This is a genomic window from Nocardiopsis sp. FIRDI 009, assembly GCF_003386285.1.
In the GTDB taxonomy this organism is placed as follows: Bacteria; Actinomycetota; Actinomycetes; order Streptosporangiales; family Streptosporangiaceae; genus Nocardiopsis.
In genome coordinates this window covers 172,497-335,957 of sequence record NZ_QPNC01000001.1, presented here as the reverse complement: position 1 = coordinate 335,957, position 163,461 = coordinate 172,497, and the positions used below count along the sequence as shown (strand labels likewise).

At 71.5% G+C, this 163,461-nt stretch carries 147 protein-coding genes, 1 tRNA gene, 3 pseudogenes, 1 CRISPR repeat array and 1 riboswitch; of the genes and pseudogenes, 57 read left to right on the top strand and 94 right to left on the bottom strand.

Annotated features, from left to right (window positions below; genetic code table 11):
* Positions 1–608: 608 nt before the first annotated feature.
* The 6 genes from rdgB to DVR05_RS01450 all read right to left on the bottom strand — a co-directional run bounded on the left by rdgB (position 609) and on the right by DVR05_RS01450 (position 5,036).
* Positions 609–1,214, bottom strand: a complete 606-nt coding sequence (rdgB, locus tag DVR05_RS01475; protein ID WP_116243976.1) for an RdgB/HAM1 family non-canonical purine NTP pyrophosphatase — start codon at positions 1,212–1,214, stop codon at positions 609–611.
* Positions 1,215–1,300: 86 nt separating this feature from the next.
* Entirely contained in the window at positions 1,301–2,020 is a 720-nt protein-coding gene (rph, locus tag DVR05_RS01470) for a ribonuclease PH (RefSeq protein WP_116243940.1), read from the bottom strand.
* 161 nt (positions 2,021–2,181) lie between these two features.
* Entirely contained in the window at positions 2,182–2,934 is a 753-nt protein-coding gene (locus tag DVR05_RS01465) for an MBL fold metallo-hydrolase (protein ID WP_116243939.1), read from the bottom strand.
* A gap of 343 nt (positions 2,935–3,277) precedes the next feature.
* A complete protein-coding gene (locus tag DVR05_RS01460) occupies positions 3,278–4,225 on the bottom strand; it encodes a PLP-dependent cysteine synthase family protein (RefSeq protein ID WP_116243938.1) in 948 nt (315 codons plus the stop codon).
* Positions 4,226–4,232: 7 nt separating this feature from the next.
* A complete protein-coding gene (locus DVR05_RS01455) occupies positions 4,233–4,511 on the bottom strand; it encodes a MoaD family protein (protein WP_116243937.1) in 279 nt (92 codons plus the stop codon).
* 102 nt (positions 4,512–4,613) lie between these two features.
* Positions 4,614–5,036 carry a Mov34/MPN/PAD-1 family protein gene (locus tag DVR05_RS01450; RefSeq protein WP_116243936.1) on the bottom strand — a complete coding sequence of 141 codons (423 nt, stop codon included), beginning with the start codon at positions 5,034–5,036 and terminating at the stop codon, positions 4,614–4,616.
* 132 nt (positions 5,037–5,168) lie between these two features.
* Here DVR05_RS01450 and DVR05_RS01445 point away from each other — a divergent pair, with 132 nt between their 5' ends.
* Positions 5,169–6,470 carry a nicotinate phosphoribosyltransferase gene (locus DVR05_RS01445; RefSeq protein WP_116243975.1) on the top strand — a complete coding sequence of 434 codons (1,302 nt, stop codon included), beginning with the start codon at positions 5,169–5,171 and terminating at the stop codon, positions 6,468–6,470.
* A gap of 34 nt (positions 6,471–6,504) precedes the next feature.
* The gene (locus DVR05_RS01440; protein WP_116243935.1) at positions 6,505–7,083 is read left to right on the top strand and encodes an isochorismatase family protein; all 579 of its coding nucleotides are present in this window, start codon (positions 6,505–6,507) and stop codon (positions 7,081–7,083) included.
* 63 nt (positions 7,084–7,146) lie between these two features.
* Here the strand turns inward: DVR05_RS01440 and DVR05_RS01435 are convergent, their stop codons facing one another.
* The 6 genes from DVR05_RS01435 to DVR05_RS01410 form a co-directional block, all read right to left on the bottom strand.
* On the bottom strand, positions 7,147–8,154 hold the full coding sequence (locus DVR05_RS01435) for a tryptophan--tRNA ligase (RefSeq protein WP_116243934.1): 1,008 nt from the start codon (positions 8,152–8,154) through the stop codon (positions 7,147–7,149).
* Between the two features lie 167 nt (positions 8,155–8,321).
* Positions 8,322–9,398 carry a zinc metalloprotease gene (locus DVR05_RS01430; protein WP_116243933.1) on the bottom strand — a complete coding sequence of 359 codons (1,077 nt, stop codon included), beginning with the start codon at positions 9,396–9,398 and terminating at the stop codon, positions 8,322–8,324.
* 130 nt (positions 9,399–9,528) lie between these two features.
* Positions 9,529–11,250, bottom strand: coding sequence for a DEAD/DEAH box helicase (locus tag DVR05_RS01425; RefSeq protein ID WP_116243932.1), 1,722 nt, complete (start codon positions 11,248–11,250; stop codon positions 9,529–9,531).
* A gap of 123 nt (positions 11,251–11,373) precedes the next feature.
* Entirely contained in the window at positions 11,374–11,640 is a 267-nt protein-coding gene (locus DVR05_RS01420) for a hypothetical protein (RefSeq protein ID WP_116243931.1), read from the bottom strand.
* Positions 11,641–11,647: 7 nt separating this feature from the next.
* Positions 11,648–12,460, bottom strand: coding sequence for a class E sortase (locus tag DVR05_RS01415; RefSeq protein WP_116243930.1), 813 nt, complete (start codon positions 12,458–12,460; stop codon positions 11,648–11,650).
* A 40-nt stretch (positions 12,461–12,500) separates the two neighbouring features.
* Positions 12,501–12,791, bottom strand: a complete 291-nt coding sequence (locus DVR05_RS01410) for a hypothetical protein (protein ID WP_232831913.1) — start codon at positions 12,789–12,791, stop codon at positions 12,501–12,503.
* Between DVR05_RS01410 and DVR05_RS27695 the strand changes: the two genes are divergently transcribed.
* The gene (locus DVR05_RS27695; RefSeq protein WP_255422973.1) at positions 12,790–12,915 is read left to right on the top strand and encodes a hypothetical protein; all 126 of its coding nucleotides are present in this window, start codon (positions 12,790–12,792) and stop codon (positions 12,913–12,915) included. The two genes, DVR05_RS01410 and DVR05_RS27695, sit on opposite strands and share 2 nt — an antisense overlap.
* Positions 12,916–12,999: 84 nt before the next feature.
* Here DVR05_RS27695 and DVR05_RS01405 read toward each other — a convergent pair whose 3' ends face one another.
* From DVR05_RS01405 to DVR05_RS01380, 6 genes are all read right to left on the bottom strand, one after another.
* Positions 13,000–13,242: a DUF3039 domain-containing protein gene (locus DVR05_RS01405; RefSeq protein ID WP_116243929.1), complete on the bottom strand. Its 243-nt coding sequence runs from the start codon at positions 13,240–13,242 to the stop codon at positions 13,000–13,002.
* A gap of 75 nt (positions 13,243–13,317) precedes the next feature.
* Entirely contained in the window at positions 13,318–13,899 is a 582-nt protein-coding gene (locus DVR05_RS01400; RefSeq protein ID WP_116243928.1) for a YqgE/AlgH family protein, read from the bottom strand.
* A gap of 87 nt (positions 13,900–13,986) precedes the next feature.
* Complete coding sequence (locus DVR05_RS01395) at positions 13,987–15,384, bottom strand: NAD-dependent malic enzyme (protein WP_116243927.1); 1,398 nt, start codon at positions 15,382–15,384, stop codon at positions 13,987–13,989.
* 556 nt (positions 15,385–15,940) lie between these two features.
* Positions 15,941–16,696, bottom strand: a complete 756-nt coding sequence (locus DVR05_RS01390) for an AAA family ATPase (protein ID WP_232831912.1) — start codon at positions 16,694–16,696, stop codon at positions 15,941–15,943.
* Between the two features lie 200 nt (positions 16,697–16,896).
* Complete coding sequence (locus DVR05_RS01385; RefSeq protein WP_116243925.1) at positions 16,897–17,850, bottom strand: tetratricopeptide repeat protein; 954 nt, start codon at positions 17,848–17,850, stop codon at positions 16,897–16,899.
* Positions 17,851–18,001: 151 nt separating this feature from the next.
* Positions 18,002–18,244 (bottom strand): MerR family transcriptional regulator, encoded by a 243-nt coding sequence (locus DVR05_RS01380; protein ID WP_116243924.1) that lies wholly within the window; start codon positions 18,242–18,244, stop codon positions 18,002–18,004.
* Positions 18,245–18,342: 98 nt separating this feature from the next.
* Here DVR05_RS01380 and DVR05_RS27865 point away from each other — a divergent pair.
* The 3 genes and pseudogenes from DVR05_RS27865 to DVR05_RS01370 form a co-directional block, all read left to right on the top strand.
* A pseudogene (locus tag DVR05_RS27865) lies at positions 18,343–18,534 on the top strand (multiprotein-bridging factor 1 family protein); the annotation flags it as partial.
* A gap of 3 nt (positions 18,535–18,537) precedes the next feature.
* Positions 18,538–19,122 (top strand): DUF5753 domain-containing protein, encoded by a 585-nt coding sequence (locus tag DVR05_RS01375; protein ID WP_232831911.1) that lies wholly within the window; start codon positions 18,538–18,540, stop codon positions 19,120–19,122.
* On the top strand, positions 19,119–19,286 hold the full coding sequence (locus tag DVR05_RS01370; protein ID WP_116243922.1) for a DUF397 domain-containing protein: 168 nt from the start codon (positions 19,119–19,121) through the stop codon (positions 19,284–19,286). Before DVR05_RS01375 ends, DVR05_RS01370 begins: the two co-directional genes overlap by 4 nt.
* Positions 19,287–19,373: 87 nt before the next feature.
* Here the strand turns inward: DVR05_RS01370 and DVR05_RS01365 are convergent, their stop codons facing one another.
* The 3 genes from DVR05_RS01365 to DVR05_RS01355 form a co-directional block, all read right to left on the bottom strand.
* The gene (locus DVR05_RS01365) at positions 19,374–21,104 is read right to left on the bottom strand and encodes a methylmalonyl-CoA mutase (RefSeq protein WP_116243921.1); all 1,731 of its coding nucleotides are present in this window, start codon (positions 21,102–21,104) and stop codon (positions 19,374–19,376) included.
* A 75-nt stretch (positions 21,105–21,179) separates the two neighbouring features.
* Entirely contained in the window at positions 21,180–21,695 is a 516-nt protein-coding gene (locus DVR05_RS01360) for a MarR family transcriptional regulator (RefSeq protein WP_116243920.1), read from the bottom strand.
* Positions 21,696–21,766: 71 nt separating this feature from the next.
* Positions 21,767–22,789: a hypothetical protein gene (locus DVR05_RS01355; protein WP_116243919.1), complete on the bottom strand. Its 1,023-nt coding sequence runs from the start codon at positions 22,787–22,789 to the stop codon at positions 21,767–21,769.
* Between the two features lie 414 nt (positions 22,790–23,203).
* Here DVR05_RS01355 and DVR05_RS01350 point away from each other — a divergent pair, with 414 nt between their 5' ends.
* Together DVR05_RS01350 and DVR05_RS01345 are read left to right on the top strand one after the other, a co-directional pair.
* Positions 23,204–25,156, top strand: a complete 1,953-nt coding sequence (locus DVR05_RS01350; RefSeq protein ID WP_116243918.1) for a glycoside hydrolase family 18 chitinase — start codon at positions 23,204–23,206, stop codon at positions 25,154–25,156.
* A 286-nt stretch (positions 25,157–25,442) separates the two neighbouring features.
* Positions 25,443–27,101, top strand: coding sequence for a glycosyl hydrolase family 18 protein (locus tag DVR05_RS01345; protein WP_116243917.1), 1,659 nt, complete (start codon positions 25,443–25,445; stop codon positions 27,099–27,101).
* 180 nt (positions 27,102–27,281) lie between these two features.
* Here DVR05_RS01345 and meaB read toward each other — a convergent pair whose 3' ends face one another.
* Together meaB and DVR05_RS01335 are read right to left on the bottom strand one after the other, a co-directional pair.
* Complete coding sequence (gene meaB / locus DVR05_RS01340) at positions 27,282–28,241, bottom strand: methylmalonyl Co-A mutase-associated GTPase MeaB (RefSeq protein ID WP_116243916.1); 960 nt, start codon at positions 28,239–28,241, stop codon at positions 27,282–27,284.
* A 47-nt stretch (positions 28,242–28,288) separates the two neighbouring features.
* Positions 28,289–29,476: an acetyl-CoA C-acetyltransferase gene (locus DVR05_RS01335; RefSeq protein WP_116243915.1), complete on the bottom strand. Its 1,188-nt coding sequence runs from the start codon at positions 29,474–29,476 to the stop codon at positions 28,289–28,291.
* 87 nt (positions 29,477–29,563) lie between these two features.
* Here DVR05_RS01335 and mce point away from each other — a divergent pair, with 87 nt between their 5' ends.
* Positions 29,564–30,034 carry a methylmalonyl-CoA epimerase gene (gene mce, locus DVR05_RS01330; RefSeq protein ID WP_116243914.1) on the top strand — a complete coding sequence of 157 codons (471 nt, stop codon included), beginning with the start codon at positions 29,564–29,566 and terminating at the stop codon, positions 30,032–30,034.
* Positions 30,035–30,315: 281 nt separating this feature from the next.
* Positions 30,316–31,590 (top strand): DivIVA domain-containing protein, encoded by a 1,275-nt coding sequence (locus DVR05_RS01325; RefSeq protein WP_116243913.1) that lies wholly within the window; start codon positions 30,316–30,318, stop codon positions 31,588–31,590.
* Positions 31,591–31,728: 138 nt separating this feature from the next.
* On the opposite strand, the gene DVR05_RS01320 is transcribed toward DVR05_RS01325, so the two are convergent.
* The 3 genes from DVR05_RS01320 to DVR05_RS01310 form a co-directional block, all read right to left on the bottom strand.
* Positions 31,729–32,469: an alpha/beta hydrolase gene (locus tag DVR05_RS01320; protein WP_116243912.1), complete on the bottom strand. Its 741-nt coding sequence runs from the start codon at positions 32,467–32,469 to the stop codon at positions 31,729–31,731.
* A 23-nt stretch (positions 32,470–32,492) separates the two neighbouring features.
* A complete protein-coding gene (locus tag DVR05_RS01315; protein WP_116243911.1) occupies positions 32,493–32,729 on the bottom strand; it encodes a hypothetical protein in 237 nt (78 codons plus the stop codon).
* A gap of 170 nt (positions 32,730–32,899) precedes the next feature.
* Positions 32,900–34,093, bottom strand: coding sequence for a 3-hydroxybutyryl-CoA dehydrogenase (locus DVR05_RS01310; protein WP_116243910.1), 1,194 nt, complete (start codon positions 34,091–34,093; stop codon positions 32,900–32,902).
* Between the two features lie 230 nt (positions 34,094–34,323).
* On the opposite strand from DVR05_RS01310, the gene nucS reads away from it, so the two are divergent.
* The 5 genes and pseudogenes from nucS to DVR05_RS01285 all read left to right on the top strand — a co-directional run bounded on the left by nucS (position 34,324) and on the right by DVR05_RS01285 (position 39,096).
* Positions 34,324–35,001, top strand: coding sequence for an endonuclease NucS (nucS, locus tag DVR05_RS01305; protein ID WP_116243974.1), 678 nt, complete (start codon positions 34,324–34,326; stop codon positions 34,999–35,001).
* A gap of 341 nt (positions 35,002–35,342) precedes the next feature.
* Positions 35,343–35,510 (top strand): annotated as a pseudogene (locus DVR05_RS01300) (response regulator transcription factor); the annotation flags it as partial.
* A 74-nt stretch (positions 35,511–35,584) separates the two neighbouring features.
* Positions 35,585–36,244, top strand: coding sequence for a DUF1707 domain-containing protein (locus DVR05_RS01295; protein WP_116243909.1), 660 nt, complete (start codon positions 35,585–35,587; stop codon positions 36,242–36,244).
* A 311-nt stretch (positions 36,245–36,555) separates the two neighbouring features.
* The gene (locus DVR05_RS01290) at positions 36,556–38,064 is read left to right on the top strand and encodes a M20/M25/M40 family metallo-hydrolase (RefSeq protein ID WP_116243908.1); all 1,509 of its coding nucleotides are present in this window, start codon (positions 36,556–36,558) and stop codon (positions 38,062–38,064) included.
* Between the two features lie 435 nt (positions 38,065–38,499).
* A complete protein-coding gene (locus DVR05_RS01285; RefSeq protein WP_116243907.1) occupies positions 38,500–39,096 on the top strand; it encodes a cob(I)yrinic acid a,c-diamide adenosyltransferase in 597 nt (198 codons plus the stop codon).
* 78 nt (positions 39,097–39,174) lie between these two features.
* On the opposite strand, the gene DVR05_RS01280 is transcribed toward DVR05_RS01285, so the two are convergent.
* From DVR05_RS01280 to DVR05_RS01165, 24 genes are all read right to left on the bottom strand, one after another.
* Positions 39,175–39,468 carry an MTH1187 family thiamine-binding protein gene (locus DVR05_RS01280; protein ID WP_116243906.1) on the bottom strand — a complete coding sequence of 98 codons (294 nt, stop codon included), beginning with the start codon at positions 39,466–39,468 and terminating at the stop codon, positions 39,175–39,177.
* A gap of 44 nt (positions 39,469–39,512) precedes the next feature.
* Positions 39,513–40,013, bottom strand: coding sequence for a DUF2550 domain-containing protein (locus DVR05_RS01275; protein ID WP_232831910.1), 501 nt, complete (start codon positions 40,011–40,013; stop codon positions 39,513–39,515).
* Between the two features lie 23 nt (positions 40,014–40,036).
* On the bottom strand, positions 40,037–40,426 hold the full coding sequence (locus tag DVR05_RS01270) for a F0F1 ATP synthase subunit epsilon (protein WP_116243905.1): 390 nt from the start codon (positions 40,424–40,426) through the stop codon (positions 40,037–40,039).
* Between the two features lie 81 nt (positions 40,427–40,507).
* The gene (gene atpD, locus DVR05_RS01265) at positions 40,508–41,950 is read right to left on the bottom strand and encodes a F0F1 ATP synthase subunit beta (protein ID WP_116243904.1); all 1,443 of its coding nucleotides are present in this window, start codon (positions 41,948–41,950) and stop codon (positions 40,508–40,510) included.
* A gap of 5 nt (positions 41,951–41,955) precedes the next feature.
* Positions 41,956–42,870, bottom strand: a complete 915-nt coding sequence (locus DVR05_RS01260; protein WP_116243903.1) for a F0F1 ATP synthase subunit gamma — start codon at positions 42,868–42,870, stop codon at positions 41,956–41,958.
* Between the two features lie 3 nt (positions 42,871–42,873).
* On the bottom strand, positions 42,874–44,502 hold the full coding sequence (gene atpA, locus DVR05_RS01255) for a F0F1 ATP synthase subunit alpha (RefSeq protein ID WP_116243902.1): 1,629 nt from the start codon (positions 44,500–44,502) through the stop codon (positions 42,874–42,876).
* Between the two features lie 72 nt (positions 44,503–44,574).
* A complete protein-coding gene (locus DVR05_RS01250) occupies positions 44,575–45,396 on the bottom strand; it encodes a F0F1 ATP synthase subunit delta (protein ID WP_116243901.1) in 822 nt (273 codons plus the stop codon).
* A complete protein-coding gene (gene atpF / locus DVR05_RS01245; protein WP_116243900.1) occupies positions 45,396–45,944 on the bottom strand; it encodes a F0F1 ATP synthase subunit B in 549 nt (182 codons plus the stop codon). The genes DVR05_RS01250 and atpF overlap by 1 nt, the downstream gene beginning before the upstream one ends.
* A gap of 26 nt (positions 45,945–45,970) precedes the next feature.
* Positions 45,971–46,183 (bottom strand): ATP synthase F0 subunit C, encoded by a 213-nt coding sequence (atpE, locus tag DVR05_RS01240; protein ID WP_116243899.1) that lies wholly within the window; start codon positions 46,181–46,183, stop codon positions 45,971–45,973.
* A 109-nt stretch (positions 46,184–46,292) separates the two neighbouring features.
* Positions 46,293–47,150, bottom strand: a complete 858-nt coding sequence (gene atpB / locus DVR05_RS01235; RefSeq protein ID WP_116243898.1) for a F0F1 ATP synthase subunit A — start codon at positions 47,148–47,150, stop codon at positions 46,293–46,295.
* Positions 47,151–47,243: 93 nt separating this feature from the next.
* On the bottom strand, positions 47,244–47,459 hold the full coding sequence (locus DVR05_RS01230) for a hypothetical protein (protein ID WP_116243897.1): 216 nt from the start codon (positions 47,457–47,459) through the stop codon (positions 47,244–47,246).
* A 60-nt stretch (positions 47,460–47,519) separates the two neighbouring features.
* A complete protein-coding gene (locus DVR05_RS01225) occupies positions 47,520–47,960 on the bottom strand; it encodes a hypothetical protein (protein WP_116243896.1) in 441 nt (146 codons plus the stop codon).
* A 226-nt stretch (positions 47,961–48,186) separates the two neighbouring features.
* Positions 48,187–49,353 (bottom strand): MraY family glycosyltransferase, encoded by a 1,167-nt coding sequence (locus DVR05_RS01220; RefSeq protein WP_116243895.1) that lies wholly within the window; start codon positions 49,351–49,353, stop codon positions 48,187–48,189.
* Between the two features lie 12 nt (positions 49,354–49,365).
* Complete coding sequence (locus tag DVR05_RS01215; protein WP_116243894.1) at positions 49,366–50,208, bottom strand: L-threonylcarbamoyladenylate synthase; 843 nt, start codon at positions 50,206–50,208, stop codon at positions 49,366–49,368.
* Between the two features lie 191 nt (positions 50,209–50,399).
* Positions 50,400–51,263, bottom strand: a complete 864-nt coding sequence (prmC, locus tag DVR05_RS01210; RefSeq protein WP_116243893.1) for a peptide chain release factor N(5)-glutamine methyltransferase — start codon at positions 51,261–51,263, stop codon at positions 50,400–50,402.
* The gene (gene prfA, locus DVR05_RS01205; RefSeq protein WP_116243892.1) at positions 51,260–52,330 is read right to left on the bottom strand and encodes a peptide chain release factor 1; all 1,071 of its coding nucleotides are present in this window, start codon (positions 52,328–52,330) and stop codon (positions 51,260–51,262) included. Before prfA ends, prmC begins: the two co-directional genes overlap by 4 nt.
* Positions 52,331–52,445: 115 nt before the next feature.
* Positions 52,446–52,655 carry a 50S ribosomal protein L31 gene (rpmE, locus tag DVR05_RS01200; RefSeq protein WP_116243891.1) on the bottom strand — a complete coding sequence of 70 codons (210 nt, stop codon included), beginning with the start codon at positions 52,653–52,655 and terminating at the stop codon, positions 52,446–52,448.
* A 288-nt stretch (positions 52,656–52,943) separates the two neighbouring features.
* Positions 52,944–54,938, bottom strand: coding sequence for a transcription termination factor Rho (gene rho, locus DVR05_RS01195; protein WP_116243890.1), 1,995 nt, complete (start codon positions 54,936–54,938; stop codon positions 52,944–52,946).
* Positions 54,939–55,379: 441 nt separating this feature from the next.
* A complete protein-coding gene (gene thrB, locus DVR05_RS01190) occupies positions 55,380–56,342 on the bottom strand; it encodes a homoserine kinase (RefSeq protein WP_116243889.1) in 963 nt (320 codons plus the stop codon).
* A 41-nt stretch (positions 56,343–56,383) separates the two neighbouring features.
* Positions 56,384–57,442 carry a threonine synthase gene (thrC, locus tag DVR05_RS01185; RefSeq protein WP_198658986.1) on the bottom strand — a complete coding sequence of 353 codons (1,059 nt, stop codon included), beginning with the start codon at positions 57,440–57,442 and terminating at the stop codon, positions 56,384–56,386.
* 381 nt (positions 57,443–57,823) lie between these two features.
* Entirely contained in the window at positions 57,824–59,110 is a 1,287-nt protein-coding gene (locus DVR05_RS01180) for a homoserine dehydrogenase (protein WP_116243887.1), read from the bottom strand.
* A gap of 65 nt (positions 59,111–59,175) precedes the next feature.
* Positions 59,176–60,561: a diaminopimelate decarboxylase gene (lysA, locus tag DVR05_RS01175; RefSeq protein WP_116243886.1), complete on the bottom strand. Its 1,386-nt coding sequence runs from the start codon at positions 60,559–60,561 to the stop codon at positions 59,176–59,178.
* A 113-nt stretch (positions 60,562–60,674) separates the two neighbouring features.
* Complete coding sequence (locus DVR05_RS01170; protein WP_116243885.1) at positions 60,675–61,757, bottom strand: DALR anticodon-binding domain-containing protein; 1,083 nt, start codon at positions 61,755–61,757, stop codon at positions 60,675–60,677.
* Positions 61,754–62,140, bottom strand: a complete 387-nt coding sequence (locus DVR05_RS01165; protein WP_116243884.1) for a response regulator — start codon at positions 62,138–62,140, stop codon at positions 61,754–61,756. Before DVR05_RS01165 ends, DVR05_RS01170 begins: the two co-directional genes overlap by 4 nt.
* 129 nt (positions 62,141–62,269) lie before the next feature.
* On the opposite strand from DVR05_RS01165, the gene DVR05_RS01160 reads away from it, so the two are divergent.
* Positions 62,270–62,341, top strand: a tRNA-Arg gene (locus tag DVR05_RS01160).
* Between the two features lie 260 nt (positions 62,342–62,601).
* Positions 62,602–63,606: direct repeats of the CRISPR family, unit length 29 nt; unit sequence CGGTCCATCCCCGCGTCTGCGGGGCTCAC.
* A gap of 363 nt (positions 63,607–63,969) precedes the next feature.
* Here the strand turns inward: DVR05_RS01160 and DVR05_RS27820 are convergent.
* The 4 genes from DVR05_RS27820 to DVR05_RS01140 all read right to left on the bottom strand — a co-directional run bounded on the left by DVR05_RS27820 (position 63,970) and on the right by DVR05_RS01140 (position 67,300).
* Complete coding sequence (locus DVR05_RS27820; RefSeq protein WP_369974483.1) at positions 63,970–64,251, bottom strand: DUF2637 domain-containing protein; 282 nt, start codon at positions 64,249–64,251, stop codon at positions 63,970–63,972.
* A gap of 311 nt (positions 64,252–64,562) precedes the next feature.
* A complete protein-coding gene (locus DVR05_RS01150) occupies positions 64,563–65,978 on the bottom strand; it encodes a DEAD/DEAH box helicase (protein ID WP_116243882.1) in 1,416 nt (471 codons plus the stop codon).
* Positions 65,979–66,210: 232 nt separating this feature from the next.
* A complete protein-coding gene (locus DVR05_RS01145) occupies positions 66,211–66,414 on the bottom strand; it encodes a cold-shock protein (protein ID WP_116243881.1) in 204 nt (67 codons plus the stop codon).
* A gap of 289 nt (positions 66,415–66,703) precedes the next feature.
* Positions 66,704–67,300, bottom strand: coding sequence for a TetR/AcrR family transcriptional regulator (locus DVR05_RS01140; RefSeq protein WP_116243880.1), 597 nt, complete (start codon positions 67,298–67,300; stop codon positions 66,704–66,706).
* 137 nt (positions 67,301–67,437) lie between these two features.
* Between DVR05_RS01140 and DVR05_RS01135 the strand changes: the two genes are divergently transcribed.
* A complete protein-coding gene (locus DVR05_RS01135) occupies positions 67,438–68,037 on the top strand; it encodes a flavodoxin family protein (protein ID WP_116243879.1) in 600 nt (199 codons plus the stop codon).
* Positions 68,034–69,131 (top strand): nitronate monooxygenase family protein, encoded by a 1,098-nt coding sequence (locus DVR05_RS01130; RefSeq protein WP_116243878.1) that lies wholly within the window; start codon positions 68,034–68,036, stop codon positions 69,129–69,131. Before DVR05_RS01135 ends, DVR05_RS01130 begins: the two co-directional genes overlap by 4 nt.
* A 45-nt stretch (positions 69,132–69,176) precedes the next feature.
* On the opposite strand, the pseudogene DVR05_RS01125 reads toward DVR05_RS01130, so the two are convergent.
* Positions 69,177–69,938: pseudogene (locus tag DVR05_RS01125) on the bottom strand (RNA ligase (ATP)).
* 202 nt (positions 69,939–70,140) lie between these two features.
* On the opposite strand from DVR05_RS01125, the gene DVR05_RS01120 reads away from it, so the two are divergent.
* On the top strand, positions 70,141–71,370 hold the full coding sequence (locus tag DVR05_RS01120) for a sensor histidine kinase (protein ID WP_116243877.1): 1,230 nt from the start codon (positions 70,141–70,143) through the stop codon (positions 71,368–71,370).
* Complete coding sequence (locus tag DVR05_RS01115) at positions 71,358–72,002, top strand: response regulator transcription factor (RefSeq protein ID WP_116243876.1); 645 nt, start codon at positions 71,358–71,360, stop codon at positions 72,000–72,002. The genes DVR05_RS01120 and DVR05_RS01115 overlap by 13 nt, the downstream gene beginning before the upstream one ends.
* 11 nt (positions 72,003–72,013) lie before the next feature.
* On the opposite strand, the gene DVR05_RS01110 is transcribed toward DVR05_RS01115, so the two are convergent.
* The 3 genes from DVR05_RS01110 to DVR05_RS01100 form a co-directional block, all read right to left on the bottom strand.
* The gene (locus tag DVR05_RS01110) at positions 72,014–72,565 is read right to left on the bottom strand and encodes an ATP-binding protein (protein WP_116243875.1); all 552 of its coding nucleotides are present in this window, start codon (positions 72,563–72,565) and stop codon (positions 72,014–72,016) included.
* 179 nt (positions 72,566–72,744) lie between these two features.
* A complete protein-coding gene (locus DVR05_RS01105; RefSeq protein ID WP_116243874.1) occupies positions 72,745–74,280 on the bottom strand; it encodes a glycerol-3-phosphate dehydrogenase/oxidase in 1,536 nt (511 codons plus the stop codon).
* A 33-nt stretch (positions 74,281–74,313) separates the two neighbouring features.
* Positions 74,314–74,901, bottom strand: a complete 588-nt coding sequence (locus DVR05_RS01100) for a TetR/AcrR family transcriptional regulator (protein WP_116243873.1) — start codon at positions 74,899–74,901, stop codon at positions 74,314–74,316.
* 17 nt (positions 74,902–74,918) lie between these two features.
* On the opposite strand from DVR05_RS01100, the gene DVR05_RS01095 reads away from it, so the two are divergent.
* Positions 74,919–76,547, top strand: a complete 1,629-nt coding sequence (locus tag DVR05_RS01095; protein ID WP_198658985.1) for an FAD-binding oxidoreductase — start codon at positions 74,919–74,921, stop codon at positions 76,545–76,547.
* A 55-nt stretch (positions 76,548–76,602) separates the two neighbouring features.
* Here DVR05_RS01095 and DVR05_RS01090 read toward each other — a convergent pair whose 3' ends face one another.
* Positions 76,603–77,286, bottom strand: a complete 684-nt coding sequence (locus DVR05_RS01090) for a hypothetical protein (RefSeq protein ID WP_232831909.1) — start codon at positions 77,284–77,286, stop codon at positions 76,603–76,605.
* Between the two features lie 494 nt (positions 77,287–77,780).
* Between DVR05_RS01090 and DVR05_RS01085 the strand changes: the two genes are divergently transcribed.
* Together DVR05_RS01085 and DVR05_RS01080 are read left to right on the top strand one after the other, a co-directional pair.
* Positions 77,781–80,318: an ATP-binding protein gene (locus DVR05_RS01085; RefSeq protein ID WP_116243872.1), complete on the top strand. Its 2,538-nt coding sequence runs from the start codon at positions 77,781–77,783 to the stop codon at positions 80,316–80,318.
* The gene (locus tag DVR05_RS01080; RefSeq protein WP_116243871.1) at positions 80,299–80,985 is read left to right on the top strand and encodes a response regulator; all 687 of its coding nucleotides are present in this window, start codon (positions 80,299–80,301) and stop codon (positions 80,983–80,985) included. Before DVR05_RS01085 ends, DVR05_RS01080 begins: the two co-directional genes overlap by 20 nt.
* Positions 80,986–81,186: 201 nt before the next feature.
* Here DVR05_RS01080 and DVR05_RS01075 read toward each other — a convergent pair whose 3' ends face one another.
* Both DVR05_RS01075 and DVR05_RS01070 read right to left on the bottom strand, forming a co-directional pair.
* Positions 81,187–82,131 (bottom strand): aminoglycoside phosphotransferase family protein, encoded by a 945-nt coding sequence (locus tag DVR05_RS01075; RefSeq protein ID WP_116243870.1) that lies wholly within the window; start codon positions 82,129–82,131, stop codon positions 81,187–81,189.
* A gap of 304 nt (positions 82,132–82,435) precedes the next feature.
* Positions 82,436–83,113: a sirohydrochlorin chelatase gene (locus DVR05_RS01070; RefSeq protein ID WP_116243869.1), complete on the bottom strand. Its 678-nt coding sequence runs from the start codon at positions 83,111–83,113 to the stop codon at positions 82,436–82,438.
* Positions 83,114–83,931: 818 nt separating this feature from the next.
* Here DVR05_RS01070 and DVR05_RS01065 point away from each other — a divergent pair.
* The 3 genes from DVR05_RS01065 to DVR05_RS01055 all read left to right on the top strand — a co-directional run bounded on the left by DVR05_RS01065 (position 83,932) and on the right by DVR05_RS01055 (position 86,593).
* Positions 83,932–84,744 carry an aminoglycoside adenylyltransferase domain-containing protein gene (locus DVR05_RS01065; protein ID WP_116243868.1) on the top strand — a complete coding sequence of 271 codons (813 nt, stop codon included), beginning with the start codon at positions 83,932–83,934 and terminating at the stop codon, positions 84,742–84,744.
* Between the two features lie 77 nt (positions 84,745–84,821).
* Positions 84,822–85,382, top strand: a complete 561-nt coding sequence (gene def / locus DVR05_RS01060; RefSeq protein ID WP_116243970.1) for a peptide deformylase — start codon at positions 84,822–84,824, stop codon at positions 85,380–85,382.
* Positions 85,383–85,630: 248 nt separating this feature from the next.
* Positions 85,631–86,593, top strand: a complete 963-nt coding sequence (locus DVR05_RS01055; protein ID WP_116243867.1) for a hypothetical protein — start codon at positions 85,631–85,633, stop codon at positions 86,591–86,593.
* Here DVR05_RS01055 and DVR05_RS01050 read toward each other — a convergent pair.
* Together DVR05_RS01050 and DVR05_RS01045 are read right to left on the bottom strand one after the other, a co-directional pair.
* Positions 86,590–87,873 carry an MFS transporter gene (locus tag DVR05_RS01050; RefSeq protein ID WP_198658984.1) on the bottom strand — a complete coding sequence of 428 codons (1,284 nt, stop codon included), beginning with the start codon at positions 87,871–87,873 and terminating at the stop codon, positions 86,590–86,592. The genes DVR05_RS01055 and DVR05_RS01050 overlap by 4 nt on opposite strands.
* 64 nt (positions 87,874–87,937) lie before the next feature.
* A complete protein-coding gene (locus DVR05_RS01045; RefSeq protein ID WP_116243968.1) occupies positions 87,938–88,723 on the bottom strand; it encodes an alpha/beta hydrolase in 786 nt (261 codons plus the stop codon).
* 246 nt (positions 88,724–88,969) lie between these two features.
* Here DVR05_RS01045 and DVR05_RS01040 point away from each other — a divergent pair, with 246 nt between their 5' ends.
* Positions 88,970–91,126 carry an elongation factor G-like protein EF-G2 gene (locus DVR05_RS01040; RefSeq protein ID WP_116243866.1) on the top strand — a complete coding sequence of 719 codons (2,157 nt, stop codon included), beginning with the start codon at positions 88,970–88,972 and terminating at the stop codon, positions 91,124–91,126.
* A gap of 68 nt (positions 91,127–91,194) precedes the next feature.
* Here the strand turns inward: DVR05_RS01040 and DVR05_RS01035 are convergent, their stop codons facing one another.
* Together DVR05_RS01035 and DVR05_RS01030 are read right to left on the bottom strand one after the other, a co-directional pair.
* Positions 91,195–91,962 carry a M48 family metallopeptidase gene (locus DVR05_RS01035; protein ID WP_116243865.1) on the bottom strand — a complete coding sequence of 256 codons (768 nt, stop codon included), beginning with the start codon at positions 91,960–91,962 and terminating at the stop codon, positions 91,195–91,197.
* A gap of 42 nt (positions 91,963–92,004) precedes the next feature.
* Complete coding sequence (locus tag DVR05_RS01030) at positions 92,005–94,041, bottom strand: amidohydrolase (protein ID WP_116243864.1); 2,037 nt, start codon at positions 94,039–94,041, stop codon at positions 92,005–92,007.
* 523 nt (positions 94,042–94,564) lie between these two features.
* Here DVR05_RS01030 and DVR05_RS01025 point away from each other — a divergent pair.
* Positions 94,565–95,722: an acyltransferase family protein gene (locus tag DVR05_RS01025; RefSeq protein ID WP_116243863.1), complete on the top strand. Its 1,158-nt coding sequence runs from the start codon at positions 94,565–94,567 to the stop codon at positions 95,720–95,722.
* A gap of 66 nt (positions 95,723–95,788) precedes the next feature.
* Here DVR05_RS01025 and DVR05_RS01020 read toward each other — a convergent pair whose 3' ends face one another.
* Positions 95,789–96,700, bottom strand: coding sequence for a CDP-alcohol phosphatidyltransferase family protein (locus tag DVR05_RS01020; protein WP_116243862.1), 912 nt, complete (start codon positions 96,698–96,700; stop codon positions 95,789–95,791).
* Between the two features lie 225 nt (positions 96,701–96,925).
* Between DVR05_RS01020 and DVR05_RS01015 the strand changes: the two genes are divergently transcribed.
* Positions 96,926–98,365, top strand: a complete 1,440-nt coding sequence (locus DVR05_RS01015; RefSeq protein ID WP_116243861.1) for a GuaB1 family IMP dehydrogenase-related protein — start codon at positions 96,926–96,928, stop codon at positions 98,363–98,365.
* A 136-nt stretch (positions 98,366–98,501) separates the two neighbouring features.
* On the opposite strand, the gene DVR05_RS01010 is transcribed toward DVR05_RS01015, so the two are convergent.
* On the bottom strand, positions 98,502–99,275 hold the full coding sequence (locus DVR05_RS01010) for an endonuclease V (RefSeq protein WP_116243860.1): 774 nt from the start codon (positions 99,273–99,275) through the stop codon (positions 98,502–98,504).
* Positions 99,276–99,601: 326 nt separating this feature from the next.
* Here DVR05_RS01010 and DVR05_RS01005 point away from each other — a divergent pair, with 326 nt between their 5' ends.
* From DVR05_RS01005 to DVR05_RS00990, 4 genes are read left to right on the top strand one after another with little or no spacing between them, the layout of a single operon-like run.
* A complete protein-coding gene (locus DVR05_RS01005) occupies positions 99,602–100,381 on the top strand; it encodes an ATP-binding cassette domain-containing protein (protein WP_116243859.1) in 780 nt (259 codons plus the stop codon).
* Positions 100,382–100,439: 58 nt separating this feature from the next.
* Entirely contained in the window at positions 100,440–102,485 is a 2,046-nt protein-coding gene (locus tag DVR05_RS01000) for a YhgE/Pip domain-containing protein (protein WP_232831919.1), read from the top strand.
* Positions 102,486–102,522: 37 nt separating this feature from the next.
* A complete protein-coding gene (locus DVR05_RS00995) occupies positions 102,523–103,170 on the top strand; it encodes a TetR/AcrR family transcriptional regulator (protein WP_198658983.1) in 648 nt (215 codons plus the stop codon).
* A gap of 29 nt (positions 103,171–103,199) precedes the next feature.
* Positions 103,200–103,595, top strand: a complete 396-nt coding sequence (locus tag DVR05_RS00990; RefSeq protein WP_116243856.1) for a DUF3592 domain-containing protein — start codon at positions 103,200–103,202, stop codon at positions 103,593–103,595.
* Here DVR05_RS00990 and DVR05_RS00985 read toward each other — a convergent pair.
* Complete coding sequence (locus tag DVR05_RS00985; RefSeq protein ID WP_116243855.1) at positions 103,558–104,700, bottom strand: antibiotic resistance protein VanZ; 1,143 nt, start codon at positions 104,698–104,700, stop codon at positions 103,558–103,560. The genes DVR05_RS00990 and DVR05_RS00985 overlap by 38 nt on opposite strands.
* A 516-nt stretch (positions 104,701–105,216) precedes the next feature.
* Between DVR05_RS00985 and DVR05_RS00980 the strand changes: the two genes are divergently transcribed.
* From DVR05_RS00980 to DVR05_RS00950, 7 genes are all read left to right on the top strand, one after another.
* Positions 105,217–107,982 (top strand): nitrate- and nitrite sensing domain-containing protein, encoded by a 2,766-nt coding sequence (locus DVR05_RS00980; RefSeq protein ID WP_255422958.1) that lies wholly within the window; start codon positions 105,217–105,219, stop codon positions 107,980–107,982.
* A gap of 1 nt (position 107,983) precedes the next feature.
* The gene (locus tag DVR05_RS00975; RefSeq protein ID WP_116243967.1) at positions 107,984–108,433 is read left to right on the top strand and encodes a roadblock/LC7 domain-containing protein; all 450 of its coding nucleotides are present in this window, start codon (positions 107,984–107,986) and stop codon (positions 108,431–108,433) included.
* A 9-nt stretch (positions 108,434–108,442) separates the two neighbouring features.
* On the top strand, positions 108,443–108,892 hold the full coding sequence (locus tag DVR05_RS00970; RefSeq protein ID WP_116243854.1) for a DUF742 domain-containing protein: 450 nt from the start codon (positions 108,443–108,445) through the stop codon (positions 108,890–108,892).
* Complete coding sequence (locus DVR05_RS00965; RefSeq protein ID WP_116243853.1) at positions 108,873–109,457, top strand: ATP/GTP-binding protein; 585 nt, start codon at positions 108,873–108,875, stop codon at positions 109,455–109,457. The genes DVR05_RS00970 and DVR05_RS00965 overlap by 20 nt, the downstream gene beginning before the upstream one ends.
* Positions 109,458–109,645: 188 nt before the next feature.
* The gene (locus tag DVR05_RS00960) at positions 109,646–110,653 is read left to right on the top strand and encodes an oxygenase MpaB family protein (RefSeq protein WP_116243852.1); all 1,008 of its coding nucleotides are present in this window, start codon (positions 109,646–109,648) and stop codon (positions 110,651–110,653) included.
* A gap of 170 nt (positions 110,654–110,823) precedes the next feature.
* Positions 110,824–111,744: an oxygenase MpaB family protein gene (locus DVR05_RS00955; RefSeq protein WP_116243851.1), complete on the top strand. Its 921-nt coding sequence runs from the start codon at positions 110,824–110,826 to the stop codon at positions 111,742–111,744.
* On the top strand, positions 111,741–113,120 hold the full coding sequence (locus DVR05_RS00950; protein WP_369974480.1) for an MFS transporter: 1,380 nt from the start codon (positions 111,741–111,743) through the stop codon (positions 113,118–113,120). The genes DVR05_RS00955 and DVR05_RS00950 overlap by 4 nt, the downstream gene beginning before the upstream one ends.
* A gap of 461 nt (positions 113,121–113,581) precedes the next feature.
* On the opposite strand, the gene DVR05_RS00940 is transcribed toward DVR05_RS00950, so the two are convergent.
* The 4 genes from DVR05_RS00940 to DVR05_RS00925 are packed head-to-tail and all read right to left on the bottom strand — an operon-like array spanning position 113,582 to position 117,590.
* Positions 113,582–114,334: a decaprenylphospho-beta-D-erythro-pentofuranosid-2-ulose 2-reductase gene (locus tag DVR05_RS00940; RefSeq protein WP_116243849.1), complete on the bottom strand. Its 753-nt coding sequence runs from the start codon at positions 114,332–114,334 to the stop codon at positions 113,582–113,584.
* 37 nt (positions 114,335–114,371) lie between these two features.
* A complete protein-coding gene (locus DVR05_RS00935; RefSeq protein ID WP_116243848.1) occupies positions 114,372–115,730 on the bottom strand; it encodes an FAD-binding oxidoreductase in 1,359 nt (452 codons plus the stop codon).
* Entirely contained in the window at positions 115,727–116,665 is a 939-nt protein-coding gene (locus DVR05_RS00930) for a decaprenyl-phosphate phosphoribosyltransferase (RefSeq protein WP_198658982.1), read from the bottom strand. Before DVR05_RS00930 ends, DVR05_RS00935 begins: the two co-directional genes overlap by 4 nt.
* Positions 116,649–117,590 (bottom strand): DUF3068 domain-containing protein, encoded by a 942-nt coding sequence (locus DVR05_RS00925; RefSeq protein WP_116243847.1) that lies wholly within the window; start codon positions 117,588–117,590, stop codon positions 116,649–116,651. Before DVR05_RS00925 ends, DVR05_RS00930 begins: the two co-directional genes overlap by 17 nt.
* A gap of 167 nt (positions 117,591–117,757) precedes the next feature.
* Here DVR05_RS00925 and DVR05_RS00920 point away from each other — a divergent pair, with 167 nt between their 5' ends.
* Positions 117,758–119,080, top strand: coding sequence for an acyltransferase (locus DVR05_RS00920; RefSeq protein ID WP_116243846.1), 1,323 nt, complete (start codon positions 117,758–117,760; stop codon positions 119,078–119,080).
* Positions 119,081–119,160: 80 nt separating this feature from the next.
* Here DVR05_RS00920 and DVR05_RS00915 read toward each other — a convergent pair whose 3' ends face one another.
* Complete coding sequence (locus tag DVR05_RS00915) at positions 119,161–121,164, bottom strand: hypothetical protein (RefSeq protein ID WP_116243845.1); 2,004 nt, start codon at positions 121,162–121,164, stop codon at positions 119,161–119,163.
* A 136-nt stretch (positions 121,165–121,300) separates the two neighbouring features.
* Here DVR05_RS00915 and DVR05_RS00910 point away from each other — a divergent pair, with 136 nt between their 5' ends.
* The 6 genes from DVR05_RS00910 (at position 121,301) to DVR05_RS00890 (ending at position 125,345) form a co-directional block, all read left to right on the top strand.
* Positions 121,301–122,080 (top strand): class I SAM-dependent methyltransferase, encoded by a 780-nt coding sequence (locus DVR05_RS00910; RefSeq protein ID WP_369974479.1) that lies wholly within the window; start codon positions 121,301–121,303, stop codon positions 122,078–122,080.
* Positions 122,077–122,826, top strand: coding sequence for a class I SAM-dependent methyltransferase (locus DVR05_RS00905; protein WP_116243843.1), 750 nt, complete (start codon positions 122,077–122,079; stop codon positions 122,824–122,826). Before DVR05_RS00910 ends, DVR05_RS00905 begins: the two co-directional genes overlap by 4 nt.
* 130 nt (positions 122,827–122,956) lie before the next feature.
* The gene (locus DVR05_RS00900; RefSeq protein WP_232831908.1) at positions 122,957–123,277 is read left to right on the top strand and encodes a hypothetical protein; all 321 of its coding nucleotides are present in this window, start codon (positions 122,957–122,959) and stop codon (positions 123,275–123,277) included.
* Positions 123,278–123,301: 24 nt separating this feature from the next.
* Positions 123,302–124,516, top strand: coding sequence for an alpha/beta hydrolase (locus tag DVR05_RS27690; RefSeq protein ID WP_255422957.1), 1,215 nt, complete (start codon positions 123,302–123,304; stop codon positions 124,514–124,516).
* Complete coding sequence (locus tag DVR05_RS27685; protein WP_255422956.1) at positions 124,510–124,860, top strand: alpha/beta hydrolase; 351 nt, start codon at positions 124,510–124,512, stop codon at positions 124,858–124,860. Before DVR05_RS27690 ends, DVR05_RS27685 begins: the two co-directional genes overlap by 7 nt.
* A gap of 83 nt (positions 124,861–124,943) precedes the next feature.
* Complete coding sequence (locus DVR05_RS00890) at positions 124,944–125,345, top strand: hypothetical protein (RefSeq protein WP_198658981.1); 402 nt, start codon at positions 124,944–124,946, stop codon at positions 125,343–125,345.
* A 63-nt stretch (positions 125,346–125,408) separates the two neighbouring features.
* Here the strand turns inward: DVR05_RS00890 and ligD are convergent, their stop codons facing one another.
* The gene (gene ligD, locus DVR05_RS00885; protein ID WP_116243841.1) at positions 125,409–126,278 is read right to left on the bottom strand and encodes a non-homologous end-joining DNA ligase; all 870 of its coding nucleotides are present in this window, start codon (positions 126,276–126,278) and stop codon (positions 125,409–125,411) included.
* Positions 126,279–126,347: 69 nt separating this feature from the next.
* Positions 126,348–126,539 (bottom strand): hypothetical protein, encoded by a 192-nt coding sequence (locus DVR05_RS26475; RefSeq protein ID WP_157982371.1) that lies wholly within the window; start codon positions 126,537–126,539, stop codon positions 126,348–126,350.
* 224 nt (positions 126,540–126,763) lie between these two features.
* Here DVR05_RS26475 and DVR05_RS00875 point away from each other — a divergent pair, with 224 nt between their 5' ends.
* From DVR05_RS00875 to DVR05_RS00865, 3 genes are all read left to right on the top strand, one after another.
* Positions 126,764–127,087, top strand: coding sequence for a hypothetical protein (locus DVR05_RS00875; protein ID WP_116243839.1), 324 nt, complete (start codon positions 126,764–126,766; stop codon positions 127,085–127,087).
* A gap of 63 nt (positions 127,088–127,150) precedes the next feature.
* Positions 127,151–128,824, top strand: coding sequence for an alpha/beta hydrolase (locus tag DVR05_RS00870; RefSeq protein ID WP_116243838.1), 1,674 nt, complete (start codon positions 127,151–127,153; stop codon positions 128,822–128,824).
* 12 nt (positions 128,825–128,836) lie between these two features.
* Positions 128,837–129,340, top strand: coding sequence for a hypothetical protein (locus tag DVR05_RS00865; protein WP_116243837.1), 504 nt, complete (start codon positions 128,837–128,839; stop codon positions 129,338–129,340).
* 60 nt (positions 129,341–129,400) lie between these two features.
* Here the strand turns inward: DVR05_RS00865 and DVR05_RS00860 are convergent, their stop codons facing one another.
* From DVR05_RS00860 to DVR05_RS00825, 8 genes are all read right to left on the bottom strand, one after another.
* Complete coding sequence (locus DVR05_RS00860; protein WP_116243836.1) at positions 129,401–130,345, bottom strand: electron transfer flavoprotein subunit alpha/FixB family protein; 945 nt, start codon at positions 130,343–130,345, stop codon at positions 129,401–129,403.
* A gap of 33 nt (positions 130,346–130,378) precedes the next feature.
* Complete coding sequence (locus DVR05_RS00855) at positions 130,379–131,158, bottom strand: electron transfer flavoprotein subunit beta/FixA family protein (RefSeq protein WP_198658980.1); 780 nt, start codon at positions 131,156–131,158, stop codon at positions 130,379–130,381.
* 434 nt (positions 131,159–131,592) lie between these two features.
* Positions 131,593–133,854 carry a protein kinase gene (locus DVR05_RS00850; protein ID WP_232831907.1) on the bottom strand — a complete coding sequence of 754 codons (2,262 nt, stop codon included), beginning with the start codon at positions 133,852–133,854 and terminating at the stop codon, positions 131,593–131,595.
* A 300-nt stretch (positions 133,855–134,154) separates the two neighbouring features.
* Complete coding sequence (locus tag DVR05_RS00845; RefSeq protein ID WP_116243963.1) at positions 134,155–134,946, bottom strand: enoyl-CoA hydratase/isomerase family protein; 792 nt, start codon at positions 134,944–134,946, stop codon at positions 134,155–134,157.
* A 70-nt stretch (positions 134,947–135,016) separates the two neighbouring features.
* Complete coding sequence (locus tag DVR05_RS00840; RefSeq protein WP_116243962.1) at positions 135,017–135,766, bottom strand: energy-coupling factor transporter transmembrane protein EcfT; 750 nt, start codon at positions 135,764–135,766, stop codon at positions 135,017–135,019.
* Positions 135,767–135,813: 47 nt separating this feature from the next.
* The gene (locus DVR05_RS00835; protein ID WP_116243833.1) at positions 135,814–137,379 is read right to left on the bottom strand and encodes an ABC transporter ATP-binding protein; all 1,566 of its coding nucleotides are present in this window, start codon (positions 137,377–137,379) and stop codon (positions 135,814–135,816) included.
* Between the two features lie 5 nt (positions 137,380–137,384).
* A complete protein-coding gene (locus tag DVR05_RS00830; RefSeq protein ID WP_116243832.1) occupies positions 137,385–137,996 on the bottom strand; it encodes an ECF transporter S component in 612 nt (203 codons plus the stop codon).
* A gap of 106 nt (positions 137,997–138,102) precedes the next feature.
* Positions 138,103–138,211, bottom strand: a riboswitch (TPP riboswitch).
* Between the two features lie 112 nt (positions 138,212–138,323).
* Entirely contained in the window at positions 138,324–140,456 is a 2,133-nt protein-coding gene (locus DVR05_RS00825; RefSeq protein WP_116243831.1) for a transglycosylase domain-containing protein, read from the bottom strand.
* A 747-nt stretch (positions 140,457–141,203) separates the two neighbouring features.
* Between DVR05_RS00825 and DVR05_RS00820 the strand changes: the two genes are divergently transcribed.
* The 6 genes from DVR05_RS00820 to DVR05_RS00795 all read left to right on the top strand — a co-directional run bounded on the left by DVR05_RS00820 (position 141,204) and on the right by DVR05_RS00795 (position 151,789).
* On the top strand, positions 141,204–143,174 hold the full coding sequence (locus DVR05_RS00820) for an alpha-1,4-glucan--maltose-1-phosphate maltosyltransferase (protein WP_116243830.1): 1,971 nt from the start codon (positions 141,204–141,206) through the stop codon (positions 143,172–143,174).
* A gap of 95 nt (positions 143,175–143,269) precedes the next feature.
* Positions 143,270–145,318, top strand: coding sequence for a maltose alpha-D-glucosyltransferase (treS, locus tag DVR05_RS00815; RefSeq protein ID WP_116243829.1), 2,049 nt, complete (start codon positions 143,270–143,272; stop codon positions 145,316–145,318).
* A 1-nt stretch (position 145,319) separates the two neighbouring features.
* The gene (locus DVR05_RS00810) at positions 145,320–146,729 is read left to right on the top strand and encodes a phosphotransferase (RefSeq protein ID WP_116243828.1); all 1,410 of its coding nucleotides are present in this window, start codon (positions 145,320–145,322) and stop codon (positions 146,727–146,729) included.
* Positions 146,730–146,959: 230 nt separating this feature from the next.
* Entirely contained in the window at positions 146,960–149,116 is a 2,157-nt protein-coding gene (glgB, locus tag DVR05_RS00805; RefSeq protein WP_394341603.1) for a 1,4-alpha-glucan branching protein GlgB, read from the top strand.
* A 115-nt stretch (positions 149,117–149,231) separates the two neighbouring features.
* The gene (locus tag DVR05_RS00800; RefSeq protein ID WP_116243827.1) at positions 149,232–149,816 is read left to right on the top strand and encodes a hypothetical protein; all 585 of its coding nucleotides are present in this window, start codon (positions 149,232–149,234) and stop codon (positions 149,814–149,816) included.
* A gap of 173 nt (positions 149,817–149,989) precedes the next feature.
* Complete coding sequence (locus DVR05_RS00795; protein WP_116243826.1) at positions 149,990–151,789, top strand: AfsR/SARP family transcriptional regulator; 1,800 nt, start codon at positions 149,990–149,992, stop codon at positions 151,787–151,789.
* Between the two features lie 59 nt (positions 151,790–151,848).
* Here the strand turns inward: DVR05_RS00795 and DVR05_RS00790 are convergent, their stop codons facing one another.
* The 6 genes from DVR05_RS00790 to rpsB form a co-directional block, all read right to left on the bottom strand.
* Positions 151,849–153,030, bottom strand: coding sequence for a pyridoxal phosphate-dependent aminotransferase (locus DVR05_RS00790; RefSeq protein ID WP_116243825.1), 1,182 nt, complete (start codon positions 153,028–153,030; stop codon positions 151,849–151,851).
* A gap of 84 nt (positions 153,031–153,114) precedes the next feature.
* On the bottom strand, positions 153,115–154,044 hold the full coding sequence (locus tag DVR05_RS00785; protein WP_116243960.1) for a phosphatidate cytidylyltransferase: 930 nt from the start codon (positions 154,042–154,044) through the stop codon (positions 153,115–153,117).
* 2 nt (positions 154,045–154,046) lie between these two features.
* Positions 154,047–154,604: a ribosome recycling factor gene (gene frr / locus DVR05_RS00780; protein ID WP_116243824.1), complete on the bottom strand. Its 558-nt coding sequence runs from the start codon at positions 154,602–154,604 to the stop codon at positions 154,047–154,049.
* Positions 154,605–154,663: 59 nt separating this feature from the next.
* Positions 154,664–155,407, bottom strand: coding sequence for a UMP kinase (gene pyrH, locus DVR05_RS00775; RefSeq protein ID WP_116243823.1), 744 nt, complete (start codon positions 155,405–155,407; stop codon positions 154,664–154,666).
* 170 nt (positions 155,408–155,577) lie between these two features.
* Entirely contained in the window at positions 155,578–156,414 is an 837-nt protein-coding gene (tsf, locus tag DVR05_RS00770; RefSeq protein WP_116243822.1) for a translation elongation factor Ts, read from the bottom strand.
* A gap of 123 nt (positions 156,415–156,537) precedes the next feature.
* Positions 156,538–157,425, bottom strand: a complete 888-nt coding sequence (rpsB, locus tag DVR05_RS00765) for a 30S ribosomal protein S2 (protein WP_116243821.1) — start codon at positions 157,423–157,425, stop codon at positions 156,538–156,540.
* Between the two features lie 293 nt (positions 157,426–157,718).
* Here rpsB and DVR05_RS00760 point away from each other — a divergent pair, with 293 nt between their 5' ends.
* Positions 157,719–158,219, top strand: coding sequence for a M23 family metallopeptidase (locus DVR05_RS00760; protein ID WP_116243820.1), 501 nt, complete (start codon positions 157,719–157,721; stop codon positions 158,217–158,219).
* A 653-nt stretch (positions 158,220–158,872) separates the two neighbouring features.
* On the opposite strand, the gene DVR05_RS00755 is transcribed toward DVR05_RS00760, so the two are convergent.
* The 5 genes from DVR05_RS00755 to DVR05_RS00735 all read right to left on the bottom strand — a co-directional run bounded on the left by DVR05_RS00755 (position 158,873) and on the right by DVR05_RS00735 (position 163,449).
* On the bottom strand, positions 158,873–159,742 hold the full coding sequence (locus DVR05_RS00755) for a tyrosine recombinase XerC (RefSeq protein WP_232831906.1): 870 nt from the start codon (positions 159,740–159,742) through the stop codon (positions 158,873–158,875).
* Between the two features lie 2 nt (positions 159,743–159,744).
* Positions 159,745–160,098 carry a RidA family protein gene (locus DVR05_RS00750; protein ID WP_116243959.1) on the bottom strand — a complete coding sequence of 118 codons (354 nt, stop codon included), beginning with the start codon at positions 160,096–160,098 and terminating at the stop codon, positions 159,745–159,747.
* A gap of 55 nt (positions 160,099–160,153) precedes the next feature.
* The gene (locus DVR05_RS00745) at positions 160,154–161,317 is read right to left on the bottom strand and encodes a DNA-processing protein DprA (protein WP_232831905.1); all 1,164 of its coding nucleotides are present in this window, start codon (positions 161,315–161,317) and stop codon (positions 160,154–160,156) included.
* A 243-nt stretch (positions 161,318–161,560) separates the two neighbouring features.
* On the bottom strand, positions 161,561–163,084 hold the full coding sequence (locus DVR05_RS00740; RefSeq protein ID WP_116243817.1) for a YifB family Mg chelatase-like AAA ATPase: 1,524 nt from the start codon (positions 163,082–163,084) through the stop codon (positions 161,561–161,563).
* The gene (locus DVR05_RS00735) at positions 163,084–163,449 is read right to left on the bottom strand and encodes a YraN family protein (protein ID WP_116243816.1); all 366 of its coding nucleotides are present in this window, start codon (positions 163,447–163,449) and stop codon (positions 163,084–163,086) included. The genes DVR05_RS00740 and DVR05_RS00735 overlap by 1 nt, the downstream gene beginning before the upstream one ends.
* Positions 163,450–163,461: the final 12 nt, after the last annotated feature.

The window sequence follows — 163,461 nt, the reverse complement described above, 5'->3', positions numbered from 1 at the left end:
CAGGTGTTCCGTGTCCCGCCAAACCGGCGGTTTCGGATCAACCGAACGGGGTAAAGCACCCGTTGTGCTCCATCCACCCTCTTGGACGGATTCGTCCATTCGGGTTTCCGAAGCGGCTCCCCGATCCTACCCGCGCCGAGCGTGTGCTCGGACCGGTCTGATCGGGAGGAGGTCTGTGAGTCGCGGCCCGGGTCCGAGTCGACGGATCGCCGCTCGCCGTCCCGCGAAGACTTGCCGAGTCTAGACAATGGGCCCGGAAGCGTCAACTCCATCCCTTCGGTGGAGGGTGGCCCCCACTTCATCGGATGTCCCGCGTCGATCGCCATCCTGGCGACCGGTTCGCGGACTAGCGGCGCCTCCGGGCGAGTCGATCCTCTTCCGAGGACCGGCTGTCTGTGATCTGGAGCACGTCCAGGCAAGATTCATCCTGCCCGGCTCCCCCCGGTTCAAACCCCCGGACCCCAGATTCCTCAGGGGAGTCCTCCACCCCCGTGACAGACACGAACCCGGGACGGCGCGGGGAGCCTCCAGCCCCTGTACCGTCCCGGGTTCGTCCGTGTGTCGCGTGCTCCCCGCACCGGCGTGCCGCCGTGCGGGAAAGGCGCGCCTCAGATCATCTCGGCCAACTCACGCGCCAGCTTCCGGAACGCGATCCCCCGGTGGCTGATCGCGTTCTTCTCCTCCGCGGACATCTCGGCGGTGGTCCTCGTCTCCCCCTCGGGGACGAACACCGGGTCGTAGCCGAACCCGTTCGTCCCGCGCCGCTCCCGCAGGAGCCGACCGCGCAGCACCCCCTCGGCCACCACCTCGACCCCGTCCGGCATCACCAGCGCGGCGGCGCACACGAACCGCGCCCCCCTGCGCTCGGCCGGGGTGTCGGCGAGCTGGTCGAGCACCAGGTCCAGATTGGCGCGATCCCGGTCCTGGTCCCCGAACCGCCCCGACCACCGCGCCGACAGCACCCCGGGCATGCCCTTGAGTTCGTCGACGCTCAGACCCGAGTCGTCCGCCACGGCGGGAAGACCCGTGTGCGCGGCGATGGCGCGGGCCTTGAGCAGGGCGTTGCCCATGAAGGTCGGTTCGGTCTCGGGAACCTCCGGCGCGTCGGGGAAGGAGTCGAGCGCCAGTACCCGGGCCTGGACCCCCGCCTCGGCCAGGATGGCCCGCATCTCCGGGACCTTCTTGGCGTTGCGGGTGGCCAGTACGATCCGCACGCTGCCGCCTCCTTCGGGGACGCTCCCGATCCGCCTGCCGACACCGCCCCGGACCGGGCCGGTGGGGTCGGCCGTGTTCGCCGTGGTCACTCCGCCAACGCCTTCTTCTGGATCGCGGTCAGCTCCTCGCAGCCGCTGACCGCGAGGTCGAGCAGGGAGTCCAGGAGTTCCCGGTCGAAGGGGGCGCCCTCCGCGGTGCCCTGGACCTCGACGAACTTGCCCTCACCCGTGACGACGACGTTCATGTCGGTCTGGGCGACCGAGTCCTCCAGGTAGTTCAGGTCCAGCCGGGGCTGACCCTGCACCACGCCGACGCTCACGGCGGCCAGTGAGCCGGTGAGCGGATTGTTCTTCAGCTTGCGGCGCTTGCGCAGCCACTTCATCGCGTCGGCCAGGGCCACGTAGGCACCGGTGATCGCCGCCGTCCGGGTTCCCCCGTCCGCCTGGAGGACGTCGCAGTCCAGGGTGATGGTGTGCTCGCCCATCGCCTTGAAGTCCACGACGGCACGCAGGGAACGGCCGATGAGCCGGGAGATCTCGTGCGTGCGGCCACCGATCTTGCCCCGGACGGACTCACGGGCGCCCCGGGTGTCGGTGGAGCGGGGGAGCATCGCGTACTCCGCGGTGACCCAGCCCTCGCCGGTTCCCCGACGCCACCGGGGGACACCGTCCTCGACGGTGGCCGCGCACAGGACTCTGGTGTCACCGAACTCGATGAGTGCGGAGCCCTCCGCGTGGCGGAGCCAGTTGCGGGTGATGGTCACGGGTCGGAGTTGGGTCGGAACGCGTCCGTCAGGTCGAGCCATGCAAAGAGCGTATATCCGTGGAGTGTCCATCGGTGCGGGAGTCGCGAAGTGTCCGCCTCGGTGTGGGACGTGCCCTTCACCACTCCTCACGGTGATGGCCCGGCGACCGTGCCCGGGACGGTCGGACGGGTCCGGCTCCCCGGCCCAACCCCGGGCCGCGGTCAGGCCCCGACGATGTGGGTCTCACCGCTGCGCGCCAACCCGATCGGGCCGTCGTAGGTGGACCGCGCCTCGGTGAGCGTGACCTCGTCGTCGTTCCACGGCACCAGGTGGGTGAGGAGCAGTTTGCGCGCACGGGCCCGACTGGCGTGCTCCCCCGCCTCGCTGCCGGTGAGGTGCATGTCCTTGGGGTGTTCCCGGTGGTCCTGGAAGGCCGCCTCGCACAGGAACAGGTCGGCGTCGGTCGCGAGTTCGATCAGGGAGTCGCAGGCCCCGGTGTCCCCGGAGTAGGTCAGGGTCCGGCCGCCGTGCTCCAACCGGATCCCGTACGCCTCCACGGGATGGTTGACCTCCTCGACCCGGACGGTGAACGGGCCGATCCCGAACGTGCCGACGGTGAGCTCGTGGAACTCGAAGGCCTCGGTCATGCCGGGTTCGGGGTCGAGCCCGTAGGCCTCGGCCATGCGCAGCGCCACCCCCTTGGGCCCGTACACGGGGATGCGCGGCCTGAGACCGCCGGGCGGGAACATCCGCGCGACCCAGTACGAGCACAGGTCGAAGCAGTGGTCGGCGTGCAGATGGCTCAGGTACACCGCGTCCACGGAGTAGATGTCGACATGCCGCTGGAGCGCCCCCAGCGCTCCGTTGCCCATGTCGAGGAGCAGGCGGAAACCATCCGCCTCGACCAGGTAGCAGGAGGCCGGGCTGTCCGGCCCGGGGAAGCTGCCGGAGGACCCGATAATCGTGAGTCGCACGTCGTCGTCGCCTTCTCGATGGGCCGCGCGGCGTCCGTGGCACCCTCGTCGTCTCTGCCGACGCTGAGCGCGGATGGCGGCTGGTTCTGCGGATGTCCCGTTGTTACGGGTGTACCCCAATGGCCGCCCGGGTGGTACAAAATGTGGCCCGCATCTCAGGCGACGTGCGTCACGTGTGAATTTTTCACACGTCCTGACCAATTCTGTCCGGTTCGGTCACATCCCGGCCCTCGGTGCGTCCGGAGCCGCCGCTCAGGACGCACCGAGGGCCGGCACCCCGCACGGGATGCCGGCCCGTCCGGCCGGTCCGAACCGCGGCGGACGCCCGCGCGGTCGCCGGGCCTCAGGCCCAGAGCTGGCCCTCCAGCCGCTCCTCGGCCTCGTCGAGCGTCCCCTCGTAGGCTCCGGTGGACAGGTACTTCCATCCGGCGTCGGCGATGACGAACACGATGTCGGCGCGCTCCCCCGCCTGCTCGGCCTTGCGCGCCATCCCCAGGGCGGCGTGCAGGGCGCCGCCGGTGGAGATGCCCGCGAAGATCCCCTCCTGGTCGAGGAGCTCCCGGGTCCGCCGGAGCGCCGCGTCCGAGGGCACGGAGAAGCGCGTGGTCAGCACGTCCTCGTCGTACAGTTCGGGGACGAACCCCTCGTCCAGGTTGCGCAGGCCGTAGACCAGCTCGCCGTAGCGCGGCTCGGCCGCGACGATCCGCACGTCCGGTTTGTTCTCACGCAGGTACCGGCCCACGCCCATGAGGGTGCCGGTGGTGCCCAGCCCCGCCACGAAGTGGGTGATCTCCGGCAGGTCCGCGAGGATCTCGGGGCCGGTGGTCTCGTAGTGGGCCCGGGCGTTGGCCGGGTTCCCGTACTGGTAGAGCATCACCCAGTCCGGGTTGGCCGCGGCCATCTCCTTGGCGACGCGCACGGCCTCGTTGGACCCGCCCGCCGCGTCGGAGAAGTGCACCTCGGCGCCCCACATGCCCAGCAGCTGCTTGCGCTCGGCGGAGGTGTTCTCCGGCATCACACAGACCATGCGGTAGCCGCGCAGCTTGGCGACCATGGCCAGGGAGATGCCGGTGTTCCCCGACGTCGGCTCCAGGATGGTGCAGCCCGGGGAGAGCAGCCCGTCCTTCTCGGCCTGCTCGATCATGAAGAACGCGGCGCGGTCCTTGATCGAGCCGGTGGGATTGCGGTCCTCCAGCTTCGCCCACAGCCGGACGTCCGGTGAGGGCGACAGGCGGGGCAGGCCGACGAGCGGCGTGCCGCCGAGGGAGTCGAGCAGGGAGTCGTAGCGCATGCCCGGCCTAGCGGCTGCCGCCGGCCACGGCCGGCAGGACGGTCACGTTGTCGCCGTCGGACAGCTCGGCCTCCAGGCCGCCGACGAAACGGACGTCCTCGTCGTTGAGGTAGACGTTGATGAAGCGGCGGAGTTTGCCGTTGTCCACCAGCTTCTCACCGATGCCGGGGTAACGGCTGTCCAGGTCCTTGACGAGCGCTCCGAGGGTGTCGCCGGAGCCCTCGACGACCTTGGCGTCGTTGGTCAGGTTGCGGAGGATGGTGGGGATACGGACCTCGATGGCCATGAAGGTGTCTCCGTTAGCGGTCGTTGTTGTGCGTTCATTCCCAACAGGGGCCCGGCCGCTCCCATTCCGACCGGCGTCCCCGCTGGTACGGGCCCTGCGGGTCTACTGGTCCGCGTCGGCGCCGGTGACCTCCACCGGCTCCTCGGTGACCTGGCCGTCGATGATCCGGTAGGAGCGGAACTCGACGGTGTCGGGCTCGCGTGTGGACACGAGCACGTAGTGGGCGCCGGGCTCGGATGCGTAGGAGATGTCGGTGCGCGAGGGGTAGGCCTCGGTGGCGGTGTGGGAGTGGTAGATCACGACGGGTTCCTCGTCGTTGTCGTCCATCTCACGCCAGACCTTCAGCTGTTCGAGGGAGTCGAACCGGTAGAAGGTCGGGGACCGCTCGGCGTTGATCATCTCAATGAACCGCTCGGGGCGGTCGGAGCCCTCGGGACCGGCCACGACACCGCACGCCTCGTCCGGGTGGTCGCGGCGGGCGTGGGCGACGATCTGGTCGTAGATCGAGCGATCAATCCTCAGCATGCGTCCCAGGGTACCCAAACACCGTTCCCTACCAACCAGATGGGTATTGATGATTCCGCCCACTCTCCAGGCGGACTCGCCGCTGGTGGGGCGGCCTCCGTCCGCCGCCGCGCAAGAACTAGGCTCATGCGCATGAGCGAGGACAGCAGCAGCGGGCTGCTCACCGACCACTACGAACTGACCATGGTGCAGGGTGCCCTGCGCAGCGGCGCCGCCGGGCGCCGATCGGTGTTCGAGATGTTCGGACGCCGACTCCCGGAGGGGCGCCGGTACGGGGTCGTGGCCGGGACCGGGCGGTTCCTGGACCTGTTGGAACGGTTCCGGTTCGACACGGCCGAACTGGACTTCCTGTCCGACCGCGGCGTCGTGGACGAGCGGACGCTGGACTGGCTGGCCGGATACCGCTTCTCCGGGAACGTGTGGGGCTACGGCGAGGGCGAGGCCTACTTCCCCGGCTCCCCCATCCTCGTCGTGGAGGCGCCCTTCGGCGAGGCCGTCATCCTGGAGACCCTGGCGCTCTCGGTCTTCAACCACGACAGCGCGATCGCCTCCGCCGCCTCCCGCATGGTGGTCGCCGCGGGCGGCCGACCGCTGATCGAGATGGGCTCGCGCCGCACCCACGAGCGATCGGCGGTCGCGGCGGCCCGGGCGGCCTACATCGCCGGGTTCGCCACCTCCTCCAACCTGGAGGCCGGACGCGCCTACGGGGTTCCGACCGGGGGCACCGCCGCGCACGCGTTCACCCTCCTGCACGACAGTGAGCGGCACGCCTTCCAGGCCCAGCTGGACTCGATGGGACCCGAGACCACACTGCTCGTCGACACCTTCGACGTCGAGCGGGCCGTGCGCACCGCCGTGGAGTTGGCCGGGCCGAAACTGGGCGCGGTGCGCATCGACTCCGGAGACCTGGCCGCGACCGCCGGACGGGTACGCGCGCAGCTGGACTCGCTGGGCGCGCACGAGACGCGGATCGTGGTCACCGGTGATCTGGACGAACACTCCGTCCAGGCGTTGGCGGTGGCTCCGGTCAACGGCTACGGCGTGGGAACCGCCCTGGTCACCGGGTCGGGCGCGCCCACGGTGTCGCTCGTCTACAAGCTCGTGGCCCGGGCCCGCGACACCGCTCCCGAGGCCCCCCTGGAGCCGGTGGCCAAGCGTTCGGTGGGCAAGCCGAGCCGGGGTGGCCGCAAATGGGCGGTGCGCCGGCTGGACGACCGGGGTACGGCCGTGGGTGAGGAGGTCTACCCGCACGAGCCGTCGCGGGAGAGGGGTACGCGCCCCCTGCTGCGCCCCCTGGTCCTCGGCGGCGAGGTGGTCGGGCACGAGAGCGTGCACGAGGCGCGGCAGCGGCATCGGGAGACCCTGGCCGAACTCCCCGAGGAGGCGCTGCGGATGTCGCGCGGCGACGTCGCGCTGCCCACGGTCTTCCACTGAGACGGGAAACCACGAGGGAAACGAGGGACTGGCGATGAAGGCACTCATCGTGGTGGACGTGCAGAACGACTTCTGCGAGGGCGGCAGCCTGGCCGTGGCCGGTGGGGCCGCCACCGCCGCCGCGGTCACCGAGTACGTCCGCGCGCACGCCGACGGGTACGACTTCGTGGTGGCCACCCGGGACTGGCACATCGACCCGGGAACGCACTTCTCCGACGAGCCGGACTACGTGCGCAGCTGGCCCAGACACTGCGTCGCCCGGACGCCGGGGGCCGATTTCCATCCGGCGTTCGACACCGCCCGGGTGGACGCGGTCTTCAGCAAGGGGCAGTACTCCGACGGCTACAGCGGTTTCGAGGGCGCCAAGAGCGACGACGGCACGCCCCTGGCCGACTGGCTGCGCGAGCGCGGGGTGGACGAGGTGGACGTGGTGGGCATCGCCACGGACCACTGCGTCCGCGCCACGGCGTTGGACGCCGCGGCCGAGGGGTTCCGCACGCGGGTCCGGCTCGGACTGACCGCCGGTGTGTCGCGCCCGACGGTGGACGAGGCGCTGGAGCGGTTGCGCGCGGCCGGGGTGGAGCTGGAGGGCGAGCCCGTCGTGGCCGCCTGAGGCGCGCGCGTCCGCCGGGGACGGTTCCGTCCCCGGCGGACGCGCGCGGAGGAAGGGCGGCGGTCAGCCGACGCCGATGGCCGCGCGCACCCGGTCGAGTGTGGCGCGGGCGCGCACCCGGGCGCGCTCGGAGCCCTTCCGGAGGATCGCGTCGATCTCCTCCGGGTTGGCCATGAGCTCCTCGTAGCGCTCCCGCTTGGGGCCGATCTCGGCGTTGACCGCCTCGAACAGCTCGTTCTTGAGCTCGCCCCAGCCCATGCCGCCCGCCTGGAGGCGCTTGCGCACGTCGGCGACCGTGTCGGCGTCGGCGAAGTGCTGGAGGAGCTGGAAGGGCACGGAGCCGTCCGGGTCCTTGGGCTCCTCGACCGGCGTGGAGTCGGTGGGGATGCGCCGGATGGCCTTCTTGAGCTTGTTCTCCGGCAGGAACAGCGGGATGTGGTTGTCGTAGGACTTGCTCATCTTGCGGCCGTCGACGCCGGGCAGGATGCTCGCGTCGCTGTCGTCGATGACGCCCTTGGGGGTGGGGAAGGAGTAGGACTCGCCGAACCGGTGGTTGAAGTATCCGGCGATGTCGGCGGTGTACTCGATGTGCTGTGTCTGGTCGCGGCCGACGGGCACGTGGGTGCCCTCCATGATGAGGATGTCCGCGGCCATGAGGATGGGGTAGTTGAACAACCCCATGTTGATCCCGGCGTCCAGGTCGGTGACCCCGGCCGCGACGTTGCGGTCGCGCGCGGCCTTGTAGGCGTGGGCGCGGTTCATCAGGCCCTTGGGGGTCAGGGCGCTGAGGATGGTGGTGAGTTCGAAGGTCTCGGGGACGTGCGACTGCTGGTAGACGATGGTCCGCTCGGGGTCGAGTCCGCACGCGAGCCAGGTGGCAGCGCCCGACCGGATGCTGTGCCGCAGTTCCTCGGCGTCCTTGATGGTGTTGAGCGCGTGGTAGTCCGCGATGAAGTAGTACGTGTCGTACTCGTGGGCCGCCGCGAGTGCGGGCTTGATCGCGCCGACGTAGTTGCCCAGGTGGAAGTCGCCGGTGGGCTTGATCCCGGTCAGGTAGGTGTTCGCTGCCATGGCCCCAGCCTATCGGCGTGTGTCGGCCGGGCTGGCTGCACGACCCCGCGGACGGCCGTCCGGGCGGCGGGGGCGGCCGTGCCCGGGGCGCGTCGGGGTCGGTCACCCGCGGGCGGCCCGGTCCGGCGGGGGCCTTCCCGCGGTCCGGGCCGCTCCGGCGCACGCCCCTACTCGACGCTCGCCCTGACCTCGACCGTGCCGTCGGGGGTCACGGTGGTCCGCACGTCCACGGACGGCCCGCCCCCGGCGACGGCCGCCAGCCGGGGGTCGGGCCCCTCCTGCTCCGCCTCCTCGTTCGCGCCGGAGCGGAAGGCCCGCCAGTGGTCGACCATGCGCTTGCCCTGGTCCCGCGTGAAGTGGGTCATGCAGGCGTCCTCGGAGTAGTTCATGAAGTTCGTGATGGGGTCCTCGCCCGGGGCCTTGCGGCAGGTGTCGCGGCCGCGGGGGCAGCCGGAGGCGGCCTCGCGCTCGTAGGGGGTGTCGTCCACGTAGTCGCCGGGTTCGTCGCAGCCGTTCTGGAAGGTGTGGAAGAGCCCCAGCCAGTGGCCGACCTCGTGGGTGGCGGTGTGGCCCTCGTTGAAGCGGTGCCGGTCGCCGCCGGGCAGCGTGTCGTAGGAGATCACCACGCCGTCCCGCTTGGGCTTGGATTTCTGGTCCTGCGGGAAGGTGGAGTATCCGAGCAGTCCGCTGTCCAGTCTGGTCGTGTAGAGGTTGAGCGTGTCGGCGCCGCCCCGGTGGAGGCGTTCGCGGATCCGGTCGCGCTGGCTGTTGAAGTCGCGGAACCACCCGTCGTTCACGGTGCGGTTGATCTCGCGCAGCCGGAAGCGGAAGCCCGTGTCGGCGCCCTCGTCGCCGAAGGCGTACCCGCCGCGGTAGGCCCGGTTGAGCACGTCGATCTGCCGTCGGATCTGCCAGTCGCCGACGTTGCCGCGTCCGTCGGAGGCGGAGATGACGTGCACCACCACCGGGACGACCCGGGTCGGCTCGACCTCCTGGCCGCGCAGCGGCCGTAGCGCCTCGCGCAACTGCCGCTCGTACTCGGCCGCCTGCCCCGGGGAGACGTCGCCGCCCTCGGGCAGGAGGGCGGACCGGCTCGGGTCGGCCAGTCGGGCGTCGATGGCCGGCACGCACGCGTCGGGCCGATGCCCCGCCGCCACCGTCGTCGTTTCGGCGTTGTCCACCCCGGCGTCGGCGGGTTGGTGCGCCGTGCCCGCCATGATCCCGGCGAGGGCGACCCCGCACAACACCAGTCCTGACCACAGTGCGGTTGCGCCACCGCTGGGGCTTCGTCCAATCACCACACGGACTGTAGCGAAACAGTCACTCTGTGTTGATAAGACGTGCGCGAGCTTGCGAAGTGTTTGCCCACCCCCGCTACTTGCGACCCACCGCCCAGCTGCGGATCTTGGCGATCCGCTCACGGATCTGGGCGGGGGACGCCTGGGCCACGGGCGGACCGCCGCAGGCCCGGCGCAACTCGTTGTGGATGACCCCGTGGGGCTTGCCCGTGCGGTGGTGCCAGGCCCCGACCAGTCCGCTGAGCTCACGCCGCAGGTTGGCGACCACCTCGTGGGTGGGCCCCTCGTCGGGCTCCTTCTCGACCTTCCGCCCGGCCTTGAGCTCGCTGGCCTTCAGCTCGGCCTTGCGCTTGCGCAGCAGCTGGGAGACCTGGTCGGGCTCCAGCAGACCGGGCAGGCCGAGGAAGTCCTCCTCCTCGGTGGAACCGGGCACGCCGCCGTACTCGGTGCCGTCGAAGAGCGCGCGGTCGAACTCCGCCGCCGACTCCATCGTCTCGAACGGCAGCTCCTCACCCGCCTCGGGGGTGTCGCGCTTCTTGTTGGCCTCCTTCATCAGGTCCTGTTCCGGGTACTCCTCGTCCGAGGGCTTCCGGTCCAGGACGTGGTCGCGCTCACGCTCCATCTCCCCCGCGTACTCCAGCAGCGTGGGCACCGAGGGCAGGAACACCGAGGCGACCTCGCCGCGCTTGCGCACGCGCACGAAGCGGCCGATGGCCTGGGCGAAGAACAGGGCGGTGCTGGTGGAGGTCGCGTACACGCCCACCATGAGGCGCGGCACGTCCACGCCCTCCGAGACCATGCGCACCGCGACCATCCACCGGTCGTCGCCCTCGGCGAAGCGGGAGATCTTCCTGGAGGCCGTCGGGTCGTCGGACAGGACCACGGTCGCGCCCTTGCCGGTGATCTGGCGCAGGATGCGCGAGTAGGCCCGGGCGTTCTCGTGGTCGCTGGCGATGACCAGACCGCCCGCGTCCGGGTGGGTCTTACGCACCTCGGTCAGTCGGCGGTCGGCGGCCTGGAGCACCTTCTTGATCCAGTCGCCCTTGGGGTCGAGGGCGGCGCGCCATGCCTGGGAGAGCGCGTCCTGGGTGAGCGGCTCGCCCAGGCGCGCGGCGAGTTCGTCGCCCGCCCGGGTGCGCCAGCGCATCTCCCCGGAGTAGGCCATGAAGATGACCGGGCGCACGACCCCGTCCTCCAGGGCCGGGGCGTACCCGTAGCTGTAGTCCCACGAGCAGCGGCGCACCCCGTTCCCGTCCTGGACGTAGTCCACGAACGGGATGGGGTTGATGTCGGAGCGAAAGGGGGTTCCGGTCAGGCAGAGGCGGCGGGCGGCGGGGTCGAAGGCCTCCCGAACCGCGTCGCCCCAGGACAGCGCGTCACCGGCGTGGTGGACCTCGTCGAAGATGACGAGTGTCTTGCGCGCCTCGGTGCGGTTGCGGTGCAGCATCGGGTGCGCGGCGACCTGCGCGTAGGTGACCGCCGCGCCGATGTACTGACGGCCCAGGGCACCCTGGCCGTTGCGGAACTCGGGGTCGATGGCGATGCCGAAGCGGGCGGCCGACTCGGCCCACTGCTTCTTCAGGTGCTCGGTCGGGCACACGATCGTGATCGAGCGGACCGCGTGCCGCCGCAGGAGTTCGCTGGCCAGGGTGAGGGCGAAGGTGGTCTTCCCGGCGCCGGGCGTGGCCACGGCCAGGAAGTCGCGTGGTTCCCGGCGGAAGTACTCCTCGAACGCCTCCCGCTGCCAGGCGCGGAGACCGCTCAGGCGGTCCTCCGTCGTGGTCTGCGTCACCGTCATGCGTCTGGTCCCCCGTTAGTCACCTGGTAGAGGTTAGCGGCCCCCGGGGACCGGTCCGGGAGCCGCTCCAGTGGTGCCGCGCACACGCGGGCGCGCGGCACCGTCACTCCGGCGTGGAGGCCGTCACTCCGCCGGGGAGGCGGAGTCCTCGTCGGACGGGGACTCCGGGGCCGACGGCGACGCCTCCCCGCCGGGGAGCGCGCCCGACCCCCCGGAAACGGCGTCGGCGCCCTGGACCTCGACCGCGCCGTCGTTGAACGGCATGTGCGGCGAGAGCTTCGGGAAGGCGAAGAACCACAGCAGGGCTGCGGCGCCCACCAGCAGGCCCACCGACAGGATCAGCTTGGACGGCCAGGGGCCGGGCAGTACACGCCAGATCAGTCCGTACATCGGGCTCCTACTCCTCGTCCTCGTCGGCGTCCGGCGCCATGTGGGCGATCGAGTCCGGCATGCCCTCGGACTTGGGGGTGGTCTCGGTGAGCTCGGCCCAGACGATCAGCCGATGGGTGTTGTTGAGCTTGGGGGCGCACGTGGTGAGCGTGATCAGGGAACGCTCGGGCGCCTCGTCGGTGGCGTCGTCGAACGGGTCCGGCTCGATCACCCACACGTCGGTGGGCAGCACCGTCTCCTCCTCGAACACCTCGTAGGTGTAGAAGTTGTCCGCGTCCTCCAGGACCATGACGTCGCCGTCCTCGAGCTGGTCGATGTCCCAGAACAGGCCGGGGGTGCGGTGGGCGGCGACGGCGTAGTTGCCGGCCTCGCCGGGCTCGCTGTCGTACTCGGTGTAGTGGCCGGGGCTGTTGAGGATGTCCTGCGGCGTCGTCCCGTTGACCACGACCCACTCCAGGTCGAGGCTGGGCAGGTACAGGCGGCTGTCCGCGCTGCCGGGCAGAGGTTCGGACTCCGGTCCGGGCTCGGCGGCCTCTTCCTCCTGCGCGGCCCAGACCTCCTCCAGCCCCTGCGCCAACTCCTCCTGCTCACGCTGGGTCTCCCACTGTCCGCCGTAGACCTCGTAGGCGGCGTAGAAGAGCATGAGCAGACCGGCGGTCAGCAGGATCTCGCCGATGGTCCGGACCACGGCGCGCACGACGTCACCGGGGGTGTGCCGGGGGGTGCGGGGCCTGCGGCGCCTGCCTCCCGAACCTCGACGGCCCCGCCCGCGGCGGGGCTCGGGGTCGTCGTGCTTGTGCCGTTCAGTTGTGGAGACCAATAGGACCTACTCCTGTGGACGCTTTCGGGCGCTCCGACACCTACCTGCGGGGAACGACCAGCGGGGTCCCGGTACGCGGATGCGGCAGGACGTCGACTTGGTGCTGGTACACGTCGCTGAGGAGCGACGCGGTGAACACGTCCGCGGATGTGCCCCGTGCGGCGATCCGTCCTTCGGACAGCACCGCCACACGATGGGCGTAGGCGGCCGCAAGCCCCAAATCGTGCAGGACCACGATAACGGTCCGACCGTCCTCCGCGAGCTCACGCGCCACGGAAAGGACGAGTTCCTGGTGCCGGATGTCGAGTGCGACGGTCGGCTCGTCGAGCATGAGCAGCCGAGTCCGCCGGACGACGGTGATCCCCTTCGCCCGGACCACGGCCGTGCCGGGTGGGGTGGTGGCGGCCTCCCGCGGACGCGCCCCCGCCGAGGCGGCCGTCGAGGACGAGGAGTGATCCCCCCGACAGCGAAGCGGGCCCCGGCACACGTCCCCTGCCGGGGCCCGCCCGTCGAAGCACGAGACGGGCGCGGTGAGGCGCCTACTTCATCAGCTCCTCATAGGCCTTCTTGCACTCGGGGCACACGGGGAACTTCTTGGGATCCCGGTTGGGGACCCACACCTTGCCGCACAGGGCGATCACCGGGTTGCCCGTGACGGCGCTCTCGGTGATCTTGTCCTTCTGCACGTAGTGCGCGAAGCGCTCGCGATCACCGTCGTCGTGCGAGATCTCCGGCCTGGTCTCGCTCTCCGGCAGGACCTTGTTCACGACATCCATCGGCATCGTTCCTCACCCTTTCCACGTCTGCGTTCCACGGTATAGGGTGCCGCGCACCCGGAGGCGGTCGCTCGGCCCCGCTCAGTTCAGCGTCGGGTCCTCAGGGTAGGTCGACAACAGCGCCAGATCGCCGCCCTGTCGCCGCAGCACGCGCGACCACAGCCGTCCGGGAGCGGTGGTGAAGACGTCGTCGGCGATCGCGGGGACGACGTACCAGGCGCCCTCGTCGATCTCGCCCGCCAACTGACCCGCGCTCCAGCCCGCGTAACCGGCGAAGACCCGGAACGCGCCCAGGGACGCGCCCAGCAGGGCCGGCGACCCGTCCAGGTCCACCACGCCCACGCCCTCCAGACCGAGGTTCGGGTCGAGCCCCTCCAGTGGGGACCAGCCCGGGGGCGGGTCGTGGCTTCCCACCACCCCCAGGGCGATCCCCGAGCCCGCGCCGACGGGTCCGCCCGAGAACATCACCGCGGGCTCGCTCGCGTAGGCGCCCCAGTGGGTGACGACCTCCTCGACGGCGGTGTCCAGCGGGCGGTTGAGGATCACCCCGAGGGTGCCGTCGGCGGTGTCGTCCACGACGAACACCACCGAGCGGCGGAAGGAGTCCTCCTGGAGGAGAGGGGCGGCCACCAGAAGTCGCCCGGTCAGTCTTGGCTGGTCCATGCTGCACCCCTACCCAGGTTCACGGCCCTGTCCGGGGTCCGGTGGGCGGTCACCCGCCCACTCCCCTCGGACACACGCGTCCCGGGGTCAGTTCCCCCGGCCGCGCTGGGCGACCTCGCGCACGGCGGTGGCCACGTGGGTGGACAGCTCGGAGTGGAAGACGCTGGGGATGATGTAGTTCGGGCCGAGCTCGTCCTCGGTCACCACGTCGGCCAGGGCCTCGGCGGCGGCGACCATCATGTCCGAGGTGACCTCGTGGCTCTGGGCGTCGAGCAGGCCGCGGAAGAAGCCCGGGAAGACCAGAACGTTGTTGATCTGGTTCGGGTAGTCGCTCCGGCCGGTGGCGACGACGTCCGCGTGCAGGTGGGCGACCTCGGGGTCGACCTCGGGGTCGGGGTTGGCCAGCGCGAAGATGATCGATCCGTCGTTCATCTCGGCGATGTCGTCGCCGCTGAGGAGGTTGGGCGCGGAGACGCCGATGAAGACGTCGGCGCCGGCCACGGCGCCCCGGAGGTCGCCGGAGTAGCCCTCGGGGTTGGTGTGCTCGGCGATCCAGCGCAGGTTGTCGTCGAGCTGTTCGCGTCCCGCGTGCACGGCGCCGTGCACGTCGCAGACGATGACGTCCTTGGCCCCGGCGTGCATGAGCAGCTTGAGGATGGCGGTACCGGCCGCGCCCGCCCCCGACATGGCGATGCGGACCTGGCCCAGCTCCTTGCCGACCACGCGCAGCGCGTTGCGCAGGGCGGCGAGCACGACGATGGCGGTGCCGTGCTGGTCGTCGTGGAAGACGGGGATGTCGAGCAGCTCGCGCAGGCGGGCCTCGACCTCGAAGCAGCGGGGGGCGGAGATGTCCTCCAGGTTGATGCCGCCGAAGCCGGGGGCCAGGACCTGGACGGTGCGGACGATCTCGTCGACGTCCTGGGTGTCCAGGGCGATCGGCCAGGCGTCGATGTCGGCGAAACGTTTGAACAGGGCGGCTTTGCCCTCCATGACCGGCATGGCGGCCTCGGGGCCGATGTTGCCCAGGCCGAGGACGGCCGAGCCGTCGGTGACCACGGCGACGCTGTTGCGCTTGATGGTCAGGCGGCGGGCGTCGTCCTTGTTGGCTGCGATGGCCTGGGAGACGCGGGCGACGCCGGGGGTGTAGGCCATGGACAGTTCGTCGCGGTTGCGCAGCGGCACCTTGGAGGACATCTCGATCTTGCCGCCGAGGTGCATCAGGAAGGTGCGGTCACTGACCTTGTGGACGGTGACGCCCTCGACCGAGCCCAGGGCGTCGACGATCGCCTGGGCGTGGTCGGTGTCACGCGCCGCGCAGGTGACGTCGATCCGGATGCGCTCGTGCCCGGCGGCCGCCACGTCCAGCGCGGTGATCATGCCGCCCACGTGCTCGACGGCGTTGGTGAGACTGCCGACGGCGCTGCCTCCCGCGTCCAGTTCGAGCCGGACGGTGAGGGAGTAGGAAACGCTGGGAAGGCTGGCCACGTGTTGCTCCTTGGCTCTCGCTTGGTGTCGTGCGTCCGCGGGGTGTCCGGACGGGTGTCCTGAGGCGTCGACCTCGACGCCCGGGCGGCCCGCCCGTCCCCGTCGCCCGGCGCCGTTTCGCGGAGGCGTGGGCCTCCGGACGCCCGCCGCGCGCCACCCCCTCCTCCGTCACCCACCACGCCCGAACGTTTCGTGGCGGGGTGGGACGCCCTCGACGGAGACCTACGGCACAGGAGCCCCCGGGGTCGGGGCGGTGCCCCGAACCCCGCGATCCGTCCGTCCGAGGCGTCGCGCCGTCCCCGCGCCGGGCGCGGTTTCGACACGCGTGTCCGCACGGTCGGAGCGTGGGGTTTCCTGTGTGTCCGCTGCGTGCGTTGTCTCCTCAATGGTGCACCGCACGATGGACCGCAGTCACGGCAGGGGGCTGGCTCGGACTCACGACCGGGTCGCCTCACCCTACCCGAGTCAAGGTCAGATCGTCAGCAGGAGGGGACAATTCGACCCTTGGTAAAAAACTGCATAATTTTCCATGACTGGGGTGCGGCGATGAGGCGACTCACGGGGTTGGTCCGGTACCCCGGCCGGAGTCGCCGGTGCCGCCCTCGGCCGATCTTCGCCCCCGGGCGGCGTGGACCACGACGTCCACGCACGCCGGGATGGTCAGCGCCGTCCCGTCCAGGAACAGGTGGTAGAGGTCCAAAGAGGCGGGATCGACGCGGTAGAAGCGGCGGACGTAGGCGGCTCGGGCACGGTCGTTGTCGTCGAGCAGGCGGAGGGTGGGCGGGGTGTCGCACCAGTCGTAACCTCCGACCTCGTCGCGGTTCCCGCTCTCCCACAGCTCGCGGGCCCGGCGCAGGCGGGCCCGCCGGTCTCCGTCGATGCGCACGTGCAGGGCGGTGGGGTGGTCGGCCAGGACCACGGCGGCGGCGCGGCCGAGCACCACTCCCCCACTGTGGGCGACCTCACCGATGACGCGTTCGGTCTCCTCCACGAACTCGTGGTCGTACAGCAGGCGGCCCTGGGTGTCGGTGGGTCCGCTCAGGGCGGTGTCCACGCTGCCGAGGGTGATCGTCGGCAGCCGCGCGGCGCTGGCGAGAAGGCGTTCGAGCCCGCCCGGGCTGCGGCCGTCGTGGCGCAGGGCCTCCTCCAGTGAGCAGCCGATGTGGGCCGCCACCGCGGTCGGAACGGCCCGGTCGAGGAAGGGGACCCGGAGTCGGGTGGCGACGGCGGGGCCGATCACGCCGCCTCCGGACCCGAAGGTCGCCGAGATCGTGACCACCGGGCCACCGCCGCGGGGAGTGTCGTCGTTCATGGATACCTGCCGGATCGCCATCGGGCCGCGCGACCCACCGTCACCGGGTTCGTACCCGCTGCCCGGTCGGCTACCCCGGTGTCCACAGGAGCAGAAGAACGCGACGATTTACCGTTTTGTCCATGTATGTGACGCCCCGGGTGCCGACGGGTGTCGACGACGGAATGTCTCGTCCGACGCCGACACCCCCGGGACGCCGGTCAGAACAGTGCCGAGGTGAGCTTGCGCCGGGCCGCGCCCACGCGCGGGTCGCCGGGCGGCAGCAGCTCGAAGAGTGTGAGCAGGTGGGTGCGCGCCTTGTCGCGGTCGTCGTCGCTGGTGCGCTTCACCGTGGCGATCAGCCGGTCGAACGCGTCCTCGAACTTGCCGCCGTACATGTCGATGTCGGCGACGGTGCACTGGGCGGCGACGTCCTGGGGGTCGTCGGCCGCGGCCTTGCGCGCGGCGTTGGCGTCGACATCCTGGAGGCGGCCGACCAGGCGGACCTGGGCGAGCTTGAGCTTGGCCTCGACGTCGTCCGGGGAGGCCTCCACGGCCTTGGCGTAGGCCGCCTCGGCGGCGGCGAGGTCACCGCGCTCCAGAGCGGCCTGGGCCTCGGCGTCGACCGGGTTGACCTCGGGCTGTTCGGCCTGCTGGCCCTGCCCCGCCTCGGCGGAGGGCTCGCCCTCGACGGTTCCGGGGTGGCCGGGGGGCAGCATGCCCTGCTCGGCGAGGGCGGAGAACACCTGGCCCAGCCAGTCGCGCAGCTGCTCCTCGGTGGCCGGACCGGCGGGGCCGGGCATGACCTGGCCCTGGACGGCGACGATGATCATCGGTGTGGTGGGCACCCGCAGGGCCTGCACGAGCTGCGGGCTGGCCTCGCTGTCGAGCTTGGCGAGGAACCAGTTGCCGCCGGAGGCCGAGGAGAGGCGGTCGAGGGCGCTCTCGACCTGCTTGGACTGCTCCGACCACCCGGCGAGCACGGCGAGGACGACCGGAGCGGACATCGACCGTTCCAGGACCTCGGCCTGGAAGTTGGCCTCGTCGACGTTGACGGCGTACGGGTTGGCTCGACCGGCCGACTCCTCGGCGCGCTGCTTGGCCTCGCGCTCCAAGGCTGCCTTGCGCGCCCCGAGGTCAACCGCACTGTTCGGTGAAAAGTCCGAAGGCTGCATACCTCCATCCTGCCCCATGAGCGGAAGAGTGGGTGACGCCCGGAGGAAGCTGTGGAGGGCGCGCCGGACGGCCCAGCTCCCCGGCGTCCGGCACGGCCGGCCCGGGTGGGGTCGGGACCCCTCCCGGACCGGCCGGTGGCCGCTGGGAGGTTCACTCCTCGACCTCGGCCTCGGCGGCGTTACGGGCATCGCGGAGTTCGTAGATATCGCCTGCCCGGAAATAGCGCCACCCGTTGAAGGGGTGGGGGAAGTGGTCGACCCCGTCGAGCTTTCCGGTCCGCGCCCACTCCCGGAGGGTGGAGGGATCGACGCCGAGCACCACAGCGGCCTCGCCGTTGGAGAAGTAGTTGTCGGGGTGCGTTTCCTGGAGGTACCGCAGTTCTGCCTTGTCCATGACGCCAGCGTCCAATTACTAACCTCTGTTGCGCCAGACAGTCGAATCTCTCCGTATTGCTATGGTCACGTGTGCACTTGGATGCTTCAATATGCATCATGGGTGCAAACGGATTCGGGACAGCTCTACGCAAAGCACGCGAACTGAACGGATACACTCAGCGACAACTGGCACAACGTCTCGGACCTGGGGTCGCAGCCTCCACACTGTCCAGGTGGGAAAGCGGAAAAACCCGCCCGAGGCAAGACCGGGTACGGCAGTTGAGTGACGTTTTGGGAGGCAACGGCCTCCTGATGCGCGAGTGGCGCCTTGAGACCTCCGGGTCCGTCATACCACCGTTCATGCGATCCATCGGAGATCTGGAAGACGAGGCCGTATCCATCGATACGGTGACCGTTTCCATCGTTCCGGGACTGGTTCAGAGCCTGTCGTACGCTCGCGCGGTGTTCCGCGCCGGGCGACCGACCGCGCCCGACGAGGAGATCGAGCGGTTGGCACATCTCCGAGTGAACCGGTACGAGAGCCTGATCGGCCGCAACAACCCTCTGGTCACAGCGGTGTTTCCGCAGTTCGCACTTGATTGGATGCCCGAAACCGTGCGTAAGGAACAAGTATCGTCCCTCCTCAGGTTCCTTGAGCGGGACCGAACGAAGATCCAGGTATTTCCGAACAAGTCCCTCTATCTTGCATCGGTCGCACCAGTGCAGCTGTACCGGCTGCGGGACGGCGCATCAGTTGCATCCTCAGATCACGGAGATGGCAACATAGTGCACCAAACGCCCTCCTCTACTGCCAGAATGGAGAGGAAGGACCGTGAGGCGCTGAGCATGTCGCTTCCCGTGGACCACACGGTCAAGTTGCTCCGGGAGATGCTGTGAACACCTGGCACAAGTCCACCTACTCCGAGAACGGATCTCACTGCGTCGAGGCACGCGAGACCAAGAACGGAGCGGACGTGCGCGACACCCAGAACCGGGAGCTGGGGCACCTGTCCTTCTCCCCCTCCGAGTGGTCCGCGTTCGTCACCGTCGCGTCCGACTAGTCACGAGGCGATCGGGGCCCCGAACCGCCACGGCCCGGGGCCCTGGCTCTTCCCCGCCTCCGAGTGGCTGTCCCTGGTGCGCGGGGCTCAAAAGCGCGGGTCCTCGGTGTAGGTCCCGAACTCCTCCCCCATCGTGGCGCAGATCTCGCCCAGCGTGGCCTCGGCGCGGGCGGCGTCCATGATGAGCGGCACCAGGTTGCCGTGGTCGGCGCGCACGCCCTCCAGCAGGCGGGCGAGGGCGCGGTCGACGGCGGCCCCGTCGCGCCGCTCCCGGCGCTCGGCCAGCACCCTCTTCTGCTCCCGCTCCACCTCGTGGCTGATCCGCAGGATGTCCAGCTCACCGGAGACGGTGCTGGTGTGGCAGTTCACCCCGACGATCCGCTTGTCGCCCTTCTCCAGCGCCTGCTGGTACTGGAACGCGGCCTCGGCGATCTCGGAGTTGAAGTACCCGTTCTCGATCCCGGCGAGGATGCCCGAGGTCATCGGCCCGATCTGGTGTTCGGCGTCGCGTCCGCCGCCCATGCGCAGGATCTGCGCGAAGATCCGCTCCGCCTCCGCCTCCAGCTCGTCGGTGAGCGACTCCAGGTACCAGGAGCCGCCGAGCGGGTCGGCGACGTTGGCCACCCCGGTCTCCTCCATGAGCACCTGCTGGGTGCGCAGCGCGATCTCGGCGGACTGCTCGGTCGGCAGCGCCAGGGTCTCGTCGAGCGCGTTGGTGTGCAGCGAGTTGGTCCCGCCGAGCACGGCGGCGAGCGCCTCGACGGTGGTGCGGACCACGTTGTTGTACGGCTGCTGGGCGGTCAGCGACACCCCCGCGGTCTGGGTGTGGAACCGCAGCCACCGCGCCCTCTCCGTGGTGGCCCCGTAGGTGTCGCGCATCCACCGCGCCCAGATCCGGCGGGCGGCGCGGAACTTGGCGATCTCCTCGAAGAAGTCGATGTGGGCGTCGAAGAAGAACGACAGCCCCGGCGCGAACCGGTCGACGTCCAGGCCGCGCGACAGCCCGAGTTCCACGTAGCCGAACCCGTCGGCGAGGGTGTAGGCGAGCTCCTGCGCGGCCGTGGCCCCCGCCTCGCGGATGTGGTACCCGGACACCGACAGCGGCTTGTACGCCGGGATGTGCTCGGCGCAGTACTCCATGAGGTCGCCGATGAGGCGCAGGTGCGGACCCGGCGGGTACAGCCACTCCTTCTGGGCGATGTACTCCTTGAAGATGTCGGTCTGGAGCGTGCCGTTGAGCGTGCCGATGTCCACGCCCTGGCGCTCGGCGGCGACGAGGTACATGCAGAACACGGGGACGGCCGGGCCGCTGATCGTCATCGACGTGGTCGTCCCGTCGAGCGGGATGCCGTCGAAGAGCAGGTCCATGTCGGCGACCGAGTCGATCGCCACCCCGCAGTGCCCGACCTCGCCCAGCGCGTGCGGCGAGTCGGAGTCGTGCCCCATGAGGGTGGGCATGTCGAAGGCCACGGAGAGCCCGCCGCCGCCGGAGGCGAGGATCATCCGGTAGCGCTCGTTGGTCTGGCGGGCGTTGCCGAACCCGGCGAACTGGCGGATGGTCCAGGTGCGGCCCCGGTACCCGGTGGCGTACAGACCGCGGGTGTACGGGTACTCGCCCGGCCAGCCGATCCGCTCGAACCCGGGGACCTCGGACCCGGGGGGCGGCCCGTACACGGGCTGGAGGGGACGTCCGGACAGGGAGCTGAAGTCCGCGTCGCGCACGCGGGCGGAGTCGTAACGGCGTTGCCAGCGCTCACGGCCCGACTCGATCTCCTCGGATCCGCCGCTGGGAGTGGGTCCCGGTGTGGTGTCCGTCATACCGAAATAGTAGGACGTCCAAATAAGCCTGTACAGAAGGCGCACCCGCGGCGCCCCCACGGTGCCGGACGGGCGTCAGCGGCCCTCGGCGGCGACCGGCTCGGGGAAGTCCCCGAAGTCGATCCGGAGTTTGGTGAACATCTCGTGCATCCGCCAGAGCTCCTCGTCGGAGTAGCAGCCCAGCGCGAAGTCCATACTCATGAGCGCGCTGGTGGCCTCCTCGGTGACCTCGCGCCCGGCGTCGGTGATCTCGGCCAGGACACCGCGACCGTCGCTCGGGTTGGGGCGGCGGCGCACGAGCCCCTGCCCCTCCAGCCGGTCGATGGTGTTGGTGACGCTGGTCGGGTGCACCATGAGGCGCTCACCGATCTTGCCGAGCGGCAGCGCGCCGGAGTTGCTGAAGGTGAGCAGGACCAGCGCCTCGTAGCGGGCGAAGGTCAGGCCGAACGGCTTGAGGGCGCCGTCCAGCTCCCCGATCAGGATCTGCTGGGCGCGCATGACGGAGGTGACGGCGGCCATGGCGGGCGAGGCGCCCCACCGCCGGGTCCAGTTGTCGTGCGCGCGCTCGATCGGGTCGAACGGTAGATTCAACGGGTTTCCCACGTCGCCACTCTAACCGCGCCCCCTCGGCCCCCCGCCCGCTCCTCGGCCGGGCCTGCGTCTCAGAGGAGGACGTCGGTGTCGACGGCGGCCAGACCCGCCACCAGCCGCGAGGCCGTGTCCGACGACAGGAGGGCGCGCGCCCTGTCCGGCCGCCGCAGGTCCAGCCGCCGCAGGCCGTGGAACGCCGGGTCGCCCAGGAGGAGCCGTGCGCCGGTGTCGGTGAGGAAGCTCCGGGACAGGTCCAGGCTGTCGAGGCCGCGCACCAACGGCCCCCGGGCGAGCAGGGCGACGATCTCGTCCATGAACGTGAAGTCCCGCAGGCCGAGGTGCCGCAGCGCGGGCAGGGTCGTACTGTGCGCGAGCCGCTCGAACGCCTCGGCCTCCCACTCGTGCTGCGCGTCGGCGAACCGTTCGCCGCTCCACATCTCCAGGTGTTCCAGGGCGGGCAGATCACTGGCGGCGACGTCCTCGACCACACGGGGAGAGAGTGCGGTGCTGTGGATCACGAGTCGGCGCAGGGCGGCGTGCTCGACGCGGCCGAACTCCAGGTCGTCGCTCACACAGCACCGGAGGTCGGTGAGGCCGGGGAGGGCGGCGAACAGCGGTGCGATCTCGGCTTCGTGGGTGGTGGTCCGGCCGTCGTCGATCTCCCCCACGAAGAGGGACCGCAGTTCGGGAAAGCGCTCGCTGTGGTGGATCAGCGCGAGCACGATGTCCTCGGCTTCGTCGCCCTCCACCGCGCCACCGACCACCAGCGCGGTGACGGCGGTGGTGTCCACCGTCTCGGTGAAGTACTCCAGCCACGCCGGGATGTCGTCCACCTCGGAGACCGCCACCCACCAGGCCACCGACCCCGGATCGGCCAGGCCCGCCGCACGCAGGGCCGCCGCGCCCTCCGGGAGCAGGTGCCGCGGCACCGGCAGGCCCCTGTCCTCCAGCCACCGCACCACGAACTCGTGCACCTCCTCGTGGTGCGATCCCTCGTACTCGTGGTCACCCGGCGCGAACACCGCCACGGGCAGTCCCCCGAACTCGACGACGTGGTTCCGGGGGAAGTACCCGGGCACGATCTCGTGGCGCATGGGGGCTGTGTACCAGGCGCCACCAACGGTTCCGCTCTCAGGGCCGCCTGAGTACCACACTCGGAGAAGGACCACAAGGATCTTCCCTGGCCACAAGGGGACAGTTGGGGCGCCCGGTACCGGTCCGGTCCCCCAACTCGGAAAACACGGCTTGACCCCGGAGTCAACACGATCCGGCTCCCGAGGAAGACGAAGAAAGGCCACGCGCTCTCATTGACTCGTGAGGAAACTATTAGTTAAGTTTCCTAAAAATTAGTTCCCCCACGTCAGAGACGTTATGGCCCGCTCACCACCGTCCTTGACCTCACTCGGATCCGACGCATCACCACTCCGCAAGGACTCCCTCCGCTGCCCGGAGCGCCCGCTCCCCTGCGGTCAGCCCACAGTCCCTCCCCCCACCCTGGAGACCCCTCCGTGAGAGCACGCCATCTGAGAAACCGGCTCGCCGCGTTGGCGGCGGCACTGCTGGTCGCCCCCCTCGCCCTGGCCCCGACACCGGCCGCCGCGGCACCCGGCGAGGTGACCGTCACCTACGTCGAGACGTCCCGATGGGACAGCGGTTTCGGCGGACAGATCACCATCCAGAACGAGACCACCAGCGACCTCACCGACTGGACGGTCAGCTTCGACACCCCCGCCGGGGTGAGCATCACCAGCCTGTGGAACGCCACCCACACCGTGAGCGGCGACACCCACACCCTCACACCGCCGTCCTGGGGCGCCACCGTTCCCGCGAACGGGTCGTACCAGATCGGCTTCAACGGCACCCACAACGGCGGTGACACCACCCCGGTCAACTGCACTGTCAACGGCGCCCCCTGCTCCGGCGAGCCCGGCGAGCCCGACACCGAGGCGCCGTCCACCCCCGGCGGTCTGACCGTCGGCGAGGTCACCTCCAACACCGTCGCCCTGTCCTGGGACGCGGCCACCGACAACGTCGCGGTCGCGGGCTACGAGATCGTCTCCGGCGGCCAGGTCGTGCGCTCCGTCGACGGGGACACCCTGACCGCAACCGTCGGCGGTCTGGAGCCGCTGACCGAGTACAGCTTCACGGTGCGCGCCTACGACACCTCCAACAACCGGAGCGCGGAGAGCCCGGCGGTCACCGCCACCACCCTGGAGGGCGGCGGCACCACCCCGACCGGCGAGCGCCGCGTCGCCTACTTCACCCAGTGGGGCATCTACGACCGCGGCTACCTGGTCCGCAACCTGGAGACCTCCGGCACCGCCGAGAACCTCACCCACATCAACTACGCCTTCGGCAACATCAACGCCAACGGCGAGTGCTTCATGGCCAACCAGCTCGGCCAGGGTGACGCCTGGGCCGACTACGGCCGCTCGTTCCGCGCCGACGAGAGCGTCGACGGCGTCGCCGACACCTGGAACCAGGACCTGCGCGGCAACTTCAACCAGCTGCGCAAGCTCAAGGAGATGTACCCCGAGCTGAAGGTCAACATCTCCCTCGGCGGCTGGACCTGGTCCGAGCACTTCTCCGACGCCGCGCTCACCCCCGAGTCCCGCCAGCGCATGGTCAGCTCCTGCATCGACCAGTTCCTCCGCGGCAACCTGCCCATGTTCGACGGCGCGGGCGGCCCGGGCGCGGCCTACGGCGTCTTCGACGGCATCGACCTCGACTGGGAGTGGCCCGGCAGCGCCGGTCACGAGCACAACACCGTGCGCCCCGAGGACCGCGAGAACTTCACCGCCCTCGTCCAGGAGTTCCGCACCCAGCTGGACGCCCTGGAGGCCGAGACCGGTCGGACCTTCGAGCTGACCGCCTTCCTGCCCGCCGACCCGGAGAAGGTCGAGGCCGGTTTCCAGATGGGCCAGCTGATGCCGAACTTCGACTTCGTCACGGTCCAGGGCTACGACTACCACGGCGCCTGGGAGAGCACCACGGCCCACCAGTCCAACCTGGTGCTGCACCCCGACGACCCCGGCCCGCGCCTCTTCTCCGGTGAGATCGCGATCCAGGAGTACGTCAGCCGGGGCGTCGACCCCGCCGACATGGTGCTCGGCCTGCCCTTCTACAGCCGCGGCTGGACGGGCGTCGACCCCGGTCCGAACGGGGACGGCCTCTTCCAGAGCTCGACCGGTCCCGCCCCGGGCACCTACGAGCAGGGCATCGACGACTGGAAGGTGGTCAAGGACCTGCCGGGCTTCACCCTGCACCGGGACGACGCCCTGGGCACGGCCTGGCTCTACGACGGGAACACCTTCTGGACCTACGACGACGAGATCGCGCTGACCCAGAAGACCGACTGGGCGCAGGCCCAGGGACTGGGCGGCGTCATGATCTGGTCCATCGACGGTGACGACGCCAACGGCACGCTGATGAAGGCGGTCGACGCGGCGCTGGCGTCCTGACCCGCCCTCCGCGGGACGCCCGTCCGGGCGGTTGATGTCAAGGGATGACGGTGGCCGGAAGGGGACACACCCCCTTCCGGCCACCGGTCCGGCCGTCACGCTGGCCAGGTCCACCCCACAGACACCATCCGCACCCTGTGTCACCGTTCGTTACAGAGGGCCCCTTGACGACGCAGAGAATTGTTAGTTAAGTTTCCTAATAGTTGATCCACCCGTGGCTCAGATCACACGTCCGCCCCGCGGGGCCGCATGTGATCACCCCCCGGCACCACAGGAGATCCAGCCCGTGAGAACACGACGCCCCGGCCGCCCGCTGGCAGCGCTGTCCGCCGCCGCCCTGGCGGCGCCCCTCGCCCTGGCGGCCACGACCGCGTCCGCCGACGACACCTCCACCGCCGAGCCGGGCGACCTGACCGTCGTCTTCGAGGAGTCCGCGCGCTGGAACACCGGGTACAGCGGCCGGGTCACGGTCACCAACACCTCCGACGCCCCCGTCAGCGACTGGACGATCCGCTTCGACCTCCCCGACGGCAGCAGCGTCCACCAGATGTGGAACGCGGACCTGACGGAGTCGGAGGGCTGGTACACGGTCACCCCGCCGCGCTGGGGCGCCACGATCCCAGCCGGGGGCAGCTACGGCTTCGGGTTCAACGGACTGCACGAGGACGGCGCCACCGCCCCCACCCTGTGCCTCGTCAACGGCGCCCCCTGCGACGGCGACACCGGACCCGACCACGACCGCCTCAGCGTCGCCTACCTCCCCCAGTGGGGCGCGGAGGACAACGGCTACCGCGTCCGCGACCTCGTCACCTCCGGCACCGCCGCGCGACTCACGCACATCAACTACGCCTTCGGCAACGTGGGCGCCGACGGCGAGTGCTTCATGAGCGACGAGGAGGGCCTGGGCGAGGCCCGCGCCGACTACGAAACTCCCACCAGCGCGGCGAACAGCGTCGACGGCGTCGCCGACGACCCCGACCAGGCGCTGCGCGGCAACTTCGAGCAGCTGCGCAAGCTCAAGGAGATGTACCCCGACCTGAAGGTCAACATCTCCCTCGGCGGCTGGACCTGGTCCGAGCACTTCTCCGACGCCGCGCTGACCCCCGAGTCCCGCGAGCGCATGGTCAGCTCCTGCATCGACCTGTACCTCCGCGGCGACCTGCCCGAACTCGACGGCGCGGGCGGCCCGGGCGCGGCCTACGGTGTCTTCAACGGCATCGACCTCGACTGGGAGTGGCCCGGCAGCGGCGGCCACCCGCACAACACCGTGCGCCCCGAGGACCGCGAGAACTTCACCGCCCTCGTCCAGGAGTTCCGCGACCAGCTCGACGCCCTGGAGGCCGAGACCGACCGCGAGTACGAGCTGACCGCCTTCCTGCCCGCGGGCACCTGGCGGATCGACCTCGGCTACGAGCTGGACGAGCTGATGACCGACCTCGACTTCGTCACCGTCCAGGGCTACGACTACCACGGCACGTGGGAGTCCACCACCAACCACCAGTCCAACCTGGTCGCCGACCCCCTCGACGAGGGGCCGGTCATCTCCACGCGGAACACGGTCCGGGCCTACGTCGACCGCGGCGTCGACCCCGCCGACATCGTCCTGGGCGTGCCCTTCTACGGGCAGGGATGGACCGGGGTCGAACCCGGACCGAACGGCGACGGCCTCCTCCAGAACGCGACCGGCCCGGCCGGGGGCGACCCGCGCTGGTCGGCCCTCAAGGAGCTGGAGGGCTTCGACCTGTACCGGAACGACGAGTTGGGCACGGCCTGGCTCTACGACGGGAACACCTTCTGGACCTACGACGACGAGACCGCCATGGCCCAGAAGACCGAGTGGGCCGTCGACAACGGCCTCGGCGGAGTCATGGTCTGGTCGATCGACGGCGACGACGCCGACGGCAGCCTCATGGCCGCCATCGACACGGCGCTGGTCGACGGCTGACCGCCCCAGGCTCCCGGACGGACCCCTCCGTTCCGGGACGGGCGTCGGTGCTCTGATCCGGGGAGCACCGCCGCCCCGGCCGACGCGGACCGATGTGCGACGGTCCGCGTCGGCCCCTCTCGTCTCCGGGGGCGGCGCACGCGCACGGCCCTCGACCCCGGCGTCTTCGAGGGCCGGACCTCACTCCCGGGGGTCGGCGCCCAGCTCCTTGAGCAGGAGGTCGGCCGCCGAGTAGGGATCGCGCTCCCCCTCCGCGACCTCCCTGGCCAAAGCGTCCAGGCCGCCGTCCTCACCCACCCCGACCATGCGCGAGCGCAGCAGGTCGAGCGCGATCCCCTGCACCTCCTCGCGGGCGCGGGCGCGCCGCCGCGAGGTGAGCTCACCCGTGGACTCCAGGTGGGCGCGGTGCCGCTCCACCTTCTCCCACAGCTCCTCGGTGCCCTCGCCCTCGGCGGCCACCGTCATGACGATCGGCGGCTTCCACTCCTCGTCGGTCCGGTCCACCATCGCGACCATCTGCCGCAGCTCGCGCAGGGTGACCCGGGCCCCGTCCCGGTCGGCCTTGTTCACGGCGAAGACGTCGGCCACCTCCAGCACGCCCGCCTTGGCCGCCTGGACCGAGTCGCCCATCCCCGGGGCGCACAGCACCACGGTGGTGTCCGCCAGCCCGGCGATCTCGACCTCGGCCTGGCCGACCCCGACCGTCTCCACCAGGATCACGTCGAACCCCGCCGCGTCCAGGACGCGCAGGGCGTGCGGCGCCGCCCAGGACAGTCCGCCCAGGTGCCCCCGGTTGGCCATGGAGCGGATGTAGACGCCGGGGTCGGTGGCGTGCTCCTGCATCCGGACCCGGTCCCCGAGCAGGGCACCCCCGGTGAACGGTGAGGAGGGGTCCACGGCGAGCACCGCGACCGACAGCCCCCGGGCGCGGACCAGACGCACCACGGCGTTGGTCGTCGTGGACTTGCCCACCCCGGGGGCCCCGGTGAAGCCGACCACGCGCGCCCGGCCGGTGTGCGGGGCCAGAGCCGCCATGATCCCGCGCAGCTCCGGCGCCCCGTTCTCGACCAGGGTGACCGCGCGGGCCAACGCCCTGCGGTCACCCTCCCGAAGGCGTTCCACCAAACGGGCCGCGTCCATGCGTCTCCTCGTCGCTTCGGCCCCGGCCGGGGCCCGATGGGTCGTGCCTACTGCCCGGGCACCGTGAACAGCAGGGCGTCGCCCTGGCCGCCGCCGCCGCACAGGGCCGCGGCGCCGAACCCGCCGCCGCGCCGGCGCAGCTCGTTGACCAGGTGCAGGGCGATACGGGCACCGGAGGCGCCGATCGGGTGACCGATCGCGATGGCGCCGCCGTTGACGTTGACGATGTCCTCGGACACGCCCAGGTCCCTCGTCGACTGGATGCCCACCGCGGCGAAGGCCTCGTTGATCTCGATCAGGTCGAGGTCCTCGACGGTCCGCCCGGCCTTGGTCAGCGCGTGCTGAATGGCGTTGGAGGGCTGGGAGTGCAGGGAGTTGTCCGGACCGGCGACGTTGCCGTGCGCGCCGATCTCGGCGAGGATCGGCGCTCCGAGCTCCTCGGCCCTGGCCCGGCTCATCACGACCACGGCGGCCGCGCCGTCGGAGATCTGCGAGGAGGATCCGGCGGTGATGGTGCCGTCGGCGTCGAAGGCCGGACGCAGCTTGCCCAGGCTCTCGGCGGTGGTGTCGGGGCGGATGCCCTCGTCGGTCGCGAAGACGACCGGGTCGCCCTTGCGCTGCGGGATCTCCACGGGAACGATCTCGTCGGCGAAGCGGCCCTCGGCCGTGGCCGCGGCGGCCCGCTGGTGGGAACGGGCGGCGAAGGCGTCCTGCTCGGCCCGGCCGATGCCGAGCTTGCCGTTGTGCCGCTCGGTCGAGGCGCCCATCGACTCGTTGTCGAAGACGTCGGTGAGGCCGTCGTGCGCGGTGGCGTCGAGGACCTCGACGGAACCGTACTTGAAGCCCTGGCGCGACTTGGGCAGCAGGTGCGGGGCGTTGGTCATGGACTCCATGCCGCCCGCGACCACGATGTCGAACTCGCCCGCGGCGATGAGCTGGTCGGCGAGGGCGATCGCGTCCAGACCGGACAGACACACCTTGTTGATGGTGACGGAGGGGACGCTCATGGGGATGCCCGCCTTCACGGCGGCCTGGCGGGACGGGATCTGCCCGGCACCGGCCTGGAGGACCTGTCCCATGACCACGTATCCGACCTGTTCGCCGCTGATACCGGCACGCTCCAGCGCGGCCTTGATCGCGAAGCCGCCCAGGTCGGCGGCGGAGAACCCGGCGAGGGAGCCGAGGAGTCTGCCGGTGGGGGTCCGCGCCCCACCGACGATGACGGAACCGGGCATCGTAACTGGCCTCCATGTGATCGGGGACGCACCTGGTCTGCAACGATACCCACACAGCGTTCGGCGACATCCGAGAGGTTCACGCTCATGAGCGACACACCCGCCCCCACCGCCCCCTTCTCCGGGATCACCAGGGTCGACCACGTCGGCATCGCGTGCCGCGACCTCGACGCCTCGATCGAGTTCTACCGCCGTACCTACGGCTTCGAGGTCGAGCACGAGGAGGTGAACGAGCAGCAGGGCGTACGGGAGGCGATGCTCCGAATCAACGGCACGGACGACGGCGGCGCCACCTATCTGCAACTGCTCGAACCCACCCGTCCGGACTCCCCCGTGGCGAAGTTCCTGGAGCGCAACGGCGAGGGCGTGCACCACGTCGCCTTCGGCACCTCCGACGTGGCTGCGAGCGCCGCGACCGTCGGCGAGCGCGACGTGCGCGTCCTGGACGCCGAACCGCGCCCCGGGTCGATGGGGTCGAGCATCGTGTTCCTGCACCCGAAGGACTGCGGGGGCGTGCTCACCGAGCTCGTGCAGAGCGCCGGGGAAGGGCCGCGGTGAGAGATGTCACGGGGACGTTCCGGACACATCACGGCTTGGGCCATGGGGGAGGAGTTGACCACAGGCCCACCGGAAGTTACCCGAAACCCTCTTCCCAGGCGTTCCACGCTTGATAAAGTCGCCTAGCCGCCGGAGTGTTCTTCCGGCCGAGGTTCATGTCTTGCAGTCCGGTAGCCGCGTGCCCGGATACCACCCGTCCACCGGGGCCGACGCGGCCGCCGTCCGCCGCCCCCCGGCCGCTCGCAAGTTAGCCGTCTCGCACCCGTTCAGGATTCCGCCACATGTCGTCAAACAACATTGACTCCCAACTCGACAACATCTTCAACGAGGACAACACCCCGCCCGAATTCGACGTGGTGCTGCGTGGCTACGACCGCACCCAGGTGGACGACTACGCGGCGAGCCTGCGCGGCGAGCTGGAGGAGTCCCACAAGAAGATCGAGAAGTTCAAGGCCGAACTGAGCGCCAAGAACCGCCAGCTCCAGGAGCGCGAGCGCCCCTCCTACGCCGGTCTGGGCTCGCGGATCGAGGAGCTGCTGCGCCTGGCCGAGGAGCAGGCCAACGAGCTCGTCCAGAGCGCCCAGATCGACGCCAACGACATCCGTTCGGCGGCCAAGATCGAGGCCGCCGAGATGCGCGCCGCCGCCGAGTCGGAGGCGACCGAGGTGCGCACCCTGGCCCAGCGCGAGGCCGACGAGCTGCGCCAGACCGCCGAGGCCGAGGCCGAGGAGATCACCACCACGGCCCGCCGCGAGGCCGACGAGCTGGCCTCCACCACCGAGCGCGAGGTGCAGAAGAAGCGCTCCGCCGTCGACCACGAGATCGCCGAGAAGCGCGCCACGTTCGAGGGCGAGATCGCCAAGCTGCGCACCACCACCGAGCGCGAGTGCGCCCAGGCGCGCGCCGCCGCCAAGCGTGAGCGCGACGAGACCATCCAGGCCGCCAAGAGCCAGGCCGAGGAGCTGCGCAAGAACGCCGAGCGGGCCGCCGCCGAGTCCGAGGCGCGCCGTACCGAGGCCGAGGACCAGTTCGAGCTCCAGCTCGCCGACCGCCGCGCCGAGGCCGAGCGCCAGGACGCCGAGCGGCTGGCCGCCGCCCAGGCCGCCACCCAGAAGATGGTCAGCGAGGCCGAGGAGCGCGCCAACAGCGCCGAGCAGCGGGCCACCAAGGCCAGCCAGCAGGCCGAGCAGACCCGGCGCGACGCCGAGAACCACGCCAAGCAGCTGGTCGGCAACGCCAAGAAGAACGCCGCGCAGATCGAGGCGGAGGCCAAGTCGAAGGCCGAGCACCAGCTCGCCGACGCCAAGGCCGAGGCCAACCGCATCATGACGGCCGCCAAGAAGGAGGTCGACGACCTCAACGCGCAGCGCGACAGCATCCAGTCGCACCTCCAGCAGCTGCGTCAGCTGCTCGGTGGCGGCGGCGCCCCGGCCCCCGCTCCGGCCGCTCCGGCGCCTGCGGCGATCGCCCCGCAGGAGAGCGCTCCGGCCGAGGAGAGCAAGCAGCCCGCCCACTCCGGCAAGGGGTCCGACGACGAGGACTGGTGGCAGGAGTAGCGAGGGGACCTCAAGCCCGCTCTCGGGCCGGCGGGGGGCGCAAGCCCTCCCGTCAGAGACGGCCGCACGCGCACGGCGAGGGGCCCGCGTTCCGGATCGCTTCCGGAGGCGGGCCCCTCTCGCGTGACGTGTGGGGGGTCAGCCCAGGGGGACGACGTCCTTCTCGTGGGGTCCGTCCCACTCGGTGGGCAGCGGGTGGGCGGCCGGGTTGACGTACCGGACGATCTCGCCCAGCACGCGGCGCACGTACGGCTCCCCCACCCACAGGTGCCGGGCACCGTCGACGCCGATGACCTCCGCCTGCGTGAGCGGGGCGAACCGCTTGCGGGCCTCCTCGGGACGCAGGTAGTCGTCGTGCTCGGGCACCAGCGCGACCACCGGTTTGCCCGAGTCCGCCCACACCCTCATGTCCGCCTCTCCCGCGCGGTGCAGCGGCGGGGACAGCAGGATCGCGCCGGTCACCTGCGGGTCGCAGCCCCACTTGAGCGCCAGTTCGGTCCCGAAGGACCAGCCGAGCAGCCACGGGTCGGGCAGCCCCTCGAACTCGGTGAACTCGATGGCGGCGAGGACGTCGTGCCGCTCGGTCTCCCCGTCACCGAAGCTGCCCTGGCTGGTGCCGTGGCGCGAGGTGGTGCCGCGGGTGTTGAACCGCAGCACCGCGATATCGGCCAGGGCGGGCAGACGGAAGGACGCCTTGCGCAGGACGTGGCTGTCCATCATGCCCTCGGCGGTGGGCAGCGGGTGCAGGCACACCAGGGTGGCCACGGGGTCGCGGCCCTCCGGCGTGGCCAGTTCACCGACCAGCTCCAGGCCGTCGGCGGTGTGCAGGGTGATGGGTCGGCGCACGGCGGGCAGCACCGTGGTGGCTCGGATCTCCATGGCTCCTCGAATCCGGGTCGGCCTCAGTAACGGGGGGACCTGCGGGCACGCCGGTCCCAACAGGAGGAGTGCCAGTGCCTCCGGTCGCCGCCGTCGCCGTAGGGGCGCCAGGCCACGACGTGGGCCATGCCCACGGGGATCTCCTGGACGCACCCGGGGCAGCGGTAGACCTTGGTGGCGGACGCGCCGGGGATCCGGCGGGTGACCCACTCCCCGTCGGGCCCGGTCTCCCGGCGCTGCCCCCCGGTGATACGCAGCATCAGGGCGTCCTCGTCGGGCGGTCCCGCGGGACCGCGGCGACCCCGGGAGGACTTACGGCGGGGGGAGTTACGGCGCGGGCTCACGTGTCCCAGGGTAGAAGAGACCGATCAGTGGCCGCCGCCACACCCGGTGACGGCGGCCGTGCCGTGATCCTCCACGGGCTCGCGCGTCAGTGGTCGTGGCCCTCGTGCCCGACGTCGGGCAGCTGGTCCACCAGCAGCGGCGCGGGCACGGAGATGCTGGTCAGGCTGTACTCGCTCATCGCGACCAGCGTGGTGACGACGGACTCGGCACCGCGCTCCTCCAGCAGCTCGGTGGGGCCCTTGGGGTAGCCGCAGCCGAACCGCATGGCGGTGTCGACGTCGCGGGCGGAGGCGTAGCCGTCGCCGATCATCCGCAGGGCGTCGTCGATCTGGGGGGCGATGAGCATCTCGCCCAGGTCCAGGTTCTCCTCCTCGCGGACCATCTCCGCGAAGCGACCGGTGGTCTGGGGCTCGTCGGGGTCGTCCTGCCCGGTGTAGAAGCCCCGGCCGGACTTGCGGCCGAGTCGCCCGGCGGCCACCATCCGGCGCAGCAGCGGGGCGGCGACGTAGCGCGGCTCGCGGTACTCCTCCCACAGCACGTCCATGACGGCCAGGCACACGTCCAGACCGACGAGGTCGGCGAGGGTGAGCGGTCCCATCGGGAGTCCGGCGGCCTTCTGGACGGAGGCGTCGATCTCCTCACGGGTGGCCACGCGCCGCTCGTACAGGCGGATCGCGTCGTTGATGTAGGGCACCAGGAGCGCGTTGGCCACGAACCCGGCCCGGTCGCCGACCGTGACGGGGGTCTTGCCGATGCGCTTGGCGACCTCGGTGACGATGTCGACGGTCTCCTCACTGGTGGAGACCGTGGTGACCACCTCCGCCAGCTTCATGACGGGGGCCGGGTTGAAGAAGTGCAGACCGACGACCCGCTCGGGGCGGCCGGTGAGCGCGGCGATCTCGGTGACCGACAGGGAGGAGGTGTTGGTGGCCAGGATCGTCCCCGGGGGGCAGATCCGGTCCAGGTCGCCGAAGACGTCGCGCTTGATCGCCATCTTCTCGGGCACCGCCTCGACGACGAAGTCGGCGTCCGAGAGGTCCTCACGGGAGGTGGTGAACGTCAGGCGGTCGTCGATCGCCGCGCGTTCCTCCTCGGTGAGCTTGCCCCGGCTCACGGCCCGGGACAGGGACTTGTCGACGTGGCCGCGGCCGCGGTCGAGGGCGGCCTGGTCGATCTCGACCCCGGTGACGTTGAACCCCGCACGGGCGAACACCTCAGCGATACCCGCACCCATCGTGCCGAGTCCGACGACACCGACCTTCTCAAATTCCTGCACCATGCGCCCCACCTTAGACGGACGCGTGGTCCGGCACGGGGGCGGGACCACGCATTTTCTGGCCCGCGGCCCCGCCCCGCCAGTGGTCCGACGACCGCGACACGCGGTCGGGGTTCGGGGCGGGGCCGCCAGCCCAAGGTTACTCTCCAGTAACCATGCGGGCGGCACCGGCGTGGACGGTGTCACCCGATTTCCGGCCCGTGGGCTCCACGGAAGGCGGTAACGTGTCCGCCGTGCGTCTCGTCATCGCCCGGTGCAGCGTCGACTACGTCGGCCGCCTCACCGCCCACCTGCCCATGGCTCCCCGCCTGATCCTCATCAAGGCGGACGGGAGCGTGTCCATCCATGCCGACGACCGCGCGTTCAAGCCGCTCAACTGGATGAACCCGCCGTGCAAGCTCCGCGAGGAGACCGTCGCCGACGGCCCCGACATCTGGACGGTCACCCACGGCAAGTCCGGTGAGAAGCTCGTGCTGACCGTCGAGGAGGTCATGCACGACACCTCGCACGAACTCGGCAAGGACCCCGGCCTCCAGAAGGACGGCGTCGAGGCGCATCTCCAGGAGCTGCTCGCCGAGCACATCACCACGCTCGGCGAGGGCTACACGCTGATCCGCCGCGAGTACCCCACCGCGATCGGCCCGGTCGACATTCTGTGCCGCGACGGCGAGAACGCCACCGTGGCCGTGGAGCTCAAGCGGCGCGGCGACATCGACGGCGTCGAACAGCTGACCCGCTACCTGGAGCTGCTCAACCGGGACCCGACGCTGGCCCCCGTGCGCGGCGTGTTCGCCGCCCAGGAGATCAAACCGCAGGCGCGCGTACTCGCGGAGGACCGCGGGATCTCCTGCGTGGTCCTCGACTACGACGAGCTGCGCGGGATCGAACCCGACACCCTGCGACTGTTCTGACTCCCTCCCCGGTCGTCGTGTCCTCGGAGGACACCGGGCGGGGCCCGGCTGGCGGTCGCGGACCGGCGTCGTGCGGCGGCGCGACACCGAGCCCCGGCTGACCGTCGGCGCCGTGGTCCGGCACTTCACCGGGTACTGTCCGCGCCCGCCTGGCACCGCCGGGGCGCTCGCCCTGGGCGGTCTGACCGAACGAGCCGACGCGCGGGGGGACACGCTCTCAGCAGGGCAGCGGCGCCGCCGTCTCGACGTCACCCCGGGCATCGTGGGCCGCCCCGGACCCCTCCTCCTCGACGAACCGACCAGGGGGTTCGGCCCCGAGGACCGCCGGGCGTTCTGGCCGGCGGCCGTCAGCCGGCGGACGCACCAACGCCGAGATCGGCCGGGTCCTGCACATCAGCGCGACCACGGTCAAGACACGCCTGATGCGCGCCTACGACACACTGGGGGCGGCCGACCGCACGGCGGCCGTCAGCCAGGCCATCCGACGCGGTCTGCTCCCCGGTGCGTGAGCGGCGCCGGATCAGGGGCGGATCAGGGAGCGTCCCCGATGCGAGGGGGATCCCGGCGCCGGGACAATCGAACTATGGTGGAGCAGATGAACGAGATCACCCCCTCGGGCGAGGGTCGGATGCGCGCCTCCGACGCCGACCGTGACGCCGTCGCGCACCAACTCCGCGAGGCCCTCGCCGAGGGCCGCCTCGACCCCGAAGAGCACAGCGAGCGCCTGGAGGCGCTCTACCGCGCCAAGACGCTCGGTGAACTCGTCCCCCTCACCGAGGACCTGCCCGCGCCCGGCGGGGACGCCGCCCCCGCGATGCCCCCCACCTCCCCCCAGTCCCTGCACGGCGCCCGGCGCGTCACCGCGGCCGAACCCACCAGCCGCGTGGCGATCGCGGTCATGGGCGGCGCCGACCGCTCCGGGAACTGGGTGGTCCCGAACAACTTCGTCGCCGCGACCTGCATGGGCGGGGTCGACCTCGATCTGCGCGAGGCCCGGTTCACCCAGCGTGAGACCACCATCTGGGCCGGGTGCGTCATGGGCGGCATCGACATCGTCGCCCCCGACGACATCGAGGTACGGGTGCACGGCCTACCGATCATGGGCGGGTTCGGCGGTGGTCGCGGGCAGAGTCGACCGGCCGCCCCCGACGCGCCGATCGTGCACGTTCGCGGTATCGCCGTCATGGGCGGAGTGGACGTCAGGTACAAGCGGCGCAAGCACCAGCGCGACGCCGACGACTGACCGGCCAGACGCCAGGCGCGTCAGACGTTCTGCTCGGATCGAGCCCTCTATCCAACCACAGTGATCAGCCGAACGTAAGACCCGTGGCTGATTGTGGCAATTTCCCCCACCACTCCTTGCCCGTGCCTCCGTCCGGTGACAGGCTGCACCGGTCGCCACACCCACCACGGGTACCCGTCCCCCGCGCCCGCGGTGCGACGGCCCCGTACGACGGAGGAGGCTCGTTGCGACCGACCCATGACCGCGTTCGACGACACCGCCGGGGGGACTCCCCCTCCCCCACGGCCCGGCGTACGACGACGGCCGGACTCATGGCCGTGCTGATGGCCGCCGGAACCCTCGCGGCCGGAGCGCCCGCCCACGCCGCCCCCGGCGGGGAACCGGGACCGCCCGACCACGCCCGCGTCCCCGACCACGCGAACGTTCCCGGCCGCGGCCCGGACTCACTGTCGGAGGCGGTGACCGCCGAGGCGATCGAACAGCACCTGGAGAACCTCGCCGTCATCGCCCACTACAACGGCGGCAACCGCGCCTCGGCGACGCCCGGCTACGACGTCGCCGCGCTGTACGTCGAGGACCAGCTGGAGCGGGCCGGGTACGAGCCCTACCGCGACACCTACGAGTACACCTCCTGGGAGGAGAACTCCGAGGCCGTCCTCAGCCAGACCGCCCCCGACCGGGTCGACCTGGTGAGCGGGACCGACTACCTCACCATGAGCTACTCGGCGGCGGGGGACGTGACCGCCCCCGGCGTCCCGGTGGACGTCGACAGCGGCGACAGCGGCTGCACCGCCGACGACTTCGCGGGCTTCCCGGCGGGCGCCGTCGCGGTCACCATGCGCGGCGCGTGCACCTTCGCGCAGAAGACCCAGAACGCCGCCGACGCGGGCGCGTCGGCGATCCTGGTGGTCAACAGCTCCGACGAGCTCTTCGCGGGCACGGTCAGCGAGCCGTCGGAGATCCCGGTCCTGGGGGTGTCCGGCACCGCGGGCGCCGACCTGCTGGCCGCCGGGGAGGCCCTGGAGCTGCGGGTGATGGTCGACTCGACCGTCGAGACCCGTGAGTCCTTCAACATCCTGGCGGAGACCGAACGCGGACGCGACGACAACGTCGTGGTCGTGGGCGGCCACCTCGACAGCGTCGAGGAGGGTCCGGGGATCAACGACAACGGCAGCGGCACGGCGTTCGTGCTGGAGACCGCCATCCAGCTCGCCGAGCAGGCCCCGCCCAACAACAAGGTGCGCTTCGCCTTCTGGGGCACCGAGGAGAGCGGTCTGGTCGGCTCGACCCGGTACGTGGAGGGGCTGAGCGAGAGCGAACTCGACGACATCGCGCTCTACCTCAACTTCGACATGATCGGCTCCAGCAACTACGCCCGCTTCGTCCTGGACGGCGGCGGCGAGCTGGCCGACTCCGAGCCCGCGCCGTCCGGCTCGGGTGCGATCGCCCAGGTCTTCGAGGAGTACTTCGACTCCCAGGGCCAGGTCAGCGAGCCCGGCGTGCTGAGCGGGCGCACCGACTACCGGGCGTTCGCCCTCGCCGGGATCCCGATCGGCGGCCTGTTCAGCGGCGCCGACGGCGTCAAGACCGAAGAGCAGGTGGAGTGGTACGGCGGCACGGCCGGGGAGACCTTCGACCCGTACTACCACACGGCCGAGGACACGCTGGAGCACGTCAACAGCGACTCCCTGGCTGAGCTGTCCGCCGCGGGCGCCCACGGCGTCGAGTTCTTCGCGGAGAGCACCCTGCCGGTGAACGGCGTGTTCCGGACCGCCGCGGCTCCGGACTTCGCCCGCCTGGGTGAGGACTGGGTCCGCTAGACCGCGCCGTTCCGGGCCTTCGCCGCGCGCGGGCCCGGTGCTCGGACGCCGTCGGGGTGTCCCATCCTCGGCGGCGCCCGCATCCGACGGCCGACGGGTACCCACCGCGACCGGTACACGGCGGGGCGGGTGGCGTGAACCCCCCGGTTCCACGCCACCCGCCCCGAACGGTGCCTCCCCCTCCACGGCGTGCCCGGGTGGCCCCCCTCATCATCATCCACTCGGGATCGCCGATACGGACACCGTGCGGAAACTACGTTGAGTAGCTCCCTGTGTGCAACAAGGTACCAGTGACATGGGTCACCTTCACCCCTTGATGCGGAACAGTTATCCTCCGTCACACGACTACCAGCACGCCACCGCCATACCACCCCGACAGGGCTCCGGTGGTCGGGCGATCCGGGCGGTCGAGCGGTCCGGGCATAGGCTGGGTCCATGACCAAACGGGACACGGACACACCGGTCGTGCTGTCGAAGATCTACACCCGCACCGGGGACCAGGGCACCACCGCGCTCGGCGACATGAGCCGGACCAGCAAGAACGACACACGGCTGGTCGGATACGCCGACACCGAGGAAGCCAACGCCGCCATCGGCGTCGCTCTGGCCCTGGGCGAGGTCCCCGACGACGTGCGCTCCCTGCTCACCCGGGTGCAGAACGAACTCTTCGACCTCGGGGCCGACCTGTCCACGCCGATCGTGCCCGACCCGGAGTTCCCGCCGCTGCGCGTTCTCCCGGAGTACGTCACCCGGTTGGAGAAGGCCTGCGACACCTACAACGCGGAGCTGCCCACGCTGCGCAGCTTCATCCTCCCCGGAGGCTCCCCCACGGTCGCGCTGCTGCACACCGCGCGCATCGTGGTCCGCAGGGCCGAACGCAGCGTGTGGGCGGCGATCGAGGAGCACGGCGACACCGTCAACCCGCTCACCGCCCAGTACCTCAACCGCCTGTCGGACCTGTTGTTCATCCTCGGCCGGTACGTGGCCGGCGACGGCGACGAGATCCTGTGGAAGCCCGGCGGGGAGCGCTAGCCCCGCCCATGCGGTCCTCGCCCGTTCCTCGCCAGCGGCTCGACCCGTCCCGGGGACCCCGGCGGTGCCCGAAGGCGGTCACCGCGCGAGTTCGCGTTCGACGGCCTCCACCTTGCTGTGCAGGCCGTCGACCACCCCCTCGCGGATGTCCGCCTTGAGGGTGAGACTGATGCGGTGGGCGCCCTGACCGGCCGCCTCGACCGCGCGCTTGACCACGTCCATCACCTCGTCCCACTCGCCCTCGATGCTGGTGAACATGGACGTGGTCTCGTTGGGCAGCCCGCTGTCGCGTACCACCTTCACCGCGCGGGCGACGGCGGGGGCGATGTGCTCGTCCGTACCGAGCGGGGTCACAGAGAAAGCGACGATCATGGGGCCACCCTAGGTGCCCCGGGAACCGCTGTGAAGGACGACACTCACGCCTCCCACTGCGTTCCCGGAGGCATCGACTCCATCCAGGACAGGAAACCGGTCAGCGCGGCGTCGCCCATCGCGATCTCGAACTCGGGCTCCAGCGGATCCGCGCCGTCCGAGCCCGTCCAGGCGACCTGGAGGACGCTCACGTCGCCCGGCAGGTGGACGCGGTCGTCCTCGTCGGGGGACCGACGCCCCACAACGACGAGACCGCGGCGCGACAGCATCGCTGTCGGCCGCGGTCTGAGCGAGAAGATCGGGAACCAGCCCAGGCTCTCCGTGCCGTACCGGCCGAAACCGATACGCCAGGAGCCCCGGCGGCCCCGTACACCGGGGGCGCGCAGATAACACTCCACGGCCCCGCCGCGCCGTACCAGGAACCACCGGCGCAGGGTGACGGCGGCGAGCACCGCGAGGAGGGCCAGGAGCAGGACGAGGGCGACCCACTGCGCCGACCCCGGCCACGAGACCATGCCCGCCAGAGCGGATTCCCTCTGCTCCATGTCCCCCCTCGGTCCCAGGTTCGCTAGGCGACGTCCTCGCCAGCGGCGCGCAGGCGGCTGCGGGCGCGGCTCAGGGCGTCGGTGTCGCCCTCCTCGGTCGCGCTCGACAGCGCTGCGCGCGCACGGTCCACGTCGACGTCCTCCGCCAGCTCGGCGGTCTCGGCGAGGATGGAGACCCGGCCCTCACCGGTGACCGACACGAAACCGCCGTGCGCGGCCGCCCGCACCTCGCCGGTCTCGCGCGCCCCCAGGACACGGACGACCGCGTCCTGGGCCAGGAGCGCGAGCACGGGCAGGTGCCCCGGCTGCACACCGATCTCGCCGTCGACGGTCTTGGCGATGACCATGTCGCCCTCGCCCGCCCAAACCTCACGTTCGGGAGAGACGATCTCGACGAAAAGCTTCTTCGACACTGCCACAAACTCCTCGGCTAGCGGGCGAGTTCGGGCGGATCGACGCCGTATGGCACGGAGTCGACCCGCCCGCAAGAACAACTAGCCCTGCAGCTTCTTGGCCTTCTCGACGGCCATCTCGATGTTGCCGACGTCGAGGAACGCCTGCTCGGGCAGGTGGTCGTACTCACCGTCGCAGAGCGCCTTGAAGGAGGCGATGGTCTCCTCCAGCGGCACGAACACGCCCGGGTTGCCGGTGAACTTCTCGGCGACGAACATGTTCTGCGAGAGGAAGCGCTCCAGGCGCCGCGCCCGGTTGACGATGATCTTGTCCTCTTCGGACAGCTCGTCCATACCGAGAATGGCGATCTGGTCCTGCAGGTCGTTGTTGCGCTGCAGGATCTCCTTCACGCGCTGGGCCACCTGGTAGTGCTCCTCCCCCACGTACTGCGGGTCGAGGATGCGCGAGGTGGAGGCCAGCGGGTCCACCGCCGGGTAGATGCCCTTCTGCGAGATCGGGCGGGAGAGCTCGGTCGTCGCGTCCAGGTGGGCGAAGGTGGTCGCCGGAGCCGGGTCGGTGTAGTCGTCCGCGGGGACGTAGATCGCCTGCATCGAGGTGATCGAGTGACCACGCGTCGAGGTGATCCGCTCTTGGAGCTGACCCATCTCGTCCGCCAGGTTGGGCTGGTAACCCACGGCCGAGGGCATACGGCCCAGCAGCGTGGAGACCTCCGAACCCGCCTGGGTGAAACGGAAGATGTTGTCGATGAACAGGAGCACGTCCTGCTTCTGGACGTCGCGGAAGTACTCCGCCATCGTCAGGGCGGACAGCGCCACCCGCAGACGGGTGCCCGGGGGCTCGTCCATCTGGCCGAAGACGAGAGCGGTGTCCTGGAGGACCTCCATCTCGTCCATCTCCAGGAAGAGGTCCGTACCCTCACGGGTGCGCTCACCGACACCGGCGAACACGGACACGCCACCGAAGTTGCGGGCGATACGGGTGATCATCTCCTGGATCAGCACGGTCTTGCCGACACCGGCGCCACCGAACAGACCGATCTTTCCACCGCGCACGTACGGGGTGAGGAGGTCGATCACCTTGATGCCCGTGACCATCATCTCGGTCTTGGACTCAAGCTGGTCGAAGGCCGGGGCCGCACGGTGGATCGGCCAGCGCTCGGTGACGTTCAGCTCCGAGGTCGGCACGTCCAGGGACTCGCCCAGGGTGTTGAACACGTGGCCCTTGACGACGTCGCCCACGGGGACGCTGATCGGGGCGCCGGTGTCGCGCACCTCGGCGCCGCGCACCATACCGTCCTGCGGGGCGAGGGAGACGGCCCGCACCAGGTTGTCACCCAGGTGCTGGGCGACCTCCAGGGTGATGGTCTTCTGCTTGCCGCCGACGGTGACGTCGGTGTGCAGGGCGTTGTAGATGGCAGGGAGGGAGCCGACGGGGAACTCCACGTCGACGACCGGGCCGGTGACCCGGGCGATGCGGCCGGTGGCGGTGCCAGCCCCAGCCGTCCCTTCAACAGTCGCAGTCACTTTTGTTACTCACTTCCCGCGCTGGCAGCAGCGAGCGCGTCGGCACCGCCGACAATCTCACTGATCTCGTTGGTGATCTCGGCCTGACGCGCCTGGTTGGCCAGCCGTGTCAGGTTCTTGGCGAGCTCCTCGGCGTTGTCGGTCGCGGCCTTCATGGCCGCGCGACGGGACGCCTGCTGGGACGCGGCGGACTCCAGGAGCGCGAAGTAGATCCTGTTGTTGACGTACTGCGGCAGCAGTCGGTCCAGGGCCTCCTCCGCGGACGGCTCGAACTCGTACAGGGACAGCGGCCCCTGCTCGGCCTCCAGCTCCTCCCGCGACACCGGCTCGACCTCCAGGGGGAGGGTCCGGACGGTGTGCGCCCTCTGGGTCAGCATGGAGACGAACTCCGTCGAGATCACGTGGATCTCGTCGACGCCGCCGTCGGCGGTGTCGGTGGTGAACCTCTCCAGCAGCGCGGAGCCGATCTCCTGGGCGTGCGCGTAGGTCGGACGCTCGGTGATGTTCTCCCACTTGGCCTCGATCGGGCGATCGCGGAAGTTGTAGAAGTTCACACCCTTGCGGCCCACCATGTAGGTCACGACCTCCTTGCCCTGCTCCTTGAGGAGCTGGGTCAGGGAGTCCGCCTCCTTGAGCACGTTCGCCGAGAAGGCGCCGGCCAGTCCCTTGTCGCTGGTGATGACGAGGACGGCCGCGCGGGTGGGCTTCTCCGACTCCGTCAGCAACGGGTGGTCGGTGACCCGGGCGGCCAGGGCCGACACGGCCCGCGTGATCTCCCGCGCGTAGGGTCCGGCAGCCTCCGCCGCACGCTGCGCCTTGGTGATGCGCGTCGTGGCGATGAGCTCCATCGCGCGGGTGATCTTCGCCGTCGACTTGGTCGAGCGAATCCTCCGGCGATAGACGCGAAGCTGTGCACCCATGGGTTACTTCCCGCCCTTGGCGACCTTGATGGTCTCCTGGCCGACCTTCTCCTCGTCCAGCGCCTCGGCGCCCAGCATCGTGCCGGCGGAGGTCTTGAAGCCCTGCTTGAACTTCTCGATGGCGCCTTCGAGGGCCTTCTTGTCCTCGTCCTCGAACTTGCCGCTGTCACGGATGCTGGCGAGGACGCCCGCGTGCTCGCGGTCGACGTAGGCCAGGAAGTCCTCCTCGAAGCGGCGCACGTCCTCGACCGGGACGTCGTCCAGCTTGCCGGTGGTACCGGCCCAGATGGACACGACCGTCTTCTCCATGGAGAACGGGGAGTACTGGCCCTGCTTGAGCAGCTCCATCATCCGGGCGCCGCGCTCCAGCTGCTGCTTGGAGACCGCGTCCAGGTCGGAGCCGAAGGCGGAGAACGCCTCCAGCTCGCGGTACTGCGCCAGGCTGAGCCGGAGCGTACCGGAGACGCTCTTGGTCGCCTTGGTCTGGGCCGCGCCACCGACACGGGAGACCGAGACACCGACGTTGATGGCCGGGCGCTGACCCTGGTTGAACAGGTCGCTCTCCAGGAAGACCTGGCCGTCGGTGATGGAGATGACGTTGGTGGGGATGTACGCCGAGACGTCGCCCGCCTTGGTCTCGATGATCGGCAGCGCGGTCATCGAGCCCTTGCCCATCTCGTCGGAGAGCTTGGCGCAGCGCTCCAGGAGACGGGAGTGCAGGTAGAAGACGTCACCCGGGTAGGCCTCACGGCCCGGCGGGCGGCGCAGCAGCAGGGACACGGCGCGGTAGGCCTCGGCCTGCTTGGTCAGGTCGTCGAAGACGATGAGGACGTGCTTGCCCTGGTACATCCAGTGCTGGCCGAGGGCCGAACCGGTGTAGGGGGCAAGGTACTTGAAGCCCGCGGGGTCGGAGGCCGGAGCGGCGACGATGGTGGTGTACTCCATCGCGCCGGCCTCCTCCAGGGCGCCGCGCACACCGGCGATCGTCGAGCCCTTCTGGCCGATCGCGACGTAGATGCAGCGCACCTGCTTGTCGGGGTCGCCCGACTCCCAGTTGGCCTTCTGGTTGATGATCGCGTCGATGCAGACCGCGGTCTTACCGGTCTGGCGGTCACCGATGACCAGCTGGCGCTGCCCGCGCCCGACGGGGGTCATGGTGTCGATCGCCTTGATACCGGTCTGGAGCGGCTCGTGGACCGGCTTGCGCTCCATCACCGTCGCGGCCTGGAGCTCCAGCTCACGCCGCTCGGTCGTCTCGATCTCGCCCTTGCCGTCGATGGGGGCGCCCAGGGGGTCCACCACGCGGCCAAGGAAGTTGTCACCCACCGGCACCGAGAGGACCTGGCCGGTGCGGCGCACCTTCTGGCCCTCCTCGATGTTGGTGAAGTCGCCCAGCACGACAGCACCGATCTCACCGATCTCCAGGTTCTGGGCCAGGCCCAGGGTGCCGTCCTCGAACTTCAGCAGCTCGTTCGCCATCGCCGAGGGAAGGCCACCGACGCGGGCGATGCCGTCACCGGAGTAGGTGACGGTTCCGACCTCTTCCGCGCGGGTGGCGTCAGGCTCGTACGACTGGACGAAGCGCTGCAGCGCGTCCCGGATCTCATCCGGCCGGATCGTCAGCTCCGCCATCTCTGCGTTGTCCTTGCTCTCAAATGGCGCCGGGCCGGCGCCGTGCGTGCTTGCCTTGCGTGTTCGCGTGTGTCAGCCAGCCAGACGGCGCTGGACCTCAGCGATGCGCCCGGCGATGGTGTCGTCGATGACCTCGTCACCCACCTGGATGGACAGTCCACCCAGGACCTCGGGGACGATCTCGATGTTCAGGTGGATGTCGCGGCCGTACTTCCGGGTGAGCACGGCCCGCAGGCGCTCCTGCTGGGCCTCGCTCAGGGCGTGCGCGGCGCGGACCACGGCGACGTAGCGCTGGGCCCGCTCGGCGACCAGCTGCCCGAAGTGTTCGAGCGCCTGCTCCAGAGTACGTCCCCTGGGACGGGTGACCGCCTCGCTGACCAGGACCAGCGTCGCGGAGTTCACCTTGCCCGAGAGCAGGTTCTCCACCAGCGAGCGCAGCTGCTCGACGGCCGCACCCTCGCGGGTGAGCGCCGCGCGCAGGTCCGGCTGGGCGACGACGATCCGCTGGAAGCGGAACAGCTCGTCCTCCAGCTCGTCCAGGCGCGTGCCCTCGACGGAGGCGACGGTGGCGTACACACCCATGCGCTCGATGGCCTCGACCATGTCGGCCGCGGAGGACCAGTCCTGCTGGACGACGTCGCCCACCACGATGAGCGTGGACGGCGACACCTTGTTCTCCAGCAGCTGCCCGGCCAGGGCGGTCTTGCTCTCGACCGGGTTGGACTGGTCCGCCAGCCAGCGGCGGAGCGAGTGCTCGCCGCTGAGCAGGGCGACGACCTCGAAGAGCTCGCCGCCGAGGGAGACCGCGTACTGACCGGCGTCGGCCGACGCCAGGACGTTCTCGTCCAGGCGCCGGGTCACCTCAGCCAGGGAGGTACGGCTGATACCACGCATCAGCGCACCTCGGCCTGCGTCGAGCCCTCGCTCCGCTCCAGCTCCTCCAGGAACCGGTCCACCACGCGCGAGCGCGCGGCGTCGTCGCCGAGGGTCTCACCGACGATGCGGGTCGCGAGTTCGGTCGACAGGGCGCCGATCTCACCCCGGAGCTGGACGAAGGCCTGCTGGCGGTCGGCCTCGATCTGGGCCTGGGCGGCCTCGATGATCCGCCGCGCCTCGACCTGGGCCTCCTCGCGAGCCTCGGCGATGATCGCCGCGCGCTGCTCCTTGGCCTTCTCCAGCTCCTGGGCGTACTCGCGGTGCGCCTCCTCGAGCTTCTCCTTGTACTGCTGGCGGATCTCGTCCGCCTCGGCCTCGGCCTTCTGAGCGCGAGCGATGCCACCCTCGATCTGGTCGGCACGCTCGTCAAGCGCCTTCGTCAGCCTGGGCCACATCTTGTAGACGACGGCCAGGATGACGAGGAAGGCGATGAGACCGAAGGTGAACTCGTCCCAGTGGATACGCAGGACGTTTTCTTGTTCAGCTGCCAAAATCACGGTTGGCATCCCCTTCGCGTTCGATGAACCGGTGACTAGGCCTGGGCGAACGCGAGAACGAAGCCGAGGATGGCGAGGGCCTCGATGACCGCGAAGCCGAAGATCATCTGGCCCTGGAGGACGCCGCGCGCCTCGGGCTGGCGGGCGATGGCCTGCACGCCGAGACCGAAGACGAGGCCGACGCCGATGCCGGGGCCGATGGCGGCGAGACCGTAACCGATGGTGTTGATGCTGCCGGTGATGTCCATGCTGATTTTCCCTTTACTTCTCGCCGGCGACCATGGTGCCGCCGGTGTGGGTGACGATTCGGACGGGGTTCTTGGGGTGCGCGGAGACACGGGCCGTGCGGCCGGACTCCTAGTGCGCGCCCTCCAGCGCCTCACCGATGTAGATGGAGGACAGGAGGACGAAGACGTAGGCCTGGACCGCCATGATGAACAGCTCGAAGGCCGTGAAGAGCAGGAAGCCGACCAGGGCGAGGCCGGAGTAGCCCACCGAGATGGCGCCGAAGATCGGGCCCATCGGGGAGGTGGGGTTGAACATGTAGAACCCGGCCGCCGCGAACAGCGCGAGCAGCAGGTGCCCGGCGAACATGGTCGCGAACAGACGGATCATGTGCGTGCCGGGGCGGATGACGAAGTTCGACAACGCCTCGATCGGTACGACGATCGGCAGGATCCACCCCGGGACACCGCTGGGAACCAGCCGGGCCTTGAAGTGGCCGCCGAACCCGTGGTGGCGGATGCCGATGACGTTCCACAGCAGGAAGACGATGATGGCCAGGACCGCGGGGAAGGCCAGGTTGGAGGTCACCGGCAGCTGGAGGCCGGGGATGAGACCCATGACGTTCATGCTGAAGATGAAGATGAACAGGGTCACCATCAGGGGGAGGTAGCGGTCCCCCTCCTTGCCGATGGCGGTCCGGGTGACCTGGTCGCGCAGGAAACCGACCAGCAGCTCGGCCATGCTCTGACCGCGGCTGGGGACGACCTTCGCGTTGCGCGTGGTGAAGTACCAGAAGGCGGCGGCGACCAGCAGGGCGACGACCGCGACCAGGTAGTACTTGTTCAGGCCGGAGGTTCCGGGAAGACCGAAGTCGACCCAGGGGGTGGGGAAGAAGAGGCTGACTCCGGGAGCCTCGAACCCACAGCCGAAGTCGTTGAAAATGTGGCAGCCTGGCTCGGACGCCGCGACGACGCTCACGTCAGCACCCACGGCGATCCCTTTCGTCGTGACGCAACTCAATCCTCAGGGTTGTGTTCGGTACGGTGCCGCGCCGAGCGCGGGCGGGCGCACCTCGATGTTCGGTCAGGACCGGACATGCTGGGCGTAGATGAGGTAGATCCCGCCGACCAGGCCGACGACCAGTCCGACGGGCAGGAACAGGGCGGAGAAGCCCAGTGCCCAGTCGGCGACCCAGCCCACGCCGCCCCAGAAGGCGAGGCCCCCCAGCAGATACGAGACGAGAGTCGTGCCGTTCGGGGTGGACGGTTCCCCGTCGTCCCCTTTTCGGTTCTCGTTCATCTCGCTCCGGAAGATAGCAGTAGGTCAGCGGGCTGCGCACACCACCCCGCCCGCGCGGGTTCACTGGTGTACCCCACTGTCCTCGGCGGTGGCCTCGTCCTGTTCCCCCTCGGGGACGATGGTCGGCTGCTTGCTCCGCTTGATGGCCACGGCCTGGGCCGCGAGCCACGCGATGACACAGGCGAGCGCCGTCCACCCGAAGACGGTCGTGTCCAGGGCCGTGGTGCCCCTGAACAGGAGGAGGATGGCCAGCAGGATACCGAGCTTGGTCGTGTAGACCAGGAACGCCACGGGGAGCAGCAGTTCCGGTCGCCGACCGCCGGTCCAGGAGATGACGAAGGCCGAGATGGCGAAGGCGCCGATGACCAGCGCCACGCCGAACAGCGCACCGAACAGGCCCTGGGTCCCGGCCAGAGCGACACCGACGATCAGCGCGACCACGCCGACGACGGCAGTCGGAAGCGCGGCGCCGCGGAGAATCCGGGCGTCGTGTTCCTGCATGACAAAGCTCCGTGGGGTTCAGTGGGATCCTGCTCGTGAAAGCTATCACAAGGTTTTTGGTGCCGAATCCCGGGGTTCCTTAACGCACCCTTAACGCCGTACGAAGGCCCTTGTACGGGCGCTTTCCGGGACTGATGTCACCTTCACCACACCAGACCCCACATCCGACATCGCAGGTCACAGACACCGCGCTTGGGGAAGGCCGATCCGACGCGTGACCGTTCCTTCATTCATCGGATATCGGATGGTGATTCTTCGTCGCCGCGACCCTCCGTCGGCCGCCCCACGGAAGCAGACCGCGGCGGCGCAGTCGCGGCAGCGCGATGAGTCCGACCGCGCAGGTGGCGACGAGGGCGGTCACCGACAGGACGATCGCGGGTGAGTCGAAGATGGACAGCGACACCGAGGCGAAGGCGACGATTCCGGCCCACAGGTACATCAGGAGCACCGCGCGCACATGGCTGTGCCCCATGTCCAGCAGACGGTGGTGCAGGTGGCCGCGGTCGGGGGCGAACGGCGACTTGCCCGCCAGGGTGCGCCGCAGCACCGCCAGCACCAGGTCGGCCAGGGGCAGGGCGATGACCAGCAGCGGGAGCAGGATGGGCAGGAAGACCACCAGGCCCGAGGAGTTGAACTCCTCCCGGGCGGTGTTGGCGTCGAACTGGCCGGTCACCGTGATGGTGATCGACGTGAGCAGCAGCCCGAGCAGCATCGAGCCGGTGTCGCCCATGAACACCCGGGCCGGGTGGAAGTTGTGGAAGAGGAAGCCCACACACGTGCCCGCCAGGATGATCGCGATCATCGCCGGGTAGGACTGGCGGACGAAGCCCTGGTCCACCGCGACCACGTAGTAGTAGGCGAAGAAGGCCAGGGACGAGATACCGACGATCCCCGCCGCCAGCCCGTCCAGTCCGTCGGCGAAGTTCACCGCGTTGATGGTCACCACGATGAGCAGGACCGAGATCATCGCGCCCAGCCACGGCCCCAGGGACAGCTGGGTCCCGGGCAACGGCAGCCACAGAAGCTGCACCCCCTGCGACACGAGGATCCCGGCGGCGGCGACCTGTCCCGCCAGCTTGCTGAGCGCGTCCATGCCCCAGCGGTCGTCGATGATCCCGATGATCGTGATCAGCCCGCCCGCCAGCAGCAGCCCGCGCCAGGTGTGGGCGACGAAGACGTTCTGCAGGTGCGGCAGCTGCGCGGAGATCAGCAGCGCCGCGGCGAAACCGCCGTAGATGGCGATCCCGCCGAGGCGCGGGATGGGTTCGGTGTGCACGTCGCGGTCGCGGACCGGTGGCGTGGCCCCGAACCAGATCGCGCCGCGCCGCACCAACGGGACGAGGAGGTAGGTCACCGCGGCGGCGATGACGAAGGTGAGTGCGTACTCCCGCACGTCCGGACCCCTCTAGCTCTCGGAGCGGTCGCCGTCCGCGGTCCGGCCGCCCTCCGCGGCCGCGTCGGAGCCGGTGGGTCCGGAGTCCGCCGGGGTCTGGGCCGCCTCGGCGGCGGGGGCCTTCGTCTCCTCGGAGGTCGTGGGGGCCTCGGCCGTCTCGGAGGTCTTCTCCTCCTCGTCCTTCTTCGGCTTGGTCCGCCCCTTGCGCAGCTCACCGATGACGGTGCCGCACACTCCGCGTAGCTGTTCGATGGTGATGGAGCCGGAGCGCAGCACGCGCGGGACCGCGTAGGTGAGGTCGACGATCGTGGAGGCGACCGGCGACTCGCTCACGCCGCCGTCGAGGTAGACCGCGATGTCCTCCTCACCGAGCTGCTCGATCGCCTCCTCCACCCGGGAGGCGGCGGGCTGGCCGGACTTGTTGGCACTGCTCACGGCCATCGGCCCGACCTCCTTGAGCAGCTCCAGGGCGACCGGGTCCATGGGCATGCGGATGGCCACGGTGCCCTTGGTGTCGCCCAGGTCCCAGTTCAGGCTGGGGGTCGCGGTGCACACGAGGGTCAGCGGGCCGGGCCAGAACTCCTCCATCAGGTCCCGGCCGTGGTTGCCGAAGTCCTCCACCAGCGCCGTGGCCGCGCGCATCGAACCGACCAGCACGGGCGGCGGCATGTCACGGCCGCGCCCCTTGGTGGCGAGCAGGCCCGCGACCGCCGTCGGGCTGAAGGCATCGGTACCGATGCCGTACACGGTGTCGGTCGGCAGGACGACGAGCTCGCCTCGGCGTACCGCGGACGCGGCGTCGGCGATGCCGTCCTTGCGGGCGGCCTCGTCCGAGCAGTCGTAGATGCGGCTCACCAGCGTTCACCTCATTCTCAAGCGGGTCGGATGGGGGCGGAGGTCTCGTTCGGTCGACGCCGGGCGTCCGCGGGACGGGGCAGGCCACGAGCGAGGAACGAGCGACGGGCGCGACCGGGGGTGAGGACACCTGGCCCCTCGGGCGCCCGAACACGGTCCGAAGCCGAGCGGAGGACCGGAGCACACACAGCCTAGCCGTCCTCGTCGGCGCGGCGCATGACCACGAAGCGGTCGCGCCTGGCCATGTCCTTGCGGTTGAGGACGTCGCGCCATCCCTTGTCCTCGGGGAACAGCCACGGGATGTCGATGCCCTGGCCGTCGTGGTGCTCGACGGCCATCGCGCCGCCGGGACGCAGCAGGCGGCGGCCGACCGCCTCCAGGTCGCGGATCATGTCGAGACCGTCCTCGCCGGACCACAGGGCCGGGGCCGGGTCGTAGTCGCGCACCTCGGGCGGGATGCCGTCCGCCTCCCGGGTGGGCACGTACGGCGGGTTGCTGATGAGCAGGTCGACACGGCCGTTGAGCTCGGTCAGGGCGGTGCGCATGTCGCCGAAGTGGGAGGTGACCCGGTCGGCGTGGCCGCTGGCGTCGATGTTGCGGCGGGCCCAGTCCAGGGCGACGGGGTCGATCTCGACCGTGTGCACGCGCGAGCGCGGGACCTCCTGGGCGATGGAGATCGCGATCGCGCCGGAGCCGGTGCCCAGGTCGACGACGAGCGGGTCGGCGACGTCCATGGCGCGCAGCGTGTCGATGGCCCAGTCGACCATGATCTCGGTCTCCGGACGGGGGACGAACACCCCCGGTCCCACCTGGAGTTCCAGGTAGCGGAAGTAGGCGCGGCCGGTGATGTGCTGGAGCGGCTCGCGGGCCTCGCGGCGGGCGACGCACTCCCAGTACCGGGCGTCGAAGTCGGCGTCGCGCACCGTGTGCAGTTCCCCTCGACGGACACCGTGGACGAACGCCGCGAGCTCCTCGGCGTCCGTGCGAGGCGATGCCACACCCGCCTCCGCGAGCCTCAGTGTCGCGCGGGCGACCTCGTCGAGCAGGAAGTTCATGATGACTGGGCCGCTTCGAGCCTTTCCTTGGTGTCGGCGTCCACCAGGGCCCTGATGACCCCGTCCAGCTCCCCGTCGAGGACCTGGTCGAGGTTGTAGGCCTTGTAGCCGACGCGGTGGTCGGAGATGCGGTTCTCCGGGAAGTTGTAGGTGCGCACGCGCTCGGACCGGTCGACGGTGCGGACCTGGCTCTTGCGCTCGGCGGCGGCCTCGGCGTCCGCGCTGGCCTGGGCCTCGGCGTAGAGGCGGGCGCGCAGGATGCGCATGGCCTGCTCCTTGTTCTGGAGCTGGCTCTTCTCGTTCTGGCAGGAGGCCACGATGCCGGTCGGGATGTGGGTGATGCGGACCGCGGAGTCGGTGGTGTTGACGCTCTGGCCGCCGGGCCCGGAGGAGCGGTAGACGTCGATCCGCAGGTCCTTGTCCTGGATGTCGACCTCGATCTCCTCGGCCTCGGGGACGACGAGCACACCGGCCGCGGAGGTGTGGATGCGGCCCTGGGACTCGGTGACCGGCACGCGCTGGACGCGGTGCACGCCGCCCTCGAACTTGAGCATCGGCCACACGCCCGTGCCGGGCTCGGGGGTGCCCTTGTTCTTGAAGGCGATCGTGATGTCCTTGTACCCGCCCAGGTCGGAGTGGGTGGCGTCGATGATCTCGGTCTTCCACCCCTGGCGCTCGGCGTAGCGCAGGTACATGCGGACGAGGTCGCCGGCGAACAGCGCGGACTCCTCGCCGCCCTCGCCCGCCTTGACCTCCATGATGAGGTTCTTGTCGTCGGCGGCGTCGCGCGGGATGAGCAGGTAGCGCAGCCGCTCGGTGAGGTCCTCGGCCTCCTGGGTCAGCCGGTCGGCCTCCTCGGCGAAGGACGGGTCCTCGGCGGCGAGCTCGCGCGCGGCCTCGATGTCGCTCTCGATCCCCTTGAGCGCCCGGTAGGCCTCGATGATGGGGGTGAGCTGCGAGTATCGCTTGCCCAGGGTGCGCGCCTGATTCTGGTCAGCGTGCACCTCGGGGTCCGCGAGCTGCTGTTCCAGCTCGTAGTACTCCCCCAGAAGATCGTCCAGCTTCACTTCCGCCACGTCCCCGTCTTGTTTCGTTCGCCTCGCCTCACCGCTCCCCGTTCGGGGATGGACCCGTCCCGTGGCGCCGACCGCGCGGGGCGGCGCCACGGGAGCGCGGGCGGCGCTACTTGCGCTTGCCGAAGCGCTTCTCGAAGCGGGCGACCCGGCCACCGGTGTCCAGAATCTTCTGCTTACCGGTGTAGAACGGGTGGCACTCGGAGCACACGTCGGCGCGCAGCTTGCCCTCGGTGATGGTGCTACGGGTGATGAAGTGCGCCCCACAGGTGCAGGTCACCTCAGTCGGCACGTATTCGGGGTGGATGTCGGCCTTCATGTGTGTCTCCTCGTTAGGGCGACCGCCGGACGCATGCCAGGCGCACCACCCGCGGGGGTGGCGCGTTCGTCGTGGGCCATGCGCGAACCGGTGCCGCGTAGATCCAGGTGGTCGGGTGGCGGGCCCCTCGCGGAGGGGCGGGCCGGTCCCGGTTACCAGTCTGCCAGACCCTCAACGCTCCCGGGACCAGTGTCCATTCCCTCCCTCGGGGACGCGGAGGACTCCGACCCACGGCGAACGGCCCCCTCCCGCCGGGCGGGTGGGGGCCGTCACGCGCGGACGCCGCGTCTAGCGTTCGGGGCCGACGGTGGTCTGCTGCACCTGCATCAGGAACTCGGCATTGCTCTTGGACTCGCGCATCTTCTCCAGCAGCAGCTCGATGGCCTGCTGGGTGTCGAGCGCGTGCAGCACCCGGCGGAGCTTCCAGACGACGTTCAGCTCCTCGCGCGACATCAGGATCTCCTCCTTGCGGGTGCTGGAGGCGTCGACGTCGACGGCCGGGAAGATCCGCTTGTCGGCCAGACCCCGGTTGAGCTTGAGCTCCATGTTGCCGGTGCCCTTGAACTCCTCGAAGATCACCTCGTCGGCGCGCGAGCCGGTCTCCACCAGCGCGGTCGCCAGGATGGTGAGCGATCCGCCGCCCTCGATGTTGCGGGCGGCGCCGAAGAAGCGCTTGGGCGGGTACAGCGCCGTGGAGTCCACACCACCGGACATGATGCGCCCGCTGGCCGGGGCGGCCAGGTTGTAGGCGCGGCCCAGACGGGTGATGGAGTCCAGCAGGACGACGACGTCCATGCCCATCTCCACGAGCCGCTTGGCCCGCTCGATGGCCAGGTCGGCGACGACCGTGTGGTCCTCGGCCGGGCGGTCGAAGGTCGAGTGGATGACCTCGCCCTTGACCGTGCGCTGCATGTCGGTGACTTCCTCGGGCCGCTCGTCGACCAGGATCACCATGAGGTAGCACTCGGGGTTGTTCTCGGTGATGGCGTTGGCGATCGCCTGCATCACCATCGTCTTACCGGCCTTGGGCGGCGAGACGATCAGGCCGCGCTGCCCCTTGCCGATGGGCGCGACGAGGTCGATGATGCGCGTGGTGAGAACGTTCGGCTCGGTCTCCAGGCGCAGCCGCTCCTGCGGGTAGAGCGGGACGAGCTTGGAGAACTCCTGCCGCCCCTTGGCCTGGTCGGGGGACATCCCGTTGACCGAGTCCAGGCGCACCAGGGCGTTGAACTTCTCCCGGCGCTCGCCCTCGCGCGGCTGGCGGACCGCACCGATGATGTGGTCGCCCTTGCGCAGGCCGTGCTTGCGCACCTGGGCGAGGGAGACGTAGACGTCGCTCTGCCCGGGCAGGTAGCCGGTGGTCCGGACGAACGCGTAGTTGTCCAGGATGTCGAGGATGCCCGCGACCGGCAGCAGGACGTCGTCGTCGCCGATCACCGGCTCCTGGTCCTGGCCGCCGCCGCGTCCGCGGCGGTCCCGGCGGTCCCGGCGGCGGCCCCGCCTGCGGCCGCCACCGCCGCCGAAGTCGTCGTCGTCACCGCCGCCGCGGCCCTGGTTCTGGCCGCCACCGCCCTGCTGGGCGCCGGTGTTGCTCTGGTCGTCACCGCCGCGGTTGCGGTTGCGGCGGTTGCGCTGGCGCTCACGACCCTGCCCGGACCTCGGCTCACGGTCCTCGGAGGTGTCGGGGCCGTTCTTCTGGGGGGTGCTGGATGTCTTGGTCACGCTGCTCGCGGAGGTTGTGGAGTCGGTGCCGTCCGCCGATCGGGGCTGTTCACCGGACTCGTCTCCGCGCCTGCGGGACGAACGGCGGCTGCGGGACGGCTTGTCGCCCCGCCCACCCTGAGATTCGGCCACGGCCTGGCCCGACGGCCGCTCACCCGCACCCGTCCGTGCGGTGTCGCCGTTGTCCGACGTCGCGGAGGTCGTGGTCTTGGCTTGGCCGTCGGTTGACTCGACCTTACCGGCCTCGGGCTCCGCATCGGCCTTCTTCGCGGATTTGGCCTTCGGCGGCGCGGCGACGGGGCCGCCCTGCTTGGCCTCGATCGCGGCGATGACGTCGCTCTTACGCATGCGCCCCGCACCGGTGATGCCCATGCTCGACGCGAGCTTCTGCAGCTCGGGGAGCTTCTGGGCGGCGAGCCCGGTCCCGCGCGTGGCCGCTCGGGACCGCGACGACGCCGACGCTCCCGATGACGCGGTGTCGCCGGCCTCCGCTCCGGAGGCGCCGGTGGTGGCTTTGCTGTCGACCGCCGCGTCCGTGTGGAGTTCGGTGGTGTCGCTCACTAAGGGTCCTTCCCAAGGAGCGGGCCTCGGCCGTCAGCGGGTGCTTGAGCGGCCGGCCCGGTGGTGCTATCCGGCAGGGGCCGGGTAGGGCTTGCCCCACGTGGATGCTGGAAACCGGCGGATGACGGTCCCCTACCCAATCGCGGCGGGCTCTGGGTACAGCCAGACGTCGGGGCGGATGGCTCGGTGGTGATGCCCGTCAACCGTGGTGACACGCTCATCCGAAGAGGAGGTGCTGACTTTGGTGACGTAGGCACAGTCGCGGGGAAACCGCTGACTCGACACAGTGACCGCCGCCTCCGAACGGTCATCAGACCAGACCGTCGGAGTATGGGTCGCGGAAGCCGCTGTGGCGGATGAGCACTCGCCCCGCAACGGGGCATCTGGTGCTTCACCTAGCCTAACATCACCAGAGGCCACGGCTATTCCTCAACACAGGTGCTACGGATGGGGAGATGGGGTCCGCACCCCCGCCGGCTCGACGCGCAGGGGGCGTATGTCCCAATCATTACCCGCCCGCCGAGCGATCAAATCAATCTGGTGGGCGATTTCCGGCGAATCCGCGCCCGCCTCGCCCTCCGACACGGCGCACAGGACGAGCACCGTCGGCCCCGCACCGGAGACCACCGCGGGCAGCCCGTCGCGTTCGCGCAGGTCACGAATGAGTTCGAGGGTGCGCGGCATGGCCGGTTCCCGGTAGGACTCGTGTAGCCGATCCTCGGTGGCCGCGTACAGAACCTCGGGGTGGCCACAAACGGCCGCCGTCATGAGCGCGGAACGCCCCGCGTTGAAGGACGCGTCGGCGTGCGTGACCCGCTCGGGGAGCAGGCCGCGCGCGCGTTCGGTGGACAGCCGCCACGAGGGGACGCACAGGACGGGCAGGATCCGGGCGTCCGGAGCGAGCGAGACCGCCCCCCAGCCCTCCGCGTCCCGGTAGGCGACGGTGTAGCCGCCGTACACGCAGGGGGCCACGTTGTCCGGGTGGCCCTCGATGTCGGCGGCGATCCGGTAGATCCAGTCCCGGTCCGGGCCCCCGTCCGGACCGGTCCGGCCCAACAGGGCGGCCGCCGCGGCGACACCGCCGACGATCGCCGAGGAGGAGGAGCCGAGCCCGCGCGCGTGCGGGACGTTGTTGACGCAGGTCAGGTCGATCCCGGGCAGTTTCTCCCCGACCCTGTCGAAGGTCTCGCGCATGGCGCGCACCACCAGGTGGCGCTCGTCGAGGGGAACCTCCCCCGCGCCCTCGCCGGTGACCTCGACATTGATCCGGTCGTCGTCGCGCGGGGCGGCGTCGAACCGGTTGTACAGCTGCACGGCGAGGCCGAGGGCGTCGAAGCCCGGGCCGAGGTTGGCGCTGGTGGCCGGGGCGTGGACGGTCACCCGTGCGGGGCGCGGTGGGGTCATCGTGGTTCCGTGGTTCCTTCTGCGGGGATTCCCCGGGGCCGTCAGACGAGTCCGAGGGCCTCGGCTGCGGCTCGGGCGTCCACCGGGACGGTCGTGGCGGAGGAGGCTCCGGCCAGGGCCCAGTCGGGGTCCTTGAGGCCGTTACCGGTGACGGTGCACACCACCCGGCTGCCGCCGGGGACCCGCCCGGCCTGGGCTGCCTTGAGCAGACCGGCGACGCTGGCGGCGGAGGCGAGTTCGACGAACACGCCCTCCTCGGCGGCGAGGAGCTTGTAGGCGGCCATGATCTCGCGGTCGGTCACCTTGTCGATGAGGCCGCCGGACTCGTCCCGGGCCTGTTCGGCGAGTTTCCAGGAGGCGGGGTTGCCGATGCGGATCGCGGTGGCGATGGTGCTCGGGCTGGTGACGGGCGCGCCGTCGACGATCGGGGCGGAGCCGCTGGCCTGGAAACCGAACATGCGCGGACGTCGGGTGGCGACACCGTCCTCGGCGTACTCGGTGTAGCCCATCCAGTAGGCGCTGATGTTGCCCGCGTTGCCCACCGGGATGCAGTGGACGTCGGGCGCGTCGCCGAGGGCGTCGACGATCTCGAAGGCGGCGGTCTTCTGCCCTTGGAGGCGGTAGGGGTTGACCGAGTTCACCAGGGCGACCGGGTAGTCGACGCTGAGCTTGCGCGCCAGTTCGAGGCAGTCGTCGAAGTTGCCGTCCACCTGGAGCAGGCGGGCGCCGTGGACCAGGGCCTGGGCGAGCTTGCCCATGGCGATCTTGCCCTGCGGCACCAGCACAGCGCAGGTCATGCCCGCGCGGATGGCGTAGGCGGCGGCGCTGGCGCTGGTGTTGCCGGTGGAGGCGCAGATCACGGCCTTGGCGCCCTCCTCGGCGGCCTTGGTGATGGCCATGGTCATGCCGCGGTCCTTGAAGGAACCGGTGGGGTTGAGGCCCTCGACCTTGAGGTGGACGTCGCAACCCGTCAGCTCGGACACCCGCGTGGCCGGGAGCAGGGGCGTGCCGCCCTCCTGAAGGGTGACGACGGGGGTGTTCTCGTTGACGGGGAGGCGGTCGCGGTACTCCTCGACGACCCCTCGCCACGCCCGTGCCATGCTCACGACTGTTCCCTTTCGGGTGGATGCGGCTTCGCTTGACGCGCAGATGGACTCGGCGGGGCGATCGCCGTCGCGGGATCGCCGTCACCAGCTACGAGTCTATGACGCCGCCCGAACTATCTCGAATCGCGGTCGGATGTCTCACCATCCGGACAGGCGGGTACGGCTCACCGGCCCCGGGGCGGCCGCCCCGGGGCCATGTCTCTTCGGGCTTCCGCTGTGCTTCAGCCCGTGTTCGGGCGCCCCGAAGGCAGGGATGCCTCATCCTCGTCTTCGCCTATCGCTCGTTCCTCGCCACGCGGCTCGACTCGTCGTGCAGCACCCTGCCCGCGCCCGAACGGCAACCCCCTGGGGTGACCGCACCCAGGACGGGCGCGGTCAGTCGGCGAAGGTCTCCACGCGCATCACACTGGCCACCTCGCGTACCAGCTCGTGGCCGCGCAGGCGCTCCACGGTGCTGCTGAGCGCGGCGTCCGGGGCCGGGTGGCTGACCAGGACCAGCTGGGCGTCCTCGCCGCTGCCCTCCTGACGCACGTTCTTGATCGAGACCCCGTGGTCGGCGAAGACCTCGGCGACCTTGGACAGGACACCCGGTCGGTCCGCGACGTCCAGGGAGACGTGGTAGCTGGTGATCGTGTGGCCCATGTCATGCACGGGAAGCCCGGTGTCGTGCGCTCCCTCGGCCACGTGGGTGTGGGCGAGCCGGTTGCGCGCCACGGCCACCATGTCACCGAGCACGGCGCTGGCGGTGGGCGTGCCACCGGCCCCCGCACCGTAGAACATGAGCCTTCCGGCGGACTCGGCCTCGACGAACACCGCGTTGTAGGCCTCCTTGACACTGGCCAGCGGGTGCTCGACCGGGAGCATCACCGGGTGGACGCGCACGCCCACGGACTCCCCGTCCTCCGAACGCTGGCAGATCGCCAGGAGTTTGACGACGCAGCCCATGGCGCGCGCGCTGGCGATGTCGGCGGCCGACACCGACGTGATGCCCTCGCGGTGGACGTCGGCGGCGGTGACGCGCTGGGTGTGGAAGGCCAGACGGGCGAGGATGGCGGCCTTGGCGGCGGCGTCGAAGCCCTCGACGTCGGCGGTCGGGTCGGCCTCGGCGTACCCCAGGGCCTGGGCCTCCTCCAGCGACTCGGTGAACCCGGCGCCCAGGGAGTCCATCCGGTCGAGGATGTAGTTCGTCGTACCGTTGACGATGCCGAGCACCCGGTTGACCCGGTCCCCCGCCAGGGAGTCGCGCAGCGGACGCAGCAGCGGGATCGCGCCGGCCACGGCGGCCTCGTAGTACAGGTCCACCCCCGCGTCACGGGCGGCCGTGTGCAGCGTCTGACCGTCCTCGGCCAGCAGCGCCTTGTTCGCGGTCACCACGGACTTGCCCGCCTTGATCGCGGCGAGGATGAGCGAGCGCGCCGGTTCGATCCCGCCGATCACCTCCACGACGAGGTCGATGTCGGGCCGGGTGACCAGGGCCGTGGCGTCGGTGGTCAGCAGTGCCGGATCGACACCCCGGTCCCGGTCCAGACGCCGGACCGCGATGCCTCCGACCTCGATCGGCGTGCCCACACGCGCGGCCAGCTCGTCGGACTGCTCCTCGATCAGGCGGACGACTTCCGCGCCCACAACGCCGCATCCGAGCAGCGCCACCTTCATCGCCATTTGGGCGTGACTCCCACTTCTCTCGTGTCCTACCGTCGCGCGGCCGCGCCGCGTCGGCGGCCGGTTCAGCCTACGTCGAGCCGGAGGAGGTCCTCCTCGGTCTCCCTGCGCACGATGACCCTCGCCTTCCCGTCCCGGACCGCCACCATGGCGGGACGGGGCAGGTGGTTGTAGTTGCTCGCCATGGAGTAGCAGTAGGCGCCCGTGGCGGCGACGGCCACCAGATCGCCCGGCCTGAGGTCGGCGGGCAGGTAGAGGTCGTGCACGATGATGTCGCCGCTCTCGCAGTGCTTGCCGACCAGGCGGGAGAGCATGGGTTGGGCGTCGCTCTCGCGGGACACCAGCTGGCTGGTGTACTCGGAGCCGTAGAGGGCGGTGCGGATGTTGTCGCTCATACCGCCGTCGACGCTCACGTAGGTGCGGATGCCCTCGACGTCCTTGACGGTGCCGACCTCGTAGACGGTGATCCCGGCGGGGCCGGCGATGGCCCGGCCCGGCTCGACCGCGATGCGCGGCACGGGCAGCCCGGCCTCCTCGCACTCGCGGCGCACGATCGCGGTGAGGCTCTCGGCGATGCTCTTGGGGTCGAGCGGGTCGTCGCCGGAGGTGTAGGCGATGCCGAGACCGCCGCCGAGGTCGAGTTCGGCGAGGGTGACGCCCAGGTCCTGGTGGATGCCGGTGAGGAAGCGGGTGAGGCGGCGGGCGGCGACCTCGAAGCCGGAGGTGTCGAAGATCTGCGATCCGATGTGCGAGTGCAGCCCGACCAGGTCCAGGTGGGGTGCGCCGAGCACGCGGCGGACGGCCTCCGCGGCGGCTCCGGTGCTCAGCGCGAAGCCGAACTTCTGGTCGTCGTGCGCGGTGGCGACGAACTCGTGGGTGTGGGCCTCGACACCGGTGGTGACGCGGATGAGGACCTGGGGGCGGCGGTCGAGTTCGGCGGCGACGGCCGCCAGACGCTCGATCTCGTCGAGGGAGTCGATGATGACACGGCCGACGCCGACCTCGACGGCGCGGCGCAGCTCCGCGGTCGACTTGTTGTTGCCGTGCATGCCCACCCGCTCGGCGGGGACGCCCGCGGCCAGGGCGACGGCGAGCTCACCCCCGGAGCACACGTCGAGCTTGAGGCCCTCCTCGGCCACCCAGCGCGCGACGGCCTTGGTCAGCAGGGCCTTGCCCGCGTAGTAGACGTCGGCGTCGCTGAAGGCGTCGCGATAGTCGCGGGCGCGGCCCCGGAAGTCCTCCTCGTCCATGACGAAGAGCGGGGTGCCGTACGCGTCGGCGAGTTCGCGCACTCCGACGCCGCCGACGGCGAGCTCGCCGTCCGCGCGCCGGGCGGTGGCGGGCCACACCCGGGGGTCGAGGGCGTTGAGGTCCTCGGGCGGCATCGGCGGGTTGTCCTCCGGCAGGATCTCCGCGTGGCGTGATCCGGCGGGGTGGGCGTAGCGGCTCATGATGGGCTTTCGGCTGGGATGCGGCTGTGCTGGCGGCGGAGGCCCCGCTCCTATTGTCCACTTACCCGGTAGGGACAAAGGAGTTGGGTCGGCCCGGCGGGCGGGTGGGATGTCTACAGCCTTGTGGGCGCCGACACCCCGAGCAGGAAGAGCCCGGTGCGCAGGACCCCGGCGACGGCGGCTGGCAGCGCCGGGTCCACGGCGGCCCCCTCCGCCCCTTCGGGATCGGCTGCGGGGCACGTTCGCCACTCATCGTAGGCACTGGCCAGTGCCTCCAGGTATCTGACCAGGATATGGGGTTCCTCTCGGCGCGCCGCCGTGTCCACCGCGCTGGCGCCGTCGAAGAGGAGTCGGCGCACCCCGGCGGTGTGGCGGGGGCAGGGGGTGGGCTGGGTCGCCCCCTCCCGGGCCCAGCGCGCGCGGCTGACCGCGTGCGCGTGGGCATAGCGCAGGCGGAAGGCGGGGTTGGCGTCGGTGAGGCGCGCCCAGGCTCCGGGACGGTCCGCCGAGGGGAGGACGGGCAGGTCGCGGCCGGTCGTCTCGGCCTCCCTGGGCCGTTCGGGGATCGAGCGGCAGAAGGCGACGCGCGCGCTGGCCTCGCCGATGGCGCCGAGGAGCCGTGCGGCGGGGGTGATCAGCTCCACGCGGTCCTCGTCCAGGTAGGGGTCGCGCCAGGAGACCTCGGTTCCGTCGGGGCCCGGCGGAGGGGACGCCTCCCCGACCGCCAGGGCCAGCCGTTTCCGCGCGTCCGCCCTGGCCAGGCGGCGCGCCTGGGCCACGGGACCGGCCTCGTGCAGCGGGGTGGAGGGCCACCGCCCCGCCCCGTCCCAGGCCCGACCGGTGAGGAAGCGGGGTCCGTCGGCCGCCGCGGTCAGGAGGTCCTGACGCTGCGCGTCGGTGAAGGTGAGGTTGACGAACCCGCGCCCGTCCCCCGCCAGGCGGGCGAAGTCGACCAGACCCTCGTCACGCATGAGGGACAGTTCGGCGGTGACGCGTCCGGCGACCGCCGGCGGCCGGGAACGCCGGGCCCCGCCGTCGACCAGGGAGACGAGCCGGGGCGGCAGCGCGCTCGCCGCGTCTGCGCCCTCCTCGGCGTGGTCGCCCCGCGGCCACACGAAGGGGACGTCGTCGGGGGCCAGGTCGAAGGCGCGCGCCGCTGCCAGGCGCAGCGCGGCTTCCAGCGCCTGGGGGGTCACGCGTCGTCTCCGCCGACGAAGCCCCGGATGACGTCGACCAGGTCGTCGGGGTCGAAGGGCTTGGTGACGTAGGCGTCGACGCCGATCCGGTCCCCGCGCCGACGGTCGTCCCCCTGGGCCCGGGCGGTGACCAGGACGAGCTTGCAGTCCCGGGTACGCGCGTCGGCGCGCAGGGACTCGGCCGCGGCCCAGCCGTCCAGGCGGGGCATCATGACGTCGAGCGTGACGACGTGCGGGTCGATGTGTCCGACGCGGTCGAGGCAGTCCTGCCCGTCGACCGCGGTGAAGACCTCGAACCCCTCCAGTTCGAGGTTCAGTCGGATCAGTTCCCGGATCACCTCGTCGTCCTCGACGACGAGAACCCGTGCGGGTAGGGCGTTCACGGGCGCGACACTACCGCTGTGGGACGACAGGGCACCACTGGATTGCTCGATCGGCGCGGTGCGCGGGGGGCGCGGCCCTTCGATTGGACGAACCGCGCGGAGCCCCTGCTACAGTTGTTCTCGCAGCGCGCCCCCTTAGCTCAGGGGATAGAGCAACGGCCTCCGGAGCCGTGTGCGCAGGTTCGAATCCTGCAGGGGGCACTTGGTAGATGGGAACACTCTTCGAGGGTTCCCATCTCTTCATTTCTGATCCTTCTCCGGCGTCGGCGACCTGTCTGGCCGCCTGAACGGACTCCTCCAGGGCCTCCCCCGCGAGGGTGACCCGGATGTGTGCGCGGTTGGACCGCTTGTCGTAGACGGCCTCCAGCCGGAACGCCTCGAAGAGACGCCGTAGCGCCCCTCGGGAACCTCCTCCAGCTCCACCGCCAACGTCAATGGTTGAGGTGCTCCAACCGCTGACCCCAGGCATCCCTGCATGCGCGGGGCTCACCTACACGAGCCCATCCCCAACGTGGGTACCGCCGGTCCATCCCCGCGTCTGCGGGGCTCACTGATAGCGTCCCGCGCCCACTTGCCGTAGGTCGGTCCATCCCCGCGTCTGCGGGGCTCACTCGATCCCGTAATGGGCGGCGACGTCGACCAGCGGTCCATCCCCGCGTCTGCGGGGCTCACTTCTCGGCGAACAGGAACCAGAGCCACAGGACCGGTCCATCCCCGCGTCTGCGGGGCTCACCCCCGGCTCTTCTACAAGGGAGGTGACGACGTCGGTCCATCCCCGCGTCTGCGGGGCTCACCGGACGCGGATTCCTCGTCCTCGTCCGCCCTCCAGGTCCATCCCCGCGTCTGCGGGGCTCACGTTAAGGCAGCGATTAACGGTCTAGATCACAACGGTCCATCCCCGCGTCTGCGGGGCTCACCCCGGTGGTGGCGTGCCCGGGGTAGACGCGGACGGTCCATCCCCGCGTCTGCGGGGCTCACGTGTAGTGGCCGTCGGCGGTCCAGATGCGGATCGGTCCATCCCCGCGTCTGCGGGGCTCACGTCCCACCCAGCCGGGTGACGCGGGTGATGGACGGTCCATCCCCGCGTCTGCGGGGCTCACTGGTGTTCCCCATCAGCCGACCTTCCCGGTGCCGGTCCATCCCCGCGTCTGCGGGGCTCACGACGTCATCCAGAATCTGATGAAGCGTGTGAGCGGTCCATCCCCGCGTCTGCGGGGCTCACTAGCGGACGGCATCACAGCTGTGGTCGGCCACCGGTCCATCCCCGCGTCTGCGGGGCTCACCTGGACTGCCAGGGCGGCCCGCTGCGTTGCGCCGGTCCATCCCCGCGTCTGCGGGGCTCACACCTGCGGTCCCGCCGATTCGGCACCGGGCGTCGGTCCATCCCCGCGTCTGCGGGGCTCACGTCGGCCCCCTCCCCCTGGAGGGAGCCATTCGCGGTCCATCCCCGCGTCTGCGGGGCTCACAGCAAATGACCTGCAACAACGCCAAGCGTTATCTTCCCGCAACATCAGATAACGGCGACAGGACCATGCACTACTCGGTTCCGCCCTCGCACAACACGAACTCGAACACCTGCCAGTAGGACACCCCCAACACCCTTTCATGACACCCAAGGGACCGCCACGGGAAGAAAGCCACCCCATCAGGCGGGCCAAGGGATCTCCGGGGCACACACCTCTCCCAACCACCGTGAAGATCCCCAACGAAACCCTCCGAACCGCACGAATACCCGGCAACACAGGTCACCCCAAGGCCACGGCTACCTCGACACGACACGAGCCACCGAAGCCGACGACTCGAACCATCCCGTTGCCCCCGCTGCTCGATCAACCGCCCCCAACGCTCCTTACGGCCAAAGCCCACCGCGGTCTGCTCCCCGTCGGCGACGGACCAATCGGCTGCGAACGCACCTCGTACGCTCCCGTCGCCCGAAACTCCCGCATCAACAGCTCATACGCCACGATCAGCGGGAACGGGGACGCGTGCCAGACGGGTCCGCCGTGGCGCAGCGCCACCTCGAACATGTGCGAGTACGACACCACGGCGGCGATCACGGCCAGCAGCAGCACAGCGGCGACGGTGGTCCGGCGCGACCATCGGGCGGTCACCACTCCCCAGCGTCCTTCTCCGCGACACGCACTCCGCGTCCGTACTCGGGTGGCTCCACGGTCTTCTCGGTGCCCAGCCGCGCGTTTCCGTCTGCCGCGTGCCCCGCAGGGGGCACCTCTGGCTGACCAGTGGAGACCAACCGCTGAACAGCACGAACGCCGACCGTGATCACGGTCGGCGTTCTTCGTGTCCGGTCACCTGACACCGGGTTTCCCGAGCCTCCGTGTCCGGGCCCGTGGACGGGGCGCCGAAGCAGGACGGGGGCCGGGCGCTCCGAGACTCTCGGGGCGCCCGGCCGATGTGTTCCGGATCAGCGGCGCGGGCGGCGGCGCCCACGCGGGGCCCGACCGCGGGCCCGCTCCCGGGGAGCGGAGGACCGCACGGTGACCGGTTCGCCCGAGGGCTCGCGCGCCCCGGTCACCTCGACCGCCCCGGGGTCCCCGACGGCCGCCTCCAGGGTGCGCGGCTCGATCCGGGCCAGGCCCATCAGCCGGGTCATGTCGCGCCGCTGCCTGGGCAGTACGAGCGTGACCACGTTGCCGGACTCCCCGGCCCGGGCGGTGCGCCCTCCCCGGTGCAGGTAGTCCTTGTGGTCGGTGGGCGGGTCGATGTTGACCACCAGGTCCAGTCCGTCCACGTGGATGCCGCGCGCCGCCACGTTGGTCGCGATCAGCGCCGTGACGTCGCCCCTCTTGAACTGGTCGAGGGTGCGGGTCCGCTGCGGCTGGCTGCGGCCGCCGTGCAGGGGAGCCGCGAGGACCCCGTTGGCGAGCAGGTGCTCGGCCATCCGGTCCACCGCGCGCTTGGTGTCGAGGAACATGATCACGCGGCCCTCCCGGGCCGCGATCCGGGTCGCGACGTCCCGCTTGTTCGCGGACGACACGTGCATGACGTGGTGTTCCATGGTGGAGACGGCGCCCTCGGACAGGTCGACCGAGTGGACCACCGGGTCGTTGAGGAAACGGCGGACCAGGGTGTCCACGTTGCGGTCCAAGGTGGCCGAGAACAGCATGCGCCGCCCGTCCTCCGGGACCTGTTGGAGAATCGCGGTGACCTGCGGCATGAAGCCCATGTCGGTCATCTGGTCGGCCTCGTCCAGGACGGCGGACTCCACGCGGTCCAGGACGCAGTCGCCGCGTTCCATCAGGTCGCGCAGCCGTCCCGGGGTGGCCACGACCAGGTGGACGCCCCGACGCAGGGCACCGGCCTGGCGGTGGATCGGCATACCGCCCACGACGGTGGTGGTGCGCACCCCCACCGAACGCGCGTAGGGCTCCAGGGAGTCGGTGACCTGCTGGGCCAGCTCACGGGTGGGGGCGAGCACGACGGCCAGGGGCCGCCGCGGCTCGGCGGTGCGCCCGTCGAGCCGGGCGAGCAGGGCCAGCCCGAAGGCCAGGGTCTTGCCCGACCCGGTCCGGCTGCGACCCAACACGTCGCGTCCGGCCAGGGAGTTCGGCAGGGTCGCCGCCTGGATCTCGGAGGGGGTGGTCAGGCCCTGTCGGGCCAGGGTCCGCTTCAACGGTGCGGGCATGTCCAACGCCTCGAAGGACTCCGCCGGCGGCAGCGCGGGGGTGACGGTGACGGGGAGCGCGAACTCCCCGGAGGGGCCGGCGCCGGTGCGCGCGCGACCGTTGGTGTGAGGGCGTTGACCGCCGTGCGGCCGCTGTCGGCCGTATCCCCGGGTGGGGCGGCTGCGGCTCGTGCCGGTGCGGTACGGATGACTCATGTGTGGCCTTTCGCCGACGGCGTTCGCCGGGCGGGAGGCCTCTCGGCCTCGCAGGGGGAAACCGGGGACGCCGGATGAATGAAAATGATACCCGCGCCCGCCCGGAGAATTCCGGGGCGCGGGGTGGCCGGTGCGGTCGCGGAGCGACGGCGGAAAATCCGGCGGAAAAAGAAAAGCGGTGGGGTCCGGCGCCCGTAGGGCGGACCCCACCGCTGGAGGAGTGTCGACTCCCCTAGATCAGGGTGATGTTCTCGGCCTGGGGACCCTTGGTCCCGGCGACGGCGTCGAACTGCACAGCCTGGCCCTCGGCCAGCTCACGGTAGCCCGTGGCCTGGATGCTCGAGTAGTGGGCGAAGGCGTCGGGGCCGCCGCCGTCCTGCTGGATGAAGCCGAAGCCCTTGTCGCTGTTGAACCACTTGACAGTACCGGTCGCCATGTTGGCACCTCTCGTCGAAAATGAAGAAAACCGCAGATGACGATTTTCCTGTCACCGCGGTGATCTCCCGACGAGATGTGGATCCATCGGGCTCACTACTGCAACTCCCTAGAACCTAGCACACGATGATCTCCCTGTCTCGGAAAATCGATGTGTCGAAGGGCACCGGCGCGTGTGGTATCGAAACGAGGGAAAAATGTGTCGGTTCCGGTTCGTCCTGGTGTGTCCGGCGTTTTCGGGGTCGGACTCCCGGCGGCGGGGCGGTGGAGCCCGATGACGTCCCGAGGGATCAGGTCAGGCCCAGGAGCCGTCGCGCGCTCGGCCAGACCTCGTCCAGCGGGGACGGGTCGTTGCGCACCCGGGCCAGCAGCACCGCACCCTCGATCTGCGCGACCATCGATCTGGCCAGCGCCTCGGCCCCGGTCTCCCGTCCGATCAGGCCCGCCTCCTGCGCCTCGCCGACCAGGCGGGCGACCATGCCGACCTGGTCGTCGAACACCTCGGCCAGGCGCCGACGCACCCGCGGCTCCTGTCCGCTCAGCTCCAGGGCGAGGTTGCCGTAGAGGCACCCGTGAATCGCGCCCGACTCGCTGTGATCGGTGCGCTGGACGCCGATCAGGCACTCGACCAGGGCGCTGAGGCGCTCGACCGGGTCGGCCGAGTCGGACAGGACCGCCTCCAGAGCGCGGCGCTCCTCGGCCCAGTGCTCGTCGACCGCCTCCACGGTCAGGGCCTGCTTGGAGTCGAAGAAGTGGTAGAAGCTGCCCTTCTTCACCCCGGCGTCGGCGCAGATCTCCGCGACACCGAGGGCCGTGTAGCCGCGGGTGCGCATGAGTCTGCGCGAGGAGTCCAGGATGCGTTCCCTCGCGTCGCTCGTCCGTCCCATGGGATGAGGATATACGTCCGGTCAACTATCCGGACGAGGTCGCGCGCCACTCACGCATTGCTAAATAGTTGACCGGTCGTCTATATTTGTCCCACCGCGGGCCACCGAGCCCACCCGACCAAGGGAGAGAGTCCCCCATGCACGATGTGCGAGTCGCCGTCGCCTTCCACAGCGGCTACGGCCACACCGCCCGCCAGGCCGAGGCGGTCGCCCGGGGAGCCGCGAGCACGAGCGGCGCCCGTTCCTCACTGCACGACGTCACCGCCCCCGACGAGGCCCTGTGGTCCGCCCTCGACACCGCCGACGCGATCGTGTTCGGCACCCCCACCTACATGGGCGGCAGCTCCGCCGTCTTCCAGACGTTCGCCGAGGCCACCGCACCCATCTGGCAGGAGCGCCGCTGGCAGGGCAAGCTCGCCGCCGGGTTCACCAACTCCGCCGGGATCAACGGCAACAAGGACACCACGCTCAGCGCCCTCGCGGTGTTCGCCGCCCAACACGGGATGATCTGGGTCCCGCTCGGTCTGGCCCCGGGCGGCGAGTACTCCAGTCAGGGCGACCGCGACGACCTCAACCGGCTCGCCGGCTTCACCGGCGCGATGGCCCAGTCCCCCTCCGACCTGGGCCCCGATCAGGCGCCCCGGGACGGCGACCTGCGTACGGTCGAACACCTCGGCGCCCACGTCGCCGGAGTCGCCCTCCGATTCGAGCGCGGGCGTGCGGCGGTGGCGGCGTGAGCCCCGACCGGCGGCCCGGCGCCGGACTCACGGACGTTCTCGGGATCCGCCACCCCGTCATCCAGGGCCCGTTCGGCGGCGGACTGTCGACGGTCGAACTCACCGCGGCGGTCTCCGCGGCCGGCGGCCTGGGATCGTACGGCGCGCACACCACCGCCCCCGAGCGGATCGGCCCCCTGGTGGACCGGATCCGGGCGGCCACCTCGGCGCCGTTCGCCGTCAACCTGTGGATTCCGCGGGCCGAGGAGGAACGCCCCGTTCCCGACGCGGCGGCGCTGGCCGCGCACACCGACCGACTCGCCGTCCACTACGCCGGGTTCGGGCTCACACCTCCCGACCTGGACGAGGTCAACGCCCGGATGGACTTCGAGGCCCAGGTGGACGCGGTCCTGGCTGCCCGTCCCCCGGTGATCAGCGTCGTGATGGGCCCGCCGCCCCAGCGGTTGGTCGAGGGCGCCCGGCGGATCGGGGCGCCGCTCATCGGCACGGCCACCACGGTCGCCGAGGCCCGCGCGCTCCAGGAGGCCGGATGCGACGTGGTCGTGGCCTCCGGAAGCGACGCGGGCGGGCACCGCGGCTCCTTCCTGGCCCCGGTGCGCGAATCGCTCGTCGGCACGTTCTCCCTGGTCCCCCAGGTGAGCGACGCCGTTTCCGTTCCGGTGGTCGCCGCGGGCGGGATCGCCGACGGCCGCGGTGTCGCGGCCGCCCTCACCCTGGGCGCCGACGGCGTCCAGGTGGGGACCGGCTTCCTGCGGACCGAGGAGTCGGGCGCGAGCCCGGTGCACCGGACCGCGCTGGCCTCCGAACAGGCGGAGTCCACCGTGCTCACCCGGCTCTTCTCCGGGCGCCCGGCCAGGGGGATCGCCAACGACCTGGTACGCGCGATGGCCGACGCCGAGGACCGGGTCCCGCCCTATCCGGCGCAGAACAACCTCATGCTGCCGATCCGGGCCCGGGCCGCGGAGGCGGGGCGGCCCGGGCTGCTCAACCTGTGGTCCGGTCAGGCCGCTCTTCTCGCCTCCGGCGGCACCGCAGGGGACTACCTGACCGGACTCGTGGCCGACGCAGGAAAGGTGCTCGGCCGTCCGCTGTAGCCCCGGGGGGCGGGCACGGCCCCGTCGTGCCCGCCCCCCGGCGGCTCACTCGTACTCCGTGCCTCCCCGGCGGGTGAGGTAGTCGTCGGAGACGAACGTGGCGATGGCGCGTCCGCCCAGGACCGGTGAGTACCGCTCCCGGGCGGGCCGGACCACGAGCCCCTCGCGGATGTGCGGCGACCCGCCGCTCCACGTCTCGGCCCCGGTCGCCTCCGCCAGGAGCGCCGCCTGGTCGTACCCGCCGTCGAACTGCCGCGGCACGGCGGGCAGGCCCACCGACCCCAGCAGCTCGTGCAGCTCGGCGGCGTCCACCCACGTGCGCGCCAGCCCCTGCCGCCTGGATCCGGAGTCCTTGGACGAGACGAACTCCTCCCCGGTCCCGGCGACCGGGGTGAACAGGCAGGCCGTCCCGTGGATCTTCTCCGTGGCCACGACCGGTTCTCCCCCGGTGAAGACGTCGGGGTGGCGTTTGACGTTCCCGATCTCGATCCAGGGCACGAGGTCCGGCGCGGGCACGAGTTCGCCGCTCATGTGCACGGGGATCTCCGGCACCCGCTTGGTGCCCCGAGCTCCCCGGTGGAGTCGGTCCCCGCCTCGTGCGCGGCGGCCGGGTCCACGTCCGCCAGACGTTCGGGCACGCACACGATGCCCTGGGAGATCGGGAACGTAGACGGCCCAGTCCCCGGTGCGGTACCTGCCCTTGGCGACGACCGCGCGGAACAGACCCACCTGCGCGAGTTCCAGCGCGGCCGCGTCGGGGTGCGGGTGGATCGTGGGCCGCTCGGCGGTGGCCCGGAGGGTGGACATGCCGTTCCTTCCCGGTCGGGAAGCGCCCTCGGCCGGCGCTTCGGGGGTGGGTCCGCTGTGGGGAGGCCCGTGCCGCGCGGCAACGGGTCTTCCGATCCGGCCGGCGTTCCACCGGAAGTGGGTAGCGGGCTGTAGTGCCGTGCCCCGCCCGATACAACAGACTGTCCGTGAAAAGGACGTTCGGAACAGAAAGGGTCACGGAATGAAGGACCTCTGGGAGAGGGCCTGGCGATCGGACGCGTACCTGCTGGTGGCCCTCGTGTCGGCAATGGCCACCCTGGTGCTGCTTCCCCTCACCCTGGCCGTGGCGGTGACCGTGGCCGCGGGCGGGATCGGGCTCCTCCTGCTTCCCCGGTGGTTCCGGGTGCTGGGCGCGTGGGCCCGCGCCCACCTCGCCCACGCGGCGTCGTACCTGGGGGTGGCAGTTCCGGAGGCCGCGCTCGCCCCCGTGGACGACGTCAGGTCGCTGCCGCGCTCGCGGACCACGCGGCGGCTCCTGACCTGGATGCCGCTGTTCACCCTCTCCGGCCTGGGGACCGGCCTGGTGGCGGTGGTCGCGACCGCCTCACCGCTGGCGGCGGCGCGGTCCCTGCTGTGGTGGCTCTTCCCCGAGGGGTGGGAGGCGACGCTGTACGGCCTCCCGGTCGACGGGTGGGGCACGGCCCTGGCCGGTGTGGTGATCCACCTGGGGGTCGCCTACGTGCTCGCCCGCTGGGCGCTGCCGCCTCTGGCACGGCTGCACGCCCGCCTGTCCGTGCGTCTGCTGACCCCCTCGGAGGCCGAGGTCCTGGCCGCGCGGGTGGACGAACTCAGCCGGACCCGGGCCGGGGTGGTCGACGCGCACGGCGCCGAACTGCGCCGGATCGAACGGGACCTGCACGACGGCACCCAGGCGCGGCTGGTCGCCATCGCGATGCAGCTCGGTGTCGCCCGGGAGGCCGTGGAGGCGGCCGAGGCCGACCCCGCCGTCGCCACGCTCCTGCGCGACGCGCACCGAGGGACGGAGGAGGCGATGGCGGAGCTGCGCGAGGTGATCCGCGGCATCTACCCGCCCATCCTCGCCGACCGCGGGTTGGCCGGAGCGCTGGCCGCGCTCGTGGCACGCACGACCGTACCGACCCGGTTGGACGCCGACGACCTGGGGAGGCTTCCGGTCGCCGTGGAGACCGCCGCCTACTACGTGGTGACCGAGGCGGTCGCCAACGCGGCCCGGCACTCCGGGGCGGAGTCGATCACCGTGCGCCTGACCCGTGACGGCCACACGCTCCGGGTCACGGTGCGCGACGACGGTTCGGGCGGTGTGGACGAGACCCGGGGCAGCGGTGTGTCCGGGATCCGGCACAGGGTGGCCGCGCTCGACGGGCGGGTACGGGTGGACAGTCCGGCGGGCGGGCCGACCGAGGTCGGGGTGGAGCTGCCGTGCGCGTCGTGATCGCCGAGGACAACGTCCTGCTGTCGGCCGGGTTGGAACTGCTGCTGTCCACGCGCGGCTTCGAGGTGGCGGAGGTGACCGCCGACGCCGCCGCCTTCGCCTCGGCGGTCGACCGTCACCGCCCCGACCTGGCGGTCGTGGACGTACGCCTGCCGCCGGGCTTCCGCGACGAGGGCGTGCGCGCCGCCATCGAGGCCCGGCGCGGGCACGAGGCGCTGCCCGTCCTGGTGCTGTCCCAGTACGTGGAGCGCGACTACGCCGGGGAGCTGCTGGCGGACGGGCGGGGCGGGGTCGGTTACCTGCTCAAGGACCGGGTCGCCAGGGTGAGCGAGTTCGTCGACGCCCTGCGCCGGGTCGCGGACGGGGGTACGGTCATGGACCCGGCGGTGGTCCAGCAGCTGTTGGCGCGGCGACCGCGCGACCCGCTGGAGTCGCTCACCCCACGCGAGGGTGAGGTCCTGGCGCTGATGGCCGAGGGACTGGGCAACGGGGAGATCGCGCGGCGGCTCGTCGTGACGGAGAACGCCGTGCACAAGCACATCGGCAACGTCTTCGCGAAGCTGGGCCTGGCGCCCTCCGACACCGGCCACCGGCGGGTCCGCGCGGTCCTCGCCTACCTCGAACAGCGGTAGGCGAGCACCGCTCAGGCGGCGGGCCAGGAGCTACCGGTCATGTCGTAGGCCAGGTGGAACCACACCTTGCGGATGCTGGGGTGACCGTTGTCCCCCCAGGTGGTGGCGAAGCTGTCGACCAGGGCCAGGCCCCGACCGCTCTCCGCCGTGAGCCGGTCCCCCGCCATCGGGGCGGGGGCCAGCGTCCGGCCCCCGTCCGGCCGCCCGTTCGTGGGTCTGCCGTTGTCCCGGCAGACCAGCGTCAGTCCGTTCGCGCCCCGGATCACCTTGAGCACGAAGGTCTGGCCCTCCTCCCCCGAACGGCTGTGCCGCAGGGCGTTGGTGGCCAGCTCCGTCCCCAGCAGGGAGAAGACGTACCGGAAGTCGCCGTCGCGGCTGGCGGCGCAGGTGTCCAGGAAGGCCCGGCACAGGCGGATGCTCCTGGGCTCCCCGGGGAACTCCCAGTGCCGTTTGGTGAAGGGCACCGGAGGCCGTCCGTTGAAGTAGTGCCGGTACTCGTCCGGTACACCCGCCAGGACGTCGTCGTCCTCTGCGAGCGCGGGCACGGAAACGAGCGTGGGCATGGGTGACTCCTTCGGCGGGGCGGTTCAGTGGGCAGGCGAACCGGGACAGGGGGAGGCTCGGGAGCGTCCGGGGCCGTGAGGGAGACGGCGCGCCGGACCGGCTACGACGATACGCGATCAACGCCCTGCGGGACAGGGGATGTCGGTGTGGCGCGTTCCGCGAATCCGTGTCCTCCCCGTCACCGACCGTCCGCCAGTGCCGCCCGTGCCGCCGCGTCGGCCGCCGTCCGGTCCCCGTCGACCAGTCCGATCCGCGTGCGCCGGTCCAGCAGGTCGGCCACGTCCAGGGCCCCCTCGTGCCGGACCGCGAACCGCAGTTCCGCCTCGGTGACGCCGCACGCCACCGGTTCGAGCAGCGCCGGGTCCCCGTCGGCCTCGGCGACGACGTCCGGCGCCTCGGTCCCGTACCGGCGCACGAGGCGGCGCGGGGCGTCCAGCGCGTCGAGCTCCTCCCGGGACGCGGCGCCGACCAGCGGCAGCGACCGTGTCCGGCAGGGCGCGGCGGACAGCCGCCGGGCGCGTACGACGGTGTCCACCGCCTCCTGGGCCATCGCCCGGTAGGTGGTGAGTTTGCCGCCGACCACGGTGACCGCGCCCGTGGGCGAGACGGTGACGGAGTGCTCCCGGGACAGGTCGGAGCTGGCCCCGTCCCCGTCGAGCAGGGGGCGCAGCCCGGCGAACGCGCCGAGCACGTCCCCGGGTCCGAGGCGTGTGCGCAGGGCCGTGTTGAGCTGGGCGAGGAGGAAGTCGACGTCCTCGGCGGGGACCTCGGGCACACGCGGGGCGGGTCCGTCCACGGGTTCGTCGGTGAGCCCGGCGAACACCCGGCCGTCGGCCTGCGGGAGGGCGAACACGAACCGGTTGACGCTGCCCCCGACCGGCACGGTGAGCGCTGCCCTGGGATGTCCGAGCGCCGCCCCGTCCAGCACCAGGTGGCTGCCCCGGCTGGGCCGCAGCCGCACCGACGGGTCGAGGTCCCCGGCGTGGACCCCGGTCGCGTTGACCACGGCCCGGGGGCGGACGCCGATCGTCTCGCCGGTGATCCCGTCGCGCAGCCACACCCCGTCGGCGGTCACGGACTCGGCCGAACAGCGCGTGATGACGCGGGCCCCCTCGCGCGCGGCGGTGCGGGCGAGGGCGACCACGAGGCGGGCGTCGTCGACCAGTTGGCCGTCGAAGGACAGGATGCCGCCGCGCAGCCCCTCGGGCTCCACGCCGGGCAGCAGGCGCAGGGTCTGTCGGGCGGTGAGCAGCCGCGGGCCGGGCAGGATCCCCCTGGGGGTGCCCGCCAGGACGCGCAGGACGTCCCCCATGCCCATTCCCCCGCGCACGAGCAGCGGGCGCGCCAGACCGGAGCCCCGGTGCACCGGAACGATCATGGGGAGGGGACGGACCAGGTGGGGCGCGGTCACGCGCATGAGGACGTCGCGTTCGCGTGCGCTCTCGTAGGCGATGCCCACCTGTCCCCGGGCGAGGTAGCGCAGGCCGCCGTGGACGAGCTTGGAGCTCCATCTGCTGGTGCCGAAGGCCAGGTCGTCGCGTTCGACGAGGACGGTGTCGAGGCCGCGCGAGGCGGCGTCGAGCGCGACCCCGGCGCCGGTCACACCGCCCCCGACGACCAGGACGTCCACCTGTGGGTGGGCGCCCAGGTCCGCGAGGTCGGCGGCGCGCCGGGCGGCGTTCAGGGATGAGGACGCGGGAGGGGTGGGGCGCATGGGGTGGTCCTTTCCTGGAGGGAGGCGGTGCGGTCAGGGGGCGAGGTAGCCGTCCAGCAGACCGGTGAGTTCGGTGGCGAGTCCGGGCTCGTCGAGCACGTCGGCGAACAGGCGGCGGGAGGTGACGGTGTTCTGGACGGTGACGAGGACGAGGCGGGCGAGGACGGCGGGGTTCCCGGGCCGGACCGACCCGTCGGCCTGGCCCTCGGCGATGACGGGTTCCAGCACCTCCAGGGCGGCGCGGTGGCTGGTGCCGAGCCGGTGGAACGTGTAGGTGGCCAGGAGTTCGGGTTCGGTGTCGACCACTCGGGTGAACAGGGGGTGGTCGAGCATGGCGCGCGCGACCCCGGCGGCGTGGCGGACCAGGCGCGCCCGCACGCTCTCCCCCGCCAGGTCCTGTTCGGCGGACTCCTCCTCGGACAGGAGGATCCGGCGCAGTTCGCGGGTGAGCAGGTCGGCGACCAGGGCCGTCACGTCGGGCCACCTGCGGTAGACGGTCGGGCGGCTGACCTCGGCACGGCGCGCCACGTCGGTCAGGGTGGTGCGGCGCACCCCGAAGTCCTCGACACAGGCGCGGGCCGCGTCCAGGATCCGATCTTCAACGTTACGTTTTGACGCCATGTGTAAAACTGTAGAGCATGACTGATGAGAACTCCCCCACCGGCCCGCTGGCCGACCCCGCACCCGAGATGAGCTGGTTCGGCTGGGGCGACCCGGCCCGGGCGAAGACGCTCGACCCCGCGCTGCGCGACCTGATCGCCCAGGTCCTGCGTACCGAGCCCGAGGAGCGGCCCGCCGTCGCCGAGGACTCCGTCGTGCTGCCCGCCTCCCGCCTGGACGACGGGACCCGCGAGGCGCTGGCCGGGGTGGTCGGCGCCGAGCACGTACGCGTGGACGACGCCGCGCGACTGCGCCGCCTCGGCGGTAAGAGCACCCCCGACCTGCTGCTCCGGCGGTCCGGGGCGGCCGACCCGGCGCCGGACGCGGTGGTCCACCCCGCCGACCACGACGAGGTCGAACGCCTGCTGCGGGTGTGCTCCGACGCCCGCGTGGCCGTCGTCCCCTTCGGCGGCGGCACCAGCGTGGTGGGCGGGGTCGCCCCCCTGCGCGGCGGGTTTCCGGCCGTGATCTCGCTGGACCTGCGGCGACTGGACCGCCTGGTGTCCCTCGACCGTGTCTCCGCCACGGCGGTCCTGGGCGCGGGTGTGCGCACCCCGCACGCCGAGGCCCTGCTCGGCGAGCACGGGTACACGCTCGGGCACATGCCGCAGAGCTACGAGTACGCGACCATCGGCGGGTACGCGGCGACCCGGTCCAGCGGGCAGGCGTCCTCGGGGTACGGCCGGTTCGAGGACATGGTGGTGTCGCTGCGCGTGGCCACCCCGCGCGGCACCCTGGAGCTGGGCGGCCCGCCCGCCTCGGCCGCCGGGCCGGACCTGCGGCGGCTGATGCTCGGGTCGGAGGGCGTCCTGGGGGTGATCACCGAGGTCGGTCTGCGGGTGCGTCCCCGCCCGGAGGCGGTGCTGGACGAGGCCTGGTCCTTCCCGGACTTCGCCACGGGTGTGGCCGCGCTGCGCACGCTCGCGCAGTCGGACACGCGGCCGACCATGGCGCGGGTGCTGGACGAGGCGGAGACCTTCGTGGGCGCGGCGTTGGGCGGTCGGGAGGCCGCCCCGGGGTGTCAGGCGGTCCTGGGCTTCGAGGGGACCGAGGCGGATGTGGCCGCGCGGTCGGCCGCCGTCCGGGAGGTCCTGACGGCGGCGGGCGGCACACCGCTGGGCGCGGACCCGGTGGCGCACTGGCGGGAGAACCGGTTCTCCGCCCCGTACCTGCGCGACACACTGCTGTCGTCGGGGTTCGTCGCGGAGACGCTGGAGACGGCGGCGACCTGGACCGACCTGCTGCCGCTGTACCGGGCGGTCTCGGCGGCGCTGACCGGGGCGCTGGACGGCGACGAGGGCGGCGTCGTGGTCATGTGCCACGTGTCGCACACCTACCCGACCGGGGCCTCGCTGTACTTCACGGTGGCCACGGCGGCGGGTGAGGCGCCCCTGGAGCGGTGGGACCGGGCCAAGCGGGCCGCCTCGGAGGCGATCGTGGCCCACCGGGGGACGATCACCCACCACCACGCGGTGGGCACCGACCACCGGCCGTGGATGGCGGCGGAGATCGGTCCGCTGGGCGGTGACGTGCTGCGCGCGGTCAAGGCGGCGCTGGACCCCGAGGGCGTGCTCAACCCGGGCAAGCTGATCCCCGACCCGTCCTGAGCGGCGGCGCTCCGCGGGCGGCGGCCCCGGGCCGGGATGCCGGGACCGCCGTCGGTCAGGCCCGCTCGGCCTCCCGGGAGAGCTGCCGGTGGACCTGACGGGCCAGGTCGTCGAGGCGGTCGAGCTCCTCCTCCGCGTCGATGTCGGCGTCGTAGACGTGGTAGACGGTCACACCGAGGTTGACCGTGCTGAAGAACGCCTGGCCGTACACGACCTCCTCGTCGATGTAGCCGGGCTCGTAGAGCACGACGACCCCGACGTCGCCCACCCCCAGCGGCCGCCAGTCGACCAGGTCCGCCTCCCGCTCGTCGGCCCAGCCGCCGGACTCCACCTCCTCCAGGTAGTCCTCGAACTCACCGCGCAGGTCCTCGACGGCGTCCCCGTCGTCCTCGTACTCCAGGAGGTCGACGGACACCCCCATCACGGCCTCTCCGCCGTCCGACACCTCGCACGTCAGGGACCCGAGGAGTTGGTCGTCGTCGCGGTACGCCAGCTCCTCCCCCTCCTCGTACCCGCCCTCGGCCCGCAGGCCCTCGGTCTCGGGCCTGGAGTCGAGCAGCTCGCTCGTCAGCAGCCGGCGGCAGCTCGGCAGGTCCGCGTAGGGCCGGGAACCGGACAGGTTCCAGACCAGCACCCCACCCGTGACCAGCAACGCGACGGCTGTCACGCTCGCGCCGACGATCAGCGCGACCCGGCCGTCGCGGCGCGGCTGGCCGCCCGGCCCGGGCTGGCCCGGCACCGGAGGCTGCTGGGGCGGCCCTCCCCCGGGGCCGCCGTACGGACCTCCCGGAGCGCCGTACCCGGGCGGGTGCCCGCCGGGCTGGCCCCCGTACGGGGCTCCGGGCCACCCCTGCGGACCGGGCGGGGGCGGTTGGAAGTGGGGCTGGCCGCCCGGCCCGGGCTGGCCGGACTGCGGGGGCCGCCCCGGTTGCCCGGGGAACGGCGGTTCGCCTGGGTTGCCCGGGAACGATCCGTCGTTGGGGGGATACTCGGTCATCATGTCGCGGCGTGGGAACACCCCGCGCTCGTCGCGGGGCGAACGCCGCACCTCCTCACAGGTGTCGCTGGGTCGCACGGGACGGACGGGGCGCGCTCCCCCTCCACCCGCGTGGGGCTCGTGCGTCCGTACGTCGCCCAGTATCGCGCCCGCCGCCCGCCCCGTCATGTCCGCGCTCCGCTCCGGGCGTGACACGGCGGGACGCGTTCCCCGTCCGGGCACGTGACAATGGAGACGTGGCACGAGGAAAGCTCCGCATCTACCTGGGGTCGGCGCCGGGCGTGGGCACGACCCACAACGCGCTGGCCGAGGTCCGCCGCCGGGCCGAGGACGGCACCGACGTGGTCGTGGCCGCCGCCCACACGCACCGCCGGCAGCGCACGTCCGCCCTGTTGACGGGGCTGGAGGTGATACCCCAGCACCCGTCCGGCGCGGTCGACACCGCCGCCGTGATCGCGCGCGCCCCGGAACTGGCGCTCGTCGACGACCTCGCCCACGCCAACGGGCCGGACGCGCCCACCTACGCCCGCTGGCGGGACGTGGAGAAGCTGCTGGACGCGGGGATCGACGTCGTGAGCACGGTGGGGATCCACCACCTGGAGTCGCTCAACGACGTCGTCACGCAGATCACCGGCGTGCGTCCCGAACAGACCGTCCCCGACCAGGTCGTGCGCCGCGCGGCCGAGGTCGAGCTGGTGGACGTCACCCCGCAGGAGCTGCGCCGCCGGATGGCGCACGGGGACATCCACCCGGCCGAACGCGTGGACGCCGCCCTGGCCGCCTACTACCGGGAGGGCAACCTCGCCGCGCTGCGCGAACTGGCCCTGCTGTGGACCGCCGACCGGGTGGAGGAGGGTCTGGCCCGGTACCGGGGCGAGCACGAGATCCGCAGCACCTGGGAGGCGCGCGAACGCGTCGTGGTCGCGCTCACCGGCGGCCCGGAGGGCGAGACGCTGATCCGCCGCGCGGCCCGGGTCGCGGCTCGCTCGCGCGGGGGCCACCCCCAGCCCAGCCACCTGCTGGCCGTCCACGTGGTCAAGTCGGACGCGATCGGCCGCCCACTCACCGAGCACCTGGTCCGCCAGCGCAAGCTGCTCGCGGAGCTGGGCGGCACCTACCACCAGGTGATCAGCTCCGACGTGCCCAGAGGGCTGCTGGAGTTCGCCCGGGGGGTGCACGCCACGCAGATCGTGCTGGGGTCCTCGCGCCGCCGCAGCTGGCAGTACGTGTTCGGGCCGGGGGTGGGCGCGATCGTGGCGCGCGACTCCGGGGACATCGACGTGCACATCGTCACCCACGAGGAGGTGGGCAGCGGGATGTGGCTGCTCCCGGCCCCGGGGCGCGGCGTCGGCGAGCACCGGCGCGTGACCGGGTGGGTGCTGGCCGCGGTGGCTCCGGCGCTGATGTCGCTGCTCCTGTTGCTCCCCCCGTTCTCCGGGGTGGGACTGTCCTCGGACGCGATGTTCCTGCTGCTGACCACGGTCGCCACGGCGGCGGTCGGCGGTCTGTGGCCGGCCCTGGCCTCGGCGCTCTGGAGCGCGGTACTGCTCACCCTCGTGCTCTCACCCCACCACGACAGGCCCCCGGTGTCCCTGGACAACGCCGTGGCGCTCACCGCGTTCGTCCTGGTGGGTTCGCTGGTCGCGGTGGTGGCGGAGATGGCGGCGCGGCGGTCGGCGCAGGCCGCGCGCGGCCGCGCGGAGGCCGACGCGATCTCGTTGCTCGCGGGCAGTGTCCTGGCCGGGAACGAACCCCTCCAGGCGCTGCTGCGGCGGATCTCCAAGACCTTCGGACAGCGGTCGGCGACGCTGCTGGAGCGGGTGGAGGGCGACCGGTGGAGCGCCGTGCACAGCGTGGGCGCCCCGGCGTGCGAGTCGCCGGAGGAGGCGGACGTGCTCGTGTCGATCTCCGACTCCCTCGCCCTGGCGCTGCGCGGCCGGGTGCTGCCCGCCGCCGACCGCAGCGTGCTGTGGGCGTTCGCCGCCCACCTGGGGATCGCCCTGGAGCACAAGCGGTTGGAGTGGGACGCCGCCGAGGCGCGCGGTCAGGTGGCCGGCAACCGCATCCGCACCGCGCTGCTGGCCGCCGTCTCCCACGACCTGCGCACGCCGCTGACGTCGATCAAGGCGAGCATGGCCAGCCTGCGGGCGACCGACATCGAGCTCGACCCGGAGGACCGGGACGCCCTGATGGAGACCGTGGAGGAGTCCGCGGACCGGCTCAACCGGCTGATCGACAACCTCCTGGACATGAGCCGGGTGCAGACCGACAGCGTGCGCCCCAAGATTCGGCCCGTGGGGCTGGAGGAGGTGGTCTCGGCCACCCTGATCGGCCTGCCCAACGAGGCGGTCACGGTGGACGTACCCGACTGGCTGCCCCGGGTCCGTGCCGACGCGGGGCTGCTGGAGCGTGCGGTGGCCAACGTGGTGTCGAACGCCGTACGGCACAACCCCGACCCGCGCGTGCCCGTCCTCGTCGCCGCGAGCGCGCACGGGGGGAGGGTGCAGTTGCGCGTGGTGGACCGGGGACCGGGGGTGTCGGACGAGGGCAAGCAGCGGATGTTCGAGGCCTTCCAGCGTCTGGGTGACGCCCCCCAGGGCACGGGGGTCGGGCTCGGGCTGGCCGTCGCCCGTGGTTTCGTTGAGGCGATGCACGGCACGCTCTCCCCGGAGGACACCCCGGGCGGCGGGCTGACCATGGTGTTCGACCTGCGGGCGGCGGACACGGACGGCGAGGACGACGAGAGGGAGGCCGATGCGGGTCCTGGTCGTTGACGACGATATGCAGATCATCCGCGCGATGCGCATCAACCTGCGGGCGCGCGGACACGACGTGGACACCGCTCCCGACGGCGCCTCGGCGCTGCGCCTGGCGGCGGAACACCACCCGGACGTGGTCCTGTTGGATCTCGGGCTGCCCGACATGGAGGGCATGGAGGTGATCCAGCGGCTCCGCGGGTGGTCCCAGGTGCCGATCATCGTGCTGTCGGCGCGCCACTCGGCCGGGGAGAAGGTGCGCTGCCTGGACTCGGGCGCGGACGACTACGTCACCAAACCGTTCGGCATGGACGAGCTGCTGGCGCGGATGCGCGCGGCGGAGCGGCGGTCGGTCCGCCTGGAGGAGGCGCCGGTGGTGCGCACGCCGTCCTTCACCGTGGACCTGGGCGCCAAGCGGGTGGTGCGGGACGGCGAGGAGGTGCGGCTCACCCCCACGGAGTGGCACATCCTGGAGATCCTGGCCCGGCGCCCCGGCCAGCTGGTCAGCCAGCGCCAGCTCCTGCACGACGTGTGGGGCCCCGCCTACCAGAGCGAGACCAACTACCTGCGGGTGTACCTGGCGCAGCTGCGCAGGAAGCTGGAGCCCGATCCGGCGCGACCGCGCTACCTCATCACCGAGGCGGGCCGCGGGTACCGCTTCGAGACGCCGGGAGCGGACGACTAGGCAGTGCTTGCTTTGGTCCTCCGCTTCGCTTCGGACCGTGTTCGGGCGCCCGAAGAGGCAGGGGTTCTTCCTCCTCGGCCGCGCCTGTCGCTCGTTCCTCGCCACGCGGCTCGCCTCGTCGTGCAGAACCCTGCCGGCGCCCGGACGAAGACCCCGGGGGTCACCGCGGGGCGGGCTCCCACCTCAGCGAAGCGGCGGGGGTCACCGGGGGTGGGGCCGGGCCAGGACCCGGTCGCCCGACATCAGGTCCATGAGGGTCTCGAACTCGTCGGTGTGGCTCTGCGCACGGTTGACCTTGGCGACGGCGAGGCACGGCGCGAACGCGCGCACCCACTCCATCATCCGGTCGCCGTCCACCCCCATCGTCCGGGAGAGCACCTCGACGCGCCGTTCCACCTCGGCGACGCTCGTCGCCTTCCACACCGCCCAGTCCACGGCGTCGGCCGCGCCGTCGCCCACGCAGGCGCGCGGGTCGAGCGCGACCAGGCCGCGCGGACCGCCGTCGAGCACGTTGCCGGGGTGCAGGTCGCCGTGCAGGGGGACGACGTCGGTCTCGCCGATGGCCAGGGCGCGGGCGCGGCAGTAGCCCTGGTGCAGGGCGGTGGTCGAGATGACCTTGGCCGCGGGCCCCTCGTTGCGTTCGCGGTTCCACAGGTCGAAGATGAACTGCACCCGCGCCATGAGGGGGCGCAGCTCCAGGAGCTGGCTCCGGGACACCTCCACCCCGTGGAGCTGGGCGATGAGGGTCCCGATGGTCACCATGGGCGGGACCGCCCCGATGTCCGCGACCGTCTCCCCCTCGACGCGCTCCATGAGGATGGCGCCGCGCTCGGAGTCCAGGTCCCACACCTCGGGCACCCGGTGGGAGGGGGCCCACATCCGCAGCATGTTGGCCTCGGTGACCGCGAGCCCGCTGTCCGGGGAGAGTTTGAGGACGCCCTCGCGGCCGTCGGACAGGGTGACGTACACGACGACGGCCGTGCGGCCGTGTGGGGCCCCTCCGTCGACGGTGAGTCGCCACTCCGTCGCGAGCTTCTCCACGACGGCGGGGAGCTCGGACAGCCATTCGGTCACGTGGCCGCCGAAGCGCCGTTCCAGACGACGACGCTGGTGGTCGTCGACGAACTGCGCTGTGACGTCGTTCATACATCCACCTTAGGTTCGCTCACGTCGACGCCGACCGGGGCCGGGCCCCCAACGCGGGTCGGCGGTCGCGCGCGTGACGACGTCCCTCGTGGCCGGGGTCGGCGGCGGGGGGACCTTCGTGCCAGGGTCACAGGAGGCCGCGACCTCGTGAGGGGCCGTATCCGAACCCGTGCCGCTCCGTGCGTCGACCGGAGCGGAACGGATGTGGCTTCGTGGGTGCGGAGAATTCCCGCCCGTTGCTTCCATACCCATCCGCATGGCCCCAGTAACGGTTCCGCATGGCTCCAGTAACGGTCTCCGACGTTCAGTCCAGTCGGCCCTTCGCCGCCCGGTGCTGGGCGAGCAGGGTGTCCACGACCAGCTCGGACGGCCACAGCGGCGCGGTCAGTGCGGTGACGTCCAGCCCCCGGAGCAGGTCGAAGTCGGGACCGTCAACCAGCCGCCACGCGGCGACCGCGACGCGCTCGCGGCCGTCGCGGCGCAGTCGGTCGACGGCGTCGAAGACCGAGGGCGCCCAGGTACGCAGGTAGCCGACCTGGACCGGTGCGCCCAGGCGTCGGCTCAGCATGCGGGCCACGTCCATGACCACCTGGCGCTCCTCGGCTCCGGTGGTGCCGTCGGCCGCCAGGACCACACCGTCCTGCGGGCTCCAGCCCGACTCCGCGAGCCGCCCGGCGAGGTCGGCGACGATGGAGGGCACCGCGCCCAGCGGCGGGGTGTGGCAGGAGTTCTCCAGGTGGGCGAGGTCGAGCCGGGAGAACAGGTGCGCGCTGGCCACGTCGCCCCCGGCGACGAAGGCGGGGACGACCACCTTGGGGCCGGTAACGGATCGGAGTGCCGAGGCGACCTCGTCGGGGCTGCCGAAGGCCGGGACCACGGGAGCCTCGCCCCGGTCGGCCACCGCCTCGGCCAGACCGCACAGGGCCTCCCGTCGGTGGGCGTCACGCGAATCGTCGGCTACGAGGACCATCGTGGGGACCATGTGCGGCTCCTTGGAATCGCTGTGCGTATCTGCCGTCCTCCGCGAGCGTAAAGCGGCCCAGTTTCGGGGGAGTGCCCCTGTGTTACGCCGGGGAAAACATCAGACAATGGCTGTGATGGTTATCACCAGGGGTTCTCTTGGTGAACCATAACAATCGCCGAAAAAACGTGACGTGTCTACATCGCCGCGGAGTGGCGTACGCCGCACGGCGGCCGTGCGCCGAGCCCGCCCCCAGGTCACCACCGACCACTCCGGGCGCACCCAGGCACGACGTCCGGCGCCCGCACGGAGGCGGGGAATGGGACCGGAGGGAGATCACGCCGAATACGCCCGCCCCGGCGTACGATTTGCCGGGAAAGTTCTCCAGAGAAAAGTCGGAGCAAAGAAATTCAAATGCATATGCACGGAGCAGGTGCACATGATTCCGAACACGCGGACCCGATCCGCGCACCGCGTCGGTCCCGACGCCGACCCACCCGCGAAGGGTGACGCGCGCCCCGGCCGCCCGCCGGACGCGACACCGACCACGCCCGCACGTGAGGGGTTCACGTCCGGCTGTTGCACACGGGAAGCATCCCTGTCAAGGGTGTACGCTCCCCTTCCCTCCCGTAACCGCACACCACCTGACGTGGGGAGACAGGGGGCAAGTCCGGCGTGATCACTTGCCAACCCCCTCCACGCCAACCACACTTGACCTCAAACGGGGGCTTCCCGAAGCACACGCGCCACGGGAATCCCCCGGGTCGCCGCGTCCCGGCTTCCCCACACCGGGCGAGCACGACCCGCCGATCCACCGAACCATCCTGACTGGAGTGAGCATGGCCGTCCACCCTCGGGTGCAGACGCTGGCCCAGACCTTCCTCGCCCACGCGGACCGGACCGCCCCGGGTCTGGTCGAAGGCCTCTATCTGACCGGTTCGGTCGCCCTCGGCGACTTCCGTCCGCACACCAGCGACGTCGACTTCGTCATCGTCACCTCGCGCGCCCCGGGACAGCCGGAGCTGGAGCTCCTGCGCCGCGCCCACGCCCTCACCCGCGCCGACGTCCCCCGTCCCCAGTTCAACGGCATCCACGTCACCTGGGACGACCTCACCCGCGACCCCGCCGCCTGCGGCTCGGTCGCCTCGGTCACCGCCGGACGCTTCCGGGCCCGGGCCAGCAACGACGTCAACCCCGTCACCTGGCACGTCCTCGCCGACCGCGGCGTCACGGTGCGCGGACCGCATCCCCTCGAACTCGACGTGTGGGACGAACCGGAGAGTCTGCGCACCTGGTCCCTGGGGTCGCTCGACGAGCAGTGGCGCCGCTGGCGGGAGAAGGCGGGCCGCCTGGTGACCCCGCGCGGCCTGGCCGTCCTCGGCTCCCTCGCCCCCTCCTGGAGCGTGCTCAGCGTCAGCCGCCTGCACTTCACGCTCAAGACCGGGGAGATCACCTCCAAGTCCGGTGCGGGCGCCTACGCCCTGCACGCCTTCCCCGAGCGGTGGCAGCGCATCGTCAACGAGTGCCTGCGCGTCCGCCGGAGCGCCCAGGCCCCCTCCCTGTACGAGAGCGCGCTCGCCCGGCGCCGGGCCGCCCTGGACTACATCGAGATGGTCCTGGACGACGCCCTGCGCCCCGGCATGGCCGTCTGAGCCCCGCCCCGGCCGGGGCCACCGCACCCGCCCCGCCCGTGGAACGGGAGCGCCGACCATGTCCTAATCTGATGGGCATGACCATGCGCCCCATCGTCCGGTTCGGCGACCCCGTACTCGTCACCCCGACCACGCCCGTCACCCGTTTCGACCAGCACACCGAGTCCGTGGTGCGGGACCTGCTGGACACCGTGGACGCCCCCGGCCGCGCCGGGGTGGCCGCCACCCAGATCGGGATCGGGCTGCGTGTGTTCGCCTACAACGTCGAGGGGCGCCTCGGCTACGTGATCAACCCGCGCATCGCGGAGGTGTCCGAGGAGGTCCAGGAGGGCGAGGAGGGCTGCCTCTCCGTGCCCGAGCTGTGGTACCCCACCCGACGGGCCCAGCGCGCCGTCGTCACCGGTGTCGACCTGCGCAACGAGCCGGTCACCGTCGAGGGCACCGGGCTCATGGCGCGCTGTCTCCAGCACGAGACCGACCACCTGGACGGCATGCTCTACATCGACCGGCTGGACGCCGAGGAGCGCAAGCGCGCGATGCGTGACATCCGCCGCTCGTCCTGGTTCCTCCCCGCGCAGGCGGCCCCCTCGGCCCCGGCCGGTGGCGCGCTCCCCAGCGCGTTCGGCGGCAGGGGCTGACCACCCCGCCGCCGTTCCGGGAGGGGGAGCCGGCCACGGATCCGGCCCCCGGCCGCCGGACCTCGGCACACCGGACGACAACGACACATCCCCGGGAAGCGGGTATCTTCGGACACGGCCCCGCCCCTCCCCCGCGATCACGCGGGGACCACCCAAGGCATGTCGATCCTCCACCCCCGCCCCCACGACACCCCCGCACACCGCGGTCGGCGGGGACGGGTCGCGCGTGGACCGTCCTCGGAGCAGCCATGACACCCTCCTCTCACCCCGTCCCGCGGCGCGCCCGGCGCTGCGCGCTCACCGTCACCGGCATCGCGGCGGCCGTCCTGGTCGCCCTGCCCTCATCCGCCGCGGCCGAGCCGGACGAGGTCGACATCGACGAGCTGACGGAGCGCGCGGAGGAACTGGAGGAGTCCTACAACGGCGAACTGCTCCAGTTCAACGAGATCCGGGACCGGGTCGAGCAGGCCGAGGAGGACCTGGCGGAGATCGAGGAGCGGCTGGAGGAGTCCCGGAGCGGTGTGTCCGCGATCGCCGCCTCCCGGTACAAGAGCGACGGATTCCTCCCCAGCCTCCAGATCGTCTTCTCCAGCGACCCCGAGCGGATGTACACCGACGCCGCGACCGTCGCCTACATCAGCGAGAGCCAGTCCGAGCACATCTCCGACCTCGTCGACACCCACCGGGAGCAGCAGGAGGTCACCGAGGAGCTGAACGAGGAGCTGGCGGAGGCCGCCGAGCTCGTCGAGACGCTGGAGGAGCAGCGCGAGGAGGTCGAGGAGCGGATCCGGGAGTACGAGGAGTCCCAGGTCCCCGAGACCCCCGGGAACGGCACCATCCCCGACAGCGCCCGGGGCGGCGGCTGGGAGTCCACCACGCCGCGCATGGCCGCGATCCGGGACAACATCATCATGGCCTACGGCGCGCCCTACCCCGTGGGCTGCTGGCGGCCCAGCGCCGACGACCACGGCGACGGCCGCGCCTGCGACTTCATGATGAGCTCCGGCGGCGCGATGCCCTCGGCGGAGAACCAGGCCCTCGGGGACCAGATCGCCCAGTACGCGATCGACAACGCCGCCGCGTGGGGTGTGGACTACGTGATCTGGCGCCAGCGGATCTGGCAGCAGTCCAACCCGCGGTGGGTGTTCATGAACGACCGCGGCGACAACACCCAGAACCACTACGACCACGTGCACATCAGCTCGTACTAGCGTCGGGTCTCCGCCCCGGACCGGACGGGTCCTCCGGCGCGGGCGAGCGGGAGGGCCGCCGCCAGCGCCACCGCCGTGAGTGCGAAGGCCGGTCCGTACCCGAGCAGCTGGATGACCAGCCCCAGGCCCATCGCCCCGGCGCCCGTGCCCCCGTCGAAACCGATGTTCCACACCGCGCTGGCCCGACCGAACCCCGCCGGACCGGCACGGTTGAGCATGAGGGTGACCGTCTCGTTCTGCACGGCGCCGAAGCCGAGGCCGAACACGGCGGCGCCGGCCACAGCCAGGACCGCCACCCCGACCCCCGGTCTGCCACCGTCGTCCTGCCACCACAGGGCCGCACTCGTCAGGGCCGTCCCGGCCGCCGCGACGGCCACGCCCGGCATGAGCAGGAGGCTCCGGCGGAGGCGGTCGTGCAGACTCCCCGCGCTCCACCGCCCGACGACGGCGCCCAGCGCGTAGGTCGCCAGTACACCGCTGACCAGCCACGCGGCGCCTTCCAGGGGGATCGCCACGAAGGTGACGACGGCACTGGCCGCCGAGGCGGTCAGCAGCATGAGGACGAGCGGGGCGGCCAGCGCCGAGAACGGCACGCGCCCGGTCCGGGCCGCGGAGCCCCGTCCGCGGCCCGCTCCCCGCAGGGCCGGTCGGTTGCGGCCCCCGTCGGCGAACCAGACGCCCGCGGACAGCGCGCTGCCCGCCACCGAACACAACCCGGTGATCCAGAACGCGGTGTCGAACCCGAGGTTGAGGGCGACCCCCACGCCGCCGGGCAGGATGAGGACCTGCGGCAGGCCGACCGCCAGACCGTAGTAGCCCGTCGCCCGGCCCATCTGGTCGCCGGGGACCAACCGGGCCGCCAGCGCGGTTCCGGCGACCGTCACCATCCCGAACCCGACCCCGCGCACGGCCGACAGGGCGATGAGCGGCGCCAGGTCGGTCGTCGCCGGGAACAGGGGGGTGGGCGCGCCCATGACGAACGCCCCTACCGGGAACGCCCACCGGTACCCGCCGCCGCGTTCCAGCAGCCAGGGCATGCAGAGCTGGGTGAGCACGGTGGTGAGCATGAACGCCGCCGTGGTGCCGCCCGCGCCGAACTCGCCCGCGCCGCCGCGCGAGGCCCACAGGGGGACGAGCGGGAGCACGGCGGCGAAACCGGTCATCCCGACCGCCGTGGCCGCGATGAGCAGGGCGAACCCCCGCCCGCGCAGACCGGGGAGCCCGTCGGGGGGCGGTGCCGTCTCCGGGGGCGCCGAGGAGGACGAACGCGATCGGATCATCCGCCCTTTCTATCCCGGCTCGCCACCTCTGTCGATGGCGAGCCGGTCCGTCCCGTCGCGCCGGTCAGTCCCGTGCGGCGCTGACCCGCTCCCGGAGCCAGTCCCGCAGCCGGGCGGTCAGTTCCGGCGTCACCGCGCGCTCCGCGTGCCCCATCCCCGGAACGATCCACAGCTCCCGCGGCTCCCGGGCCGCGTCGTGGATCGCGGTGGCGTGGGAGACCGGGAAGTAGTCGTCGGCGTCGCCGTGCACGACGAGGAGCGGGGTCGGCGCGATGTCCCCCGCGATCTCGCGCGGCTCCGCGGGACGCGGGTTCCACCGCTCGTCGGTCACCCGCACCCCGCGGACCCGGCGGAGGAAGAACCGGCCGAGGGCGCCCTCGATACCGAGGTGGAGCAGGCGCATCCGCCGTGTCCCCCGGTAGTACCAGCGGCTGGGACCGCTCACGGCCACGGCGGCCGAGACGCCGCCGTAGATCGCGGCGTGGCGGACCACCACCGCGGCGCCCATGGAGAAGCCCACGGTGGCGACGGAGGTGTAGCCCGACTCCCGCAGGTGGGCGACGGCCGCCTCCAGGTCGTGGATCTCGGCGTTGCCGACGGTGCTCAGTCCGCCGGACCCGTGGTGGCCCCGGAAGTCGAAGGTCATCACGTCGCCGACGGGCAGGAGGCCCTCGGCGATCGCGCGGGTGTGGGGGCTGCGGTGGGTTCCGGTGAACCCGTTGGCCAGGACCACGGCCGTGGTCCGGGAGTCGGGACCGCGGCGCAGCACGGCGTCGATGCCGACCCCGTCGGAGGTGGTCAGCCAGAGGTGTCGGTCCTGGGAGGGTGGGTGGTCGATGGCGTCAGACACCCGACCATCGTGCCCGATCACCACCGCGCCCCCGCGACCGGCCCCGGCGTGTCGCCCCCTCTCCGGCACCACCCGCACCGGATCGGACTCTTCATGACACGTCAGGCATGTCGGAACACGCGTGGGTGACCTCTTGTGATGGCGGACGTGACAGGCGAATGTGGAGAGTGTCACAGGCCACACCAGCGGCGGTGTCCTCCGCCCTGGCGCGACCGGCAACCGACCCCGAAGGGCTGGGTGGTAGGGATGGTGGACCGAGCCGGAACGGTACCCAGGGCCGACAGGCCCGAGAACATCCGCAACGTCGTGCTGGTAGGACCGGCAGGCGCCGGGAAGACGAGCCTCGTGGAGGCCCTTCTCCTGGCCGCCGGGGAGATCGGACGCCCCGGTCGCGTGGAGGAGGGCACGACGGTCAGCGACCACGACGAGGTCGAGATCCGACAGAAGCGCTCCGTGAACCTCACCCTCAACCCGATCATGGTGGGTGACGTCAAGGTCAACCTGTTGGACACCCCGGGCTACGCCGACTTCATCGGCGCGATGCGCGCCGGACTGCGCGGCGCCGACGCCGCCCTCTTCGTCGTCTCCGCACTGGACGGCGTGGACGGACGGACCCGCGTGCTGTGGGAGGAGTGCGCCGCCGTCGGGATGCCCCGCGCCGTGGCCGTCACCAAGGTGGACCACCCGCGCGCGGACTACGACCAGGTGGTCGCCGAGTGTCAGGAGGCGTTCGGCGGCGGGGTGCACCCGGCCTACGTCCCGGCGGTGGAGGGCAGCGGAGACGCGCGCCACCTCGTCGGCGTCTGGGGGCTGGTGTCCGAGCGCTACCACGACTACTCCGGTGGGGAGGCCGCCGACCGCCCGGTGCCCGACTGGCTGCGTGAGACCGCCGGCCCGCTCCGGGAGACCCTGGTGGAGGAGGTCATCACCGAGAGCGAGGACGAGGACCTCATGGAGCGCTACATGGAGGGGGGCGAACTCGACCCCGACCGGCTCATCGCCGACCTCAAGGAGGCGGTGGCCGCGGGCGGCTTCCACCCCGTGCTGGCGCTCAGTCCGACGAAGGGCGTGGGCGTGCGCGAACTCCTGCGGGAACTGCCGCTGTCGTGTCCCGACCCGACGCGCCGTCCCCTCCCCGAGGTCGCCCGGCCCGACGGACGTCCGGTGGAGGGGCTGTCCTGTGACCCGGACGGGCCGCTCGTGGCCGAGGTGCTCACTACCACCAGTGATCCGTACGTGGGCCGGATGAGCCTGGTGCGGGTGTTCTCCGGGACCCTGCGCCCCGACTCCGAGGTCCATCTGCACGGGCACGGGATCCCGAGCGGCATGACCGGCACCGAGGAACACGACCGGGCGGGGACCGACGAGCGGCTGGGGGCGCTGTCGGTGCCGCTGGGCCGGGAGAACCGCCCGGTGGGCGAGGCCGTCGCGGGTGACCTGTGCCTGGTCGCCAAACTGCCCGGGGCCCGCACCGGGGACACCCTGTCCGACCGCGACCGTCCGCTGCGGGTGTCGCCGTGGCGCTTCCCGCAGCCCCTGTACCCGGTGTCGATCCGGGCCGCCTCCTCGGCGGACGAGGACAAGCTCTCGCACGCGGTCGCCCGGTTGGTCGCGGAGGACCCGTCACTGCGGGTGGAGGTCAACCCCGAGACCCACCAGATGGTCATGTGGACGCTGGGCGAGGCGCACCTGGACGCCGCGCTGGACCACCTGGAGCACAGGTACGGGGTCCGGGTGGAGACCGGCGAGGTGCGGGTGCCGCTGCGGGAGACCTTCGCCGCCGAGGCGCAGGGGACGGGCCGCAACGTGAAGCAGAGCGGCGGGCACGGCGAGTACGGGATCTGCAAGATCAGGGTGGAGCCCCTGGAGTCCGGGGCCGGGTTGGAGTTCGTCGACGAGATCGTGGGCGGTGTGGTGCCCCGGCAGTTCGTCCCCTCGGTGGAGAAGGGCGTACGCGCCCAGATGGCCGAGGGGGTGGACTCCGGGTACCCGCTCGTCGACATCCGCGTCACGCTCTACGACGGCAAGGCGCACTCGGTGGACTCCTCCGACATGGCCTTCCAGAAGGCGGGCCGTCTGGCGTTGCGGGACGCGGCCGGGAACGGGAAGCTGGCGATGCTGGAACCGGTGGACGCGGTGTCCGTGGAGGTGGACGAGACCTACCTGGGGACCGTGATGAGCGACCTGTCCGCGCGGCGCGGCCGCGTAGTGGGCACGGAGACCGCGCCGGGCGGCCGGGCGGTCGTACGGGCCGAGGTGCCGGAACTGGAGATCACGCGGTACGCGGTGGAGCTGCGTTCGCTGTCCCACGGCACGGGCGTGTTCACGCGTTCCTACCTGCGCCACGAACCCCTGCCGCCGCAGGTGGCGGCCAAGATCCCGCGCCAGGGGAACGGAGGGTAGGCACGTGGTTCCCGCTCCCGTCACCTCGGGGATCCGACGTTCGGGCGAAGCGGAGGGCCGAAGCGAACTCACAGCACCCTGCCCGGCCTGCTGCGGTCGGCCAGCGCGGCGAACCGGAACGTGTTGATCGGATGGCTGGAGAGCAGGTTGACCAGCAGGACGAAGAACCCGGTGTCGGTGGTGGCGCGCGCGGCGATGTCGTCGAAGTCCACCGCCTGGTACAGGTACTTGCCGGCGGCCAGCACCCGCAGCCCGTGCATGCCCTCGGGGCAGTACTTGTAGGCGTGGTTGTCGGCGGTGTACTCCTGGGCGCGGCTGAGGGTCGCGCCCACACCCGGGATCACCTGGGCGACGGACACGCAGAACTGCCGCCAGAAGGACGTGTGTCCCGCCGCGATGTGGCCGACCTCGTGGCCGATGACGAACCGCAGCGCGTCGGGGTCGGCCAGGCGTCCGCCGACCTCGAACAGGTCACTGTTGACCGCCACGTACCTGCGCATGCCGTGGCCGGACGCGAACGCGTTGAGCACGCCGTTGCCCAGCACGACGTAGGCCTCGGGCACGCGCCGCATGTGGAACGCGGCGGCCGCCTCGGCGACCATCCGGTACGCCTCGGGGAACTGGGCCTCGGTGATGCGCACACCGTTGACCCGCTGGCGTGCGAACAGTTGGCCGCGCACGAAGTACACGAGCGCGGGGACGCTGAGCAGCAGGAGCGGCTCGTTGGGGTCGCCGTCGCGGGCGCGGCTGACCGCGCCCGCGACGGCGAGCAGTGTCACGAGGCAGCACACGACGAGGAGGGGGATCTCCCGCGGGTGCCGCAGCGCCCTGCGCACACCGGGGTCACCCCACCGCCAGGGTGTTCCCCGCACGCGCGGTCAGAGCCGGTAGTCGGGGTCGGGCCGGTCGTCGTCGGGTCCCTGGGGCGGTGGGGCGTCGTGCGCGCCTCCCCGCGGCGGAGGCCCTGAGAAGGCCGGACCGGACGGCGGCGTCTGGAGGGGCGGCGGATCCTGGCGCGGGTCGTCGTCCAGGTACGCCGCCATATCGGCGGACTGGGTCGACTCCTCGGCCTTCTCCGAACGCCACTCGTCGTCCTGGGCGTTCATCACCGCGCGCATGTCGGCGTCGTGCGTGGCGTGCGCCGGGTGCTCCTCGGAGGGGTCGTCCCACGAGGAGGCCAGGAACGCGCTGTCGTAGGCGTCGTTGCCGCCCTCGTGCGCCGGGGGCTCGGACGGCCTGGTGACGGGCGCCGGGGAGTCCGGGCCGGACGCGGACGTCCGCTCGCCGTGCCCGGGGCGCGGTGCGCTCGGCTCGGGCGCGTCCCCCGGCGGCGGGCCGGGGAAGGCGCCGCCCACGGGAGTGTCGACGGGCGGTGGGCCGGGGAAGGGCTCACCCCGCTCCTCCGGCGGCGGCCCCGGGAAGGCGCCGCCCACGGGGGCGTCGACGGGCGGCGGGGCCGAGAGCCCGGTCGGGAGCGCCTCCCCCTCGGGCGGGGCCACCGGGACCCCGGCCGCCGCCACCGGCGGCGGCGCGGTGGTCGGGGTGTCCGCAGGCGTCCGCTCCGTGGTCGGAGCACCCAGCGGGGCCGCCGTGGAGCGCTCGTCGCTCCCCAGGTAGGAGAGGGCGGCGACGGTGATCGCGGCGAGCCCGGCCCGGAGGGCGGGCTCGCGGGCGGGGGCGAAGAACGGGGAGTGCGGCCCGGGGACGTGGGCCATCTTCTCGTAGGGGGTGTCGCCGGGGGCGGCCTCCCACACGTCGTGCGGGGTGGCGCCGACGAACCAGAACACGTACGGGATGGGCTGGGGGTCGTCGGGCAGGCCGAAGCACCCGAAGTCCTCACTGGCCGTCGAGGGGTCCGGCAGGTGGATGACGTAGTCCTCGCCGAAGTAGGCCAGGTGCGCGGCACTGACCGCCTGCGTGCTGGCGGGGTCGTTGCGAGTGACGCCGACCGCCTGGAAGGACTCGATCTCCGGCTCGCGGGTGGCGCCGGAGGCGGCGGCCTCGGCGCGCACGATCCGCCCGACGGCCTCCTCCAGCTGGGCGATGACGGCCTCGTTGAGCGCCCGGGTGTTGATCTCCAGGACGGCCTCGTCCGGGATGATGTTCGCCTTGGTCCCCGCCTGGATCCGGCCGACGGTGAGCACGGCCGTCTCCCCGGGGCTCACCTCGCGGGAGACCACGCTCTGCAGGCGGGTGACGATGTTGGCGGCGATGAGCACCGGGTCGACCGTGGTGTGCGGCGCGGACGCGTGGCCGCCCTCGCCGTACACCCGCACGCGGTAGGAGCGCGCGGCGCCCATGATGACACCGGCGCGGTGGGAGATGAGTCCGGCGGGCTGCGGGCCCAGGTGTTGGGCGAGGATGACGTCGGGACGGCCGAAGCGGTCGAAGAGGCCGTCGTCGAGCATCGCCCGGGCGCCGTCGAGCATCTCCTCCGCGGGCTGGGCGACGATCATCACCGTCCCGGACCACTCCTGGCGGGTCTCGGACAGCAGGTCGGCCGCGCCGACCAGGCAGGCGGTGTGCGCGTCGTGCCCGCAGGCGTGCATGACCGGGACCTCGGCGCCGTCGTCGTCCACCGCGCGCGCCGTACTGGCGTAGGGCAGGCCGGTCCGCTCCTCCAGGGGGAGGGCGTCCATGTCCGCGCGCAGCATGACGGTCGGGCCGGGGCCGTTGCGGAGGACGCCGACCACGCCGGTCCCGCCGACGCCCGTGTGCACCTCGTAGCCGGTCTGCGTGAGCCATTCGGCGACGCCGCTGGCGGTGCGCTGCTCGGAGTGGGACAGTTCCGGGTTCTTGTGCAGATCGACGTAGAACCCCTCCACGAGCGGGAACAGCTCGTCGAGGAGTCGCATGACCACGCTCCCGTGCTGGGCGGCACGGTTGGGGTCCACCGCGTGCGGCACGGTTTCCACCGCCTTCTTCGTTCTCGACTGTGTGGGCGCTGCCCGCGGGCACTGCCGGGGTCAGCCTATCGGCGCGCCCGTCGACACCCCACACCGCGGCGGTCACCCAGGGTCCACACAACGTGCCGGAAGGGTGAGGATCTGCACACGCGTGGTCACCGCGCCCTCCGTGTCCGCACCCGCGCGACCGCCCCTGCCTCCGGGGTTCGGCGGCGGATCCGCACCGCTTCGGCGGGCGCGGCGGATTTGCGCGAACCCCTGGCATGACGCAGCATGTCTCAGTAAGGTAACGCTGCACCTCCGGGTTCACGGCCTTCCGGCGACCCTCCCGCGCCATCCCCCGGACGCGGTCCCGCGCACATCGGGACCGTGCTCAGCCGGGGCGCCGGACCTGACGAACCCACGACGGTCCAAGGAACACACCCGGATCGGCTCGGCCCCCGCCGTTCGGCGCCGACGTCGCCCATACGGCCCGGGGACCGTGCATCTGTCCCAGAACCAGTCAACTCGGAGTCCGCTCGTGGCCCCACCCATGACCAGCCCGCCCTCGCGTGACCACCACCCGGGGGCCGACGCCGCGCCGACCGGCGCCCATCCTCCGGCGAGGAACCCCGCACCCGGACGGGACGCCCGCCTGGACAACGCCAAGTTCGTCCTCATCACCCTCGTCGTGGTCGGCCACGCGATCGAACCGCTCGGCGGCTACGCGCCCGCGGGTGCCCTGTACTACTGGATCTACTTCTTCCACATGCCCGCGTTCATCCTGATCAGCGGGTACCTGTCACGGAACTTCGACGCCTCGTCGAACCGCGTGGAGAAGCTCGTCCTGTCCCTGGCCGTCCCCTACCTCATCTTCTGGACGGTCCACCAGACGATCTACGCCGTCGACCGCGGCGGGCTCCCGGACTCCCTGTCCGTCCTCAAACCCACGTGGACCCTGTGGTTCCTGGTGGCCCTGTTCCTGTGGCGGCTCAGCGTGCCCGTGTGGCAGCGGCTGCGCTGGCCCGTCGCGATCTCCGTGGTCATCTCGGTGTTCGCCGCCACCGCCGACCTCGGCGACACCCTGTCGCTGGGACGCGTGCTCAGCTTCCTGCCCTTCTTCGTCCTGGGCCTGAGCCTGCGCCCGGAGCACTTCGCCCACCTCGACCGGTGGTGGGTGCGGATCTGCTCGGTGGCGGTCCTGGCCACCACCGCCGTCCTGGCCCCGACGATCTCGGACCACCTGAGCCGGGACTGGCTGTTCTGGCGCGAGAGCCTCACCGACCGCGCCATCGACCCCCTGCTGCCGAGCATGGGCATCCGGCTCGCGTTCATGGCGCTGGCCCTGCTGATGAGCGTGTCCGTGCTCGCCCTCACCCCCAGGCGGCGCACCTGGATGACGAGGCTGGGCGCCTACTCCCTCTACGTCTACCTGGGGCACTCGGTGGCGCTCATCCTGCTCAAGGACACCGCCTGGTACGACGTCATGCCCGCCCCCCAGACCCTGGCCGCCTCCATCGCCCTGGGGCTCGCCCTCACGCTGGTGCTGTGCGCCCCGTGGGTGCGCGGGGGCCTGCGGTGGGCGGTCGAACCGCAGTTGACGTGGGTCCTGCGTGAGGACTCCGTGCTCCGGGTGAACCGTTCCCGCGACGCCTCCGGCAGGGGGCGGGCCTGGCGGAAGCCGCAGCGGACCGGCGCGACGGACTCCTGACGAGGGACGGAACGCGTGTGGCCCCCGGGACGCGTCCCGGGGGCCACACGCGCGTTCGCGGACGGTTCAGCTGTCACCGTGCCCGGAGGGGGGCGAGGTGGCCGCGAGTTCGCGGGAACGCGCCTCGAAACGGCGGGTCTCCCGCCACAGCCGCGCGACCAGGACCGCCTCGAAGAAGCCCAGCGCCGCGCAGGAGAGCACCGCGACCGGCAGGATCAGGCTGTCCAGCGGCGACACGAGCGAGACCAGCGCGGTCACCGGGGCGACCACGCACAGGAACATCTCGAACTCGATCCCGCTGAACAGGTGCGGACGCACGCGGCGGCGGAGCAGCCAGGCGCGGACCCGGGCGTACAGACCGGTCGGGGCGGACGCGCCCGCCTCGGCCGGGGCGTCGGCGGCGTCGTTCTCCGGGTCCTCCTCGGCGGCGGCCTCGGGTTCGGTCTCCCCCGCCGCGGCGGCCAGGGCGCGCCGCATCGACCGTCGGGTCTTGGCGATCTGGGAGGCGTTGAGGTAGCGCAGCAGGTCGAAGAAGACCACGAACGGGGCGGCGATGAGGTAGGCGGCGCTGCCCGTGGCGGCCCACTGGCCGATGAGCAGAGCCGTCACGCAACCGAAGAAGCGGATACGGTCGAAGACGAAGTCGACCCACGAGCCGAACACCGAACCGGTGCCCTTCAGCCGGGCGATCTTGCCGTCCATGCAGTCGAGCACGAAGCTGAGGTGGAAGAGCAGGGCGCCCAGCGACAGCCAGGCCCACCCCGCCGGTCCCGCCCAGGCGGGGACGGCGAAGCAGACGGCGGACAGCAGGCCCAGCACGCCCGCGCCCAGCGTGAGCTGGTTCGGGGTGATGTTCGTGCGGTTGGCCGTCCAGACCACCAGCCGTCCGGCGAGGGGGTCGACGAGGAAGACCGTCCACCAGGCGTCCCTGGCCTTGTAGGTCTCCGCCTTGACATGAGCGAGCGTGAAACGCGACATGCGGGCTCTCCAGAAGCGCCCGTCCCCCGAGCGGACCCGGCGGCACGCGGCGTGGGACCGGGAAGGGCTGTGACAGCGGGAATCCGGCCATCATGCCAGATGGGGGGTCGTGCGACCTAATCGGTGACGGCATACTTGACAGGTAAGAGGGGGATCAACAGGCGCCGCCTGCGCGAGCAGCAGCGGAGTGGTCCACCCCCTTCGGTCTCGACCGAGGTAGAGGCATTGCGTTTTCTCAACGACCAGGTCCCGCAGCAGGACCTGACCTACAGCGACGTGTTCATGGTCCCGTCCCGCAGCGCGGTGGGTTCGCGGCTGAGCGTGGACCTGTCGTCGCAGGACGGCACCGGCACCACCATCCCGCTGGTCGTGGCGAACATGACCGCGGTGGCCGGTCGTCGGATGGCCGAGACCGTCGCCCGGCGCGGCGGCATCGCGGTCATCCCGCAGGACATCCCGATCGAGGTGGTCTCCGACGTGGTCGCGTGGACCAAGGAGCGGCACCTGGTCCACGACACCGCCATCACGCTCAACCCGGCCAGCACCGTGGGCGAGGCGCTCAATCTGCTGCCCAAGCGGGCGCACAACGCCGTGATCGTGATCGACGACGCCCGCCGCCCGCTCGGCGTGGTCACCGAGGCCGACTGCTCCGGGGTCGACCGCTTCGCGCAGCTGCGCGACGTGATGACCACCGAGCTGGTGACCATCCCGGCGGACACCGAGCCCCAGGAGGCGTTCGGGATCCTGCACGACCACCGGCACCGCCTGGCGCCCGTGGTCGACGGTGACGGCGCCCTGGTGGGTGTGCTGACCCGGACCGGCGCCCTGCGCTCCACCCTGTACACGCCCGCCGTCGACGACCGGAACCGCCTCCGCGTGGCCGCCGCCGTGGGCATCAACGGCGACGTGGCGGGCAAGGCCGCCGAACTGCTGTCGGCCGGTGTGGACACGCTGGTGATCGACACCGCGCACGGCCACCAGGAGAAGATGGTCTCCGCGATCGCCAAGGTGCGCGCGCTGTCGCCGTCGGTGCCGCTCGTGGCGGGCAACATCGTCACCGCCGAGGGCACCCGGGACCTCATCGAGGCGGGCGCCGACATCGTCAAGGTCGGTGTGGGCCCCGGCGCGATGTGCACGACCCGCATGATGACCGCGGTCGGCCGCCCGCAGTTCTCCGCCGTGCTGGAGTGCGCGGAGGCCGCCCGGGAGCTGGGCAAGCACGTGTGGGCGGACGGCGGTGTGCGCCACCCGCGCGACGTCGCGCTCGCGCTGGCCGCCGGCGCGTCCAACGTCATGGTGGGGTCGTGGTTCGCCGGTACCTACGAGTCCCCGGGCGACGTCATGCGTGACGCCGAGGGCAGGCAGTACAAGGAGAGCTTCGGCATGGCGTCGGCCCGCGCCGTCAAGCTCCGCACCGCCGACGACTCCCCGTTCGACCGCGCCCGCAAGGCCCTGTTCGAGGAGGGCATCTCCACGGGCCGGATGTACCTGGACCCGGAGCGGCCGAGCGTGGAGGACCTCATCGACCAGATCATCGCCGGTGTGCGCAGCTCGATGACGTACGCGGGCGCCACCTCGCTCGCCGAGTTCCACGAGCGCGCGGTCGTGGGCGTGCAGAGCGCGGCGGGTTACAACGAGGGCCGACCGGTCCCGACCAGCTGGTAGCCGTGCTTCTCGCGGCCTCGCAAGCTCGTCTGGTTCTCGGCGCGCCGAGAACCGGGATTCCTCATCCTCGGCGGCGCCTGTCGCTCGTTCCTCGCTAGCGGCCCGCCTCGTCCTGCAGAACCCCGCTCGGGGTGGCTCAGTCCGAGGACTGGCGTGCGGCGAGCACCGCCTTCCGGTGCTCGCCGCACAGCCGGTCGGCGTGGCGGACCGGCTCGGGCACGCGGTACCTCGGTGACAGGCGCAGCACCAGGTCGGCCGCTCCCTCCAGGTCCACGCGGTGGCCCACCGAGACGTAGACGGGTTTGACGCCCGCACGGGTGCGCAGCACGCGCCCGATCACCTCCGCCCCCTCGGCGGCGAGCGCCGTGGAGTCCTCGACGACCTCCGAACGGCCGGCGACCATCGGCGTCCAGGCGCCCCGCTCCCGGCCCGGTGCGCTGTGTTTGCCGTACAGGACGGACTTGGCCGAGCCGAGCACGGGCAGGTCGAGCAGCACCCCCAGGTGGCAGGCGACGCCGAACCGCCGGGGGTGGGCCAGGCCGAAGCCGTCGCACAGGTACACGTCGGGGGTGACGGTGAGCGCGCCCAGCGCCTCCAGGACCGGGGGCAGCTCCCGGAAGGCGAACAGCCCAGAGACGTAGGGGAACGTCGGTTCGGCGGAGATGACGGCCGAGTCGACGACCTCCAACGTGCGCGCGTCCAGGACCACCGCCGCCGCGGACAGCGCCGAGTCGTCCCTGGCGTAACTGACGTCCAGGCCCGCGACCAGCTCCACCGCGTCCGGGTCCAGCGGTTCCTCGCGCACCCGGTCGGCCATGCGCCGTTGCAGCGCGGTGGCCTCGCGGGGCTCTCTCGGCCACAGGTCCGGGTCGTCCAGCACCCGGCGCACCCGTTCCGCGATCTCCGACACCCTCGTCCCCCGTTCCTCACGTCGGCCCACCGCCGTGGGCCGCCACCGGTTCGGCACCATCCAACCGCCTCCGGGCCGCCGGACGGTAGTCGGGGCTCGCCGCGGCCGCGGAGGGCGGCCGGGCACGGCGTCGGGACGTGCTGCCCGGCCTCGGCCACGGTCGGGCAAGCCCCGGTCAAATTCCCCGTGCGGATTCCACTCGAGGCGTGTGCGCCGCGTTGTGCGGTACTCCACAGTGCCGGACGCTCAAGCCAACCGCGGGCGGCAGTACTGTGGAACACGGAATTTGCACTGACTGGTCAGTTCAAAAATGGGAGGCCGCAAGGATGCGTCGGGCCACCGGAGCTCGCGTCCACGCCGAGGGCGTCACACTCACCACCCGCGAGGGACCCGTCTACACGGACGTCGACTTCACCGCACGCCCCGGAACCCTCACCGTCTTCCAGGCGGACTCCGGCGGCGGCCGCAGCTCCCTACTGCTCACCCTGACCGGCCGGATGCGCCCCTCCTCCGGAGAACTGCACGTGGACGGCTACTCCCTGCCCAAGCAGGCGCGCAAGGTCCGCAGGATCAGCGCGCTGGGCCTGATGGACGAGGTCAACGCACTCGACGACCGCCTCCGCGTCAGGGAGCACCTCTCCGAGGGGATGCTGCTGCGGTTGCGTCCCGGGGCGCGCGCCCTCACCGACCAGGCCATGGCGGCGGTCGGCCTCGCGGACCTCGACCGCACCACCCTGGTCAAGGAACTGACCATGCTCCAGCGCCGACGGCTGGGCGTGGCCCTCGCCCTCCTGGCCGAACCCCGGCTGCTCGCCGTCGACAACGTCGACGGCGGCCTCAGCGCCGAGCACCAGGCCGACATGTGGCGCACGCTCAAGGACCTGGCGGAGGAAGGACTCACGGTGATCGCCACCTGCGCCGACGACGAGGAACTCGGCTCCGTCGCCGACCCCGACACCCAGGGGCCGATCCCCATCCGCCAGGGGGAACCCGCCGCCGGGGCCGACGCCCCCCAGGAGGCGGACGCCCACGGCGCCGTGCACATCGGTGAGCTGCTCGGCGACGGGCACCGCGAGGACGAGGAGGACCACCGTGGCCAGGCGTAGACTCCCGCGCGCTCCGCGCGTGCGCCCCTTCGCGGTCCCCCGCCTGGGGCTGCTGACCATGCGCTCCTTCCTCCGGTCGCCGCTGCCCACGGCGGCGCTGGCGGCGTTGCTGCTCATCCCCCTGCTGTACTCCGGGATGTACCTGTGGTCCTTCTGGGACCCGTTCGGCCGGATGAGCCACCTGCCGGTCGCACTGGTCAACGAGGACGTCCCGGTCCAGGTGGGGGACGAGGAGGTCGACGTGGGCGGCGAGCTCACCGAGACCCTCATCGACGACGGGGAGCTGGACTGGCGGCTGGTCGACGCCGAGGAGGCCGCGCGCGGGCTCAGCGACGGGACCTACTACGTCTCCCTCACCATCCCCGCCGACTTCAGCGAGAACCTGACCTCGCCGTCCCGCGACCGCGAGGAACCGGTCCCGGCGCTGCTGAGGGCCGACTACAACGACTCCAACGGCTTCACCGCCCGCCAACTGGGCAACAGCGCGTTCAAGGAGGTGCGCGACGCGGTCGCCGGCTCCACGGTCAGCGGCTACCTCGACGAGATCTTCCTGGGGTTCAACGAGATCCACGGCAAGACCGAGGACGCCGCCGAGGGCGCGGACGAGCTCGCGGGCGGCGCCGACAGCGCCGAGGAGGGGTCGGGCGAGCTGTCCGACGGCATCGACACCGCGCACACGGGAGCCGGTGAGCTGAGCAGCGGGCTGGACGAGCTGTACACCGGCTCCCAGGATCTGGCGACGGGGGCCAACACCGCCTCCGAGCAGGTCTCGGCCAAGGTCGAGGCGCTCAACGAGTTCACCGAGGAGTACCTCCCCGACCTGGAGGAGGAGGACATCCCGGCCATCCAGGAGCACGCCGCGCTGGCCGCCGAGATCGCCGACGGCATGGTCACGGCGCTGGAGCTGCTGCCCGAGGAGATCGACACCGAGCACATGGAGTCGGCCGACCAGCGCCTGGACGCCTGGATGGAGGAGCATCCGGAGCTGGAGACCGAGATGCCCGAGCTGTACGGCATCCTCACCGAGGTCCAGGACGCGCTGGACACCGCCCTGTCCACGGCCCGGTTCGTCAACGACAACCGCGAGGACATCGAGTCGCTCGCCGAGGAGGCCGCCGCTCTGGCCGCCAAGGCCGAGGAGCTCTCCCAGGACCTCCCCGAGCTGATGGACAAGGCCGAGAGCGCCCGCGACGACGTGGACGATCTGGCCGAGGGGCTGGAGGCGCTGGCCGAGGGGGCGGAGGAGATCCGTGACGGCCTGGCGGTGGCGTCGGACGGCGCGAGCGACCTGAACGACGGCCTGGGTGAGCTCAGCGGCGGCGCCGGCGACCTCCACGAGGGGCTGGGCGATCTCGCCTCCGGTTCGGACGAGCTCGCCGAGGGCCTGGCCGAGGGGGTGGAGGAGATCCCCACCTACTCCGACGAGGGGCGCGACACCGCCTCCGACATGATGAGCCAGCCCGTCCGGCTCGACAGCACCATCGACAACGAGGTGCCCAACTACGGGACCGGCTTCGCCTCGTTCTTCGTCCCGCTGTCCCTGTGGGTGGGGGCCATGGTGGTGTTCATGGTGCTGCCCGCGCTGTCCTCACGCGCGCTGGCGTCGTCGGCCGCGTCGTGGCGGGTGGCCTTCGCGGGCCGGATCGTGCCGCTCCTGCTCGGCTTCGGACAGGTGGTCATCATGCTGGCCGCGCTGCACGCCTTCCTCGGGCTGGAGTCGTGGAACTGGCCGCTGCTGCTGGCGTTCCTGCTCCTGACCTCGGCCGCGTTCACCGCGACCGTGCAGTTCCTGAACGTGAAGTTCAACGCGGCGGGGCGTGTGCTCGCCCTGGTGCTGCTGGTGCTCCAGCTGACCTCGGCGGGCGGCACCTACCCGATCGAGACCAGTCCCGGGTTCTTCCAGGCGATCGCGCCCTTCCTCCCGCTGCACTGGGCGGTGACGGCGATGCGCCAGCTGCTGGGCGGCGGCGACATGTCGATCGTCTGGTCGGCCTTCGGCGTGATGTCGCTGTGGCTGGTCGTGCCGCTGCTGCTGACGTGGCTGGCGGTGGAGCGCAAGCGCGTCTGGACCATGTCCTCCCTCTACCCCGCTCTGAAGCTCTGATGGCGGGCTCGGCCCCGACCGGGGCAGAATGGATCGGATGAGCGTGAGCACTCCCCAAGGTGCGCGCCCCCGGAGCGGGCGGCGCGAGGCCACCCGACAGCGCCTGTTCGACGCGGCGATCGCCCTGATCTCCGAGCAGGGGTACGGGGCGACCACGGTCGACGAGATCGCCGAACGCGCCGGGGTCGCCAAGGGCACCGTCTACTACAACTTCGGCGGCAAGAGCGAGCTGTACACGGCCCTCATGGAATGGGGGGTGACACGGCTGGCCGACACGCTGAAGGAGGCGGTGCCCGCGCCCGGCCCGGGCGTGGGGCCCCGGGAGGCACTGAGCGAGGTGCTGCGCGCCGGTGTGGTCTTCATCGGGACACACGAGGCGCTGGCCCGTCTGCTGATGGCCGAGGCGTGGCGGACCAACCGGGCGTGGTACACCACGGTCCGGCAGATCCGGACCCAGGCGATCGGCGTGATCACCGACCTCCTCGACGACCTCGTCCGGGAGGGGCTGGCGCGACCGGACCTGGACACCTCCCTTGCGGGATCGGCGCTGTTCGGCATGGTGGTGTCCGTGGCCCTCGACTGGCGGACGCTCCAGCCGGACCGGCCGATCGAGGACATCCACACCACCCTGGCGCACATGACGGAGGGGCTCATCGTCCCGTCGTCTCCTCCGCCCGTGCGGTGACGTCCGCGTAAGTACGAGAGGGCTCCGCGATGGCCGACCTGTACCCCCTGCTCCCCTTCACCGCGGGGCTGATCACACTGTGGATCGTGACCCGGGACACCCGCCTCGACCTGCGCCTGGCCCGCCACGGGGTGCGGGCCAAGGGGCGGGTGATCGGCTACAACGAGACCTCGTCCTCCTCACGGATGATCGTGCAGTTCCGCACCGAGGACGGCGAGGAGGTGCACGCCGAGCACGAGAACACGGGGTGGACGGCCTCGCGCGCCGGGGAGATCGTCACCGTCTCCTACGACCCGAACGCCCCGGAGCTGGCCCGGATCATCTCCGCGCCGTGGCTGAGCCGCTGGGTGCGCGGGCTCTTCGGGGGGATGGGGACGGTACTGCTGCTCAGCGGTCTGCTGCTGGGCTACCTGGCGTGGGTGTGAGGTCCTCCGCCCCGGCCGGAGGCGTCGGCGGGCGGTAGCGGACCAGGCGGTCGGGCAGCCCGCCGTCGAGCGTGGAGCGGGTGCGCACGCGGACCCCGCACACCAGGTCGGCCAGGCCCACCCGGTCGCGACGCACGACGAGGGTGCTGCCGTGCACGGCGACCACCGCCAGGGCGATCCACCAGTGGCCGAGGGTGAGCGACACGACCACCGGCGCCTGGAACAGCAGGGTGCGTGACAGCACCCGCCACCGGGCGGCCGGGAGCGGGCGCCCGCGCTCGGCCAGCGCCAGGCGGAGGGCCGCGCTCCCCGGTGCGCAGCGGTCGCGGCGCGCCAGGGGCACGAGCAGGCCGAGGACGGCGGCCAGCCCGAGCGGGACGGCCGTCGCGACCGCCTCCCCGGCCCGGGGGTCCAGCGGGCCGAACAGGCGGGCCAGGGCGATGAGCGTGGCCGACCCGTACCACCACGTCCCCAGGTCGAGCAGGGCGCCGAGCATCCGCCGGGAGGGGGCGGGCGCGGCGCGGTCGGCCACGGCGGAGGGCCACCCGCGGGCCGGGCCGCCGGGCCACAGTGGCAGGAGCCACCGCGCCGCCGCCCAGCCGACGAGGACCCCGACCACGCCGAGCCCGGCGACCAGCGGGGAGGTGGGGGCGTAGGCGCACGGGTAGACCCCCAGCAGCCCGGTGGCACGTACCGCGTGCACCGCCGCGGCCAGGGCCGTACCGAGCGCGAGGGTGCGCCACAGCCCCAGCCGGAAGCGGTAGCGCCCCAGGAAACCGACCGGCACGAGGACAGCGCACCCCAGGAGCAGGGATCGCGGAGTGTGGGCGGGATGGGGCGGCTCGGGCCACGTCGGCGGGACGGCTTCGGCGAACGGGGAGCAGAGTCCGTCGACGAAGGCGGGCAGCGGCCAGACCGCGTACGCCGCCAGCCCCGTCCCCGTGAGCACGGCCGCCATGGTGAGCTGGCCGCTCCAGCCGTGGACCGCGCCGTAGCGGCGGTGCTGGCCGCCCAGTGCGAGCGCCACCCCCAGCGTGACCAGCAGGGGAACGGCCGCGACGGCCACCTCGACCACGGCCTGTCCCCCGCCGAAAGGCTGCACCATTCCCGTTCCCCCGCTCACCCCGGTCCGGAGCCGTCCGCTCCGAAGAACATGACCTGGGCCCTTCACTCCGGGGCGCAACGCTAGTACGCTCCGGCGGAGCGTGTGACCCGAACACCCCTTTGTCCTGGTACGGTCCAATACCGCTGATGACGTTCGCCTGGCGCGGTGACACACCTTCCGCGCCCTACGTGACCTTTGTCCCACCACCCCGCTCACAGACAAGGGATAACGCGTGTGAGCAGCTGACGAGTGCGCCTGGCCCAGTCCCACCCCCGTTGGGCCACCCGGATCCGCCGACAGGGACGGATCGAGATAGCATCCCCAGACGCCGAAACGGCACAAAAGTCGTTACTCTGCGGTAGACCCCCCGCCTCCCCCGGCCACCGGACATGACCAGCGGAGCGGCGGGAGGACCTCGCGCGAGACGCCCTCCGGCACCGACCCCCCGGCACCGGAAGGCGAGCCGACCCCCGGCACCGCATCGAGACGACGTCGACGCGGATCGACAGGAGAACCGTGCAAGCAGTACAGAAGCGACGCGGACGGACCATCGCCGCCCGGATCCGCTCCATGGTCATGATCCCCACCGCCGCGCTGGTCGCGCTCTGGCTGATCATCACGTTCGTCCTGGCCTACGACGCGGTCTTCCAGATCCTGCGTTCCAAGGCGACCGACGAGATGGTGACCCCCGCCGCCGTCGGCCTGGTGCGGGTGATGGAGGAGCGCTCCGCCACCATCGCCTACCTCGAACGTCCCGACGACGCCGAGATCGAGCAGGAGATGATGGCGGCGCGCCAGGAGTCCGACGCCACCCTCGGCGTGGTCATCGAGGATCTCATCGGTTTCGTCGACCTCTCCCCGGGCCGGACCGGGGAGATGATCGAGAACCTCTACGACCACTACGGCGACATCAACCGGATCCGCGCCGCGGTCGACTCCGGCTCCGCCTCCCGCGACGCCGTCCTCGACTACTACGACACCCTGATGACCGCGGGCGCCGACGTCTTCGACGCCCAGGGGCGCGACGGCAGCGACGGCGCGGCCGTCAGCCCCGGGTTCACCGCCGTCTACATGTTCCGCACCGTCGACGCGTTCGCCCGCACCGACGCCCAGCTCTCCCGCGCCTTCGCCACCGGCGAGCTCACCCACGAGGACCAGCACGAGTTCACCCGGCTCGTCGGCACCTACCAGAACCTCCTGGAGGCCAACGCCCACTACCTGGAGGGGCCCGGCCAGCTCGAACGCTACGAGGAGCTGATGGCCAGCCCGGAGTACGCGTCGCTGTTGGAGATGCAGGAGGAGATCATCCACCGGCACATCCCCACGGAGACGGTCTACGACCCGACCACCGGCCAGCAGGAGACCGTCCAGGACCTGACCATGCCGGTCGACTCCGATCAGTGGCGCGCGGCCTACGACCACACGCTCTCCGAGCTGACCGACCTGGGCGCCAACGAGGCCCTGTACTCCGCCGACCTCACCCGCGACTACGCCTGGTCGCGGATGTTCTGGGCGGTGGCCGTCAGCCTCGGTTCGGCCGCCGTGATCGCCGTGGCCTTCACCCTGGCCCGCAGATCCTCCCAGAACCTCACCCAACGCCTGCTGCGGCTGCGTGACGACTCCATCGACCTGGCCGAGAACCGGCTGCCCGACATCATGCGCCGCCTGCACGAGGGTGAGCGCGTGGACACCGGTACGGCCATGCCGGGGCTGTCCACCGCCGACGACGAGATCGGCGACGTGGCGCGGGCGTTCAACTCCGCCCAGCGCGCGGCCGTCGAGGAGGCCGTCCAGCAGACCGAGCTGCGCCACGGCGTCAACCGGGTCTTCCTCAACATCGCCCACCGCAGCCAGACGCTGGTCCACCGCCAGCTGCGCCTGCTGGACAGGATGGAGCGTGAACAGGAGGACCCGGAGCAGCTGGAACAGCTGTTCAAGCTCGACCACCTGGCCACCCGGTCCCGCCGCAACGCCGAGAACCTGCTCATCCTCGGCGGGGAGGCGCCCGGCCGGACCTGGCACCGGCCGATGCCGCTGATCGACGTGCTGCGCGGGGCGATCTCCGAGTCCGGCGACTACACCCGCGTCAAGCGCGAGCGCATCGCCCGCGTGCACCTCAACGGCCCCGCCGTCGCCGACGTCATCCACCTGGTCGCCGAGCTGGTCGACAACGCCGCGATGTTCTCCCCGCCCCACACGCACGTGCGGCTGAGCAGCGAGGAGGTGCCCAACGGCGTGACGATCGAGATCGAGGACCGCGGCCTGGGCATGACCGACGGCGAACTCGCCTCGGCCAACGCGCTGCTGTCGAACCCGCCCGAGTTCGACGTCATGCGGCTGAACGAGAAGATGCGCCTCGGCCTGTTCGTGGTCTCGCACCTGGCGCACCGGCACGGCATCCGGGTGCACCTGCGCTCGTCGCCCTACGGCGGCGTCCAGGCGATCGTCCTGCTGCCGCACGAGCTCATCGCCGGCGGCCGTCCGCAGTCCTCCCCCGCCGAGGAGGAGGACATCTGGGAGGTCCGCGCGATCCCCGACCGTCCGGCGTCCCCGGCCGGGGGCGGCGCCAAGCCGGTGCTCACCCCGGTGGCGGCGCCTCCGTCCGACGGCACGACCGCCGACGCGGCCGGGAGCGGGGGCGAGGAGACGGCTCCGCGCCCCGCGCCCACCCTGGCCGCCGCACCGGACCCGGCCGCCGCCGACGACGGAGACGACACCACCGGGGAGGCGGACGGCGGAGCCACGGTCGACACGGCCGGGAACGGCTCCGAGAACGGCGACGCCGACACGGCCCCCGCGTCGGACGCCGCCGTACCGGCCGAGGACCTCCTGGACTCGGACGAGAACGGCGACGGCCCCCTGCCGTCCCGCACCCGCGGCGCCGGTCGGACCGGCGACGAGGCCACGAGCCCCGCGGCCGCCCGCCCCGCCCTGCCCGTCCGCGCCCCCGGCGCCACCAAGGTGTCCGAGCGCTCCTTGGGCACCGACGTGTTCGGCTCCGGTTCCGCGGACGTGGTCGAGGCCGGAGGCGGTCGCCCGCCGCTCCCCAAGCGGCGTCCGCAGGAGAACCTGGCCCCGCAGCTCGCGGCCGACCCCCCTGAGGACCCGGCCGGACCGGCGGCGGGGATGGGTGCCGACGCCGGCAGGGCCCAGGGCGGCTCCCCCGACGGCGCTGAGCGGCTCGCACGCCTGCGCCGGAACATGTCCGCGTTCCAGAAGGGGACGGACCGCGGACGGCGCGAAGGCAAGCAGCAGACCCACGACACCGACAAGGACGCCTAACGTGACGAGCACCCCTGACAGCGCCGACCTCGGCAACGGCGCGGGCAAGAAGGACATCGACTGGCTGCTGGACGAGCTGCTCGACCGCGCGGTCGGGTCGCGGCACGCGATCGTGCTGTCGGCCGACGGACTGCTCATCGGCCGCTCCCGCGACCTGGTCAAGGAGGACGCCGAGCACCTGTCCGCGGTGGCGTCCGCCTTCCAGAGCCTGGCCCGGGGCACCGGACGTCACTTCGGCGGCGGCGAGGTCCTGCAGACCGTCGTGGAGATGGAGAGCGCCTACCTGTTCGTCACCGGCGCCGGACGCGGCGCCTGCCTGGCGGTCCTGGCGGAGGAGAGCGCCGACGTCGGCCTCATCGCCTACGAGATGAACGTACTGGTCGAGCAGGTGGGCCGGTACCTGGACGCCGCCCCCAGAAGCGAGGGCGCGACCGGGGAAGCCACACGATAGGGGGCGGTTATGCAAGCGCACAACGAGCACGACCCGGGCGAGATACCGCACGGCCTCCCGCACCGCGACGCGGTCGGCGGTTTCGGCTCGGACGAGTCGGAGCCGACCGGTCAGCAGGAGGCCGGCCCCCTCGTCCGCCCGTACGTGATCGCGCAGGGACGTGACCACGCGGACACCGTGCGGCTGGACATGATCAGTGTCGTGATCGCCGCCAAGCGGGCCGAGGTGGACGAGATGGCGCTCGAACCGGAACAGCTCCGCATCCTGGAGCTGTGCCGCCGCCCCCAGTCGGTGGCCGAGGTGTCCGCGCACCTGGACATCCCCGTCGCCGTCGTCAAGGTCCTGCTCAGCGACCTCCTCAACCGCGGTCTGGCTCTGGCCCGCGCCCCCTACACAGCGAAGAGCCCGGTGAGCCGGGACGTACTCCAGGCGGTACTCGATGGCATCCAAAGACTCTGACAACGACGACCAGGCACCCGTCCCGTCGGCGCTGAAGATCCTCGTGGCGGGCGGTTTCGGCGCCGGTAAGACCACGATGGTCGGTTCGGTGAGCGAGATCGCCCCGCTCAGCACCGAGGAGGTGATGACGGAGGCCAGCTACGGGATCGACGACCTGTCCGGGGTGGAGTCCAAGGGGACCACGACCGTGGCGCTGGACTTCGGCCGCATCACCATCAGTCCCACCCTCGTCCTGTACCTGTTCGGCACCCCGGGCCAGGAGCGCTTCTGGTTCATGTGGGAGGAGCTGTCCGAGGGCGCACTCGGGGCGATCGTCATCGCCGACACGCGCCGTCTGGAGACGTGCTTCGCGGCCGTGGACTTCTTCGAGCGGCGCGGCGTGCCGTTCGTGGTGGCGGTGAACTGCTTCGAGGGAGCGCACCGGTACGAGGAGGACGAGGTGCGGGACGCGCTCAGCCTCGATCCGTCCATCCCCGTGGTGCTCAGCGACGCACGCGACCGCGAGTCCTCCAAGAACGTGCTGCTCACGCTGGTCAACCGGGTCGCCGAGCGGATGGCCGCCTAGCCGTGCCCGGTTCGGCGCGGCCGGTGGACTCCCCGGCCGCGCCGGAGCGGACGGGACCGCTCACGTTTACACACGGTGCTTACCGGTAAAGTTCGGGCCGTGAGGCACCGCGTGCACGCACGTGTCGCACGTCCACGGCCCCCTGCCCCCGGCGCGGTCGGGCCCGCACCGAGGCGACTGGAGAACACATGAAGCGGTTCGAGTGGCGCGACCGTATCCACGCGCTGGACGCCGAAGCCGACTGCGAGCGGATCGTCAACATCCTGGGCAGCCACGAGTTCCCGTGGGACATCGAGCAGGCTCTGGGGCTGGCCCTCTACCGCACCTACGCCGTCCCCAGCATCGGCGAGCTGCTGGCCCGGACCAAGGAGTTCACCTCCCGGACCCAGCACCGGTACGACGACACCGCACTGATCCTGGGCGACATCCTGGAGCACGGTTTCGGACCGGGGCGGGGGCGCGACGCGCTGCGCCGCATGAACCAGATGCACCGCTCCTACTCCATTGCCAACGACGACTACCGCTACGTCCTCAGCACCTTCGTCGTCATGCCGGTGCGCTGGCTCAACGACTACGGCTACGGGTGGCGGCGGCTGACCGACCACGAGATCGCCGCCAGCACCAACTACTACCGCAAGCTCGGCAGGCACATGGGGATCAAGGACATCCCCGAGACCTACGAGGAGTTCTACGAGCTCTTCGACTCCTACGAGCGCGAGCACTTCGCCTACACCGAGGGCGGCCGCGCCGTCTCCGACGCCACCCTCGCGCTGATGGCGGACTTCTACCCCGCCTGGCAGCGGCCGCTGATCCGCCCGTTCACCCGGGCCCTCCTGGACGAACGCCTGATCCGGGCCTTCGACTACCCCGCGCCGCCCCGTGCCTGGCGGACGCTCGCCCGCACCGCCCTCCGCCTGCGCGCCAGGGCGGTGCGCCGGATGAAGCCGCGCGAGGAACCGCGTCGGGTCCGGCAGAGCCCGAACATCCGCAACTACCCGAACGGCTACGCCCCGTCCCGGATCGGCACCTTCCCCAAGGGCTGCCCGGTCCCGCACGACCTGGCCACCGTGGAGGTGCCCGGTACGGGAGCGCGCGTTCCCGCCCCCGGGCAGGAACTCGCCCCCGACGCCCGGTCCGGGGCCCGCTCCGCCCCGGTCGGTTCCACGGCCCGGCCCGCGGAACCGACCGAACGCTGACCGCCCCCGTCCACGGCCATGTCCCCGCCGTCCCCCCGCGCTCCGCCGACGCGCCTTCCGAGCCCGGCCGCTCCCCGCCCGGCCGTGCCGTCGGCGTGCCCGCGCACCCCACCGCGCCGGCGTCCCCTCCCCCACGATCCCCACCCCACCACCCCCGACGAAGGAGTGTCATGACGCGCTTCGCCCTGCGCGACGAGATCCACCGCCTGGACCCCGAGGCCGACTGCGTGCGGATCATGCAGATCCTCACCTCGCTGGAGTTCCCCTGGGACATGGGCCGGGCCCTGGGCATCGCGCTGTACCGCACCTACGCGGTTCCCAGCATCGGCGAGCTGCTCGGGAAGACCGACGAGTTCACGGGGCAGACCCAGAAACGGTACGACGACACCGCCCTGATCCTGAGCAACATCATGCGGCACGGGTTCGAGCCCGGTAAGGGCCGGGACGCGCTGCGCCGCATGAACCAGATGCACCGCTCCTACGACATCTCCAACGACGACTACCGCTACGTCCTCAGCACCTTCGTCGTCATGCCGGTGCGCTGGCTCAACGACTACGGCTACGGGTGGCGGCGGCTGTCCGACCACGAGATCTCGGCGATCACCAACTACTACCGCAAGCTCGGCAGGCACATGGGGATCAAGGACATCCCCGAGACCTACGAGGAGTTCCGCGCGCTCCTGGACGCCTACGAGGACGAGCACTTCGCCTACACCGAGGGCGGCCGCGCCGTCTCCGACGCCACCCTCGACCTCATGGTCACCTTCTATCCGCCGCGCGTGGCCGGGCTGGCGCGCAAGTTCTCCATGGCGATCCTCGACGACTCCCTGATCCGGGCCTTCCGCTATGATCCGCCGAGCCGCGCCTGGCGCCGGGCCTCGGACATCGCCCTGAAACTGCGCGCCAAGGTGGTGCGCCGGATGAAGCCGCGCGAGGAACCGCTCTGGGCGGACAACAACCCGAACGTGCGCAGCTACCCGCAGGGCTACGACGTCAACCGGATCGGCACGTTCCCCGCGAGCTGCCCGGTCGCGCACGACGTCGACCCGGTCGGCCACGTCGAGGGGGCCGGTACGGACGGTTCGGCGTGACCGCGTCCTCCGTCGACGATCCGCCCGCCCCGGGAGGCGGCCGCGACACGGTCGGGCGCGGCCTGCCGCGCTCGGTCCACTTCTGGTACGGCAGCGGCGCCGTGGCCACCAGCGTCTTCAACACCGTGCCGGGCCTGCTGCTGCTCATCTACCTGACCGACTCCCTCGCGGTGAGCCCCGCGCTGGCGGGGATGGTGGTCTTCCTGCCCAAGGCGGTCGACCTCCTGGTCAGTCCGTACATCGGCGTCTGGTCGGATCGGACGCGGTCGTCATGGGGCCCGCGCCGCCCGTGGATGCTCGCGGGCGCGCTGACCCTGCCGGTCCTGTTCGCGGCCGTGTTCGCGGGTCCGCCGCTCCAGGGGGACGCGGCGGCGGTCTACGTGGCGCTGCTCTTCGTCGCGGCCGCCCTGGCCGCGTCGATGTTCCAGGTCCCGTACACGGCGATGCCCGGCGAGATCACCGACGACTACCACGAGCGGTCCACGTTCAACACCTGGCGGACCGCCTTCGTGGGGTTGGCGCTGCTGCTCGGCGGGGCCGCCGCGCCGGTCATCCAGTCGTCCTTCGAGGACGGGGCCGTCGGCTACCGGGTCATGGGGCTGGTCATGGGGGCGCTGCTCCTGACGGCGATGGTCAGCGCCGTCACGGGGACGCGGCGCGCCCCGCGTCCGGTGCTGCGCCACCGCACGGAGGGGCTGCTGCCCCAGCTGCGGGTGGCGTTCGGCCACCGGCACTTCCGGGTGCTGTTCGCCGCCTTCCTGCTCATGACGGTCGCGAGCGGGACGATGGTGGCGGGCGTTCCCTACGTGACCGCCAACGTCATGGGTGAACCGGCCTACACGAGCATCCTCATGGTGTGCGTCCTGGTGCCGCTGATGGCCTCGGCCCCGCTGTGGAAACGGCTGTCGGTCCGCGTCGACAAGCGGGCGGCGGCCGGGTACGCGGCCGGGGTGTTCGCGCTGGGCGGCCTCGGCCTGCTGCTGATCCCGGTCTGGGGCGTGCCGGGGGCGGTGCTGTCGTCGGTGCTGGTCGGCGTCGGCCTGTCCGGGACCACCCTGCTGCCCGCGTCCATGCTGGCGGACTGCCTGGCGGCTCCGGACGGTTCGGGGCGACACCAGGGCGGCGTCCTGTCCGGGCTGTGGACGTCCGGCGAGGCGATGGCGCAGGCCGTCGGCACGGGACTGCTGTCCCTGTCGCTGGCGGTGAGCGGGTACGTGGAGTCCGGCGCGGGCGAGACCGTGCGCCAGAGCGACGAGGCCCTGCGGGGCATGCTGGTCGGCAGCACGCTGGTGCCCGCCGTGGTCATGCTCTCGTGTCTGGTCCCGCTGGCCTTCTACCGGCTGACCGCCGCGGACGTGGGCGCGCGGCGGACGTGAGCGTCACCGGGTGTCCGCTCGGCGCGCGGACACCCGGCGCGGCCCGCCCGGTCCCGGCCAGCGCGACGCCGAGACCGACGCGTGCCAGCGCCCTCCGGGACCATCGGGCGAGCCCGTGGACCAGGACGGGTACGGCGATCACCGCGGCCGTGGGTCCGGTCAGGAGGAGCGCGTGTGCTCCCGCGACGGCGGCCGCCCACGCCAGGGCCAGGGCCGGGAGGGTCCTGCGCACCGCGAGGGAGGACCCGAGTGCCACGCTCAGCGCCGTGCCGAGGGGGTCGGGGAGCGCGAAGGCCGCCCCCACGACCGCGACACCGCCGGCGAGCGCGGCGTCCTCGGCCCACACGGGCGGACGGATGGCGACACCGACGTGCCGTGCTGGGGTCAGTCTCCGGTCGGACATACGCGCTCATGCCAGCGAGGGCGCCGCCGCCCGCCATCCGACCACGGTCTGAGACCGGTCAGCGGCCCAGGCGCCGCCACACCGCCCGGGGCAGCATCCGCATCCCCGCGAACACCGGCCCCAGCACGCGCGGAGCCCACACGGTGGTGGCGCCGGAGCGCAGTCCGGCCGTCACCACCTCGGCCACCCGTTCCGGCGTGGTCGGGAAGGGCGCGGGGTCCACGTGCGCCGACATCCTCGTGGGCACGTAGCCGGGGCGCACCACCAGCACGCGCGCGCCCGTGCCGTGCAGGGAGTCGGCGAGCCCCTGCGCGAAACCGTCCAGCCCGGCCTTGGCCGACCCGTAGACGAGGTTGAACCGGCGTACCCGCACCCCCGCCACGGACGAGAGCACGACCAGCGTGCCGTGGCCCTGGGCACGCAGCCGCGCGGCGACGGCGAGGTCGACGGACACGTGACCCGTGTAGGTGACCGCCGCCGCGCGGGCGGCTGAGGCCGGGTCGGCCTCGAACTCCGCCTGGTCCCCCAGGACACCGAAGGCGTCCACGACCACGTCCAGGTCGCCGACCAGCTCCACGGCGTGGTCGACGACCTTCACGTGGGTGTCGGGGAGGGTCGCGTCGAAGTCCACCGAGTGCACGGTGGCGCCGAGCGCCGTGAGCACGCTCGGGGGCGCGGGCACACCGTCCCGGGCCGCGAGCACCACCTCGCGGGCGCCGTCCCGGACCAGCCGTTCGACGATGGCCAGGCCGATCTCGCTCCGGCCGCCCAGCAGCAGCACCGTCCGCACGGTTCCCACCGCGTCGCGCATGGGGATCCTCTCCTTGGGCTGTGTGTCGGGGCCGCCGTCAGACCAGGCGCAGGCGGTGCGCGAGGTCGGAGACGAGCACCCCGTCGGGGTCGACCCGCTCGCGGACGCGTCGCCACGCGGGCAGGTCGGGGTACATCGCGTGCACGGTCTCGGCGCGTGCGCGGCTGTCCTTGGCCAGGTACAGGCGGCCGCCGACCGTCAGCAGGCGCTCGTCGAACCCGTTGAGCAGCCGTCCCAGACCGGGCAGGTCCGCGGGCAGGTCGAGCGCGAGGGTCCAGCCGGGGCGCGGGAAGGAGAGCGGGCCGGGGGTGGGCTCGCCCATGCGTTTGAGGACCGCGAGGAAGGACGGCGCCCCCGCGCGCGAGAGGCCGGTCACGATGTCGGTGAGGGTGTCCTCGGCCCCGAAGGGCACGACGAACTGGTACTGGACCAGCCCGTGCGGTCCGTACACCCGGTTCCAGCCGCGCACGGCGTCGAGCGGGTGGAAGAAGGAGGACAGGGGCTGGATCTGGCCGCGGCGGCGCTCGGGCGCGGCCGCGTGGTAGGCGGCGTTGAACGCGCCGACGGTCCACCGGTTGAGCAGACGCGGCGGCGCCCAGGGGGGAGCGCCGACCGGTGCCGTGGGGCGGTGGTGCAGGGGCGCGCGGCGCAGCGGGCGGGGCAGGTCGGCGATCCGGGCGTGATGGGCCCGGGTGAGGACGCCCCGCCCGGTCGCGGCCCCCCGGGCCAGCAGGTCGAGCCAGCACACGGTGTACCGGTAGTCGTCGTCGGTGCGCGCCATGAGGTCCAGTGTGGCGTCCAGGCCGCGGGTGCGGTCGGTGTCCACCCGGGCGTAGGCGGTCTCGACGGGGTGGGCGGCGATGGTGGCCTCGGTGATGACGCCGGTGAGGCCCATGCCGCCGACGGTGGCCCAGAACAGGTCGGCGTCGGGGCCGTCGGGGGTCAGCCGGCGGGTCCGGCCGTCGGGGGTGACCAGGGTGAGGGCGCGCACGTGCGCGCCGAGTGAGGAGTCGGCGTGGTGGTTCTTGCCGTGGACGTCGGCGGCGATCGCCCCGCCCAGGGTGACGTGCCGGGTCCCGGGGGTGACGGGGACGAAGTGTCCCGCGCGCAGCAGGTGGGCGATGAGCCGCCCCATGCTCGTGCCCGCGGGCGCGGTGACCTCGCCTCGGTCGGGGTCGAGCCGGGGTGGGCCGGTCAGTTCCGTGCAGTCCAGGACGAGGCCGCCCGCGGCCTGGGCGGCGTCGCCGTAGGAGCGGCCGAGGCCGCGGGCGAGGACACCGCGCGGCCCCGCGCCGGCCAGGGCGTCGGCGACCTGCCGCGCGCTCCGGGGGCGGACGACGTGGGCCGCGGTGGGCGCGGTGCGGCCCCAGCCGGTGAGCAGTGTCGGCGGGGTCACAGGTGGATCCCGGCGGCGACGAGGGCCACGAGTGTGACGAGCATGATCTGGATCGGCCGGTCGCGCAGGGCGATCTCCTCGGGTTCCTCGCCGACCCCCCGGTCGACGAGCAGGTTGTAGCGCAGGACGAACATGACGAACGGAACGATACTCAGCGTGTGCCAGAGCGTGTTGCCGCCCGGTTCCAGCGCCCACAGGAAGTAGGTGACGATCATCGCGCCGGAGGCCATGGTGCGGGTCTGGGTGAGGTAGCTCGTGGTGTACGCGCACAGGGTGCGGCGCACCGGCGTGCCGGACCCGGTGGCGCGCAGTTCGGCCTCGCGTTTGCCGACCACCACCAAAAGCGCGCCCAGGGAGAGCACGAGGACGAACCAGGAGGTCAGGGGGACGCCGATGGCGACGCCTCCGGCGACGGCGCGGAGGACGTGGCACCCGGCCACGACGATCAGGTCGCACAGGACGACGTCGCGGAGGAAACGGGTGTAGACGAGGGTGAGCAGGACGTACCCGGCGAGCAGTCCGGTGACGCGGAGGTCGCCCAGGGCGAGGGAGGCCAGGGGCGCGGCGGCGCCGAACACGATCCCGGCGGTGACGGCCAGGGGCACGGGCAGTGCGCCGGAGGCCACCGGGCGGTGGCGTTTGCGGTCGTGGGCGCGGTCGGCGGACGCGTCGTGGACGTCGTTGAGCAGGTAGGTGCCGCTGGCCGCGACGCAGAAGAGCGCGAACAGGCACGCGCACGCCAGCAGCGTCCCGGGCTGGTCGAGCGCCCCGGCGGCGCCGGGGGCGGCGAACACCAGCAGGTTCTTCAGCCACTGTCGGGGACGGCACGCCCGGACGAGGGCGGGCAGCGGATGCGGCCGGTCACCGGCGCGCCCGGGGGTCGGGCCCGCCGGTGACCGGCCGGTCGGAGGCCGGGGGTCAGCCGACGTTCGCACTGCGCAGTCCGGTGTCCACGCCGCGGCGCCCGGTGGCCAGGAGGACCACGGCGACGGCGACGAGGCCGAGTCCGAGGACCCCGAGCCCGATCGGCAGCGTGGTGCGCAGCAGGGGCAGGATGGCGCGGGCCTGCTCGGTCGACTCGATCTTGCCGTCGATGCTCTCCTGGTCGAAGCCGAGCTCGCCGCTGAGCAGGACCAGGACCTCCTCGCCGTCGGCGACGACGGCGCGGTGCTGGTCCTCGACGACGTTGACAGGGGTGCCCGTGATCGGTTCGACCCAGTAGGTGCGGGTGATGGAGAAGGTCTCGTCACCGGTGACGTCGCCCTCTCCCTCCAGTCCGGCGACCGAGCGCGGGATGGTGCGCTCGCCGACGACGGTCGGCTCGACGGTCTGGACGAAGCGGTAGGTCTCGACGCCCTCGATCTCCTCGACGCCGTCGAACTCCATCGGGACGACCTCCTGGACGGTGGTCTCGAAGAAGTCGTAGTCCCGCCGCTCGGTCATGAAGGGGAACTTCCAGAGCTGGCCCGCCTGGACGACCGACTCCTCGTCGATCATCGCGTCGCAGCAGTCGACGGCCTCACCGGTGACCCGGTCGTGTCCGGCGCGGCGGCTGCTGGAGGAGATGCCGAAGTCCCGGTCGGTGTCGGTGATCCAGGTGAACTGGTCCCAGACGACGGTGTCGTCCGTGCTGGAGGCCACGTCGGCGCGGATCGTGGCGTGCGCCTCGACGGTGGCGTCCTCGACGAACTCCACCTCCTCGATGTTGAAGTAGTCGACCTCCCCGACGTTGACGGTTCGGCTGTAGTAGTCCAGCGGAGTCTTCATCAGGGAGCTCGCCAGCCACATACGCATCATGGGTGCGAGAGCGAGACAGAAGACCCCCAACGCGATGAGAACGACCGCTGCGATACGGCGCATGTGCCCTCCTGGGCGGATGAGAGTCAGGAACCGGAACAGACTGGAACTAGCTTCAGTTCCGGGTAGAGTACTGCCCAGTAGTGAACAACGTCACCAGGGCGTGTCTGAATTTTTATAACACGTTCTAGTGCATCGCGTTTCAACGGACTCCCGCTCTGGAAGGCCCCATGGCGCCCACTCCCACCGCGCCCGAGGACCCCTCCGGGTCCCCCCACGGGGGCGCGCGAACCTCCACCCGGACCGTCGGCCCCGCACCCCTGCTGCCCCAGGTCGACGGTCGCCACGAGACCCTCGACGGCGTCCGTGCCGTGGCCGCCGTGATGGTGCTGCTCTTCCACGTGGCCACCGAGACCGGGGACGCGCTCGCCCCCGGCGTGCTCGGCGGTCTCCTGGCCTCCATGGACCTGGCCGTCCCCCTCTTCTTCGCGCTCTCCGGCGTGCTGCTGTACCGGCCCTGGGCCCGCGCGGCGCTCGACGGGGTGCGGGGACCGCGCGGCGGCCCCTACCTGTGGCGGCGCGCCGTACGCGTGTTCCCCGCCTACTGGGTGGTGGCCGTGACGGCGCTGCTGGTCTACTCCCGGGAGGAACTGGGCTCCCTCCTGTACTGGGGTGAGGTGCTGACGCTGACCTTCCCCTTCGACACCGACCCGCCGTGGCTCGGCACCGGCCCCTACGGGCTCGGCCAGATGTGGAGCCTGTCCGTCGAGGTCAGCTTCTACCTGCTGCTGCCGCTGATCGCCCTCGCCCTGTCCCTGTGGGCCCGGCGCGGCCGGACGGTCGACGCGCGGGGGCGGCGGCTCATGGTCGGACTGGCGGCGATGACCGCGCTCGCCTTCGGCGCCCTGGTCCCGCAGTTCTATCCGGAGGCGCGCGAGTACATGCACGCCTGGCTGCCGCGCTCGCTGGGGCTGTTCGCCGCCGGGATGGCGCTCGCGGTGCTGTCGGAGTGGGCCTGGCGCGAACCCGGCCGGGACGGCCCCGTCCGGCGCTTCTGCCGTACCGTCGCCGCCTCGCCGGGGGTGTGCTGGCTGGTGGCGGGGGCCTGCTACGTCCTGAACGCCACCCCGGCGGCCGGCGGACGGTTCATCGGCGCGGGCGACATCTGGAGTTCGGCGCTGAACTCCGCGACGGGGATCGGGTTCGCCTTCTTCGTCCTGGCCCCCGCCGCGCTCGCGCCCCGGCCGACGGGCGCCCCGGCGCGGCTGCGCGACCCCCGGGCCTGGACGGGGGGCCGCTGGCTGGAGTCCCTGCTGCGGCACCGGCTGTGCCAGTTCCTCGCCCGGATCTCCTACGGGGTGTTCCTGTGGCAGTTCATGGTCCTGTACCTGTGGCGGGACTTCACCGGGCAGGAGATCTTCACCGGCTCGTTCTGGCTGGACGCGCTGCCGGTGACGCTGGTGACGATCCTCCTGGCCTGGGCCACGTTCCGGTGGGTGGAGGAGCCCAGCCGCCGGTGGTCGCGCGGGCACACGCCCCGGTTCGCGCGGTAGGCGCTGTGTTCGTGCCGGGCCCGCCGCTCCGCTTCGGCCCGTGTTCGGCTCCTGGAGGTGACCGTTCCGGCAGGCGGAGGCTAGTCCTGGGCCTCCCAGGGGTTGCCCTCGACGGACGGCGCCATCTCGCCCACCGACACCCAGGTCACGCACAGCTCCTCGGGATCGGTGTGCAGGGTCAGGCGCTCCCCGGGAGCGTCCACCGGCACGTACCAGTTGGCGCCCGTCTCGGCCGCGGGAAGGTCCAGCTCGATCCAGGCGTCGCCCAGCAGAAGCTCCGCCTCGGTGTCCTCCTCGGCCGTGTAGCCGATGGTGACCACCTGCTGGACGCCGCCGTAGACGCGCACCGGCCACGACAGGCCGCCGCCCCAGGTCTCCATGCACTCCTCGGCCGGCCCCGGGCCGAACACGTACCCGCCCTCGCCCGGCCGCGCGGTGACCAGGTACCCGGCGTCGTTGAACACGTAGGCGGTGTCGGACTGCTCGGGTGCCCGCATGCGTTCGGCGACGTCCGGCGGGGCCAACGGCGCCAGCACCCACGAGCTCAGCCGTCGGGCGCCGTTCCACTCCAGGACGATGTCGCCGGGAACGGGCCGCGAGTACAGGCCGCCCTCCTCCGGCACGGCCGCCACGGAGTTGCGGACCGTGTCCAGGTACCACTGCAACCGGTCGCCGTTGAGCGTTCCGGCGTAGGAGTGCGTGGAGTATCCGGCCGCGACCGCGTACACGACCGTGGCCAGGACCGCCGACACCCGCGCCGTCCCGCCGGGCCGCGCCCGGTAGGGGTGCGGGGGCGTGCCCGCCTCCTCCGGGTCGGCGGAGGCGTGGTCACGCTCCTCACGGGTGGGCAGGAAGGCCAGGGCCAGGCACAGCGCGAACACGAGCGCGGCGTCCGCGACGTACCTGGGGTCGGCGGCGGCCACGTCCTGGAAGCGGCCGCGCGCGATGATCGTCGGGATGATGTCGGCGCACAGCAGGTAGCCCAGCAGCAGGACCCACGCCCGCCAGGAGCGGCGGCGCCACCACAGGCTCGCCAGCACGATCCCCGCCAGGACCGCCCAGGAGCCCAGCACGACCCAGCCGCGCGGGTCGACGAGCCCTCCGGCCGGGGTGACCGGCCCCCACTCCAGCGGACCGCCCAGCGCGCCGACCGGGAAGACCTCGGTGAGCAGGCCGCGCAGCATGGCGAACGCGGGCTCGCCCTCGGGGACACCCGCCCCCTCCCCGGAGTCGCTCGCGCGCGTCCGCACCAGATACAAAACCGTGTACCCGACGAACAGCGCGGTCATGGCGCCCCAGAAGGGACGGCGGACGCGCCAGGCGCGCCGGGCCGCGTCGGCCGGGCCCCCGGGGTGGAGGAAGGCGACGACCACGGCCAGCAGCAGGGGCGGCAGGAACATCGCCTTGACGGAGAACAGCATCCCGAACACCACCGAGGCCGCGGCGAACCACCCCGCGCGCTGGTCCCCGGTGCGCACGTGGCGCACGGTCCACAGCAGGGCGAGCGCCGTCGCCAGCTGCAACGGGACTGCGTTGAGCGCGGCGGACCACCAGCCGAGGACGGGGACGGTCAGCGGGGCCAGCGCGAGCACGGTCAGGGGGATCAGCAGGGCCCAGCGGCGGCCGAACAGCTCCCACAGCACGCGGAGGAACACCGCGACGGAGAGTGTCTGGAGGACGAGCATGACGCCCGCGCTGATCCACCAGTCGAGCGGCCAGAAGGCGGTCTGCAGGTAGACCAGGAACAGGGCCCCCGGCATGAAGTGGCCCTTGTGCAGGTCGAAGAGGTAGGCGGGGGTGAGGTCGGCGGTGTCGGCGGCGGCGAAGAACAGGAAGTCGTCCTCGACGAAGTAGGACGCGTCCAGCACGTGGATCCGCAGGGCCACGGAGACCGCGATGATCGCCGCCGCGGCCAGGACCAGCCGGTCGCGCGCCAGGGCGCGGACGAGACCGCCCGCCCCGGACAGCGCCGCGGTCGGGGAGGTCCACCACCGGGGCGGCTCGTCCCCCCGGCGTACGCTGGGTGCCCCGGTCGACGCCTCCGCGGCGTCCCGCGCGCCGGAGGTGGGGGAAACTGGCGGCATGGGTACCCTCCCGGCCTAGGTTGGCCAACCCGCGAAATGGGTGCCAGAATACAACACGTTCCACTTTTCCTCTCGAACAGCCGAACACACCTGGAAGACCAGCCACAGCACGGCAGGAACATGATCCAGTCCATGCGTGACGCTTCGGGAGCAGAGCACTGTGGGGGTGATGTCGGTGGGGCTCGAACAGGTCCGCCGCGACTGGACCCGGCTGGGTTCCACCGAGCCGCTGTGGGCGGTGTGCGTGGACCCGGCCAAGCGCGACGGAGGGTGGGACGACGACGAGTTCCTCGCCTCGGGGGCGGCCGAGATCGCCCCGGCCATCGCGCGCCTGCGCGAACTGGGCATCCACCCCGACACCCGCCGGGTGCTGGACTTCGGCTGCGGCGCGGGACGGCTGTCCAACGCGCTGGCCGCGCACTTCGACCGCGTCGTGGGCGTGGACATCTCCGCGCCCATGCTCGCCGAGGCGCGCCGACTGGACCGCTCCGGGGGGCGGATCTCCTTCGAGCTCAACGAGCGCCCGGACCTGTCCGCCTTCGAGGACGACTCCTTCGACCTCGTCTACACCGACCTGGTCCTCCAACACCTGCCGCCCGACCTCGCCGACGGCTACCTGCGCGAGTTCGCCCGGGTGGTGCGGCCCGGCGGGGCGATGGTGATCGGCGTGCCCGAGTCCGAGCGCCGCACGTTCAAGGGGATGGTGTTCCGGTACGCGCCGTTCCCGCTCATCCGCCTGGCCCAGCGGGTGATCCTGCGGTACCCGGCGCCGATGCGCATGCACACCCTGAGCACCGACCGCGTGGCCGCCCGGATCCCCGGCGGGCGGATCGTCGCCTCCGACGAGTACTGGGGCGGTGACCACTGGCGGCACCTGCGCCACTTCATCACCATGGACGGGAAGGACTCCGGATGACCCGCCCCGACGGCACGGTCCCCTTCCGCGCGACGCTCGGCCGGTCCGTCACCCTGTTCTCGGCGTTCCGCAAGGAGCAGACCGACCCCGCGTTCTTCTACGGGCTGCTGGCCCGCGACACCGTCGCCCAGCTGCGCTCGTACACGCCGCTGGACGGACGGGTCGTGGTGGACGTGGGCGGCGGGCCCGGCTACTTCGCCGACGAGCTGCGCGCCGCCGGGGCGCGCTGCCTGTGCGTGGACGCCGACGCCCACGAGATGCGGCTGCACGGGCGCGAGGCCGACACCCACGGTGTGCAGGGCAGCGCGCTCGACCTGCCGCTGCGCGACGGTTCGGTGGACGTGTGCTTCTCCTCCAACGTCCTGGAGCACGTCCCCGACCGGGTCCGGATGGCCGACGAGATGGTGCGGGTCACCCGGCCGGGCGGACTCGTGTACCTGTCGTACACCCTGTGGCTGTCCCCGTGGGGCGGCCACGAGACCTCCCCCTGGCACTACCTGGGCGGCTCCTACGCTGCCGAGCGGTTCGCGCGCAGGAACGGGCGGCGGCCCAAGAACGACTTCGGGCGCACGATGTACGCCGCCTACGCCAGGGAGATGCTCGACTGGGCGCGGGGGCGGACCGACGCCGACGTGGTCGACATCCGACCGCGCTACCTGCCCGCCTGGACGAAGCCCATCGTCCACGTGCCGCTCCTGCGCGAGATCGTCACCTGGAACCTGCTGCTGGTGCTGCGCAGGCGGTGAGGCGCGGCTACCGTCTCACCCGGCAGTGACCGCTTCCGGACACCCGAAAACACCGATTCGTACTGAAACGCAGTCAGCACGTACGGTAGCGTTCCGTTCGCCCCATCTCCCCGAGCCGAACAGGAACCCCGTGTCCACCGGGGTGAACCCCATCGAAGCGATGAACGAGGCCGAACAGGCCGAGGAGCTCGCCATCCGATCCGTCTCGGCGGCACCGATGCTCGAGGAGATCATCGACGACCTCAAACCGGTGGTCTCCTCCTACGTCGTCTCCGGCCTGTACGGATTCGACAACAGGATGTACGTCAACATCAGCCAACTCGCGCAGAACTCCGTGAGCCTCGCCCAGAACGTCCAGGGCGCCGATCTGGTGATCGAGGCCACCGACCACGAGAGCGCGGACGAGTTCCACGAGGGCCTCGACCTCCTCGACATCCCCGTCAACTTCTGACCCCCGCCCCGGATAAGCACCCCTATGACCACGGATTCCGACCCCGTACTCGGACTTCCCGGTGACATCGACGCCGACCCCGAAGCCATCAGGACCGGCGCGGACGCTCTGAACGACCTCCGCCTGTACATCACGGGACAGACCGAGGAGACCGACGCCCGGTTCCGCAACGCCGCGGGCGAGTTCACCGACATGATCGCGTGGGATATCAGCACGGCCGCCGCGGACGAACTCATGCTCTGGGAGGACACCACCCAGGCCCTGACCTACGGGACCGGCACACTGAAGCAGTGGGCCCAGGACATCGAGGACTATCGCAGCAGACTCACCAGCGTCCAACAGCGGTTCGACAGCGCCGTGGCCGAAAGGAAGGCCGACGAATCCCTCGACCTTCTCAGGGACCTGCTCCTGGAGGAGCATCGGGGCTGCTGGGACACCCTGATGGAACAGGCCCAGGAAGCCGGTGACTCCCTCAGGAACGGTCCTTCGGCGGACGCGCTGGAACGCATGGTCGAATCAGGACTACTGTCCGGCACCCGGGTCTCCTACTTCGGCGACAACTATCCCGGCATGCTCCCCGAGGGACTCCCCAGCCCGGAGGACCACCCCGAGATCCTCCACGATCTCGACGGAATCCCGACAGTCGTACGCGACAAGCTCAACCGGGACCTCCTCGAGGACGAGATCGCCCGGTTGGAGAAGGAGGTCACGGACGGGGAGGAGGACCTCGACGATGCTCGAGAGGGTACGGACCGTCCCGATGTTGAACTGGACGCCTCCCTCGCGAGCGATGACCTGAGCGAACTCGAAGGGGAGCTTGACACACTGCTCACGCTGCGCGAGAACTTCAACGACGAGAACGCCGACCGGTACCTGCTTGCCCTGGACACCGAGAACCGCGGGCGCGCCATCGTGTCCAACGGCAACCCCGACACGGCCGACAACGTCGCCACCCCCGTTCCGGGGACCAACAACACGTGGCAGAGCGTCAACGATCAGACGAACCGAGCCGACGCCCTCATGGAATCGGCCTCCAGCGCGGACCCGAGTGTCGACCATGCCGTCATCAGCTGGATCGGATACGACGCGCCCAACTCCGCCGAGGCGGATGGCCCCGGACGAGCCGAAGGTGCGGTAGACGAACTGAGCAGCTTCCAGGCCGGGCTACGGGCCACACACGAGAACGCGTCGCCGTCACACAACACCTCATCGGACACAGTTACAGCTCCACTGTGGTAGGACACACCGCACCGAGTGACAGTGGGCTCAGCGCCGACGGAATCGTCCTGGTAGGCAGCCCCGGAGCCAACGCCGACCACGTGTCCGAACTGGGATTCGCCCCAGAGAACGTCCACGTCTCGACAGCGGAGAACGGCGGCATCTCCAGCTTCACGGAACTCACTCACGGCGCCGACCCGACCAGCCCCGAATTCGGAGCGACAGAGTTCGAGTCCAACGAAGGGGCCGATGGCGGCCAGTGGCCTCTTCATGACGCCCACTCCGAGTACTTCGACCAGCCCAGCAAATCATTGAGCTACATGGGCGAAGTCATCGCGGGACAGAATGAGGAGCCAGGAACATGATCCGTCTCAAACGCGTGGTCTGCGCCGTAGTCCTGGTACTAACGCTGCCTGGCTGCGGGGGCAGGATTCCGCTGGAGGAGACCATGACCCAGGACGAGGCCTATGAACGCGCCGAGGAGCACATCGCTGGCGCCGTGGCAGTGCTCCCCGAGACCGTGGTGCTGTCGTCCCTGGGAGGCGACCTCTCCAACCCCTGCTTCGACACCGTGGACGGAGGTGCCAGCGGTATCGCCGCTGTTGGCCGGACCTACTGGCTGCGCGAACTCCCAGTCGAGGACAACGAAGCCAACGTCGACCTGCTGTACGAGTACTGGACCGCCAACGGCTACCAGGTAACGGACGACGGACGCCCGGACGATCTAGCGGTCTTCGTCGAGCACGAGGAGGACTCCTTCAGGATGTCCGTCCAGTCGAGCGTCCAGGGCAGTCTCTCCATCAGCTCCTCCTCGCCCTGTGTCTGGCCCGAGGGCACTCCCAACCGCTGACCCACGAACACCCGGCCGGGACGCTCCCCTGACCGGGCCACGGCCTGCCCCGGTGGTACGCCATCAGTCCAGTCCGCGCAGCGCCTTCCTCGGCGACCGCGCGTGCCGCCACATGCCCGTGAACGGGCACTCCTCGCGCCGCAGGTCGATGGTGAAGTCCCGGGCCGAGGCCAGCCCGTCCAGCTCCTCCCACCTGATCGGGGTCGCGACCGGCGCCCCCGGTCTGGCCCGCACCGAGTACGGGGCGACCGCCAGCTGGTCGCGGCCGTTGCGCAGGAAGTCGACGAACAACCGCCCCTCGCGGGCGTCCTTGCGCACCTTCGTCGTCAGCTCGTCCGGACGGCGTCCCGCCACCCGGTCGGCGATCGCCCGCGCCAACTCGCGCACCTCCTGGTCGTCGACCTCCGGGCGCAGCGGCGAGTGGATGTGCAGGCCGCGGGAGCCCGTCGTCATGACGTAGGCGACCAGGCCGAGGTCATCCATCACCTCACGCGCGTCCCACGCGGCCGACCGGCACGCGTCGAAGGCCCCCTCACCGTCCCCGGGCGGGTCGAAGTCGAGCACCATCCGGTCCGGACGGCCCAGGTCCGGTTCCCGCGACGACCACGTGTGGAGGGTGATCGCCCCCTGGTCGGCGCACCACACCAGCGCGGCGGCGTCGTCGCAGACCATCATCTCGCCGGAGTCGACCTCCACGGTGCGCACCCAGTCCGGGGTGGAGGGGTGCTTGACGAAGAACCCCTCCCCGTCGATCCCGTCGGGGTACCGCTCCAGGGCGACCGGACGGCCGCGCACGAGCGGCAGCATCAGCGGAGCGATCCGCTCGTAGTAGCGGGCCAGCTCCTCCTTGGTCGGACCACCCGCCCCGAAGAGCTCCTTGTCCGGTTTGCCCACCTCCACGGTGCGCCGACCGGCGCGTACCTCGGTCGCCATCGCCCCTCCCCCGTTCGGAGCCGGTGCGCCTCGTCTACCCCGACCGCGAGCAGTGGAAACGCCGCCTGATCAGCCCCTGAGCAGGGCTCGGATCCGATCCATGTACGCCCGCCCCTCCTCGATGCTGGCGAACCGCGGCGGCTCGGCGGGCATCTCGGGCCGCCTGTCGAGCGGCAGCCGGAGGACCAGCTCCCGGAACTGGGCGTGGATCCTGTCGCACTGGCGCTGCGTCTCGGCCAGGAGGCGCTCCTCCTCCGCCACGCGACGCTCCTCCAGCTCGCGCCGCTCCTCAGGTGTGCGTGGCCCCGCGCTCCCGCCGGACCGAAGTCCGAGCCACCGCCTCAGCCCCATCGTCCACCTCTCCCACCCGTACCTCCGAAGGGCGTCCACCGTAGCGCTTCCCGACATGTGTGATTCGTCAGGGAGCACAGCACGCGCGTGGGGTAGTCTTCCGTCCGATCCCTCCCAGAACCACGGAGTCCCCCATGTCCGAATCAGGTGTGAATCCCGTCGAGGCGATGTCCGAGGCCGAGCAGGCCGAGGCCCTCTCCGAGGCCATGGTCTACCTCGGCACCGACCTGGAGGCCATCACCTCAGAGCTTCGGTCCGCGGTCTCCGAACACGTGTCTCCGGGCGTCTCCGACTTCGAGGACACGACCCTGGAGCACATCAGCCGGGTCGCGCAGAACGGCATCAACCTCGCCCAGAACGTCCAGGGAGCCGACCTGGCGATCACCGACACCGACCACGAGAACGCCGAGGAATACCAGGAGGGTCTGGAGGCCCTCGACATCCAGATCAACTTCTGACCTCTCGCCCACAGCGCGAGCCCGGACCCCGCCTGCGCCCGGACCCTCGGAGACACCCCCACCATGACCGACATCGCCGACCTCTCCCTGGGGCTGCCCGCCGACATCGAGGCCGACGTCGCCGCGATCCAGGCGGGAGCCGACGACCTCGACCAGCTCAGACAGACCATGCTCGGTGACGCGAAGACGGCGGACACCAGCTTCCGCTCCAGCGCGGGTGAGTTCACCGACCTCATCGCCTGGGACATCGTCACGGCCTCGTCCACGGAACTGATGGCGTGGGAGGAGGCCACGAAGGCACTGACCTACGGAGCCGCCACCCTCCGTCTGTGGGCGAGCGACGTCGAGGACTACCGCACCGAGCGGGCCAGGATCCAGCAGCGCTGGGACGAGGAGTACTCAGCCGCCCAGTCCGCCGTCGACGACTACTCCGCCGGTGACTCCATCCTCGGGTCCGGACTCAGCGAGTCCCTGAGGGTCGAACGGCTGGAGAACCTCCGCGAGGAGTTGCTCGGCGAGCACTCGGGGCACTGGGAGACCCTGATGGAGCGGGCCGACCAGGCGAAGAAGGACCTGCGTGACGGCCCCGGTCAGGCCACCCTGGAGCGGCTCGTCGAGTCCGGCCTCCTCACCGGCGCCCAGCTGGGCTATTTCGGGGACGCCGTCCCGAGCATGGTCCCGGACGAGTTGACCGGCGACGAGGACCCCGCCGTCGTCAATCTGTGGTGGACCTCCATGACCGAGGAGGAACAGCGGCAGGCGATGGAGGACCACGCCGATCTCCTCCGCGAGCTCGACGGTATCCCCACGACCGTCCGCGACCAGCTCAACCAGGAGTACCTGGACGACGAGATCGCGCGGTTGGAGGAGGAGATCACCGACCAGCGGGAGGAGCTGGACGAGGCCCGGGAGTCCCTGGGCGTCCCCGGCGGGGAGGTCGGGGTGTTCAGCGCGAACAGCGACCTGAGCGAGCTGGAGGAGCGGCTGGACACGCTGACCGCTCTGCGGGACAACCTCAACGACGAGAACGCCGACCGGTACCTGCTCGCCCTGGACACCGAGGGCGACGGGCGCGCGATCGTGGCCAACGGCAACCCCGACACAGCGGACAACGTCGCCACCCTGGTTCCGGGCACCACCACCACGTGGCAGAGCATCAACGGTCAGATCAACCGGGGCGACGCCCTCCTGGAAGCGGCCACCGACGCGAGCGAGAGCGGCGACCACGCCGTCATCAGCTGGATCGGATACGACGCGCCCAGCGTCACGGAGGCGGCCTTCGCGGGCAGAGCCGAGGGCGCGGTCGACGAACTGAGCAGTTTCCAGGACGGACTGCGCGCCACCCACGAGAACACGTCGCCCTCCCACAACACCGTCATCGGACACAGCTACGGGACCACGGTGGTCGGTCACACCGCGCAGAGCGACGGCGGGCTCGACGCCGACGAGATCGTCATGGTCGGCAGCCCCGGAGCCAACGCCGACCACGTCTCCGAGCTGGGGTTCGCCCCAGAGAACGTGCACGTGTCGACGGCGGAGAACGACGGCATCACCAACTTCACCGGGTTCACGCACGGTCCCGACCCGACAGAACCGGACTTCGGAGCGACCGGGTTCGCGTCGGACCCGGGAAGCGAGGGTGGCCAGTTCCCGTTGGGGGACGCCCACTCGGAGTACTTCGACCGGAACTCGTCCTCCCTGGAGTACATGGGCCAGGTCATCGCCGGTAAGCACTAGGACACGGAGCACATGAACCCACGGACGTACACGATCTGCGCCATCGCCCTCGCACTGGCGGTGAGCGGCTGCGGCACGACTGGCGACGGGAGCACAGCGATGAACGAGACCACCATCACCCAGGACCAGGCGGCCACGAAGGTCCAGGAGCACATCGACGCCGCCCTGACCGCCCTGCCCGAGGAGGCGGAACTCGAGACCCGGCGCGGCACCCTCTTCGCCGCCTGCGACGACCCCACGGACGGTGGTTCCAGGGACCGTGTGACCGTCAGCGAGACCTTCTGGATCCGAGGGCTGCCGGTCGAGGACAACGAGGCCAACATCGAGCTGATGCACGAGTACTGGACCGGCAACGGCTACCGGGTGATGAGGGACGAACGCCCGGACTCGCTGTCGGTCACGGTCGAGCACGAGGAGGACTCCTTCCGCGTCGGCGTTCGGACCAGCGACGAGGGGAGCCTCTCCATCAGCGCCTCCTCCCCCTGCGTGTGGCCCGAGGGGACGCCCTCCCGCTGACACACGAACGCCCGGCCGGGGGCACTCCCCCTGGCCGGGCGTTCGGGAACCGGGCGCGAACTACTTGCGCTTGTTGATCTCCTCGGTCAGCGCCGGGGCGACCGTGTGCAGGTCGCCCACGACACCGAAGTCGGCGAGCTCGAAGATCGGCGCCTCGGGGTCCTTGTTGACCGCGACGATGTTCTTCGAGGTCTGCATACCGGCGCGGTGCTGGATGGCACCGGAGATGCCCAGCGCGATGTACAGGTTCGGGCTGACCGTCTTACCGGTCTGACCGACCTGGAACTGGTTCGGGTACCAGCCCGAGTCGACGGCGGCGCGGGACGCGCCCACGGCGGCGCCGAGCGAGTCGGCCAGGTTCTCCACCACGGAGAAGTCGTCCGAACCCACACCGCGGCCACCGGAGACCACGATCGCGGCCTCGGTGAGCTCCGGGCGGGCGCCCTTCTCCTGCACGACGCGCTCGACGACCTTGGCGGTCTTGGCGGCGTCGGACAGCTCCACGGAGACCGCCTCCTCGGCGGCGGCGCCGGCGGCGGCCTCGGCCGGGACGGAGTTCGGGCGGACCGCGATCACGGGAACGCCGGTCCTCACGCGGGCGTGCGTGACGGTGGCGCCACCGAAGATGCTGTGCTCGGCGACCAGCTCGGCGTTGACGTCGACGACGTCGGTGAGCACACCGGAGCCCAGCTTCACGGCGGTCCGACCGGCGACCTCCTTGTTCTCGGCGGTGGCCGAGACCAGGATCGCGGCGGCGGACTTCTCCTGCGCCAGCTTGGCGAGCAGCTCGGCCTTGGGAGCGACGACGTAGTCGTTCAGCTCGGCCGGAGCCACGTACACCTTCTCGGCGCCGAACTCGGCCAGCGTGGCCTTGCCCGACTCGGCGCCGTCACCGACCCACACCGCGGCGGGCTCGCCGATGCGGCGGGCCGCGGTCAGCAGCTCGGTGGTGACCTTCTTGACCTGTCCGTCGACGTGGTCGACGAGGACGAGGACCTCAGCCATAATCCTTGAACCTTCCTGAGTCTCTCGCCTGGCCTACACGAACTTCTTCTCGGCGAGGAAGTCGGCGATCTTCGCGCCGCCGTCGCCCTCGTCCTTGATGATCGTGCCCGCGGCGCGCGGCGGCGCGGCGGCGAAGTCGACGGTCTCGGTGGTGGCGTTCGCCAGACCGACCCTGCCGGTGTCGATACCCGCGTCGGCGGCCGACTTCTTGTCGACCGGCTTCTTCTTCGCCTGCATGATGAGCTTGAAGGACGGGTAGCGCGGCTCGTTGATCTTCTCGACCACGGAGACGACCGCCGGGAGCTGGGCCTCGACGACGTCGTAGCCGTAGTCGGTCTGACGCTGGATCTTGATGGCGCCGCCGTCGACGTCGACCTTGCCCGCGAGCGTGAGCTGCGGCAGGCCGAGGTACTCGGCGAGCGCGGCGCCGACGACGCCGGTGCGCGCGTCGGTGGACTCGGATCCGAGGACGACCAGGTCGTACTCGATGGTGCCCAGGGCCTGCGCGAGCGCGTAGGCGGTCTGGAGCGCGTCCGAGCCGTGGAGCGCGTCGTCGTTGACGAAGACGGCCTTGTCCGCGCCCATGGACAGGGCCTTGCGGATGGAGTCCGTGGCCTGGTCGGGGCCCATCGTCAGGATGGTGACCTCGCCGCCGTGCTTCTCCTTGAGCAGGAGCGCCTCTTCGATGGCGTACTCGTCGAGCTCGTTGATGACGCCGTCGGACGCTGCTCGGTCGAGCGTCTTGTCATCGGCGTTGAGCTTCCGTTCGGTCGCCGTGTCCGGGACCTGCTTGACCAAAACGACAATATTCATGGCCGGTGGCCGACCTCCCTGCACTCCATGATCCGCCGTGCGGCGGAGCGGACGCTGGCGCGCCCCGTACTGCCAACAATGCCGAATGCCGTTCGGTCATCCGACGGCGGGTCCGGCGTTCACGTCAACCCCGTCCCGCGGTGTGCTCTATACCCAGATGTTACTGGCTAGTAGCTTCACAACCAACCCGCGCCCCCCGGATCAACTTAGGAATACCTCACTCGCCCGGGAGCGCGGAGCCCGGGGGCCCGGAAAACCACGGCTCCACCTGGCCTCACGAGCCTCCGCGGACAGGTTTCCCCGTCCTCCACCACCCACCATAGGCGGGCGCCTCCGCGCCGCCGCGCCCGGCGTCCCGGTGACACCGGCCCGCCCTACGACGACGCCCTCCTCCCGATGGGGAGAAGGGCGGCCGGGGGCGCTCACCGCGGAGCTCAGTTACCGGAGAACCAGTCCGAGGGCCCGCCGAGCGGGTCCCAGAGCGGTGCGGCGGTCAGCCCGATGGACAGGATGAACATCATGAGCAGGACCGTCGCCACGACCACGCCGATGTAGAGGTAGATGTTGGTGAACCGGACCCGCTGCACCAGCCACACCGCCTGGTGGCGGGCGGAACGGCCGCTCGGCATGATGTAGCTCAGCAGCACCATCACGAAGACGGCGAAGGCGCCGGTCCAGTTCGCTCCCTCGTCCCCGACGGGGGCGAACTGCGCGTAGACCATCCCGACCAGGATCCCGCCGATCAGGTAGATCAGACAAAACCCGAGGGTGCGCACCAGCATCCGCCCCAGGGCCCAGGGGAAGCTCAACGCCACGACCATGGTGTCGGAGTCGCGCGGGCCGCGCGTCTGGAGGCGTCGCGCGTGCTCGGCCTTGACCACGTCCAGCGCCGACAGGATCGAGATCACCACCACGCCGAGGCCGAAGCCGAACCACGGGAACCACAGCGCGACACCGGCCAGCGCCACCATGATCGGGATGAGCGTGAGCGGATGCATCCGCCACCCGGGGTGGTCGTAGCCGTCCTCGTACTCGTCGTCGTACTCGTCGGCCCCGCCGCGGAAGTAGTCGCCCAGGCGGTCGCTCCGGCCGCTCCGGAACCGGCCCAGCAGACCGCCGCGCCCCTCCTCGTAGTCGCCGTAGTCGTCCCCGTCGAACTCCTGCGTCTGGCGCTGGGAGCGCCCGTCGCGCTCGACCGGCGTCAGGATGTCCCCGAAGTCGCCCTCGCTCAGGGGGGTGTTGAAGAACCGCGTCTGCGGCGCGTCGTTCTCCGGCGCCTCGTAGGCCGTCGTACGGTTCTCGACCGGCCGCTGGTCCTGCGGGGGCATCATCATGGTCCCCTGCGGGTCCCCGGCCACCGGGTCGAGCCTCTGCGTCCCCTGCACGTCATCGTGGTCGGGCATCTCGTCCGGCCGGATCCGCCGCGTCCCCTGCGGGTCGGCCGCGCCCTCGGAGCCGAACGGGTCGATCCGCTGGGTCCCCTGGAGGCCGCCGGAGGCGTGCGCGGCCTCCTCGTGCGGCTCGCGGCCCGCCGGGGCCAGTCCGGACAGGTCGTCCGTGGCGTCCTGCCCGTCCTGGCGCCGGTCGTCCGCGTCCGCGCGCACGGGATCGACCGGTTCCGTCCAGGAGCTCGCGGTCGGCGGCTGCGTCGCGCCGCCGGCGGTGCGCGAGGGGCTCCATCCCGCGTCGCCGTGGGCGGCCCGGTTGGCCAGGTAGTCCGCGGCTCCGCCGGCCGCGGCGCCCGCCGCACCGGCCGCCGCCGCTCCACCGGCGCCGCCCGGGTTCCCCGGGTCGTCGACGGGCGCGCCGTACACGGTGTGGTTGCCGGTCAGGCCGGTGGCCCCGGTCTCCGTGTCCTCGGTCCAGGGCAGGTCCAGGTTGAGCTGGCTGGCCCGCTCGACCAGCTCCGCCGCGGTGGGTCGACGGGCCATGTCACGGGAGACGGCGGCGGTGACCAGCGGCCGCAGCGCCTCGTGCATCCCGTCCATGTCGATCTCGCCGTTGAGGATGCGGAAGAAGATGACCTCGAACGACCCCGCGCCGTAGGGTGGGCGTCCGGTGCAGGCGAAGGCGACCGTCCCGCCCCAGGCGTGGACGTCGGTGGCCGGACCCAGGTCGGTTCCCTCAATGACCTCGGGCGACAGGTAGCTGGGCGTGCCGACGAAGGTGCCGGTCTGGGTCAGCTTGGCGCCGTCGACCGCGTGCGCGATGCCGAAGTCGATGACGATCGGCTCGCCGTTGGAGATGATCACGTTGCCGGGCTTGAGGTCCCGGTGGATCACGTCCACGGCGTGGATGTCCTTGATCGCCCGGGCCAGCCCGGTGACGAAGCGCGTCAGCGCCCGGCCGCGCAGCGGGCCGTGGTCGGTGACCGTCGCGTCCAGCGTGGGGCCGGGGATGTACTCGGTGACGACCCACGGCAGCTCCGCCTGGGTGTCCGCGTCGATGACCTCGGCCACGTTGGGGCTGTGCACCCGGCGCATGGTCTCGACCTCGCGCGCGAGGCGGGCGCGGGCGATGTGGTCACCCGCCACCTCGGGCTTGAGGACCTTCACCGCGACGAACTGCTCGGTCCGGGGGTCCTCGGCCTGGTACACCACGCCCATGCCGCCCTGCCCGATGCGGCGACGGATCACGTAGTGGCCGATGCGCTCCGGCAGCTCCTCACCCGTGGGGAAACCTGCCGACATTGCCATCGAGAACTCATCCCCTCAAAAGACCGCATTCCGCCTCGCCCAGCCTATCGGTCGGGGGGATGGGTCGTCGTTGGCTCGTGGACCCGTCCAGGGCCCGTGGTCTTCTCACTACCGCCAGGGTGTGGGGGCTCCGGCGATCCGCCCCTCGGTCCGTCTCCGGAGGGGACCACCACGAGTATGACGGAAGATCGGCGCGATCGGTTCCCTTCCGATTCCCCGCCCCCGGCCGGGGCGACGGCACCGGACGCGCTCCGGTGACCGCCGCACCGCAACCGGGCGCACGCGGGGGTGTGCGCGCCGTCAGCGCCCGGAGAACTCGGCCTTGCCCGGCCCCCGCTCGATGAAGCTGCGCATACCGCTCTTCTGGTCCTCGGTGGCGAACAGCCCGGCGAAGTGCAGGCGCTCGATCTCCAGGCCGCTGTCCAGGTCGGTCTCCAGGCCCCGGTCAACGGTCTCCTTCGCGGCGGCCAGCGCCACCGCCGGGCCCTCGGCGAATCCGGCGACCTTCGCCACGGCCGCGGAGTAGACCTCCTCGTCGGCGACGACCTCGTCCACCAGGCCGATCTCCAGGGCCTCCCGTGCGGGGACGTGGCGGCCGGTGAAGATGAGGTCCTTGGCCTTGGCCGGGCCGATCAGGCGCGGCAGCCGCTGGGTGCCGCCCGCCCCCGGGATGACGCCGAGCGTGATCTCGGGCAGACCCAGCTTCGCCTTGGCCCCGGCGACCCGGAAGTCCGCGGCCAGCGCGAGCTCGCAGCCGCCGCCGAGCGCGTACCCGCTCACGGCCGCCACGACCGGCTTGGGGATGCGGGCCACGGCCGTCAGGGCGTTCTGGAGGCCGCGTGAGTACTCCAGCATCCGGGCGTGGGTGAGATCCGCCATCTCCTTGATGTCGGCTCCGGCCACGAAGGCGCGCTCCCCGCCGTAGAGCACCACGGAGCGCACGGCGGCGTCCGCCGACACCGCGGCGGCGGCCTCCGCGATCTCCCCCGTCACCTGTGCGTTCAGCGCGTTGAGCGCCTTGGGCCGGTCCACCCGGATCACGGCGACCGCGGGGTGCTCCTTGTCGATCTCCACGCGCACGAACTCGCCCACGGGTTCCACCTCATTCGTTCGACGACGATGTCTTCGGACTACCTACTATGTGGACTACCTATCACCCCGGTCACGAGAAGAGCAGCACCAGGGCCCCCAGACGCCAGGAGACCGCGTAGGCCGCAACGAGCAGCGCGACCACGGTCGCCAGCAGCGCCGTGTCCGCGCGGCGCCAGTGGCTGGTCCGGGCCCGGGAACGGGGGCCGGTGCCGAACGCGCGCGCGTCCATGGCGGTGGCCAGCAGCGTTCCGGTCCGGATCGAGCGCACCAGCAACGCGAACAACCGCCCGAAGAACAGCGGGACCACCCGGAACGGATTGCGTCCGGCCTCCAGGCCGCGCGCCCGCCGGGCCAGGCTGATGGTGCGCCACTGGTGGGCGAGCAGCGGGATGAGCCGCAGGGCCGCCAGCACGCCCATCGCGGGCCGTTCGGGCACCCGCAGTTTCTGGACGAGTCCGTCCGACATCTCGGTGGGGTCGCTGCTGGCGGCGGCCAGCAACCCCGGCAGGGCGATCGCCAGCAGCCGGACGGCGGCGCCCACCGCCCCCTCCAGGCCGTGCTCGCCGTACAGGTAGTTGACCAGCCCGCTGGACAGCCCCATGAGGAGGAAGGGGCCGCCCAGGACGAGGAGCGTGCGCCGGTCGATCCCGCTGAAGGGCACCGACAGCAGCACGGCGGCCAGCACCACGCCTCCGGTGACTGCGTCCACGGCGGGCACCAGCCCCAGGGCGAGGATCAGGGCGGCCAGGAGTTTGGCCGCCGGGTTGAGCCCCGTCATCCAGTACCGGGCGCCGCCCCCGTCGGGCACGTCCAGGGTCATCGCGTCGCCGCCCGTGTCACCCGGGGGGCGGGCCCGCCGTCCGGCGCTCACGCGCTCCCCCCGTCCCTGCCGGCGCCGCCCCACGACCCGACGGCGGCGTCCACTCCTCCGTCGGCCACCCGCACGCGCGTGTCGGTCAGGTGCCGCAGCAGCAGTTCGTCGTGGGTGGCCATGACCACGGCCCGCCCCTCGGCCCGCAGGGCCCCCAGCAGCTCCACCAGCTCGGTCCACGTCCGGGTGTCCTGGCCGAAGGTCGGTTCGTCCAGGGCCAGGACGTCCGGGGCGTGGGCGGGTCCGGAGCTGAGCGCGGTGGCCACCGACAGGCGGCGCTTCTCGCCGCCGGAGAGCGTGTAGGGGTGCACGTCGGCGAGTCTGGTCAGGCGCAGCCGTTCCAGCAGCTCGTCGACCCACGCGTCGGCCGCGGCCCGCTCCATGCCCGCCCGCAGCGGGGCGAACAGCAGCTCGTCGCGGACCGTGGGTGTGACGAACTGGTCCTCGGCGTGCTGGAAGACGGTGCCCACGTGCCGGGCCAGTCGGCGGGCGGGCCAGCGCCGCAGCGGCCGCCGGTCGGCCTCGGCCAGCGGCCCGCGCGGGAGCACCTCTCCGCGGTGGGGTCTGCTCAGCCCCGCGAGCATCATCAGCAGCGTCGACTTACCCGCCCCGTTGGGCCCGGTCAGCGCGGTGGCGGTCCCGGCCGCCACGGGCAGGTCGACCCCGGACAGCACGGTGCGCGGCGCCGCCGCGCGCGTCCCCAGCTCGACGGGGGTGCGCGCGGCGACGCCGACCGCCTCCAGCAGGGGGGCGCCACCGGCCCCCGGGGCCACGTCCGGTTCGGGCTCCTGTCCGGGGATCCACACCCCCTGGGCGGCCAGGGAAGGGCCGTGCTCGGCGAAGACCGCCCCGGGCGCGCCGTCCGCGATCACCCCGCCGCCGGGTTCCAGGACGACGACCCGGTCCACCAGGTCCACGACGTCGGCCACCCGGTGCTCGACCAGGACGAGCGTCGCCTCGGTCTCGGCCAGGAGCCGCTGGAGGACCCCGCGGACCAGCGCGGCGCCGTCGGGGTCGAGGTTGGCGGTGGGCTCGTCCAGGAGCAGCAGGCGCGGGCGCACGGCCAGGGCCCCCGCGATGACCAGACGCTGCTTCTCGCCGCCGGACAGGGCGCCGGTCGAGTGGCGTCGCCCGTAGGGGAAGCCGACCTCGGCGAGGGCGGCGTCGACGCGCGGCCAGATGAGGCCGGGCTCCACACCGAGGTTCTCCAGGCCGAAGGCGACGTCGTCCCCGGCCCGCGCCATCACCAGCTGGGTCTCGGGGTCCTGGCTGACCAGTCCGACCAGGCCGCGCCGCCGGTCGGCGGGCTCGCCGTCCACCAGCAGGGTGCCCTCCTGGTCGCCGCTGATGGCACTGTCGGGTCCGGTCAGTCCGGCGAGGGAGTGCAGCAGGGTCGACTTGCCCGCTCCGGAGGCGCCGAGCAGGAGGACGCGCTCGCCGGGTTCGATGGTCAGGTCGACACCGCGCAGGGCGTGGGTGTCGCGTCCGGAGTGCTGCCAGCCCCAGCCGGAGAGCTCGACGCGCGCGCCGGGCCCTCCGCCGGGGCGGAGGCGCTCGCCCATCCCGGTCAGCCCCTGGCCGACGGGAAGGGGGCCAGCGCGCCGGTCCTGGCGAGCGCGGTGGTGATCAGGCGGGCGCCGACACCGGCGATGACGGCGGCGCTGACGATGACGATGGCGCCGTAGGCGAGCTTGAACTCGATCGGCCAGGCGACGTTGTAGGTGATGTTGTCGCGGATGGCGGGGGAGATCCCGGCGACGGCGGCGGCGAGCACGGCCACGCCCATGCCCCAGCGGCGGTAGCCGAAGGCCAGGAAGACCAGCTCGGGCAGGATGCCCTGGAGGGCGCCGTCGAGGATGACCATGATCCCCCACTGGGTGCCCAGCACGGCGGAGACGGAGGCTGCGGCGATCGAGGTGAGGAGGGCGGCGCCGGGCCTGCGGATGATGAGGCCGCCCAGGACGCCGGAGATCAGCCACATGCCGTAGACGACCGCCTGCCCGGGCGGGAAGCCCACGAACAGCGGGGTCGTGACCGTCCACACGATGTTCCACAGCCAGAAGACGACGCCGATCGCGACGCCGATGACGGCGGCGACCACGATGTCGACCGTCCGCCAGCCGCGGATCCCGTCGACGATCTGTTCCCTGTACCCGGTTCGGCCGGTGTCGGTACCCATTCCTGTCCCTTCGTCGGGGGTGACGAGGGGTCATGCGGCCAAGAGCGCCCCGATGGCCGTGCGGCGCGCACCGAAGACGTACCGGTGCGCGGGAGACACGCCACCGGTGACGGTTCCTACGACTTCCTTCGCTGGCACTACCCAGATCAGGTGTGTAAGGGTCTGCGGCGACGGTGCCGCACTCTCAGCGCCCATGCGCTCCCCTGTCGGTTATGAACCATTATGCGGCACATACTGCCTGGTAGTGACACACACCACCCCGAACACTCCGCCAGCGGCCCGTCCCGGGGAGCGTCCGCCGCCTCCCCAAGGCCCTGGGGGCGCCGCCTATCCGTCGCCGTCCCCACCGCCGTCGCCCCCGTCGGCGCCGTCGCCGGACGGCTCGGCGTCCGGGTCGCCGAAGGCCTTGGGCGAGGCCGCGAACCCCTCCGCCGGGAGCGACGCCGTGGCCGCGCTCATCGTGTCCCGCCAGATCGGTCCGGGCACGGTCCCGCCGTAGACGATCCCGTAGTACCGGCCGCCGATGGTCACGTCCTGGAGCGGGTGGCGCTCACCGCCCCGCACGTCGCCGACCGCCACCGCCGCGGCCAGGTTCGGCGTGTACCCCGCGAACCACGCGTAGGCGGCCCCGTCGGTCGTGCCCGTCTTGCCCGCCGCCGGGCGCCCGATGCCGAGGCCGCGCGCGGTCCCCCCGTTGAACGGCTCCTGGAGGAGGTGGTTCACCCCGTCGGCCACCCGCTGGTCGACCGCGCGCTCGCACTCGGCCTCGACCGGGATCTCCTCGTCGTCCTCCTCACCCGGCCGGTCGACGACCACGGCGTCGACCGGCGCCGGAACGCAGTGCACGCCCCGGGCGGCGAACGTGGCGTAGGCGGCGGCCAGGGTCAGCGGGGAGACCTCCTGGTCCCCCAGGGTGAACGAGCTCCACACCCCGAGCGGCTGCCCGTCGGCGCGGTGGACGCCCGCCCGCTCGGCCATCGTCGCCGTCTCGCACAGGCCCACCCGGCGCTGGAGCTGCGCGAAGTAGGTGTTCACCGACCCCCGGGTCGCGGTGACCATGGTGTGCGTACCCGAGTTGCTCTCTCCCGCGTTGCGCACGCTCCACGGTTCCATCCGGCCGCCGTCACAGTTCCTCAGACCGGTGATCGTCTTGTTTCCGGGCGACCGAAAACTGGTCCCGTAGTCCAGCCCGGCGTCGAGCGCGGCGGCGAGGGTGAACGTCTTGAACGTCGACCCCGCCTGGTATCCGGTGGTCCCGCCGTCGCGCCGGTCGACCGCGAGGTTGATGGCGGTCGTGCCCGGATCGTTCTCGTCGAAGCCGTACCGCAGGTTCTGGGCGAGCGCCCGCACCCGCCCGGTGCCGGGTTCGACGAGTGCCTGGGCGGCGAAGCGCGTGGAGCCGTCGTTCGGCACGTGCCGGAGGACCGCCTCCCGCGCCGCCTCCTGCATGTCCGTGTCCAGGGTGGTCCGGACGGTCAGTCCGCCCTGCCGCAGCATCCGCAGCCGTTCCTCCTCGGTGTCGCCCAGCACATCCGTGCGCCGCAGCCAGTGCATGACGTAGTCGCAGAAGAACGGGTACTCGCTGTGGTAGCAGCTTCCGCCGCGCGGGGTCGGGTCCAGCCCCAGGTCCTCGGCCGCGTACCGATCGGCCTCCTCCCGGGTCAGCGACCCCACGGCCACCATCCGGTCCAGGACGAGGTCGCGTCGGCTCCGGGCGGCCTCGGGGTTGGTCAGCGGATCGTAGTACGAGGGCGCCCGCACCAGCCCGGCCAGCAGCGCGGCCTGCGCCGGATCGAGGTCGGCGGCGGGCACGGAGAAGTACCGCCGCGCGCCCATCTCGATCCCGTGCGCCCCCGCGCCGAAGTAGGCGAGGTTGAGGTAGCCCTCCAGGATCTCGTCCTTGGTCAGCCGCCGCTCCAGGCCGACCGCGTAGCGGAGCTCGACCAGCTTGCGCGCGAGGCTCCGCTCGCTCGCGCGCGCGGCCTCCTCCTCGCTCCCCGCCGTCTCGATGAGCAGGTTCTTCACGTACTGCTGGGTGAGGGTGGAGCCGCCCTGCGTGTGCCCCAGGGAGGTGAGCACCGCAGCGCGCAGGACACCGCGCGGGTCGAATCCGTGGTGCTCGTGGAAGCGTTCGTCCTCGACCGCCAGAAGCGCCGCGGTGACCCACGGGCTGATCTCGTCGAGGGAGACGACCTCGCGCTCGCGCTCGGCGATCTCGGCGAACGGCCGACCGTCGGTGTCGGTGAGCACGACCCGCTCCGACAGTCGGGGCACCTCCAGGTCGTCGGGCATCGCCATGAAGAGGGCCGCGGTGTCGCGGCCGATGATCCCCGCCGCCCCGACCCACGGCAGGAGCAGAGCCGCCACCAGCAGCCCCGCCACCACCGCGACCCCGACCAGCCGCGTGAGGGAACGCGTTCCCTCCGCGCGCGGTGTTCGTCTCCGGATCGACCCCGTCACGTCGCCCCCTCACGCCGTGTGGCGCCCGCCCCGCTCGACGGGTGACGGACACTGCGCCGACCACCCTCCCAAGGGGCCGGCAAAGGGAGGACCGACATACCTGGCGTGTCTCCAAAAAGATTCCTCAATTCATGCCAAAGCACCCAGATCGACCATAAGAGACACCTCTCCGTAAATCTCCGAAACACCAAGGAAGCACACACGAAAAGACTCGACATCAAGAGAGATCACGGACAGAGGGGCGCCGCGACCCCGCGGGACGGATCCGATGCGCGCGCTTTCATGGGGACACGCCGGACTCCTGGGCCTGTCCGGAATACGACCTCGCAAACCAGGACCGCATTCGATGATCCCTACCCAGAGCAACACAGAGCACAACACGACCGCGGAGTTTTCCGACTTTTCTCCAGAGAACTGAGCGAACCATCCACAGAGACCCCTGAATCGACTGTTGCCTTATGCACCATTTGAGAAGTTTGCCCAGGTGAAACCGGCCAAATACCAGGCACAGACCCCGGCGGCCAGTGTGACGAGAATCACAGAAATTATCCGGCCCCGACACTCCGCCAAACCCCGCAGGAGGGCAGACGATAGACAGCGGAGGGCACCGAAGCCGCAATCCGGACAGTTTTGCCCGGCCTGTTCGTTAACCCTGCCTTTCTTTGCATTAACTACGTGTTATTTCCATCCGGGACCCAGCCGCCCGCAGTCCACAACGCCCGAACCACGACAATTACGGTGTAGCCAGTGATCGGACGCCTGCCCATACTCGACATCTCTCCAGACAACGATCTCGGACCCGTGAAAGCCGTTCCCGGTGAACGCTTCACCGTGGGCGCGACGGTCATCCGCGAGGGCCACGACTCGCTCGCGGCGGGCGTCGTCCTGTACTCGCCCCGGGGCCGCCGCGAGGGGCTCGTGCCCATGCGCGAACGCGCCCCCGGCACCGACCGCCACGAGGCCGAGATCAGCCTCCCGGGCGAGGGCGCCTGGGCCTTCTCCGTCGAGGCGTGGACCGACCCCTTCACCACCTGGCACCGGACGGCCCAGATCAAGCTCCCCCTGAACCAGGACACCGAGCTCGTGCTGGAGGAGGGCGCGCGCCTCCTCGCCCGCGCCGGCCGCCGCGTCCCCCGCAAACCCGCGCTGACCAGGGCGGCGAAGATCCTGCGCGACACCTCGTCGCCTCCCCTGGAACGCTTCGCCGCCGCCGTGACCCCCGAGGTCCTCACCTGGATGGCGGACCACCCCATCCGCGAACTCGTCACCCGCTCCAAGCGGACCCGGGTCGTCGTGCACCGCGAACGCGCGCTCTTCGGCTCCTGGTACGAGTTCTTCCCCCGGTCCGAGGGCGCCCAGATCGACACCGCCCCCGGGCACGAACGCTCCGGCACCTTCGCCAGCGCCGCCAAACGGCTGCCCGCCATCGCCGACATGGGCTTCGACGTGGTCTACCTGCCACCGATCCACCCGGTGGGCACCACGCACCGCAAGGGTGCGAACAACGCCCTGACCGCCGCCCCCGGCGAACCCGGGTCGGTCTGGGCGATCGGGTCGGCCGACGGCGGACACGACGCCGTCCACCCCGACCTGGGCACCCTCGCCGACTTCGACGCGTTCGTCGCCGAGGCGGCCGACCACGGTCTGGAGATCGCCCTGGACCTGGCGTTGCAGTGCTCGCCCGACCACCCCTGGGTCACCGAGCACCCCGAGTGGTTCGCCCGCCGCGCCGACGGCTCCATCGCCCACGCCGAGAACCCGCCCAAGAAGTACCAGGACATCTACCCGCTCTGCTTCGACACCGACCCCGACGGCCTGTACGCCGAGATCCTGCGGACCGTGCGGCACTGGATCGACCACGGGGTGCGGATCTTCCGGGTCGACAACCCGCACACCAAGCCGGTCGCCTTCTGGGAGCGCCTGCTGGCGGACGTCGCCCGCGAGCGGCCCGACGTCCTCTTCCTGGCCGAGGCCTTCACCCGCCCGGCCATGCTCCGGACCCTGGCCAAGGTGGGCTTCCACCAGTCCTACACCTACTTCACCTGGCGCAACGGCAAGGAGGAGATCCAGGACTACCTCACCGAACTCAGCCAGGAGACCGCCCACTACCTGCGGCCCAACCTCTTCGCCAACACCCCCGACATCCTGCACGCCTACCTCCAGCACGGCGGGCGGCCCGCCTTCGCCGTCCGCGCCGTCCTGGCGTCGCTGCTCTCGCCGACCTGGGGGATCTACTCCGGGTTCGAACTGTGCGAGAACGTGCCCGCCGCACCCGGCAGCGAGGAGTACCTGGACTCGGAGAAGTACCAGTACCGCCCCCGGGACTGGGCCGCCGCGGAGGCCGCCGGCACCACCCTGACCGGGCTGATCACCACCCTCAACCGGCTCCGCCGCGAACACCCGGCCCTGCGCGAACTGCGCAACCTGCGCTTCCACCACGTCGACCGCCCGGAACTGCTCTGCTTCTCCAAGCACCGGCCCGGTGAACGCCCCGGCGACCCCGACGACCTGGTCATCACGGTCGTCAACCTCGACCCGCACCACACCCGCGAGGCGACGGTGCACCTGGATCTGCCGTCCATCGGCCGCACCTGGGAGGAGGAACTCACGGTGACCGACGCGCTGTCCGGACGCACCCACACCTGGGGCGCGGACAACTACGTCCGCCTCGACCCGGCGATCGCCCCCGCGCACGTCTTCACCACCACCGGCAGATAGCGGCCCCGGACGCAGGGGGGTCGGCCGCCGCGCCGGCCCCCGGTCCGGAACGCCCCGTGATCCGATGTCGAACCTTTCTTGGTGGGGAGCAGTTGATGAGCACAGACGAGTCCGGACCCGGCGGCGACGCCCAGCACGGTCCGCTCGCCCCAGCCACCGGGGCCGCCACCGGCCCGCTCATGTCCTCAGGTGGTGCCAGTGACCCCCACTGGTACAAACACGCCGTCTTCTACGAGGTACTCGCCCGCGGCTTCTTCGACTCCAACGGCGACGGCACCGGCGACCTCGCCGGGCTGGTGCAGAAGCTGGACTACCTCCAGTGGCTCGGCATCGACTGCGTCTGGCTGCTGCCGATGTACCAGTCGCCGCTGCGCGACGGCGGATACGACATCTCGGACTACTTCACGATCCTCCCGGAGTTCGGCAGGACCGCCGACTTCGTGGAGCTCCTCGACGAGGCGCACCGGCGCGGCATCCGCGTCATCACCGACCTGGTCATGAACCACACCAGCGACCAGCACCCGTGGTTCCAGGCATCCCGGACCGACCCCGACGGACCCTACGGCGACTTCTACGTGTGGTCGGACACCGACGACCGCTACGACGAGGCGCGCATCATCTTCGTCGACACCGAGACGTCCAACTGGACCTACGACGAGGTCCGCGGACAGTACTACTGGCACCGGTTCTTCTCCCACCAGCCCGACCTCAACTTCGAGAACCCGGCCGTCCAGGAGGCGATCCTGGAGGTCCTGCGCTACTGGCTCGACCTGGGCATCGATGGTTTCCGTCTGGACGCGGTGCCCTACCTGTACGAGCGCGAGGGCACCAACTGCGAGAACCTCAAGGAGACCCACGAGTTCCTCAAGCGGGTGCGCGCCGAGGTGGACCGCCTCTACCCCGACCGGGTACTGCTGAGCGAGGCCAACCAGTGGCCGTCCGACGTCGTCGACTACTTCGGCGACTTCGAGTCGGGCGGCGACGAGTGCCACATGAACTTCCACTTCCCGCTCATGCCGCGGATGTTCATGGCGGTGCGCCAGGAGCAACGCTTCCCGATCTCGGAGATCCTCGCCCAGACGCCGCCCATCCCGCGGAACTGCCAGTGGGCGATCTTCCTGCGCAACCACGACGAGCTGACCCTGGAGATGGTCACCGACGAGGAGCGCGACTACATGTACTCCGAGTACGCCAAGGAACCTCGCATGCGCGCCAACGTGGGGATCCGCAGGCGGCTCGCCCCGCTGCTGGACAACGACCGCGGCCAGATCGAACTGTTCACCGCGCTGCTGCTCTCACTGCCCGGTTCACCGGTGCTGTACTACGGCGACGAGATCGGCATGGGCGACAACATCTGGCTCGGCGACCGCGACGCGGTGCGCACGCCCATGCAGTGGAGTTCGGACCGCAACGCCGGGTTCTCCCGAGGCGACCCCGCCCGGCTCTATCTGCCGCTGATCATGGACCCGGTCTACGGGTACCAGGCGCTCAACGTCGAGTCCCAGCGCGACAACCCCGGCTCGTTGCTGCACTGGACCCGCCGGATGATCCAGATCCGCAAACGCCACCCCGTGTTCGGCACCGGCGAGTTCGCCGAACTCAACGCCACCAACCCGAGCATCCTGGCGTTCATCCGCGAGCACGGCGACGACCGCATGCTGTGCGTCAACAACCTCTCCCGGTTCCCGCAGCCGGTGGAACTGGACCTGGCCCGGTACGCCGGGGTCAGCCCCGTGGAGTGCGTCGGCGGCGTGCGGTTCCCGGAGATCGGCGAACTCCCGTACCTGCTCACCCTGCCCGGGCACGGCTTCTACTGGTTCCAGCTGCCCGCCGAGACCTCGGCGGGGCCGAACGGGCGCGACCACGACGGCGTGCCGTCCTACGGCCTGCCCGCGGCCGGCATCCGCGTGCGGGCCGCCGACACCGCTCCGACCGGGGTGACGGACACCGGCCGGGACCGTGCAGCGGAGCACCACACCACAGTCACCACGACGCCCAGCACTCCGGCGGGTCGTGTCTCCGCACACCACGAGGGCCCGGCCGACGCCGCCGCGTGGGCCGCCGCCCCCGTTCCGGGTTCCCCGGGCCCGGTGGCGGAGCGCTCCGACAGGGGTGGCGGCGGGAAGGGAAACAGGCCGAGCTGACATGTCGAAACTCGAAGAACTCCTGGCCGCCTGGCTGCCCCGACAACGCTGGTTCTCCGGCAAGGGCGTTCCCATCCACGACCTGCGTGTCACGGGCAGGCACACCCTGGTGTCCACCCGCGGCGACGGCCCCGGCCTGGACCTCGTCGTCGTCGAGGCCGAACAGCGCGGTCGCCGCTCCCGGTACCAGGTGCTGCTGGGGTCGCGGACGCCCCGCTCCCTGCCGGGGGAGCTGGCCGCCGAGACCATCGGCGTGTGCCGTGTGGGCGGCGGCCGTCCGCGCGCGGTCTACGACGCCTCGCACGACGGTGAGCTGACCGCCGCCCTGCTCGAACGGTTCGCCGCCCCGACCGGCCCCGGGGACACGAGCGGGGTCCGGTTCCGGACCCTTCCCGGGGCCCCGGTCCGGGTCGGTTCGCGCGGCCGGGTCCTGACCGGGGAGCAGTCCAACACGTCCCTGGTCTTCGGGGAGGACTACGTCCTGAAGACCTTCCGCAGGCTCTGGCCGGGGCGCAACCCGGACCTGGAGCTGACGATGGCGCTGACCGGCTCGCCGTGCGTCGCGCGTACCTGCGGGTGGATCGAGGCGGACCTGCCCGGCTACCAGGAACCCACCACCCTGGCGATGCTCCAGTCCTACGTCCCGCAGGCCACGGACGGCTGGGTCCTGGCCACCAGGAGCGTCAGGGCGCTGCTGGGCGGGTCCGGGGCCGACGGCGAGGACGCGTTCACCGCTCAGGCCGAGCGGCTGGGCCGGACCACGGCCGAGGTGCACGGCTCCCTGGCTCGGACACTGCCCACGGACGTGCTGTCGGCGAACTCGACCGCCGAACTCGCCGAGGCGATGATCGAACGCCTGGCCCTGGCCAGCGGAGAGGTACCGGAACTGGCGGAGTACGCGCCCCGGGTGATGTCGGCCTACACCGAGTTCGCCCGGCTGGGTGAGCCGCTGTCGATCCAGCGCATCCACGGCGACTACCACCTGGGGCAGGTGATCCGCACCGCGTCCGGGTGGGTGCTGTTGGACTTCGAGGGCGAGCCCACGGTGTCCGTACGGGAACGCCAGCGGCTGACCAGCCCCCTGCGGGACGTGGCCGGGATGCTCCGCTCCTTCGACTACGCCGCCGGGTACCTGCTGGTCCGGCACCCGGACGACCCCGGACTGGAATGGGCGGCCCGCGCCTGGGCCCGCAACAACAGGGCCGCGTTCTGCGCGGGGTACGCCGACGCGGGCGGCCTCGACCCGGACGAGCACCTCACGGCGCTGCGGGCCTTCGAGTTCGACAAGGCCGTGTACGAGGTGCTGTACGAGGCACGGAACCGGCCCGACTGGCTGCGGGTGCCGCTCGACTCCATCGCCGCGGCCGTCTCCACCGCCACGGCGGCCGCGGCGCCGCCCGTGCCCGGCTGACCCGGGCACCGGCCGCCACCCCGCACCCCGGGGTGGCGGCCCCGTGCGGTGCCACCCACCCGACCGACCACCACGACCACAACCACGACGGAGCCGTCTTGACCACGCCCCGCAGGGAACCGCGCCCGCGCACCCGACCGACCACCGCCGCCTCGGCCGCGCCCCGCCGACGCCCCACGACCGCCCGCCGGCCGCGCGCCACGGCACCCGACCCGGAACTCCTCGCAGCCCTGGACCGGGTGGTGGACGGACACCACCACGATCCGCACTCGCTGCTGGGGGTGCACACCACCGGCCGGACCACGGTCGTGCGGGCCCTGCGCCCGGGTGCGCTGGAGGTGCACGCCGTCCTGTCCGACGGCACCCGTGTCGCCCTCGACCACCTGCACCGGGGGGTGTTCGCCGGACGGGTCACGAAAACCGCCCTGGGTTCCCCGGCCGACTACCGGATCGCCGCCCGGTACGAGGCCGACGGCCCCGAACACGTGACCGCCGACCCCTACCGGTTCACCCCCACACTGGGCGACCTCGACCTCCACCTGATCGGCGAGGGACGGCACGAGGAGCTGTGGCGCGCGCTGGGCGCCCACGTGCGCACCGTCGACACGCCCATGGGCGAGGTGTCCGGCACCGGGTTCGCGGTGTGGGCTCCGGACGCGCGCGGGGTCCGCCTGATCGGGGACGTCAACTGCTGGAACGGCGTCGGCCACCCCATGCGGAGCCTGGGGGCCAGCGGCGTGTGGGAGCTGTTCGTGCCCGGGATGGGCGACGGGGACCTGTACAAGTTCCAGGTGCTGGGGGCCGACGGGCACTGGCGGGACAAGGCCGATCCGATGGCGCGCCGGACCGAACTGCCGCCGTCGACGGCGTCGATCGTGACCACGTCCGCCCACGAGTGGGGCGACCAGGCGTGGATGGCCGAACGCAAGGGCGTGGAACCGCACCGCGCGCCGATGAGCGTGTACGAGGTGCACCTGGGGTCGTGGCGGCCGGGACTGGGCTACGCCGAACTGGCGGAGCAACTGGTCGAGTACGTCACCGACCTGGGGTTCACGCACGTGGAGTTCCTGCCGGTCGCGGGGTACCCGTTCGACGGGTCCTGGGGCTACCAGGTGACCTCCTACTACGCTCCCACGCCGCGCTTCGGGTCACCGGACGAGTTCCGGTACCTGGTGGACGCGCTGCACCGGGCCGGGGTGGGCGTGCTGTTGGACTGGGTCCCCGCGCACTTCCCCAGGGACGAGTGGGCGCTGGCGCGGTTCGACGGAACCGCGCTGTACGAGCACCCCGACCCGCGCCGGGGGGAGCACCCCGACTGGGGGACGCTGATCTTCAACTACGGACGCACGGAAGTGCGCAACTTCCTCATCGCCAACGCGCTGTACTGGCTGGAGGAGTTCCACGTCGACGGGCTGCGGGTGGACGCGGTGGCGTCGATGATCTACCTGGACTACTCGCGCGACTCCGGCCAGTGGGAGCCCAACGTCCTCGGCGGGAGGGAGAACCTGGAGGCGATCGACTTCCTCCGGGAGCTGAACACGACCGTCTACCGCCGCAACCCGAGCGCGATGATGATCGCGGAGGAGTCGACGGCCTACCCGGGCGTGACCCGGCCGGTGGACCACGGAGGGCTCGGGTTCGGGTTCAAGTGGAACATGGGGTGGATGCACGACACCCTGGAGTACGTCAGGAAGGAGCCGATCCACCGGCAGTACCACCACGACGAGGTCACGTTCTCGATGGTGTACGCCTACAGCGAGAACTACGTGCTCCCGCTGTCGCACGACGAGGTCGTGCACGGCAAGCAGTCCCTGCTCAACAAGGCGCCGGGGGACGAGTGGCAGCGGACGGCGACGGTACGCGCGCTGCTGGGGTACATGTGGTCGCACCCGGGCAAACAGCTGCTGTTCATGGGCGGGGAGATCGCCCAGGGGGACGAGTGGTCGCACGAGACCGGGGTGCCGTGGTGGCTGCTCCGGTTCGACCACCACGCGGGGGTGCAACGACTGGTCAGGGCGCTCAACGACGCCTACCGACCGCGGTCGGCCCTGTGGTCGCTGGACACCGACCCGGCGGGGTTCCGATGGCTGGACGGCGGTGACCGCGAGGGGAACACGCTGTCGTACCTGCGGTACGGCGAGGACGGGTCGGTGCTGGCCTGCGCGGTGAACTTCTCACCGGTGCCGCGTCCGGGCTGGCGGGCCGGGTTGCCGGTCGCCGGGCGGTGGAACTGCGTACTCAACTCCGACGACCCGAGGTTCGGCGGTTCCGGCCACCCCGCGCCGACCCACGTCACCGCTGAGGAGCCGGGCTGGCACGGCCAGCCGTTCTCGGCGGAGGTGACGCTGCCGCCGCTCGGCGCCGTGTGGTTCGAGCCCGAGCGGTAACCGATACCGCCGATCACCGCCGGGGGCGAGGAGCGCCCCCGGCGCCGGAACCGTGCCGGGAGGGGCCGCCCCCGCCGCCGACCCGTCACCGTCGAGTCCAACGAAGCGGGGAGCAATGCGCGACCGAGCGATCCCACTCGCGGCCACAGTCCTCAGCGGCCTTCTCGTGGGTTTCCTGTCGGGGACGAGCAACGGGGTCCCGCCCGACGGACTGGTCGACCACACGGTGTGGAGCGCGACCGCCCAGTACGCGGGCGGGGTGGCCAACAGCCTGGTGGTCTGGTTCTGGGTCCCGTTCGCGCTCGGTCGGCGGGAGCCCGCCTCGATCGGTTGGGCGATCGCGCTGGGAACGGTCTTCATGGTGACCGCGTTCGTCACCCACGAGGTGCACGGATGGCTCCACGCGCTCCCGGCCCCCCGCCTCGGCGCCGTACCACCGATGGCCCATGCGGTGCTGTGGGCGACGCTCGGTGTCGCGATGGTCGGCGGTGTGATCGCCGGAGCCACCGGCTTCCTGTCCCGGACCCGGCCGATGCTGGCGTCGGTGCTGGTCCTGATGGTCGCCGCGGAACTGGTCCGCCGCCCCCTCGACTCGTGGCGGAGTGACATCTCGGCGGCCGAGAACACGACCTTCGCCCTCCTCGCCTGCGCGGTCGTCGTCCTGGTCGCACGGTCCCGGACGCGGGCCACGGATCGTTGAACGGCGCCCGCCCGGGGCTTCCCGCCGCGCCTCGGCCCGCCCGGGGCCCCTTGGCCCGATGTGGCCATTGAGGAAATGGACACCGATGTTGGCACGCAATACCATTCCCATAGTAAGTATCTGACGACATTGAGTAACATGTGTAGTTTTCTGACTACTCGTGGGAGGCTGACGTGCCCTTCGTGATCCTGGGTCCCCTCGGCTACGAGGACCCTGACAAGTGGATCAGAGTTCCACAGGGCAACTCGGCTGTCGTTCTCGCGATGCTGTTGGTCAACGCCGGACGGATCGTCCCGGTCGACACCCTCGTGGAGGAGGTCTGGGGCGAGATGCCCGTGGGCACGGCGCGCAAACAGATCCAGATCCTGGTGAGCGGTCTCCGCCGGCGTCTGGCCAAACTCGGCGACGTCATCGAGACCGTCGGCGCCGGATACACCATCCGGGCCGGGTCCACGGACGTGGACGCCTGGGCGTTCGAACGGCACCTGGCGGAGGCGCGCGCCGCCGTCGACCGCGGGGAACCCCACCTGGCCGCCAGTCTGTACCGACAGGCGGACCGGCTGTGGCGCGGCCCCCACGCGCTGGCGGACGTACGGACCCCGACCCTGGAGGCCGAGGCCCTCCGCCTCGGCGACCTGCGCGGCACGGCGGTCCTGGAGCGCGTCGACGTCGAGCTGGAACTCGGGTGGCACGACGCGCTCGCCGTGGAGCTCGGCCCCCTCGTCCGGGAGGACCCCTTCAACGAACGGCTGCGCGGCCAGCTCATGCTCGCCCTCCACCGCTCCGGGCGGCGCGCCGAGGCCGTCGACGTCTACCACGACGGCCGCGAGATCTTCGAGGACGCCCTCGGCCGCCCCCCGGGTCCCGAGCTCCGGCGACTCCACCAGCGCATCACCCAGCACGGCGCGGAGCCCTCTCGTCCGGTCGACCGCCCCCGGCACGTACCGCGCGCGCTACCGGCCGGAGCGTGCCGCCTCATCGGGCGCGGGGCGGAACTGGACACGATCCGGCACACGCTCACCTCGGGCGTACCGGACGCGGTCCGGGCCGTGTGCGTCACGGGTCGTCCCGGCGTCGGCAAGACCGCCCTGGCCGTGGCCGCCGCGCGCGAGCTCGCGCCCGCCTACCCCGACGGCACGCTCTACGCCGACCTGAGCGAGGATCCGGCCCCCGAGCACGTCCTCACCCGTTTCCTCCGGTCCCTCGGCGTCCCCGAGGACGACGTCCCCGGTGAGCCCCACCGGCTGACCGAGGCCTTCCAGCGGGTCACGGCCGACCGCCGGGTCCTGGTCGTCCTCGACGGCGTCCCGTCCGCCGACCGGTTGGAGCCGCTGCTCACACGCGGAACGGGCAACGGCATGATCATCACCAGCCGCCTCGCGCTGGCCGAGCTCGCCGGTGTCGTCCGCCTCCCCCTGGGGGCGCTGTCCCGGTCCGACTCCCACGCCTTCCTCGCCGAGAGCATCGGCACCCGGCGGGTGGCGGCCGAGCCCGAGGCGGCCGACGCCCTCGCCCACCTGTGCGAGGGGCTGCCGCTCGCGCTGCGGACCGTCGGCGCGCGGCTCGCCGCCGCCGAGCACCGGCCCCTGCGGTGGCTGCGCGACCGGCTCACGGACGAGCGGAACCTGCTGGACGAACTCCGGTTCGGCGCGCTCTCGGTACGCGCGTCCCTGGAGTCCGCCCTCGCCCCGGCCACGGACACCGAGGCGGGCGTCCTGCGCGCGGTCTCGACCCTGGGCCCCCGGGGGTTCGGTGTGGAGGAGGTGGCCGACCTGGCCGGGATGCCCCGCCGGGAGACCGAGGACCTGCTCGACCACCTCACGTCGTTGCACCTGCTCGACACCGACGACGGCACGACCTTCCACTGCCCCCGCCTGCTCCTGACGTTCCTGAACGAGGAGCGACGGGAGGAGCGCGCCACCGCCCTGGCGCACTGCCCCGACCCGGGGCAGTGCGGCGCCCCCTCACCCTAGGGCCGTGTCCCCTCGGGCGTCCCGACGACACCTCCGGAGCGACCGCCCCGAAAACCAGATCAGGCGCCGTGCTTGCGCCAGACGGTCAGCCGCTCCACGGCCTCGTCCAGCACCTCGTCCCGTTTGCAGAACGCGAACCGCAGCAGGTGCGCGCCCTCCTCCTCGTGGTCGTAGAAGACCTGGGCGGGCACCGCGGCCACTCCGGCCTCACGCGGCAGGGCCCGGGCCACGGCCACCCCGTCGCCGTGGCCCAGGGGGCGGATGTCGGCCATGAGGAAGTAGGTGCCCTCGCACCGGTGCACGTCGAACCCGGCCCGGATCAGCCCCGCGGCCAGCCGGTCGCGCTTGGTCTGGAGGGAGGCGCGCTGGGCCTCGATCCACTCCCCCTCGTGGTCGATGGCGTCGGCGACCGCCAGTTGGAGGGCACCGTTGGCGGAGAAGGTCAGGAACTGGTTGACCGTGCGCACGGCGCGCACCAGCGGCTCGGGACCCATGACCCAGCCGGTCTTCCAGGCGGTGACGGCGAACATCTTGCCCACCGAGGACACCGACAGGGTTCGCTCGCGCATCCCCGGCAGGGTCGCCAGGGGCACGTGCGGCAGCCCGTCGAAGGTGAGGAACTCGTACACCTCGTCGGTGAGGGCGATCAGGTCGTGCTCCCGGCACACCCCGGCGATCGTCTGGAGTTCCTCGGTCGTGAACACGGTCCCCGTCGGATTGTGCGGGGTGTTCACGATGATCATGCGGGTGCGCGGACCCACCGCGGCCCGCAGTTCGTCGGGGTCGAAGGTGAACGCGCCCCGCTCGGGGTCCGGTCGCAGGGCCACCGGCCTGCGCACCCCTCCGGCCAGGGAGATCATCGCGGCGTAGGAGTCGTACATCGGCTCGAAGACGACCACCTCGTCGCCCCGTTCCACCAGGGCGAGCAGCGACGCGGCGATCCCGGCGGTGGCGCCGACGGTCACGTAGACCTCGGAGTCGGGGTCGAGTTCGATGCCGTAGTGGCGGGCGCGGTACCGGCTCACCGCCCGGCGCAGTTCGGGACGGCCGGGTCCCGGCGGGTACTGGTTCACCCCGCCCAGGATGTGCCCGGTGGCCGCCTCCAGGAGGGAACGGGGTCCGTCGGTGTCGGGAAACCCCTGGCCGAGGTTGACGGATTCGGTCTCGACGGCCAGACGGGTCATCTCCGCGAAGACGGTCTCGCCGTAGGAGCGCATGCGGTCGATCAACGGTTCATCCACGGACCGAGCGTATCCGTCCGGGGGCCGCGTACGTCGACTCCGGGGTGTCGCGGACAGCCGGGGCCGACCGGACGCGGCCCCTCGTCAGAGCAGCAGGCCCAGGACCGTCCACACCACGGGCGCCGCGATCAGCAGGGAGTCCAGCCGGTCCATCAGCCCGCCGTGCCCCGGCATGAAACTGCCCATGTCCTTGACACCGAGGTCGCGTTTGAAGAGCGACTCGATGAGGTCGCCCACCGTGGCCGCGAGCACGACCGCCAGTCCCAGCAGCACCCCGACCCACCAGGGCCCGTCCAACATCAGGACGACGCACAGGGCGCCGGCCACCGCGCAGCCGACGACCGAGCCGCCGAAGCCCTCCCACGTCTTGTTCGGGCTGATCACCGGCGCCATCTTGTGCCGGCCGAGCAGGATCCCGGCGAAGTACCCGCCGATGTCGCTGGAGATGGTCACGACGATGAACGTCACCAGGCGGAACTGCCCGTCCTCCGGATGGGAGATGAGCAGCTGCCACGTGCCGAGCAGGAACGGCAGGTAGAGCAGCGTGAACAGGTTCGCCGACACGTCGGCGACGAACCCCTCCACGCCGCCGCGCAGCCGCCACACGAGCAGGGCGATCGCGGTGAGCGCCGTCGCCCCCACCAACCAGTCGGCCCCGCCGAAGTAGGCGCAGACCTGCATGACCACGCCGCCGAGGGCCATCGGGGCCACGGCCAGGGCCATGCCCTTTCCGGCGAACGCCCGGTTGACCTCACGCAGACCGATCAGCACCGCGAGCGAGGTGATGATCGTGAACAGCTGGGGCAGGGGAAAGATCGAGAAGAAGACGAGTGCGCCCAGAACGCACCCGCTGGCGATGGCCACCGGGAGGTTGCGACCGGTCTTGACCGGCTCACCTCCCGGCTTGTGCAGCACGAAGCGCTGCCCGGCGGCCTCCTCGGCGGGCGATCCCTCGTCGGGTCTGTGCTCCGGCGAGAGGTCGTCGCCTCCGGAGCCGCTGGAAGGAGTGGTCACCACTAAACCTCGAGCAGTTCCGCTTCCTTGTGCTTGAGCAGCTCGTCGACCGACGCGACGTAGGTGTGGGCCAGCTTGTCCAGCTCGGCCTGGGCACGGTGCGCCTCGTCCTCACCGAGCTCGCCCGCCTTGACGGCCTTCTCGAAGGCGTCCTTGGCGTGACGGCGGATGTTGCGGATCGAGACCTTGCTGTCCTCGGCCTTGGTCCGCGCCACCTTCACGTACTCCTTGCGGCGCTCCTCGGACAGGTCCGGGAACACCACGCGGATGACCTGACCGTCGTCGGAGGGGTTCACACCCAGATCGCTGTTGCGGATGGCGTTGATGATCTCGGTCCGGGCGTTGACGTCGAACGGCGAGATGACCACCATGCGCGGTTCGGGAACCGAGAACGAGGCCAGCTGGTTGATCGGCGTCCTGGCACCGTAGTAGTCCACGGTGATCTTGTTGAAGGTCGCGGGCGTGGGACGTCCCGTGCGGATGGTGGAGAAGTCCTCCTTCGCCACCGCGACGGCTTTCTCCATCTTCTCCTCGGTTTCGAGGAGGGTCTCTTCGATCATTGTTGGCGCTCCCGGAATCGACTCTGGTGTTCGTGGCTTACTGGGGTGGCGCGCCCGCGTCAGGCGGGGGCCGGTCCGACGATGGTGCCGATCTTCTCACCGCGGACGGCGCGCAGGATGTTGCCCTGGCTCATCAGGTCGAAGACGACGATGGGCAGCCCGTTGTCCATGCACAGGCTGACCGCTGTGGCGTCCATGACCTTGAGGCCGCGGGTGAGGACCTCGTTGTAGTTGAGCTTGTCGAACTTGACCGCGTCCGGGTTGCGCTGCGGGTCGGAGTCGTAGACCCCGTCGACCTGGGTGCCCTTGAGGACCGCCTGCGCCCCGATCTCCAACGCGCGCTGGGCGGCGGTGGTGTCGGTGGAGAAGAACGGTGCGCCCAGACCGGCGCCGAAGATGACGACACGGCCCTTCTCCAGGTGGCGGACGGCGCGGCGGGGAATGTAGGCCTCGGCGACCTGGCTCATGTGGATCGCGGTCTGCACGCGCGTGTCCACACCGAGGCGCTCCAGGAAGTCCTGGAGGGCGAGGCAGTTGATGACCGTGCCGAGCATGCCCATGTAGTCGGCCCGGCCGCGCTCGATACCGCCCTCGGTGAGCTGCGCGCCGCGGAACATGTTGCCGCCGCCGACCACGACGGCGACCTGGATACCCTCGGAGACGGCCTCGGCGATGGACTCGGCGACATACTGGACGACCTCGGGGTCGATGCCCAGGCCGCCGCCGCCCGCGAAGGCCTCCCCGGAGAGTTTGAGCATCACACGTTTCCAACCGGAATCGTGCATGGCGGTCTCGGTGCTCATCGCTTCGTTCTCCGACACGGCCTGTGGCCTCCCTTGTTGTTCCCGAGCGGCACAGGGTCCCCCGAGTGCTCCTGCTGCGGACGGACGGGGCGCTCACGCGTCCGAACCCGCCCATATCCGCCGAAGGTGCCGGGGAGCACTCTCCCCGGCACCTCCATCATGTCAAATCCCTAGGCCTGGCCGACCTTGAAGCGAACGAAGCGCTTGACGGTCACGCCGGCCTCGTCGACGACCTGCTGGACCGTCTTCTTGTTCTCCTTGACGAACGGCTGGCCGAGGAGGGTGACCTCCTTGAAGAAGCCGTTCAGGCGGCCCTCCACGATCTTGGGGATCGCCTGCTCCGGCTTGCCCTCCTCGCGGGTGGTCTGCTCGGCGATGCTGCGCTCCTTCTCCACCACGTCGGCCGGGACGTCGTCCTTGCCGACGTACTGCGGGGCCAGAGCGGCGATCTGCTGGGCGACGTCCTTGCCCACCTCGGCGTCGGCCTTGTCCAGCTCGACCAGGACACCCATGGTGGGCGGCAGGTCGGGGTCGGACTTGTGCAGGTAGCTGGCGACGTAGGCGCCCTCGAACTTGGCGATGCGGCGCAGCTGAAGCTTCTCGCCGATGACCGCGCCCTTCTCCTCGATGAAGGCCTGGAGCGTCTTGCCCGGCTCGATCTCGGCGGCGGAGACGGTGGCGAGGTCGTCGCTGTCGGAGTCGGCGACGAAGTCGGCGACCTCGTTGGCCAGCGCGATGAACTGGTCGTTCTTGGCGACGAAGTCGGTCTCGCAGTTGAGCTCGATCAGCGTGGCCTTGCCCTCGCCCTCCTGCTTGAGGACGACCATGCCCTGGGCGGCGGTGCGCTCGCCGCGCTCGGCCTGCTTCTTGGCACCCTTGATGCGCAGGGCCTCGACGGCCTTGTCGAAGTCGCCGTCGGCCTCGGTGAGGGCCTTCTTGCAGGCCATCATGCCGGAGCCGGTCATGTCGCGCAGCTTCTTGACGTCCGCGGCGGTGAAGTTCGCCATGACTGTTCTCGGATTCCCTTGGAGTGGAGCGTCGGTGGTCTGGGGCCACGGGGCGGCACCCGCGGACCCGCGTGAGCCGCCCCACCGGCGTCGGTGGGGCGGCGGGGTGGGATGACCCGGTGCCTACTCGGCGGAAGCCTCGGGGGCCGGGGTCTCCTCGGCGGGCTTGTCGGCGGCGGCCTCAGCCGGAGCCTCCTCGGCGGGGGCCTGCTCGGCGGGAGCGGCGGCCTCGCCCTTGCCCTCCAGGAGCTCGCGCTCCCACTCGGCCAGGGGCTCCTCGGCGGCCTTCTCCTCGCCGGCGGCCTCGGCGGAGGCACCGGAGCGGGCCAGCAGGCCGTCGGCGACGGCGTCGGCGACGACGCGGGTGAGCAGGCTGACGCTGCGGATGGCGTCGTCGTTGCCCGGGATCGGGTAGTCGACCTCGTCGGGGTCGCAGTTGGTGTCCAGGATCGCGACGACCGGGATGTTCAGCTTCCGGGCCTCGCTGATCGCGATGTGCTCCTTCTTGGTGTCCACGATCCACACGGCGCTGGGCACGCGGGACATGTCGCGGATACCGCCGAGGGTGCGCTCCAGCTTCTCCTTCTCACGGCGGAGGTTGAGGAGCTCCTTCTTGGTGAGCGAGGAGCCGGCGACGTCGTCGAAGTCGATCTCCTCCAGCTCCTTGAGGCGCTGGAGCCGCTTGTGGACGGTGGAGAAGTTGGTGAGCATGCCGCCCAGCCAGCGCTGGTTGACGAAGGGCATGCCGACGCGGCGGGCCTGCTCGTCGATGGCCTCCTGGGCCTGCTTCTTGGTGCCGACGAACAGGATGGTGCCGCCGTGGGCGACCGTCTGCTTGACGAACTCGTAGGCCCGGTCGATGTAGGCCAGCGACTTCTGCAGGTCGATGATGTAGATGCCGTTGCGCTCGGTGAAGATGAAGCGCTTCATCTTCGGGTTCCAGCGGCGGGTCTGGTGCCCGAAGTGGACGCCGCTCTCCAGGAGCTGGCGGATCGTCACGACTGTGGCCATGACCTGGTCCTCCTTGCGGTGGCGGAGGCGTGCTCCGCCGTCGGTTGTGCCTGACGCCCCGGCCGTACCGCCACTCCGCCGAAGCGGTGTGGACCGTGGGTGCGGCCCCTCCCGGGGGAGGCGCGTGGACGTGCGAATTGTGGTCGGCCCGATGGGCCGCAGACGATTCTATCCTCCGTCGGGGATACACAGGACCTGCGCTGTGTCCAGGGGACGCCACCCCCTGTGGACGGGTTGTCCACAGCTTTCCCCGACCCCTGGCGCACCACCCCCGTTCACCCGACCCTTGACGTATGAGCCCTCGCCGCCTCATCCGTCTGCTGCTGGCCTTCTCCCTTCTGCTGTTCCCCCTCACCCCGGACCGAACCGCCGCGCGGGCCGCCTGGCACTGGCCCCTGGCCGAGCCGGTGACGGTCCTGCGCGGATTCGACCCACCGGCGCAGCGCTGGCTCCCCGGTCACCTGGGGGTCGACCTCGCCGCCGAACCGGGGGAGGAGGTGTACGCGGCCGGCCCCGGAAGGGTGCACTTCGTCGGCCCCGTGGCGGGAACACCTCTGCTCAGCGTGGCCCACGGAGACCTGCGCACCACCTACCTGCCGGTGGAGTCCGCGCTCGCCCGGGGCGACCCGGTCGAGGCCGGGCAGGTGATCGGAACGCTCGCGGAGGGTCCGGCGCACTGCGCCGACCGCCCCTGCCTGCACTGGGGCCTGCTCCACGGCACCACCCACCTGGACCCGTTGTCCCTGCTCGGCCGCGGAAAGGTCCGGCTGTTTCCCCTCGCCGCACCGCCGTGATGCGCGCAACACCGGGAACGCATCACGCCCCGGACGGGAAAAGGGATCCCGGTCGCACCTCCGCCCCGGAACCAGGAGCTTCATCCCATCGGAAACACATCCCAAGCACGATGGGGCGCCGCTGTGGCTTTCCCGACGGAACGCCACGGGGAAAACGGGACGAACCCCGTGGAGGCTGAGAAGGAGAACATCGACGACGGACGTACTCCGGTGGGGCCGCACGCTTCGCCGCCGACGTGCGGCCCCTGGCCGCCCCCGGCGACACCCCGCCGGGGGGATCCGACGCCGAACCGGGAACAGAGCCCGGCCTGAGGGAAAAACGAGATCACCCTCGAACAGCCCGAACGGAGGGAGAACCCCGCAGCCACGGTCGAGACCGCCACGGCATGGCGGTTCATCGACACCCGCACCGAGCACCACGAAGAACAGTGCGGAGAAAACATCGACAACCACCGGGGGGAAACGACGACGGCAGCGCGTCGGAACGCTGGTCGAACGGGGAGGACACGTGTGAACGCCTCCGACCCGCACGCATCGCGACGGCGGCCCTGGTGGCGGTGCCGACGGCGATCGGCGGGTCGGTCGGGGTGACCGCGCTGGCCTTCCGTCGACGGCTCGCCACACCCGTGGCGGAGAGGGACAGCGAAGAGTAGTCAGGCGCGGGGGTGGGCCCGCCGGTAGGTGTCGCGGAGCCGCTCCACGGACACGTGCGTGTACACCTGGGTGCTGCGGGGACTGGCGTGGCCCAGGAACTCCTGCACACTGCGTAGGTCGGCACCGCCGTTGAGCAGGTGGGTGGCGGCGCTGTGCCGCAGACCGTGCGGGCCGCTGTCCACCCCGGCGGCGCTCAGGTGGGCGTGGACGTCCTCCCTGGCCTGGCGCACCCCCAGACGGCCGCCCCTCGCACCGAGGAACACCGCCGCTCCGCTGGCCCCGGTGGCCAGTTCGGGCCGTCCCTCGGCGAGCCAGGCGTCCAGCGCGTCGAGGGCGGGCGCGCCCACGGGTACCGTGCGCTCCTTGTCCCCCTTGCCCACCGCACGCACCGTGTTCCGCTCGCGGTCCACGTCCTCCAGGTCGAGGGCGCACAGCTCCGCCACCCGAACCCCCGTGGCGTAGAGCATCTCCACCACGGCGTGACGGCGCAGCCCGACCGGGGACTCAGCGGGCGCCCGGGAGAGCGCCTCGGCTGCCTGACGCTCGTCCAGCACCGTCGGCAGCGACCTGTGCTGGGCGGGACCGGCCAGGCGCGGACCGGGGTCGGTGGCCAGGACGCCCTCGCGGTGCAGGAACCGGGTGAAGGCCCGCACTGCGGCCACCCGGCGCGCGATCGTGGCCCGGCTCGCCCCGGCGTCGCGGGCCCGCGACAGCCAGGCGCGCACCAGCGGTACGTCCAGCTCCGCCACCTCGTGCCCGGTCTCCTCCAGGTGGGCCAGGAGCGAGCGCAGGTCGGCGAGGTAACCGCGCACCGTGTGCGGTGACCGGCCGAGCTCACCGGACAGGTGGGCGGCGAAGGGCTCCAGCACCGTCACCTCCGGGGAAGGCAGGCGACGGCGTCGATCTCCAGCAGGTAACTCGGGTTGATCAGACCGCTGACCTCCACCAGGGTCGCGGCCGGGCGGTGGTCTCCGGGAAGGCAGGACAGGACGGCGGGACGGAACTCGTCGAGGTCGGTGATGTGGCGCAGGTAGTAGGTGAGCTTCACCACGTGGGTGAGGTCGGCGCCGTGCCGGGCGAGGACCGCCTCGATGTTGCGGAAGACCTGGCGGGTCTGTCCCGTCACGTCCCCGGCGACGCTCCCGTCGGGAGCCTGCGGGATCTGCCCGGAGACGAACAGGAGGGGACCATCGGCCACAAGGGCGTCGCTGTACGTGGAAGCCATGACATTGACCGTACCCGGACCACTGCGGCGGAATCCGGCGGCGAACGGGTGCACCTCATCGCGGAGTCCGCCAGCCGGCGGCGCAGCGCTCCACGTACCCCGCCGCCGCGAGCAGCCCCAGGGACCGCATGGCCTGTTCCAGCGTGGCGCCGCTGTGCGCGGCGATCGTCGCGGTTCCCGCCCCGGCCCGCGGTACGGCCTCCAGCACCCGCGCCGTCCCGGGGTCGAGGTCGGCCGCCACCCGCAGCGGGCCGGGACCCGGGGGCTCGTCGTCGAGGGGCACCACCTGGGCGAGCACGTCGTCGGCGCAGGTGACGCAGCCCGCCTGCCAGTCACGGAGCAGGATGTGGCAGCCGACCGACATCGCCGACGTCACCGGTCCCGGCACCGCCATGAGTGTCCGGTGCATCTCCACGGCGTGCGAGGCGGTGTTCAACGCCCCGCTGCGTCGCCCGGCCTCCACCACCACGGTTCCGGGCGTGAGCGCCGCGATCAGCCGGTTGCGCACCAGGAAGTCGGGGGCGCGGGGGGCGGCTCCCACGGGCCGCTCGCTGACCAGGACGCCGCTCCTGGCCACGTCCGCGAACAGGCCCGCGTGCCCCTTCGGGTAGTCCACGTCCAGCCCGCAGGCCAACACGACCACGGTGTTGCCCACCGCGTGCGCCGCCCGGTGCGCCGCCCCGTCGATGCCGTACGCGCCCCCGGAGACCACCACGACCGAGCGCGCGGCCAGGTCGTAGGAGAGTTCCGCGGCGACGTGCTCGCCGTAGGCGGTCGCGGCCCGGGCGCCCACCACGGCCACCGACCGCAGGCACAGGTTGCGCAGGTCGCCCCGGCCGCGTACCCACAGGCCGTGCGACCGGCTGCCGCCGGGCAGGTCCAGGGCGTCGAGCCGTCCCGGCCACTCCGGATCGCCCGGGACCACGAACCGGACCCCGGCCTCGGCGGAGGCGCTCAACAGGGCGTCGGCGTCCACCGTCGCGGCCCGGCGGCTCCACCGCTCCCAGCGCCGCCGCAGCCGGTCCCGGGTGATCGGATCGGCCCCGGTGGTGCTCGCCACCTTCGGCGGCGGCGCGCCCCCCGTCAGTTCCGCCCACACCCGGTCCGCACCGTGGTCGGCGAGCATCTCCCCCACCCACGGCTCCCCCGGCGGCACCACGGCCGTCAGACAGGCCCGCGCCCGGGCGTCCGCCTCCTCGTCCCCGTCCCGTCCAGCCACCGGTTCCTCCTTCCGCACCGTCGCACCCCCGGTTCCCCGACGGTCGTGTCCGCCCGCCCGCGCGTCTCCTGTCCCCCAACGCATCCCGTGGGCTCCTCGTGTCGCCGCACACACGTCGACCACCCCTGACGTGGCGCCGCCCGGGCTCCCGCCGTGTTCGGATCCCGGTTCCGTCTCCGCGCGACGTCCCGTGCCCCTCGTCTCCACGGCCCCCGGCCCGGGGGCCGCGTCCCGACGGCCGCCTCACCACGCTCGCCCCGACCAGAGTGCGAAGGCGTAGGCGGTCTCCTCCTCGCCGGGACGGTCCCGTTCGGCGAGGTCGGCCAGGGTCCAGGCGACCCGTAGCGCCCGGTCGACGCCCCGGGCGCTGATCTGGCCCCGGTCCATGGCTCCGCCGAGCACCCGCAGCGCCGCCGGTTCCACCGGGAACTCCCGGCGCAGCCGCGCCCCCGGAATCTGCGCGTTGGTGGTCCACGGTGTGTGTGACAGCCGTGCCGCCGCGCGGGCCCGTGCCTTCTCCACCCGCGCCGCCACGACCGCGGAGGACTCGGCGAACGCCCGGTCCGCGAGGAGTTCGGCCCGGGCCACCGGCTGGAGTTCCACCTTGAGGTCGACCCGGTCGAGCAGGGGTCCGGAGAGCCGGGACATGTACCTGCGGCGCTCGCCCGGCGGGCAGGTGCACAGGGATCCGGGTTTGGCGCAGGGACACGGGTTGGCCGCCATCACGAGCTGGAAGCGGGCGGGCAGGACCACCGTGGCCGAGGCCCGGGCCAGGACGACCTCGCCCCGCTCCAGAGGTTCGCGCAGCGAGTCCAGGACGCCCCTGCTGAACTGTGGGGCCTCGTCCACGAAGAGCACACCGTGGTGGGCCTTGGAGGCCCGACCGGGGGTGGGGTGCCCGCTGCCGCCGCCGATGATCGACGCGCGGCTGGCCGAGTGGTGCGGCGCGGCGAAGGGTGGGGAGGTGATCAGCGGCGCTCCCCGCGGCAGACTGCCCGCCACCGAGTGGATCGCCGTCGCTTCCAACGCCTGGGCCGGGGTCAGCCGGGGCAACACCGTGGGCAGCCGTTCGGCCAGCAGGCTCTTGCCCGTCCCCGGCGGCCCCAGCATCATGAGGTTGTGCCCTCCGGCGGCCGCGATCTCCACGGCCCTGCGCGCCACCGGCTGCCCGAGCACGTCGGCCAGGTCCAGACCGGGGTTCTCGGCGGTGGTCGCGGGCGACCCGGACGGGTCGTCGGGCTCCTCGATGGGATCGCCGCCGCGCAGCCAGTGGCACACGTCGGCCAGCGTGTCCACCGCCCGCACCTCGACCCCGGGCACGAGCCGGGCCTCGTCGGCGTTGCCGCGCGCGACGACGAAGCGGCCGTGGCCCCGGTCCACCGCCGCCACGACGGCGGGGAGCACACCGCGTACGGGCCGGGCGCGCCCGTCCAGACCCAGTTCGGCGATGAGGACCGTGTCGACCAGACGGTCCATCGGCACCTCGCCCGAGGCGGCCAGGACGGCACCGGCGATGGCGAGGTCGAAGAGGCTCCCGGACTTGGGCAGGCTGGCCGGGGAGAGGCTGATGGTGATCTGACCGCTGGGCCAGCGCTCCCCGCTGTTGACCACGGCCGCGCGAATCCTGTCCCGGGCCTCCCGCAGGGCGGCGTCGGGCAGCCCGACCAGGGTCACCCCGGGGTTGCCGCCGCCCAGGTGGACCTCCACCTCCACGACGTACCCCTGGACTCCGACCAGGGTGACGCAGTGAGCGCGTCCGAACGACATCAGCCCATCCCCCGTTCGTGGGAGACGAACACACGACCGCCGGTCACCAGAACGCCGACACCGTCCACACGCAGTGGCCGTGCGGGGGCGCGATGTCGGGCAGCCCAGGCCGCGCCGAGTCGGCGCAAACGACGCCGTCTGGCCGGGGTGAGGGCCTCGACCGGATGGCCGAACCGGACGGAGGTGCGGGTCTTGACCTCGACGACGACCAGGGTGCGACCGTCCCGGGCGACGATGTCGATCTCCCCGACCGGGACCCGCCAGTTGCGGTCGAGTACCCGCATCCCGGACCGTTCGAGGAAGACCACCGCCAGGTCCTCGCCGCGGCCACCCAACGCGCGACGGTACACGGCCCGCTCGTCCATCGCCGATCACCT

Coding starts and splice junctions, on each gene's coding strand:
- rph (WP_116243940.1), bottom strand. CDS start 2,020: ATGGCTCGACCTGACGGACGCGTTCCGACCCAACTCCGACCCGTGACC.
- DVR05_RS01460 (WP_116243938.1), bottom strand. CDS start 4,225: ATGCGCTACGACTCCCTGCTCGACTCCCTCGGCGGCACGCCGCTCGTC.
- DVR05_RS01455 (WP_116243937.1), bottom strand. CDS start 4,511: ATGGCCATCGAGGTCCGTATCCCCACCATCCTCCGCAACCTGACCAAC.
- DVR05_RS01450 (WP_116243936.1), bottom strand. CDS start 5,036: ATGCTGAGGATTGATCGCTCGATCTACGACCAGATCGTCGCCCACGCC.
- DVR05_RS01445 (WP_116243975.1), top strand. CDS start 5,169: ATGAGCGAGGACAGCAGCAGCGGGCTGCTCACCGACCACTACGAACTG.
- DVR05_RS01440 (WP_116243935.1), top strand. CDS start 6,505: ATGAAGGCACTCATCGTGGTGGACGTGCAGAACGACTTCTGCGAGGGC.
- DVR05_RS01435 (WP_116243934.1), bottom strand. CDS start 8,154: ATGGCAGCGAACACCTACCTGACCGGGATCAAGCCCACCGGCGACTTC.
- DVR05_RS01425 (WP_116243932.1), bottom strand. CDS start 11,250: ATGACGGTGACGCAGACCACGACGGAGGACCGCCTGAGCGGTCTCCGC.
- DVR05_RS01420 (WP_116243931.1), bottom strand. CDS start 11,640: ATGTACGGACTGATCTGGCGTGTACTGCCCGGCCCCTGGCCGTCCAAG.
- DVR05_RS27695 (WP_255422973.1), top strand. CDS start 12,790: ATGAGCAGCCGAGTCCGCCGGACGACGGTGATCCCCTTCGCCCGGACC.
- DVR05_RS01410 (WP_232831913.1), bottom strand. CDS start 12,791: ATGCTCGACGAGCCGACCGTCGCACTCGACATCCGGCACCAGGAACTC.
- DVR05_RS01405 (WP_116243929.1), bottom strand. CDS start 13,242: ATGCCGATGGATGTCGTGAACAAGGTCCTGCCGGAGAGCGAGACCAGG.
- DVR05_RS01400 (WP_116243928.1), bottom strand. CDS start 13,899: ATGGACCAGCCAAGACTGACCGGGCGACTTCTGGTGGCCGCCCCTCTC.
- DVR05_RS01390 (WP_232831912.1), bottom strand. CDS start 16,696: ATGAACGACGACACTCCCCGCGGCGGTGGCCCGGTGGTCACGATCTCG.
- DVR05_RS01385 (WP_116243925.1), bottom strand. CDS start 17,850: ATGCAGCCTTCGGACTTTTCACCGAACAGTGCGGTTGACCTCGGGGCG.
- DVR05_RS01380 (WP_116243924.1), bottom strand. CDS start 18,244: ATGGACAAGGCAGAACTGCGGTACCTCCAGGAAACGCACCCCGACAAC.
- DVR05_RS01375 (WP_232831911.1), top strand. CDS start 18,538: ATGCGCGAGTGGCGCCTTGAGACCTCCGGGTCCGTCATACCACCGTTC.
- DVR05_RS01365 (WP_116243921.1), bottom strand. CDS start 21,104: ATGACGGACACCACACCGGGACCCACTCCCAGCGGCGGATCCGAGGAG.
- DVR05_RS01355 (WP_116243919.1), bottom strand. CDS start 22,789: ATGCGCCACGAGATCGTGCCCGGGTACTTCCCCCGGAACCACGTCGTC.
- meaB (WP_116243916.1), bottom strand. CDS start 28,241: ATGGACGCGGCCCGTTTGGTGGAACGCCTTCGGGAGGGTGACCGCAGG.
- DVR05_RS01335 (WP_116243915.1), bottom strand. CDS start 29,476: ATGCCCGGTTCCGTCATCGTCGGTGGGGCGCGGACCCCCACCGGCAGA.
- mce (WP_116243914.1), top strand. CDS start 29,564: ATGAGCGACACACCCGCCCCCACCGCCCCCTTCTCCGGGATCACCAGG.
- DVR05_RS01325 (WP_116243913.1), top strand. CDS start 30,316: ATGTCGTCAAACAACATTGACTCCCAACTCGACAACATCTTCAACGAG.
- DVR05_RS01320 (WP_116243912.1), bottom strand. CDS start 32,469: ATGGAGATCCGAGCCACCACGGTGCTGCCCGCCGTGCGCCGACCCATC.
- DVR05_RS01315 (WP_116243911.1), bottom strand. CDS start 32,729: ATGCTGCGTATCACCGGGGGGCAGCGCCGGGAGACCGGGCCCGACGGG.
- DVR05_RS01310 (WP_116243910.1), bottom strand. CDS start 34,093: ATGGTGCAGGAATTTGAGAAGGTCGGTGTCGTCGGACTCGGCACGATG.
- DVR05_RS01295 (WP_116243909.1), top strand. CDS start 35,585: ATGGTGGAGCAGATGAACGAGATCACCCCCTCGGGCGAGGGTCGGATG.
- DVR05_RS01290 (WP_116243908.1), top strand. CDS start 36,556: ATGGCCGTGCTGATGGCCGCCGGAACCCTCGCGGCCGGAGCGCCCGCC.
- DVR05_RS01285 (WP_116243907.1), top strand. CDS start 38,500: ATGACCAAACGGGACACGGACACACCGGTCGTGCTGTCGAAGATCTAC.
- DVR05_RS01280 (WP_116243906.1), bottom strand. CDS start 39,468: ATGATCGTCGCTTTCTCTGTGACCCCGCTCGGTACGGACGAGCACATC.
- DVR05_RS01275 (WP_232831910.1), bottom strand. CDS start 40,013: ATGGAGCAGAGGGAATCCGCTCTGGCGGGCATGGTCTCGTGGCCGGGG.
- DVR05_RS01260 (WP_116243903.1), bottom strand. CDS start 42,870: ATGGGTGCACAGCTTCGCGTCTATCGCCGGAGGATTCGCTCGACCAAG.
- atpA (WP_116243902.1), bottom strand. CDS start 44,502: ATGGCGGAGCTGACGATCCGGCCGGATGAGATCCGGGACGCGCTGCAG.
- DVR05_RS01250 (WP_116243901.1), bottom strand. CDS start 45,396: ATGCGTGGTATCAGCCGTACCTCCCTGGCTGAGGTGACCCGGCGCCTG.
- atpF (WP_116243900.1), bottom strand. CDS start 45,944: ATGCCAACCGTGATTTTGGCAGCTGAACAAGAAAACGTCCTGCGTATC.
- atpE (WP_116243899.1), bottom strand. CDS start 46,183: ATGGACATCACCGGCAGCATCAACACCATCGGTTACGGTCTCGCCGCC.
- DVR05_RS01230 (WP_116243897.1), bottom strand. CDS start 47,459: ATGAACGAGAACCGAAAAGGGGACGACGGGGAACCGTCCACCCCGAAC.
- DVR05_RS01225 (WP_116243896.1), bottom strand. CDS start 47,960: ATGCAGGAACACGACGCCCGGATTCTCCGCGGCGCCGCGCTTCCGACT.
- prmC (WP_116243893.1), bottom strand. CDS start 51,263: ATGAACTTCCTGCTCGACGAGGTCGCCCGCGCGACACTGAGGCTCGCG.
- rpmE (WP_116243891.1), bottom strand. CDS start 52,655: ATGAAGGCCGACATCCACCCCGAATACGTGCCGACTGAGGTGACCTGC.
- thrB (WP_116243889.1), bottom strand. CDS start 56,342: ATGACCCCACCGCGCCCCGCACGGGTGACCGTCCACGCCCCGGCCACC.
- thrC (WP_198658986.1), bottom strand. CDS start 57,442: ATGGCACGGGCGTGGCGAGGGGTCGTCGAGGAGTACCGCGACCGCCTC.
- DVR05_RS01180 (WP_116243887.1), bottom strand. CDS start 59,110: ATGGCGATGAAGGTGGCGCTGCTCGGATGCGGCGTTGTGGGCGCGGAA.
- lysA (WP_116243886.1), bottom strand. CDS start 60,561: ATGAGCCGCTACGCCCACCCCGCCGGATCACGCCACGCGGAGATCCTG.
- DVR05_RS01150 (WP_116243882.1), bottom strand. CDS start 65,978: ATGAGTCATCCGTACCGCACCGGCACGAGCCGCAGCCGCCCCACCCGG.
- DVR05_RS01145 (WP_116243881.1), bottom strand. CDS start 66,414: ATGGCGACCGGTACTGTCAAGTGGTTCAACAGCGACAAGGGCTTCGGC.
- DVR05_RS01140 (WP_116243880.1), bottom strand. CDS start 67,300: ATGGGACGGACGAGCGACGCGAGGGAACGCATCCTGGACTCCTCGCGC.
- DVR05_RS01135 (WP_116243879.1), top strand. CDS start 67,438: ATGCACGATGTGCGAGTCGCCGTCGCCTTCCACAGCGGCTACGGCCAC.
- DVR05_RS01120 (WP_116243877.1), top strand. CDS start 70,141: ATGAAGGACCTCTGGGAGAGGGCCTGGCGATCGGACGCGTACCTGCTG.
- DVR05_RS01110 (WP_116243875.1), bottom strand. CDS start 72,565: ATGCCCACGCTCGTTTCCGTGCCCGCGCTCGCAGAGGACGACGACGTC.
- DVR05_RS01105 (WP_116243874.1), bottom strand. CDS start 74,280: ATGCGCCCCACCCCTCCCGCGTCCTCATCCCTGAACGCCGCCCGGCGC.
- DVR05_RS01100 (WP_116243873.1), bottom strand. CDS start 74,901: ATGGCGTCAAAACGTAACGTTGAAGATCGGATCCTGGACGCGGCCCGC.
- DVR05_RS01095 (WP_198658985.1), top strand. CDS start 74,919: ATGACTGATGAGAACTCCCCCACCGGCCCGCTGGCCGACCCCGCACCC.
- DVR05_RS01080 (WP_116243871.1), top strand. CDS start 80,299: ATGCGGGTCCTGGTCGTTGACGACGATATGCAGATCATCCGCGCGATG.
- DVR05_RS01075 (WP_116243870.1), bottom strand. CDS start 82,131: ATGAACGACGTCACAGCGCAGTTCGTCGACGACCACCAGCGTCGTCGT.
- DVR05_RS01070 (WP_116243869.1), bottom strand. CDS start 83,113: ATGGTCCCCACGATGGTCCTCGTAGCCGACGATTCGCGTGACGCCCAC.
- DVR05_RS01065 (WP_116243868.1), top strand. CDS start 83,932: ATGGCCGTCCACCCTCGGGTGCAGACGCTGGCCCAGACCTTCCTCGCC.
- def (WP_116243970.1), top strand. CDS start 84,822: ATGACCATGCGCCCCATCGTCCGGTTCGGCGACCCCGTACTCGTCACC.
- DVR05_RS01055 (WP_116243867.1), top strand. CDS start 85,631: ATGACACCCTCCTCTCACCCCGTCCCGCGGCGCGCCCGGCGCTGCGCG.
- DVR05_RS01050 (WP_198658984.1), bottom strand. CDS start 87,873: ATGATCCGATCGCGTTCGTCCTCCTCGGCGCCCCCGGAGACGGCACCG.
- DVR05_RS01040 (WP_116243866.1), top strand. CDS start 88,970: ATGGTGGACCGAGCCGGAACGGTACCCAGGGCCGACAGGCCCGAGAAC.
- DVR05_RS01025 (WP_116243863.1), top strand. CDS start 94,565: ATGACCAGCCCGCCCTCGCGTGACCACCACCCGGGGGCCGACGCCGCG.
- DVR05_RS01020 (WP_116243862.1), bottom strand. CDS start 96,700: ATGTCGCGTTTCACGCTCGCTCATGTCAAGGCGGAGACCTACAAGGCC.
- DVR05_RS01005 (WP_116243859.1), top strand. CDS start 99,602: ATGCGTCGGGCCACCGGAGCTCGCGTCCACGCCGAGGGCGTCACACTC.
- DVR05_RS01000 (WP_232831919.1), top strand. CDS start 100,440: ATGCGCTCCTTCCTCCGGTCGCCGCTGCCCACGGCGGCGCTGGCGGCG.
- DVR05_RS00995 (WP_198658983.1), top strand. CDS start 102,523: ATGAGCGTGAGCACTCCCCAAGGTGCGCGCCCCCGGAGCGGGCGGCGC.
- DVR05_RS00990 (WP_116243856.1), top strand. CDS start 103,200: ATGGCCGACCTGTACCCCCTGCTCCCCTTCACCGCGGGGCTGATCACA.
- DVR05_RS00985 (WP_116243855.1), bottom strand. CDS start 104,700: ATGGTGCAGCCTTTCGGCGGGGGACAGGCCGTGGTCGAGGTGGCCGTC.
- DVR05_RS00970 (WP_116243854.1), top strand. CDS start 108,443: ATGCAAGCGCACAACGAGCACGACCCGGGCGAGATACCGCACGGCCTC.
- DVR05_RS00965 (WP_116243853.1), top strand. CDS start 108,873: ATGGCATCCAAAGACTCTGACAACGACGACCAGGCACCCGTCCCGTCG.
- DVR05_RS00960 (WP_116243852.1), top strand. CDS start 109,646: ATGAAGCGGTTCGAGTGGCGCGACCGTATCCACGCGCTGGACGCCGAA.
- DVR05_RS00955 (WP_116243851.1), top strand. CDS start 110,824: ATGACGCGCTTCGCCCTGCGCGACGAGATCCACCGCCTGGACCCCGAG.
- DVR05_RS00940 (WP_116243849.1), bottom strand. CDS start 114,334: ATGCGCGACGCGGTGGGAACCGTGCGGACGGTGCTGCTGCTGGGCGGC.
- DVR05_RS00925 (WP_116243847.1), bottom strand. CDS start 117,590: ATGCGCCGTATCGCAGCGGTCGTTCTCATCGCGTTGGGGGTCTTCTGT.
- DVR05_RS00920 (WP_116243846.1), top strand. CDS start 117,758: ATGGCGCCCACTCCCACCGCGCCCGAGGACCCCTCCGGGTCCCCCCAC.
- DVR05_RS00915 (WP_116243845.1), bottom strand. CDS start 121,164: ATGCCGCCAGTTTCCCCCACCTCCGGCGCGCGGGACGCCGCGGAGGCG.
- DVR05_RS00905 (WP_116243843.1), top strand. CDS start 122,077: ATGACCCGCCCCGACGGCACGGTCCCCTTCCGCGCGACGCTCGGCCGG.
- DVR05_RS27690 (WP_255422957.1), top strand. CDS start 123,302: ATGACCACGGATTCCGACCCCGTACTCGGACTTCCCGGTGACATCGAC.
- DVR05_RS00890 (WP_198658981.1), top strand. CDS start 124,944: ATGACCCAGGACGAGGCCTATGAACGCGCCGAGGAGCACATCGCTGGC.
- ligD (WP_116243841.1), bottom strand. CDS start 126,278: ATGGCGACCGAGGTACGCGCCGGTCGGCGCACCGTGGAGGTGGGCAAA.
- DVR05_RS00875 (WP_116243839.1), top strand. CDS start 126,764: ATGTCCGAATCAGGTGTGAATCCCGTCGAGGCGATGTCCGAGGCCGAG.
- DVR05_RS00870 (WP_116243838.1), top strand. CDS start 127,151: ATGACCGACATCGCCGACCTCTCCCTGGGGCTGCCCGCCGACATCGAG.
- DVR05_RS00865 (WP_116243837.1), top strand. CDS start 128,837: ATGAACCCACGGACGTACACGATCTGCGCCATCGCCCTCGCACTGGCG.
- DVR05_RS00860 (WP_116243836.1), bottom strand. CDS start 130,345: ATGGCTGAGGTCCTCGTCCTCGTCGACCACGTCGACGGACAGGTCAAG.
- DVR05_RS00855 (WP_198658980.1), bottom strand. CDS start 131,158: ATGAATATTGTCGTTTTGGTCAAGCAGGTCCCGGACACGGCGACCGAA.
- DVR05_RS00850 (WP_232831907.1), bottom strand. CDS start 133,854: ATGGCAATGTCGGCAGGTTTCCCCACGGGTGAGGAGCTGCCGGAGCGC.
- DVR05_RS00840 (WP_116243962.1), bottom strand. CDS start 135,766: ATGACCCTGGACGTGCCCGACGGGGGCGGCGCCCGGTACTGGATGACG.
- DVR05_RS00835 (WP_116243833.1), bottom strand. CDS start 137,379: ATGGGCGAGCGCCTCCGCCCCGGCGGAGGGCCCGGCGCGCGCGTCGAG.
- DVR05_RS00830 (WP_116243832.1), bottom strand. CDS start 137,996: ATGGGTACCGACACCGGCCGAACCGGGTACAGGGAACAGATCGTCGAC.
- treS (WP_116243829.1), top strand. CDS start 143,270: ATGAGCACAGACGAGTCCGGACCCGGCGGCGACGCCCAGCACGGTCCG.
- DVR05_RS00810 (WP_116243828.1), top strand. CDS start 145,320: ATGTCGAAACTCGAAGAACTCCTGGCCGCCTGGCTGCCCCGACAACGC.
- DVR05_RS00800 (WP_116243827.1), top strand. CDS start 149,232: ATGCGCGACCGAGCGATCCCACTCGCGGCCACAGTCCTCAGCGGCCTT.
- frr (WP_116243824.1), bottom strand. CDS start 154,604: ATGATCGAAGAGACCCTCCTCGAAACCGAGGAGAAGATGGAGAAAGCC.
- pyrH (WP_116243823.1), bottom strand. CDS start 155,407: ATGAGCACCGAGACCGCCATGCACGATTCCGGTTGGAAACGTGTGATG.
- tsf (WP_116243822.1), bottom strand. CDS start 156,414: ATGGCGAACTTCACCGCCGCGGACGTCAAGAAGCTGCGCGACATGACC.
- rpsB (WP_116243821.1), bottom strand. CDS start 157,425: ATGGCCACAGTCGTGACGATCCGCCAGCTCCTGGAGAGCGGCGTCCAC.
- DVR05_RS00760 (WP_116243820.1), top strand. CDS start 157,719: ATGAGCCCTCGCCGCCTCATCCGTCTGCTGCTGGCCTTCTCCCTTCTG.
- DVR05_RS00750 (WP_116243959.1), bottom strand. CDS start 160,098: ATGGCTTCCACGTACAGCGACGCCCTTGTGGCCGATGGTCCCCTCCTG.
- DVR05_RS00740 (WP_116243817.1), bottom strand. CDS start 163,084: ATGTCGTTCGGACGCGCTCACTGCGTCACCCTGGTCGGAGTCCAGGGG.
- DVR05_RS00735 (WP_116243816.1), bottom strand. CDS start 163,449: ATGGACGAGCGGGCCGTGTACCGTCGCGCGTTGGGTGGCCGCGGCGAG.